Below are 214929 nucleotides of genomic sequence, written 5' to 3'. Positions count from 1 at the left end.
GATCTTGGAAGGGTTGTACAAGATTTTTAATAGCCGTAGGCTCTAAAAAGCTATCGGAGTCTACAAAGACCACCAGGTCATGCTTAGCCAGGCTCACTCCCCTCACCAACGCTTCCCGCTTGCCTCCGTTCTGATCCATGGGAATAAACTTCAGGCGCTCTTTAATATCATATCGACCCGCCTCTTGATAAAGCAGCCCTACGATTTCATTGATTTTTTCCACCGACCTGTCGGTGGAATGATCATCCACTACAATGACCTCCAATTGCTCGAGGGGATAATCCTGATTAATACAGCTCAAAATAGTTCGTTGTATCCACTGTTCTTCATTAAAGCAGGGAATGATGACCGATACCCCCGGGGTATACTCAGGGTTAATAGGCACATGACGGTACATTCCGCCGAAAAAATATCGAGAAAGCAGAAAAATAGCAGTAATCAAGCTATAGAGATATAAAACGATATTGTATTTAAAATAGACGATACTCTCCACTCGCATCAGCATAATGATCAAAACAGCGATAAAGAGCAGGCTGCTGGCGGTATAAACTGAAAAGCCCCATCGCCTTTCTTAAAATAAGAGGAAAGGTCCCTTTCAAATTCCAGGGCCACCATGGCTTTAGAATGGCCCTCGTGAACCTGGCTAAAGGATCGAACCACCCTTCCGCTGACCTTTACTTTAGATTCAAACCCCTCAGGCATGGTTCCAGGGGAATTTCAAATTTTACAATATATTCCCCTGTTGAATTTATATTGGACCCTTCCTCAAGGGCAATTAAAATGCCTGTAGAGGAAATATCCACCGCCTGCCCCTTTAAGGAAGTCGTCTTTTCCTTTCCCCTTTCATACATGAGCACTTCAAAATTTGCCACATAGCGCAGGCTTAGCATCCTGAGCCGGTGAACATACGCTGCATCTGACTCAAGGGCATCCCTTTCAGCTCCCTTTGTCCCTCTCCGATCAGCCAACACCCGGATTTTTTGAGGATCTGGAACATTTGACAAAATTCGCCTGTCAGGTCGGGGTACAGCCATGATTTCCTTTTCTTTTCTACTGATATGCTTTCTGTTTTTAGCCACAAAACTGTCTCCCATCAACAAATAGAATTTTCGATTAATTTAATAAATCTGTCAAGATTTTAAAGGTATAGCCCCTCTCCAACAGGGCTTCAATTGCCATGGGAAGAGCTTCTACCGTATTGGTATCATCCAGGATATGCAATAGGATGATACTTCCCGGCTGAGTCTTTTTTAAAATGGTACCAGCGATATCCTCTGCTGTATTGTTTATATCCCAATCAAAGGTTGTAACATCATACATGGCTATGGTGTCATAGCCGGTGGCGGCAACAATCTGGGCACTTCGATGGTCGTAGGCACCGGTTGGGGGCCTGAACAGCATAACAGGCTGCGCTTGAATGACCTCGGCAAGTACCCTGTGGGCCTTCACCACTTCCTCCTGAATTTCTTCTGCTGACAGCTCCGTAATCACCGAATGACTATAGGTATGATTTGCAATTTCATGACCAGCCTCGTGGATTGCCTTGGCTAAATTAGGATTGACTTCAGCACCATCGGCCTTAAGGAAAAAGGTGGATTTAATATTGTATCGCTCTAATATATCAAGGATTTGGGTAACGGTTATGTCACGCCCCCAATCATCAAAGGTCAGAGCAATTTCCTTTTCCCTTGTTTTTACTTTGTGTATTACCTGATAGGGGGTATTTTCAAAATCATGGTTGAGCTTTGCTGCATCATAGCCTTCAATGGCCTCCAGGGGCCTTCTTTCATAGGCTCCTTCAAAAAGCTGGCTTAAGGGCACCAGTTCATAGCCTACCTGTTCTACAGCCTGGGCAATTAAAGGAATCGCCTTAATTACCTCGGGATTTTTATCACTGTTTAAAGCTATAATCCCACCTCTGGTGATGTAGCGCTCCACGTAGTCACCAATTTCCCGGGCTTCCTTCATATCCCAGTCCTGGGGATTGATACTGTAGTTTACCAGGGCTTCCAGGCCACATTGGGCTGTCACCAATAATACATCATCATTATAGGCCCCTCCCTGGGGTCTGATATACTTTGGCGGGATGCCCGTCGCCGCTTCGATAATTGCATTACTCCTGGCAATTTCCCGATAAATCTCTTCATAGCCTAGTTTAGTCAGATCCCAGCGATTTAAGGTATTATTTGCAATTTCATGGCCCTGGTCGATGATTTCCTTGCGATATCCGGTTCCTCTGCGACCCTCATCCCCGGAAGAAAAAAAGTGGCCTGAATCCCATGACGATCAAGCTCAGTCAACAAATCATCCATCATTTTTTCATCCCCCATGCCATTAAAGGTTAGGGATAGTTTTTTTTCGGTGGTATATACATAGGAAACAGCCTTGCTTTTTTCTCCCCCATAGGGAATAATTTCTTCCTTTTGCTGCCCCTGATTTTGACCGTCACCATAGGAGGATACAGCTTCTTTAGTGGAGCTGCACCCTGTCAGACCCATTAATAAAATAAATATAATAGCCAAAACCATTAAACACTTTCGATTTGTCCCCCGTTGTTTACCCATGACAATTCTCCTTTATTTAATCCATTTATCTTCAATATTTCTATGGCTACCCAATCATCACAATAAAAACACTTTTATATTATTTCCCAAAAGCAGAGGTTTTTTAATAATGCCTTTACTTTTATTTACCATATGCCACCCTATGAATATGGTTTAAAAAAAGAATTCCCCGATGTTCAGTCAACTTCAGCGAATTCATAATTTATAAAATAAAAGTGTCAATAGTCCTTTATTCCTATTTTATTTCCTGCTGTCAAATTTGTCAATCCTATCCATAATGGTATCTAAACCAGTATTTTACTTTAATAGTCTGCGAATCAGGCTTAATTTATTTCCATGGGGAGGGTAAAGGAGCTCTAAATTAAAACGGGTGCCTCTCTTTAAGATGTTCTTTTGATGAGAAAAGGTTTTAAAGCTGGTCCGGCCATGGTAGCTTCCCATTCCCGAAGCCCCTACCCCACCAAAGGGTAAATGGGGGCTGGAAACATGAAAAATGGTATCATTGACACAACCTCCACCAAAGGAAGTTTGACTTAATACTGTGGCTTCTACCCTTTGGTCCTCTGTAAAAACATAGAGGGCCAGAGGCTTGGGCTTGCCATTAATGACAGCAATCACTTCGTTTAAGTTTTCATATTCCAGTATAGGGAGCAATGGCCCAAAGATTTCATCCTCCATGATCGTATCCTGCCAGGTCACCCGGTCAAACAGAGTTGGTTCTATATAGAGGGTTTCTCGGCAATGGCTTCCACCATAGATAATTTTTCCTTGATTATCCTCTATTAAGGCCCTTAATCGGTCAAATTGTTTTTCATTGACGATTCTGCCATAGTCCTTGCTTTTAGAAGCATCACCCCCATAAAAGGCCATGATGGCCTCCTTCAGCTTTAAAATAAAGGCTTCCCTAACCTCTTTATGTACGTAGATATAATCAGGAGCAACACAGGTTTGCCCGGTGTTTAAAGCTTTCCCCAGATAATTCTTTTGGCTGCAACGTCAAGGCGGGCACTTTTATCGACAATGGTTGGACTTTTCCCCCCCAGCTCAAGGGTTACGGGAACCAAATTTTTGGCTGCTGCCTGCATTACAATTTTCCCCACCTCCACGCTTCCTGTAAAGAAAATGTAGTCAAAGGCACCATTAATCAAGGCCGAGGTGGTTTCCTTTTCCCCTTCTATTACGCTGACATATCCCTCATCAAAGGTTTCATTTAAAAGCCTCTTAACTAGGGCGGATACCTGTGGTGTGGCCTCTGAAGGTTTAGAACCGCACAATTTCCTGCCGCCAGGGCCCAATCAGAGGCTCAATTAAAAGCTGGAAGGGATAATTGTAGGGGCCAATGATCAGGACTGTTCCATAGGGCTCAAAAATGGAGTAGTTTTTAGATGGAACCTGGTGGATTGATGCCCTTACCCTTTTGGGCCTGGCCCATCGCCTTAGGTTTTTGGTAAAGTAGCTGATGCTATCTAAAATAAAGCCTACTTCCGTGGTGTAGGCTTCAAACTCATTTTTCCCCAAATCCAGATAAAGGGCCGTTAAAATCTCCTGCTCATATTTTTGATCACCTGCTTCAGTTTATTTAAAGCAGCTATTCTATAGTCAAGGCTCTTTGTCTTGCCTGTATAAAAATAATCTCTATGGCCTTTAATCAGTTCTTCAACCCAATCTTGACTACTTCCCATTCCCTTCGCCTCCCTTGATAATCTACATTTGTTTTTTAGGGCCCGGCTGAAATTCCACCTTGACGCACTTTCCAATGAGCCTGATATTGCTTAATTCCGTTACCACCGGGGCTTCATTGGCTCCCGTTGATAAAACCACCTTGTTGTTGGCTTCCCTTCTAAGCTGCCTGATGATTCTTTTACGATTCATTTCAATAAAATACAGGCTACTATTTTCTATTTCATTGGCTGTATAGATCATAATTACATCGCCCTTTTTAATTCGCAGGGCTTCCATTGAATTATCGGCAGCCTGAACAAAGGAAAGTCTGTCCCAATGGTACCCCTCAACCTTTTTCCCAATTACGGGCAGATTTCGATGGCCTACGATTTTATTGGTTTCTATGTCGTAGACAGGATATTTTTTGATGATATTGGCCAGGGCATCGGACCATTGCTCTGTTGGCTGTATCGGATAAAATTCTTCCCGAGGCTTTGATGGCTCTTTGTCTGCCTGGGGTTTTTTAGGTACTTCTTCCCTAAAGGCTTCTTCATAGCCAAAATCGATTCTTTCCCCCAGCTTGCTCAAAATATTTTCAGCGGCCTTCTCATTGATCACCTTTCGGCCTGATTCGATTTGAATAATGTATCCCTCAGACAAACCGCATTTTTTGGCCAGCTCCTTCTCAGTCATTTTTGCCTTCTGCCTGGCCTCTTTTATTTTCATAGCAATTCGATTCATATCTGCCACCTCTGTTTATAGTTTTATAGATAATTTAATTGTAGCATGAAGCTTCATGATTTCAATGGAATATTCTCTGACCGGGTACTTAGGCCTTCTAAGATTTTTTCGCAGATTTCATGGGTATATAGGGAATCCATCAGTTCCTTCTGGGAAAAATCCTGGTTCCTCACCCGTTGTAAAAATTCCATTACAATGGGTTCAAAGCCCCTTTTATACAGGGTTGTTTCCCAATCATCGAACCTTTCAATCTGACAAGACGAGCCTTTATAATGATGTAGCGCTACCAAATTTTCTACCTGATATTTACCTGAGGAAGTGAAGACTGTTACCAGTTCTTCATTTACACCGCTTTCTCGGTTCATTAGGGCCGTAGCAGCCTTATTAGCCCCCATCAGCTGTACCGTAAGGCTTGATAGTAAATTGCCTGACCAAACAGGATAAACCGCCATTTGCTTAAGGGGTCCATCCATTAAATATAAAAGTGTGTCAACCACATGAATAAAATCGTCAAAAATAAATTCCCTGGGGGCAAGGGGCTGATTATTGCGATTTTTCTGAAGTATAATCATGTTGATGTTTGGTTTTTCCTTTAACTGCCTGATCATGGGGGCAAAACGCCTGTTAAAGCCCGTCATCAGAAGTACCCCCTGGGCCTTTGCCAGCTCCGTCACCTTCTTGGCCTCCTGATAATGATCGGCGATGGGCTTATCTACATAAACCGGAATTTGGGCCTTGAGCAAATGGCTAATAATTTCGGGGTGGGTGCTGGTGGCGGTGTGGACGAAGGCCCCTGCAACACCTGCCCTGATAATTGAATCCAGGGTCTGATGAATTTTAGCAAATCGGTATTGTTCGCTGATTTGCCTGAGCTTTTCAGGGCTTCTGGTATAGAGATGAAATTCAACATTTTCCATTTGTCCATAGATCGGCAGATAGGCCTTTTGGGCTATTCCCCCCAATCCAATTACAGCAATTTTCAACATACACTTCACTTCCTTTGGACTTTTTTAACACCTATTAAAAAAGGCAAGCTCTCCAACCAAATTGTTGTGGAAATCCTTGCCTGCATTATCATGTTACCAGAAAAAATACTAATAAATGATTAATAATATTTTACATAATTTGTTAAGTTAAATCAATAGCAGGCCCCGACGATTTTCATTAGTCGGAACCTGCTATAGCTTATTTCATGATTTTGCAAATGTTATTGGTAAAGGCCACCGGGTCGTTAATGGGAAGTCCTTCAATTAACAGAGCCTGGTCATACAGCAGGCTGGTATAGAGCTTCAGCTTTTCCTGATCCTTTTCGTAGGCATCCTTTAGAGATTGAAATACCTCATGGTTAATATTGATTTCCAATACCTTTTCGGCCTTTATATTTTCACTATTGGGCATGGCATTTAAAACCTTCTCCATTTCAATGGTCAGGTCTCCCTCATTAGACAGGCAAACCGGATGGCTCTTAAGCTTTTTAGAGACCTTTACAGCCTTTACCTTATCCGCCAGAATATCCTTCATGGAATCAAAAAGACCCTGATAGTTTTTAGCCTCTTCTTCTACAGCCTTTTGGTTTTCATCGGCCTCAAAGCCTAAGTCGCCGCTGGAAACTGATTTAAATTCCTTTTCTTTATAATTCATCAGCATTCTAATGGCAAATTCGTCAACATCATCAATAAAATATAGAATTTCGTATCCCTTATCTGAAACCAGCTCAATTTGAGGCAGTTTTTCAATTCGTTCGTAGGATTCACCGGCAGCATAATAAATATACTTTTGATCCTCCGGCATTCTGCTGACATATTCATCTAATGTAACCAGCTTCTTTTCCTTAGAGGAATAGAACATCAACAGGTCCTGTAGGGTTTCCTTCTCACTTCCAAAGTTGTTGTAGACACCAAATTTAAGCTGTCTTCCAAAGGATTCATAGAACTTTTCATATTTGTCTCGTTCTTCCTTCATCAGGCTTAAGAGACCGCTCTTAATTTTACTTTTGATGTTTTTGGCAATCAGCTTTAATTGACGATCATGCTGCAGCATTTCTCGGGAAATGTTTAATGATAAGTCCTCGGAATCGACCATTCCCTTGACAAAGCTGAAGTAGTCCGGCAATAGATCAGGGCACTTATTCATGATTAATACCCCACTGGAATACAGCTCTAGCCCCTTTTCATATTCCTTAGTGTAGTAATCGAAGGGGGTTTTTTCTGGTATAAATAAAATTGAGTTGTATCTTACAGCCCCGTCAACGCTAATGTGGATATGCTTAAGGGGTTTGTCATAGCCATAATGCTTGTCTGCATAAAATCTTTCATAATCCTCCTGGGTAAGCTCGCTTTTGTTCTTTCTCCAGATGGGCACCATACTGTTAAGGACCTGCTCTTCAATGTAGTCCTCATATTCATCCTCAGTGCCCTCCTTTAATCTGGTATTTTTCATATCCATTTTAATGGGATACCTGATGAAGTCGGAATACTTTTTAACAATGCTCTTCAGCCGATATTCTTCTAAATACTCATCATAGCTTTCATCCTCGGTATTCTCTTTAATCTTTAAAATGATATCAGTTCCGACGGACTCCTTTTCCCAGGGCTCAATGGTATAGCCATCGGCCCCGTGGGATTCCCATTTATAGGCCTGGTCTCCATCTAATGCCCTACTGATAACCGTAACGGTTTCTGCCACCATGAAGGCTGAATAGAAGCCAACGCCAAACTGGCCAATGATTTCGTGACCATCTTTAATTTCCGTTGCCTTTTTAAAGGCCAGGGAACCGCTCTTGGCAATTACCCCTAGGTTATCCTCCAATTCTTCCTTGAGCATACCAATACCTGTATCAGAAATCTTTAATACTCGATTTTCCTTGTCTGCGAAAATCTTAATGTAATAATTTTCAGGATTGAAGCTTATGTTTTCGTCAGTCAAGGCTCGATAATAGATTTTATCAATGGCATCACTGGCATTGGAAATAAGCTCCCTTAAAAATATTTCCTTGTGGGTGTAAATTGAGTTAATCATCATATCCAGCAGTCTTTTGGATTCTGCCTTAAATTGTTTCTTTGCCAAAATAACCCCTCTCCCTTCATTTTATTTCTTTTAATTCTAAAGGCTCGTCCCACTCCTATATATGTAAACAGTACCTTACTCAAGGAATTCTGTATGGGATTTTTGCCCTCTTTGTGTTAGCACTCTCGTTTAATGAGTGCTAATTTCCATAGTCTTTATATATCATATTCTTTATTCTGTGTCAATACCTCCATTTAGGTTATTGGGTAAGCTTCTTGTACAAAAAGGAAGAATAATCGTTTTATTAAGTTGATTGATTGACGACGGCTTTTTTTCTGTGCTACAATTAAATAAAAAATCTATTTGCGGGGGGACCATTTGGTTGAGAAGGTAAAACCTGACCCTTTGAACCTGTCAGCTAATACTGGCGTAGGGAAGCAGATCATTCATGTTGATTGAATTATGGGTGCTTCTGATATTAAGAAAGCACCTTTTTTTATTATCTACCTTCCGTACTAGATTCAACAAAAGTAGTCCTTTAAATCTATAAGGAACGCTCTATTCTTGAGTCAATACTTATTGATTAAGGGTTAAATGATCTCCTGCAATATTAATGAAAGTGAGGGAGCAATATGAAAAAAGTATTAACGATAGCCGGCTCAGATTGCAGCGGCGGTGCAGGCATACAGGCGGACCTGAAGACCTTTTCGGCCCATGGTGTCTTTGGAATGAGTGTGATTGTATCGGTTGTGGCTGAAAATACCAGCCGGGTCATTGATATTCAGGATGTAACGCCAGATATGATTGAAAAGCAGATTGACGCTGTATTTGAGGATATTGAGGTGGATGCAGTGAAGATTGGCATGCTTTCTCAGCCGGCCTGTATGATGGCTGTGGCTAAGAAACTTAGGCAATACCATCCTGCCAATGTAGTGATTGACCCGGTAATGTATGCAAAAAATGGTTGCCCCCTTATGGACCCTGATGCCATCGATACTTTGATTGCCGAGATTATCCCCCTGGCGGATTTGCTGACACCCAATATCCCAGAGGCTGAGAAGATTTCAGGCCTTCAAATTAATAATGTAGCTGAAATGGAGCAAGCAGCCAAAAAAATCTACGAAATGGGGGCTAAAAGTGTACTGGTAAAGGGCGGCCATGCCCTAGGGGATGCCCTGGATGTACTATATGACGGTGATCAATATATCCATTTTAGTGCCGAAAGAATCGATACCAAGAACACCCATGGCACCGGCTGCACCTATTCCTCTGCCATAGCCTCTAATTTAGCCCTGGGTATGGATTTACAAGGGGCTGTAAAGCATGGTAAGGACTATGTTACAACGGCCATCAGGCATTCCCTTTCCATCGGTAAAGGCTGCGGGCCCACCCACCATTTTTACAAGCTTTATCAAAGGGGATTAAATCGACCCATTTAAGACTGAATTGTTGTAATATAAAAGGCCCCAACCGTTGGGGCCTTTTTAATTGTTTGTATATATAAATTAAGGCATTCTTTAAATTTGCTTTGAACACTTGATTAATTTCCTCTGTTCCTAACACCACTCCTTGACTACCACTTCTCGTAATGAATTTTAGATTGGTCATATCTGTTCTCTGGCTTCCTTTCTTCGGCCGGATACCCAATGGATATAATGGAAAGGGGGATGACTGCTTCGGGCAGGGATAGGATTTTTTGAACTGCCTTGACCCGATCCTCAGTGGGATGCACCCCCAGCCAAACGGCCCCCAGCCCCAGATGCTGAGCCATCAATAGGATATTTTGGGTGGCGGCCGCACAGTCCTGTACCCAGTAACCGCCATATTTTTCTTTTTCGGTATCACCACAAACTACAATGGCCACTGAGGCATCCTTAAGCATTTTTGAATAGGGATGAACCTCCATGATTTGGTTAAAGCACCCCTTATCCCGCACAACAACAAATTCCCAGGGCTGCCCGTTCCCTGCCGAGGGGGCCGCCATGGCTGCCCTTAGCAGTTCCCTGACCTTTTCCGCTGAAACCTCTTCATTTGTGTATTTTCTAATGCTTCTTCTTTCAAATATTTCCTTCATAGGGTCCTCCTTAAATTATATATTTTTATATCAGCGACTTTATTGTCTGCCTTCCTTTATACAAAAGGGATCAAAATCAGCATTTTCATTCCATATGTATTCTATATCTTGGGCAATCTCTTTTGATGTCGCCTTTCCATGGCGGTCTGCAACAAAGCCCAGCGTCATATCAATTCCTGCCGAAACCCCCGATGAGGTATAATATCTACTATCCGCCACCCACCGGGCTTCATAGACCCATTTCACCTTGTCGTTAAGGGAAGTCACCCAATCATAGGCCTTTTTGTTGGTGGTTGCCCTGACTCCATTAAGCAGCCCTGTTTGGGCTAAAAGGGCTGTCCCGGTACAAACCGTCAGACAATAGGCGGCTTCATCTGCTAAAGTCTTTAACAGATCAATCACCTTCTTCTGATGAACTAGTCCCCTGGTTCCTAATCCCCCTGGTATGAGGAGAATTCCGCCAGGCTTAATTGCTGTGGCCCCTTCCGTTACAACGGTAATTTTTTGCCTGCTGACAATCTGCCCTCCATTTAAGGAAAACAATCGTATTTGATATTGTTCCATTAGCCTTCCAATGACCTCCACAGGGCCAAATACATCCAGGGTTTCAAAATCATCAAATAAAAAAATATTAACATCTATCATGATCGCCCCTCCCTTCCATTCTATTATCATTCTTTTTTTCTTATTATATCCAATAGATGGGAAAAGTCAAATTAAAGCATCAACCATAAAATTACAAAAAAAGAGCGCCCCGCCCTAGATTTTATCATCTATTCTGAGACACCCTTTTTTGATTATTTTTTTAAAGCTTCACTGGCAGCATAGGCCCCGCCAAGTCTTCCTGACGTAAAGGCATAGCCTATTCCAACTCCGTTTCCGACATAGGTATCGTTGAACAATACACCCTCTGATTCAAGCCCTACGGCATACAGGCCTTTAATTGGTACTCGCTGTTGGTTTAATACCTGGAATTTCGTATTAACCAATAAGCCACCAACAGAGCCCAGGTTATTAACCTCTGCAATGATGGCATAATAGGGACCTTCCCCCATGGGAATCAAGTATTCAGAGGCTTTACCAAATTCGGAATCAACTCCTGTTTTAACGGCCTCTTCGTATTGATTAAAGGTTTCTGTAAATACTGCCACATCCATTCCTGCATTTTCGGCCAATTCTTCTATGGTATTCCCTTTAAAGCCATGGCCCTTCTCCACCATGGCATCAAAAACCTGACCGGCATTGACCCAGGGGTGATCTAAGGTAAATTGCTCTGCAAAGTCAGCATAGAACTCGGGGGGCATACCGGGCAGCTTCGGTGCCTTTACACCATTCATCCCCTCTTCCATCAGAGCTTCGAGCTGAGATTGAGAAACGATTACATAATGATATGGGCCATGGAAGGCGCTGGTGTTGGCCGCAGCCACCGCAGTTAAGGTGTAGGCTTCATCTCTGAATCTGGCCCCTGAGGTGCCCACATTCATAAAGTTTGGTAAATAGGTTAGCATCAGGGGATAGCTTGCTTCAAAGGAATCAAACTGTTTTTTCAAGTCATTGGTAGCCCTGGCCAGGGTCTGATGAAGCATTTGACCGCCAAAATTATCCGGCACCTTGGCCCCCACTTCCCATGACATGATTAAGCCTTCTCCAACGTTTTGTCCCAGACCGCCATTAACTCCCTCAAAGCCAAAATGTTCCTTGACCATTTCGGCGTTGGCAGCATAGCCACCGGTTGCCATAATAACACTTCTACCGGTAATTTCAAGGGTTGTGCCGTCAGATTTCTTTGCAATCACGCCTACCACTTCACCAGCTTCATTGGTTATTAGCTCCTTGGCGGTGGTTTCTGTAATCACCTGTCCTCCTCCAGCTTCAACGGAATCGGCCAGCATTTCCCTCAGGGTAGGCTGACGGGTTTCATAGGGGGGCAATACGTGAAGCTGCTCTCCCATGTAATTAAGAAATTGAGTAGTGTATCCCTTTTCAGCCAACCAATCGTAGGTTTCTCCTGACTTCACCACATATTGCCTGATGGCCGCAGCATCCACCCGCCAGTGATTGTTTTCAATCCAATGGGCGATCTCCTCTTCTGCATCAACCTCTACTCCATTTTCAACGGCAACAGATGAATTATAGAACTTACCGGCCCAGGATAAATTACTGGCACCGCCAATAACACCTGTCTTTTCAATAATAATTACCTTCGCCCCTTCATCGGCCGCTGCTATAGCCGCCGATACGCCGGAGGCCCCTGCCCCCACTACGATAACATCGGCTTCCAGCTGCTCTGTTTTTCCTTCACCTGTTTTGGGGGCACTTTCTTTTTTAAAGGCATCGACATTTCCTCCCGCCTGTACAATGGCAGCTTCAACGGCTGTTAGCATGGCTTCGCTAGAAATGGTTGCTCCACTGACTGCATCAATAGCCAGGGATTGGGTTTCCAATATCTGCTCCTTGATTCTCTCAAGGGCCTGATCCCCCAATCCTTCTGTTTCTGACTGGCTGATGATCTGAATATCAATTATTTCTGTTTCACTCAGGGTCACTGCTATTTTTACATCGCCTCCGTGTCCCTTGGCCTCTGCCGAATAGGTACCTGGCTCCATTGTGCCGGCTGTTTCCTGGGTACAGCCTCCCAGCAGAGAAACCACTAACACCAGGGCCAGGGCCAACAGTAATGGTTTACTGATTTTTGTCCTTTTCATTATTCATCCTCCTTATTAGATCAGGTATAAATCCTTATACAAAAAAATTGTAAACCCTGGTGCAGCACCAGGGTCAAGGATGTTTGTTAAAAAACAAATAAAAATATGCAAATTAGATATAACAATCTAAATGGGTATATTTACCTCTAAATAGGAATTGTTTTTGTCTTTAGTCTTTTCTGTTAAAATGATTTTACCGATAACGTCTCCCTTAATCGTATAGCTCTTTCTTTTAATAAAATCCAGCATAAACTGAACGGAGTTCCTGGTGAGATAATCCTCTTGACGAGTTCGAATTACCGAGGTTAGATAGGTGTTGGGGGCGATGTATTCAACATTTTTATCTATTTCCAAATCAAAATGTTCTACTTCCTCCTCGGAAATGGCCAGGCCCCAGCTATAGTCAAAGGTCTCGCCCTGGGACAATAGCGCCTTTTTTTCAATTCTAAAGGAATAAAAGGTATAGGGCAAAGCCTCCATCCATGCATTAACTATTTTATGCAGATGGTCATCCTGCAATAATATGTTTTTATTGGTCTGCTTTAGTCTGTATATACCCGGTAGCTCCTTGATCTTACATTGATTTAATAAGGTCTCCATTTGGTCAAAATCATCATTAATTTCCTTCATCTTATTTAAAAGCAGGGTCTTACTTTTTATTTCTTCCTCCAATTGAAGGGCGGCTTCCTTGATATGATCAATAATTCTTTCCAAGGGGGCCTCTTTTGTCAAGGCCGCTGCCTCTGGCAGGGGGATCTGTATACTCCTATACCATCTGCTCATCAGCAGACTTCTGGCATCTAAATCACTAAAATATCGATAATTGTTTTTATGGTCTTTTATTGGTGTAATAATACCATATTTCTCATATAGCCTTATGGTATCAACAGTGACCCCCAGCAGAGAGGCGAATTCACCGATGGAATATTTCATTATTTACACCTCCTTGTAATTGCCTTTATATAGATTATAACAGATATAAACAATAATCAATCTCTCAAAGAGGTTAAATAGGTTATAAATGCTTTGACTCATTTCTCCGACAAGGCTTGTTTTAATAAGGTAACTTGACCAAGCAACTTTTTCATTACCGTAAACACCTCGCTATGTATAAATTAATTTATCACAATGCCGGTTAAAACTGCAGGCCCTTACCGGCCCGATAATTCTGGGAAAATCTATTTTTTACCAACAATAACCTTTTTCATTATAACTCATATTCCCCCTGAATAAAAGATAAAAGCCTATTCAATTCCCATCTGAGATTAATCACAGCAATAGCCCTTAAAAATAAGTGTTGGCGGTACATTCAATGGTTTTTCTTTGAAAAAGCTGATATAATATAAACTACAGAACTCATAATATATATGGAAAGTCGGTGATACGATGGGAAAAATCAGTTTTTTATACTTGCAAATATATAATGAAATGAAGGAAAAAATAGAAAGCGGAGAATGGAAGGAAGGTATGAAGCTGCCCACTGAGCATGAGCTTATAGATACCTTCAGCGTTAGCAGAGACACCATCAGAAAGGCTTTACAAAAGCTGACTAATGATGGTTATATATACAGACAGGCTGGAGCAGGAACCTTTGTAAAAAATATAAAATCAAGATACAAGCTTACTGTTTTAGAAAGCTTCAGCGAACAAATGATATCCAGGGACTTGGCACCCTCAAGCGAAATAATTGATATAAGTCTGGGGCTTCCCAGTCAAAAAATAGCCAAATATTTAGAGTTAAAAAAACATGACAAAACCTATATCGTAACAAGAATAAGAAAAGCAGATCATGAGCCTATGTGCTATGAAACGGCCTATGTACCTGAAAAAAACTGTCCTGAATTAGATAAAAAAATCAACCAAAGTACCTCTTTATATAAGCTATACGAAGACATTTATGGGTTAAAGATAAAATATGGAGATATTTTTTTAGAGGCTGAAAAATGTCAGGATCAAATAGCAGAAAAATTAAATATCGAAAAGGATTCCCCTATGCTAAAAATGAATTGTATCGTTTATTTGGAAAATAATAAGCCATTATATTTTGTTGAAACCCACTATATTGGCGATAAATATGTTTTTTTTGCAAGTATGCCAAGAAAATTATAAAAGCCCCAAAATTGGGGCTTTTTCAGTCCTAAGAAATAAAGTTTTTTACAACTTCCTGTGCAGATTTTCTTACGGCATCATCTATGGCAGTACCTACTACCAGTATGTTTACACCTGTATTCATAAAGGCTTTGTAGTTTGAAAGGTTAATTCCTCCTTCTGCAAGGGTTGGAACATTTACTGCATTCACTAATGCCTCTAATCTTTCCTTAACAACAGGGTGAATTTCCCCTGCCTGGGCTCCTTCATAGCTCATTCCAGTCATTAGCCCTATTAAATCTACCCCTATGCCTTCCATGCTTTTGGCTACCTCAGCAACCTCCTCAGGGGTTCTTGCTGGAAGTCCAAAGGTATGAAGATCATCTGGGTGCCCTATATAGGCGTCAACCAGAAGGCCATATTTATGAGCCTTTTCAACCACCTCTTTTAAATCCTCCAGACTAGCTTTATGAATGTGAAGTCCATCGGCACCGGCTCTGGATAATTCCATGAAAACTTCCTCTTTGATTTCAGTAGGGACTATTTCGCAGAAGCCCCCTGGAATACCCACTGTAATATAGATATCTTTATCTACTACATTTCTAATACCCTGGGTCACCTTAATCATTTCTTCCATTGGCACTTCATGTCTTATGGCTTCTGCATCATGCATGCTTGTAACACCCTTTAATCCTCTGGCCAATACCACAGCAGGATGATTTGGTTCAAGCATTTTTACACCAGCATCTACCACAGCCTTAGCAAGTCTTGCATCATCTCCTGTGATTCCTGTACTCAATAGTGTTGTTCCATTGTGGGCTTTTATCGCATCTTTTACCTTCTGCAAGGCAACTTTTCTCTTTTTCTCCATATCAGCAGCAAACATTTATACTTCCTCCCTTTTTTGTCTTTGTCTTGCTAGTTTATTAGCAAAGACAGTAATTAAGAATGATGATACCAGGGCAATTCCCATACTTATGGCAAATCCCATCGGTTTATTGGCAAGAACTGGCGCAGTAATTGATGGAACATAGGCTGTACCCCTAACATCGAATAAACCAACAAACATTCCTGATAAAGCTCCTGACAGCATCGCTCCTATAAACACAATTTTATCTGAAAACATAAATGGATAAGATGCTTCAACAAAGGTACCAAAGGCCATGTTGATTATAAATCCTGGTGCAGCTATAGCTGATTCACTTTTCTGTTTTGGATAGATGATATTTGCTAATGTGATACCAGCTGAAACCATAACTAATGCTGTCATATCAATGGCTCCTAAGAAGCTTGAGCCTGTTTTTTCCATTTCAAGCAATACGATGGGCAGTATAGCAGCATGATATACTCCCCCTATAATTGCTGGCCACATCAAAAGCCCTGCAACTGCTCCTGCCAAAATTGCATTATAGCCTATGGCTACTTCTATTACATACCTTACTCCATTACCAAATTTCAATGCCAATGGTGCAATTAAGAAAAATACTAATAATCCTGCTATCAGTCCTGAAAGACCACCTGCTACTATATTGGCAGTTGTTCCTGGAAAATTCCAACCAAGGGCCAACCTGATTAAATAAATAGCCAGCACCCCTGCTAAAATACCTCCAATTAATCCACCAATTAGTCCACCATCTATGGATAGCATCCCTGCCACTACCCCTGCTACGATACCTACCTCGTCTAGTCCAGAAACCTGCTTTGCAGCCAGGGCAGCCACCATTACAGGAAGTCCTTTAATGATTAAATCAAATGCATCTCCCAAGCCGCCCAGGCCTGGTACCTTACTTAGGGCCAATGTGATGGCCATGGCAATGAATCCTGGCAATGCCGCCATCATAATACCCCTAAAGCTGATTCTTTGTAATATCCCTTTGTCCATATCTTCCGTTGAGCTTGAGGATGAGCCAATTACAGGTTTGTACTTAATACCCCAGAATTTACTGAGGGCTTGAATAGCCGCAACCGCTCTGGTTCTATTTGTGGTCCCGGTGGTACCTGAGGTGGCGATAACTTTTCCGCCCATGGATTGTACTGTTGCCATAGAAGCGCCACCAGTACCAGCTATAGGTACCTTCTTTTCCGCCGCTGCTTTTATAGCCAGCTTATTAGCTCCCTTTGGATCAGAGCTAACTAAAATGATTCCATGGATTTTTTCATCCAGAATTTGTTTTGCAATGCTTTCATCCATGGCTTCTGCATCTACATTGATGTCCTTTAATACTTTTTCCTCTGAAAATACTACTTGCTTTGCTTCTAAATCCCAGCTGTATAACCTTGCTAACGTTTTCTCATTGGCGTTATCCATAGAAGCCTTAGCACCAATAAATTGGACGGCTCCTATTTCAAGACCTGCTACTTTTGCCTGTCTTTCAATTTCTTCAATTAGCTTTAGGGGATCTTTGCCTCCTAAATTATAGAGGTTTCCACCACTACTACCTAGTATTGCAATCCTTTTCATTTAGCCTCCTCCTCCATTCCGTTTTAATTGTACGTATAATATTTGTACGTATATTTATTATATATTAAATATACGTATAAATCAATAGTAGTTCATTTACTTTTTTTGAGCTATTTAAAAATTTTGATATTTCCTTCTTTTCATATAGTGATCCCTTTATCTACTATATATTCTAAGCATAAATATAGAGATATCAGCTCCCTTTGATCTATCAGGCATATACTAATTGCGCTTTGAGCCAATTTTTATATACCTTGAATCAAAATGGTGCCGGTATCTCTAGGTGTATAATTAAGAAATTTGATAATAGCAGTCTATTCGATTTTATCCTTATTTTGCATTAGCTTACATATCAGGTATTGTCTACACAATACCTCCCCCACTATATAAAAGGGAATGAAGGTGGTCAATTTTTTAATGGCGGTGGGCACACTGGAAACGGTAGCATATAAATTATAAGAGGCCATGCTAGACAGGTAGTTTGATTCTAGGTTGGTCATGGAAACAACGGTTATGCCCTTTGCCTTCAGCTGCTTCATGATAGGAAATAAAACCTTTGAATTGCCCGACAGGGAAATAATGATGATGACATCCTCCTGGTTAAGATCCCCCAGAATTGACTCAATTTGTTCATTATCATGGATCATATACAGGTACTCATTAATTGCCATAAAGTTTCGCTGTAATTCCTTTGCAACATTCATCTGGGAATATCCTGTTCCGTATAAAAAAATCCGTCTTGCCTTGTACAACACCTGGCAAATTTCATTAATCTGATCTAAATTCAGGTGCTTTATGGTAGCTTCAATATCCTCAATTAATACGGTGGTTATAGGCTTTTCAGGCAAGTCATGATAATTCTGCTCATTTTCCCATTTTAAGAAATATTTAAATTCACTATAGCCGCTGAAGCCTAATTTTTTTGTAAATCTCAGTAGTGAAGACTTAGAAACACTGCACTTATGTGCCAGATCGGCAATGCCTAGATTGGCAACTCTTTTTTGATTGTTACAGATATAGTTTAATATATATAAATCATTTTCATTCAGCTTATCATAATGTTTATTTACAAGCTGCTCAAGCTTCATGCTACTCCCCCCCTTGTAGATTTACATATATACTATCATTCTGCCTTTCATTCATCAATAGAGTCAATTTGAGAGATCCTTGTCACCGGAGCAGCGCAACTCCTAATGATGTTTCCTTAATGAAAACCAATGTTGCCAGTCATGGAATGCAATTTAAGGATAGGGTATTTTTGCCCCTATCCTTTGAATTATTGTATTAATCGATTTCTAAAAGCGGAATCTATGGGTTATTTACTTTTTATCTTAACGGAGGCCAGTAGTCACGATTGACCTCCATTAGTTCATCTAAAATTTCCTTTGCTACCCTGGCACTGGGGACGGTTTTAGAAAGGGTTATGGCCTGCCATAATTTCTGATAAGACCCCTCTATCCAGGCCTCTACCACCAGCTTTTCCACCGATACCTGCTGCTCCATCAGCCCTTTTTGAAATTGTGGAATTTTTCCCACAGATAAGGGCTCTGGCCCCTGGCTTCCTACAATACAGGGGACCTCTACCATGGCGGTGGAATCAAAGTTTTCGATCACTCCTTGATTAGGTACGATCAACAGCATTCTTTCATGGGTATTGAAGGCAATGGCCCTGGCTAAATCTACAATATAAGAGGCATGCTCATCTATTTCCAATTCGTATTCTTCGGTGGATCTGTTTTTAATAATACCTTTGCAGGCCCCAAACACCAGCTTTTCCCTTCCATCCATCACCTCGTTGGCCCTTGTATAGCTTTTATCTGAATGGGCTACAACATAATCAGGAAACAGGTAATATTTTAAATAGGTATTGGGCAGTGTATCGGGGTCAACTGCATAAACATCCCTTGCCTTGGCAAAGGTATCATTCCAGCTTGCATCGACATGCTGCCGGTCTCCCTTGGGTACCACATACCCATATTGGGCCACGTGCTCCTTGAGCCTGGGCATCAGGTCGTTCCCTTCCCGATCACGAATATCTGTCCACCAGCCAAAGTGATTAAGGCCATAGTACCGAACACACATATCTTTCCTGGACCTTAAACCTAAAATTTCAGCCATCCTGGCTTCTATTCCAATAGGCATGTCGCAGATATTTAATATTCTTGAATTGGGCCGCAGCCTGCGGGTGGCCTCTGCAACAATTGCAGCCGGGTTTGAATAATTCAGCATCCAGGCGTGGGGTGAGTACTTTTCCATATAATCTAAAATCTCAATGACACCGCCAATCGATCTCATTCCATAGGCGATTCCCCCTGGGCCACAGGTTTCCTGCCCCACCACACCATATTTAAGGGGAATTTTTTCATCCAATTCCCTCATGGCATATTTCCCAACTCGAATATGGGCCATAACAAAATCCACATCTGTAAAGGCCTCCCGGGGGTCGGTGGTGGCTATAAACTGAATCTGTGGAGCCCTTTCCTTCAAAATAATCTTACAGGCCCCGGCAATGATGTCCTGCCTTTCCTGATCATTATCATAGAATTTAAGCATTCTAATGGGCAGCTTATCTAAATTTTGAAGCAGCATTAATACAATTCCTGGGGTAAAGGTGCTTCCTCCCCCAGCCACTACAATTGAAAATTTTTTCATAGTCTAATCCTCCCTCTAGGCTACTGTCATTTATAACATAGGACATAGGTTATACTTTATTGCCGTGATGTTTCTTCCTCTAAAAGCTCCTCAAACTTCTCCCTTACAAGGGATACCGATGTCCCTACTATTACCTGCACACTTTTTCCCTTATGTACTAATCCAAGGGCCCCTGCGTTTTTGAAGAAGGATGCCGGCTTTACCCTGGCTTCGTCGGCCACATTGATCCGCAGCCGAGAAAAACAATTGGTTATATCGACTATATTATCCCTTCCTCCCAAACCTTCTAAAAATGCCCTGGCCTTCTGGTCTGCCTCTTGAGCAGCCCCCTCGACAGTGCCCTTTTTCTCTCTATACTCCTGCTTTGTATACAGCTTTGTTTCAGTATCGCTCTTTTCTCTGCCCGGCAAGGGGATATCAAACCTTAATATCAAATGCCGAAATACAAAATAATAAATTGCCATAAAGCCAAAACCCACTATAAATTGCATTACATAGGTCTGCCAGTGATTTGAAAAGAGGGGTATCCAATTACTGGTAGCCACTTCAATTAGCCCTCCTCCCATATTACCCACTAATCCAAAGGCGTTCATGACGGTACTCATGGTGGCGGCTAGAATTGCATGAATAGCAAATAAATAGGGGGCAATGAAAAGAAAGGTAAATTCAATGGGCTCTGTTATGCCCGATACCACTGAGGTCAGTGTTGCAGCCAGTAAGAGGGCACCGACCTTTTTTCTCTTTTCTGGTTTTGCAGTACGATACATGGCATAGGCCAGGCCGGGAATACCAAACATTTTTACATTACCATGCAAAGTAAACCTCGCCTGGGGAAACAATTCCTTAAGGGGTGCAGCTGATTGGGCAAATTCACTTAGGTGTGATATCCAATAAGGTGTAATTCCCTCCGATATCACAGCAGGACCATACTGGAACGGTGTATATACAAAATGGTGTAATCCTGTAGGGATTAAGATCCGCTCCAGGAAGTGGAATATCCAGACTCCCACAAGACCCGTTGCCTTGATGAAATATTGCATAGATAAAATCCCCCGTTGAACGATGGGCCAAAGCCCCGCTGTAATAAAGGCACAGGGTATCATTAAGACGAAGGAAATGGCAACAACAATGGGGGTTCCCTGGAAGGTCCCCAAAAATTCGGGTATTTGCTTATCAAAGTACCGATTATGAAGCCAGACGATAATAGCAGCAATCACGATGGCTCCAATGATGCCGGTATCCAGGGTTTTGATGCCCGCTATGGACTTTAATCCACTGGTCCCCCCCGAATCAACCCCAAAATCCACTCCGAAGTTGCTTCCCCATGTACTTAAAATTCCATTGATGAAATAATTGTACATAATATAGCCCATAAAGGCTTCCAGGACAGCCTTTGCCTGGGCTTTTTTGGCCAAGGATATGGGCAGTCCAATCAAAAAGACCAGTTCCATTTGATTAAAGACTGCCCAGCCTCCTGTTTCAATGAGGTGCCATATACTTTTCCATAGTGTCCCCTCTGCTGCCAAGGACCCCATAATGTCAGGATTTTGAAAAAGGGTGGCAAAGCCCACTACAATTCCGAAAAAGGGAAAAAGCATTACAGGTACAATCATAGCACTACCAAATCTTTGAATCTTTTGCATCATTTCGATATCCCTCCCAATAAATTGAATTTGTAAAAGTACAATTCATTTATAGCATGTATGAATATCGTTTTCAATCAATTCAGAATTTAAGACTTGTTGTGCCCGTTCAAGTTACTTTTCTCAATTTATGGGATTTTTCCCAGCGTTGTCATATCTTCTTTTTCTCTTTATAAGAATTAAAACTGCCAGCTAAAAAGCACCTTTAGCTGGCAGAGAATTCATAACCTGATTCAGGCATATTTAATTTTATCATTCACCATTTCAAAACGAGAGTAGCCTAAGGAGAATCATACAAAAGCAAGGTGATGAAGGAAGCTTTATTTAAATTTCCCCGTAGGTTAAATAATGGGCCAGCAGTAAATCCACCATCCGTCCATAGCTTTGAATCCCTTCTTTTTGCCCATTACTTTTTAAATAAGTGTCATTCACCCTGTTGGCAGTTTCGTTAATTGGGCCTTCGTAGTCCCTCCAAAATTCTGAGTAGGCCATAAGGTCTCGACTAAGCTCTGACGAATAGGCATCCCTTAATTGAGCGGCTAACAGCGGAGATTGTCTGTGGAGGGCATTCATACTGTTTAATAGGGCTAGAATAATTCCTGAATATTGAAAATCAATGTCTGGATGAACCGATGCTGTTAAATAGGCAATATAATTGGCCTCGTCTTCACTGGCAAAGCCCCTTTGGTGGGCCATCTCATGGAGAACCGTAGCAGGCAGTAGTAAATCCGGTACGGCAACATTCACATTTACCTCTGCAGTAAAGGGAAAATACATTCCAGTAATGCCGGTATATAGCATTGGCTTTGAAAGAATTATAGCCTTAGGTTTGCCATAGTTTCCTGCAAAGGCCTTAATATCCTTTCCAGCTATAAAATAGCCCTCTTTGGCCCTGGAAAATACATCCCGGTACCCCCCCTGGATATGCATTACCCCATGCTCATCCTCTAATATGGCTCCTCTTAAACTATTTCCCCTTTCAATCAAAGCCAGGTTTAATTCATAGAGCTGCTCCACTGAATAAGGCTCAAGTTTTAGGCCTGTTATTTCGGCAATAGAAATTCTGCTATAGTTCAGCCCCCACATCAGCATAAAAATAATATATAATAGACAAATATATTGGAAAATCCGATATAGAAAGAGTAAAGATCCGCCTTTTAGGAGCTTGTAAATTAAAATTCCCACCACCACTGGTATGGCAATTAAGTGTATGATATAGACGATTTCCCCCAAGGAAAAGGGAAACATACCGGTTATCTGGCTTATTCCCTGGAGCAACCACTTATTAATACCAAGAGAATAATATTTTTCTAAAAGCCACCCCTGCCCCTTCAAAATTTTGCTCAATAGAAAACACCCCAAAGCTATAATGGGCAATATGGGCAAAAATAATTTTCTTTTAGATTTGATTTTTTCCGTTAAAGAATGACTCATGGTTCCGACTCCTTAGAATTCAATTTCTATAGATTATTAGTCTGGTAGCTCAATTGTAGCTGTTCATTACTTGCCCTGTCAAGTAAATATGACTTTCAATTGATATTCTAACCAACTATACCCATATACCTTAAGTGTCCACTATTTCTTTGATTCCATCGAAAAACATTTTATTTATAGGAGTTGGAAGGTGATAAAGATGAAGCCTTTATTACCAGCTAGTTCTCATTATGGTCAGGAATTAACTCAAAGGTTTGTTCAACCAGGGTTTTTCCCCATCCACTGCTTTCATGCTCCGATACTTTTCTAAATCCGGCCCTTGTATACATACTAATAGCTGTTTCTTGATCCTCTGTTGTCTCAAGGAAAACCCGCTTAAATTTCTTTTCATAGCAATATTCTACGGCTTTTTCCAGTAAGGTTTTACCTAATCCTATACCTCTATAACGGGGATGTAGAATAAACCATCTTAGTTGAGCCACCTCGGGGGAATGGCCTAATATTGCAATGGCCCCAACGATTTCATCCTTCACCTCGGCAAGCCAGAATCGGTCAAGATCAGGCCGGGGGCTTTGAAAGAAATCATAAAAGGTTTTACAGACATAGCCTTCAAACCCGTGATTGTATCCACATTCCTGGGCATAAATCCACCCATGCAGATAAATTAATTGTCCCACGTCCCCTGGCTTTAGGGTAGATCGAATTGATATTTTCGTTGAATCCGGCTTTCCTGAAAGGGTTTCTTCAACCATCTCCATTCCCTTCACCAGCCTTTTCTGATCAACATCTGACAATTGGTTCAGCATTTGATGTATTTGCTGATCAGACAGCTCGTTCAAATTTAAAAGGGTTTGTCGTCCCTTATCGGTAAGATAAAGAAGATATAGCCGACCATCTTCAGTAGACCTTACCCGATAAGTAAGCCCCTGCTTTTCAAAACCCTTAATTATTCTGCTCAAATAGCCTGGGTCAATCCTTAAGACCTCAATCAATTTTTTGGCTGTACAGCCCTCTGAATGACCAATTTCATATAAAATTCGAGCCTCTGACAGAGAATAATCACTGTCAAGCATGTGTTGATCCAGCAATCCCAATACATTGGTGTAAAACCGGTTAAACCTCCGAATTGTATGGATGGTTGATTGATAAATGCTATTCATGGTACTTCCTCCTCTTAAATCGATTTAATCTATTATACCGACAAATAGTTGCCAAAGTCAACTATTTATTTGACTTTAGCAACTATTTTAGAAGAAGTCCCTATTTCCTTTGATTTAAGAGATATTCTCCAGCCTTTTAAGGGTTTGAATATCGATCTCTTGTTCTTTTTTCTGTAGCAGTCTAAATTCCTTTTTCACCATCATATTAGTCCATATGACAATAATTAGATCAATTGCAAAGGTACCATAATAAACCCCGGCCACACCAATTTTCTTTGGTAATATCAACATCACAGGAATATAGAAGATCAACTGTCTAACAATACCAATGACAGCCGCAGGCCTTCCCTTATCAATTGCAGGGAAAAAGGTCATTGCCATAAAGATTGATGAAAGGATCGGTAAAATCAACATATATATTCTAAAATACAGTAAATCCTGCCCCACTAGTATTCTGTCCGGCAGCATTGATCCTAAAATGGCCTGGGGAGCAGCCATGGAAATTACCCAAAAGGGTAATGTTAACAGAACAGAAGTAAAGGTAAAGATTTTAAAGGAGCTGATTACTCGATGATACTGCTTAGCACCAAAATTAATTCCAATCACTGGCTGTAATGCCCGCATCAGACCAAAGATAGGTGTAAGTAAGAAGGTAAAAATTCGATAGACTGCACCATAAAAGGCTATATCAAGGGTTGTTCCATATCTAGACAGTGCATTAAAAACCACCACTGCCTGCACCAGGTTCATTACACTCATAATCAGCGAAGACATCCCCAACCCTATGATGGACTTAATAAGCTCCTTGTCCCTGGAAAAACTTATTAAATTTGTTTCAAAGGAAGCATGTCCTCTGCCAAAATATAACCACCCCATAAGGGTGTAGACCAGCATTCCTACATTTGTTCCCCAGGCAACCCCGGCTACCCCCATATCAAGTACCACAATAAAAAGATAATTGGCAAAAACATTGACTACTAATCCGATTCCCATCATCACCGCTGCCGATTTCATCTTTCCCTCTGCCCGTATAATCATATTGCCTGCCAGGCCATAAACCCAGAAAAAGGCCCCTAAAATTGTAATTCTGAAATATTCGTCTCCCAAAATCAGAGCCTCTCCTGTTCCGCCCATCATTTTCATCAATTGGGTTGAGAAAAGCAGTCCCAGGACCATATAGACAATTGTAACGATAATAGATAAATAATTTACATTTCCCAGTAATTTCAACTGGGTCTTTTTATCTTCCCTCCCCAGGGCAATACTTAAGGCAGACCCTGCTCCCACCCCAATCAATGACCCAAGAGCTACGCTGATTTGTGAGAGGGGATAGGCCACCGAAACCCCCGCCAGGGCTGCTTCCCCCACATAACGTCCCACAAAAAAAGCATCTAACACCGAATTTAATCCGAACAAAACCATGGCCACTACAGCAGGCCATGATAGTTGAAGCATAACCCTCCATAGATTATTAGACAAAATTAATTCCCGCTGTTTTTCTTTTTGACTGACTACAGCTTGACTCATATTTAAATCCTCCTTATAAAGCTTAAATTGTATTTTTATGGCAAAAAGTAAGTTAGAGTAAACTAACCAAATTTACTTTATCATGTTTTATCAAATTCTGCTGCTCCAAACAGTTTTTTTTGCTCCGAAATCACTTTCTTTTATTTGAATCAGTATTTGATAAGATAATATAAAATTCTGTAGCCATTTTAATCGTAGCTGCTATAATTAAAACAAAAGACAGTTTTGTGCATGGAATGGAAGGCGCTTTCTTTCAATAGATGTTAATCTTGAAGATAAGGAGATGATGTGATGGAATGGCTTGAGCGATTGAATCAATCTATTAATTACCTGGAGGAAAACCTGGCAAATACGATTAGCTATGAAAGGGCGGCTCAAATAGCCTGTTGTTCAACCTTTCATTTTCAAAGGATGTTTTCATATATTGCAGGGGTTCCTTTGTCAGAATACATACGCCGAAGACGTATGACAGCGGCCGCCTTTGATTTACAAACCACCGATATGAAAATTGTTGATCTGGCTTTGAAGTATGGTTACGATTCGCCAACCTCCTTCAACCGCGCTTTTCAAAGTATTCACGGGGTTTCCCCCTCCTCTGCCAGGGCAGAGGGAACCCATCTTAAGGCCTATCCTCGCATTAGCTTCACAATTTCAATCAAAGGAGATGTAGAAATGAATTACAGAATTGAAAAAAAGGAGTCCTTTAGAATTGTTGGAGTTAAAGAGCAAATGAATACCAATGTGGAGGAAAGCTTTAAAAGGGTACCCCTATTCTGGCAGGAGACTGCCCAGGCCGGGATGATGCCTAAAATTGTTGGCATGATGAATCAATCCCCCTTTGGCCTGTTGGGAGTCAGTACCTGTATGAATGAGACGGATTTTGATTATTATATTGCAGTTCCATCTGATTTGCCTGTTCCTACAGGAATGGTGGACTACCAGGTGCCTGCAGCCACCTGGGCTATTTTTTGAATGTGTCGGTCCCCTTCCCCAGGCCATGCAGTCCCTTCAGAAAAGGATTATTACCGAATGGCTGCCCACTTCAGGCTATGAATATGCCGATGCACCTGATATTGAAGTCTATACCGATGGAGACCAGCAGTCTCCCACCTACCAGTCAGAAATATGGCTTCCGGTGGTCAAGAAAAAATAAGACTTTACCCATAATTAGGCAATCTGGCGAGCAAGGCTCTATCTCTGGCAGCAAAGCCAATCCAGCAGGATTGGCTTCGGAGATATTGCTATGGGTCGGTACTTCTAGAGACGCATTACCTCTCATACTCGTAGAAAGCTTTGAATGTACTGGCACTGAACAGCGATTTGCTGGTAGATAAAGGTTAAGTATACTTACTTTTTTATTTACTTCGGATAATTTATAATATAAAGGAAAATGTCAGCAAAATGAGGTGTAAAATATAAGTGGAAAAGATACTTGTTGTGGATGACAATATTCAGCTAGTAGAGACGATTTCAATTTATTTAGAAAATGCAGGATTTCAGGTATTTCAGTCTTATAATGGGAAATGTGCATTGGATTATTTAAATTTACATGAAATAGATTTGATAATAATGGATATTATGATGCCGGAGAAAGATGGTATAAGTGTTACTAAAGAATTAAGAGCTAAGGATAATATACCTATAATACTATTATCGGCAAAATCTGAAGAAAAAGATAAAGTTGAAGGCTTAGACTCGGGTGCTGATGATTATATTACTAAGCCATTTAGCAAAGATGAATTAATTGCAAGAGTTAAGGCTCAATTACGCAGATATAAAAATTTAAACAAAATGCCCTCTAGAGATTCTGAAATTCTCATTAGAGGATTAAAAATCGATTACGACAGTAAAACTGTAACTTTAAATGATGATATCATCAACTTGACTCCAACAGAGTTTAAAATATTGTATCTGCTGGCACGAAATAAAGGAAAAGTTTTGTCTATAAAGATGATTTATGAAAGTGTATGGGAGCAAGAATTTTTAAATTCGGAAAATACTGTTATGTTTCATATAAGCAATTTAAGATCGAAACTTGAAATCGATGTGAAAAAACCAATGTATTTGAAGGTAGTTTGGGGACAAGGATATATGGTGGATTAAAATGATGAAGAGGAAAACAATCAATATAGTTCTATATATTATTTCTATATTTCTAATCAGCATGAGTATAGTACTTTCTATATCAATTTGGAATAATAGAAGCCTATTTTTTGATGAGCTTATATATTCTAAAACTAATTACAATTATTATGTCAAATTAATCTATGATTCAATTAAAAATGATGATTTTACTAATGAGAAATTATCAGACTATTCCTTCGTATATTACAATTTTTTTATTGATGGCGAATGGTATACAAATTTACCCGATGATAGTAGTGTTATCGAAAATAAAGAGGTCATCTCCGTATATGTAAAGGAGAATGTAAATGCTAAAGACTATATATTCGAATCCAATAGTGAATATTCTATCCTAAATGAGTCTCATGATCAAGCTGATGAAATCTTTGTAGATGGATATATATATATTGATATGTCTAAGAACTTGTACGGCCCTCTTCAATTTTCCATTAAGCAGGATCTCAAACTTCAATCTATATTATATTTTGATTGTATCTCTCTTCTTATTGCTATATCTATTGGTTTGATTTTATTTTTAAAGAATTTTAAATATGGACAGAAATATATATCAGATAAATTGGATTTTATCCCTATCGATATAAAGTGTATAACATTTATATTTTTGATCATGCTTTTTTTTATTTTTTTACCTGTATATATAGATACCTTTAGAGTTTTTTTCCATTTAAGAAGAAGGATAATATTATTTAGTCTATCGACTGTTTTAACCGTCTTAGGAACAATTTTTCTATTAGATATATTATGTATCATATTATTACATAGAAATAATCCTATAGAATTAAAGAATAAATGGGACAATAGATATTTTAGAAATATACCTTTGGGGTTAAGCCTGTTTCTATTTCTAATTACACTATATATTGGAATGTTAAACAGCTTTAGTATGTTTGAATCCTTTATTAATAGATATTTTTTTGTAAGAGAAAATATATTAGTTTTAACGATTCATCTTTTAATCATGATCATATTATCTATTGCCATTTCAAGAATAATTAAGGCTAAAAACCGATATATCAATCTAGTAGTATCGGAAATAAGAGAGATCGCAGAAGGGAATTTAAAAAAGGATATAGCTGTTATAGGAAATGACAAGATATCTGATATCGCTCAAAATGTGAATTTAATAAAAAAGGAGTATATAAAGGCAATTGAGGAACAAAAAAAGAGTGAAAGATTAAAATATGAATTGATAACAAATATTTCCCATGACTTAAGATCCCCCCTTACTTCTATTATAAATTATCTAGATTTATCTAAAGCATTGGCATCAGAAGAAAAGTTAAAAAGATATATAGATGCAGCAGAGTCAAATTCTAAAACATTACATTTACTAATAGAAGATTTATTTGAATTGTCAAAAATGGAAAGCGGAAATATAAGACTTACCAAAAGCAATATAGACTTAATATTATTGTTAAAGCAAGTCGCTTATGAATATAATATTATCTGTAAAAAAGAGAAAAAGGAGATAGTGCTAGTATCTTCTTTAAGTGAAATTCAATATTTCTGCGATAATCTTAGTATTTCAAGATTATTTAATAATTTAATAGATAATGCTGTTAAGTATTCATTACCCGATACTAGGATATATATTGAGGTAAGTTCCTCTGATCAAGATATCAGAGTAGAGGTTAAAAATGTATCATCATATAAATTGGATTTTGATTTAGATGAATTATTTTTAAGGCTGAAGCGAGGAGATAAGGCAAGGACTACTGAAGGCTCAGGGCTTGGACTGGCAATTTCCAAAGGGATAGCTGTATTACATAATGGTGATATCTTGCTTAAAAAAGATGGGGATTTATTTAAAGCAATGGTCATTTTACCAATTTTAAACAATCATTTTGACAAGCTGTAGTGAAGGCATAAAAACTAATCTTTTAGATTTAGGCTGTCATTAGCGGAATAATCTTAAGGGATTCTTAAGAATAACATAAGTAATTCCTAAAATAATCTAAGAAATTCCTAAGATATAACCTCCTGTTTTTATTCTATAATATACGTAGATAAAAAGAGGAGGTTATTTATATGAAAAAAATTATATGGGTTTTGATTTTGTGCTTAATCATAATTTCCGGATGCTCACATAATCCAACTGGTGATAAAAACAACTCGGGTGAAATGCAGCCTACAGCCGCAAATAAAAAAGATAAAGTCATTGAAGGGGAAATTACAGTTTCCCCTCTTAGATGAAATTGAATTTGTCGATATTGCAGCTGAAATGTTTATGGAAAAATACCCTAATACCAATATAAAGGTGGAAACCTTCAGAAAAACTGAATTTATTGAAACATCTGATGGAGCTGTTATGTCCGTTGCACCATCTGAGGAATTTTCAACGGAAAACTACTTGCAGCAATTAAATACAAAAATGATATCAGGAAAAGCTGAGGATGTGATTTTAACATCTCTACTGCCAATGACAAAATATATCGAAATGGGTGCATTTGAGGATCTGACTCCTTACATAAAGGAAAAGGAAATGGATGATGAAAATTATTTCATGAATCTAATAAACCTGGGGAAAAGTGAAAAAGGTCAATTTCAAATTCCTTTAAGAGTATACTTTGACGTCATTTCCTTTGATAAGGAATTGGTTCTGGATTCAGGAATAAAACCTGATGAGAACTTAAAGACCATATCCTATTCAGATGCTCTTGAAATAGGGATCGCACTAGTGGATAATACCAACAGGGAAAACACTTATCTTTCAATTGGAAATAATGGCTATGAAGTAGCATATCGGTTAACAATGGACAATATTGATAAGTTTATTGATTTCGATAACAAGGAATTAAATTTTGATTCAAAAGAATTTGCAGATATTTTAAGATATGCAAAGAAACTTGATGAAGAAGGATATTTTGACAAAGGAACCATTGATTTTTATAACATGGAATACCATTTTGCCTATGATATTGATTTTCCCAATCAAGCTGCTGCATTTGCTTTATATGATGACAGCATAAGATATCAGTCAATGCCTATGTGTGATAAAAATGGGAAGGCACTGGGAAGGATGTCCTATGATTTTGGAATTAACAGCCAATCTCAAAATAAGGATTTAGCCTGGGAATTTATCTATTTCCTTATGAGTGAGGAAGTACAAAGTATGCCTTCATTTCACATGACAGGCATAAATAAAGCTGCCTTTGATGCTACTTCTGAAAGATATGCGAAAATGATGATTTCAGATGAAGAATATTTTGAAGTGGCTGATTATATAAAGCTTTTAAGGAGTTGGTATGATCAAATAGAGGTAGGTGAATTTACAGACAATTACTTAAAAGGACTTATATCTGAAGAAATAAACAAATATTTTGAAGGAGTAACTACAGTCGAAGAGACAGGTAAAAACATACAAAATAGAATTGATAAATATTTTAATGAATGATTATTAAAAAGAAAGGGGGAAAGGAACAATGAGAAGAAATAGGATAGCATATTTGATGCTCTTTGTAAGTTTATTTGGGTTTATGTTCTTCTATATCATTCCTTTCCTGATTTCTTTATTTTATGCTTTTATAGATAATCCTTTGAGCAAGAACTTTGTTGGACTCAATAATTATAGACAGTTATTCAGCAATAAATATTTCTTAAGAGGACTAAAAAATACGATTATTTTTATATCTATATCTATTCCTCTCAATATTATAATTTCCCTTGGACTGGCTATGATTTGCCATAAGATAAAAGCATTTAATAAATATTTCAGTTTAGTTTTTTTGATTCCACTGGCAATACCTTCGGCAACTACAGCATTTTTTTGGAAACAGATTTTTTCTTTAAATGGAATCTTAAATAAATTTTTAAGTACATTAGGTTTTGAACCTATTGATTGGTTATATAGCAAATATAGTATGTATATAATAGTTTTTATTTTCCTCTGGAAAAATATTGGCTATAATATGATACTTTTTATATCAGGTTTAAACAATATACCTAAGGCATATTATGAATGTGCTGATATAGAGGGGGCTAGCAGATTTCAAAAGTTCAGAATTGTAACTTTGACCTACCTTCTTCCCACATTTTTCTTAACATTTATTCTGACATTTATAAATTCCTTTAAAGTTTTTAAAGAAATTTATATTTTAACTGGAGACAATCCCCACGAGAATATATACATATTACAGCATTATATGAACAATATGTTTATGTCTCTTAATTATCCTAAATTAGTTAGTTCAATATCAGTTCTTATTACAGTTATAGTAAGTTTGATTACTATCATATTTGTATTTGAAGGTAGAGCCTCTAACAATTTATCTGAATAGGAGCAAAGGTATGATGAAAATTAGTATCAGAAAAATAATACATAGAATTTTAGTTACGATTTTTTTTGCTGCCGCTTTAATTTATATTTCGCCGCTGATTATTACTATCCTAAATTCCTTTATGACCCAAAGAGAAATCAGCGAAAATTTTGCCTTAGTCAAGACAATTTTTGAACCCGATAAGAGATTTGTTGACATAAGACTAATACCAAATCCCGTAAGTCTGGAGCAATATAGAAAATTATTGATTGAGACACCTGTTTTTCTTAAGGCTTTTTGGAATTCGGTGGGCATTACCCTACCAATCATAATTGGACAAGTTATCATATCAGCATTTGGGGCATATGGATTTACTGTTTTGGAATTCAGGTTTAAAAAAATACTGTTTTTTATGTACATTGTTGTAATGTTGCTTCCACTTCAGGTTACTTTATTACCCAATTATATAGTCGCTGATTTTTTTAATATAAAAGATAGTTATTTGGCAATTATTCTTCCTGCTATTTTTAATCCTCTAGGTGTTTTTCTACTTTATCAGCATATGAAACTTATTCCGAAGTCTTATTTAGAAGCTGCACAAATAGATGGTGCAAACCATCTTGAAATATTTTTTCATGTGGTGCTTCCAAATGTTATTGGAGGTATTGCTTCCATTGCAACATTAACATTTGTAGAATATTGGAATCTAATTGACCAAGGGATAATATTCATAACGGATAGGGGTAAACAGCCCCTTTCATTGTTTTTAGCTGGCATAGAGGAGACCCAATTGGGAATTTCATTTGCGGGATCTAGCTTTTATGTAATACCAATTTTAATTGTACTTTTTTATTGCCATGATTACCTTAAAAATGGTATTCAAACATCTGGGTTAAAGGGGTGATATTTTGTGAATCAAACAAAGAGACTCTCTATATCATTAGGAATATTTTTCTTTATAGCTTTAATACTGACCTTTTTTTCCAATACACTCTATAATCATAATTTACCTTTAGTTACTGTAATAATGCCGGGTAAGGGCAAGCTTGTTCATAGAGTAACAGCGAATTCTGAAATTTCATATGAGGATTCTTACAAGATTTATTCCCCTATAGAAGGAAGGATTGATGAAATATATGTAAGCAGAAATCAAGCTATCAATAAAGGTGATGCTATTATGAAAATTATTCCCGATGAATCAAAGGTTAATAATTTACAGCAAGATATAATTAGAAAAGAAAATGAAATCTCTTTGGCAGTATTAAAATTAAACGATTTATATGAAGAAAAAAAATTTATTGATGAAGCGGAAGCTTCAAACAAAAATATGAAGGAATTAAATTTTCAAAGAAAAGGTGAGGCAAAGCTGCATAAAGATAAGATTGAAAATGCAAAAGAGGAATATGAAAAGATTAAAAAATTATATGAAATGGGAGCAGAGCCTTATAGTAAACTTTTAGCTCAGGAAAACTTAATTGAATCTTTAATAACCGAATATGAAATTTATATGAAAGATATTTCGCTGCAAATAATGGAACTTGAGTTATCGATCAATGCTGGAAAGCTGGATCTGGAAAACTTAAAGAAGACTATGAATGATTATAAGGATAATGTTATCTATGCTGATTACAGCGGTATCATCAATTTGAACAAATTAGAAAGAAAAAGTATGATTTCAACTTCCTCTCCCATTGGTACAATTGCTATCATATCTGATAATTATATTTGTGAACTGAATATAGATAGCAAAGAAAGAGAAAAAATAAATCAAGATAGTACAGTAAAGATAAGAATTACAGGAATAAGCTCAGAAATCAAAGGGGAAATTTTATCCATAGACAAAATCGATGGTACGGATATTTTTGAGGTGAAAATTGGTATTAAATCTGAACAGAAGCTTTCTGGACAATCGTGTAAGGTTACAATTGAAAACACCAGTGAAATATATGATATCTTAGTGGATAATGCTGCGGTTAGAAAGGATTCAGAGGGATATTATATTTTTGTACTGAAGGAAGAAAAGGATCGCTTAAAGAAAAAATATACTATAAAAAGGGTAGCTGTTGAACTGTTAGAAAGTGATGAAAAATATTCTGCAATTGAAGGATTGCAACTTCTTGAACCTGTAGTTGTAAGGTCTGATAAAAATATATACAATGGAAATAGAGTTAAGTATGAAGAAAAGCAATAAATTGAATGAGAATCTATTAAAGTTATTTCCTTTTAAAATTGGCTAACAAAATGACTAACGGTTTTCATTATACAAAAAAACAGCTGCTTTAGCAGCTGCCCGTAATGGTTGGCGGAACTATTTAGTGCACCTTAAGACGCTATGCTGGTACAATGCCCTTCTAGGGCTGATGAATACCATCAGTTTAACTAGGGGTTTTGATTTTCTTTAATAACCTCCCTGTGTGGCTGCCTTCTATTGACGCAATTTCTTCCGGAGTACCCTGGGCAACAATATAGCCGCCGCCCAGCCCCCCCTCCGGCCCCATATCAATCACATAATCAGCTTGATTAATTACCTTGATATGATGAGTAACGATGATCACTGTATTCCCCATTTTCGTTAAATGTTGAAGAATGCTCAGAAGCTTATCAACATCTGAAAAATGAAGGCCTGTTGTTGGTTCATCCAATAAGTAGATATTTTTTCCCCTATGGGCCTTCGCAAGCTCCTTTGCCAGCTTAATCCGTTGAGCCTCTCCACCAGACAAGGTCAAGGCGCTTTGCCCCAACTTAATATACCCAAGGCCCACATCGTAAAGGGTTTGCAAAATATCACTGATGCTTTTATGCTCTTTAAAAAAAGCCAGGGCCTCCTCAACGTTCATAGCTAATACCTCGGCTATGGAGCGATTGTGATATTTAACTTCCAGAACATCAGCGTTAAATCGCTTTCCCCGGCAAACTGGACATTCTACCCAAATATCAGGCATATAGTGCATTTCTATCCGTCTTCTGCCTTCTCCATGACAGGTCTGACATTGACCTGTTCCACTGTTAAAGCTAAAGCTATTCTGCTTTAAGCCTTTCTTCTTAGCCCCTTCCGTTGAAGCAAACAGCTTTCTAATGTGATCAAAAACGCCCGTATAGGTTGCCGGATTAGATCGAGGTGTTCGGCCGATGGGCTGCTGCGTAACACATACGACCCCATCTATTCCCTCTAGTCCTTCTACTGTTTTACAATTTAGATAAAGGGAATCTTCGTGATTAACATAGCCCGTCACTGCCGGGTATAGGGTTTTCATGGCCAGGCTGCTTTTACCTGACCCACTGACCCCGGTAATACAGGTAAGAACCCCCAGAGGGAAATTTACATCTATATTTTTTAGATTATTAGTCTTTGCTCCCTTAATCTTAATCCACCGGCGAGGTATTTTCCTTACAATCTCTTTACTAGCTTCCATACCAGCAAGATATTTCCCCGTTTCAGAGGCTGAATTCTGCATAACCTCTTGGGGAGAACCTGCTGCCACAATCATCCCTCCCTGTGTTCCAGCACCGGGGCCCATATCAATTATTTTATCTGCAGCCAGCATTGTTTCACGGTCATGCTCCACGATTACCACTGTATTACCTTCCTCTGTAATTTGCTGAAGCATTTCAATTAGTGGCTTGTGATCCCTGGGATGAAGCCCTGTAGAAGGTTCATCCAGTACATATAATATATTGGTAATACCGCTACTCAAGAGGGATGCCAGCCTTAATCGCTGCAATTCGCCACCCGAAAGGGTGGGAATTCTTCGATCAAGGGTTAAATAGGAAAGCCCTAATTTCAATAAATTGTCTAGGCGCCTATGGATACTTATTAATAGATCATGGACAATTTTTAATTCCGCTCCCCTTAGCTGTTGGGGCAGGGCTTCAATCCATCTCCTAAGCTCTTCAACTGTCATCATAGCAGCTTCAGGAAACCTGGTTGAAGCAATGGAAACATGTCTGGCTTCTGCATTAAGCCCTTCACCATTACAGTGGGGACAGGTTTTTTCCTGCATAAATTCCATAGCCACGGGGCTTGCCCCCGCTCCACTGCCCTCTTTGAAAAGCCTTTCAATGGTGGGCACAGCTCCCTCAACAGGTCTTGCAATTTCTCCCCTTCTGCCTCCGGTCTCGTAGCTAAGCTTCACCACTCTGCCATTGGAACCGTAAAGGGCCTGCTCCCTAAATTCCGGCGGTAACTCCTTCCATGGCAAAGCCAAATCAACCTTCATGTCCTCTGCCAGGGCCAGAACTTCGCCCTTCATCCAATTGGCATTGGGCTTTTTACTAAACTTCCCTAAGTTTCCCCACCATTTCGAAGCTCCATCTAATATTGATAGGTTGGGCTTAGAAACGATTAAATCGGTATTCACCTCAAGATTAACCCCTAACCCCCTGCATACCGGGCACATACTTTCGGGATGATTAAAGCTAAAGGTGGAGGTTGTCAGGGCAAAGAAAATGTGATTGCAATGATAGCACATTTCCCTGGTTTGAAGCAAAACCCTCTCTGATTGATTAATCAACACCTCTATGGCCCCCTTCCCCAGGGTTAGAAAATGTGGAATACAATTTTCTAACCTTTTCTTATACTGCTTCCATTTCTCATCCTTTGGGTTTGGTACGATAAAGGCTTCCTTCTTTTCGGGGTGGTAAAGGGGGCTTATGGTAAGCTGGGTTCCCGCCAGCAATTTAAACAGTAATTGAGGAATTTCGCCGACTTCCAGGGCCTTAACCGTCCTTCCGCATTCAGGACAATGCCGTACCCCCAGGCTGGAAAAAAGCAGACGCAGGAAATCGTAAATTTCTGTAAAGGTACCAACGGTGGATCGTGGGTTTCTGCCCTGGTTTTTTTGCTCTACAGCAATGGCTGGTGGAAGGCCGAGAATTTGATCGAAATCTGGTTTATCCATTGGCTCCAGGGCCCCCTTGCCTAAGGCAGACATACTGTCTATAAAACGCCTTTGGCTTTCGGCATACAGGGTATCAAAGGCCAGGCTGGATTTTCCGCTGCCGCTGACCCCCGTAATGACTGTCATTTTATTTTTAGGAATCGTTGTACTAATATTTTTCAAATTATGTTGCCTTACACCCCTTATTATAATTTCATTCGTGGGCGAATCGATTCGTTGCGGTTGATTCTGAAACAGGTTATCGGTACCTTCTAAATTTTGTTTTTCCAGAGCCATATAGGGTTTTAATTGCTCCAGGGGCCCTTTTCCTATTTTAATGCCTTGGGCATTTAGCTTAAGCCCTTGATCCTCCAGCCACTCCGGCCAATGATTCAGCCATTTGGGAACTGTATACTCCTTTACCCTGTCAAGGGCTGGAACATAGGGAATCACATCTATGACAGGGGTTTTATCAAAGGCATCCAATCCTGAAACCTCTATCGTTTGATTTCGTAGATCTATGCTTACAATTCTAACGGTGGTCATGGCAATTGGGTTGGGCCTGACAGGAGACCTGGAAGCAAATATCCCTGTTCTGGGGGCATTTTCATAGGGAGGATTACACTGGGTGGCCCGCCGATACATGGCCCGATCAAACCTGTTAAACCACCATATTAGCTTAAGATGTGAAAAGCCCTTCAATTGTACCAGAAGATCATCCTTTACCTTAAAAAGCCGAAGGAAGCAGGTACCCTGTATTTTTCTGATTTGACCCAGGGGCTTTAAAGTATGTTTTTCTCCCAGAGGGAAATCGGGCCCTAAGGCCTTTATTTCAATATTTTTATATATTTCTGCTTCTTCATTCCGCCACTTCTGCCATTCCTCCATTGGCCCTGGCAGGCTGCAATGCCTTACACGGTCTTCACAGGGAAAATAGGGCTTTATATCATAGACCCTGCTGTTGCTACAGGCTGGCACCCGGTCTACAACCACCATTCCCTGCTGCTGATCCACCTTAATTATTTTCACCACGGGAGTAAGCACTTTCCCCTTCCTTAAAGAATAGGCCGACCTGATTTCCTCCTGCTGATCTTTGTCATCTTGAAAATGCTGGCCTGGAAAATTTTCCGGCTGATTACCCTCTACAAATAATATCCCATGACTAAATTCATCTAAATACTTTAATGCCGGACGATAGTCCGGCATAATTTGCACAACTGAACAAGTCTCCCGGGTGATTAATCTCCCCACCGGAAAGAGCTCCATTTTTTTATCGTCCAATTTAAATCCTCCATTCTACCCTTCTTACCACAGGGGCTTCACAGGTATGTAAATTTCTACTTTACGGCTTGTTTCCAAAAGGTTTTCTGGGTAATGTTCAAAGCTTAACCTGTCATCGGGCTGATAACCGCTTCCTGGAAGCCAGTGTCCATACATGGCATCCCAGGCCTCTTGATATTGATCATCCTTCAATAGGAATCGACCAACGGCATATTTGCCTTCAGCAATGATCCGGCTTCCAAATTCCCCTTCTGCTTCTACCTCCTCCGAAACGGCCATACACAGGCTTATACGCAATTTATCCTCTTCGGTTAAATCTAAATTGTCATGAAATAGGGTAAGCCACTTTGTTTCCTCGCTCATCAGCCCCCTTTCATGGGCCCACTGAAACAGCTGATTGAAAAGACCTTTAAATAATTCAGCATTTTCTTTATAAGCCCCCCTGTGTCGCAGATAGATTACCTTCATGGCCGGCACTTGTTTAACCTCTACCTGATAGGCCATACCTGTATCGGTAATGAATGAAGCCCTGGGTCTATGGTCTATATGATTATTATAATGAAACTGATTGGACGATACTTTTCTCATATTGCTTTCTGTTGTAACACCTTGTCTTTTAACCCCCTGCTGTATACGGAATTGACTGGCATTAACACCATAATATTTTTTAAAGGCCTTGGCAAAGGAGGCTTGATTTGAAAAGCCACAGGCCAGGGCAATTTGTACAATCTCCATGGCGGGGTTAGCAATCAGAAAAAAAGCCGCCTTTTCCAGGCGAACTCTTTGTATATATTCAAATAACCTTTCACCAGTTAAAAGCAGAAATATTCGATGAAAGTGAAAGGATGAAAAATTAGCAATTCGAGAGAGCTCCTTGAGGGAAAGTGCTTCTGAAAGATTGGTCTCTATATAATCTTGAACCCGATTGATTCTTAAGCTGTATTCTTCCCATAGGGCTTGCTTGATCCCATGCATCACCTGAGTCCCCCTAAATTTAGTATCTTTTTATCTTACGCTACTTGCCTAGAGCATGGCCCAGCATATCTGAAACCACACTTAAATAATCATCCTCCTAACAAAAAAGGTAGGTTGAACTGCCTTTTAAGTATTCAGGATTTCAATCTTAAACCAATTTCTTTTCAATTAAATATGCTTCAAAAATCTTTAGATTGGCATCAAAGCTTCTTCTGCCAAAGCCCATTCTAAAATAGGGTCCGTCATAGAAATAAGTATCTGCCGGCAGCAGTAAAACCCCCTTTTCAGCCACCAACTGATCACAAAATTGTCTGATGGGAATTTCAATGTTGATCCGGTGGAATCCGATGGGGCCCGCCATGGGACGATTATACTGAAATAACTGACTATATTTTTTAAAGAAGGCATCTGCAATCTTGAGATTATCTTCTATGATTTTTCGATTCCTTTTTAGTATCTTATCACCATGACGCAGGGCAATCAGGGCCAGCTCTTCAGCCGGAGCGCTGCTGCATATGCTGGTATAGTGCTTAAACCGTTTCATCTTTTCTCTAATATCCTTATCCTTGGTGGCAATCCAGCCAATTCTCAAACCAGCTAGGCCATAGGACTTAGACATAACTCCCAAAGACACGCCCTTTTCATAGAGGTCTGCAAACCAGGGCCGCTCTATTTCATCGAATTCACTCCCCTTATAGACCTCATCATAAAATACATAAAGGTTGTGCCTGGCAGCAATATCTGCAATTTTTTTCATTTCCTCGGGGCTAAAAATATAACCTGTAGGGTTATTGGGGCTATTGACGCAAATTAGTCTGGTATTGGGCTTAATTAATTTTTCCAGCTCATCAAAATCCATGGCCCACCCAGCGGCTGTCTGCTTAAGATGCCATTTTGACACCTGACAGCCCAGGGCTTCGGCTACCCCATAAAGGGATTGGTAAACTGGGAATTGGCTAATGATGTGATCACCTTTGTTCAGGCAGACATTCATAAAGTTAAAGATTGCCTCCTGGGCTCCCACATGGACAATTACCTCATCTTCTTTTATCCCCTGATAAAGCCCTGCTATGGCCTCCCTAAGGGCTGGATTCCCGGCCACCTCAGTGTAGCCTAACCAGCCATTTAGCAGGGCCTCCTGGGCCCCTGGCTCGTAGGTTAAAAGCTCCCCTATTGTCATGGCTTCACAGTCTGACTGGGCAAGCAAATAAGGAGCAGAAAACTCGTGTTTATCAAAGTATACCTCCAATTCAAAATCCTTCAGCTTCATTGAATCACCTGACCTTTACTGTATTTTTGCCTTAAATTATAATTATATTTTTAATAAAAATATCCTTCTTAATTTTTTTAGTAGAGTCAAATCTAACACTCCTTTTTTTGTTATAAACCTTAATTTTCAATGGTTTTCATTATTTTTGAAAAAGATCCTACTAAAAAAAAAGAAAGCTTTTACATATCCTTTTTACTTCCATATAGAGGAGTTTTTTCCTTAATAAATGAAAAAAGAGCTGCCTTTTCCAATGATTAATTAATCATTTAGAGACAGCCCTCTTTTATAACATTAATTTAACTCGTTGAATAATTCAAGTTTTACTATTTAAGCAGGATTTTTAACCTCTGTACTAGATTTTTTCAGCTATCACTGATGATAGGGTTGGGCTTCTTCCAGGGCAGGGGTCAAATATTCATCCTCTTCCAAAAAGAAGTGCCCAGACCCATAGGTTTCTCCTTCAATTCGGAGAAAGACCTTTGGTACATTGAAATAGTCCCCAAAGCTATTGGCTAGGCTCTTTAAAATCTGTCCCTCCAGAAAAGCACCGGCATTCATTTCGGTAATTAAATTGCTATTGAAATCTACAAGCACCGATTCCTCCTTTGGTTGATACAAAACTTCCTTTATCTCTACATTTTTATCAATTACATGCCTGATTTCTTCTCCTGGCCCTTCCTTTAGTCTTTCTTGAAAAATCCTCTTAATGTCATCATTGGTTTGAAATTCTACCATTTCCTCTACATAGACAATGGTTTCATTATGGAAATCTGGATAATAAAAGCGAATTTGCTTATTAACGGCTGCATTTTCCTCTAGCTGTGCCAAGGCTGTCACTATTTCAATGTCACCGCTGGTATAAACCGTCTTAATTAACCCTCTATCCACTGCATAGTAGTCTACGGTTTTAACTTCCTCATCGACTATGGTGGTCACCTCAAGGGCCTCATAATCCCCATGGGGAGTCTTGACCGGTACCTGTTCCCCAGTAATTTCTCTAACTCGACCATCGGTGAGGGTCCAGCTGGTTCCTTTGACAAGGGGCTCCTTTAATACCACCTCAGCCGATGAAGTATTGGCTGATAAATCCTCTATCATATTATGAAATATATACATTTCTTCCTGAGAACTGAGTAACCGAACCTCGCCATTTCTAACCTCATATACCTGGGCCACTGTGGTTCCAGGATTACTTATACGAAGCTGAGCTCTGCTGCCTTCAATAAAGTCAAAGTAAACTTCCTTTGCAGCATATTCATTGCCTTCTCCCTCATAAACCAATCGTGTGTTTTCTATAAAGGGAAAATAATCCTCAACGGTGTATTCCGTAGGCTCCTCTACCGGATTATTTGGTGCCGGCTCCTTGGTACAGGCTGTTAACAATAATATTGTACTTAACACTAGCAGCAGCTTTTTCATTGGCCTTTCACTCCTTTACTTGTTATAATTATTATGCCTTATACCCAATTCTATAATTCTTTAAAGGGTATGTTCAAGAACATTTTCTTTTTAGGAAAAACTTACCTCTCTTTTATGTGCAAGGAATAAGAGGAGGCTTTATTAAAGGCTGTGTTATCCTTAGAGAGGGGTCTAGCTGGCCCACCTGCATTAAATTTATGCCAAAGGAGGCTTTACCATGGTTCATTTAGTCTATTGTGATGATAAAGAAAAGGTTTTGGAAAAAATAACGGAAGGAACTAAGACAATGGTTGTACGGGGGGCAGCGGGAAGAAAAATTCCCCATAGCAGGGTTCTGAAGGGGGAATTGCTGTACTTTATTAAAAAGGGATCAGGAATTATTACCGCCATGGCTACGGTGACAGATGTTCAAAATTACATTAAGCTTACCGATGAGGAAATTGTCAAGGTACTTGATACCAATCAGAATAAGCTGAATTTAACAGATAAACAGCGGGCCCGATGGCATAAAAAGTGCCTGTGTTTGGTAGAATTTACCGATGTGAAGGAAATTGATCCCTTAAAATTTGACCATCAACGGAATATGGATGACTGGCTTATATTGGAGAAAATCGAGGATGTGGTGGTAGGTACTAGCATTCCCTTTAATTATAGCCATGCCAAGCTTAAATAGAAAAATAAATCCCAGTAGCAATCATAATACTAACTGGGATTATTTAAGTTAATATATACAGGCTTATTAGGTACCACAAAAGGTTCGATAGGGACAAGCAGAAGGGGCCGGTGGTGAAGCGTATTCACGCTGATCAGGACGATGATCGTAGGGATTGGAAAGGGCATTTAACAGCCGATTCATTACACTATAATCCTCCCTCTTCTCAGCAGCTTCCAGTGCCTCCTCCACCCGATGATTCCGGGGAATCAGGGCAGGGTTATTGTCCTTCATTAATTGATGAAATTGTTCCTTTGATTGTGGCTGCTGATTTAATCTTGCCTGCCAGGCCTCATGCCATTGGTGGAAATCCTGGGTGTTAAAGAAGGGTGTCTCCTCTAAGCGATCAAAGGTTAAGGCTAGGAAAGTATTGGTGTAGTCGGCCCTGTGCTTCTCCATCATACCCAGCAGACCTTCAATCAGTCCCTTATCCTGGGGTTCATAATTAAAAATTCCCAGCTTTGCCGCCATCCCTGTCAGCCAATTGTTTCGATACACGTCTTCATATTCTGCAAGTGCTTCCTGGGCCAGCTGAAGGGCCTCTTCCTGATCAGTGTGCAGCAACGGCAACAGGGCATCGGCTAATCTGGCCAGGTTCCATAGCCCAATACCGGGCTGATTACCATAGGCATATCGTCCCTGGGTATCAATGGAGCTGAATACTGTTTTGGGGTCGTAGGTGTCCATAAAGGCACAGGGCCCATAGTCTATTGTTTCTCCACTGAGGGTCATATTGTCTGTGTTCATCACTCCGTGAACAAAGCCCACCAGCTGCCATTTGGCAATGAGGGCCGCCTGAACTTTTATTGCCTCCTTCAATAACGAAAGGTATGGATTTTCGTCAGCCTCTGCCTCTGGAAAATGCCGTTTTAGTGTATAATCTGCCAGGGCTCGAAGCTCTTCAACCTTCCCCCAGACTGAGGCATATTGGAAGGTACCAACCCTTATATGGCTGGAAGCTACTCTGGTTAGCACTGCTCCAGGCAGAGCTGTTTCCCGCATCACTGACTGCCCTGTTTTGGCCACCGCCAGACTTCGGGTGGTGGGAATACCTAGACCCGCCATCGCCTCACTGATGATATACTCCCTTAGCATGGGCCCAAGGACTGCTCGCCCATCTCCGCCCCGTGAATAAGGCGTTCTGCCTGACCCCTTCAATTGAATATCTACTCGTTTTCCTTCAAGGGTAATCTGTTCCCCCAATAGTACGGTCCTTCCGTCTCCCAGCATGGTAAAATATCCGAATTGGTGCCCTCCATAGGCCTGGGCGACGGGTTCAGCCCCCTGGGGAACTTGATTACCGGCCAAGACCGCCACACCTTCTGGTTCCTTAAGGGTCTGGGGATTCAACCCCAGTTCCCTGGCTAAAGAATCGTTGAGAATAACCAATTCAGGTGAGTTCACCGGTGTTGGATTAATCTTGGAATAAAAGGATTTTGGAAGACGAGCATAGCTGTGATCGAGATTCCATCCAACTTCCATTACTTTTTTGATCATAATTCTCCTTCTCCTTCACTCTTTATATCATTTCATTAAAAATCCTTTAGTACTTTTAAAATTGATCTTAGTTTCTGCTTCCATCAATTTAATATACCTATCTGTCTAATATACCCGTTTTCCAGGAGAGGAACGATTAATAGCAGAATAAAAAGGCCGGTGCATTTTTTTTAATGTACCCGCCCTGCATTGAAGCAATCAATCTGATTCATTTTATTTTTGATTGTTTAGGTCAAGACTTTTTAATCCCCTTGCCCTTCCATTGAAACCAGCATAACCCATATTTCCATTGTGGTTGTGTCAGGCCCATGACTAGCATATCGTTCAGCAGCAAAGGGCGTTGTCATCAGCTTATGCTCTGGCAGCCATGTTTCAAAAAGATATTGATGTGCCTTATAGACGGCATCCATAATAAGCTGTTCAAAGTTCTCTGCCTCAAAGCTACAGACTATATATTCCCCCGCTGGCAGTTCCCATGTATCATAGTCTGCTATGGTCCCCTTTGAAAAAGCCTCTGCCCCGGCAAAGTAGCAATAATGCCCTTCCTTTGTTCCAGAAAAGGCAACACCTAGTTCATCCCCATCAGGCTTTATTCCCTCAATAGTTGGCTTTTTCTCATGGAAGGTATCCCACAAAATTCCCAGGGTATCTACTCCTGTTTCTCCCCCACCTGGCATTTGATCGATGGGTTCTTCTGTTGTAAGTCCAATAAAATATTGTGTTGAAGAAATTTGTTTACGGGTCATCTCAAGAATGATCCCATCCGCAATCAGCGGAACATTCTCATTTACCAGGGTATAATTTAGATGCAATTGAGGTTTGATAAAATGGTTCAGCCGTACAGGGCTTTGGCGGAATTCCTCGGGGGTTATACCAAAGCAAGCCTTAAATGTCCTTGTAAAAAGCCCATGTGAGGAAAAACCAAAATCTAAAGCAACATCGATAATCCGTTTGTCTTGCTTAACCAAGGCTTCTGATGCCCTTGCAAGACGACGAAGCTTGATATACTCATTGACAGGCTTATGAACCAGTCGGCTAAAGAGCCTTTGATAATAAAATGGTGACAACGCTGCAATTTTTGCCAGGGTTTCAATTCTAATTTCCTCTGAAATGTGTTCCTCAATATAATCTACTGTTTTCTGTATTTGTTCCCATGCGTGCATATTATGCACCTCCTTTTTAAATAGGATACCATGAGGTCATTAAGCTCACTTGACTCTCTATGCTCTTTTTATTTTTTAAGGATTTAATACCGTCATCATACCTTTTTAATAACATCCTGGTTTGGTTATCAATGAAAAAAACCATAATTCCATGTTAGAATTACGGTTTCATTCGATATAAACATTTAGGATCTAAACTTCCACCTATACCTATGATTTTATCACAGATTAACTCGTCCCCTTCTTTAAACACCATATAATATTTGCAATTAGTAGGCCAAGTGATAGACCGAAGCCTGTCCCACTTATTGAGAGGAATGTGTTTTTTCTCATAATTATCGAAAAAACAGCACCCACAAACATACCAATCATCATTCCAATGACAAGGTATTTAGAATGGCTATTATCATTATTATTGTTCAAATCAATCCCTCCGATTATATATAATCAACCAAAGTGAATTAGGTCGATAGGCTTACACATACCTTGTTTTGCTATTAGTAATATTTTATCATAAGTATTTTATAAAATCCTTAAAATTAGAGAAGTATTTAATTTTAAACCTATCATAATAAAAAAAATTCAACAAAGTTTAAGTTGGTGTTAATACGCACTAATTCTGAGGTTGATATGATATTTTAAGATAATAACACATTCATTTTATTGATGATCCTGAATACTATACAATTCATAAAGTGTACTGAAACGATCGATACGCCATAATTGAGCTAAAATTAAGATGACAGCCCCCAAAAGGCAGACCCATAAATGAAATTGATATAATCCCCAAGCAATCAATAGCATTCCTGCGATCCCAAGAATAATCAGCCAGCGTTGAACGACCGCATAATGTTTCGGTATTTCGTCTCTCTTTTTCAGCCATAGCTGCTCGCCATATATGCCCTTGGAAGCCCAGCTTTGGGGTGAAGCAACAGGCGAAAAAACGAGTACATTGAGAACCAACCAAACCAAAACCAAGCCAATCGGGATTAAGGATAGCCATCCCCACCAGGCTCTGCTCCAAACTGCCAGTATAAAAGCTGGAATGGCTGCAAATCGAGTCCATACACTCCATGGATTTGCATGACGCTTCCACATATTATCACTCATTTTCATTTTTTCACCCCTCTAGTATAGTGGTAAAGCAATTGTTATAATACCAACGATTCCATTAGCCCCTCTGTTTTTAAAAATAAACACACATCGTAAATCCGTCAGTAACACTACGTTAATTATATCATAGCAACCTCGTAATTAACATTTTTTATCAATATTATAATTTTATGGTAAATAATTAGAAATATGCTCAGATTTATTGATATGCCTTTGCTATAGCAACATTGACCAAGCCCTTGATCAGGTTGTTAGCAGCTATGATAAATCGAAACGGTTCCAGTAAGACGAAGGAACAATGACAGATAGGCAAGGGCAATGATATAATGAAGGTATAGAAAAATTATCAAATGCTAAATCTAGTGAAATAATCTAAATTAAAAGGTTGGTGTTGGAGTGGGATTTTTAGGTTATAAAAAAAATGAAGTTCGAGAGTATAACGATAAGCGACGTTGTGGTTTATGGTTTCTGATTATTGGTGTCGTAATAATTATTGCTGCTATTTTTGGTAGAGAGCAAAAAATAAATCCCATTATTTTTACGATAGGTTTTTTAATCGGATTTTATATTTCCGGAATTAATAAAAAAGTGATGTTGAAGCTGTCATGGGGAGCGTCCTCAAAATTTCAAAAAAATATGGATACTTTTTCCGTCATAATTCTATTTCCGCTTATGTTTATTTTAGCTGGCCCATTTTTTCCATCGCAAAATTGGAGGATGATATGGTTAAGTGCCTTTCTCGCTGTTGGATTACACTTTTTCCCATTCTATTTTGTGCATGGAATTTCCATGATAGGAATTGCTATTTTATCTACTGCTAACGCACTTTTGGGTATGTTCTTGCCTGAAGTTCCATTTATCGCCTTCGCGTTTAGTGATGGGATTATCAAAATTGGATTTGGCATATACCTTTTGTTTTTTTCAAAACCCACTACTAGCAAAAAAAGAGAATAATATCCAGTTTATTAAGTTAATACCCAAAGGCAGAAAACAGTCTATAAAGGTACCCAGCAAATATTTATATATAGGATACAGTTTTTTCTGCGGTGCTTTGCTCGTTCCTTAGAATATTGAGAAAAGGAATGTACTATATTCAGTAAACATAGCCATTCCTTTAGGATTTACCTATTTTAATTTCTAAAATGCAATGATTTCTTTAATTAGAAATTCTCTTCCGCTAAGTAGATCTAGCTTTGTACTTTCACAGCCAGGGCATTTTTTATGGTGTTCAAGATAATTAAATACCTGATGACACGATTGACACATGACATTACCAGGCACAATCTCTATTTTGAGCTTTGTTTCTTGCATTAGTGTACCATCAACCGCAGCAGGGTAGCAGGCCTCTACGTATCTGGGTATGATGGATGAAAGCTCGCCAATTTGAAGAACCAGGGTGTCGATTTTTGTTAAGTTATTTGCCGTTGCAATTTGTTCGACCCTTTTAATTACCTCTATCACCACACCTAATTCATGCACATCTGCCCACCTCCCAGGGGTCAAAGTTAATTTGTTCATCAGCCTATTGATTGACCTTCTACTCCCTTTGTATTGGACCAAATTTCATCCTTAAATGGATTGAGCTTATATTTTACAATTCGATAGACCTGCCAAACAGCCAGGACAATATGAAGGGCTAAGGTGATTAATGCCAGGGTCCAGTTGGCAGCAGGGTTATAGCTCACCCTTACATTAAAGGTGCTGCCTGTTGCAAAGAAATAAGGAAAGGTCATGACCCACATCATCCAGAAAGACAGGGTATGGGCCCGGTTTTGCATCCAGGTTCCTTTAGCCCAGAATAAGGCCGGTATAATGGGGGCAATATTCAGTGCCACACCAGAATAGAAGGCATTTCCCGGAGCACAGGAGTATACATATGCAATATTCCAAAGGGCATAGGCTATGATATACAGCAGGGTTTGATCAGGCCATATCATATCCCTACGCTTACCGGTGGTTCCGTATATACCCACCCAGCCACAGATTAATACCATATTGAGAATACCTGAAAATCCATTCACGTAGTTCCAGCCACCAGAAATATAATACATTCCGTCAACCATTCCGTTAAAACCAACGATCCCAACCTGAAATTCCCGTATGGTGGCTTCTAAAATATTCAGAGCTAGAATAGCTGGAATAAGAATTAAATAACCTTTATGCCCCTTGTGATAATCTGTAAATCTGACAACCATATAAATGATACTGCCAGCCAGGGCTGAATAGACCTTTACCCAGGTAAACCAGGAGGTTATTTCATTGCCTCCCCTCACAAACCAAATCACAGTCAGTATCACCGGTAAAACCATAAACATAATAATACTTGCCCATTTGCTGGCACGAACCAATTCATTTAAAGCAATTAAAGCCCCTAAAACAACAAACCACATTATGACACTGTACCAAGGAATTGGATCAAAAAAGAACATATAACATCACTCCTTTCAGAATAATCATTGCCCAGCCTAAGCCTTGTTAAAAAAACGATCAAAGAGGTTCCTTACGTTTTTAGCTTTGACTCTTAGTTTTCTTCTGATGGCATGTTTCATAATAATTGGTCTTAATTCCCTTAATTCCACGCCGGCGGCATCATATTTCCTTACCAATGAAATAGCATCAAACCTGCATTTAATGACACAAGTCCCGCAACCCACACATAGATGCTCATCTACAACTGTAACACCACAGCCCAGGCAGCGCTTTGTTTCCTCCATTACCTGCTGGTGCGTAAAGGCAGCCCGTAAATCTTCAAAGGTTTCCCTTGGCCTATTTGGGTTAAAATGGTTTGGTCTTTGTCTGGGAAGGCGATCATAGCCTTCAAGATCCAGCTTACCTTTATCAAAGGCTCTATATTCACGCTTTGTACGGCCAAGGCTTAGGCTCTGACCGGGATGGACATATCGATGAATGGAAATGGCCCCTTCCTTTCCCAGTGCAATGGCATCGATGGCAAATTGAGGCCCTGTAAACACGTCTCCCCCCACAAACACGTCGGACTCAGCAGTTTGAAAGGTAATGGGGTCAGCCTTGACCGTATTATTATGATTTAATTCTATTTTGCTGTCTGCAATTAAATTCCCCCAATAAATTGCTTGGCCGACAGATATCAACACATGGTTTCCCATCATCACCTTTGTTTCAGCTTCATTGAATTGAGGGCAAAACCTATTGTTTTCATCGAAGACAGCAGTACATTTTTTAAATTCTACTCCTGTCACCCGGCCGTTTTCTGTTAAAATCCTCTTTGGCCCCCAGGAATTATTAATCGAGATGCCTTCTGATATGGCCTCTTGAATTTCTTCTTCCAGGGCAGGCATTTCCCCTCTGCCTTCCAGACAAACCAGATCTACCCGTGAAGCACCAATTCGAATGGCAGTCCGGGCAACATCAATGGCAACGTTTCCACCACCAATCACAATGACCGGCCCCTCAATTTTCTTTCCCTGATTAAGATTAATATGGCGAAGAAAATCAATACCAGTCATGACACCTTCTCCTTCTTCACCTTCCAGTCCAAGGCTTCTTCCTGACTGGGCTCCAACGGCCAGATAAAATGCTTTGTATTCCTGTTCCCTCAGGGCTTTAAGGCTGACATCCTTACCAACCTCGACACCTACTTTAAATTCCACACCTAATTCCTTTAAAATATCAATTTCTGCCTTTACCACTTCCCTGCCCAGTCTAAAGGAGGGTATGCCCAGGGTTAACATCCCACCAAGGACCTTTTCCTTTTCAAATACCGTTACGGGATAGCCCTGTACAGCTAAGTAGTAAGCACAGGAAAGTCCTGCGGGGCCTGCACCGATGACGGCAATCTTTTCTGTATGCCACCCTTTCTTTTTTGGTATAAACCGGTGGGCCGAATTCAATTCCTGATCTGCAATGAATTTTTTAATCTCGTCAATTGCAATAGGATCATCGATTTCTGTTCTGGTACAGGCCGATTCACATTTTCTTGGACAAATTCGACCACAAACTGCCGGAAAGGGATTTTCTTCCTTAATCAATTCAAGGGCTTCGATGTATCGACCCTGGGAGGCCAGCTTGATATAACCCTGAATACCAATATGGGCTGGACATTCTGCTTTACAGGGACTTGTTCCAGTCCCCTCTACTACCCGTCTGTTAGATCGATAATTCGGGTTCCATTTCTCTGGGCCCCATTCCGTATTGTGGGGCAGGGGTCGTTCCATTTCAATGGGGGTTGGTGCACAGATTTTTTGCCCCAGCCTTAAGGCATTTACCTGGCAGTTTTCTACACATTCACCACAGGCAACACATTTGTCCTTATCAACCCTGGAAACATAGTTTGATCGTACCATATCGGTGTTCAGAAACATTTCAGCAGTCCTTAGGGATAGACAGGAGCACCCGCAGCAGTTACATATGGCATGGGTTTTTCCGGGACCATCGGTATTGGGAATTTGATGCACCAGTCCGTTTTCTTCAGCTTTCTTGATGATTTCAAAGGCTTCCTCACGGGTGATCTGCCGCCCCCGACCTGTACGAATATAGTATTCAGCCGCATGGCCCATCTGTATACACATGTCTTCCTTTAAATGACCACAGCCTTCTCCCATTACCTCCCTTGCCGTACGACAAGAACAATCCGATACAGAAAACAATTCATTCTCATAAAGGTATTTAGAAACCTCCTCGTAGGAAGCCCTTCTGGTTTCCCCCTGAATAGATTCTTCAATGGGAATTACCCGCATCAAGCCCTTCCCCACGGGAAAATTCCCCACCGTTTTGGGCCCCCTCACCCGTCCATAGGCTTCAAAGGCCTGGGCAATTTGAGGATACCTGTTGACGTTATCTTTATTATTCACCATCATTTCCATCACACCTGGAATCCATGTGTCAAGCCAGTATTGATCTACCCCATCGATTTGATTCACAAAGCAAACACCGGCAACAGCCAATTCCCATAAGAGTTTTGAAGCTTCTTCTACTGATTTACCACATAAAAGGGCAACGTCTTTTGCTGTCTTAGGTTTCCTTAGCTCTAGGCAAAGGCCCACCTCAGCCATTTCATCCGTTACAACAGGCTCTAAAATCATATATTCCGGGTCATCCGCCTTGATACCTGATTTTGAGCCACGTTTTGATCGATTAATATGATTGGCAAGATCCAAGACCCTGTCTTTTACCAATGTAAATCCCCCCTATGAATTTTAGCCTACTGTATTTTCATTCCAGCCTTTAATTTCGCTACGCAGCCAGTCAATCCATGCCTCCATTCCCTCCCCCGTTTTAGCAGAGATGGGAATAATCTTTACATTAGGATTTAATTTTTTAACACGCTCCTCTACAGCCGCTAAATCAAATTGAAAATAGTCTATTGTATCTACTTTGTTAATTAATAAAATGTCAACAACGGAAAACATCAGAGGATATTTCAGAGGCTTATCATCCCCTTCGGGAACGCTTAAAAGCATAGCATTTTTACAGGCACCAGTATCAAATTCTGCCGGGCAAACTAAGTTACCTACATTTTCTAAAATAACAAAATCAACATCTTCGATTCCCAGCCCAAAAAGCCCCTGTTTGGTCATATCTGCATCAAGATGACACATGCCTCCTGTATGCAATTGAATCACCTTTGTGCCTGTTTTAGCCACCCTATGGGCATCTACATCGGAGTCAATATCTGCTTCTAAAACGCCGATTCTGGTTTCCTCCTTCAGTGCTTCAATCGTCCTTAAAACAGTTGTCGTTTTTCCTGACCCCGGTGACGACATCAGGTTTAATAAAAAGGTCTTGCTTCTTTTCAATTCCTGCCTTAACAAATCAGCCTGCCGGTTATTGTCTTGAAAAACACTTTCTTTAATTTCAAGAACTTTAAAGTCATTCATATACCCTCCTCCTTTTTCATGGGGTTTGCCCTTTTTTCCGTTAGTCTTATCCACTCTAGTATTGTTAATTATTTATCATTTTCAGTATATGAAAAGTTAATAGGGCTGTCAAAATATGAAAATCCTTGAAATTTGATACTTTTTTCCACTTTATATTTTAAGTCTGGTTTACATCATCTTATTAATTCAATCTCCATTTAAATCATTTAAGATACAGCTTTTAATGTTAAGGGGTGTAAACAATACATGAAAGTAAAAAAGTTGCTTTAATGATTAAAATCATCTAAGCAACTTTCGACTAAAAATATTGATTAACCAAATAATTTGAGTATCGAATACAATTTTCCATGGAAACGGTACTCATAATTTCTCCCGCCAGGTAAATATGATGCTTCCCCTGCATTTCTTCCATCTTATCATAAAATCCCCGCTGCAATACCGGTGTATCAACATATGGGCACTGTTTCCAGGTTTTAAAGTGATATAACCTTGGATTGGAAATACCCAGCTTTAACAAATCTCCTTCGATCATCCTTAAGGATTCTGCCCTGGTGAGTTCAGGATGCTGGTAAGCATATACAGTTAATAAGCCCTGGTCTTGATTAACATCCCAGCGAGAATTCCATATGATAAGATGCCCCTTCCTTTTTGCATTTAGGTTCTCTAAAATACATCCGCATCCCTTCGGCAGCTTCTCGCAACCAAAAACATATACATTGTAATCTTGATATTGAATACAGGATAAAAATTCCTTCATCTGTTCATCTTCATTAAATAGCGTTTTAAATTGATCAAGGGCAGCTGTAATAATCACACGATCAAATTTTAGCTCTTCAAATTCGGTATACACACTTAGCTTCGTATTCTTTGCCAATTCAATTTGTGTTACAGCCTGTCCTAGCCTTAACTCTTTAACGGTCTGACTTAAGCAGTCAATCAAGGCATACACGCCGGATTTCCATGTGAAAAACTCCGGCAGTTCTAAAAAAGACATGACTGTATCATAATTTAATATTCGTAGTACATATAGAGCAGGTACCCGGTCTATGTCTCCCAATCCATAGCTGGTAAAATAATGTCTATATACACTTTTTAAAATCTTAAACTGATGAAATTCGCACCACTTAGCAAAGGGCCACATTAATGGAGCCTCCAGCTTATTTATATTAATCTTTTCTAAGGACCGATAGCCCTCCAGTACTTCTGGAAGCCGATCTACCTCCTGAAGAAAATTTTTAAGGTCCGATTTAGGGATCTGCTTAACCTTGTTACCGTACATATCATAATTGATTCGAGACAAATTCAGGCCATCAATTTTTATATTGTATGATTTCATCAAGGCCCTTAAATGTTTTTGAACAGGTAAACCAAAAAGGGCTCCCAATTCATAGGGTCTTCCCCTGTACCAAATGGTATGCAGCTTTCCCCCAGCCCGACTATCCTTTTCAAAAACTGTTACATTTTGATAGCCCTTTCTTTGTAGTTCTGCTGCAATAACAAGTCCTGAAAGGCCTCCTCCGATGACTGCAACCCTGCAGCCTGTTTTATCCATCGTAATCAACTCCCTTTGGCTGATTTAATAAAGATAAAATCCAGAGGGGCAGTGTATCAAAGTCTACATTGTTTTGGGCTGCCCTTTCAAGAATCACCTCTGCCGGTGTTTTGCCAGCATTACAACCTTTGGCGATGGTTTTGACAAAGTTATAGTGCCTCAAAAACCTATTGAATTCCCTTTCGGCCTTGGCAAAGGAGTCAAGGCTGTAATCTGTTCCAATTCTGCTATAAAAGCCTTTAATTAAAATTTCAATAAAATCATCTGTAGTATGTAATAAGGAATGTTTGTCATGTTCAACGAAGCTGTGCTTTATATTTAAGTGCTCCATTATTTCCTGATACTTATTTCCCTTTAAAAAATAAACCATTAATTCCTTTGATTTGATCGTGACCAAATGATCAATTGTTAGATTAAAGGTCTTTAGCAAATAGACAATCTTTAATTGAAAGTGGTACCAAATATCGATGTCTTTTCTCCTGTTATACAGCTTGACGACTCCCAGTTTAGAGTAGACATCGTATAAGCAATATTGATAAATTTTCCCAATTCCATCAAATTTTCCAATATAATCAATACGATGTATAACAAATTGACCCGGATAGGCCACCTCTTGCTTTTGGTCAAGGTCTGACTTTATGTCTTGATTTTGCTGCTTTTTAGGATGATGCCTTTTGTTTTTTGAATATATGATTCTTTGGGTTTTTTGTGACAGGTTATAACGTCTTAAAACGTTGTAAATACCAGATTCGCTAATGTTAACCCCCTGGGACTTTAACTCATAATAAATTCTTTTTGGCCCGTCTGCCGGGTATGCGGCTACATAGGCTAAAATTTCATTTTCAATGGCTCTGCCCACCTTATTAGGCATTTGGGGCTTTTTTCGTTCCTTGTTTTTTAGGCCATTTAAACCATGTCTTTGATAGGCTCTATGCCATTTATAAAATGTGGTTCTGGAAATACCAAACTGTCTACAGGTATGGGAAACGTTTTTTTCTGCTTGGGCATACTTTAAAATCATGCTTCTGCTGTGGGCATTAAAGCCTTCTGATTTCATCGCCGTGCCTCCCCTTTACACCACATATGGGCTTGCTGTTAGTATCCAGGTTAATAACTAAGCAATGCTGATTTTATTGTTTATTTCTTAACAATAGACCATATTCCTTTATCTATGAAGAAACTTTTATTAAAAAACCTACACTTCATTAGGCAGTTTTAAGTCTTATAGGTATCTTCTAAACTCGAAACCCGTTACGGGGAAGACACTGTAGAAGTCACGTTATAAATCCTTATAGGTAACTAACGTTGTGGATAAGAACCTTACTTCTAAAACTCTTTAGAATGTCTATGGCCTGGGTGATTATGCTCGGGTTTTAAATCCTTATAGGTACTTCTAAAACGCCATTAGCCCACCTCCGATACAATTATGGTTTGGATGTTTTAAATCCTTATAGGTACTTCTAAAACAATGGAAGGCTGAAGATGAATCGAGATTAGTACCATGTTTTAAATCCTTATAGGTACTTCTAAAACGAGAAGCTAAACTAATGGAACAGATAGAAAAAAGCAAGTTTTAAATCCTTATAGGTACTTCTAAAACGTTCCCAGTTCCTTTGGTAGTTTTCTCCTTCTTCTTGTTTTAAATCCTTATAGGTACTTCTAAAACCTGTCTCTAGGTCTTCCAGTGTATCGAATTTGCCTAGAAGTTTTAAATCCTTATAGGTACTTCTAAAACCCATCGTATGTATTGATATTACTATATATTTATAAATCTGTCAAAGAGCTATTTTATGTAGTTTTCACTAGTGTTTTAGTATTTTATCTTACTTTTCTTTGAAATTTCAATCTTTACAAAAAATGATTATTGTCGTCGATCTTCAGCGTTTTTTACGCTATTGGAGGTCGACGACAATTTATTATCACTGCAAGCAACGAATTTTACTCTGCTATATACAGTTTACCCTATTTTTATCGTTTTTGCATTAAATCAGGCTCGAATATTCCATAAATGCTGCATTGTTGATTCAGCACTGTATAAAATTATATTTCTTTTGCATAGAAAACAAAAAGTCCGCTTAAGCTATGTTTAGCTAAGGGCGAACTCTATACGTCCGTGGTACCACCTAAATTCATATTGAATGGTCTGCACTCAATCAATATGGAGTAATCTCTAATGAAATTATCCGATACTGCTTTCGTTTTAAACGGTAGAAATCTCCGTTGAAGCCTACTCAGATTCAATCCTTTCGGTTCACTGCTCAAAGGCTATTTCCATACTCCTGTCACGAAGATTCGCACCAACCATCTTCTCTCTGGGCTTTGAGTAGTATGTACTCCTCCTTATCAACGCCATTTTGTTCGTGTTCGTTGTAATATTCTAATTGATTTTATGATCAGTCAAAGGGTATTTTAATCCCTGTATACTTCTGAAGATCTTTTTGAAATTCTTGAAAAGGGTTGCTTATAATATCCAAAGGCAAAGACGATTAACATTAAACCATATGCCAACAATATTGCATGGTTTGAATAGATCGTATCACTAAAAATTCTAATCAAAAGACTGGCCCAAGGAAGAAAGCCCAGGGGATAATGCTGTGATAACCCCGCAAAATAATTACTTATACTAACGTTATCTGTCAGATAAAACCGCCAGATATATAACATCAGCGAAATTCCCCATAATCCATTCCCTAACAGAAAAGCTTTCTTTCCTTCAATCTTAAGACAGGCAAATTGATTTCCAACCCAAATCCAAGATATCACAGCAACGTATTTCCATAGGGATAAAATCCACTGTCCAACATTTACAGGCAAAGGATGATTTGTCGCTAGTGAATAGGTGATTAATAAATTTATCGTCATTCCAACTACCCAGGGTAAAAATAGGAATAAAGCTAACAGATATTTTCTCTTTTCCATGGGAGCACCTACCTTCCTTTATTGAAGCTGGCTATCACGTAATTACGAGTTAATACCTCAAAGCAAAATTACCAATCTGAGCTATACTACCAGCATATCTGAATGGGTTACTTATTATTGGGGAATATCCCTAATTTTGAGCTGTACCCACAGGCAGTAATATTGCTAGACCCATGGGAAAAATCTTAGCGGCTTTTTCGCTAAGTATCTTCTAAACCGTACTGCTTTTCTTCCCTTCTTGACATACGGGTAGTTTCCATTCCTTATAGGTATCTTCTAAACTTCAAATTCCGTACCGGCATGGCTGTATTCCGGGGTGAGTTTTAAATCCTTATAGGTATCTTCTAAACAAAGGGACAAAAGTTCAAATCGACACCAAGACAATGTTTTAAATCCTTATAGGTATCTTCTAAACAAAGTTTTGAATCACCTTGCACCCAGAATGGTGTAATGGTTTTAAATCCTTATAGGTATCTTCTAAACACAACTGTTTTCCCTTCAGTAAATTCAATCTTGACAGGTTTTAAATCCTTATAGGTATCTTCTAAACTTTGATGAAAGCCTGCAGCTTAATTTCCCTCCAAAGTTTTAAATCCTTATAGGTATCTTCTAAACGGCCTATCATATTTACAACAAATTGTGATAGCACAGAACGTTTTAAATCCTTATGCTAGGTATATCCTAGTTTTAAATCCTTATAGGTATCTTCTAAACGAATAATATGGAAAACTTAAAAAAAGCTTTAGAAATTTGTTTTAAATCCTTATAGGTATCTTCTAAACAAAGGTCAAGACAGTGGATGGATCAGCAGGTGATCGTTTTAAATCCTTATAGGTATCTTCTAAACGTTTTAGCCAATTGTATGTCAATTTTTATTTTTAGTGTTTTAAATCCTTATAGGTATCTTCTAAACTCCGCTATATGCGAATTGCTCCCAAGTTCTCCTGCGTTTTAAATCCTTATAGGTATCTTCTAAACTCAGAATTCCCTAGAAAGTGTGTTTTCTTCGGTACTACGTTTTAAATCCTTATAGGTATCTTCTAAACGTTTCAAGTGAGAGAAGAAGGTTGGGAAGGTTGCGTAGTTTTAAATCCTTATAGGTATCTTCTAAACTATCGACCGAGACGACTATATTGGTTATACACACAAGGTTTTAAATCCTTATAGGTATCTTCTAAACATTTTATTTAAAGTACCAGGCAAGTATAAAATCACTTGTTTTAAATCCTTATAGGTATCTTCTAAACATTTTATTTAAAGTACCAGGCAAGTATAAAATCACTTGTTTTAAATCCTTATAGGTATCTTCTAAACGAAGTCCCCTTCAAATATATGAAGGGAAATTGCTTTCGTGTTTTAAATCCTTATAGGTATCTTCTAAACCCTAGGTGCAGAGCTAAAAAGCCAAACGAAAGGCTTGTTTTAAATCCTTATAGGTATCTTCTAAACTGAGTTCACCATCGGAAACCGCCAAGCCAGGTAGTGGGTTTTAAATCCTTATAGGTATCTTCTAAACGGAATATAGAAGGGCCAAGGAAGCCCCTAATTGGCTAGTTTTAAATCCTTATAGGTATCTTCTAAACAGTTTCCGGGCGGGGAAACACCAGAAGCATAGGAGGGAGTTTTAAATCCTTATAGGTATCTTCTAAACTCGGAGGCCTGCTGGCAATGGCAAGAATGTTCATAGTTTTAAATCCTTATAGGTATCTTCTAAACATAATTTTTCCTGCATGTATTGGATTCACATATGTACGGTTTTAAATCCTTATAGGTATCTTCTAAACTTTTCTCACGAAAAGCTAATGATATTCCAGAGTTATCGTTTTAAATCCTTATAGGTATCTTCTAAACGTGTGGCTCTCTCCGAAAATCTGGAGTATTATATCGTTTTAAATCCTTATAGGTATCTTCTAAACAGGAGGCTTGAAACTATGAAGTGCAAGTACTACAAAGAGTTTTAAATCCTTATAGGTATCTTCTAAACTCTATTTCGGCTTTTAGTTCCTCTATTATGGGCCTGTTTTAAATCCTTATAGGTATCTTCTAAACGATTCCTGTTGATTTCATCTCGATTCCTCCCTTTTTAGTTTTAAATCCTTATAGGTATCTTCTAAACTACACAGGCTGAGAAGCCACAGTGAGGCCCTACAACAGAGTTTTAAATCCTTATAGGTATCTTCTAAACCTTAATTTGTAGTAATTGTTCAAGCCTTTGTTCCAAGTTTTAAATCCTTATAGGTATCTTCTAAACATCCAATTTTTTCATTTGCTATCCTGCTTTAATGCTTAGTTTTAAATCCTTATAGGTATCTTCTAAACAAGCGCTAACTATTGTATTGCGAAGAAAGAGTGGGAGAAAGTTTTAAATCCTTGTAGGTATCTTCTAAACGAGAGGTGGAATTTTGAATCTATATGAAAAACTGCGTTTTAAATCCTTATAGGTATCTTCTAAACAGATATAAGGAGGTGGTTAGATGGGAAAGAAATATCTGTTTTAAATCCTTATAGGTATCTTCTAAACTAACTGACACTATTGATAATACCATGTTTACTATTTCTTGTCAAAGCGATACTTTTTATATTACGTAAACTTGTTTATTTTATTTTATTGTTCTCAACCATTGCTATTGCTCATTTCTTATAAAAAAATAAAATGTCGTCGATCCCCCGGGTTTTTTACGCTATTGGAGGTCGACGACATTCTATGTACTTTGCTTTATTATTATGGTTAGATTTATATAAATTCTATGTCATAAAAATAATTCTTCTCCACCTTTTTTCACGCCATATTCTTCCCTTTTTGAATAAGCCTTCGAGCGAAAAACATAGAAGAGTATTGAATCTTCATCAGGATCGATCTTTTTCAATAATTCCGTCTTTAATTTGACAAAATTAGCTTCCGAAATATCTCCTTCCAAAACAGAATTTTGTACCCAACTTAAATATTTTCTAGAAGTTTTCAGAACTCTCCCGACTCTCTTTGTATTCACATCATACACTAGAATAACAAACATGGCTACCACCTTGAAATAAAGGGGGCGTAGGCTTCTTCTTTCATAAAGTGCTTTTGAAGCTTATATGCCTCCATCCGTATTAACCGCTGATAGGACACTTTTCTCCCTAGCTCTCTGTGATTGATTGTTGCCTGAAGCCTCTCATTAAAAGCTTTCACAAAAGTATTTCTTCCCTTTTCCTTTAAATAGATTCCGCCCATTTCTTTCCCAAAATCCTTGACAGTGATCATTTTCTTTCCAACTAAGGTAAAGATAATACGATCAATCATAATAGGCTTAAATATCTCTGAAATATCCAGGTTTAAAGTAAATCTTCTAAAATTGGTAGTGTGTAGATAGCCAATACGTGGATCTAAATGGGTCTTGTAGATTTCGCTAAGAATTAAAGGATAAAGCAAAGAGTTCCCAAAGCTGATTAAAGCATTTAGCTGATTCTTCGGTGGCCTTCTGGTTCTGCCTTCAAATATAAAATCTTCATTATTTAAAATTATATCAAAAGATTGATAATAGGTCTCCCGAATATTTCCTTCAATGGCCATCAATTCTGAAACTCCCTGCATTTCATCAATTTTTTCTTCTAATCCTTCAATAACTTCAATTATTTCATTCAGAGACTTTTCTCGATGATGATAATAAGTCAGGACTTTAAGTATATTTTTACAGCTTCCCCTTACAAAGGCCTTTGCCAGTTCTAGGCGCTTTATTTCATTCAAATAAAATTCAGCTTGCTTTAGTATCATATATCCTGAATTTAAATGCTCTCTGGGATAAAATGTCCCTGAATAGTATCCATAATAATTGAAAAAGTGAAGACAGACCTCCTTTTGAGAGACAAAATCCAGAAATTTTTTATTGAGTGTGACTTCTCCAAAAATATAGATATCATTTGTATCCTCAACAGGGATAAAGCTTCTACCTGCCTCGGTATCAAAATAGATGGTATTATCCTTCCGCTTTAACTCCCCATCACTGAACAAGTATCGATTCTTTTTCATATTCCCCCTCCTCTCCTTACGCATAACAAATTTCATTATAAGCACAGCTTTTACAATAAGATATTTTTTTGACAGCCGGTGGTTTTGACTGGTACATAATTTTTAGAATTTCTTTGATTGCCGACTCCAGCTCCTGCTCTTTTTCTGGGGTCAGGACGATTTCCTCCCGTTCCTTCTCCTTGGGGAACATTAAGGAACCTGCAGCTTCTATTCCCATATTTTTTAATTCCTTCAGGTAAAACAACAACTGCATTCGAGCACTTTCCTTAAACTTTGAAGTCTTTTTTACCTCACCAATGATCAATTGTCCCTTTTCATTTTTTACCACGTCTAGAACAATATTCCCCAGAGAGATTTCTTTCTTTTCCCTTGGATAGCTTTGTTCATGCATAAATCGTCCAATTTCCACATTGGTATTCTCCTGATCGGGAACCAGCTGCCTGCTCATCAGCCAGACCTCCCGTTTACAAATGTAGTAATACCAGATCAATGTACCCGTTACCCTAATCTCTTCCATTAAATACACCTCCTCTAATACGCAAAGGTCTCCCCTGTTTTGCTTTTAAATCCAGTAATCTTGTCATAATACTGTTCTATTTGCCCTGGGGGAATCCAATACATTTCTGCAAACACTTGTCTGTGGTCTTTTTGCCCTTCAGGATCTTTACTTAAATGACGATGACTGAACTCTGGCGGTCTGTTATCTATTAATTTTGGCACCCTGATTTGAATGATATATTGAGCCATCTTGGATTTAATGAGCTTCATAAAGGCTTTTTTTCCGTATTGATCGAGATTCTTAATGGCACCTGACAGCTTATGATCTTTCCCAAATAAGGGGATTAAGTCTTGTTCTTCTATGCAGTCGTCCAGATAGACCTTTTCATACAAATCTGCCAGTCGGGTGGCCTCTTCATTGATTTCCACGAAGACGTCCTCTGTATTATCTTTATCAATAAGCCTAAAGGTCTCCACCTTTTTAAAATCCAAATTTAAAATCCCATGATCCCAGACTTCCCGAGTCTGTTGACTGATCCCTCGCCTTAAAGCTGCATTATAAAATTCCTCTGCCAGTGTTCCATAGTTTTCTTCAGGGATTTCAATGGGAGACTTGACCAGGCCTTCTGTTTCCTTCTGGTTTAAGATTTCATATACCATTCTATTATCCTCATGTCCATTTTCCGCTGCGATTCTAACAAGATAAACAGGCAAATATTTGCCCTTCTTCCCTTCTCGATTAACCCTACCGGCGGTTTGAATAATTGAACTGAGGGGTGCTAAATCTCGAAAGGCCATTTGAAAATCTAAATCAACCCCGGCTTCGATGGTCTGGGTAGATACTAAAACAACAGGCATCCCGCTTAGCTTGTCATGAACTTCTTGAATCACCTGTTTACGTTGCCAGGGTATGATATTAGTGGATAAGTAATAAACGGGGATCTCTAATCCCATTTCCTTCAAACGTTCTCTAATTTCATCGTAAACACCAATACTCCGTTTAATTGTATTCACCACAACCAAAGCAGATTGATCCTGTTGCCATTTTTCAAAGAAGAGATCAACAAATTCATCCTGAGTCAATTTTTGATCCAGCAGGGGAATCAATCTGGTTCTATGAAGCGCTTTAAAATATTCTTCGTAATCAGGAAGAAGCATTTTGTATTCTATTTTTTCTTTCTTTAAAAGCTTCTCACCGAAATCGATAATTTTTGGCTGTGTAGCTGTCATTAATACAAACCGGGTTCCCAAGTATTCGCTAAGCTTCTTCAGGGTAGCCCCCACCAAAGGCATATAATGCTCATCGATTGCCTGCACCTCATCCAATACTACAATGCTTCCGGCCAAACGATGAAACTTTTTTAGCAATCTGTTTTTTCCTGTAAATATTGATTGGAAAAGCTGTACAAAGGTAGTTAAGACAAAATCCCCCTCCCAGGATTCCACCTCCATTAACTTCGTTTCCACCCGATCTTCCTCTACCTGACTTATAGAATAATTAGGTCGATCCCTGAACCCCTTGTTGGGCCTTAACTTGGAGAAGTCGTTAAGACGGTGGTGAATAATCATCCTGCCTTCATCTCCGATTACCTGACAGTATTCATCTTTATTCTGTTCGATGATATTGACAAAGGGGATAGCAGTAATAACCCTGGGAGAATATTGATAAAGATTAGCCAGCCTTTTTTGCAGTATTAAAACAGCCTGGAGCGAGGCTAACGTTTTTCCGATCCCTGTAGGCGCTGTTAAAATGAGGAATCGAATGTTCATCAGCTCCTCTTCTGTTAAAGCCTTTACGGTATGCAGAATGGAAGCCCGAGCTGTTTCTCTTTTTGTAACCAAAGCATGGCCCTTCTGCTTGGTTGTCAGATAGGCCTCTACTCGCTCAGGAGAAATCATAACCGGGGTATTGGTTGGAATTTTGGCTGAATCCAACTTGTCGGAATCTATTAACAGAGAAAAAAGATAAATTAACAAAAAATACCATTTTGAGTTAGGAGATTTTCCCAGAGCAAATTGATTCATTACATAGTAAATTCTATTGTCTTTTAAAAGCTTCTTGGCGTTTTCGATTTGCTCTAACCAGAAATCCATACCGTCGTCATACAGCTCAGCTAGTTCAGCAGCAATTAAATCCTTTCTTTTTAACATATTTGCCCATTGTACCTGGACTAGCTGACATTCTTTCTCATCAGGCTGACCAGTTAAGTCATACATATTAAAATCAAAAGACTGGTGATGATATTTGACACAAAGATAGACAATCATTAAAATTTTGAGACGTTCTTTTTCCTCCAGCTCCTGTAATTGATTCTGAAGTATGATAAACACGTATAGAGCAGATATATGGGCATGCCCCTTGTAAGGGGAGGATTTATCGAACTGCAGATATTCTTGAAAAAAAGTCGTATATTTCCCTATATCATGAAAAGCCCCTATGAAATAGGCCAATTTTTTAACAAGCCCATTGCTGATGTTTCCAAAGGCCACCACTGGAGGAACCCGGTCACAGCAGGCCCTTCCTACATTGAGTAAATGCTCTTTAAGCAGTTGCTCATCTCCGCTTCTTTTATTCAAATGGGCCAGATTTCTTAATACTTTTTCCATTTTTCTTCCTCCTTCATAGAAAAAAGCACCGAAGCAAAGGCCTCGATGCTTCCTCTATGTTTTATTCCATCCACAGGATGTTTTTTTCATCTGAAAGCTGTACATATTCTTTTTTTACGATGGCATTGATGGGGCTTGGATTTAAGTTGACAAGCATATAGCCCATTCCCTCCTGGGTGATCTGCCGATCTGAATTGAATTCAAGGGGAACCTCTTCTTTTATGATTTTATATTTTTGCTCCATTTCATCTAAATGCAACGCTTCAATCTGCTCAATAGGCATTGCGGAATGGATAGGGATTGCCCTTTCTTCTGTTTTTATCTCCCCAGTATACAGGCCTGCACTTTCAATCCATCCAAGATTATATGCGGGACCTAAAGCCAAACTGATACCAGACGACAGATATACTTCTTCGGCCATTAAGGCTTCCAACCCTTCCATAATCTGCTGGTTTTTATGGAAAACCCAAATTTGGTACTCAAGCTGACCCTCTCGAATATTTTGAGGAATGATCAGTTCAGTTGGAGTCTGACTATGGTTAGGTTGGGAACCATTAAAGTCGGCTATCTTTTTAATCATTAGATAATTTAATGTCTGTAAGTTCTTTTTAATAGGCTGATTAATGGCAACAGCAATTTTACATTGTTCTCGGTTAAACAAGTCATAGTAGCTATCTCTCTCATAACCCATAAGCCCGGCTAAAATCCCCATTATTGTAGTCCGGGGGGGAAGAAAGTAAGAAAGGGCCGAGGAATTAGAATAAATCTTCCTGAAATGGGCCATTTTCCCCATTAGCTTAAAGGAAACAACTTTCATGGCTACCCCTCCATCTCAATGGGTGCCCATAAATCAACCTCTTCGTATGCTGATAAACTCTTTGGAAAGTTAAGCAATTTCTCTTCAGATAGGTAGGGATGAACCCAACCCACAATTTTATCTAAATATCCTTTTTCCTGGATTTTTTGAATTGCTTCTGTAAGTTGAGAAAAATCCACCGTAATATCATCAATACTTCGGATAGCCTTATTTTCTTTGCAATCTGCCTTGATAAATCTTCTCAGGTCTCCCAGATAACCGTCAAATTCGGGCTTATACACCAGTTCCAGATAAAAGGCCGGCTCCTGCCCTTGTTTACTGTCCGTTTGATTGGCATATAATCCCTGAACCAGCGCTCTACGGAATACCTCTCGATCCTTTAAGGTCATTCCGGTTTTCTGAGCATTATATTTGTTAATGGTTCCATAATGGGCCACCAGGCTGTAATAGACCTTGGGCTTTTTACCGAAGGTGGAATTGTCGTCATTCATTATGGTGACAATGGTGTTGGATTTAAGGAGTTCCACAGGGTGTAGGGAATAGCCCCAGGATAGTTGAACCGGCCCTGTAAAGGTTTTACTGATTCCCTTCACCGCCATGGCACTGCCGAAAAGCCGAACGTCAATCAGGGCATCTTGAATCATTTCCGTCAAAAATTGATTATCAAAGGCTTCAATGGCAGCTTCAAGCTTCTCTTTCTTTGCATTTTTTTGCTTTTCCAGATAAGCCTCTTTATAATCTGTTGTCTGACCAAAGAGATCCTTCCAGGCTTTTTTTAGCTGAGGATTTCGAGTGAAAAGAGATTCCATTTTATTAGGGCTTCCCAAATAGGTGTCTTTGATGTGTAGGAACATGGTATCCATAGTCACCTTGGTTTCTCCGATGGTATCAACAAAGATCTGGTACCCCTTTTTCTTTAGAAAATCTCTGACATCCCGTTTTCTTCTGGCATCACTGACCAACAGGGTGTTTGTTTCGTAATCCATTCTTGGCTTATTTTCCTGATCTGGGTCTCCGTTAGGGTTGGTAAGGGTTGCCTGAAACCCAAATAAAATATCACTATTCTGCTTGATCATTTTCCTTTGCCTCCTCTTCCTTATCAAAATCTAGTCCTTCAAGATTATCCGTTTCTCCAATTTTTCCCCAGTTGCCTGAGCTGTAGCTGTAGCCTGACATAATGTAAAAGACATTAATATGCTCATTCAAGCTCCACTCCTCCATAAAGGATTTACCGCAGTATTCATGAAGCCGATTGAGTAAAGCCTCTGCAAAAAGATCCATTTTTTCATACTGAATAAGCTTTTCACAAACATCCTCATAAAGCCGCTGAATTTCTCGATTTTTCATTCCTTGAAATTGAATTTTCTTTAAAATGGGCTTTTTTCGATGCCCTTTGTTATACTGAGCTATCCCTACTCTGTTGATCATGGCACCTAAATAAAACAGGGCCTTTGCCTCATCAGAAAACTTTTGTCGTACCAGGTACTCTTCCATTTCTTCAAAGGCCCGATTGACCTTTTCAGATGCAGTAACCAGCTTATTCATTGTTTCTAACCCCTCCCCAGTAAAAATTGGTTGAATTAAATGAAGCCTTTCTAAGGTCTTCAATAATAAAAGATAGTTCTTGGCAGTGTCCTTAACAAATTGATCTAAGCCCCTGTCTCCAAAGCTTTTGTATTTGATTAGATTCAGGTTTTGATAATTATCCATTTGGGCCTTTTCCAGTTGTTTAGTACCTCTATCAAGGGCCTCAGTAAAATACTGAAAAATCGTATTTACGTCAATTGAATAACCAGACAGAATGGCGTCGTATAGGGAGAGAACCCGTTTAATATCCAGTTGCTCTCGTTTTTTGTTGGTTCTTACCGGTACGATCCAATAAATTCTGGCAAGGCTAAAGAACTCGGCAGCAGCACCCTTTAGAGCTGCCTCTTCCTTGACCTTTTCAATTACTTCCGAAATCTCCACCAGTCGGTAGACTGGCACGTCCTCAATTGTTTCTGTCACCGATAAGGAATTACCGTCACTTCTGTAAAAAATTAGGTTCATGCTATAGCCCTTCAGCTCATCACCATGAACATTATCTAATCCACGGAACCACTTCAAGGCTTCTTTCGGCTTAAAGGCTTGGTCTATCTCTTCCTGTATCCTTTGAACCTCATCGTAATTAAAGTCTTTCATCAACCCTTCAGGGATAATAAAAACCGGCTCATTGGCAATCCTCGAAGCAAAATTTTGACTAACGATTTTTTCACCGGATAACAGATGGTTATAGCAAGCTTTACAGATACCGTAACGGTCGTCATGATCAAATTTTTGATTAAAGCCTGAGCTGTTGATCGTAGTAGTGGTAAAAATTTTATTGATTCCACTACGACTAAATTTAGCACTGTAGCTGCTTGAAACATCTTCCTTTAAGCTACCACATAGATGACAGATTCGTTTAGAAGATGAGTTTGAGCTTTCCTTCTCCTCTGAAATCCCCAGATTATTTTCCTTGATCACCACTACCTCATAGTCTTTTAACTGGGAAAAAATATGGGAATTTCCATTTCCATCGATTATTTCAGGCACAACCAGGGCAATTTTCTCTTTCATTTTTTCTTCTCCCAGCATAGCCTTTACAAAGGTCTCATGTCCGTATTCCTTGTCATTCAGCTGAATCTTTTTATCAACCAATCGAACCTGACCATCAAGTAGCCCTGTAAATTTATTGAGGTTAATCCTTCCCTGCCCCTTCTTCTCAGCCAACTGAAGAAAACCCTTATCAGCTAATGCCTGCAGGAATGTTCCCAGTTGCCCATTCTGCAAACCGTGCTTCTGCAAGATCAGAAATAAATCACTAAAGGCTGCGCTTAATAAATAATGAAGGCTATTAACCTCGCGAACAATGTAGTACTGAAATCCAGCAGCAGCATTATTACCGAAATAGTTGTACTCCCTGGCATATTCTTCTAACCAACGATCCTGCAGGGTAAATGTAATTTCTTCCTTTGTCATATCGAAGCTCAGCTTAACGATATATCCAGCTTCACCATCCTTTAGTTTGATCTTCGGTTGTTTAATGAGTGGATCTAAAACACTTTGCTCTGATGCAAAGGCCTGTCCTATTTTTGCTGTTACTTGATTGACATTCATGTTTTTCCTCCCTTCTATTCAAAATTTATTTAATTTGATGCATAGAATGTCATCTTTCTAAAACCCGTATAAGTCCAAAGCCCTGGGCATTCTTTGATCCATACCCCCCCTCTAAACCTATTTTTATTAAGTCACTGGGACCTGAAAGCTTTAATTTTCCTGTATAACCCTTGATAATAATATTTTTATAGGTGACAGTCACCTGTCTACAGTTAGATAGAGGCCTAACGGTAATAAGACCTTCTGGAGGTGCCTGTTGATAAAAGGATTGGTATTTTTTCTGCAGATTTTCTGTAATTAAGCGATTATAGTCGGTATCCCCTGGCTGAAAATAACAGGTATACTTTCGGTTGTCTGGTCTCAAAAAGGTACTATAGACGACAATGGGTGACAGTGTTTCCACTATGGGACTGTCGGTGGTCAGATTCACTGCGCCCCCCTCTAGGGATGTGAGCCTGAGATTGTTCGTTCCCAGTCGAATGGTTTTACCGATTAAAAAGGTTTGGGACAGAGCATTGAAGAAGCCCTCCACCGGGGAAGCAATCCACAGCTCAACCGGGCCATTAAAATGTATTTTTCCATTTTTTTTGTCCAGTCGATATTCTCCTAATAATCGTGAGAAGGTAAACATTTTAAAGGAACGGGCATGATGCTTATAACCCTCGTCATGGAGGAATTTTGAGAGGTCTTGATCTATACTTTCATAGATGCACCCCTGTACGATATGATTGTAGTCGATGGGCAATACAATCGGCCCATTTTGAACATTTTCAAGCTTGATTTTTAAGAGCATAGTTTCACACCTTTGTTAGTTAGTAGGACTTTTATACTGTTTATAATCAACAAATTTCTAGATAATTCCGCAAATTCCTGCTTAATTTTTGTATTACTGTAAAATTTTATTAAGCAATACCAAAAAAATATTAAACCCGGTCAGATGACCGGGCTTAAATTGAACTCTTTTTTACTTATTATTATTTAAGTGCACATAGGATAGAATTCCATCAATATATTCAGTAAAAACACTCAGGTAATTGTTAATGACATATCCGATTTAGATATTCTAAGCAAACCAACAACATTGATACGATAATGCTTTGCTAATTAATATAATAATGCCTCAAGCATTATGTTATGGTGCAGAGGGTTATACCCTAGGAGCTTTTATTCTCTTTCCTCCTGCTTTATCAAAGGAAAAAGACCTAAAGATTTTGCTTCTTCCCTTTTTATGATCTGAATTCCCCAAATTAGTAACGTAGCAGATAGGACAGCACAGAATAAAATAAATTTTGTATGAATGGAAAATACAAATCGATCCAGTATCATCACGATGACAATAATCAACATTCCTGCTCGCTGTAAATCTATACCTAATTGTCGCTTCATTGAGCTTCCCCTCTTTCCTGGGATTTTTCTATGCAACCCCCATAGCGGTTAAAATGATTCGCATTATAACCAATGAAATTGCAGCATCGACTAGGGGAATGGCAATCAGTAATCCATGCCATTTCTTATTGGTATTCGCAACAAGTACGATTCTAGCATAATGGCCGATTAAGGTTCCCATCAGAATACAGGCGGGTAGCAGCATGGTGGCCTGACCCAGGGTTAATATTCCATCGGCATACATGGTGGCAGCAGTAGCACATCCAGATGCCTTGGCGAAGAAAGCGGAAACCAATACTGCAAAGGCCTCCCCAGGCAAGCCGAATACACCCATCACTGGAGAAAAAACAACACCAAGTATATCCATGAGCCCTGTTTCCCTTAAAATATATACCAGGGTGTAGCCTAAAATCATTGCAGGGGTAATGTTTTCAATTCCCACCTTAAAGCCCCGGGCACATCCCTTTAGAAAGGTATCGACAATGGAAGGCTTCGGCGCCTTTTTGGCCACTCCATTTGATAAATTAGTACCCTGTTCCATTTTACACTTCCCCCTTCGCTTTTTTTCTGTTGAATTTTAGAATAATACGAACAATGTTTGCACCAATCAATTTGCATATAACCTGTACAAGAATTACTGGCCCCAGGGCGATGGGACTGATCAGCAATAGAGGTGCCCCTCCAGTAATAGTATTATTTATGCAGGCAGAACCAGCATATTGATATGCAACGAAAACAGTACGTTCATCATCCTCCATTTCTCCTGACTCCACCAGATCATTCGTCATGACAGCAGCAACGTCTGAACCCGTAAAGCTGCTGATAAAGGCCACTCCTGCCTTTCCCGGAATTCCTAGCAGAGGCCTGAGCAAAGGTCTAAAGAGAATATCTGATGCTTTAAAGGCACCCAATTGCTCAAATACTCCCAGGAGGCCGCAAAAGAACATTACTGCAGGAATTAAATTCAGACCTGCCATGAATCCATCTTTAGCACCAGTCCCCCCCTTACCGATGAAATTTGCCCCAGTATCGCCAATAGTTCCAAAGTTACCGCTAAGATTTGTAAAATCCAAGACTTTTAAGACGCTGTCACTGGTACGAAATGCCCCAGACAAAATAATGATCAAAAATATTAAAGATATCCAGGCACCCAGTCCTACTTTAGACTTATTTTCTCCTCCTTCATTCTGCTGATGATTTTGACCCTTTTCCTGTTTCATGTACTATACCTCCTCATCATCCTGCCAGTCCAATTTATATACCGCTGTAGCCGCCAAAAGACACCGCTGAAATAACGATTCTACCAGGGCATATTCCTGATCTGTGTGATTCCCATTGCCCCGGCACCCCATACCGCAAACCGTAGGAACTCCGTTGACCACTGTGATGGATGAATCAGAAATACCACCAATAGATATGGGATGCACTGCTCCATAGCCACAATCAACCGCCGATTTCTTTACATGCTCAAACAATTTCATCACACCCTCTGTGGTTTCCATACAGTCAATGGACATCTTCACTTCATAATGGACTTCTGTTCCCTCTACATAGCTATGATTCACAGTTTCTTCTATGGCAGCCATAATTTCTTCTTTAATGGCCATTGTGGGGAAACGGAACCCGATGTTAATGACACACTCTCCGGGTATGGTGTTTTCACCAATTCCACCCCTCACCATACCACAATTGATTAATTTTCCACGGGGGATATCATTTTGTTGCTCTAATGCAATGATTTTATGGGCTGCCTCTAACACAGCACTGCGTCCCTTCTCAGGTGCAATACCAGAATGGACTGCCACACCTTTTACGGTAATTGAGATGATTCCTCCGCCTTTTCGCCCTACCACCAATCCATCATCCAGATAACCGGTTTCAAAATTGAATGCTGCAATCGCTCCTCGAGATTCTAAGGCCATAATTTCATCTGTGTTAGAATCCTTATGCATTACCTCTTCATCACCAGCAAAGATACATTTGATGGGCCGATCTCGATAACCGGCTGCCTTCAGTGCTTTTATAGCATACAGGGCAATAACCAATCCACCTTTCATATCCAATACTCCAGGCCCGTGGGCATGGCCCTGGTCGTCAATTCGGAAAGGGTTTTCTTTGACGACACCCTCCTTAAAGACTGTATCCATATGCCCAATAAATAGTATAGGGGCTTTTGTACTCTGTTGATTCCATTCTCCAATTAGCAGGTTTCCTGCCCTTTCCATTGGAACCACCCTTACCTCCATTCCTACCTTTTTCATTTCCCTTGCCAAGATGCTTCCCACCTGATTAACCCCTTCAATTTGAGAGGAACCACTCTCTGTATTTACAATCTCTTCCCATAGCTTCAACATTTCAGCACGATTTTTTTCTATATATAGCTCAATCTCCCTTAAAGCGGTCTCCATAATCTGTCTCCTTTCAGACTTTTATATCGGTGGGCTTAACACTCGTCCTGTCCAATGATGAATTACCTTCTGAGTTAATTAACACCGAAAGAATGTTTTACATATTTGACAACGATTGCACAAATGGCCCGGACACCTTGTACATTTGATTTAACTATAGCAAAGGATTTTTTTGCTGTCTAAGCTATATTTTTTATATCTCAGTTATAACTCTCATTGATAACACAATTATTGAAATTCCAAGATATTATATTCACTTTACCTAAAACTGAAAGAACACATCCAGCTTTGGATGTGTTCTTAAGGTTAATATTCATGAGAAATGGGATATAAAGTTTGAAGCATGGTCACAAAAGCTTCTGCTTCTTTGCTCAAAATTTCTTTTTTTCTTCGTATCCATCCGACATTTATCTGTAGATTGCAATTTTTGATAGGGATGGTATGAATTCCATACCGTTTATAATCTGGTGCACTGAGTAAAGGCCCAAAGCGATATACATCTGTGTTTTGCAGCAAATTAATAATCGAAGCTCCATTATTAACGTATACAACCCGCTTCAGCTCTGTTAACTTGATTCCATCAATTTCCAAATAAAAGCTAAGATGGGAGAAATAATCATCGGGTAATCGAACACATGGATAGGCTTTTAATTCTTCCATTGCCACTTCTTTCCGATGATAGAAGGGACTATATGGCCCTACATTCAAATACCAGGTATCTTTACCAATCATATTGAGCTCTAAATTTTTGTAATTAAGCATATGTTTAAGCTCTCTGCTTTGAGCATGGTTACTCATGATAAAACCAACCTCTGATTCTCCGCTTTCCACCTGCTCTATCACCTCTTGAAGTCGTCCCTCGGTCAGATTAAAGATAATATCTGCTTCCTTATACTTCATATAAAAATTGCTTAATAACTTGGACATAGTAATAATGGGATAAGAAGAAATTGAAAGGACACGGGAGGCATCCTTGGCAGAAATATTGGTGATGAGGTTCATTTGATTTAGGATGGTACGAGAGTATTGATAAAGCTTTTTCCCATCATCCGTCAGGATCACGCCTTTATTATTTCGATGAAAAATCTGAATTCCCAGCTCTGCCTCTAAATTCATGATGGCTTTGCTTAAATTGGGCTGTGTCAGCAGTAGCTTTTCTGCTGCTTTATTAATACTCCCTTGCTCTGCTACTTCTACAAAATAGACCAATTGCTGTAACAGCATTGCAGCTCCCTCCTGTGACCACCATTAAATGGCATTATTTTATTCTAAGCAGCATTACTTTTCATTATTATACGCTATTAAGAATTTGTTATCAATAATCTTTATCCTTTCTTGCTATATCCCTATAATTGGGCCATACTGAATAACTTAAAATACCGACTAGGTAATTTGTATGTTGGGGGCACCTCCTGAATGTAAATTCTGTATTAGAATGTTTTTTACATTCGGTACGTCATATTAGGAGTCTAAAACAAAAAAATTTCATCAATTCCAACAAACGCAAAAAAAATCACCTTCTTTGAGATGATACAGGAGAAACAAATATAGCGCTTTCAACTTTTTAGGTCAAAGCAATACTATTTCTTATTTAAATCCTCATAGGTACTTCTAAAACTCAGCCTCTTGCAACCAAGCATTTGCACTACCTTGCTGTTTCAAATCCTCATAGGTACTTCTAAAACGATGTTCGTCAAGAACGTTTGAATGTGCATAGCATTGTTTCAAATCCTCATAGGTACTTCTAAAACTCCTTCGCATGAATTTTGTGATGTGTCTTACTTATATAGTTTCAAATCCTCATAGGTACTTCTAAAACGCTTTCTAGTTTTTTGGAAACAGCAATACAAGAAAACGGTTTCAAATCCTCATAGGTACTTCTAAAACATCGTCGTCATTGTCGAATATTTCAACAAATCCCTCGTTTCAAATCCTCATAGGTACTTCTAAAACATACTACTAAATGGATTTCTGAAAAAGATATGACAGAGTTTCAAATCCTCATAGGTACTTCTAAAACTGACAGCAGCCAGCCTAATATAGCCAACATTGATATATAGTTTCAAATCCTCATAGGTACTTCTAAAACGAATCCCGGGGCTAGTCTCCGGGTCTTTTTTTATGGTTTCAAATCCTCATAGGTACTTCTAAAACGGGTTCTAAGTAGCTTTTGTGCTCTGGCATATGCGATAGTTTCAAATCCTCATAGGTACTTCTAAAACCCTCACATACAGGACAGAGAGGACAGTAAAAGGACAGGTTTCAAATCCTCATAGGTACTTCTAAAACCCATTACATATATTGATATTATCACATCTACTATATTATGTCAAAATCGAAGTTTTTGAACATTATCTTAACATCAAAACTGTTGTTTTAATTTCAAACCATTGAATCGATGGGCTTTTGTCAAAAAAATAAATTGTCGTCGATCTCCAGGGTTTTTTACGCTATTGGAGGTCGACGACAATTTTAAAAAAGCCTACTATTGTCAGTAAATGCTAAATTCTTCATCATATTTTTTAAAAAACTCATAATAGGTACGTACATTTTCCAGCCTTGTCCAATGCTTTACATCTACAGGATTTTCATCCAGGTCATATATTTTAGCCCCATCCATTGCCAGTAGAAAGGGGGAATGGGTGGAAATAATGAATTGACAGTCAAAATAACGTATGGCATCCTTAATCAACTCCATCAACTCCAGTTGACGTCTTGGGGAAAGGCTGTTCTCTGGCTCATCTAATATATAAAGCCCATCCTCACCGATTTTTTCAGTAAAATATAAAAAAGCACTTTCTCCATTGGAATATTCCCTTACATTATCCATCAATCGATTTCTCACATAGCGGGATTGGGTCTTGCTTTTTGCCTGATTTGCCCTTTTTAGCTCCTCATAATCCGCTAAAGACCTCATGGTGAAGCTTGCATATTTAGCATTCAAATATTCTTCAAACAAGGTTTCCCTTTTATGATCAACTCCTTCGTTCATATGGCGGATATTTAGCATATAATCAAATACATCATCGCTGGTGATAATTCTACTGCTTTCGGGAAGCTCTTTTACCAGCTCCATTTGACATAGGCTAACATAGTCAGCATAAAAATTTGACTTATTAAAGATGGAGTCCCGTTTGATTCCTATCTTTTCAGCAATGACATTTAAAGCAGTGGATTTTCCCGACCCATTTCCACCATATAAAATTGTCACAGGCTCAAAATCTATTCGTTCAAAACCATGCCTTGATAATATTTTAAATGGATAAAAGGAATCATAGCATGTTCTTTTGATCTCCATAAAAAAACCAAATTCCATATCCTCATTGGGAAACGTAAAGGCCTCTAAGTAGTTCATTCTCATCATCCTTAGTATAAAATAACTATACAATTTTGATATTGTATTCCCAGACTTGTATTTAAAAATATTATAGCATAATTACCTGTCAGAAGCTATTATGCTTATGGAACCCTCCAGGGCCAAAATACAATCATTTTTTATTTCAATTTTCATCAATCATTGATTGTACCTCATGAATCAGCTCCGCTAATTCTTCACAGGCCTCACCCGTTTTTTCAGGAAGATTGATAAACAACCGATCTATTCTTGCCTTATAGTCAACGGGTTTTAGATGGAAGGAATCAATCATCTTTACAGCCTTTTTTTCATTAATGCAATATTGTTCATTGAGGGCGAAAATAACCTGATTTAAGCAGGATACAGACCGAACCACATGGCCTGCAACATAATACAGGTCATCCTTTCCCCCATTATCTGCCGCAAACATATGGGAAAAGCCTGCTTCAAACATGAAATAGTCGATAACTGCTTTCTTCATTTTTGGGGGATATGATTTTGTTTTTCCTTGCATTTGTAGAAGCTGTCCTTTGGCATCATATAAAATTCTACTGATAGAAAGCTCCCCCATGTACATGGCATTGATATAGGCATGGGGATGGCCAGTATGATAATGGGCAGTAATTTTTCCCTGGCTACAGTCCTGAATTACCCCTTCTACCCTCTTTATATCCCGCAAAATAAAATCCACATGGTTTCCCTCGATCACAAGCCATCCTCCACCATTGATCCATTCTCCCCAGGCCCCCGGGGGGACAATTATATTGCTCCGACGCTCATCATCAAGCTCTGAAGCGGCATCATTCAGTTCCTTTATGTCAATTCCAACAGATTCGTCATAATAAATGCCAATATCAATGTCGGAATCCGGTCGATGGGTTCCCCTGGCCCTTGAGCCCCCCAGCACGATTCCTTCTACTCCTTTAATATCCTTTAATCGATTTTTTACTGCTATTAATATATTCTCTACGGTATCCAAAATCTTCTCACCTCTGTTTATTTTTAGCATTAATTAAAAGCATCTAATGATCCATTTCTCTATTCTCCCTTTCTTATTTAAAACCTTCGCTTAGTTTAATTATATGATGATGGTTCTTTTCTAGTCAAATTCAAAGCCCTACTTATCTACAACGCAGTTATCGTTTTTTTACAGCTATAGGATTTGAAAAATCAACATTCCTCCCTGCACCGGCAGTAAAGCTATTAAAAGCCAGGGGTAAATATTATGGTCTAATTTTCCACTTGCCTCTGTTTAATCACCATGATAGATACCGATAGAACTGCCACAGTAAATCCAATCATAATGAGCATATTTGTAAATAGTGGCCTCAGGCTTTCCATATGATAATTTTCTAAGGCTGCAATCATATGATTCGATTTAACATACCAATAATTTGGTGTAAAGCTGGCGATTTTCAGCACTCCCTTTCCCAGAAGGGCCTGGGGCACAAAGACACCGCTGATAAAGCTGGTTCCTAGAGCAAACACATTGGCGGCTGCCGACATGGCATTTTTACCTCTGATTACATTTCCCAGTAAAAAGCTAATGCTTAATGCCGTTAAAGTAAAGACCAGGGAATTTAATAAAAACAACAGCCCCCTCGGAGTCAGCATAAAGCTGCCGTAAAGGAAAAAGCTAGGTAAGATCATAACAAGCCAGGCAAGAACTGCATAGCTGATATTCCCTAATATCATTTGAAAATTCATATTTTTAAGCCCCAAGGGGGAGCATAAATTTCGCCTTTTTAAGTCTGTTTGATTAAAAACCATCATGACCGTACAAACCCCTAAAATCAGCACAGCAAACAATGCATAGGACATGTAGTTAAAATAGTAGACTCGTTTTTGATTTTTATTAACCTCTGCCATGGGGTGGCTCATTGTCACCTCCACTTCCTCTGCCAGATCATTTTGTACCAGCTTTAGCAGTTCTTCTTCTGTTAAATTGGTTGTATGGTCAGTATAGGTTTTAACTGTATTCAGGTACTTGTTGATCAGACTGTCAATATAGATTTCACTGGCTGATGACGGTATTGTACTTTTTTCCAGCTGAGGCCCTTGATCTGTTAAAAAGGCCTTAGTAAAGCCCTCAGGCACCCTTACAATATATTCAACTTCTCGGAAAAACAAAGCATCCTGTAGGCTTTGTAGGTCCCCTGAGAGTGTGACGATGTTGGCATTTTCACCGATGTAGTCCCTTAATCCCCGGGCCAGCCATGAGTCGGTATCATCATTGATATAGGCCAAATTCACCTTGGTCTTTGTAAAGTCTGTATCTACCGATATGGTATTGGTGTTGGCCATGGCCATGGCCAAGGATAAAAAGACAACGATATAAATCAGCATTTGAGTTATATTTTTATATATCACTTTAAAAAAGGCCTTATAAACTGTCATATTTCTGCCTCCTTAAAACCAGGTAGGTGATCATACTAAAGATCCCTGCAAAACCCCAAAGCAGCACAATATTTAAATAAAATCTTGTATGGCTATCATAGTAATACAGGGAATAGAAGCTGTCGGCAATCAAATTTATCGGGTTAAGATAGGCTAAAACAGGAGCCTTGGTGCTGACGATGTATTTTATTTTATCAGACATCATCCCGGCAAGAAAGGACATAATATTAGTAAATACCACCAAAATACCAATTTTAATTCCTTCGCTTTTTTTAATAATGGCGCCAAGGCAGGTTCCAAAGGTAACACCGGTAATGGTTCCAACCCCACAGGTCAGCAGGATATAGCCCAATTGATTTCCCAGGCTAACCTTTAATACTAGGGCTAAATAGCTTAGGAAAACCAAAATAATGCCAAACTGAACCGTGGTGGCTGCCAACATTGAAGCGCCAAAGAGCTTTAGCTTATGAACGGGGGTCATACTAATTCGGGCTCCCTGGCAGGTTTGATTTGCCTGTATGTCTGCCACCTCCTTCAGGCCCCAAAAGCTGCCATACAGACAAGCCATGGCAATTGAGGCGTAGAAGTAAATTAAGGTATTGTCGGGGTCAGCTTTGCCCAAGGGAACCTCCTTCAGAAAATCCTGTCTATTGGAAATATCCATTATCAGGCTGCTCTGGTCTTGATTAGGATTTTGCTTGAGAATCGTCGTAACCGTAGCGGTGGTTTGCTTAAAGTCATCCAGAAAGCCCTTTATAATCGTTTGATTAATACCTGTTTCCTTTACAAACAGATTTATGCCATTATCTAAATATAAATAGCCTTCAATTTTATTATCCATCAGCAAGCCTTCAGCTTCCTTCAGGGTCACATATTGAACATCAAATAAAGGCTGCCTATCTTCACCATTTTCCGGGCCCGAAACTGATTCAATAGCCTTAATGAAGCTGGTATGATTTCGATATTCCTCATTATCGACAATTGCAATTTTAATATTGGTAAAATGACCAGCATTGGCAATGTTTGAAAAGGCCAGATAAAAAAGTGTAGACAACAGAATCGGAAATAACAGCGTCCAGAACAGGATCTGCCGATCCCGGACAATACACTTTAATCGATATCGATAATTATGAAAAAACATGCTACCTCTCCCCTCTAGTCCCTTAGCTCTTTTCCGGTTATCTCAAGAAATACGTCATTCAGTGTCGGGGGTTCTGAATAAATTTTTCCCACAGGAATATTTTTTGTCTTTAAATAGTCCAGTAGAACGGACAGATTATTTTTTCCCTTGCTTGACTTGGCCACCAGCAAATTGCCGTTATATTCAGCCGAAAGAATATTGGGCAGGCCTCTGACTGCCTCCAGGAGCTCCTGATCCAATTTTAATATTTCAATGGTAAGCCTTTCACCGGAATTGATCATGCCCTTCAGTTCATCATTGGTTCCTGTGGCAATAATCTTTCCCTTATCCATAATGGCAATTCTTGTACAAATTTCCTCTACCTCCTCCATATAATGGGAAGTGTAGACAATGGTGGCCCCCTCTCGATTGAGTTTTTGTATGCCCTCCAATATATTGTTACGGCTCTGGGGGTCAACGGCAACAGTGGGCTCGTCTAAAATAATCAGCCTTGGCTTGTGGGCAATGCCACAGGCTATATTTAATCTACGAAGCAAACCACCGCTCAGCTTTTTTGGATGAAATTTTCTAAAGTCCTTGAGACCAACAAATTCTATTGCCTCCTCCACCAGCTGTCGTCGTCTCTTTTTATCTGAAATATACAAGCCGCAGAAATAGTCAATGTTTTCATATACATTTAGCTCTTCAAAGACCGCCACATTTTGCATAATAATGCCTATTTTTTCTTTAATTTCGTTGGCATCCGGCGACATGGGCCTGCCATAGATTTCGATGGTTCCCTTATCATATTTTAAAAGGGATAAAATACAATTGATGGCAGTGGTTTTTCCAGAGCCATTGGGGCCTAAAAGACCAAAGATTTCACCCTCCTGTACCTCTAAATTTAAATGATCCAGTGCGATCAGTTCATCATATCGCTTAACAAGATTATTAACCTTTATTACCATAGGGCACGCCTCCATTTTCCTAAAAAATTTCACAATAATCTATTTATCCCTCCATATACTAATGATAATATATTGCTTCCCGGATTGTTAGTGAATAAGCTCCTGATGAACCATGACAAATGTAATATTTTTCTTGAGAAGCCTCCTTTAACATGCTAGAATTTATTGTAAACAGGTTTCTATTAAAGCAAGGGTTTGGTGTAGAATGAAAACATTAACTGATAAATTCATTATTTTAGCCGTATCTTTGATGGTCTACCTGCTTTATATTGATAATCAATACTTAATTGTACCCGTTTTAGTTTCCATCAGCCTCAGTGCCCTTTTAGGCTATTTTCAGCAGGAGAGAGTAAGAATAGGGTTATTTGCCGTATTTTTAATTATATGTATCCTAAAACCCCCATTTTTATTTTTTCTCCCCCTGATTTGCTATGATATCGTTCTACACAGGATCAATGGACTTTGGGGGGTGGCCCTGCTTCCCTTACTCGTTGACTTCATTCAAAATCACGGGCTCCATAATTGGTTAATTGCAGCCTTACTTTTCGTCGTCTGGCTGTTAAGGCATCGAACCGCCTCCATTGAAGGACTAGAGCATGATTACCATGTACTTCGTGATAATGCCAAGGAAATTTCAATGCAGCTTGAGCGGCAAAATAAGGAGCTTATAGAAAGGCAGGATGATGAGGTTAACCTGGCGACATTGTCGGAACGAAATCGAATTGCCCGGGACATACACGACAATGTGGGGCATTTGCTTTCAAGGTCAATACTCCAGGTGGGTGCCCTTTTGGCCACCAATCAAGACCTACAGACCAAGAATGATTTAAAAATGATTAAAGATACCCTGGCAGAGGCCATGAACAGTATACGGGCCAATGTTCATAATTTGTACGAGGAATCCATCGATTTATATATAGAGGTACAAAAACTCATAGCCGCCTTTCAGTTTTGCCCTGTTACATTTGACTATGATGTAGCCTCTAATCCGGAAAAGAGCATTAAATACTGCTTTATAGCAGTTATCAAGGAGGCCCTGTCTAATATCAGCAGACATTCCAATGCCACCGAGGCCTCTGTGAAAATCTATGAGCATCCGGCCCTGTATCAGTTGATTGTACAGGATAATGGAACAGGCTCCAGCTATCATACAGAAAGTGGAATCGGGATTAAAAATATGACCGACCGGGTTGCCTCTATGGGGGGGACGATTCATATTAGTACCAATAAAGGCTTCAGAATATTTATTTCCATTCAGAAAAATCAACGGAATTAGAAGGGAGTAGGGAATATGCGGGTGGCTGTAGTAGATGATGATAAATTGGTTTGTGCCTCCCTTAAAACAATTTTAGAGGTGGAACCGGATATCTCTGTTGTGGGTACGGGCCATAACGGCAGAGAAGCCATTTCCCTTTTCACCAGCCTGACCCCAGATGTTCTCTTAATGGATATTCGGATGGATACCATGACCGGGCTGGAGGCAGCAGAGGCTATTTTGAAGGAGGATCAACATGCCAAAATCCTCTTTCTAACAACCTTTTCAGATGATGAATACATTATTAAAGCCCTCAGGCTGGGGGCCAAGGGCTATATTATTAAGCAAAACTTTGAAAGCATCGTACCCTCTTTGCGGGCCGTATATAGCGGGCAAAATGTTTATGGCGACAATATTATCAATAAAATCCCCCATTTACTAAGTACAAAGGGGCTGTTAGATTTTTCTTCCTTTGGTATATCTGATAAGGAGCTGGACATCATTCAAAGGGTGGCAGAGGGCCTCAATAATAGAGAAATAGCCAATCAGCTATACTTAAGCGAAGGAACCGTTAGAAATAGCCTGAGTACCATTTTAGAAAAGCTAAATTTAAGGGACAGAACACAGCTGGCAATTTTTTATTATAAAAACAAATCCCCTGGATTTTAGAATTAAATATCCAGGGGATTTATTTAAATAAATTATTTTGCAGCTTCTTTGGCTGATGGAAGGATCACTTCTACTTCTGAGTGGGGACGAGGAATCACATGGACTGAAACCAATTCCCCGACACGTTGTGCTGCTGCTGCACCGGCATCGGTGGCCGCCTTTACGGCCCCTACATCACCTCTTACCATGACCGTTACAAGACCGCCGCCAACATACTCCTTACCAATTAAATAAACATTTGCAGCCTTCACCATGGCATCTGCTGCCTCGATGGAACCAACTAATCCCTTTGTTTCAATCATTCCTAATGCATCATATTTCATTTTAAATTCCTCCTAATTGTTTATTTTTTTTAAGCAAGCTATATTATAATTTTTCAATTATAACCCTTTATTTTATTTGATAATTTTTACTTTCGAGCTATTGGTAAGATTCATGGCATTGGCTTCCTCTGTATCGATATGACACTCCAGGGCAGAATCATCATTGGCTCTAATCATCACATTGTCATAGGTACCGCCCCTTATGTCGTCAAACTTGATAGAAACCAGCTGACCATCAGAAACCCCTAAATCTCTGGCATCTTTCGTTGTCATATGGATATGCCTTTGGGCCACGATTAATCCTTCTTCAACATATACGGAACCCTTTGGCCCAATGATGGTAATTCCAGGGGTATTACATAAATCACCCGATAGTCTGATATGGGGCACCACCCCCAGCCTAAAGCAATCTGCCGATAGAACTTCAACCTGGGTCTTGCTCCTTACGGGGCCCAGCACCCTCACCTTTTCAATAGCACCCTTTGGCCCGCAAATCGTTACGGTTTCCTTGCAGGCATACTGACCAGGCTGCGACAAATCCTTCAGCTTCACCAGCTGATAATTTTCTCCGAACAGAATATTTAAATCCCGCTGAGAAAGATGAATATGTCTGTTTGAAACCCCCACTGGAATTTCAAGCAAGCTATTATTTTCTGCTGTATTGGCTTCGTTAGCTTTGACAGTTTCCAGCAAAAGCTTCAGTATGGCCTCACATTTATCCATTTAGGCTTCCCCCTTCATGGCCTTTACAATTTGATTAACCAGCTTCATCAGCTCTTCATTGGTGGTGGCGGTACTGCCCACGGTATCATTGACAGCGGTATGTTCCTTTGATGCTGCTACATACTCTGCAGGGCTTAAGGTTCTACATTGACTTTGAGCCCCAAGGCGGTGATTGGAAGATGCTAATGTTGCACAGTCCTTCAAACCATAGGCAACCTTCTTCAGGTTAACCAGGTGCATTGGCGTAACATTTTCAGATACTGAGCTGCCTCCCCAGGTACCACAGCCAAGGGTAAAGGATGGGATCAGCCCTGTACTGGCACCGGTTCCCCCCTGACTTCCCCCGGTATTGACCAGAATCCGGGCAGCGGGCTTTCTAGCAAATTTCATGACAATGTCTCTGTTTTCCGTATGAATACTCATGGTATGCCCGATTCCATTCTGAAGCAGCTGAATACTCAATTCACATGCTTCTTCCCAATTGTTAACTGTATAGAAGCCAAGGACAGTGGTGAGCTTTTCAAAGGATAGTGGATAGCCTTCCCCTACCCCCTTCTGTTCACCGATCAACACCCTGGTGCCCTCTGGAATAGAGAACCCCGCAGCCTTTGCAATCACCTGGGGTGACCTGCCAACGAACTGGGCATTCATGTTATGGCCATTCTTGAATAACAAGGCACAAACCTGCTTCGTTTCCTCTGCTGTCATAAAATAGCCACCTTGTTTTTTAAATTCCGCCACAACCTGATCACGGTTGACGGCCTCACAGATAATTGACTGCTCTGACGCACAGATTGTACCGTAATCAAAGGTCTTACTTGCCATTATATTGCTAACGGCCTGTTGAATATTGGCACTTCTTTCAATATAGGCAGGGGAATTACCGGCTCCTACCCCAAGGGCCGGCTTGCCGGCGCTGTAGGCGGCCTTTACCATACCTGGCCCACCGGTTGCTATGATGATGGCTACCTCCTTGCTCTTCATCAATTCATTGGTGGCACCAATGGATGGCATGGAAATGCATGAAATAATATTTTCAGGGGCCCCTGCTTCAATAGCAGCCTTACTCATTAATTGGGCCGCTTTATTAATACATTTTACAGCAGAGGGATGGGGTGAAAATACGATGGCATTTCGGGATTTGATTGCAATCATAGCCTTAAAAATAGTCGTTGATGTGGGGTTAGTGGATGGTATGATTCCCATTACTAAACCAACCGGCTCTGCAATTTCAATCACCTTGTTTTCCACATCTTCTTTGATGACACCAATGGTCTTCATGTCCTTAATGGCATCGTATAAAATGGTGGAGGCTAACTGATTTTTATAGGTTTTGTCCTCCACTTTCCCAAATCCTGTTTCTTCCACCGCCATTTGGGCTAAACAGACTGCATTTTCTTCAGCAACTTTTACCATGTTCTGTAAAATTTTATCAATTTGTTCTTCACTATAATCGGCAATTTTTTCAGTTGCTATTTTTCCCAGGCGTGCCAGGTCCCTTGCCTCCTGAATGGAGCGCAGATCTCTATCAAAATTCTCCATTGTGTTGTCCCTCCTTTTACAACCTTCAGTAAATAGCCTATTGATAATGTGCTTTTATTTTATCGATCAACAGCTTTTTACTGGCTCTATTAATTTCTTCATCCGTCATTTCTAAATCATCGTATTGATGAGCCAGAGCCTTCAGCTTGACCGCCTTCAGCTTCCTTAACAATTCAATCACTCCGTCGATTCCCTGCTCCTTTAACAGCCTATCCAGATCAGCCTTTTGTAAATTCTCTCTATCCATTTGGAAAGAATCGGCTTGATCTTGATCCTTGGGGCTTTCATCAATCCTTACATCCATCAAATCGGGCCCATTGATATCTTGACAGTCCCCCTGATTGTCATCCTTCTGGGTTTCTTCATGATCATCCGTATTGTCTGTTATATGCTTCATTCCCATTATCCTGTCTAATTCTTCATGGGGCCTCGGTATGACATGCTCTGAAACAAGCAGGGAAGCATCAAGGTGATTGATGGCTGCAACACCAGCCTCAACCGCTGCCTTGACAGCCCCTACGTCTCCAATTATTGCTATTGAAACCAGGCCGCCGCCAACGCAGGTTTTTTCAAAAAGGCTGACATTGGCTGATTTAAGCATCGCATCTGCCCCTTCAATGGCAGCCAGCAGCCCCTTTGTTTCTATTAAACCAAGTGCCTTCATAGCTTAACCCTCCCTCAGTTTACAATAAAGGATCCGCCCAGTTTGCAGGATAGGTTGTATAAAATATCCGAGCCTTATCAGGTGAACCCCATACTACCCTGGCACCCGCCGGTACAAACAGTACGTCTCCAGAATGAGCAGTATAGGTCTTCCCATTAATCTCCACCGTTAGGGTTCCTTCTATCACGTAATCAATTTCTTCGTAGGCCAATTTCCAGTCAAAGCGGGAGTTTTCTATTGTTAGAAATCCTGCACTCATTTTAGCTTCCTCTTTGTTGATTAATTCCTGACAATGAACCTTTGCCCCTGGATTCCCTGTATCAAATTCATCCATTTTAACCGTATTGCCCCTGACCAGCTTAAAGCCCCCAGGGTCACGTTCCGAAACATAGGGTGTACTTGGTATGTTCAGGCAATTGAGCATCTCCTGTAAAAGCCCCTGATCCATCATGGCTTTAAATAGAGTAATCAGCATTTCATTATCAATTCCATCTATAGGGGAGCTTGTCTTCTTAACTGCTTTTAATGGATCTATGGGTGGTGTTGTGGTGAAGGCTATTCCATTGGCCTTTGCCAGATCCCTGGCGGAAGGGGTGATAATCACATTGCCGTCAACATAAATTTCCGTCTCACCCTGTTTCATTATTGCCTCCACGTCCTTTGCAACAATCAACCGCTTCATTTCCTCACATCCTTCCTTATAAATTACCTCTTCTCTTGTTGACTACAGTAGGGATTGTAATAGTCGGTCAGAGGGAGAGGGGATGATCTCACTATTCACCAGGAAGCCCTTTTCTTCCATAAGGGCCATGGCTGCTTCTGTACCAGCCTCTACTGCAGCCACATCTCCGGTGAAGGTAAAGAATGATTTTCCTCCCAATCCGGTACCCAGCCTAAGCTCTATGGGCTCTAAGCTGGCAGCCTTTAAAACTGCATCAGCCGCCATCACCATATTGGCCAGAGAGAAGGATTCCACTATACCCAGTGCCTGTATCCTTTCCGGCATGGTAGCCCCAGTAATGGCTGGGAAAACCAATGGGCTTACATTGGGAATGATAATTGAATCAATCCAAAACTCCTCCGCCAGTTTCTCGCCTACACTGATGGACTCCTTTACGGCCGCAACATCACCATTTACGATGGCAATGTACTTGCCTGGGCAGGTAGAGCTGGCGGTGACAATTTCAACCTCTGAGGTTTTAAGCATTTGATCCGTTGCATAGATGCCCCGGGCAATACTGGTAAACTCCACCATTCCAATTGCATTAGCCATATTAATCCCTCCTTATGACGATAAATTCTTTTCCAATCTCGATAACGGTCCCTGAAATACTGGCATGAATGGAGGCCCCCAGGCTTCCCTCTGGAGCCCTTCCGATCAGATCCCCTGCCTGAACATGGTCGCCAAGGGCCACCTGACAGTTGGCCGGGGCACCAATATGCTGTTGTTTTCCAATATGAACTGTTTCAGGCTCCAACACAATATCTGCTAAGGGCGCCGGATTATCAAATTCCCTTAATCCCAAACGGGCAATCAGTCTTTTACTGGGTACCTGCCTGTACTTACGGGTTTTTCTTACTTCAAATGTACTTTTTTCCGGCTGATATCGTATATTTTTTTCAGCAAGCCTTTCTTTGAAATATACATTGGCAGCCCTGGGATACAGCCCTACAGGACACGAAAACAACTCACACAGGTTGCACTGGCAGCATAGCTGGGCGTTTTCCTGGGGCTTTCCAGGCTGAAATTCATATGCCATCGCCCTCATCATTATATGGGGCTGGGTATTGTGACCAATTAGATAACGGGGACATAAATCCGTACACATTCTGCATTGTTCACAGGAAGCTCGGTTTACCCTTTTCGCCTGGCTCGTCTCAATGGATTTTTTCTGGATTAAGGGATGATGCTTTTTCAAAATGATAAATCCTTTGTTCTTCTTTGTGATATACCCATCGAGCTTTTCCATGACCGGCCCCATCATAGGCCCACCATCAATCACTGTATAATCTTCAAAGTTGCTTATTCCGCTAAGTCTTAGCACATCTATTATTTTAGCTCCCACCGGTACCTTCACTGTCAAAGGCCTGGGTACATCACCTGATATGGTAATGAACTTCTCTGTAACTGCCTTGCCCTTGGCTGCATTGTAAATGTTTAATGCCGTTTCGCTGTTTATCACAGTACATCCCACCTGAATGGGGATACCGGCTTCGGGAACAATTCTTCCTGTAAGCTCATAGACCAATACCTGTTCGTCTCCTGCCGGGTAGATATCGGGCAGCTCCTTTACTTCTATCAGCTCCTCCAGCTTCAGCTTATTAATGGTATCTCTCAGGATGGAAATGACCTTTTTGTGCTTTCCTTTGATGCCGATGATTCCCTTTTTTGCCTCTACCAACCCCTGGGCTGCAGCAAAGCCCTGGACAATTTCATCAGGGTACAGCTCCATTAATTGTTGATCTACTCTCAAAAGAGGTTCACATTCAGCCCCATTTAGAAGTATATATTCTGCCTTTGATGCCAGTTTGGTATGGGTCGGAAAGCCTGCCCCACCGGCACCAATCACCCCTGCATCCCTCACTTGATCTAAAAGACCCATGGTATTACCTCCTGTATTTAATTAAAATGACAATCTTCATCAATGATTCCTACAACAACTGCATCCACTGGAATATCATCATTACCCAGCATTCTGCGGGCCGAGGAACCGGTACAGATCATAACTCGATCCCCTATGCCGGCACTGATAATATCCACTACGATCAGCCTTCTGCCTTCATTGATCCCCCCGATTTCCTCTGCCAGCATCAGCTTAAAGCCGTTGAGTGATTCAGCCTTTCTGGTTGCCCATACATTTCCAATTAATCGTGCTGCTATCATAATGAGCTTCCTTCTTTTATCCTGGTTTTAATTTCATTCATGGCCGATTCCACAGAGGCTGTATCGCCGAAGATTGCAATTAAGATCATATTTTGAGGACAGCTTCCCCGGATATCCTCAACAGTAACACCAACGGCTTTTTCTGCTATATCTGCTGCAAAAATCATTTCGATCATTCTTCCCTGAATCAGGCCCACCGCATCAGCACTGATTAAGTTAGCTGAGGAATTTGCTCCCATACGCCGTTTTAGAATCTCCATTGTCCCCTTTGAAGGTGATTTTATTATTCTAAACTCCATTTTCCTCCACTCCCTGTTCAATCATTTTCCTGGCGCAGCTAAGGGCGATCCCTAAGGGGGTAACAAACATCGGATTTTTCGGCTTATGGGTGAATATTCCCGTCTGCCTTTGAATGATTTCCTCGATTCCAGCCAAACAGCAGGTTCCCCCTACCAGTGAAATTTCCTTTACATCGTGATTCCTTACATGATAATTGATAATGGACGACACCTTTTCAATGACAGGCCTTAAGACAGGAAGTAATTCCCTATGTCTGCTACCATCTCTTTTAAATTGATCTGCCTCTGAAAAGGATAATCCATAGGCCCCTGAAATTACCAAAGAAAAATGGGTTCCGCCGGTGGGTTCATCAGCCACGTATATCACCTTTCCATCCTTCAGTATGGAAATCCCGGTTGTGCCACCACCGATATCCACCACTGCCCCATTTTCAATTTTAAGGACTTCATTGGCAGCCGTAGGCTCATCCAATAGATTAGTTAATTCAAATTCTGCTGCTTCCACCACATTTTTAATAGCTCCAGAATCCAGGGAATCGGTTCCCGGCGGAATGGCGGCGGCTGCATAGGTCAAGGGGGCACCAAGCTTTTCCTCAAGCTCCTGCTTTAGTTCCCTGACAATCTTTACGGCACCAATATAGTCAACCACCATCCCATCCCGAACCACATCTGCGTATCGATAGGCCCCTGCTACAGGTCGATGGTTTTCATCCAGCACGGCCAGCACCACACAGGCAGTTCCTAGATCTACACCGGTGTAATAGGCTTTAGCCCCTTGTGCAATGGGTTTTTCCATCACTGCTTCAAAATCATGAATCAGCTTGTCACAATATTCAAAGGTCAATTGATTTTCTGGCATATTTTCCCTCCTACTAAGGAACAGATCATCTGGGACAGCGAGTTAATGATTGCAGAAAGGCCCTTGATAACGTCCCTTTCCAAAAAATGACCTGCTCCATTTATTTCAGCAGCCCAGAAAAACAACTCACGCAGGGTACAACGAAGTAAATGCAGGTTCAGAATTTCTCGGCTTCTTTGGTGCTTGATATGGCCCTCTGTAATTTCAAAGCAGTCTTCCCTGTCATCGTAGAAGCTATTAGAATTGATTCCAGCACATTCTGTACAGTCAATCCCCTTAAGCTCACCCTTTCCCTCTAAAAAACATCGGATATTAGACAACCTTTTTCCTAGATCAAACACCCGCTGGGCTAAGATGAAATCTTCCTTCAAAATTTCACTGCCTGTAACAAGGAATCGGGCCTCCAAAGATTTTAATTGATAACAAAGCCTCTGAAGATTATGATTTAAGACTGCTAATCCTTCAGGCTGGCTTGCTGAAGCAGTTTCTTCATTACATGGGGCTTCCTTCACAATATCTATCCTCTTATCTGATAGATATTGACTTGCTCCGGGTGTCAGGCGTTCCTCCTGATTCAATTGAAAGGTACGAAAAGGCTCTCTTCTATACAAATCCCTTAAATATGCTTCGGTGATAAATTTCATAACGGCCCCCTTTCTTTACCCGTTTCCAATAAATATTTCTTTAAAGCCTCCATTTCAATTCCCCCTGAAGGGCTAATCTCAAAATATGGCCCACAGACCCCCGTCATTTTCAGCTGCCTTAAGCAGTTTTCTTTGTTTTCCGGCATCAGGTCACATTTAGTGATGATGCCTATTACTGGACATCGAAAGGCCCTGGCAAATCCATGGGGATACACGTCCTTCCTTCTGCTTTGATCAACCAAAAGCAATACATGGGAAGCATCCTGGGCGGCTGAAATGATGTGCTTGTACATCCAGGGGCTCTCCAGATAGGCCCCCGGCACATCAATGGTATTTTTACCATAGATCATATCCTGGGTTCGCTTTAATTTACCATGGTAATTGTTTAATGCATTGACCAGGGTAGTTTTGCCGCAGCCTGAAGGGCCCATCACCATAATACGTTTCCTTCTCATGTTCGTGTAATGGGGGCCGGGGTGAAGCCAAGGAGATTTTTCAACGTATCATTTACCGTTACCAGCGCCGTCTCAACACTCTGGACATCCCCATTGATGACGACGGACCCGGTAAAACGATCCAGGAATCCAATTTCAACATCTGCACTCTTGGCTGCAATGTCTGCCGCAATAATGGCGGTTTCGTAGGGAGTCAGGGTTAAAATTCCTATGGCCCCCTCTTCATCAATTCCTAACCGTTCATAGATATCTGACATGGGGGATGCAATCACATGGGCAATTGTAATTTGCTTCCCTGGTACCGACTCCTGTATCACACGCTGTATATTTCTTTCAAACAATTCTCCCATAAACCTTACCCTCCCCCTGATTTTTGAAATAAAAGACCTTAATGACGAACCACTTCCACAGGTAAGTCGTACTTTTTAATCCAGCCCTCAATTCTGTCTAATTCTTCACTGGTCAGGCTTGGGTCCCCCTCCATGGGATATTCGATACCCAGCTGCTTGTATTTATTGACTCCCATCTTATGATAGGGAAGCAGATCAATCCCTTTAAAATTCTTATAGTCTTTGTAGGGCATCAAAAATTCCATGGCCCTTTCAATATCTTCTCTGGCGTCATTGACTCCCTTTAGCAGGGGCATTCTTATTTTGACATTGTATCGCAGCCGAAGGAGCTCCTGTAGGTTCTCCAGAATCTGTTCATTCCTCACCCCGGTAAACTGATAGTGCTTGTCAGAGTCGATATGCTTTAAATCAAAGAGAAACAGATCTGTAAATTCTGCAACCTTTAATACCGATTCCAGCCTTCCATAGCCGCAGGTTTCAATTGCGGTATTGATCCCCTCCTGCTGACAGGCCATCAGCAGATTGGCGGCAGCCTCGGGCTGCATTAGTACCTCTCCGCCGCCCAAGGTAACGCCTCCGCCGGAAACCTCATAAAAGGCCCTGTCCTCCTCAACGATTTCCACAAGCTCTGAAATTGTCTTTACTTCCCCTGCTATCGATAAGGCCGATTTCAGGCAGGCCTGAGCACATTTTCTGCAACCGGTGCAGTCAATACTACGATTGACCTCATGCAGCCCTTCGTTAGAAATACCGTGTATTCCAACGGGGCAAACCGAAATGCAGGCACCGCAATTGTCACAGGAGCTGCCCTTGAACATCACCCGATACTGCTTCATTAGCCCTTCGGGATTGGCACACCATTTGCAGCGGAGGGGGCAACCCTGAAAGAATATAAGGGTTCTTACCCCTGGCCCATCGTACATATTATATTTTTGAACATTGAAAATAGTTGCTTTCCGTTGGATTCCACCTAAATTTTTATTGCCCATATAATTCAGTCTCCAGTCTATATTCCTCTGCCGTTTCCAAAATAGGAATCGTTAGAAGTGGGTTAACACTGTTCTGCTGATGATTTCATCCTGAACATCCTTGCATAATTCCACAAAGAATGCACTGTACCCGGCCACCCGAACAATCAAATCACGATACTGCTCTGGATGTTTTTGCGCTTCGATTAAAGTGTTGTTATCTAAATAGTTGAACTGCATTTCACCCAATCCAAGGGCGCAGGCACTCCTAAGGAGGGTAATAATGCCCTGTTCTCCTTCCTTTGTATCCAGAAGCCCGGCTATTAGCTTAAAGTTGTGTACCATTCCTATATTCATGTTATCGCAGGCCATTTTCGATACAGATTTAATAATGGCAGTAGGCCCTTTATAGTCTGCCCCCTGGGATGGACTGATTCCATCTGACAGCGGCATCCATGCTTTTCGGCCGTTTGCCGATGCACCGGTTAATTGACCGAAGGGTGTATTGTTGGAAATGGATAGGGTACCATGGCTCAATACGGAATACAGGGTCTTATATTTCCGATGCTCCTTCTCAGTAAAGTTGATCAGATCCGCCGCTATATAATCAGCATAATCTTCATCATTACCATATTTCGGTGCTTCCAGGCAATCCTTTCTAAGTTGTTCATATCCCACAAAATCAGCTTTTAAGGCTTCATTTAGCTCCCTGAGGGTATATTTCTTTTCATCAAATACCAGCCTTTTAATAGCCGCCATGGAATCGGTATAGGTTGCCAAACCACTCCATACCACCCCCGGACCAAAGTTGTACATTGCTCCGCCGGCTTCTACCCCTCTGCCCTTTTCCATACAGCCTTCATACATAATGGACATCAAGGGCTTAGGAGCCAGCTCCTTATGAACCCGTTGGGAAATGACTGTGGCTACACTGCTCCATTTGGTAATAAATTTAATCTGCTCTTTAACAGCCCTGTCAAATTCTTCAAAGGTCTTAAAATCATCGATATTACCCATATCAGGACAAACCTGCTTGCCATACCAAAGGGGTACCCCGTTGTTCAACACCAGTTCAATACAGATGGGCCATTGGGTGTAGGCAGTAGAGGTCCATTGATATAATCTGCCGGATTTTTGTGGTTCAACACAGCCCATTAAGCAGTAATCCCTTGCATCTTCAATGGAAACTCCCTTAGCCAGCATCATTTTGATATGAACATCATCAAAATGACATGCTGGGAAGCCCATTCCTGCCCGTACCACATCCACTATCTTTTTCAGGTATTGATGGGGTGACTTGCTATGAATCCGGCAGGCCAAGGACGGCTGATAGATTTTAACATGCCGAACTGCATCCATCAGCAGGTATGTCAGCTCATTGGTTGCATCCCGGCCATCCCTTGTGACACCCCCGACACACATATTGACAAAGGGCTGATAGCCTGCGAAGAATTTGGAACCGCCCTCGCTGGTAATCCACATCATCTCTGACATTTTAATCAGCATGCAGCCGGCCAATTCAAAGGCCTCAAAATCAGTCATCCTGCCTGCTTCTATATCTGCCTTGTAAAAGGGATACATGTATTGATCTACACGACCTATTGACATCCCTGTCTGATTTTCTTCCACCACCAGCAGGGACTCTATTGTCCAAACAGCTTGTATGGCTTCCCAGAAGGTACTGGGTCTATGGGCCGGAACCCTGGCATTGACCTGGGCTATCTGCTTAAGCTCAGCCTTCCGCTTGGGGTTCGTCTCCTTAGCTGCCAGCTCCTCTGCATATTCAGAAAGACGTTTGGCATAGATCATGACACCCTCTGTGGTATCAATCACTGCCTTATAGAAATAGATTTTTTCTATATCCTCGGGATTTTCATAATCTAGCTTGGCCAGATGGTCCTTTGCTTCCTGCTGAATATCCAGCATACCCTTTTTCATTAAAATCACATCGTAGCCCGGGTTGGAGTCCCCTCCCCCATTAAGGGCATGGTAGGAGCAATCTGAAACAAAGGATTCTCCCGAAAGCTCCCAGACCCCGGCTTCACGATACTGGTCTTCACAATATTCGTCAACAGACTTCCCTTTCCAGTAGGGAAACAGTTCTTCACGCATAATCCTTTTATCTTCTTCTGAGATGTAGAATGGGTCCTGGGGTCGATTACCGATTGTATCAATTTCATCAACCATCCATCGCCAGGCTATATCCGGCGAAAAGGCGCCTGCCCGGGGTGCACCATTAGGGGCCCCCACAATCAACTCGTGATCCTGAATAACCAAAGGAGCTGTTTCACAGCAATATTTAAAGCATTTGGCCCGTAATAAAATCTTGGGCATACCGGGATTTTCCTTGGCTATTTTGGTAATGGCCCTGGCACGATGGGTTGTGATGCTGGGAACATGCTTCAGATAATTTTCCTTTAATTTTGTCAAACGTTCTGTCATTCCGTCGGGAATCCCTCCGTCCCCCAATCTTGCTGGGGTTTTGGCCGAGGGAGCCTCCTTTGCCATGTCCTTTGATATACGCTGAAACATTTTCATTAAAGCGTCCCGCTCTTCAGCAGACATATTTTGAGTAGCTTCCATAAATTTGCTTGAAAATTCACGAATATCCAATTCCTTACCTCCTATTTCATTATCCCTCTGATTCTTTTCAGGTGGGTATTTGTTTTTTATTTCAAATTCTCTAATACCTTCTTTAATACACTTTCCAGCCATTCCATCTCGTTTGTATCACATTCCTTTACTTCAGCCCACCCGGCTGTGGGGTGGTTGTTCAGTAATTTTCCCTTCATCATCTCATCTGCTGTACGTACGCCATAGCCAACCTTACGGACATAGATTAAATTTTTAGGTGACACATTATCCGATGTCATACCATGGCCGGCGGAACCACTGCCCAAGGTCATGGAAGGAAATAAATTGGTCGTTGCCCCCATGCTTCCCAGGGCACCTGGGGTATTGACCAGCATCCTGCCCACGGGTTTTTTCAGGGCAAATTGTCGTATTACCGCTTCATCCCTTGAATGGATTACCAGGGTATGTCCATGCCTGTCGCTCAGTAATAATTCAATACACTTTTCACAGGCGTGGATCCAGTCATCTTCAATATAATAGGCCAATACGGGACAAAGCTTTTCCCTGACATAGGGATTATTTTTTGATACATACTTCTGTTTGGATATTAAAATCCTTATGTTATCAGGTACATTAAAGCCTGCCATCTTTGCCAATTGCCGTGCTGTTTTCCCCACAGCTACCGGCTTAGCACTGCCATCGCTATGGAAGAGGAGCTGTTCAAGCCTGCTTGACTCTTCTTCACTCATAAAATATGCACCGTTCTTTTTCAGCTCATTTTGTACTTCTGGCTCAATACGGCGATCCACCACAATAGATTGCTCTGCCCCTGAAGCAACGCCATTATCAAAGGTCTTACTGGCAATGATGTCTTTAACGGCCTGCTGAATATCGGCCGAAGCCTCTATAAAAGCTGGGCTATTCCCTGTTCCCCCATATATTACTGGTTTTCCCGATTGATAAGCTGCCTTTAGCAGGCCTGACACCCCGGTATTGATGATTAATGAAGCATCCTCATGATTCATCAGGGCCAGGGTACCGGCGGCAGTCACATTCTGAAGATAAGCCAGGGCTCCCTCCGGCAGGCCGTATCCCTCTGCCGCCCGTATTAAAATATCTAATGCCCTGGTAATGGATCTTTTGGCCCTTGGATGGGGTGAAAAGATTATGGCATTTCCAGATTTGATTGCAATTAAGGCTTTATATAGGGTGGTGGAAACAGGACTGGTGGACGGACAAAGGGCAACAATAACCCCCACCGGTACACCGATATCCATGGTTTGATTTGTCTCATCCTCACTGATTATTCCAACACACTTCATGCCCTTAAGCCTACTGGTGAGATAGCTTAAAACGAATTTATTTTTAACATACTTATCTTCCCATTTACCATAGCCCGTTTCATCCTTCGACATTCTTGCCAGCTCAGAAAGATGCTTTTCTAATTCCTCAGCCATTCTTTCAACAATTTCATCAAGCTTTTTCTGGGAAAAAGCCGCTAATTTTCCCTGGGCTTCCCGGGCATTTTCAACCAGTATTCGTGACTCTTGTATGGAGAGTAAATCGTTGTCTATGATATTCATCTTTTCTCTCCCTTCCTTATCAACTGTTCAATCAACCACTTACTTTTGAGGCAATAAATTGGTAATCTTATACCTTTCAATGATCTTTTCAAGATCCTGGTGGGGTCGAGCGATTACCACCGAACTGTAGAGATTTCCGCCTTCCATCCCTTCAACCGCCTTTACCCCGGCTTCTACCGCTGTTTTGCATGCACCAACGTCGCCCCTGACCAGCACCGATATATATCCCGAAGCTACGTTTTCATAGCCGACCAGCTCCACATCGGCCGCCTTACACATGGCATCCGCTGCTTCCAGAACAAATACTAAACCAAAGGTTTCAATTAACCCCAAAGCTTCATAGCTTGCCATATAAGCATCCTTCCCTTCCTGACTTTTATAGGTCTATATCATGAATTGAAACAATATCACCCACTGCTCTAATGGGCCGTGGCATAACATTTTTGGCTGTTAATTTACCGATGGCAGCCGCTGCTTCAGCACCGGCCTCCACCGCCGATCTTACCGCCGCCACATCACCCTTAACCATAATGGTCACTAGCGTTGATCCAACGTTTTCATAGGATACCAGTTCAACATTTGCTGCCTTCAGCATTTTATCCGCTGCCTCCAGTGCCGGCACTAATCCTACTGTTTCTACAAGCCCCAGTGCTTCATCGCCATAATACCTCATTGACATTTCCCTCCTCTTAAAAAAACCAATGATATCTGTAATATTTATAAAATTGAATTTTCCAGGTTTAAAATTAGTGGAACCTTTACAGAAGGCTGTTAAGATCAATCTTTAATATATTTATTGATGATTGCTGCTCCTTCCGCCGGGGCATGGTAATAAACCCTTAACTCTCCATTCTTATCTAAATCAAATCGTGTTTCCTCAAGTAGCCCATTGGCTTCCGCCGTCATGAGGGCAATGGTTACAGCTTTTTTATTTAGGGCTTTGAATCTGCCATAGATACCCTGAAGTGCTTCAATGACATCATCAGCGCAGGCTTCCTTTACCGTTGTAAAATATTTTAATATAGCATAATTAAGCGGTTTCACTGTAAATTCCCCTCCTTATACTGTCTTCTTTTTAAACAGATCCATTGGATTCATGGCAATTACTAAAATTCCAAAGATCATAAGCATGGCGCCAATCCAAACGACGGGTGGCAAAGCCCATCCCTCTATACCTGCAAATAACCCCAGCACAATCCAACAGCAGAAGGGACCCCAAAATGAAAAGGTAGCATTACAAGCCATACCCAGGGCAGCACCGCACATGCTATTCCCCCTGTACCAGCACATGTAGGAAAGAAAGGCACAAAGGCCGCTTAGGCCAAACCAGATCATGGCAGCACTACTGGTAAATGCCTGGGCAACCAGGCCAGCTGAAAAGCCAACGCCATCACCAAAGATCATACCGAAGATTGGAACCAGAATGATTAAATTTGATAGCCCTGATGTTGCCTGGCGAATGGTAATTCCAATTTCTGAGTCAATCATTGAGGTACCATAGCCTGCAACACATCCTTCAAAGCCCCATCCCAGGGCGGCTATAAAGGCAATACTTAATCCCAGTAGCATTTGTTCCGGTGCGTCACCGGCAAGGCTTGTACTGCCAATTAAAAAACTGGAAGCCACACAAATGATAATACCGGTGACCATACGCTTGTTTAATTCCTGTTTAAATAGCACCCTTCCTAAAACAGCACCAATGGCTGGACAAAGGGCAGTAATGGGAATCACAATAGACCCTGCCATTTGAAGGCCAACAACATAGGCTGTACTTGAAATGGGGCCACCAATGAGGGCCGCCAGAATCATTATCTTTCCCGGTGTTGTCTTAAGACAGCGAAAGAAATCACCCAGTTTTCCCTTTACAGCGGCATAAATCATGGCCCAAAGGGCACTACATGTGTCATTTACTGCGCTCCCCAGGGCTCCCAGTAAATATGTAATGACAACCACCGATAAGCCTGCTGTATTGGCTCCATACCAATCAGCCCAAACCCCCTTGGTCATACCAAGGGTCATAAATGCAGAATACAGCCCGTAGGTGAGGCCTGAAAATAATGCAATTGAAATCCCTTTCTTAAAAAAGTTGGATGCCAATTGCCTCTTGGCCTCAATTGCAGATGAATTCATTACTTCCGACACTTCACTCATTAGATAAAGCTCCTCCCTTAAACGTTTTCATGATGTAATGATAAGTACAAAATCAATAAAGACCTACAATGACCTGTTAAACTTTGAACAAATATTCATAGCATAGGGCAGTATTTGCTAAAAAACTGCTGTGCTATTTTCAGGTACAATTAAAACCCTAAACCCTTTTCATCCATTGTATTTGGCAAGTTTAATTTCTTAGTTTAAATTATAATCCTTCCCCTAAAGGGGAGAGTCAACATAGATTTTCACAATAATTATCAATTGGTATTTTAAGGTCATTTATAACAAATTTCATTTCAGCTATATTCCCTTCTGATTGAGCTGTCATGTTTATTTTTCAAGAACTCCACTGTAATTTTAGCAATTGATCACCGTATTGCATTTTGTTAATTTATACCAAAACAATAAGCACCTTAAGAAATTAATCTATCTAAATCAATTTCTTCAGGTGCTCCTTCGATTGTTTTACCTTCCCCCTAGGGGAAGGTTCCGGTTAACAAAAAACCCCTATCTTCTTCCTATTCAAAGTCGTATTTCTGCTACTGCTTACTCAAGCGCAGCTTCGACTTCGATAGTTTTTTGAATTTAGGGGCTTTTGGTCAAGCTAATGATGTAATTTTTGACTGCTTTATTTTCCTGAGGCAGCGTTTTGATCCTTTTCTCGATAGATCTTAATAATTACCTCCGTTACAAACTCCTGGCTGTTTTTAGTTGTCCAATAGTCGGTCACATATCTTTCATAGGATTTATCCTCATGCTCATATCCATTTTTCTTAATCCAGTCAATGATTTTTTGATAGGTCTCATTTATCGTTTCATGGGATCCCACATGATAGCAGGATGCCACCATACATCCTCCAAATTCTACAGTCTGACTCTCATCACATTCCAAAATTGTTTCTTGAATTATTTTCATTTTATTGCAGGTTCCATTCATCTTTTCAGTAATAGAGGGAAAATGAATAATTACAGGGCCTGTTATTGCATTATTGATACTTTCAACATAATTAGTAAATTCTATATTGATGATGGAATCCATATAATCGTATTTAAAATCCTGATCCAGATATACCATTCTACGTCTATCCAAGTATTTTACCGATACCTCACTGATATCGTTTTCTATTGTCATCTGGGCTTCAATAATAAGATCATACCAGTCCCTGAGGGATTTCATTTTTAAATTGATCTCCCTTTCCAGTTCTTTAAGCTGGTCGATTTTGTTTCTAAAGCTTCTTTCTATGTCGGAATAGGTTGTTCCCTGAAGAAATCCCTTCATTTCTTCAAGCTTAAATCCACTCTGCTTATAGTATTTTATGATTGGTATCGATAACAGAGTTTTTTTACTGTAATATCGATAGCTATTTCCGTCAGAAACCTTGTCAGGAGGCAATATTCCCATTTTATCATAGTACCTAAGGGCTTTTTTTGATAAGTTACATATTTCTTCAACCTTCCCTATTCCAAATAATTTACCTTCCGTCATAACAACACCACCCCTATTTTTAATAGTTGTAATGAAATTAAGCCTTTCTGCCATATACATCTATCATTTTACATAATATTTAAACAAATGTACATGTATTTTTTTGACTTTTATTAAATTGATCTAAGGTTAGTCAATTTAAAAACCACCCATTTCTGGGTGGTATTACCTTTATTATTTAGAGCCTGCTGCTTTGTCTAATACATTTAATAAATCTTCCTCCGTAACCTCTCTGGGATTGGTCGTCGTACAGATATCCTTCATGGCCGCTTCAATTATTTCTTCCTTTGCTTCTGCCAGTAGGCTTAAATCAGCCCCCTGTTCCCTTAATGTGGCTGGAATTTTTAATTTCCTTTTTAGGTCTTCAATGGATCTAATTAAATTATTTACTCCTATGGTTACAGTTGAGGCGTGTAGATTTAACAGCTTAGCCAGTCTCTGATATTTTTTGGCGGCGGCTGAGTATTCCCTACTGTAGCTATCTTTATTTAATTCGGCGTTATATTCTATGACATGGGGAAGGATAATTGCATTGCTTCTTCCATGGGATATATGCAGCTTTCCTCCCACTGCATGGGCTAAACTATGGGTAATACCCAGGCCTGCGGAGTTAAAGGCCATACCGGCCAGGCAGGAGGCATTATGGATTTTTTCCCTTGCCAGTAAATTGGTGCCATCTTCAAAGGCCTCGGGTAAAAATCGAAAGGCTAAGGTAATGGCCTTTTCTGCCAGGGCATCTGAAAAATCGCTGGCATCTTTAGAAACATAGGCTTCTAAGGCATGGGTAATCACATCCATACCCGTATCTGCCGTAATGGCCTGGGGTACAGAAATGACAAGCTCTGGATCAAGAATTGCCACCATGGGCAGCAAGGACTTATCGGCCAGGGCATATTTTAATCCCTCTTCCCTATTGGTGATGACTGCATATTGGGTGGCTTCAGAGCCTGTACCGCTTGTTGTGGGAATAGCAAAGCATTCCTCTATTTCTGAACCCGGTGCTAAAAATTGTTTTGAATATTCCCTTATGGCCTTGGTTGCATCAATGGACGAGCCGCCCCCCAGGGCAATTAATACAGTGGCTTTAGAGGCCTTCAGGGCTTGAATACCGGCTGCAACAATTTCTACCGAAGGGTCCGGAAGGATATCACTAAATACAGTTACCTGGCAATTAACCAGCTTATCCTGGATTTTTTCAACCATTCCAGAGGATTCTATAAATTTATCACATACGATCATAACCCTTTTATTTTTAACTTCACCTAATCGACTTAACGAATCCTTACCAAAATAAATATTTGTTCTAATACTAAATTCCTTCAACTATATACCTCCTAATTTTTGCCAAACAAATTGATGAGCCGGTTATAGTATTTTATCATTACCTGGGAAATAACACGAAAATGGTCAAAATAAGTCTTTATTGATGCTACTATATCATAATGTGATATAAATAACAATACATCTATTCCAATCAAATGCCGGGAATATTATTTGAAGGCTTCGTTTCACAGTGAATCTATTTATTTGATCCTGCTCCCCTTTTTTTGTCTCTATTATTGCTCCACAAGGAATTGTTAAATTTCTTAATTCCATCCTTATGGTATCTTGTTCAAGCTGGAAAAGGCCGGAAGGGTTTACTTTTTCAGTATCGCGTTATATAATAGGAATAAAATTTTCAGTACATTCAGGCTATTTATTTTTTATACATAAGAGGAGTGAAAACATGTACGAACTAATACAGGCTGCAGAAAACAGCTACTACATTAATTGCCCTGCCAAAATAGGCCTTGTTAAGGTGGATGCTGCCAATGTCTGTTTGATTGACTCAGGAAATGATAAAGAGGCCGGCAGAAAGGTCAGGCAAATTCTTGAGGAAAATGGCTGGCACTTAAATGCCATCTACGTTACCCATTCTAATGCAGACCATATTGGCGGGAATCAATATTTGCAAAAACAAACGGGCTGCAAGGTTTTTGCCCATGGTATTGAAGCAGACTTTACTAATCATCCTCTGTTGGAGCCTTCCTTCCTCTATGGCGGCTTTCCCCCCAAGGATTTGCGGCATAAATTTCTGATGGCCCAGGAAAGTCAGGCCCAACCCTTGACTAAGGCAGATTTACCAGCGGGTATGGAAATTATTCCTTTACCAGGCCATTTCTTCGACATGGTAGGCTACCGCACCGCCGATGAGGTGATTTATCTGGCTGACTGTCTTTCCAGCGAAGAAACCCTGAAAAAATATCAAATCAGCTTTATTTATGATGTGGCCCAATACCTTGAAACCCTTGAGCGAGTCAAGAAAATGCAGGGAAGGCTATTTATTCCCGCCCATGCTGAGGCAACTGAAGATATTAGGCCCCTGGCCCAGATCAACATTGATAAGGTCCATGAAATAGCAGAAAAAATCCTTACCATCTGTAAGGCTCCAATGATGTTTGAGGAGGTTTTACAGATCCTTTTCAATGACCTTGGATTAACCATGAACTTCAGCCAATACGTCCTTGTGGGTAGTACGGTTCGCTCCTACCTTTCCTGGTTAAGGGATTCCAAAAGGATGGATATTGTATTTACCGAGGGTAAAATGCTGTGGGAAACCGTTAAAGGATAACGGGATTTTTCATGACAAAGGATTGATTGTCTACTGCCCTCATGGTAGCCAATATTCCGTCCAGATGATCATACTCATGCTGCAGCAGCTCTGACAGATCACCTTCTAATTCCATGACACATTCCCTCCACTCCATATCATGGTAGGTAATTATGCATTTTTTATATCTTTTTACGGAAACATACAGCCCCGGAAAGGACATACAATCATCCAGCACCTCCATCATTTCCGTCTCAGGATAAGTTAAGACGGGGTTAATTAATACAACGGCTTTGTCAATGTTCATATAAATAAGCCGCTTTCTAACCCCGATCTGGGGGGCCGCAATGGCCCGTCCTGCACCATATCGCCTGCGATAATCCATTAATGTATCATGCAAATCTTCAATTACCCTCTTTAAGTGAGGTATTTCTTCCCTTTTCACCCCTTCACTAACCTCATACAGCTGTTTATTTCCTAGAAGCAAAATTTCTCTTACCACCGTCTCCTCCTCCTTTAAGCTATAGCCTGAAGCATATTGGACAAGCCTCCATACTGTTCAGCCCATTATTTATTTAATTATAACAATCTTACTAAAGCTGTTGCAATTTCATTTTATATGCAGCGCCTATTTGATAAATAGATAGATTATGCTATACTAAAGGAATTAAAGTTAGTATTCACTAACTTGCGATTGAAGCTACTATGTTTACTAAATAGCTTATATCACTATTATTCAGGTAAGGGAGGTAATCAAGTGAAAATTGAAATTAACAGGCTGGCGGAGCATTTCGCCCGTACCTCCTTTCAGGTAGTACATGTGCATCGTTTTATTCGTGAACCAGGAATGAGCTATCATGCCATATCTGAACCATTTCCCGGCTTTGTATTTCCATTAAAGGGCAGTGCTGAATTTATATTTGACGGAACCCCCTACACCCTAGAACCTGGAAATGTATTACATGGCGGTGCCCATATGCAATTAAACAGACGGGTTCTAGGTAATACCCACTGGGATTATTTACTTGTGCTTTATCGAGTGATTGAACCTGAGCCCCTGGGATATTGCCTGTCAAAGCTGCATTTTCAACTTACATCTGGCCCTAGCCCACGCCTTAGGGAGCTTCTTAAGAGGCTATTGCAGGTATCCAATTGCCCCGATGGAATTTCTGCGTTTCAAACAGAAACCCTATTTCGCTGTGCCCTTGAGGAGTTATTTGTCAGTGTACGTGATCAAAGCAATGATGATGCCAAGGCTTTATTTAATCAAATTACCAGGTATATCCATGAACATTATATGAACCCCTTAACCGTTAAGGCTCTGGCAGAGGAAAACGAGGTGAATGAAAACAGGCTCTTTTACGTATTTAATAAATATGCCGGTATGGGACCCGGTAATTATTTGATGTCGTACCGGCTTAACCAGGCCAGGCATCGTCTTCTAGTTAATGACGCGCCCATAGGTGAAGTGGCAAGGAGTGTCGGCTATTCCGATGCACTGTATTTCAGCCGTCTATTTAAAAAACAATTTGGTGTCTCCCCCAGCGGCTTTCGAGAGAGGTTCAGGAATAATCCATAAAATTTCAAGTTGCCTCTATTTCAATAACCCTTATGTTTTGCTATACTAGCCTTAGCCCAAAGTTAGTCAAGGCAAACTATAGTTGTATTGGAGGAATAAATGATGAAAAAATTAATGTTATTAATTGTTTCGATAGCGCTTTTAACGGGCTTTTTATCCGGTTGTACCCAGAAGCCTGCCGGGAATAACGATACAGCCCCAAACAATCCCCCGCCGTTAGAGGAAGCTACACCCCAGGAAACTGCATCATGGCCAAGGGCCTATGTAGACGCCCTGGGACGTGAGGTTATATTAGAAAAAAAGCCTGAAAGGGTTGCCCTTCTGTTCTTCCGTAATTTTGAGCATCTGTTTTTGCTTGATGAATTTCCCATAGCAGCCACAGATGTAAATGTTCTTGATGAATGGGAATCCCTTGCCCCCTACAGAGGAAAATATGAAATAACAGATGTAGGCTCAATGGGTAGTCCCAATGTAGAAAAATTGCTGGATGCCCAGCCTGATTTAATCATTATGTTTTCGGGACGATATGAAGCCTACGGTGAAACCCTGGAGAAAATTGCCCCTGTAATTACAGTAGATAGTAATGAAAATAACTGGCAGGGGGCATTGCTGGAATATGGGGAAATCTTTGGGAAGGAACAAAAAGCCCAGGAGGAAATTGAACGGATTGAAAAGTTAATTTCAGATTCCAGGAATCAGTTAGAGCCCCTCAAAGATAAGCGATTTGGTGTCATTATGCTGGGAGACAAGCAATTTTGGGCCTTTACAACCCAATTTGTATTTAACCAGGAAAACGGCCTTGGTTTAAATCCACCAGACAATTATGTCGATATGTCCACCAAAGGTGAGCAAATTTCGCTGGAGGGGCTGGCTGCCATGAAACTGGATTATATGCTTGTTGCAGATATAGGCGGCTCAACAGATAATCTTCAAAATTACTTGGAAAATCTTGAGGACGATTTACTATGGAATTCCCTTGATGCCGTTAAGAAGGGCCGTATGTATACCCTTGACAGCTCCATTGCCGCCGGCGGCCCCCTGGGAATTGAACTGGGGGTAAAGACTATTATTCAAAATATTACTCAATAGGCATAATGCTGATTAAAACCAGGTGCAGCCCAATCAATTTGGTGACACCTGGTTTATCAGCCTTCGGGCCTTACCCAAGGATTGAAAAATATCCTTAGTAAGGGCAATATATTATTCTTTACTCTACTTCCACAATAAATTCTGACTTTAGCTGTACCTTTTCTTTTTGTTCTTCATCCAGGGCGAAATTGGTAGCAGCAGAAAAGGTATACTGACCTTTAGGCAGCTTCAGGGTCTCTTCTGAATAAAAGCTTTTGAAAAAATCTGCCTTTGGGTCTTCCTCACTATAGCCCCCGCTCTTTGTAAAGGGAAGTGTATATATTTCTCCCTTTTTTAGATACGTCTTCTTGAGTACATCTAGGGTGAGACCCCCGCTTAAAACCTCGCCCTTCTCATAAATCATATGATGAAAATAGGGCTCGCCTGACCAAATATCGATTCCCTCTTCCTGACCAATATATTCAATGGTTGAATATAGGCTGATCTCTTCATCCTCTTTAAACTTTAGCTTGTTGATATAGGTCTTTACCAGAAAATTTTCATCACTGGCTGTAAAGGTATACTCATTTAGCAATACAATCTTATGAATACTATTGATCTGGGCAGGATAGCTTTCTGCTATACCACCATTATAAAATATTTCAACCCTGCTGCCCACCTCAATATCCTCCAACGAAATGGCTTCTTCACTATCCTTCAAGCTTAATTGGGTGCCTTCACCTATGGAGATCATTATTTTATCGGCTGAAGCCAATTCCCTTGACCCCTCAACTGGCTCCACCAATAATTGACCTCCGTTGTTCTCTAAAACAGTTGCAACGAAGGAGGTCTCCTTCTCTATCTCCTTACTGCAGCCAATTAAAAGGGAAAAACCCATTAGTATACCCAAAATATAAATTACAGGCTTTTTTATCATACCTTTACCTCCTCTAAATCTTTCTAATTTAGACGCTCTAATATCATTTTTGTTCCTGTATCTGTTCAGCCCTTGCAATAAGCCTGCCATCAGGTCTAATGTATTTATAAACCCCTTCATGTATGACCTTTTCATAATTTTAAAATTAATTAAGGATTTCTTTAAATTTGCCGATAAATTTAATAATAAAAAATTAACAGGGGGAAAAAGCCCATGAAGATCAACAGCTTTAATTTAAATAGTTCACCCATTTTCGCCTCTAGGCAGCAAAACTTGAACAAAGCGGCAGAGCTTGTTAACACTAAAATGGAAAATCAAGCCGTTGCTTTACAATTAAGCAAAGAGGGGGTACAGCGTTTAAAGGTCAGAAACCTAAAAAAATCAGAAGAATTGCAGACAAGAATTGATGAAGGCCTTGAAAAAATTAAGCAAAGGCTGAACTTACTATCTGAGGTCGATCGTTTTATAGAGGAAATTCAAAAGGCAGTTACAGACTATATGGAAAACTATCAACAGCCAATGGAGGAGCCCACCGGAGAGGAAGCTGAAATTGAGGCTATATCTCCCCAGGAGGAGCCTGTAGATACCGCCGGTGAAATTGACATTCAGGAGGAAGCCTCAGAAGAAGCCAAGTATATCGATTCTCTTATGAAGGAGCTTGCAGATATGCTGGAAACTGTGGAAAAAAACAAAGCTCAAAGGGAAGGTACCTCTTATCAGCCAGATGATTCATTGGCCGGAGCCTTTAGGGAAATTGACTTTTCTTCGGATTATCTTAACAGTATTAGTCTCATGAACAAAGCAAAGTCAATGATTCGGGATGAAATTCAGAAGCTGTATGATCAACTGGCAGAAATGCAAAAACAGGTTGACAGCCTTTTAGGTGTAGCCCCAAAGAATCAAGACAGCAGCCATCAGCAGGGTCTCAAGGAAATGCTGAAGGAAATTAATGACCTGCTGCCACAATAAAGCCTTTGAATAATCAATGCCCCAGGCTAATGATGTGAATTGGCCGGGGCATTTTTAATTGTATAACTTAATATTAATTTTATCAGCACCCCTGATACTACCAGAAGCGTTTATATTTTTTTTATGATATCATGCCTAATGAAATTCCCATCATCAATATCCTTAAAGGCTTGATCAAGCTCTTCCTGAGTATTCATGACGATGGGCCCACCCCAGGCAATGGGCTCCTTTAAGGGCTTGGCAGAAAAAATTAAGAATCTTAAACCATTTTCAGAAGCCTTGGCCACCAATTGGCTGCCTGCCCCGAACAAAGCTGCCGATCTCTGATAGATACGGTTCTCCTTCCCCTCATCAAACCAACCGTCACCGGAAATAATATAAACAAACAGGGTTTCATCAGGATTAATCTCCATTTCAAAGTGTCTTTCCCGCTCCATGTCCACATCCAGCAGCGTTAACTGTACATAGTCTCCCAAAACAACCCCCTGGGTTTCCTTATACCTTCCAGAGACAACTGCCACTGTTACGCCCTCCTCGGTTACCTTAGGAATCATGTCAGCTGTAATATCTCTGTATTGAGGGCTGGTGAGCTTGTCTTTAGCAGGCAAATTAAGCCATAGCTGTACACCCAGCATTCTTTCTGAGGGCTGGGGCATTTCCTGGTGCATGATGCCGCCCCCTGCAGTCATCCATTGACAGCCGCCATCTAAAATGCTGCCCTTATTCCCCAAACTGTCGCCATGTTCAATCTCACCTCTGATTAAATAGGTAACGGTTTCGATTCCTCGATGGGGATGCCAGGGAAAGCCCTTAGTATAATCATCAGGATTATTGGAATCAAAGGCATCCAATAACAAAAATGGATCAAAGTCTTGAACATTCCTTCGGCTGATAACCCTAGTCAGATTAACCCCTGCACCATCCTGGGTTTTTTGGCCCGTTATCAGCTTTTCAATTGTTCTTATCATTTTTATGCCTCCTCAAATTAATATTTTATTTTTCCAGCTTTTTTAGCAGGTACCTTTTTTTATATTTTAAGGTAGCGTACTTTCCAATTTTTCGAATCATGCTATAATTAACAACCCCACCTACCACGCCGATGACGGGAATACCTTGAATGAACTTTCCCAAAAGCATTGACTCTGAAAGGGCATTGGCTGCTGCCATCATTTGATCATTTAGATTGATTTCAACCTGGCCCTGTTTATTCAGCTTTTCTCCCAATAGATCTATTTCATTGTTAAGCTTCTTTTTTCCATGGCCCCGGCCCATTGCACCACAAATGATCAGAAGAATAAATGCCCTTTCCTCATCAGTTTCATATTCATATCCATAGCTTAGGGCCACCTCATAAATGGTTTTCATAATCACAGCAATGAAGAGGGGAATATCGGGCAAACCAATACCTAAAAACCCCAATAGGCTCCCTTCTAACAGGCTAATAGATTCGTTGATTAATTTTGTAGAATTGGCTTGTTTATCTAAATTTTTGATATATTTTTTTCTTAGCCCTGTGTCAATGCCATAGTTGTTTAATTCGTGTTCCAGCCTATGCTTGTCTTTATCATAGGTTTTTTCGATATATGTACTTCCCCTTTCAAATACCAGCTTAAAGCTCTTAAAGAAGGCTGCCTCTAAGGCTAATTGGAGCTTATCTGGTATTTTTTCCTGGATTTTATCCTTGATAGGAGCTATTTGGGCCTCAAAAAGCTTTTTCTCACTCTTATTAATCATCTTTTTCTCTTGCCTGTCAATTTTTTTAAACTGCTTAATCCATTCTTTGTCCATGGGAATCACCCTTTAAAAAATTATTGTTATCGTTTATGATAGCACATATTTATATTGATAGGTTAGCCTTGATTCTAAAATCATATTTCTATGAATGTTAGCATAATTTGCTAGTAGATTCACAAAATGATCGATCTAAATGGAGGGGAGTATGGATGGGGATCTATGTTCAGGTTGAACCAAAGGTCAAAATTTACGTAGAGGATATTAATTCATCGGGTAGTAAAACCATTTTGTTTGTCCATGGCTGGCCAGGAAATCATAATTTATTTGAATATCAGTTTAATGAGCTTCCAAAATGGGGTTACCGCTGTATTGGTATGGATATTCGAGGCTTTGGTCAATCGGATAGACCATGGGAAGGCTATGATTACGATCGACTGGCCGATGATATAAAGGGAGTTGTAGATACCCTGGAATTAAACAATTTTATTTTGGGAGGTCATTCAACGGGAGGAGCCATTTGTGTTCGGTATATGGCCAGACATAGGGCTCATGGTGTATCTAAATTGGCGCTTTTTGCAGCAGCTGCCCCCAGCCTTATTCAGCGACCTTATTTTCCCTATGGTTTACCTCGTCAGGCAGTGATTAATATCATTCAAAATACCTATACTGATCGCCCTAACATGATTAGAGAATTTGGAAAAATGATTTTTTATAGATATGTAACAGATTCATTGTCTGATTGGATTTTTCAGCTGGGCCTACAGGCTGCCAGCTGGTCTACCGCTGCCATTGCCAATACGTGGCTATATGAGGAAGGGCTGTTTCATGACTTGAAAACAATACAGGTTCCAACCCTCATTCTTCATGGCCTGAATGACCAGGTTTGCCATTATTCATTGGCAATTGCCCAAAGAAGCCACATACAAAATTCTAAATTGGTACCCCTGGAATGCTGTGGTCACTTTTTATTTTATGATCAGAAGGATCGTTTTAACAAAGAGCTGATAAAATTCATCGAGGAGCCCCTCTAAATCATTTTTAATGCTGCTCTCTATTCATACCCAGCCTGAAAATTAACTAAACATTTTTTGTCTATCAATCATTTCATTTAATTTCATCGCTATGGGCAAATCAGCGGGCAGCAAATTGTATTTAGTTAAATTATCAATTTCGACCCATTTGTATAGGTCATGGACTCTAAGCTCAATCTCTCCGTCAACTATATCAACCAAATATGACAATAAGCGGATAGACCCCCTTGAATCATGATAAAGACTTTCACCAAAGAAGCCTTTAATCACTGTGGTAATATTTAGTTCTTCAAATAATTCCCGCTTCAGACATTCCTCTGGTGTTTCTCCGGTTTCAACCTTTCCGCCGGGAAATTCCCAACCTCCGCCATGATTTTGACCTGGTGCTCTGCGGGCAATAAATACCTTTCCTTCTTTGAGGATAATAGCTGCTGTAACATCCCTCATTTATTCAACTCCATTATCATTAAATTTTTACGCTTATTTTACCCTTCTTTCAATGTTTATAGCTAATATATTTCCTCCATATCAGTAAAAAAATATCCAGGAGGCAGCATAGCTACCTCCTGGCACTACAATGGAATCTGTTGGCTTTTAAATATATGGCCATAGCTTTTTAAGAATAATGCTATTGTGATCAGACTAGTGGTTAAATCTGTTATCGGCTGTGCAAGCCATAGTCCATTTGCGCCTATTGCTTTGGGAAGCATAAAAATTATCGACCCCAATATTACTGACTGCCTTAATATATTCAACAATATTGCCCTCTTTGAATTTCCTGACAGCATCATAAAGGCTATACCAAGGGTTGGTATAGTGGCTAAGGGCAACAGGCTCATATATTTACCAATACCATTAACCGCAATATCCTTAAGCACAGGATCTCTGGCAAATAGCCCCACTGTATATTCCGGCAGGATTAGAGCAATCAAGGTACCGATTGTCAATATAGAAGCACTCCACAGCGCTGCAAGATACAAGGTTTTTACTGCCCTATGATACTGGTTTTTGGCATAATTGTAGGCAATAATCGGCTGGCAGCCCTGGGAGATTCCATAAACAGGCATCAGGAATAAGGCCGCAATAGAGGTAATTACAGTCATGGCTCCGATTGCCAGCTCGCCACCGTATAGCTTCAATGAATAATTGCTAACCATTTGGGCGATGCTGATCGATAGTTGATTCGAGAAGGGAACAAATCCAATTACAAGTATATCCTTTACTAATACAGTATCGATTTTAAAATTAGACCTGCCTAAAATTAGCGTAGGCTTACATTTTATAAAGTAATAAATTCCCATTAATACTGTTACAAGCTGTGCTGCAACCGTAGCCAATGCAGCCCCCCTTATCCCCATATTGAATATAAAGATAAACAAGATATCAAGCAGGATATTGGTTATACATCCGGTAATTGTAATGGCAGCTGAAATTTTCGGATTTCCATCGGAACGTACCAGAAAAGGAAATAAAAAGCCTAGCATATTTAATACTGCTCCAAGCATGATAATGGTAATATATTCTTTGCTATAGACCAAAATTTCTTTGCTTATATTCAGTAAGCCCAAAATATTATTTTGCAGCAATAAATAAAATACTGTTAAGGAAATACCCAAAATGAAAGTTAATACGATTGAATTGGCCGCAGTATTTTCAGCGGCCTCCCTCTTACCCTCACCTAGTTTTATGGAAATATTATTTCCAGCCCCAATTGAAATAAGGGCTGACAATGCTACAACTAAGGTAGTAATAGGAGTTGTTAGGCCAACCCCTGTCAGGGCTAAAGCACCAATTTGTGGTATATTGCCTATAAAAATTCTGTCAATTACTGTATATAGTGAATTGATTAATAGGCTTAGCACAGTAGGAACAGAGTATTGCAAAAGTAACCTTCCTATTGGTTTTTTTTCGAGCTCTTCGATTCTATTCATAGGAACCTCCATTTACATATATTATAGATATTTTATATCTTTTATTAAGACAAAAAATGACATGCTATGGGCTTTTACTCTAGATTAGAGCATGAATTTTCTTACTCTATGCATGAGTTATTGACTTGGGCTATTTCAAATAGCTTTTTATTTTCCAGGTATTCTTCCATGAGGCCCTCAGCTTCTGCCATGACCTTATGAATTAAGCACTTACTTTCCTTAAATTCACAATTGAATAATGAGCCGGTACCCTCAGTAGCCCTGATCACATCCATAAAAGATATTTCCTCCATATTCTTTTTTAAAACATAACCACCTTTAACACCAGAAGTAGACTCAATTAGTCCGGCCTTTACCAACTGGGTAAGGATCTTTGACAGATAGGTAACCGACACATTGAAATGCTCTGCAAGGACATTTACACTGATTTTTTCATTTTGTGCATTTTTAATCATATAAACAATTGTATGCAATGCATAGTTTGTTGCTTTTGTATATTTCATAGGGAAGCTCCTTCAAAGATATTATAGACAATATATATCCATGATTATATCATTGGAATCTGGCAATGTCAATCATCTAATAAAATTATCAAGCAATATATTATAATTCTTATCCTTTAACATATAGTGTGTCTATATATTAGTGGCTTAATCAATAAAATTCAAAAAATAACCAGAAGGCAGCTAAGCTGCCTCCTTTATTCATCATTCTCATTAATCCATAGATTTACCAGGTGAACTGCACCTCGAAAACCGACAAAGGGTGGCTCATAGGGGTGAAGCCTCCATTTGGTATCCGGGTTGGCAATCTGCATTTCACTACTACGGCCCGCCCACTCCAGGGCCTCTCCACTGGCCATCAGAAGGCCCTTTTCATGGAATTGTACTGTCTGTGCCCACTCCTCTTCTGAGAAATAGGGTATTTCCTCATTTCCCATATCGGGACAATCGCACCAGCAGGCTCCTTTGGATAATGATAGTTCGTTACAGCCAAAGTCTAAAATTCCCCTGACCACATCGGCGTGTCCTCCCAGAGATAATATCGCCTCCTCTGGATGAGATCTTACAATGTGTCGGAAATGGGGCATCACAGGAACAATTCGACTGCGGGAAATTTCCCTCTCTTTTTTAATAAAAGCGGTGTTGACTGTCAAACCAGATACCTCTGCCACTGCCTCAATCCATCCTATAGTTCCTTCAATCCCATAGGGCCGTGCCAAAAGATAGGGGGTTCCAAATTTTTTCTGCAGATGCTTTGCTGCAGGTTCACCCTCCCGTCGGATGACAAGATTGATATGGGCGCTGCCCATTCTTTCGATTTCCTCCACAGTGGTATCGGAGGTCATGATGCACACCGGCTTCATACCAAAGGCCCCCTCCATGATCCGAAGAATTTCACCTGCATCCGCCTGAAAGCGGAATAAATCAGCACAGGAGCCAATGATATTAAAGGTGGGCTGGGGTGTTTTTTCTATTTCCATGGGCAGGGTTTTGGCCAGCAATAAAAGGGCCTCCTGTATTCCCCGGTGCTGGAAAACATCAAATCCGCCATATCCAAAGGGCAGCAGACGAATGTTAGGATATTCAGGCTGAAGCTCCTGGCAAAGGGCAAAAAGGTCTGTTCCGATTACCTCTGGAATGGAAGAGGGCAATAGAAAAATAACCCGGGGATGATCCTTCCTGATGATATGATCAATGGTATGATTTAGCCTGCTGGTACCTCCAAGGGAGATATCGGCTTCATCAATATGGGTGGAATACAGCTTACAATCATTATTCACTCCCGCATGCTTTAATGTTACCCCACTATAAAGCATATGCCCCATGCAACCGAACTCCACAAGGGCAGCCCCTCGTATTGTGGCAAGGGTCCATAGAATCCCCATGCGACCCGAGGGCAGCGGCTTAAATCGATGCAGGCCCATTTTCAACGCCTCCTTTTCCTGATGCTTCTATTTCATCCAGTACATTTAAAATTCTCTCTAGCAGCCTGCTGGTTCGTCCATAGCCCACTTGTCCATAAAAATCAAACAGCTCTGGTACACAAGGCAGCGTATGACTGCGATCTTCCAAATAACCGAAGTATAGATCTGCAGCCAGCTCCTTTAAAATCGGCAGCGCTGCATCACTATTTACCATTCGGCAGATCAAAGGATTATGCCCCATTGTCCTAAGGGTATGGGCATGGCCCCGATCCTCAGGGTAGTATTCCTCTAAATGTAGCAGAAGTGGCTCCATTCCCAGTTTTGTAAGGTAGATAGCCAACGGAAGGGGAACATCGATTCTAAGGGCCAGGACAAATCGAAGTCCTTTCAGTTTTTTCTTAGCCTGATTTTGTAATTCCAGGGCTTTAAGGCGTTCCTCCCGAAGGGCCTCCCCCCAGGAAAAGCCAAATTGTTCCGCCAGGCAATCATAAGCTCTGTCGATTTCTTCAACCTCGTACAGATTATGAAGGGTCAGGTAGGGTACGCCAAATTCCTGCTCCATTTTAGCAGCAAGGGGTTGGGTATAGGGAGAAACCACCAGGTTCAGTGCAGCTTCCGGGGCCCCTTGGAAATCCTCCAGGGTTGCCCCTGGCGCCAGATAGTGCAAATTGATCCCCCTGTGTTCAAGGGCATACAACACCTCAGGCATGGGAATATGTTCTTCCCCGGGGGCACGCCCCAATACGTTGATCCGCCTACTATCCTTTTTCTTCGCCTCCATTAGTCTGCCAAGGGCCTCCATTGTTTTCCAGGAACCAGGCGGATAGCTGATGTTTTTAAACTGTCCCAGCATCACATAGGTAAGGCGTGCTGAAATTTCTGGCTGTACTTCACGGATGATGCCCTCAATATCCTCGCCAATTAACTCTGGTACACAGGTGACTATCAACAAAATAGCCTTTGCGCCGGCTTTGTCCATTTTCTTCAGGGCCTCCATCAGCCCCTCCCGGCAACCAAAAACAACCTCATGGCCGTCCAACGCATAGAGCCAATGAAGCTCTCCATGTTTTCCCTCGGGCTTAGGGCTGAAAAGTCGTGAATGGATGGCACATTCCTGTGTTCCCACAAGCAGCGACGAAAGCCCCTTAATATCCTCTACAATCACCGAAGCAATACGCATCGGACAATGACTACCAGGGGAAACGGCGGGGGTCAGGAATTTAATGCCGGTACTAGACTTCACTGCCGACAGACGCTTCAGGTGCTTCAGCTCATTCATTTCCATCGCCTCCCTCTAACAACAGCTTTGCCAGGGCCTTGTAATATTCTGTCATGTCAGAATCCGGAAAGGCTTCAACCACGGTTTTACCCTGATCCTCGGCCTGCTGCACCAGGGGATGTCGAGGTAAATGATAAAGAACAGGTGTTCCCATCTCAGTTGCAGCTTTATCTACCAATTCCCTTTCGCCTTCGATATTTTTGGCATTCAAAATTAGCCCCCGCAAGGAGGCGTAGCCCCGCTTTCCAAAGCTTTTTACCGCATGGGATATATTAGATGCAGCATAAAGAGACATCATCTCGCCAGAGGTGACAATGCACACCTCATCAGCATAGCCACCCCGAATAGGCATGGCAAAGCCACCGCAGACCACATCCCCCAACACGTCATACAACACCACATCTGGCTTATAAATGTCGTAGGCCTCCAGCTCCTCCAGCTTTTCAAAGGCAGTAATGATCCCCCTTCCTGCGCAGCCCACCCCTGGTACAGGCCCCCCCGATTCAATACAGAGAACCCCGGTGCTGCTTTTCACTACAAAGTCCTCAAGCGCTGCATCACCGTTTTCCCGTATAATATCCAGCACCGTAGGAATGTTTTTCCCCCCTGTCAGGTTACGGGTTGAATCGGCCTTAGGGTCACAGCCGATTTGCAGTACAGTTAGTCCCAGTGACGCCATAGCCGCAGCCACATTGGACACAGTGGTGGATTTACCAATGCCCCCCTTTCCGTAAATTGCTATTTTTTTCATTTTATTATTACTTTTATCTGGCATATTATCATTCATATTCTTGCTCCTTGTATCAAATTTTGATTAGTCATTAAAGCTGATGCTTTTAAATTAAAAAAACCAGGCACAGGCTATCTGGTAGGCTGTACCTGAGCTTTTAATTATTTTTTACTCTTCGTATACCTCTAACAATTTCTCAGCGGTTAAACGCATGGAGAGGGGCCCAAAGGTATTGAGGGAATCATCAAAATGAATCACCTTTCCATTTTTTACAGCATCCAAGGTCTTCCATAGGGCATATTCTTCCTGACTCTTAATAAAGGTCTGGTAAGTTTCTAAAAAGTCCTGAAAAACAATATAGTCTGGATTCATCTCGGCAATGGCCTCTAAGGAAAAGGCCTCATAATCATCTGGATACCCAACTGGCTTGGATATTCCAAAGGTTTCATAATACTCCTTATTACCACGGGAGATAAAGGATTTACCGTCTGTTCGGAAAAGGGCAAAGGTTTGATCCTTGTATTGGCTCAGCTTCTCCTTAGTCGTAGAGATGGCAGTTTCGATCTCCTCGATAAGTTCCCGGGCAAATTCTTCTTTCCCGACAATTTCAGCACAGGCCAGGGTTTGATCCTGCCAAGGGGCATCAAAATCCACTAATACAACGGGGGCAATTTGCACCAGCTGTTCATAAATTTGATCTACGTGCCCCTTAAATGTAACAATAACATCGGGATTTGCATTTAAAATCGCCTCTAAATTTAACTCCCGGGCACTGCCTAAATCTATTATTTCTGCTGTACCAGCATAGGGCTTCGTGGTTTCCCATTCATTCAGTGCCTTCATGGCGGTTCCAATGGAAGCACCGGCTGAAGCAACAGGGGGACTTTCCAGGGCAAAGAAATATTCTAAATACAATGAATGAAGTATTGCAATCCGTTCAGGCTCCTTTTCCAACACCACCTCATTCCCTGCTGCATCTATAATGGTTCTGGGCCAAGCAGCTTCTTCACCATTATTTTCGATTATCTCTGGGGAACCTGTAGTATTTTCTGCAGGTGTTCCGGAACAGCCCGACAGTAAGCCCGTCAAGAGGGCAATTGAGGCTATCAATATCATGAATCTTTTCATAACCATTCCTCCAATAAAACTATAGTTTGTTATAGCTAACTCTCAAAAGTTAGTATAACAAAACTTTTATAGTAGGGGAATGGAACCATCCTGAAACTCATATGGATTATTCCTGAATTTTTCCCGCAGGCCACTGGGTGAAATGCCGAATTTCTTCTTGAATATACGGCTAAAGTGCAAGGCATCGGAGTAGCCTACGCCTTTGGCCACCTCCCCCACAGGGGCATTTCCTGTAATTAACAGCTCCCTGGCACGTTTGAGTCGGTAGGTCATCAAATACTCACCGGGTCCCATGCCGGTATATTTGTTAAATACATAGAATAACCGATTTTCATTGACTCCGTTTTGACTGGCCAGGCCTCTTACCGTCAGTGTATCCATATAATGATCATGAATGTAGGATGATACCTGCTCAAATAGATCTCGGCCAGCATTATTCATCTGATTTCGAGTACAAACAAAGACTTCCTCCAGCACACAACGAAATAGGGTTTCTGTTTGAAAGGCAGGTATGGCACCTGGTTGATTGTAAACCCTCCATAGACGCCATAAAAGCTCCGTTAAGCGTGGACTTTGACCTGTAACAAGCTGAAAATGCATTTTAGGCAGGCTCATTTCCCCGGTCTCTGGGCCATCAATTTGATAGAGTACAGAAAAATATTCCCATTTCACATTGCCCAGTACCCGTTTATCGAGGCTCATATTGGCACCACCATGGATCACCTTTCCCAAGCTGGCCAAATAAGGAGCACCATCGAAATGAAACTGGGCACTTCCGGCCAACGGAAAAATAAAGCCGGGGAAGGGGGTTGATTTTTGCCATCCTGTTGTCCCTGGCTCAATTTTATAGTGATATACCCCCTGTACCCGGAAAGAGATATTAATAAAATGCTCCACCAGCCTATTCAGTTCTATTTCCATAAGTCATTCCTCCTTTTGTATGGCATCAAAGTCAGTCCCTGTCACCTCTTAAAAGTAAATCTAATTTATCTTAGGCACGATGAAATTTCAACTTCCCCTTAACCCTCTAATAGTAAAAAAATAACTGTTGTAAATATATAGGAATCTTAGTATAATATTGAAGATCATCCATAGTTATTTTAATTTTGGTTATTATTATTATAAAGGAAAAGCAGTAGAAGGAGAAGATTACAGCGATGAGTAGAAAAAAATGGATTATTGGATTAATAATATTTTTCATACCCTTTATCTTTGTCACTGCCACAAAAAGTGATACAAGCATCACGGTTGAAGGAGAGATCAGTGAAGAAGGAATCGGTGAAATCATGGCTCCTGAAGAAGTATCCGGCTATACCCAGAATCAAAAAGTTATTGCCCTTATGTACCACCACATCTTAAAGGAAAGTGAAAATCAATTTAAAGAAAATGGAGCAGTTATTAATCTTGAAGCATTTAAAGAGCAGATGGAATATTTAAATAGTAAAGGCTACAATACCATAACCATGAAGGAGCTGGAGGAATTTCTGTACTACAAAAGACCCTTGCCTAAGTCAAAAAATAATATCAGTATCCTTGTTACCTTTGATGATGGTTATTTAAGCAACTATATCTACGCCTATCCCATAATGAAGCAATGTGGCTTTAAGGGTACCATATTTTCTGTGACATCTTATATTCCAGACGAATCGATACATATCATCAATCCTAATAAGCTGGAAAGAATTAGCCTGGAGCAGATGAGAAGGTCAAGGGATGTATTTGACTATGAAAGTCATGGACATCATTTTCATGCTAAGGATCGGAACAATGTTCCATACCTGCTCTCGGCAAGCAAAGAGGAGATTTTAGAGGACCTAAAGAAATCAAAAGATAAGCTGGGAAAAACAGAGTACTTCTGCTACCCCTATGGCAAGTATGATGAGAAGGTCATAGAAGCATTAAAGGAATTAGATTTTAAACTGGCGGTGACCACTGAACAAGGGATAATTACCCATGAAACAGACCCCTATCAAATACCAAGATTCGGCATATTCCCCTGGACCTCTCTTGAGAGCTTTGATAAAATATTTAACTTCTAGTTCATTTGAGATTTTGATCATCACAATAGCAAAAAGCCAGGTTAAGGCCTGGCTTTTTGCTATTTATGATAAACCTTATCTTCTTTTTTACCTACGTAGCCTGCATCAATTTAGTCTATGATGTCATTACCTGACCGCCATTGACATGAAGGGTTTGCCCTGTAACAAAACGGGAATCATCTGAGGCCAGGTATACATAGGTGGGGGCCAGTTCAAATGGCTGACCTTGACGCTGCATTGGATTATCGGCTTGTGTTACAACATCCGCCGAAAAACTCGATGGAATTAAAGGAGTCCAGATCCTGCCGGGGGCTACGGCATTTACCCTGATGCCTTTATCAATCAGGCTATTGGCCAATGCACGGGTAAAGCCAACATTGGCTGCCTTGGTTGCTGTATAATCTATCAATTGATCGTATCCAAAGTATGCCACCACTGAGGTTGTATTGATAATAGCACTGCCAGCCTTCATATGGGGTAATGCGGCTCTGGTGGTATAAAAATGAGAGTAGACATTGACCTTAAAGGTATCATCAAATTGCTCGTCTGTAATATCAAGCAGACTTAATTGCTGAAACTGAATTCCCACATGATTACAAAGTATGTCTAGTTGTTTAAATTCAGCTATGGTTTTCTCTACAATATAAATACATTGCTGCTTATTTCTTAAGTCACCCGGCAGTAAAATACACCTTTGCCCCAGCTCTTCAATTCTCGATTTTGTTCTATTGGCATCCTCATGTTCATCTAAGTAAGCAATGGCAACATTGGCCCCTTCCTTTGCAAAGGCTATGGCCACTGCTGCACCGATTCCACTATCGCCACCGGTTATTAAGGCTGTTTTTCCTTTCAGTTTACCACTTCCCACATAATATGGATTTTCGATTATAGGCCTTGGAACCATTAAATGCTCCACACCCGGTTGTCGATATTGCCGTTGCTCAGGAACAGTAATGGGAACCTCCTCATATCGGGTAATTTTCCCATAATTTGGGTGCATCGGATAATTTTCATCGGCATGGTTGACTGTATGTACTTGTTCAGACATAGGCTTCCCTCCTACAATACCACTTTATAGCCTATTTTATGATATGAAGGGAAATTGGGTGCATAACTTCTTTATTCACCGGATTATTCAGAGTACATGCACTTTATAATAACGGACTAATAATATATGAGTAATTCCATCAACTAATAGAGGTGATCAGATCATGATGAAAAATAATTTTTATTGTCCTGACGTATATTTACTATTAAAAAACCAATCCAATGAAAAGGTTCCAGTTTTATATAATCTAAATCCTTTTTCCTATCTATTACCCCAGATTGGCCCTAGACCTCCATATTACTGCAATCCCAGATGTGAACCATATTATCCCATCATTTAGCAAAGTATCTTGGGCACCATAATAAAAAACTTCTAGCCATACAACTGGCCTTATCAGGTATCAACGAACCGCCTTGGCACCTGATAAGGCCTAGCGTATTTGCATAAAAGAAAAAAATCCCTTGTAATAATCCTTTGAATTTGATAAAATACATAGAAATGAATATTAAAATACTATTATCTAGCCACCGGGTTAGATAAGTTAGTGTCTGAACACATTCCATTAGGTCTTAGAAGGAATGTTGCTCAGGCTTTTTTTATTAGGAGGAAGAGAAGAAATGAGTACCTTAAAGGATTTTTTAAAATATGTAAGCTTAAATGTACTTGGTATGATCGGCCTATCCTGTTATATTCTTGCCGATACATTTTTTATTTCAAAGGCACTGGGAGCAAATGGATTGGCAGCCCTGAATCTATCAATCTCTATTTTTAGTTTTATAAACGCTGCAGGATTAATGCTGGGAATTGGCGGTGCAACCAAGTATTCAATCTTAAAAACACGCAACCGCCAACAAGGGGCTAATGGAGTATTTTCAGGCGTTGTTGTTATAGGTATCATAAGCGGCCTGCTTTCATTACTGATCGGAGCTTTGTTTTCTTCTAACCTGGCAGAATTCCTTGGAGCAGATAGTACTACACTTCCCTTGGCGGCAGTCTACTTGAAAATTGCCCTGTGCTTTTCTCCATGCTTTATTTTGAATAATATCCTGCTGGCATTTGTGCGAAATGACGGAAGTCCTCAATTGTCTATGGCGGCAATGATTATTGGAAGTTTATCTAATATTATACTTGATTATATTTTAATATTTCCTCTTGAAATGGGTATGTCTGGCGCTGCCATTGCTACCGGCTTTGCTCCGATCATTAGCATTGGGATTCTGTCCCTCCATTTTTTAAAGGAAAAAAACCAGCTCCGCTTTGTAGGCTATAAAATTAACAGCAAACAGACTTTTTCTATTATGTCTTTAGGGATTTCATCCTTTATTACAGAAATATCATCTGGAATTGCCCTCGTTATATTTAATCTGCAAATACTGAGGCTAACAGGAAATATTGGTGTAGCGGCCTATGGAATTATTGCAAACATTTCTTTAGTTTGTATTTCTATTTTTACCGGCATAGCCCAAGGAATACAGCCAATAACAAGCCAGGCCTATGGAAAAGGCGACAGTACCGTTTTACGCCAATTAAGAAAGTATTCATTTACATTGGCATTAGCTCTAGCAGTATTGATTTATCTGTTTTCAAATCTGTTTTCTAATGGCATTATTTCTGTATTCAACAAGGAAGGCAACGTAGAATTAATAAATATTGCAACCAATGGAATCAGAATCTATTTTGCCGGATTTTTCTTTGCTGGAATAAATATTGTTATCGCTGGATTTTTAAGTGCCTCTTCACAGGCGAAGGCAGGATTTTTGATTTCGATTACCCGTGGATGTCTGGCAATATTACTTTTTGCCTTAACGCTTCCATATTTCCTTGGTATGGATGGTGTCTGGCTGTCCTTTGTTTTTTCAGAGATGGTAGCTAGTATCCTGGTGTTAAGATATCAATTGCAAGAAAAAAGAGCTAAAGCTCCAGGTCTTGTGAATCTTATGGAATGATGAAAGGAAGGGGGACAGACCATCCCCCCCTGGCATCACAAACTTATTATTTAAATCTAAAAACAGTTTTGGCTATGTATTCCTGGCCTTCATCAATAACAATACTGGGGAAATGACTGTGATTGGGGGCATCGGGAAAATCCTGCGTTTCCAGGCAAAGCCCGTAGTGCTTACGTCCCTTTATTCCCCCTTTTAGAATAAGCTCTTCATTTAGGTAATTACCTGTGTAGAATACCACCGTGGGCCGGTCTGTTTCGACCTCCATTCGGCGTCCGCTGATTTCATCCTCCAGTACAATGGCGGGCTTTGCCCCGGAATCTAAAATATATGGGTGATCGTAGCCCCTATGGGCAGCTAATATCTGGTCATTGATATCCCTTCCTACCTTTTTGGAGGCTCTAAAGTCAAATATCGTTCCCTCCACATCCATGATTTCTCCTGTAGGGAGGGTTTCCCCATCAATAACGGCAATTTGACCGGCGTTTATGGTAAGGGTGTGCTCCAATATATCCCTTTTTGCATTTCCCGACAGGTTAAAATAAGAATGATTTGTTAAATTAACAATGGTTTTGTGATCGCTGATTCCTCTATAGGTTAGCCTTAGTTCATTACTATTGTTTAATTCATAGGTTACTGTCATCTTCAGGTTGCCTGGAAATCCCTCCTCCATGTGGGGGCTAGTGTAGGAAAGCTGCAGGGCCGCCACCTCGTCATCAGCAATTTCCTCAACGTTCCAAATTACCTTTCCAAAGCCCCTAATGCCACCGTGGATATTATGATTGCCTTTGTTCTTGGCTAAATTATACTTTTTTCCATCGATACTAAATTCACCCTTCGAGATTCTTCCGGCAGTTCTGCCGACGATACAGCCAAGGCATTTTGGATTATCTTCATAGTCTTGAATTTGATCTAAGGATAAAACAATATTCTCGAATTTTCCCCTTCGATCTGGTGTTAATATTTCGTATATGACCGCCCCAAGGTTCAAAATACTTACTTTTACACCATGATCATTTTCCAGGGAATACTGATAGATCCCTTTATTTTCTCTGGTATTTCCAACTGGCCTTTTTTCTATTTTCACAGCTTCCGCCCCCTTCTTCTCCTTATCCGTTCAGTGAGTTTATAAACCTAAAAAACCCTTCATCCCCCTCTGCATTGTCCTTGAATACGCCGGCATGCTCCAACGCCAGGGCAAATTTATTGCCAACTTCTGTTTTTAAGATTTCTGTGACGTTGGCCTCTGTTATATTTTGATGTTTTTTTAAAAGCTCCTGATACCAGTCAAAATGCTTTTCCATCGCCTTGTCCTTACTGATATCAAGCTGAGTATTGATCAAATATTTTCCCAGAGCCTTGATTTCATCCTTGAGCCTGGGTGGCAACACCGCCAGTCCCATTACCTCTATTAGCCCTATATTTTCCTTTTTTATATGGTGTACCTCTTGATGGGGGTGAAAAATACCAGCGGGATATACTTCATTGGTTCGATTATTTCTTAAGACCAAATCCAGCTCAAAAAGGCTTCCTCGCCTTCTGGCAATGGGCGTAACGGTATTGTGGGGCAAATCTTTGGTATGGGCTAAAATGTCGAGTTCCATGTCACTGTAATTTTTCCAGCCTTCAAAAATATGCTCAGCAGCGTGGGAAAGCCTGAATCTGTCTGCTCCCCTTAGTCTGATGGTAGACATGGGCCACTTAATTATCCCGGCCAAAACATCTGAATACCCTTTTATTTGCATTTTATATTTCAGCGGTGCCCTGGCCATGGCAAATTCATAGTGGCCCCCCTGAAAATGATCATGGGATAGTATTGAGCCCCCTACAATCGGAAGATCGGAATTGGACCCGATAAAGTAATGGGGAAATTTTTCTGTAAATTCCAAGAGTCTGTCAAAGGTTTCCCCTGATATCTTCATTGGTTCATGCTGATCCTTAAAGACTATACAGTGCTCATGATAGTAAATATATGGCGAATATTGCAAATACCATCTTTCATTATTAAGCTCCAGGGGAATGATTCTATGATTTTGTCTTGGGGGATGATTGATTCTGCCTCTATAGCCTTCATTTTCTTTACATAGCAAGCACTTGGGATAGTCCGACGACTTTATTTCCCTGGCAGCAGCTATCTCTTTAGGGTCCTTTTCCGGCTTAGCAAGATTGATTGTAATATCTAATTCACCATACTTTGTTTGGGTTCTCCAGGCCTGGTTTTTTTTGATTCTGTCTGTTCTGATATAATTGGAATCTTGACTTAGCTTATAGTAATAGTCGGTGGCCCTTTGGGGATCTTCCCTGTAATATTCCTGAAAGGTAGCAATTACTTCGGAAGGCCTTGGCATCAAGCAGGCTATCAGCTTGGTATCCAGCAGCTCCTTTTCAATATTGGATGGATCAATCAACCTATTATTTTCACAGGCCCACTTCAGTATATTATTCAATATATCCGATGGATTTTCCTGCCTTTCCTCCACCGAACAGGCCTGAAATTCATCTAGGTCTAACACCTCTAAAATTCTGTTTTGTGTATAGACCACATCGTCATTTCTAATAAGGCCCTTTTTGAGGCCATAGCTGATTAGCCTGGAAATTTCATAATATATATTTACTGACATGTCATCACTCCTATTTATCAAAGCCCTGAGGTTTCTTGAGATGCCACTGCCATGCACTTTGTATGATTTCTTCCATGCTTACGAATTGAGGCTTCCATCTCAGCTCCTTTTGGGCCCTTTGGGCCGATGCAACTAATTTAGAAGGGTCACCGGCCCTCCTTGGGGCAACCACCTGGGGTATGGGGTGCCCTGTTACTCTTCTGGCGGCCTCTATCACTTCCTTTACAGAAAACCCCTCTCCGTTCCCCAAGTTGTAAATATTACTTTTTGGGTGTTTTCGTAGCATTTCCAGGGCTAAAATATGGGCTCGGGCTAAATCCGTCACATGGATATAATCCCTTATACAGGTTCCATCGGGGGTGTCATAGTCGTCTCCGAATATGGTAATATGCGGTTTTTTCCCCAGGGGGACCTGTAAAATCAATGGAACCAAATGGGTTTCCGGCTGATGGTCTTCTCCTATTTCCCCACTTTGATGGGCTCCGGCTACATTAAAGTATCGAAGGGAGATATATTTGATTCCATAGGCCTGATCTGCCCATTTCAATATTTTTTCCACCGCCAGCTTTGTTTCCCCGTATGGATTGGCAGGCTTCGTCCGATCCTCCTCCTGTATTGGAATCTGCTGGGGCTCTCCGTAGACTGCCGCAGTGGAGGAAAACACCATTTTTGCAACCTGATGTTCATTCATTTTTTCCAGAAGCACCTGGGTTCCATGAACATTGTTGTCATAATATTTAAGGGGATTTTCTACACTTTCTCCCACCAGGGAGTGGGCGGCAAAGTGCATGACGGCTTCAATGGAATGATTACTGAATACCCTTTGCAAAAATTCCCTATCTCGAATGTCTCCTTCTAAAAATAACGCATCAGGATGAAGGGCCTCCCTGTGTCCAGTTTCTAAATTGTCTACAATAACAACGGCTTCTCCCCTATCCATCAGTTCATAGACCGTATGACTTCCTATATAACCTGCACCGCCGCAAACTAATATCATCCTATCACCCCTTCACCATACTTGACTTCTCCAGCACCATCGCCAATGACAGCAATGTAAAAGCTCGCCTGATAGCCGATTTTTTTTTCATAAGCTGCCCCAACGGCCTCAATAAAGCTATCAATTTCAGCATTCTTTACAACACTAAGGGTACAGCCTCCAAAGCCGGCCCCCGTCATTCGAGCGCCAATTGCGCCATTCAACAGGGCCTGCTCCACCAGGGTATCTAATTCAAAACAGGAAACCTCATAATCATCCCTCAAGGATTGATGAGATTCATTCAATAGCCTTCCGAACTGAAAAATGTCTTCCTTCTCAATAGCATTGTAGGCCTGCAAGGTTCTGCTATTTTCATAAATGACATGCTTTGCCCTTCTTCTTATTTTTTCGTCCTTGATCAGCATTTGATTTTCCTGAAAATCCACTGTCGTCAATTCACATAGGGAGGCAATATTAAATTTAACCTTTAAATCCTCCAGGGCTTCCTGACACTCCCTACGTCTTTCATTATATTTCGATTCAGACAAGGCCCGCTTTTTATTGGTATTGGCAATGAGGATGGAATGGTCCTTAAGGGCCACGGCGGCATATCTGTATTCCAGACTTTTACAATTCAAAAGGATTCCCTTACCCTTTTTTCCCATACCTGCCGCAAACTGATCCATCATACCGCAATTTACACCAATAAAGCGGTTTTCTGCCCTTTGGCTTAGTTTTACCAGGGTAATCATATCTACTTCCAGATTAAATAGTTCCTTGAGCATGACGGCGGTGGCCAGCTCAATTGAAGCGGATGAAGATAGGCCTGCTCCATTGGGCAGATTTCCATAATATAAGGCATCAAAGCCCCGATTTATGCCATAGCCATGCTCTTGAAGGGCTTTGACAACCGCCTTTGGGTAGTTGGCCCAATCATGGCTTTCAATATAGGTTATATCTTCAATAGAAAATTCAATTATCTTCATTTCCTCAAAATTCGTTGAGTATACCCTAATCAGCTGATCGTCTCTTTTGCATGCCGCACAATAGGTACCCAGGCTTAAGGCACAGGGAAAAACCCAGCCTCCGTTATAATCAGTGTGTTCACCAATTAAATTGACCCTTCCAGGAGCAAAAAAAATCCTGGGCGTGTCATGATTTTCAAAAATTTTGATAAAGACTTGCCGCAGCTCATGTTTTAAATCCATTGAACTTTTTCCTTTCTCAGAGATTTTATGAAGTCTCTTCTTATATTGATGTAATCAGACCCTATCGGTTCGCCGTCTCGAAAGCCCAGCCTTGGGTTCTCAAATACGCCTTCGGGGCTGGGCTTCTCTTTTGGGATTTTATAGCTTATTCGTTTAATTAGATTTAGATTTAGTCAACACATCGAAGCACACAGCAAATAGTAAAACCAACCCCTTAATTGCCTGCTGCCAGTCAATTCCAATGCCAATTAATGACATACCGTTATTCATAACCCCCATAACCAAACCACCGATGATGGCTCCAATAACCGTTCCAATTCCACCGGAAGCCGAAGCCCCGCCTATGAAAACAGCAGCAATCGCATCCAGTTCAAACCCCACCCCGGCCTTGGGGGTAGCTGCATTTAATCTGGCAGCAAAGGCGAGACCCGAAAGGGCCGATAAAATTCCCATATTGACATAAACCAAAAATACGATTCGCTCCACCTTTACCCCAGACAGCTTTGCTGCCTTCTGGTTGCCCCCTACGGAGTAGATATGACGACCGATTACTGTTTTAGATGTGATAAAGCTATAGACCGCCACCAGGAAAAACAATAATATTAAAATGTTGGGAATACCCTTATACTGTGCCAGAACAAAGGCAAATACATTTATGGCACCTACGATTCCGCTTATTTTTACAATCAACAAGCCCATAGGAATAACATCGAATTCATATTTTATTTTAGTGTTTCTCTCTCTGATTTCATAGGCTATGTACACCAGGGACAATAGTACCCCCACAATCAGGGTTGTAATATTCAGGGAGCTTCCGTTAAAGAAGTCTGTTACAAACCCAGAGCTGATTCTCTGAAAGGCAACAGGAAAAGGGGCCAAGGACATTCCCTGTAATGTCACCATGGTTAGCCCTCTGAATATCAGCATCCCAGCCAGGGTAACAATAAATGCCGGTATTTTTATGTAGGCAATCCAAAACCCCTGCCAGGCACCAATTATGGCTCCAAGCAGCAGGCAAATAAAGAAAGCCACGGGAAAGGACAACTGTAAATTGATCATTAAAATCGCCGCAACAGCCCCCACAAAGGCGGCCACCGAGCCGACGGATAAATCAATATTGCCTGTAATAATGACCAGTAGCATCCCTATGGCCAGTATTAAAATATAGCTGTTCTGGAGAATCAAATTGGTAATATTCAATGGCCTTAACAAAATACCCCCGGTGAAAATTGCAAAGAATGCCATAATTGAAATTAGAGCGATTACCATACCATATTGTTTAATATTGTATTTAAATTCTTTTTTATTTAGACTATACATAGCTTTCCACCTCCTGCTGTTCTCTGATTACATATTTCATTATTTTTTCCTGAGTAGCCTCCTGGCGGGTCAGTTCGCCGGTGATTCTTCCCTCACTCATTACATAAATTCGATCACACATTCCCAGTATTTCAGGTAGCTCAGAGGAGATAAATAACACTGCCTTACCCTCATCGGCCAACTGATTAATAATTGTGTAGATTTCAAATTTAGCCCCCACATCGATTCCCCTCGTAGGTTCATCTAAAAATAAAATCTCCGGCTCAGCAAAAATCCACTTGCTCAACACTACTTTTTGTTGATTTCCACCGCTTAAATTGACGGTTTTTTGGATTACGCTGGAGGCCTTAATGTTCAGCTTTTTGCGAAGACTTTCGGCTTCTTTAATTTCTTCTTTTTCATTGATAACATATTTGCTGGATATCTTTGATAAATTGGTTAAGGTAATATTTCGCTTAATATCGTCCTCTAAAATTAACCCATAATTTTTTCTATCCTCCGTTACATAGGCCAGCCCATGGTCAATGGCTCGATTGATATCAGTCAAATGAACAGGCTTTCCATTTATGTAAACCTCGCCGCTGATCTTTTTTCCATAGGCTCTGCCAAAAATACTCATGGCCAGCTCTGTTCTTCCCGATCCCATTAGGCCTGCAATACCCACAATTTCTCCTTGTTTAATATGAAAGCTTACATTGTGAATGATCTTTCTGTTCTCATGCAGCGGATGAAATACATTCCAATTTTTCACTTCAAATACTGTACTACCAATAATGCCTTCCCTTTCTGGGAAGCGATGGGTTAGATCCCTTCCCACCATCCCCTTGATAATTCTGTCTTCATCCACCTTATCGTTTTTAAAATCCAAGGTCTCAATGGTCTTTCCATCCCTCAGTATTGTGACAGAGTCGGCTACCTTAGCAATTTCATTCAATTTGTGGGAAATAAGGATGGAGGTAATTCCTTGTTTCTTCAATTCTAAAATTAGGTTTAGCAGATTATTGCTGTCTTCATCATTTAAAGCAGCGGTGGGCTCATCCAAAATCAGTAGCTTTACCTCCTTAGACAGAGCCTTGGCGATTTCAACCAATTGCTGTTTACCAACGCCAATATTCGTAATCAAGGTATTGGGGGATTCATCCAATCCCACCTTTTTCATTAGCCCTCTGGTTTTGACAATTGTATCATGCCAATTGATCATTCCCCTTTTAGCCTGTTCATTTCCCAGATAAATGTTTTCTGCGATGGACAAATACGGTATTAAGGCAAGCTCCTGGTGAATGATGACGATCCCTAAATTTTCACTTTGTTTAATATCCCTGAATTCACAAACCTGGCCATTAAAGAGAATGTCTCCCGTGTAGCTTCCATGGGGATATACGCCGCTTAACACCTTCATTAAGGTTGATTTTCCCGCACCATTTTCACCAAGCAGCGCATGAATTTCACCTTCCTTCACCTGTAGGTTCACATTATTCAGTGCCACAACACCTGGAAATGTCTTGGTAATATTTTTCATTTCTAAAATGAAATCCGGCATATCACACCAACTTTCTATCATGTAATAGATAATTTAGTGATGATTAAAAAATCATCACTAAATTATCTTAAATGTTAAAAATGCTATTGAAGCTGATCCTTTAAATAATAGCCGCTGTTCAACAACACTTCTTCCCAGTTTGTGTTATCTACTGAAACAGGCTCCAGCAAATAGGCGGGAACGATTTTCATACCATTTTCATAGGTAGTTGTATCATTTACTTCGGCTTCCTCATTACTCATGATGGCCTTTGCCATGGAAACAGCTTTTTTAGCCAATTCCCTGGTATCTTTGAATACTGTCATGGTTTGCTCCCCGGCAATAATTGATTTCACAGAGGCGACCTCGGCATCCTGACCCGTTACCACAGGCATTGGCTGAGCTGCACTGCCGTACCCAACCCCCTTGAGGGAAGAAATTACGCCGATACTAATTCCATCATAGGGTGATAAAACTGCATCGATCCGTTCGGTAGTATAATGGGCACTTAAAAGATTATCCATTCTGGCCTGAGCCAGGGAACCGTCCCATCTTAAGGTAGCCACCTGCTGCATTCCTGTTTGCCCGCTTCGAATGACCAGCTTACCCTCATCAATATAGGGCTGTAGAACAGACATGGCACCATCGTAGAAGAAATAAGCATTGTTGTCATCCGGCGATCCACCAAATAATTCAATGTTGTAGGGCCCTTCAGTGTTTTTTAAATCCAGGGCCTCTTCAATATAGGTTGCCTGTTGAACCCCCACCTTGAAATTATCAAAGGTTGCATAGTAGCTGACATGGTCACTGTTTCTGATCAGTCGATCATAGGAAATCACAGGAATACCGGCATCGTTGGCCTTCTGTAGAACATCGGTTAAGGATTCTCCGTCAACGGGCGCAATGATCAATAGCTTAACGCCCTTGGTAATCATATTTTCGATTTGTGCCACCTGATTTTCTACAACGTCCTCGGCATACTGCAAGTCTGCTTTAAAGCCTAATGCCTCAATTTCCTTCACCATGCTCTCGCCATCACTGATCCACCTGGATGATGATTTAGTAGGCATTGAGATTCCAACATCTGCACCACCTGCACTGTCACAGGCCGCAATTGATATTGTCAAAACAAGAATCATTACTAAAACCAATACCTTTTTCACTCAAAAATCCCCCTTTTTTAATTGGTAATTACTTTATTTCATTTTCACCTTTTCCCTTGTTTGACGAACTATGCAGCAGGTGAAAAAATTTAATATAAAAACTTATCCCTGGCCATAATAAGCCTTTTGGCCATGCTTTCTCAAGTAGTGCCTGTCTAGTAAATCCTGATTCATTTTATATTGATTATGATTGCTCTTTATCATCGTAGTCTTGTAGGCCATCTTGGCAATTTCCTCTAGAACCACAGCGTGGTATACGGCATCATGGGCTGTTTTTCCCCAGGTAAATGGGCCGTGTTCTTTGACCAGTACCGCCGGAACCTCCATGGGATTCAATTCCTGAAAGGTCTCCACAATGACTTTCCCTGTTTCTCTTTCATAGTCACCCTGAATTTCATCGGAGTGCAGATCCCTTGTACAGGGAATGGCCTGATAAAAATAATCTGCATGGGTGGTTCCCAGGGGTTCTATGGCCACACCTGCCTGGGCATAGCTCGTTGCCCATTCTGAGTGGGTATGTACCACACCGCCAATTTCTTCAAAGGCTTTGTATAGCTCTAAATGAGTGGCTGTATCCGAGGAGGGCTTGTAGGACCCTTCAACCACCTGCCCCTGAAGGTCTACCACAACCATTTTATCTGCTGTCAAATCTTCATAATTGATGCCGCTGGGCTTAATCACAATTAAATTATTTTCCCTGTCAATACCGCTGACATTGCCCCAGGTATAGACAACTAAGCCTCTTTTCACTAATTCCAGATTGGCTTCTAATACTTCCTTTTTTAATTTTGCTAGCATGTTAAGCTCCCCCTTGGTCTTAGAGCTTCTGATTTAATCCTTTTCAGACGCTTCATGACATCGTTCTCACCCCTGCCAAAATAATCATGGAGCCTTTTATATTCCTTGTACAGCTGGTCATATACTTCAACATTTTCCTGAATTGGCTTATAGCTTTCATCCTTCACCCTTGCCATATATTTCGCCGCCTCTACGATAGACTCATAACCACCGTTTTCCTTGCCGGCGGCCACCGCCCCAAACATGGCTGCACCAAGGGCTGGAGTTTGATCAGAGGCAGACAGTTTGATTTCCATATTGGTAACATCGGAATAGATTTGCATGAGCATTTTGTTCTTTTCGGGCAATCCCCCGCAGGCATATAATTCATTAACAGGAACACCGGCTTCCCTGAAGGCCTCAATAATGATTCTTTTTCCAAAGGCCGTTGCTTCAATCAAGGCCCGATACATTTCCTCCGGCTTGGTTAAAAGGGTCATCCCCAGGAATAAACCGGTTAAATTGGTATCTACCAAAACGGAACGATTTCCATTCCACCAATCCAGGGCCAATATGCCACTTTGCCCTGGCTTTAGCCTGCTGGCCTTTTCCTCAAGGAGTTGATGAAGGCTCAGGCCCCTTTTTTTAGCTTCCTCTGTATAATGGCTGGGGACACAGTTTAAGATAAACCACTCAAATATGTCACCAACGCCCGATTGACCGGACTCAAAGGCATAGTAGCCCGCCACGGCGCCATCCTCTACCACACCACACATACCATCAACTATTTTTTCTTCTTCCCCCAATAAAATATCGCAGGTGGAGGTTCCCATAATCATCAGCATTTTACCAGGGTCAACAACATTAACAGCCGGTGCCGATACATGGGCATCGACATTTCCAACGGCAACCCAAACCTTTGCCCTTAGCCCCAGCTTTTGGGCCATGGCTTCCGTCAGGGTTCCGGCCCGGCTACCTATTGGTTTGATTTCACCCTTTAATTTCTCCTCAACAAGGTTTTCCAGGCGAGGGTCTAATGCCTTAAAGTAGGCCCTTTGAGGAAAGCCCTTTTGCTTATGCCAAATGGCCTTGTATCCGGCAGTACAGCTGTTTCTTATAAAATTCCCTGTAAGCTGCATCGTTACCCAATCAGTGGCCTCCATAAAGCTATAGGTCCTTTCATATATTTCAGGGGCTTCATCTAATATTTGCAAAATCTTTGGTATTAACCACTCTGAGGAAATTTTGCCGCCATATCTTTTTAAAAATTCCTCTCCCCTTTCCGATGCAATTTTGTTAACCTTATCTGCTTCATCCTGGGCTGCATGATGCTTCCACAGCTTTACCCAGGCATGGGGATGATCCTTGTAGTCTTCCAGCTGACACAGTACCCTGCCATCCTCTGCCACAGGCATCATAGTACAGGAGGTAAAGTCGATTCCCAGACCAATAATATCGTCAATATCAACCTTTGCCTGATCGATTATGGCTGGAATGGTTTTTTGAAGTACCTCCAGATAGTCATCTGGATTTTGTAGTGCCCAGTCGTGCTCTAATTTGATATTGGTTCCTGGAAGCTGTTCATCTATCACACCATGGCGATAAGGATAAACAGCGCTGGCCAGCACCTCACCATTTTTGATATTGACAAGGACTCCCCTTCCCGACTGGGTTCCGAAATCAACACCAATGGCATATTTACTCATCAACGCTCCCTCCCCTTCCTAGGGCGTGTCTGAAAATCCACTCAAGGGCATCTTTCACCGCTTTTGTCCCACGCAGCGTTGCTTTTCTTGACGTACCCCTGGTATGCCTTGAAAAAACCGCCTTGCTTGGAACATAAATTCAGTGAAATCTGCACCCTTGAGTATTCAGACACAGCCTAATCTATACTTCAACGTATTCGATATCCAGTATGTCGCATAAAAATTGCCATCTTCTTCTTAAATCCCCAAGATGTAATACCTGATGATGGGTTCCACCATTTCTTAACCAATTGTTATTACATTCGTAAACCCCTGTGGACGGCCTGTAGTGGAAATAGGGCATTTCTATAAAGGGGATTTCCTCGGTTTCTAGAATTTCACCGTAGGATACAACCAATCTATATTTTTCTCCCCATAGGGGCACCAGAGAAACAAGGGTTGCCTCACCGGGCTTTGCCATAAATACTGTTGTGGGGGGATTATCCAGATTGCCAATACCCAGCACCCGATCCCGCAGTTCAACCTTTTTTGCTATTTTCCAATTTCCTTCCCCCATATGGCTCATCAGCATAGACCCCTTTTCAAAGTCCATGGCATACATTTCAGTAAAGTGGGCATTCTCTTGAAGTACATGGCCTGCCGCCACCAGGGAACAGGTAATGCTGTCTCCCTCTGCTGCATAGCCATAGCCTTCGGCCATCAGATTGGAGGCTGCCAGCATAGGTATTTGTCTGAATCGTCCATCTCCCTTGAATACATTGAAATAGGCCGTAAAGCCACTATATCCCTTTTCCATCAGTAATTTTTTAAAGCCCAACTGCATTCTAACGGCATATTCGTGGTTTTCCCGCTTTAACTTAGGATCAATGATGAAATTGTGATAATCCTTTTTTATTTGTTCATCAATTTCCTGTTGGGAAACGTTTTCCATATTTCGATATACCTGCCCAATATCTTCATAGCAAACCTGGGGACCTATTTTCCTTAAAAATGCCGAATCATCGGTGGTAATATCCCCCATGCCCTCCATTCTTCCAAAAATCGCAACCTTCATTTTCCTTAGCTCATTGACAGTTTGGGCAGCCTTTGCCCAATCAGCTACATAGGCCTTGAAGGCTTCTGAGCGCCAATCTTCAGATATGATGGTACAGGGCTTTTGATAGGTTCTTAAAATGGCATTGGCGGTATCCTGGGCACCATGGATTCCCTGATTATAGGTAAGGTCATCCATGTTCCATTGGTCCGTAACACTTGGTACCGGTTGAATATTTGCCAATAACAATGGCAGCCGGTTCATTTGCAATGCCCTAACAATTCTTTGGCCCGGCCCGTAGGTCAGCATGACAATCATAATCCCATCTAAATTATTAGAATTAAACTCCTTAACGATCTCCTCAATATCCTGCCTGTTCCTGGCCGCCCTGGGAAAGATCAGCTCAACTTCATCGGAAAGCTGCTTCACAATTTCCCTTGCGTAGCCCTCTTGATGCTCTGTAATGCCTGGAATCATATCATCATATAGTTCTTGCATAATTCCCAGTAACCCAATTTGAGGCTTTGAACCCTTCATTTTTGCATACCCCCTAATTTAAATTTATTTTTAATAATGAATAAAATATAATATGTGCGCATATCATTGTATATTACCTTAAAATTGTACGTACATCTATAAGTAAATTTTTTATATTTTCTTTGTTGACTCCCTTACAATTAATTTGGGCTGCATCTTTTCCTGAATCAACAATCCTTTATCCTTAATCAGCTCTAATAGCGCATGGGCGGCCCTTTCACCCAGGGCTGCCTTGGGATGGGCAACTGTTGTTAATTTTACCTCTGCGGTATGGGCAATATTGGAATTGTCAAAGCTAACAATGGAGCAGTCATCTGGTACCCTGATGCCATTGTTTTTTAGTATTTCCAACAGCCTTACTGCAATTTGGTCGTTGTAGCATACCACTGCACTGCTGCTGTTGAGCCTCCTTAACAGGATTTTGATATAATCCTGATCATTAAAGAAATCATCCCTATCCTCTGTACTATACCAGATCACGCTTTTTTCAGGAATCTCGATATTAAATTCCCTGAGGCATTTTACAAAGCCCTGGTACCGCCTGTGACCCTGCATGTCGTCACTTTTAAAGATGCCGCCGATTTTTTTATGGCCTTCCATCACCAGGTGTTTCGTAGCAATATAACCGGCGTGGATATCATCCTCAATGATATAGGAGGACTCCATTTCTTCGTAATAGCCATTAATAAAGATGATGGGAATTCCCCGGTTGATAAACTGCTGGTATATATCCTTATTGGGATTGGAAAAAACACTTTTGGTAGGCTCTGTGATTAAGCCCTGAAGGTTGTTAGACAAAAGGTTTTTCAATACCACCCGTTCCTTTTCAATTTTATTATCTGTGTTGCCTAAAATAATGCTGTATTCATTTTGAGTCAAAACATTTTCAATGCCTTCAATAATATCGGGAAAAATATAGTCTCCCAAATAGGTTGTTACCACCGCAATTAGCTTCCCGTCTCCTTTAAAATGATCTGATGGATAAGACACAAAGGTTCCCTTTCCCTGTACCTTATAAAGCCAGCCTTCATTTACCAGATGGTCGAAGGCCTTTCGAACCGTATGCCTGCTTATTTTAAATTTATCCATTAATTCAAGCTCGGTAAAGATTCTGTCATGGGGCTTCAGGTCGCCATTTTTTATGTATTGGATAATATAATCTATGAGTTGCTTATATTTTGGTTCATTCAGATTATGCTTGTTGAAATTATTCATATCCTCTCTCCTTATCTGTACAAATTTATCATATCATACGTACATATTTCGTGTAAAGTAGAATTTACTGAATTTTTTTATAAGTCAATCAAGCTGAAAAAGAGACAGGAAGATTGCTCTCCTGCCTCCTTTGTATTCTGTTATTTTTTACTTTTCAGCCCTCACTAATATCCTGGTTCCACACCCCATTACAATTAACCCGGTGGCACTCATGCCAAAGAAGGGAATCAGCCCTGGAATGAAATAAAAGAGATGATACAGCAGTACAAGGCCCAATACCAGTATCAGAATCATCTGGGGGCTACGTATGCCGATAACAGAAGCCACCTTGATATATTGCAGGGGCTTGAGGTCATAATGTACATAAACAGGGAAAATGAAGGCCGCGGTAATCAGATAAAGGATGGTGGTACTAATCAGGCTGACCAGCAAAACAGTCTGAAATGGCCCATCCATTACCTGTAAAAAGTTGTAGTTAAAATAGATTATATACCCAGCCCCTGCGAAAGGAAGCCCCAGCAGGTTTGACCCGATAAATTCTTTTTGGTAGGCTGTGATGAAGGTTCGCAATAATGGAATACCGGCTTCCCCCATGACCCACCTTTTTAAGACGGTAAACATCGCTGCCGTGGCTGGCATCAGCCCAAATATGATCAAGCCCCCAAAGGCAAATAAAATCCAGAGCAGATTTAAACAGGCCAGCTGGCAAATCCATTGACAGGCTGTATAAAATTTACTGTTTACCCAGTTAACTTCCACTTTATCCCCCCCAAGTCCAGCAAGGCTTTGTTAATTGTGACGGAATTTCTCCAGCCCTTCATTGATTACCCTGGTCTGATGATAGACCATTTTATAGAGACCATATATTTCTTTATATTTTTCAACATTTTCCGGGATAGGCTGAAATGTTTTGGATGAAGTAATAAACATCTTGGCGCATTGCTGAAGACTTTCATACCAGCCGCAGCCCCAGGCAGCCAGCATGGCGGCTCCCACAGCAGGCCCTTGCTCACTGGAAAGCCTGACAATGGCTGCATTAAAAATGTCGGCCTGGATTTGAAGCCAGATATCATTTTGGGCACCACCACCTATTGAAATGACGGTATCAATGGCCTTGCCCCTTTCTCTAAAGATTTCTATGGTTTCATTCAGAGAAAAGGTTATTCCTTCAATGACTGCCCGGGCAAAATCAATTCTTTTGTGGGAGGCCTGTATTCCAATAAAGCTGGCCCGAATGACGGCATCGGCATGGGGGGTCCTTTCTCCCACCAGGTAGGGGGTAAATAGCAAGCCATTGGCGCCAATGGGAACATCCCCTAATCCCTTTAAAAGGGTTTCATAGGTTTCTCCCGGAGCAAAGGTATTTTTGAACCAGCTCAGACTATAGCCCGCCGCCAGGGTCACCCCCATGGTATAGAAGGCCTTTTCTTCTCCGTGATTGAAATAATGTACCCTGCCATTGAAATCCCGGTCGCTTCTTTCCTCATAGGAAAGCACCACTCCTGAGGTTCCTATACTGCATAGGGTGACTCCATCCGATAAAATTCCTGAGCCAATGGCGCCACAGGCATTGTCGGCCCCTCCAGCAAACACCCTGGTGGTGGGGGCCAGCCCTGTTCTTTTGGAAAAATCCTCGGTTATGGTTCCTACGAATTGGTGGGAGGCAACCAGGGGTGGGCAGAGCTTAGGATCAATCCCCATCAGCTCACAAATTTCCTCACTCCACCTTTTCTCGGCCACATTCAGCATTAAGGTTCCGGCGGCATCGGAGTATTCACTGTGGATTTGCCCTGTCATGGCATACCTGAGATAGTCCTTTGGCAGCATAAACACAGCCGCTTTTTGATAGATTTCCGGCTCATGTTTTTTTACCCACAATAGCTTTGGTAATGTAAAGCCTTCCAGGGCAACATTTTTTGTGATTTCAAGAAGCCTTTCCTTCCCTACGGTATTGTAAATTTCCTGACATTGGGCAGTGGTTCTGGTATCGTTCCATAAAATTGCGTTCCTAAGCAGGTTGTTTTCATGATCCAACAGCACAAGGCCGTGCATTTGACCTGAAAAGCTGATACCTTCAATACAATTGCTGTCTTCATCGAGCTGATTCACCAGTTCCCTTAGGGCCATGGTGGTTTGATCCACCCATTCCCTGGGGTCCTGTTCACTATAGCCTGATTTTTCTTGAATTAATGGGTATTCCCTGGAAACCTCCAGGCAAATTTCTCCCCCCTGATTCATTAATAGTACCTTGACGGCACTGGTTCCGAGATCGATACCGATTACATATTTCATCTTGATTCCCCCTTAACGAGATGATTGAAATGACTCAATCAAATATTGATTGATTAGGCCCTTGAGCCTTTCCTGTCTGCCCGATCTGTTTTGTATCTCGCCAAGCTGTAATGCATATTCCTCCAGCCTATAGATATCGGCCCTGCCTTCAACGATATCCAGGCCAATGCCTTCCTTATAGCTTCCGTATCGCTCATCAATGAAGGTATCCAGTACCTGGTCTTCAACTAGCCTTTGGGCAACCCTTGCCCCCAGGGCAAAGGCATCCATACCTGCAATATGGGCATGGAACAGATCTTCTGGTTCAAAGGAGCCCCGCCTTACCTTGGCATCAAAATTGAGCCCGCCCCTTCCAAGGCCGCCGTTTTTTAAGATTTCATACATCGACAGGGTTGTGCTATAGAGATCGGTGGGAAACTCATCGGTATCCCAGCCCAGCAGGGTGTCTCCCTGATTGGCGTCTACCGAACCCAGCATACCGTTAATACGGGCTACGCGAAGCTCATGCTCAAAGGTGTGGCCCGCCAGGGTGGCGTGGTTTGCCTCAATATTGAATTTAAAATCCGCCGTTAAGCCATAGGCGTGTAAAAATGCCAGGCTGGTGGCTACGTCAAAATCGTACTGATGCTTTGTGGGCTCCTTTGGCTTAGGCTCTATTAAAAACTGAGCGTCGAAGCCAATTTCCCTGGCATAATCCTTGGCCATATGTAGGAAACGGCCTAAATTGTCAAGCTCCAGCTTCATATTGGTATTCAGCAGGGTTTCATAGCCTTCCCTGCCTCCCCAGAATACATAGTTTTCTGCCCCCAACTCTTTGCCAATTTCAAGGCTCTTTTTAACCTTTGCTGCTGCATAGGCATATACATCTGCATTGGGAGACGTTGCAGCCCCGTGAAGCCATCGGGGGTGGGAAAACATATTGGCGGTATTCCAAAGGAGCTTGGTTTTACTTGTCTTCATATGGGCCTTTATCATGGCGACGATGGTATCTAAATTTTTATAGGTCTCCCTTAGATTGCTTCCCTCGGGAGCGATATCGGTGTCATGGAAGCAAAAGAAGGGAACATCTAATTTTTCAAACAGCTCAAAAGCAGCCTCTACCCTTGCCTTTGCCAAATCCATGCCGTTAAATTGGCTGTAGGGGCGGTTCATGGTTCCCTGACCAAAGGGATCACTGCCGTCGGCCACAAAGGTGTGCCAATAGGCGACGGAAAACCGCATAAGGTCTTTCATGGACCTTCCGCCGATCTTTCCTTCGGGATCATAATATTTAAAAGCAAAGGGATTTCCTGAACGGGGCCCTTCAAAGGTGATGTTGCCAATGTTTTTAAAATAATTCATGATCATTCCTCCAATCTTTATTTTTAATTTTAAAGGTAGTTTTTCAGTAAAATATTATAGTGCTATATTTCCTTATAAATAAAATAGTCAAAATCAGCATGAAGATTTTCACCGGATGTATCCTGGCATTGCATTCCTACAAAGGCCCCTGTAAAGAAGCCGCCCCCTTGAATATAGTCATCTGACAGCTTGTAGGAATAAAATTCAATGGGAATGGTAACCCATTCCTTCCCATCTAAGGAATAGGAATACATATAAATGTTGGTATTGACCTTAGCACGAAGATATATGTAGGCCACCTGATCTGGTACAACGATTTCTTTCCCCTTAAGGGGCTGATCAAATTGAAAATTGTCGCAGGTCATCAGCTCCAGGATTCTGCCCTTGTCTTCATGCCATGTTATTTGAAGCGATGTCCAGTTTTGGGTGTTATAATAATTGACTAATCCTGCCGATTGCTGAAAGGACCTTGGTTGAAAGGCCACCTTTGTCTCTGCTATAAAATTAAAATGCTGCCACCGACGGGCCACAAAGGCCTGGGTAAACTTTGAAGTCAGTGATTCTCTGCCATACAGGCGAAGGTGCCCGGGGTTATCCTTTAGGGAGGCTATCTGATTCCCCAGGGGAATCCGTAGGGTCTGAAAATGAAGGTTCAGGGTTTCCTGATTAAAATCATCCTTTTCTTCATAGTCCCTTTCCCACTCTACTTCCTCGATATCGGGCCCTTCAATTTCCAGCGATGGTTGATTGCCGCCCAGGACATAGGGCCAATCGTCCTTCCATTGAATTCTTTGGATGGCGGTTTCTCTTCCAAGGGGGCAGTAGCCTCGATGATCCAACAGGGGCTGATGCTCCTTAGGCAAAGGCCTTCCAGTTAAATGAACTAAAAACCACTGATCTGTATGGGTTTTTACAAGGGAGGCATGGCCTGCCTTTTGCAGAGGATTACGGGGATAGGGCCATGAGGTTAACAGGGGATTTTCAGGATGGACCTCATAGGGTCCCCAGAGATTTTTAGACCGGGCAATGGTTGCTGCATGGTCATACCTGGTACCCCCTTCTGCGGTTAAAAGGTAATAGTAGTCATTTATTTTATATAAATGGGGGGCCTCGGTAAGCCTTAGGTCTGTTCCCTTAAAAATAATTTCTTTTTTCCCCACCAGCCTTTCCTCCTGAACACTGTATTCCTGAAGGACAATACCGTAAAAATTGTGATGACCGACACGATGATCCCAGAGCATATTCACCAGATATTTTTTTCCGTCTTCATCGTGAAACAGGGAGGGGTCAAAGCCCGAGCTATTTAGATAGACGGGCTCTGACCATTGACCATCTATGAAATCACTGGTCACAAGGTAATTATGGCAATCCTTCCATTGACCGTCCACCACCTTCACATCGGTGTAGATCAGCCAGAATTGATCACCATGGTAGGAGAGCTGCGGCGCCCAAATTCCACCGGAATCGGGATTTCCCTTCATATCCAATTGACTGACCCTGTTTAAGGGTCTTGAGACCAGGCGCCAGTTTTTTAAATCCCTTGAATGGTAGATACCGACCCCGGGAAACCATTCAAAGGTGGAAACTGCGATATAATAATCTTCTTTAGCCCTGCAAATGCTTGGGTCGGGATTAAATCCCGTTAAAATTGGATTACGAATGATTGTCATTGATATCCCCCTTTAACTATATGCTTTGTGGATTAAACTAATCCTTACCCCTTGATTGATCCTGCCGTGATCCCCTCAACAATTCGGTCGCTTAAGACAAAGAATGCCAATAATATTGGTAGGATACTGATCATCAATGTGGCTCCAATGGCACCCCAATCGGTGGAATATTGGCCTATAAAATTTTGTATGCCTACCGTTAATGTCTTGTATTTATCTGAGCTGATAAAGGTATTTACAAATACAAATTCGTTCCAATTATAGATCATATTGATAATGGCAGCCGTTGCCATAACAGGTGCCGTCATGGGTAAGATGATTTGAAAGAACATTCGATTGACAGAACAGCCGTCGATCATGGCTGCTTCTTCAATTTCCCGGGGCAGGGCATAATAAAAGCCTAGTAAAATCATAATGGTAACGGGAAGATTGAAGGCAATATAGGTCAGGACGATTGACAGTGGGTTATCCATCAGTTTTGTTTTGACAAAGAAGCTAAAGAGTGGAATCAGGGTAGAATGGACAGGAATCATTAAACCCACCATGAATAATCCCAGAACAGGTTTTTTTAATTTCCACTTCATACGGGTAATGGCAAATGTTACAAGGCTTGCCAGAAGAACGGTGATAATCACGGCAGTTACGGTAATCCACAGGCTGTTGAAAAAGTAAGTGCCAATATTCCCCTCTGTCCAAACCTTGAGGTAATTTTCCCACTTGGGATCTCTGGGAAGGGCCAATGGAGCTGTATTAAATACCTCCTGATTGTTTTTCAGGGAGAAAAACAGCAGCCACACCAATGGGAAGATTTGAATAACCGCAATCGAAATTAATATCGTATACAGGGCTCCCTTGGCCAGTCTCTTTCCCGTAAAATATTGAAAAGGATTTTTCATTGGCCTGACTGTATTTCGCTCTGTGCTGCTCTTTTCAGCTATACTTTTCACGATTTTAGCCCCCTCTAATATTGAATTTCTTCTTCGGTCGCGGTTAGCTTACGAATTAAATATGTGACAATCAAGCATATTAATAACAGAAAAAATCCGATTGCGCTACCATATCCAAAGTTATAGGAACGAAAGGCTTGCCTGTACATATAGGAGGCCATTACTTCACTGGCTCCGTCAGGACCTCCCCCGGTCATGACATAGATTAGGTCGAAATATTTTAGGGACCCCACCACGGCCAAAACCACCGTTACTTTGATTACATTGGCAATTAAGGGAATTTTAATCTTAAGTGCAATTTGCCAGGGGGTTGCCCCATCAATTCTGGCTGCCTCGATCAGTGATTCAGGAATATTCTTTAGGGCTGCATAATAGATCAATATATAAAATCCTGCATACTGCCATATGATGGCAACAAAAATGGCAAATAAAACGATATTGGGATCTGCCAGCCACAGCGGAATTTGATTCATCCCCAGGGAGGTAAGCAGTCTGTTGAGTACACCATTGGTGGGATGATAAATTCTCAGCCACAGTTGTGCAATGGCCACCGAGGAAAGCAGCATGGGAATCAAGTAGATTTTTCTGAACAGATTGGCCCCTTTGATTTTTCCCGATAAGACCAAGGCTATTGTTAAATAGCCCCCCAGGCTAACGACGGAAAACAAAGCCAGTAAAAAGGAATGGTAAAGGCTTTTCCAGAACATTGAATCCGATAGTAATCTGATATAATTTGTTAATCCCACAAATTCCATCTCACCAATGCCATCCCATTTCATCAGGCCATAATACCCCGTCATGGCGATGGGGCTATAGACTAAAATCATCATTAGAACCAGGGCAGGAAGCACATACAAGGCAATGATTCTTTTATCTGACATGACTTTATCCACTACATTTTGTCTCCCTTCTTACGATTTTTTTGAAGACCGCTAAAGAAGCTTTATTATTGGCCTCTGTATAGGGGCAGCAATCTTTATGTACCTTTACTAGAAAGGACATATCCCATTCTGATATGTCCTCTCTTTTCATAACTCAACCGCTAGTTATTAGCATCGGCCTCCAGGGCTTCTTCGTGTCTTTTGGCATAATCCTCCGGTGTAATTTGCTTTCCAAAAAGGGACTGAATCATGTTTAGATGGGTCTGGGCCACCGGGGCACTCATTTGTACATCGGCAAATAGGGTCATATTGCTTGCTTTTCCTAAATCCTTCAAAACATCTATATATAGCTGCGGTAAATCCAGTCTTGAGGTATCAACTGCTGTGGCTGGGGTAACACCGGCCCTTGTAACGGCCTCCTCTCCCCATCGCTCCACAAAGAACTTAACAAATTTTTTGGCCTCATCCTTTACTGGAGAATTCTCAGCAACAAACAGTCCTACTCCGGGTCCGCCTACCCAGCTGTCAATATCTCCCTTGCCATCTTCAACTGTAGGGAATTTAAAGTACCCAACCTTATCTCGAAACTCCTGGGGTATTTCTTCGTTGGTTGTAAAATTAGGTAATTCCCAGGAGCCCATTAAATACATGGCTGCCTGTTCATTAAGGAATTCGGCCTTTCCTTCGTCATTGGACAAGCCGTTGAAGCCTCTGACAAAGGCATTCATATCCACCAGCCTTTGAACCTCCTCCGCTGCTCTTATCAGGCTTTCCTCTTCAAAGGTACCGCTTCGATTAATGGCACTGGTTAAAACTTCAGGGCCGCCGATCCGGTCTGCCAAATACATGTACCATAGTGATCCGGTCCAACGATCTCGATTGCCCAGGGCAATTGGTACCACATTGTTGTCTACCAGGGTTTTTACAACATGCTTAAAGTCTTCATAGGTCTCGGGTACCGTCAAATTATGGTTAGCGAAAATTTCTTTGTTGTAATAAAGCGGTACAATGTTTAATTCCAACGGAAAGGCGTAGGTTTTCCCGTCAACGGCGTAGGCCTCTGTGGTACCGGCGATGAAGGACTCCTTCAGGTCCCCCACCAGTATGTCATTCAATGGTGTAAAACGATTTCCCTTGACATAGGGCTCCATAAAACCCGCAGGCCAGGTCATGCCGACATCGGGCAGCTCGTTTGAGGCTGAAATAACCTGCAGCTTGGTTTTGTACTGCTCATTTTCCAATACCTCTTGAAGGATTTTTACGTGTGGATTAGCATCCTGATATTCTTCAATGATTTCATTGACAATTAAGTTTTGTTGTCTTGAGCTTCCTGCAGGCCATAAATGCATAAAGTTAATAGTTACATTTTCCGGCTCCCCAAGGACTTCCTCATTCTGCTGATTGCCGGTGTCCTGAGGAGCGGTACACCCTGCTAAAACAAGAATAATCGACAACGTCATTACGAAGATGAATGAATACGTTTTCTTAAACATGATTAACCCCCTCACTTTTTCAGAATAGTCTTTACATTTATCAGTCTAGCACCCCAAAAAGGATGAAACAAGGAACAGTGATTGGGGAAAATACCACTTTCATTGGATTAGATCGCCATTGTTGATTTTTCTAAATCGATAGGGAGTCACTCCCTCAGAGGCTTTAAATACCTTGATAAAATATTTAGATGTCTGATACCCCACCTCATTGGCAATATCCTCTACGGTTAAATGACTCGTCAGCAGTAGTTTTTTTGCCTTCTCTAATCTAAGCCGGGTGACATATTCGCTGAATGTTAAATTGGTCTGTTCTTTGAACAACACACTTAAATAGTTGGCATTTAAGTGTACGTGATTGGCAACATTTTTCAGGCTTAACTGGCCTTTAATATTTTCGTCGACAAAACGAATTGCTTCTCTGACAGGGGATTGAATTGAATCTTCGTTCCTAAGGTTTAACAATTGACCATCCACAAATTTTTCCATCTTACCTGCCCGCTCCTGCCTGGCTTCTACCTCCATTGCCTTTTCCACCGCTTCAATTAATTTGCTCTTATTGATGGGCTTCAGTAAATAGTTTATTACTCCCAGCTGAATGGCCTGCTGGGCATAGTCAAATTCAGGAAAGCCTGACAAGATGATCACCACTAATTTACCATTCTTTTTGTTTAATTCCTCCAGCATTTTCAAGCCTGAAACTTCAGGCATACAAATATCCGTTATAAGTAGATGAACCCCCTGTCTCTCGATCACTCCCATTGCCTCTTTGGCACTTTCTGCCGAAAGAATCTCATACCGCCCCTCCGACCATATGCCCAGTGTTTTTTTTAAGCCTTCCCTTGTTTTTGGTTCATCATCAACAATCAAAATCCTTTTTGAATGAATCATCAAACTCCTCCTCCATAGGGAATTTCAAAGGTTATGCTGGTTCCTTTATTCGGCTTGCTGTCGATGATCAGTCCGCTTTTTTCGTAGCCCTTAAAATATAATTGCAGTCTTTTATGTACATTGCTAATGGCCATACCGTTTCCCTTCAAAGATGTCATCTTCCCTTGCTTTAGGGATTGCATGATCAATTGAAGTGTCTTTTCCTCTATCCCGGGCCCATCATCGATTACCTTAATGAATAGCCTGGAGACTGCCTTCATATCCTCCACAAGGACTGACACGGTGCCCTGTCCATTTTTATTGCCTATTCCATGTAATATGGCGTTTTCCACCAGGGGCTGTATTAATAATTTCGGAATTTTAATTTCACAATCGGGAGGGGAGGAAACCTGCCATGTTAAGCGATCCCCAAATCTCATTTTCATAATGTGTAAATATCGTTCCACATGCTGAAGTTCTTCTTTTACCATTACCCACTCATCCATTTGGGAATTGCTGATGGTATAGCGGAACAGATCAGACATGGCCACCACCAGCTCCGCCAATTCTTCATCCTTTTCCTCCAGTGACCAATAAAGCGCCTCTAGGGTGTTATATAAAAAATGGGGATTAATTTGGGCCTGCAGGGCCTTTAACTCAGCCTGACTGAGGAGCAGCTCCTTTTCATAGACGACCCCGATTAAATGGTTGGTGTTTTCCACCAGTTCGTTATAGGTTTTATTTAATTCTGAGAATTCCGCAGTCGATGATTTTTCTGCAGTGGGTCTTAAGCCCCCCAGCTTAGCATTCCCCATGGTTTTAATCAGATTTAAAATAGGCCGTGTAATCATGGTTGAAAGGAAAAAAGATAAAAGAAAAAATAAAATAAATCCGATGATCCCTGAAAATAAAATGGCAGCTCGAAGAACAGATAGGCCACCCATTAAGGTGTTGACCGGTGTTAGGATGACGGTTGTCCATCCTGTTATGTAGGATTTCTCCCTTGATACAATGTAGTCCAGTCCATTGATTTTTATATTTTTTTGATTTCCCACAGCAATTTCTTCAATCCCTCCATAGTAATTGGTGAAAACAGGGAGATTATTTTGATCAACAATTATCATATATTCCGTGTACTTCCCACCCTCATGTTCATTTTTGATTCTGAAATAATCTGAATTTACCCGGGTGATTAAATAACCTCCATTGGAAAACCAACGATCCATTAAACTAACTTGACGAATCCCCAAAAACAGGCTTGGCTCCTTTGGATCCCTGCCAATCCACACAAGCTTTCCCTTTCCCTTTCTTGCTTCTTCTATCCACGCTGCTTCTATTCTGCTGGACAAAAGGGTTCCATTCAACGGAAACAGCCTGCTCTCGTCCTTTATGTACAGCTCAAAGGAATGAACTCCGTCGGCATAGGCCTGGTAGCTATTCAAAACCTTCATCAAATCCTGACGCTTGGCAAAATTTACCGTCCTTCCCTCGGCCTCATCCAAAACCAGCTGCTGTACATAGGAATCTGTAATGACCTGTTTGGAAATCATATCGATCTGACGATACAAGGTGTCTATACGCTGACTAACCTGTACAGTTGTTTCCTGGATCTGTATTTCAGCGTTATCCTTCAATAGATTGGCAACAATTCTAAAGGTGCTCATACTAATCAAAAACAATACGATTACCATGACAATTAAGAATAGGAATACCATTTGATTGCGTAATGTATTAAATTCCCTTAGCTTAGACAGCAAGCTCATCAACCCCTTCGTATGGGCTAAACAACTTTAAGTATTCGTTTGAAAATACAGAATTATCTTATATAATAAATTATAGCTTCAACTAAATGAAAATTTCAATTGTTAAATTTTCTGACTTTATATATTCCACTGAAAATTCAATCAATCATATTAGAAAATTAACATAGCGGGGTATTGGGTGAATTCAGTTAAGAATGACTTTCTGCCAATTGGTGCACCGCTTCTTAACATATAGCATATACTATTAGAAAGTCTATGAAAGGAATGAGTTTATGTATAGCCCCTACCATTGGTATCACGATTACAGAAGGTATCCTTATCCTTACTGGGTGAGCCCGCCAGCATACTGCCCAAAGGCACCTGCACATTTTATCAAATTGAAGGATTATGGGCCAAAACCCTTTGTGGTTAATATTGAGGAGGCCACTAAGCAAAATAATACTTTTCGCACCGCTTTATGGACGGGAGAATATTTGCAGCTTACCTTGATGAGCATCAACGTTGGAGACGACATAGGCTTAGAAATTCACCCTGATCATGATCAATTCATTCGTATTGAACAAGGTCAAGGGCTCGTTAAAATGGGGGATCGAAAAGATCACTTGGATTTTCAGGCAACTGTCTATGATAACTATGCAATATTTATCCCTGCAGGTAAATGGCATAATTTGATTAATACAGGCTGCACCCCCCTTAAATTATATTCTATTTATGCACCACCAGAGCATCCGTGGGGTACTATTCATGAAACGAAAGAAGATGCGGCAAGATATCATAAATATTAAACACAAATTTATCTTTTCAAATTTTTTCATGTAAAGTCCATTCAAGTAACAGGTGTCATATGAAGGGCATGAATATGGTATAGAACAAGGGGATATTAGAAAAGTTCCATGGAACTTGTATTTAAGGTACCTTACAGCCAAGATATAGGTATAATTACAAAATGGAAATTAGAAATCAAATGAGGGCGACTTGTTTTTTTGATAGAGGGCCGAGAAGAAGGTTGGTAAGTTTGAGGCCACAGTATTTTTCTGTAGCCTCAAACTGGGTAAATAATACTTCTTTATTCTGCTGCTGCCTTCAGCGCTTCACTCATGTCAACCGTGTTTACCTTTCTGGCACATATTAGCTTGCTAAGCTGATAGGTCAGCATAATGGCCGCCAAACAGACTAATACATAAAATGGACTAATAATCGTTGGCAGCACTAAATTGATCATATTCCCAAGATAGCCATATATTGCATTCATTGATGCCGCCATAATTGGAATACTGATGATAAATGCGATCAAGATGACAATGGTGGCGCTGTCGAGTATCAGGGATTTAATCTCACGACGTCTGTAGCCAAATATCTTAAAAAGTGAGATGGTGTTTTTGTTTTCCTCGATAATCAATGAGGTTACGAGATAGAGGATAATCAAGGCTACGACACAGGAAATAAGGGTCATGGCGCCTACCATTGAAATCATTGGTCCCCACAGATCTTCTATGGTATTGCCCAGCTCACTGAGGGATTTTGTTCCCGAAAGCTGCTGGTCAGGAATATTAAGTCTTGTTTCGCTCCATAGCCCCATGTAGCTGTCTTCTGGGAGCCCCATCTTATCGTTAAATTGATCAATGGGCATAAAGATAAACTGCTCGATTTGAGATTCAGCCACGGCATCAATATAAAAGGTGTAGGGCTTTCCATCCTCCTTGTTGATGAAGGTTACGCTTTCACCGGCCTTAATGCCCAAGCGATCGGCTAAAGGCTTTGTAATATTGATTTGGTTATTGGGAAGGGGATTGCCTTTATTATCCTTTAGGGTTAACATCGTCGACCCAGGCTCTACACCACTAATATAAAACTCAAGTCCCTCATTGTCTTCAGGATAAAACCTGCCTGCGGTGAAGACCTCCGTCCCCTCCGGTGCTTCACCATATTGCATATCCTTGAAGGTATATTCATACCCAAATTGGTAGGTGTCGGTGACGCTGCCTTCAAATACAAAATTCATTGAGTTCATAATGGTAAAACCAAGGAGCATCATGACGGAAGCACTGGTAACACCCAAGAACAGAAACAAGAGTCGTGAGATGCTTCTAAGCTGCTCCCGCAGCTTGAATTTTGTGCTGAACTTAAACCTTTCCAGTTTTAGGGCACGCTCCAGGACATTAACCTTGGTCTTTTGTTTATCGCCCTTCATAAGCTCTGCAGGTGAACGTTTCAGCTCGGAACCAATAACTAAATAGCTGCTGAGACCTAAAAATAGCAAGGGTGTCAGAATCCCGATCAAGACATTTAAGAAATTTAGATTAATGCCTGTAACGGGAATATTATAGTACGAAACCATGGCCATAATCGAAGGCCTGATGGAGGGAAGGGCCAACAGACTTCCAATTACACCGCCCCCTAAGGCCAGCAGCAGGGGGATGGCCATATAGTGGCCCATCAACTCACGCCGCCGGTAGCCTTGGGCATAGAGGGTTCCGATAATGACTGATTCATGTCGGATCATACGCCATATCATGATGCCAATAATTAAACAGCATAAAAGAAACATTGTAACCGGCAGCGGTACGCTCATGGTTTTCATGCCGGTTATGGAGGCCCAAACCATTCTTGCCCGTCTATTGTTCATGATGTCAATCCAGTTGGACACTGTTATCCCTTCTGCACGTAAATGCTCTCGAAATTGTACCGCCAGTCTATTAGGACTTTTGGTTCTGTCGTTAAACCTGACGGAATAAATGCTGTCAACCTTATCTAAATCCTCAAATTCTCCTCGGCTTATCACACCAATACCGAAATTTTCGGGCATGATATCGTTCACGTTTTTTAATGGATAGATATAGTGGGGCAGTGACACAAAGCCCACCACTGTAAAGGTTTTGCCTTCAGCTTCTACTTGACTCCCTACTGAATACCCGTTGGCTTTAGCAAAGGCTGGGTCAAGCAGGATTTCTCCTGGTCCGGAAAGGGGCCGCCCCGCCAGGATGGCAGGAATGTTCAGCCTTTCTGTCTCGCTGAGGAGCCGCAATGTAAAGGAGTTGGGCAGAGCGGCATCAAAGCTCAGGTATTCCTCAATGATGGCATCAACCTCTATTTCAAGTTCTTCTCTATTGGGAATAGCCTTGTCAGTTGAAAAGGATAAATCCTCCTGCATATGCCCCTCTGTGAAGCTAGTAACCAAATCAGCAAGATTTTGAGAGAGCCCCGTGGCAACATTAAAGGTATAGCTGCCAAGAATAATCAGCATCAGAATACCCAGGTATCGCAATTTGTTTTCTTTTAACATCCGAAAAACTCGCTTATTTAATACCATTACCATTCAATCCTTTCCGCCGGAACAGTTGTCTGGTTGATTATTGTCTCTACGATTTCTCCGCTTCTTACCTTAAATACACTATTGGCCATGGCAGCAATGGCAGCATTGTGGGTGATCATCAGAATGGTTGTTCCATATTTTTTGTTCACCTGCCGCAGCAGCTTAAGAATACTTCGGGAAGTTAAAAAGTCAAGGGCCCCGGTTGGCTCATCGCAAAGCAGTAATTTGGGGTTTTTGATAATTGCCCTGGCAATAGAGACCCTTTGTTGCTCTCCTCCACTGAGTTCTCTGGGGAAGCGATGCTTTTTATCCAGCATTGCCACTGCCTCTAAAACCTCATTGATGTTAAGGGGTGATTTGCTGATGTTGGAAACCACTTCAATGTTTTCCGCCACGGTTAGGTTGGGAACCAAATTATAGAACTGGAAGACAAAACCGATGTCCTCCCGCCGGTACTCCGTCAGCTGCTCATTGTTCAAATTGTTGATCTCTACCCCGTCAACAATGACTTGGCCGCTGTCGCCACGGTCGATCCCCCCAATGATATTCATCATTGTGGATTTCCCTGAACCCGATGGCCCTAGAATGACGCCAATTTCCCCTTTCTTCAGCTTCATCTGAACCCCCTTTAATACTTCTGTCTTGACTAATCCTGCTGTGTAGCTTTTCTTTAGGCCTGAAACATCAATAAACATATTATTGTTCCTCCTTTTTGTAAAAACAACGCTTCAAGATATCAAAATACACTTCCCATTCTTCAAGTACTTCGATACTGACCTCTTCCATAGAGGTGACGCTATCTCTTTGCTGCTCTGAAAAGCCCAGCATTGTCCAGGTAATAATATTCATGATTTTTTCAAGATCAATATCCCCACGGAATTTTGAAAAATCTATATTTTGATAGCCCCTCTCCAATCCGCCCTCAATCAGATTCTTACTAATTTTTTTGACATCCGGCTTCACTTCATAAGCCTCTTCATTGCTTACTGCCTTGAGAAAATCAAATACCTGGGGAAACCTCTTATAAATTTTAAATTTAGCTAACCCTAATTGCCTAATTCTTTCAAAAAAATCCGGCTCATTCCAATCCACTTCTGAATAGATTTTATCGATTATTTCGCTGACATATTGAAACAAGAAAAAATACAATTCTCTTTTGTTGTTAAAATAACTGAACAACGAGCCCTTGGATATTTCGGCCTCTTTTATGATTTCATTGGTAGATGCCTTTTCGTAACCATTTCTGGCAAATTCTTTAAGGGCTGCATTAATAATTCGCTCCTGCTTCTTGGCCTCTAAGCTAAAAAATTTTTGATAAATTTTAATCACCTCGGTTCTTAATTTAAGCAATGACCACTGTGGTCATTCTTATTATATTCCAAATGACCACTCTGGTCAAGATAGTAGTTTAAAAAATATGGGTAAAATTAAGCAGTCTAGAAAAGAATAATGATGACCCAAAGGGCAGTTCCGCCTGAATCGACTACTGTACAAGTTCCATAACGCTAGTTATATGACAATTCCTGTATATAGATTTCCATTTAGACCTGTGCTACAATGAAAGGAACTGAAGTTTAAGTTAGGAGTGTGTTGATGTGAAGTATATCAAAAAAATACCAGCTGAAGATAGGCAACACACCAAATTACTACTAGATTCCGGTTGGAGACGTTTAAAAGAGCCTAAAAAACTAAGCTCAACCATCTTATTATCGTTACCTATTAGTTTAGTTCTAATGTTTCTTGTCGGGGCCTTATGCGCTATTCTATACCCCCCCTTCAGAAATATAATTTTGGGAAATAAGGGATTTGCAATTGAAATAACAGTCAATTTATGGACGGTTGTATATGTTCTGCTTACATTAGGATTCTTTTATTTGCATGAATTAATTCATGCCGCCTTTGTTCCTGATTTTTTACATTCTAAAAAGGTTTTCTGGGGCTTTAATGGTATGTTTTGCTTTGTATATACCAATGAAAAAATATCCAAGCAGCGATTTTTACTTATATCCATAATGCCATTGTTAATCCTTTCAATAATTTTTCCAATATTAATGAGTACACTGAAAATGATGAATAATTTTATTGTTTTCTTATGTATTCTTAATGCCGGGGGCGCCTGTGTTGACATCTTTAATATGTTTCTAATTGGCAGGCAAGTACCCTCTGACGGGTATGTTATAAACAATGGCTTAGCCACCTTTTTCAAATAAACCTATTTCATTTATCAGTTTTATTTCACTTAAATTTAGCCCATTTCAGAAGGTTCGTGTTTGAGCTTTCATCACATTTTAAGCAGCAAAAAGTGGACAGGAGCGACTGAATCAAGTCGTATCCTGTCCACTTTATTCTATTCTCTATTTAAAACCTAAAATTTGCCTGATCTATGTAGTTCGCTTAAATTAGGCAAGAGAGTATACACGATCCATCAGATTAGCGAACCTTAAATTGTGAAATGGCCTCAACCAATCGACTGGCACTGCTTCTGGTTTCCTTTGCAAAATTAAAGGCTTGATTTGCACGTTCAACAACGATTGCTGCCTTCTCAGCGATATGACTCGTCCCTTCAGCTTCCTCCTGTGTGGCTGAAGAGATTCCATTGATCACTGTAATCATTCCCTGCATGGTTGCTGAAAGCTGCTCTGAGGTTGCACTTAAATCTGAAACCAGACCATCTATATTTTCTGCATCCACGGTATATTGCTCTCCGGTTGCTACGATTGCTTCATAATCCTGGAATACGGTACGATTAACGAAATCCAAAAGCTCGAGGGAATTATTAGAGAGATTTTCTACGGAATCTACCACATCTCCCGTTACTACTTTAATTTTTTCAACCAGGTTTTTTGAGTCTTCCGCCAATTTTCTGATTTCATCTGCTACAACCGCAAAGCCTGAGCCCGCTTCACCGGCCCTTGCTGCCTCAATGGCAGCATTTAAAGCCAATAGATTTGTCTGGGAGGAAATTTGTAAAATTGCTTCTGACAATTGATTAATTTCTTCCACCTTCTTAGCATCTTCAACGGAATTTTTCAATGCTTCTCCAGAATTCTTATAGATTTCTCGAGCCTGTTGACTCGACTGAATTGCTTTATTTTTAAGCTGTAGTGCCCTTTCACTAATTTCACTGGCATTTTTGGCCCCTTCGCCTGCCCGCTGGGCAATTGAATCGATGGAATGTTCAATCTCTGTGGAAGCGGCGTTCATTTCTTGTGTCGATGCCGCTGTTTCCTCTGCCCCAGCCGAAAGCTCTTCTACAGTAGCAGATACCTCTTCTATTTCACTTAGCAGGCCCTGAATGCTTTCTTCCTGTATATCTACATTTTTAGAAACGGCCTGGGTCTCTTCATTGACAATTTTAATGACACTGGAGATAGCGGTCCTCATTTTCTCCAGGGAATTGGCCAGACTTCCAATCTCATCCTTCCGATTAATTAAAGAAAGGTCAAGCTCGCTGGTGAAATCCCCACCAGAAATCTGATCAAGCTTTTCTGCCAGTGTTTTAAGGGGTCTTACCAACAGATCGGTGAAGAGAATGGTAATGACTGCTGCAATAACAATTGCAAGTAAACTGGCTATAATAATGGAAGTATTCAATATAGATAGGCCCTCTAATATGTCATCCTCTACTGCACTAACCGTTAGATACCAATCTGTTCCCTGGATAGGTGCATAGCCTGCATATTTTTTCTCACCTTGATCGGTATAAACACCATGCCCCACTTCACCTGATGTAATTTTTTGTGTCAATTCTGCAAAGGATGCAAAAGCAGGGTCTGCTTCAGCTAATTCTAAGATACTGGTACTGTTTTTTACCATTTCCACGTCTTGATTGGCAATAGCCGTCGTCTCATGATTCATAATAAAGGCCGTTCCCGACTGGCCAAACTGAATTCCATTTGAAATATCGCTGATATTCCCTGTTTCAAAAACCTTTAATAATACCCCTATAATTTCTCCGTTAGATCTAACGGGTACCGCAATATTGTTAATATATTCTCCAGGAGTGGATACATTTTCTATTGGATCAGATACGACTCGCTCTCCTTTCAAGGCTCGCTGTATATATTCCCGGTGACCGATATTAAGAACCGTTACACCGTCAGGAGTAATAAAATTTCCATCAAGATCTACAAAATTGACTGTTTTAGCATGTGCATCCTTCCTAACCTGCTGCAAAAAACTCCACTTTTCTAACAGGGTCGCATCTGGGCTTGCTACAATTTCCACACCGGCCAGGTCTTCTAAAGAACTCCATTGCCCCTCCAGGAAGGTATTTACAATCGCAGCCCCCTGTTTCGCTAATTCTTCCAGCTCCATATAGACAGATTTCACCAGCTGATTTTTGGCGATACTGTAAGAACTAATTCCTAACCCCATACAAACAGCTAAAATTAAAATAATAACTGCCCTTGCATACTTCCACTTAATACTTTTCATGTCTTTCGCCTTCTTTCTCTAGTTTTTAATGTACTTAATTGATAAGAAAAAGCAAAATTGATACTGGGAATATTATATAATTTGAAGATTTCAATAAACGACATGAGGTAATTTGGATTCAACTCCTCAGTAAAATGTAAAACTGTTTTTCTATGAGGAGGATTGAACATAAATTAACAATAATGTTTATTTATATTATACAGTTTTAGTCAATTTTTTCAATATATCGTGTGTATTCTACACTAAATTTCGACTAAAAATCAAATTTTTAGGACTTAAGTCCCTATACTTTACGTCATTTAGATGCCACAGTCCACTACTTCTACTGGTTATGTTCCTTGAGTAATGAATCATCAACAAAATATTTTATGTGTAATTAAACATTTATATTTGCCCTAAAAATAAGTCGACTATTCTACTGATCGAATAGTCGACCTATTTGCAGCAAACCAGATATGACATTTTTTTATCAACATATACTTAAAGTAATCGTCTTGCTCCCAAGTATCGTTCGCTCCAATAGTCATGATATCTTAAATTTCTTTCTTTTACCCCTTCACCGGTAAGTATGATGAATGAGCCTTCCCCTGCATAAATGCCTACCATAGCCGGTGTATCTTCAGTGAAATTATTTCTAAAAAATACAAGGTCTCCTTCTTCCAGTGCTTCCAACGAAATTGCCTGACCTAAGTTCCATTGTTCATAGGCGTTAGCGGGTAATTGTAAAAGAATGTCTGGTGCTTCATCGAATACCTTTTGTACGAATTGTGCTGTTGTGTACTCTTCAAATAGGATATCTAAATATTCTTTTGCCTTAATGACAGCAGCATGGTTATTTTCACGCTTTTCATATCGCCTGGCACCAACATATCGTGTGCTCCAGTAGCTATTTGGCATATCTAAATGATTAATTGCTACACCTTTAGATTCTGTTACAATGATAAACTGCTCATTTCCAATATATAATCCTGGCAGCAGTACCTTATTGGAGCCTTCAAAGAATAGGCCGTCTCCAACCATTAGCTCATGCCTTTCCACTTCATTCCCTAAAGCCCATTGCTGAGATGAATATCTTGGTAAATCAATATCTAAGCCTGCTTTCATTATGTATTGTAAAAAGCCGGAGTGATCAAACCCTTCTTTTGTATTTCCTCCTGCTAAATAGGGTATGCCCAGCACTTTATAGGCTTCTTCAACAATTTTGCAGTCTAATCTCAAATTAAGAGCATCAAAACGTTTTACACCTGTATAATAATTCATCCAATATTCACCCAAGTAACTGATTGTCGTCATACCTTCGTCACCAGAGGCATGAACCATATAATTATTACCAAGGTAAATTCCTGCATGTGATATTCCTTCCTGCCATGTTCCTGAAAAATAAATGACGTCTCCTGGGCGCTTATTTTCAAAATCAATGGTTTCGCCTACTTCATATTGATTATACGTTATACGGGGCAAATAGATCTGTTTAGCGTCTCTAAAGACTGTCTGAATTAAATAGGAACAGTCAAAGCCATCAATGGTATCGCCACCTAGCAAATAGGGTGTCTCCAGATACTTCATTGCTTCTCGAATTACCGTATTCTCATGTTCCCTATAGCTTGCAGGCTGAAGATAATATATATCTGCCTCTGTAAGCCGTTTTGCCCCTACATATATAGATGACCAATACTCACTCTCAATATCCCTTTCTGCAACCCCATCTGTGGTCGTCTGAACTATAAATATACCATTTCCCTTATAAATACCGGGTATAAGGCTGCTTCCTTGAAAAAACACCAAGTCTCCAGCCTGAAGCTCCTCTTTAGAAATTGCTTGACCCACTTCGTATATTCTATCGGAATAGACGGATAATTGTATGTCAAGGGTGTCTTTAAAAACATAACGTACAAAATGAGTCGTGTTAAACCCCTCATCTGGCGATTTTCCATTTGGATTATAGGGCGTTCCCAGAAGGTCTATGGCTTTTTGTACAATTGGGTCCTTTACGAGGGAGTCCTCGATAATGGCTTCAGTAAACCGTCTTGCTCCTAGAAATCTGTCTTTCCAATAATCACTTGTTTCCAGATCTATTGCAGCAACCCCATTAGAGGTGACAATTACAAAAATATCATTATCTATGTAAATTCCCGGAAGACGCACACCGCTACCTTGAAAGAACACTACATCGCCTGATTCAATTTCAGCCGTATCAATCTCCATACCTACCTGCCATTGTTCATTGGATATTTTAGGAAAATCCACTTTTTTTACTTCCTGAAAAACATATTGTACAAAGCCTGAATGATCAAAGCCAGACGGGTCATTTCCCCCTGGTTCATAGGGAGCCCCTGCTAATTCAAGGGCCTTAAGGGCTATGGGATGTAATTCATTCGCTATATTTGTGTAGCGCCTTGCCCCATTATACCGATGTCTCCAATAGGAATGCTCTGCAATATTCCGTTCTACCACCCCTTGATCGGTTGCTACAACTATAATGACATTATCTCCTTTGTATATTGCTGGTATCAGGTTGCTGCTTCCTTCAAAGAAAAGAACATCCCCGGGCTGTATTTCACTACGTTCTATCGGCTCGCCCAACTTCCATAGCTGTGAAGGTGATCCTGGGAGGGCTATATTTTCTTTCTCTCTAAAAACATACTGAACAAAACCGGTGCTGTTAAATCCCTCCTCTGGCGTATTTCCCCCTTGCGTAAAAGGTCTGCCTATTAAACTTTCTGCAAATAAAACCGTTTGAATTTCTGACTGATTTTGATCAGCATAGGCCAAGGCTTTAACTGTTAACAACATCAAGAGAACTAACCATATGACATTGAGCTTTTTAAATTGGTTCATTTTTATATCCTCCTCTTACTACTATTTTTAATAGTAAATTTATCTTCTGCAATTTTAATCTCTGTAGGAACAAATATTTGCTTTTACACATTGCCATAACAATATGTTATTAATATATTTTTCAACAAATAAGCTTAGATTCCTCCATATAATGACAAAAAAATATATTTTTCTCAGCTGATACGTAAATAAAAAAACCGACCAAAATCTTCTACAAAAACCCTTCACAGCCTTAGAGTATATTGATAAATCAAAAACCCCTCAACTTGGCTGTTAAGAGGTTTCAAATTAAGGTTAATATAGCCCATGCTGATACAAAAATTTCAGTTTTTTTACAGAGAACCAAAATTTATATGTTTTTTTTGAAATTAATGTTATAATTAGAATGTAACTTAAACATGATTGATTATATAATTATAGATTTTTACTAATCGTCGGGGTGTTTTATTTCAAGGGTAGGTGAATATAAATAAAGAATAAAAAGTTATTCATTAGAAATTGTGTAATCTTTGCAATTATTATCGGAAGCTTGCTTTGGTGGAGTATTCCCCGCCCAATTACCAATATTAAACCTTCAAAGGTATCTAAAATTGAAATTTTTGATGGTAATACTGGAAAGTCGATTACAATAACAAATACAAATGATATTGAACATATTATTAATAACCTTAATTCGGTAACTCTTAAATTAGAAAAGATTTCATTTGGTTATATGGGCTTTTCTCTTAAAACAACAATCTATAGAGATGATGGTAATGTATATAAGAAATTTATTATAAACTCAAGTAATGTCATTAGAAAAGACCCATTTTTTTATCGAGATAGTTCAGGAAGTATTGATTACGAATATCTTCAAAAGTTACTTGGTAACCTTACCGAATAAATCATACTGATGGCGCTATTGCCACTTATTTTCCAAATTATTTTAAAACATTTCAATTAAAAAGGCAGATGTTAAAATAACACCTGCCTTTTTATTACGATTGATTCATGGTATTTTGATCTTCTACAAAACGCCCTTGATCAGGTACGGCAATTTCTTTAAAGTGCTGAGTGAGCAGCTCCATGTGCCTTGTCAATTCTTCCCCCTTCATGGGTAATCCATGGCTTGGGATGGCCCATTCAGGCATTAGCTCCTTTATGCGCTCCACCGATCTTTGGGCAGCATGCCAATCGGTAGTTAAGTAGGCCGGAGGTCCCTTTATCTGCTCTTGTTGTGTCAGTACAGAGGTAAAAGATTCCTGCTTCGTAGTGGTAAAGGCATCACCTACAATGAGAACCTTATCTTTTTCCCGAAAGAAGGAAACGTGGCCCTCAGTGTGGCCTGGCGTATGAATCCATTGCCAGCCAGACATTCCGGGCAGGCTGCCGTCCTTGGGAAGCATAACAGCCCGTTGGCCAAGATCAATACTTCTATGGGGAAAGGAGGGTGACAGCTTTGCCACCAGACCTTCATCCACCTTTGGGTCCCCTACAGGATAATCTTTTTTACCCGTTATATATGGGATTTCCAGTTCATGGGCATAGACCGGAACATCCCAATACTGGGCCAATCTTTCAACAGAACCGATATGATCGAAATGCCCATGGGTTAAAAAAATGGCCTGGGGGCGACTTCCCTTACCGAAGCGTTTCTCTGCTGACTCCACAATATAATCATAGGAGTTTTCCAGACCTGCATCTACCAATACCCAATTTTCCTTTTCCCCCACTATACAAGCAGTTACAATGGTAAAATGCAACAGAAGAATATCAGGCAAAACCTCTTGAGAAGTGGTCGTTAACTTTGATAAACCTTTAATTAACTGATTGATCATGTATTGGCCCTCCACTTTTATTTTCTATCTGCTTCATAGATTTTTTATTGATAGCATTTAGGGTATGCCCCTTATTAAACCTGTATTATTTATACAGATAGCTTTTCCTTCTTGAGGGTACATATGCATCTTATATTTTGATCTATGCAAAATACTTGACATTATACACTATGTACCCTATAATTATAGATAATTATTGTCTATGATGTCTTTTAAAAAATTTCGATAGTTTGCGAAGGGCACCCCTTTTTTTATTAAAATTATAGATAATGTGCATCTTTAATGTATATTATTAATTTAGGAGGGAAATTATGAAAATACACCAATCCGATTCAAAAGAAAAAAAGCAGTTAGCAAGAAAAATTGAATTTCTGGATAGACCTGAAAGAATAAAGTCTCTTCCTCCGGAAGAGCTGCTAAAAATGCTCCCTATAAAAAAAACAGACCATGTTTTAGATTTAGGCGCAGGTACAGGATATTTATCAATCCCAGCGGCTCAAATGATTGATGGAATTGTTTATGCATTGGACATCGATTCAAGGATGTTAGAGGTTATCAATTCAAAGGCTCAGGATCAAAATATTACCAACATTCAATTGGTCAAGGGAAATATTGATAATATTCCACTGCCAGATGATTCAATAGACATTGTGCTGGCTTCATTAGTTCTGCACGAGGTTGAGCCCCTATCCGATATATTAAAGCAAATTAAACGAGTGCTTAAAAAGGATGGTTTTTTCCTTGGTATAGAATTTGAAAAAACAGAAGCCTCTATTGATGGTCCCCCAATGCATATAAGAATTCCTTCCTCCATTATGGAACAGGAATTAATTGAGGCTGGGTTTAGCATCGTCCAAAAATTGTCTCTTAAAGATTATTTATACATTGTCATTGCTAAAAAAATATGACGCTCCTAGTGGCCTTCAAGCTCAAAAAGCCTGGTATTTTTAGACCAAGCCAGGGCCTAAAGACTATAAAAGGCACTGATGTGATGAAAAGTTCTTCATCCTATCAGTGCTTTTTTGAATTGAAAAAAATAATAGTAGTATAACACAAAATAAAATACACCGAATATACAACAATATGATCAGAAAAATGTGTTACACCCAAAGCAGGGCAATACAAATCACTTCCTCAGTAAAATTTGATTGAGACCCTCCTGTACGTTAATCCAAAGGTCTCTGAAGGGAAACTGGTCTGAAAAATATGATTCAACCTTGGTTCCATAACTGCCGTCTAATACTTTTTCAATATGGAAAACAGGCCGTTGTGTCAGGTAACGAGCTTCCTCCTTGGAAAAGATTTTATCTGGCAGGGCCAGGTGCAAGATCAATATGCTAATAATAAAAACAAGTGGAAGCATACATACCATATATTGTATAATTTCACCTGTTTTTTTGTTATCTGCTTTCATAGCAATCCTCCAAATTAAAATCTAAAATATATAAATGGGTTAAAGGTCGACCCAACCATATATGCCGTAGAAATAAAGGTTAAGGCGCAATAGTATATGGCTGCAGCTCTTCTATAAATGCCTTCATTCATTCTTTTAAATAATAAAGTCATTTTCTTGGGCCAGGGTGAAGCAGCTATGATACAGGTAATATATAAAATGCCATGGCTCTTCAGTGCTATTATTCCTTGGAAATCAACAACTTTGTTGCCTGATACGCCAAGCATAATCCTTAAAAAACCAAATATATCTGCCAAATTGTTGAATTCAAAAAATACCCAACCTACTACTACCAATAGTAATAGATATATATGGCGTACAGCCCTGGGCCATTGTGCCATGTTTTTCAGCAAAATCACCTTTTCAAGCCAAATTAAAAAACCAAAATAAAGCCCCCATAAAGCAAAATTCCAGCTTGCTCCATGCCACATTCCTGTAAGGAACCATACGGCGAACAGGTTTCGTACCAGCTTCCATCTACCGGCACGGCTCCCCCCCATAGGAATGTATACATATTCCTTAAACCATGCTCCAAGGGATATATGCCACCTTCGCCAAAATTCCGAGATGCTTTGTGAAGCATATGGATACCGAAAATTTTCCTTCAAATCAAATCCAAGCATCTTTCCCATACCGATGGCCATATCTGAATATCCGCTGAAATCAAAATAAATTTGCAGTGTAAAGGCAATGATCCCCGCCCATGCCATGAGCACTGAAATCTCATCACCGGGCATGGCTTTAACCTCTGACCATAGGAGCCCGATGTGATTGGCAAGCAGCACTTTTTTCGCCAGGCCCCGCAGAAAACGCTGCATTCCGGTGCAAAATTTTTTGAAGGTGTGGCTCCGGTCAGCTAGCTGTGCTTCAATATCTGAATAATTTACAATAGGCCCCGCCACCAGCTGAGGAAACATAGTAATATAGAGCGCAAAAAGAAGCAGGCTTTTCTGAGGCTTTATTTTTCCTCTATATACATCAATCACATAGGATAGTGCCTGAAAGGTGTAAAAGGAAATTCCTATGGGTAGGGGCGGTACTTCCCCATAGAAATTCCAACCTCCAATTGATGCCACTGTATTGATAAGCATACCAAAGTATTTAAAATATGCGAGGCAGCCTAGATTAAACGCCAGGCCGACTATTAACACCAGCTTTCTTTTTCGCCTGCCGGCATCCTTCCCTAGAAGAATACCTATACAGTAATTAATGATGATAGAACTGCACATCAATAGCACGTAGACAGGCTCTCCCCAGGCATAGAAAAACAAACTGGCAGTAAGCAGTACAATATTCTTAAAAGACTTTCCCAAGGAATAATATAGAATTATTGTGACAGGCAAAAAAGCAAATGTGAAGAATAGACTACTGAAAACCATATGTTTTCCTCCGCTACAATAATTTAGAAAGCTTTTCCAGCCACAACCAATAAAATTCTTTCTTGAAATGAATACCATCTTCAGCATATAAATCTGGGTTCTCCTGTGCCAATCCCCCTATGTCTACATAGCTAACTGACAATAGGTCTGATAATTCCTTCAATATCTGGTTATATTCCGCTATTTCATCGTAACGGGGCTCTTTATCCAGCGCCTCCTGTGTTACAGGTGTAATCGACTGAAGATAGATTTTACTGTCGGGTAGTTCCTCCTTTATTTTGTTAATCAGCTCCGTTAAGTCATTTCTAAATAATTCCTTGGGGTCCTCTACAGGCATGAGAATATCAATTGATCCCAGCATAATTAAGACTTTGTCAGGCTTCCTCTCAACTAAATCATCCAGCTCATCCAAAATAAAGCCCGCTGTCGTTCCTGCCCCAGCTATTACAGATTCTTCCGGCAGTATTTCATTAAAAACAAAGCCTTCGGTAATAGAATCTCCCATAAATACACTGTTTTCAAACGCAGCCGTAATATCTTTTTCAGTAGTTTGACTTCCACAGGCTGTTATACCCACCAGCAAAATTCCTATTAGCAAGCTAATCATTATTTTTTTCATCTACATTCCCTCTTTTCTTTATTTGATATACCAATATTACAGCAGTTAAGTGCAGAACAGGTGCAGATGAGGTAAAGTTTCAATATTATTTTATCGCAAAATAAAAGCTATGAAGAATTCTTCATAGCTTTTTCCTATTAACCCATCAAATTGGTTGAAATATTTTATGATTGTATTGGTAATGAAAAGAAAAAGCAAACACCAGCCTCCGTATTTTCCACCCCATAAATTGCATGATGAAGCTCCAGTATTTCCTTTGATATGGCAAGGCCAAGCCCCGTGCCAGCTCTGGATGTCCGTGCTTCGCCTCGGTAGAATTGGTTCCATATCCTTTTTCTGTCTTGATCTGATATTGGGCTGCCTTGATTTTCTACGCTGACTTTCGCCGTCTGTCCATCAGAGTCTACAGCAACTACAATTTCATGTCCGATCTCTGTATGACGGATTGCATTGCTGAGAAAGTTACTAATCACTCGACTGATTAACCCTTTATGCCCTACCACTGTTTCAGAGGAAAGCCTTAATGTAAGGGAGAGGTTTTTTTCCTGTATTTGGTCAGCCAGCGACCTTAATACTTCGGTAATCGCTTTATCTATTTCAAATGGAGCCATTTCTGGCTGATAGGTACCAGATTCAAACTTTGCTAGATCAAGCATATTCACAACCAGCAAGTCCATCCGATGTATTTCGTCTTCCATCGCCTGAAAGTAGTGCTCCCTTTTTTCTTTTGCAATTCCGTCTTTTAGTATCGATAAGCAGCTTTTCATAACAGCCAGGGGCGTTTTTAGCTCATGGGATACCCCCGCAATAAATTCCTTCCGTGTGATTTCTAATTTCTTCTCTTTATCAAGATCCTCCTTTAGCTGACCAATATATGCTTCTATTTGGCTCGACAAGTGGTTAATATTTTGAGATAACTGCCCAATTTCATCGGAGGAGCGAACCGGCAGCTTTTCTGAAAAATCCATATTGGCTATTTTGCCTGTAATCTGATTGATGTACAGCAACGGTTTAGCAAGCCATTTAGACAAAATAAAGGCTAAAAATATGACACTTAGGAAGGAAAATACAAAAAAATAGGGATAAAATTGCTGTATAACCGATATCGCTTCATTCACCGGCTGTAAAGAGGTCATTGCAACAACATATTCTGTCACTCCATTTTCAATAACTGGTTTGATAATGATCTTATATTCTGCAAAATTCTCTACTTCACTATATTCTTCTGTATGCTGTAGTGGCCTTGGGTGATCAGCCAGCAGGCGGGCTTGTAATTCTTTAATTTGCTCTAAAAAAAACCCTTCTCGATAAGGAAATGTAATATCCTCCCCCTCTTCAGGAAATACGGTTCTCGTTATCCTTCCCCTGATAATACCAGTTTCAAGATGTCTGTAAGCCTCATCGGCATGGGGTCCATGGAGCTTATTTGCAATATTCAAGTTGACGACTCCCCTTGAAGCAGTCTGTATAAGATAGGGTATTCTTTCATCAGCTAGGTTAACGGTATCAATAATGACGTCATCGCCCACCATTAACGAAGAACGTACATCGGAAGAAAATTCTCCTTCAAAGGGATACATAGGTATTTTCATGCTGGCCTGAGGGTTACCCTTTATAGCCACTTCAATATAATAATTTTCCACATCGTAGATACGCCCATATTGATCTAGCTTTGTAACCCAGATCTGGTTATTTTGATATAGTTTAGCCGAAGCCGTTTCTAATCCTTCCTTCTCCGCCATATCCGAATATTCATTCATGTACATGATGAGGGCGTCGGATTTTTTTCTGATATAGTATTTTTCAAATAAGTAATTTTGGGTGATTCCAATGATTAAAAACATCATGGAAAACAATAGTAGTATTAACACAAACCATTTAAAGACAATACTTTTTTTCATAGTGGCTCCTCTGTGAATTTATATCCCAACCGAATGACCGTAACAATGCATTTACCTTTGTTTCCCAGCTTAGCACGTAAATTTCTAATGTGACTGTTTATTGTTTTTTCTTCGCCATAAAAATCGTAACCCCATATTTTAGTGATTAATTGTTCTCTCGTAACTACAATCTCCTTATTTTGCATTAAGCAGGCAAGAATTTCAAATTCTGTATGGGTCAAATTGATTATCTTGCCCTCTACAGAAACAACCCTTGATCCCATATTGATATCAATACCGCCGGCTGATATCGGTATTTTATCCATATTTCCCGAGTATTTTTCTAAAAACCGTTTCACCTTTGCCATTAAAACCTTAGGACTATATGGCTTGATCAGATAATCATCTGCCCCCAGCTCATATCCTAAAAGGGAGTCATCCTCGTCTGAACGGGCTGTCAATATAATTATCGGGACACTGGAATTTTTTCGTATTCTGCGGCATACTGCCCAGCCGTCAACCTTTGGTAGCATAATGTCTAATATAACCAGATCAACAGCATTTGATTGAAACAGCTCTAAAGCCCTTTCTCCATCTTCTGCCTCTAATACCCGGTGTCCTTCTTCAACCAGATAATCTACGATCACTTCACGTAAAATATTTTCATCTTCTACCACCAATATTTTTTTCATTATACCCCCCATTTGCCCTTAAACTTTCACCATTTTTAAGGTTTTTAGTATATTCATAGCTTATTCTCTAATTGTTTAAATACGACCCATCCACCTGCTATTTCAAATACAAAAAGGAACACTAACATCAATAAAACCCATTTGTCTACATTCATTAACGAACAAGTGAAGGTGAGTATTGCCAACAATAATAATGTAACCTGATACATAATTTGCCCTGATCTAGCTCTTATCATAACCTTTCTTTCGTCTTTTAAATTTATTCTTTCTTGCTCTAACCGTTTTTCATAAGCAGCTTTGTTCTGTGGCTTTGACCAATGAAAATATTTATATATCATCATGATTCCAGGCCCAGAAAAGCCACCTGCAAAGCCCGCAAAATTAGCGGTAATTCCCTTGCCTTCCATTACAGTGTACAAGACAAAGAAAACTATTCCCAGAGCCAAAAAGCCAACTCCAGTATATAACATATCCTTTTTCATTTTTCTTCCTCCTCATAAATAAAAATTTCTTCAATTTTCATGTTAAAATATCGTGCTATTTTAAAGGCTAAAATAATTGAAGGATTATACCGACCATTTTCCAAAGAGCCTATTGTCTGTCTCGAAACTTCCAGAGCAGCAGCAAGCTCCTCCTGTTTAATCCCTTTTTTCTTTCGAATTTCCTCTAATCGATTTTTCACATTATCATCCATCCCTTCAAAACGGAAAGTTTACTTTACATTTTTATTATAGCTTTACCTCAGCAAAATGTCAAGTACACTTTCCATAAAAACAAATCTCCTTTGGTGGATTTAAGGAGTACCAGTTAAAATCTACATGCAGAAGGTTCTAATGATATAAAAAAAGAGGGCCCTTAAGCCCCTCCTATTAAAGGATTTTACTTCCCCTCTTTAATAAATACATATTTATTTTCATTCGATAGGGCCTCGGAAAAAACATAATTTAATCTATCAAATTGTTTAATTTCCTCTACCATCTTAATTTGTTTTTCTGCCATAAACCGTACCATTTCTCCCCTGGCCATCTTCACCTGGGTTCCCTTTTCAATAATCCTTTCTCCTGACCTTTCTCCAAAAACACAGGTAATCAATCGTATGCTGCTGTCTACATAATCTGTAATACATTTACTGTATTCTTTCGAAGCCAAATTTACAATACAGTTGCTTTCAGAAAAAAGCAGCTCAGCAAGCTTTTTGTTCCAAAATTGATAAAGTGAATCAAAATCGCTTCCTTTAAGCTTTGCCTGCATTTCCAGCCTGTAGGGAACCACCCCGTCAAAGGGCCTGAGTATTCCGTAAAAGCCAGACAAAATGCGCAAGTGTTCTTCGATGTATGAAAATTCCTGGGTGCTAAATACCCCGGGAGCCATATACTGGTATTGAATTCCTTCAAAGGAAAGGATCGCAGGTGTTAAATTACGATACAAATCCATTTTCTGAATCCGTTCATAATTTAATAGGGCAATCTTATCATTACATTTCCAGATGGCTTTGGCTTCTTCATAGCTTAACTTTTTTAAATAGGACAAAAGAATTTCCGTTTCCTTTATTTTCTTTGGAAGATGGTCATAGCTTAAGGAGTCTGTATCTATTTTCATTTTTTTTGCAGGTGATATAATGATTCTCATGATGCTTTCCTTTCTACTGCCAACAACTGTTACTCAGCAGCCTTATATCATATCTATTATTAAGAATAACAGCTATTTCGATTGATCACAACATACTCTCTGTAATAAATTGAGGTGGAGCTTAGCTAAAGCCTTACCTTTTGCGGATTTTCTGGAGCCGTCTATTCAGCCTTTTAGACAATATTTTACCATACAAAAATTGCTTTATGGGGGACGGGGTATCTGTACATGACTTTCACTCCTTGATTTGATTCTGATAATTAGGTCCAACAGTTTCCGTATACTACAATAATAATATATCCTCTAATCAAATGGATACTTATCAATTAATTTTTTAGTTTAAAAAAATCCTACATTTTACAATCAAGACCTGTAAAATGTAGGATTTAATTCTCTTTATGACCCACTTTGGGTAATCGTGGTGTTTTTAAAGGGGTATCGTAAAGGCTTACATCACGACTGATCATATTTTTTATCGCTGCGATGGCCTGCCCTGCTGTTTATCTATTATTCTTTTAAAAATACTGTAAATGTCTCTCCCACCTGTTTATAATCATTGCTCATTCGCCCGCTTTCTTCAGGTAGTTTAGCTGCATATGGCGTTAAAGTAATCGATGTAATTTCATCGGGAAAATCTTTGTATAAATTCTGATATTTAAACACTAAATCTTCATTTGATTTGCTGCTTAAATAAAAGTTAACTTCATTTCCTAAATTATCATATCCTCTTAATTCAATTTGATAAAAGACATCGGATTTTCCTTTTACCTTTCCTAGTATCTTTTGATTAACTGGATTGTATCTAAGTTCTTCTAATACGTAGCTTTGTTGATCTAGGTCGAAGGAATAATCTAATGGCAACACATGAGTATCTGCCATTAATTCACTACCATCTGCTGTGAATTCAAATATCCATTTTCCTTTCACTTTTCCTTCTACTATATCATCAGATTTAGTTGTAAAATAATTTAAATCATTAAAAACAATTTTCATATCGATATTTTCTTCAGTGTCAATCCCTACCGCATCAACATAATAGGTGTCAAGAAACATTGTTTCTGAATCATCAATTTTTCCATAACTACCTGTCATACCATAATTTTTTAGTTTTTTCCCATTAATATATATATCATAATCAAAGCTAAACCCATCTACAGGCTTATTAGTATTGACAATTGTACAAAAAATCAGCTCGTCTTTATCGATAATGACATCGGTTAATTTGATTTCTACTCCATCATGCTCTACTATTTGATTAACTACATTTCTATAGGGTTCAATATTTCTTTCAATATTCAGTGCCTTCCCCATCGAATAAGTCACTTCTGAAATCGTTGATTTAGTAGCAGCATAAACATTTTTCCCCAAACTTGTTTGGCTAAATATGCCTACACTTAATACTACAGCAGCACCAATTGCAGCGATTCTTTTATAATCAAATTTTTTATTTCTGCTTTTTCTAAAGCGCTCCTTAATTTTTTGCTTTTCTATATCCGTCAATTGCTCTTTTTCGTAATCATTTATATTAAATTCTATTTGATTTAAAAGCTCATAAATGTTTTTAGAATTATTCATTTCCGTAGCCTCCCTCAATATTAACCATTTTACGCAGTTTCTTTTTAGCCCTAGAAAGTCTATTGTAAAGAATAGGCTTACTGAGTCCTGTATATTCAGATATTTCTTCTATATTGCTATACTCAAAATATAGTTTTTGAAAAATTATAGCATCCTCCTCTGATAAACTCTGTATCATTTTCTTTAGTTCTCTGTTTGTTTCTTCTTTTAAAATTTCCATAAGAGAATGATCTTCCACAGGTATTTTTAAATCTTCTATATTCTCATTATCTAAATCCTTTAAATATTTTCTTACATAATCAATCGACTTATATTTTGCTATTCCACCTATCCAATTCTTAAAGCTGGATTTTTTAGGATCGTAATAGTGAATATTCTCCCAAATAGCAAGAATACAATCGTTCATACATTCTTCATAAAAGTTCATCAGATGGGAAAGATGTTTCCTTAAAACAGTCTTGAGGATCCAAGCATAATGATCAACGACATATTCTAAAGCCCTTTCATTCCCTCTCTTCATTTGATCAATGAAATTTTCCTCTGTTATTTTCAATATGTTACTCACCTACCTTCTAACTGCCTTCTACATGTAGAGATTAATGGGTAATTACCCTTTCACTTAATATTTCGTAGGAAAGGAGTAAAATCTATCAATATTTTTAATAAAATAACACTAATGCGGTATTAGGGCGTGTCTGAAAACCCACTCAAGGGCATCTTTCACCGCTTTTTTGTCCCACGCAGCGTTGCTTTTCCTTGACGTACTCCTGGTATGCCTTCAAAAAAGCGCCTTGCTTGGAACAAAAATTCAGTAAAATCTGCACCCTTCGGAGTATTCAGACACACCCTAGTGTTTTTTCTTTTTCTCATTAATAATATTGCTATCTTATTCTATCATATCAAGATTAAATGAATGATAGATTATTTTTAGTAAATACTAACTTAAAACTAAAATAAGGAGGCTTTATATGCAAAATCTCTCTACAAAGGAAGTGAACTACATTAAGGATATATTGTCCTGGGAGTTACTTACTTCCAAAAAATGCTTTCAATATGCCAATCAGGAGACTAACCCCGGCCATAAAAAGGTTTTTTCTGATACAGCAAGCATGCATCAGCAAAACTATCTGGAACTTTTAAACTATGTGGATCAAATAATTAGCAGTCAAGGAGGCCAGGTACAATGATGGACTCTCAGTCAACAGTTACCTCTAAAATGGGGGTACAAAAAATTGGTAAAACTGTTTCTCAGGAACTCCCTAAAGTAAAGGATGTAAACTTAAATGTCAGGGATAAGCTGAATGATATTCTGTTTTACGAAAAGCACAACCTTGTAAACTATCAGATCGCTATAAATGAAATCATCAATGATGATTTAAGGGCGCTTCTAATAAGTAATCATAATAAAATACAGAATGCCCATACGACCCTCTTTAATGAGCTGTTCAACCTGGGGGAATACCAGGCTGATCTTGCAACAAAGCCCCAAATAAGTGATATATCTGATATTTTTAGCGGCTATAAGACTCAGCTTCCATTTTTTCAGCAGCAATAAAACACAGCCCGGGTTACCGGGCTTATCTCATTCCCAGCCACGGAAATACTTCATTTAAAGGCACTCCTACATATCCATTACGAGTGCCATTCAACATCATTTTTTATGGCCAGAAGGATGGCATTCGCCTGCCTATCTTTATCTATAAAGCGGATCGTTCCCTAGAAAATCTTTTTCCCATCATATGAATCAATCCCTTCATTATACTTCCGAAAATCTTCTTAAAAGGATTAAGCCTCACATCGTAGAAGTATTCTTGATCAAGCCAACCCATTTGCTCCCAATAAATATAGTCGGCTTCAGAGGTATAGGTCTTGCTTCTTAGACAATTAAACATGAAAATATCGTAAAATGATGGTACTCTTTTTTCAGCGGTTTCTGCACTTTTCCATAGCTTTTCCGATACCAGTCTAAGCTTTTTATGGTTCTTCGTAAAATAACTTTGGCTGTATTTAAAGGCTCCTTTAGACTTGCGATTTTCAAAATACAAAGGGGAGATAATTTGTAGGTTACCAACAATCCCCAGGCCCCATCCGGATAGGGTCATTTTAAGATATTTATAAACCTGCTTGCTTCCGCCACCATCTGTGGTTACAACAATTAGTGCAGGCTTACCGACCAGTTCCTGCCGATGAAACATATAAGACATTCTGTCGATGAATCTTTTGAGCTGTCCCGTAACCTGATAAGCATACACTGGACTTGCAATAATCAAGGCATCGGCCGAAATAAGCTGATCCTTTATACGCTTTAAGTCATCGGCTTTACAAGGACAATCATTTTCACTTTTTTGGAAGCAAGTACAGCACCCCTTGCAGTCTTCGATATGATAATCATTAAGAAAGATGTAATGAAACTCAACTGTGTTATTACCCTGATTAATTTGCCCCTCAATCTCTTTACAAATGTTAAAGCTATCTTTTCTTCTTGGGCTTCCCATTAAAGCTACAATTTTCATTTTATCGTCTCCCTTCAATGTATCCAACATTGGATACTATCTTAAATTTTTATTCCATACCGTTGAACAATATGGAATAACTATAAAAACTAATTTAATTAAGTTTACTATTCATTTAAAATTGAAAAGTCCACCTTTTTTATCAGATTCGAAACCTTCTTAGACAATGAAATTGTTTCATCAAGATGCTCTGCTAAGGCTTTATGCCATTCTATTTGGTTCTCTACAGTACTTTTCATCAGCTTGAAGGTAGCTTTTTCTACATTTTCAGCCGTTTTATGCTTCTTTTGATACCAATCATTGATATCACAAAGCTGTTTTTTCAGGCAGACAATATGTTCTTCAATTGCTGTAAGCACCTCTTGCCTTGTAAGATTCGCCATAATGGGATAAAGTAAAAATTTCTCCGACGAGGTATCCCCTAATGGCTTTTTTAACTCATGCAATGCCATTTGAGCCAAATTACTGCGCCCCTCATCGGTTATCTCATAAATTTTTCTTGCTTTTTCATTATCACCTACTTTATCGACAAGTTTGATTAATCCGTCTTTTTCAAGTTTACCCATGGCATAATAGATTGAACCAGACTGTATACTGTTCCATTCCTCCATGTGATTAAGCTGTATAAATTTCTGAATTTCATAACCGTGGGTTGATTTAAGGCTAAGATAGTAAAGTATTAGTAACTGAACCATTTGATCTCCTTCTTTTTTATTATCCAATATTGGATATGATATTGTAATTATAAAATATATTTATGGCTCTGTAAAGTATTTTTCTATTCCGCAGGGTAATGGTGTTTTGTTTTGTTATATGATAAACTGGTGATAAAGCTGAGTTATTGTAAGGATAAAGAAAACGAGATGTAGTGAGGCAGATTCATGAAAAACATAAAAAGTAATAAACGAAGGGAACTAGTGACAGTTCTATTGATTTTCCTTGTACCCTTTTCTATCTGGGTTTATTGGGGCAATACCTCCATACTAACAACACAAATCCATATCAGTAGTAAAAGCCTTCCGGTTTCCTTCAATGGGTTTCGGATTGTTCACGTATCTGACCTGCATAATACGGAATTTGGAGTTAATCAAGAGAAATTACTTGATGCAGTTAAGAATGCATCTCCGGATCTAATCGCCATTACCGGCGATTTAATTGATTCCCGCCGCACAGATCTTCTAAAAGCTATGGATTTTGTCAATGGTGCCGTCAAGATCGCTCCGGTATATTATGTTACGGGTAATCACGAAGCACGAATTGACGAATATCTAAAGCTGGAAGAAAAAATGGCAGAAGCGGGCGTTGTTTTATTAAGGGATAAAGGCGTAACAATTGAACGCGGCGAGGATTTTATCCGACTGCTGGGCTTGGATGATCCTTCTTTTATGAAAAAAAACGATAAGATTGAAAACAGTATAACATTGACCGATGCAAAGTTAAAAGACCTAATGGATGAAAACCAATATACAATCCTATTATCCCATAGACCGGAGCTGTTTAACGTGTATGCAGCCCACAGTATCGATTTGATCTTAAGCGGCCATGCTCATGGCGGACAGGTTCGCTTACCCTTTGTTGGAGGGCTAGTGGCGCCGAACCAGGGGCTCTTTCCCAAATATGACGAGGGCATTTATGAAATTGGCCCATCAAAAATGGTTGTCAGCCGGGGCTTAGGTAACAGTATTTTCCCTGTCCGTATCAACAACCGACCGGAATTGGTCGTTATTACCCTTGGACAATAGCAGCGGCAGCCCGGCTTAATTCGGGCCGGACTACTAGCCTTTTACTGGAAACCAAACATAGACTAGTCAATAGTCAATAGTCAATAATCAATTATGAATATTTTATCTCAGTCTAAAATTAAAATATCTCCCAAACTATCGGTTTGGGAGATTCCTTTTTTGCTAATATAATATTTGTTTAAAGCTCGTCAACAATAATTATTTACAACCCCTTTTTTCTTCCCAAAGCTGTTGGCGTTCTTCAAAGCTCACTTCCTTGTGTATTTGGTGTAGCATCCACTGATAACCAAAGGGATCTGTAAAGATAGCATTTGATACGCCGTAATCAGGCATTTCGGTTACTGCCTGTACCTCTAGACAGCCTGCATTGATGGCCTTTGTGAAGGTTTCCTTGATGTTAGGCACAAGAATGTTAAACCAAATCGACTTGGGTTCCTGCTGAGTTGGTGCTTTCAAATAGAATTTTGGGTTTTCGTCCAACATGTGAAAACGAACCCCGTACAGAGTAAAAATTACTTCATTTTCACCCTTCGGGAAATCAGTAACCTCAATTCGCTCAATATCAAACACTTTTTCATATAGTTCCAGTGCTTTTAAGCTGTCCGTTACAACCATATCAATTTCTACCCCTACCATTTTCAGGCCACTCCTTTGTTATTAAAATAATAAGCAAAGCTGTTTACTAAAGTTTGTATATTCTAATTATTATATCACAGCTCCTTTTAGAAAATCCACCTGAATTCGGAGTCGAAATACCAATTATAACCATCTGAAGTACTAGCCCTTTCAGACAGCATATTTATAAGCTGTGAAAAAAGGAGTACTATCGTACTATTTTTAGCCAATACAAGGGGATATTTACAAAGATTTGGAAGTCTACTGGAAAATTATGAAAAGTGATATTGAATTTCTATAGTAATCATGATACGATAGGGTTGATACAAAATTAACAAAACAGGAGGGCAAACTATGAAAAAGATTATTACATGGTTACTTGCGTTTTCTTTAGCTTTCACAGTTGGGTGTGCATCAAACACGGTTAGTAACGATGACACCAATACAGAACCCAACGTAAGCAATACATATGAAGGCAAAGGGACGGGGTATGGCGGTGAAATTAAGCTCGAGCTAATTACCGAAGGCGATAAGATGGTTGATATAAAAATCATATCAGACGCAGAAACCAGTCCAGTAATGACAAGGGCATTCCCAGTGATAAAGGAAAGAATTCTCGAAGCGCAAAGTCCCATAGTAGACAGTGTAAGCGGAGCTTCGTACACTTCCTTTGGTATTAAGACTGCTGTTGCCGAGGCCGCCAAGGGATATGGGAAAGACTTTGGAAAAATTACCTTTGACACCCAAGGACCCGAAAGTGAACGTAGAGATTTAGAGGCTGTCGAAACTGAATTACTGATTGTTGGTGGTGGACCGGCAGGACTTGCGGCGGCAATAAGTGCGAAGGAAGCGGGAATAGATGATATTATACTGATTGAAAAATTAGATATTTTAAGCGGGAATGGTAAGTTCGACATGAACTTTTTTGACCTGATTAATTCCAAAGCCCAAAAGGAAAATGGAATTAATATTACAGTAGAAGATTTTATTCAAAGAAAAGAATCGGTTGATGATTCCAAGGAACGGGTAGAAGTATGGGCTCATGGTGCCAGTGAGCTAGACGAATGGTTAAGAAGCTTTGGTGTTAATTTAAATTATAACTATGGCGACACGAATCATATGGCCGAGAGCGATGCTTATGCAGGAGAGCATATTCAAGATGGTATGGAAAAAAGGATTAAAGAGCTTAATATTGACGTTAGAACCGGCACAAAGGGACTAGATTTAATTTTTGACGGCGATAAGGTTGTTGGTGTTAAGGTTCAGCATAAGAATGATTATTACGATATTTTAGCAGATGCTGTGATCCTGGCAACGGGTGGATTCTCAGCAAATAAAGAACTATTAGCAAAGTATGCGCCCGGAGCTGAAATAGTAGAAACCTCAAACCAAATGGGGGCTACGGGGGACTTTATTCCATTGTTTGAAAAATATAATTTTCAATTAGAAAATATGGATACGCTTTCTGTATTTAAGATGATTAATAAAAGCAATAGGGAGCTTACTGGAGCTGGAGACGGATTTATTTTCGTAAATGAAAACGGTGAGCGGTTTGTTGACGAAACATCGGGCGGACTTGCGTTAGCACATACAATATTAGAGCAGCCCAACGGAAAAGTTTTCTACATCTATGACCAAAGACTTTATGAATCCTTTTACAGACTAAAGAAGCATAATAATTTAGGCTACCATCAAAAAGCTGATACTTTGGAGGAATTGGCTGAAAAACTTGGAATTAACGGCGAAAACCTAGTTAAAACGGTAGCCACATATAATCAAGCTGTCGAGGGCGAAATTAAAGATCCCTTTAGAGAAAAGCCTTTTACTGAAAAGTTTGGAGAAAATGGTCCCTATTATGGGGTACAGGTGGAATCCGCCATTCATATGACAAAGGGCGGCGTTTTAGCCAATGAAAAAGCCCAGGTTTTAAATACTAACAAGGAAGTGGTAGAAGGATTATATGCGGCAGGGGAAGTTACAGCTACAAGTGGTGCATACAGCGGTGCTGTGGTTTTTGGCAGAGTAGCAGGTACAGAAGCCGCTGAATTCATAAAAAACAAAAATTAATAACTGATTTTAAGCGACCAATCAATAAAAAAAACCTCTAAGTTAAAAAATTGCATTTAACTTTAGAGGTTTTTTTAATTTAAGCAGATAAGCCATTCCCATTTATGACCTAAAATAGTAGAGGGAGCTTCGGCCTGGCCCCTTCGTTGACGGAGATAATATGCTTACCCTTTCCTACGGGGAAGTTTTTATAGCTGTTAATCGTGCCGGCCTCCAAGCATTTGAATACATCCGTGCCCTTTAGATAGAACTTGTGTAACCAAGACCAGTCGCCAATATAGCAGGTATTTGCAATGGCATTACATTCATCCATCCCCCCTGTAAATTCATATGGAATCAAAACCATGTGAAGGGATGCAAAGGTCGGATGCCCTGAAATTGGTTATACCTATTCGAGGACATCCTTTTTAACTTAAATATTAACCATCACAGCATTTTTATTTCTGAGTAGGCAATTATTTATGGTATTTTTATATACTCCTGCTGCCGGTGAATTACTGTATACTCTTTGTCAAAAAACACCATGTCTACCCGGTATGTCCCTCCCTTAACGATTTGATTTTCCGGCACATCCTTATAGACGCCGGTTATAAGATTATAAATTCGGGCCGGTTCCAGTGTAATTTCCCCTGATATGCTTGTAATCCCTTCCTGGCTGGAAATTCTTCGGCCCTTCTGATTGTAGACATATACAGCATAAGAACTGACCTGTGGATGTGAAATTGACCCATGTAATGTTATCCCTTTGGTATTGGCTGAAGCAACAGCAAGATTAATTCCTGCCATTTTTTTATTTTCTAAGTTTTTTTCAAAGAATGTAAAATACATTGGGAGTGTAAGTTCCTTGGCCCAGCTCACATAATCTTTTTCAAAATTGCCTTGAAATTGAATGGTATCGGAATCTGCTTTTATAAGCATGTATTTCTGTTGGTCAGAATCAGATACATTGTCGGCCTCGTCTGATACCAAAAACTGAATAAATACATCAGAAAGCCTCTCATTTTTATCGAACACAAACTTCAAATCAACGTATTTATGCTTTCCAGAGTTTTCGGTGACCAATGCTGCAATCGGTGATTCTCGATACCCCCTGAAGCCTTCGTTATTGAACTCGCAAAACTGATAACCACTGACATACCCTTCATTTGTTATTAGCTGCTTCAGTTTAGGAGTACCATAATTCTCAATTGCACCAAAGCTTGTTGCTATTATATTAGATAAGCTAGTGGTTCCTTTGGCGCCCATCAGCTCAAGGATTGCATGTTCCTCAACCTCACCCTTTATATTTCTAGTCTGCACCCGTTTTACAGTCACTTGAATATTGCCGTCAAGACCAGCTATATCTTCATAAACCCAGGCAGGCACACTTTTATCTGACACATTTATAGAAAATTGAATTCCGTCCTGAACATACACCTCGTTTTTTATCCACTTTTCAAGTCCATCCTGTGAATCAGCAGCAATCACATTTCCCGCCAAAAGTGTTGTACAAAAAATCATTACCGCGGTGATAAAGGATATCACTGACATAAGCCTGCTTTGCCGTTTCGCTTTACTAATCATATTAAATCTCCTTTTCATTTTTCCTATGCCTCCAGCCATGGCCGAGGTCAATGCTGGGGGCAACGCCTTATTTTGTTCCATCATGCATAATATCGTATTCATATAACCTTTTCGTTCCTCTCTATCCATGTCCTTGACCACCTCATAATCACAGGAGTTTTCACATTCCTCATTCATTTGCTGTACTGCTAGATAAATAAGGGGGTTAAACCAATGTATTCCATTGACAACCAGAGCAAACCATTTATAACACAGGTCGTACCTTTTATAATGGGTTAGCTCATGTAAAAGAACATACCGCAGACTGCTATCTGCAATATTTTTGTCAGGCAGCAAAAGAATAGGCTGAAAAAAGCCTGCAATGAAGGGGGTATTGACGCACTTAGAAGCATAAACCCTGATATTGCTTTTTATCTTCTTTTCTACCTTCACGCTGTCAAGAATCGGACAGTTTATGGGCTCTGAGTGCTTTCGCACCGTTACCATGAAGGCCAAATAGCGTAAGAGGCTTCTGATGAAAAATACTGCCGCTCCAGCAAGCCAGATAAAGATAAGCAGATTGTATTGACTTATCTGTAACCCCTCCATAACCTCCAGCCGCCGGTATTCAAATGGTATTTGCTCCATTACCCTTGTTTCTGTATCAAGGAATGGGTTAGCTATTAAATCGGTTGTCTTAACTTCATTTACCGATTCTACCTGCGCCGAAACAGGTACCGGTAAGGCTGCTTTCTGGAGAACCAAGCCCGGCAGAGGGGGTAATATCATAACCAGCAGCAGCAATAACCAACTGTAATACTGCCAGCGGCTGCCGAATATCCTGGTGATGGGCTTTAGCAACATCAGAACAAGGGTTAAAAGGGTGCCGAGGGCAGACTGGAATAATATTGTTTTTAATAGCATACAATCACCCCTATTTTAAATCAAATAATCTCTTTAGCTCTGCAATGTCTTCATCCGGAAGCTCCTCGTTCTCAACCAAGGAAACAACAAGCTTTTTGACAGAGCCGTCATAGAGTTTGCTGACAAACTTTTTTGCCTGAGATATTTTGTACTCCTTTTCATCTAGTAGGGGCTGATAGTAATACACATATCCCCTTTTTCTTCCCTCGACGGCTTCTTTTTTCATCATACGACCAAGCAGCGTCGCTACAGTGGAATACTTCCATTCCTTATCAACCATTTCATCACAAATATCTTGCACGGACATTGGCTGGCCCTTTTTCCATAATACCTTCATAATCTCAAGCTCAGATTCACTGATTTCATGTCTTTTTTCCATCATATCATCTCCATGGATTGTGTATTTTACATATGTAATATACATTTATACTACAACTGTAAAAGTAATTTGTCAAGCTATTTTTCGCAAAAATATCCCCTAAACTAAGTCCGGGGAAATCAATAGAGGACTTCGCCACATCGTTTTCCATGTCTCTGAGCTAAATGAAGAAGAACGTTTACAGATATGGTTTTCCTGCAGGCTATGTCAAAATGTGATTTAGGTCTAACTACAAATTGAGCTGATTAAAAACATCAGCTCAATTCTATGTGGGGATTCCTGTATTTTATCAAGCTTGTACTGGAGGGTAATCCTTTTGTCAATATGCTTGAGTTTTTACATTTGCTTTATTGGCTGCATACCTTTTCTATCTTATTTGCAGCTGCACTGGCTCCTCCAGCCCTTCGCAGGCTTTGGGAAATCACTTCTGCATTTCTTTTATAGGATGGATTATTTAATACTTGTAAAACAGTTTCCCTGATACTGCCTGCAGTGTTGGATTTTAATCTTTTTCCAGCATTCAGTTCTGCTACTCGGTTTGCCACCATGGCTTGTTCACTATGCTGCGGAAATAAAACGGATGGTACCCCGAAATATAGGCTTTCGCTTATGCTATTCATCCCGCAATGGGTTATAAATACATCGGTTTGTTGTAAGACCTTCAATTGTTCAACCCTGGGGTAAACCTCAAAGCCTTCAGGCAACTTACCAAAGCTTGAAATATCTGTCTTTTCTCCAACAGACATAATCACCCGGCAATCAACATCTGCCAATGCCTGGATACAGTTTTGATAAAAGTGTCTATTTTGATTTAATACGGTTCCCAATGAAATGTAGAACAGTGGTTTTTTATCTTCACCTGGCTCTATTTCTGGTACCCGGAAAGAAGGCCCTACAAAGGCATATTTATCTGAGAAGGTTTCTGCCATAGGCTGAAATTCTTTAGACGTATACACAATTGTATTCGTTTCATTATCATTTTCAATCATACTGGTAAGGCTTTTTACCTTAAAGCCTTTTTTCTGAAGCAGCTTAATCTTCCTATTAATTCTTGGAATACCCATAAGCAATCGAACTATTTCCTTTAGACCCTGTTTCATCAGCTTGACGGTATGTTGATTCATTGCAAAGGTTGTTGTAGAGCTGATATAGGGTATATCTAATTTCATTGCCAGTAATTTTCCCCAAATACATATGGAATCTGATACAATACAGTCTGGTTTAAATTCCTTAAGCTCTGCACATACCTTTTTATCCAGATTTACCGTTGTATCTGCTCCCATCTCAATCAGAGCCGCAAAATCCTTGCCCACCTTCTTTTCTGTTTCTGGCGTAAACGCTGGTAAATAATCATCACAGGAAATGAATTTTGCTCCTGCCCTCTGAATTTTATCCTGAAACATTGAAAAGGAATAATACCAAACCTCATGGCCACGTTTAACTAATTCCTCCACCACCGCCAGGGTAGGGTTTGTATGGCCATAAGCCGGGATATTAAAAAATACGATTTTACTCATCCTCTCCCTCCTTTGCCCTACTGGCCTTTTTGATTGCCCTTGCAAAGGCCATTGAATCCTCCTCCGATTTTTCCGGATAAATTTCCCTTGCCTTACCCGCAAAAATTGCATCTGCAATTTTTGAAAATATATCATACCGCTCAATGGCGATGCCTCTTTGGGCATCTGCCAGCAAAATCAAAGTGTCTCCTGAAGAAATATTAAACATATCTCGAACCTCCTTTGGAATCACAATCTGCCCCTTAGGCCCCACCTTTACAGAACCCATATATTTATCTTCTGAGGTTTTTTTATCCATAATACCCTTCCTCCTAAGTAATACTTTTTATACTATTTATACTAATTGTACTTTTATATAAACCCTTTGTCAATCCATTTCAAGGGCTTCTCCGTTATATATGCCCTTTATTTTGTCAGTATATGCCTAAACACAATAGACCCTAAATAAAAAAATATCCCCTAAACCGAAGTTCAGGGGAATCAATAGAGTCTATTTGTATTTAATTGTTTCAAGCCATTTCGTGACCTCTTCTGGTACAACTGCACCAGCTACAGCCAGACCAGGCAGCATAATTGACTTTACACAGGTATTCGCTATATCATTCTCAATTTGACCAAACCCGCCGCCTCCATGGGTACAGAAGGGAATGACTATTTTGTCTGTAAAATCATGCTGTTTAAGGAAACTCATCACTGGCGGAGCTAAGGTTTTAAACCAGTTAGGTGTACCAATAAATATTGCTTGATAGCCATTTATCGACTCATTTCCAGATTTCAGCGTAGGACAAAATCCTCGTGCGATTTCATTCCTCACTTCTTTAGCGGCTGTATTATAATCAAAGGAATAATTTTTATCAGGAATTAATTCTCTCAGTGTACCACCAGTCTGTTTGGCTATTTCCAGTGCTAAATTTTTTGTATTTTGAAAAAGAGAATAATAGACAATCAGTGTGTTATTCATTTGCTTTCTCCCTTCATGCTCTTGATAAGCGGTACGGTTCTATTTTCATTTAGGTCCCCATTCTTTAATGCCTAATACCCTATGGATTTCCTTCCGTATTTGAAGAACCCTTTCCTCTGTGAATTGGGGATAATCTTTAAACCATTTCATGTTTAACGGTGATGGGTGGGGCAGTATATAGGCAGGTTTTCCGTTTATTTCTTTGTCTACAAAGGCCAGTGATGCAATTTTCTCCCCCGGAAAGAAAATTTCCGCTGCAAAACCACCAATTAATATATAAATCTCATTTTCAACAAGCTCCATCTCCTTTAGAAGCCACTGTTTGGAACAGATTTTAGGGGGACGGCGGTCCCCTCCGCCTGGTGCCTTTCCAGGATAACAATGGGCCACTGAAGTAATGTAAAAGTAGTCAGGATTATAAAAATCTTCATCTGAAATTTGATACCATTCCCTGCGAAGCCTTTTTCCGCTGGCATCATTAAAGGGCTTCCCTGTTTCATGTACACTTTTTGATGGCGCCTGGCCGATTTGCATGATTTTAGCACGATGATTCCCCAATACAATAGGTCGTGGTTCAAACCCGAATATATCTTGACATAACCTACATTGTAATATCTCATTATGTAGGTTATCAAGGCTATTTGAGATATGGTTTTGCTTCACATCCTTTAACATCGTCTCGACTCCTATGCTTAATTCAATATTTCATTAGTGTATTTCAGTACATTAAATTACAATATTTATATTCTATTATACACTATTTTTCAATTTAAGAGATTTCCCAATGGTAACTACTGTTATAAAGCTTGCAAAGACTCCTGATACTGACGGAAGCTAAAATTGCCGCCCCCAGGGCTCCCCCCCCTGATTAGTGTTTATCTCCTGTATTTTCTTTGAAAATCGTTTTATTCTTGATTTGAAAATTGTAAAATTTTTAAAGAAGTGTAGCATTTTATCAACTGTTGCATCTAATAAATGATAAGAAAGTTAAAGACATCTCGTATATCACAACACTCATCTTTACTTTACTTAACTTCATTGAATATTTTGATAAAAAAAGAGGGTGATTATATAAATTCAAGTATATCCATTTTAAAGAGATTTTTTCATGCATCATAATCTATTTTATATCTCAATGTAAAAAGCCAAACTAAGTAGATTCCTACAATTGTAAGAATCTATGCCAAAATAATTAATGGAAAGGAAGATGACTGATGAGATTTAAAAGGTTGACTTCGATTTTAATAGTGCTTTTAATGCTTTTTATTCCTACAAATGTTTTTTCTGGTAATGCTTTTGATAAACAAGATAATATTTATAAATACTCTATTACACCTGATTCTGAAGAGTGGAGTAAATATGAACCAGCAGAACTATATAAATTGTTGGATATTCCTGAATATATTGTAAAAGAAATGAATACAGAAGCTCTCTTGTTAACAGTTTTGGACTATCCATATATTGGAGATATTAATGCATTTAATAGCTATGACTTAGGTATTCAAAGAGTCAGTGAAAGATTTTCTGGGTTAAGTGAATTGATTGGTAGAAGTGATGCTGCTGATGTGTTATACAAGCATTATCTTTCAACATCAAATAAAGTGACATCAGCAAAACACGTTAACAATATCGATTCTGACATAATAAAGTATCGTGCCATGAATGCGATGCTCTCGTCCACTTATTTTTACGATAAATTCGACAAAACTCAAATAAATGATATTAAACAAGCTTCTTCTGCCATATCGAAAGTCATAAATGTAAGTCCAATTGATGCTATGGATACTCCATATGCTACCAGGGCTACTGTTAAGACACCTAATGGTACTTCTGTTTATGTTTTTAGCAATCCAGAATTTACTATTAATGAAATAAAAGAAATGGACAAATACGTGGCTTCTAGATATCCTTCAGCATCAAAAATTCGAAGTGCTTCCAATAGATACAATTGCCATTCTTATGCTTGGTATAGCACTTCTAGCTCAAATCCATATTGGATGAATGATCCTAGTGCTTATATGAAGGATGGAAGTTATTCAAATGTTGGATTTTACCCAACTGCTGTCAATCAAAAATTGTTTGATCCATATAATAACCATTCAGGGATTATTTATAAGACTGGTTCTAGTGTATATACTGTTGAAATAACTTCGAAATGGGGAGAGTATGGTTTATATCGACATGTGCTTTATTATGGTCCATATGCTAGTGGTGCTCCAAATTATAGTTGTTGGACTAGATAGCTAAACTATTCAGTCTAATTATGTTAAAATAAAAGTGTGAAACTAAGTACAAGTAGATATTCTAAAAATTCTATGTAATGTAAATAAATTTTATTAATGTAAAAAAGGAGTTCTTTTTTGACAAGAATTAGAGATATTAATTCTAATGTCAGAAAGGAACTTTTTTATAAGTACTTGTTTTCAAAAGGTTTGAGGCAATTAATTACAGAAGATACTTAAAAATCGTTAAATATAATGCCCTCCAATGTCAAGACATAATTTAAGTGATTATATGAGATGTAGCACATAAGTATTTCATTTTCCATCTTCCAGGTCATCAATTTTACTCTTTTCGAGTTTATCGTAAATCCTTTTTAGCATCTTAATTGCTCTAGCCATATATACTCTTGCTGTACTATAGTTTATATTTAATATCTCAGCGATTTCTTTAATAGAAAGATTCTCATCATAACGCATTATTAATAACATCTGGTATTTTATGTCTAATTTTTCTAAAGCTTTTTTTAGAATTTTCCTCTCATACTCTTTAATTAATATAACCAATGCATCATCTTTTTTATCACAAAAATCATCAATTGTATTTAGAGAATCATATTCATAAATTCTGCTTTGATTATATCTCCTGTAATATTGAAGGGCTTCCTTATACGCAATAGAAAAAACCCAGCTCTTAGCTTTACCCGAGTCCTTAAGCTGATGCAATTTTTCCCACGCTTTTTCCAGTGTATTTTGCTTTAAATCCTTTGATAATTCATTATTACCTGTTATTGAATACAAAAATTTAAAGAGACTATCGTCATAAATTAATATGTTCTTTATAAAAAACTCTGTATCATATTTAGAATGCACCACAAAATCCCCTTTTCATATGACCAGTAATATCCGTAAATAATTTTTTTTAATTCTAGCATGATGCCAATATATATATCAAAATATTGAATCCTTACTTTGAACTCATTATTTGTTTTGAGTACTTAGATAAAAAAATACTGCTATTTTATATGTTATAAATTTATCATACCATTTTTATGAAAAATTTACAAACTATGCATAAAACGATAATCGTTTATTTCTATTATTTCTATATTTTATTCCGCCAGTGAAATACTTTATTAAAGTAGTAATATTATGAATTAATTTCCAATAATATCGTGTCCAACAAGTGCAAGAAACCATGAAAAAAGCACCCATTTTATTAAAATAAATTTATATTTCTTCAATTTGTATTTTTTAAGAATTTAGATGAGGTTCAAGTTTTGTTAAATAAATAAAAAATGGCAAATATCTGCCATTTTATTTAAGATTCTATAATTTTTCAAACAATATCCTTATATATTTGACTTTGATTTAAGTAGAGCACATTACTGTCAAACATATATGTCCTTCCCTTAGACAGAGCCTTCCGTGCCTCCAGCTGACCACGGTTTATTATTGTTGGGAATGACTTTATATCAAATCTGCCACATCAACCAGGTCTAATCTTAATGGTTTTTTAAGAGCTGTTCTGTATGAATACTGCATATCGCCGAAGAATATTGCTCATCCCTGTTAGTAATTTAAAGGCCAGGCTAGCTCTTTAATGAGTATTCGGCCTAGCGGTTTCTATTTTAAGGTTTGCCAAACATTTATCCATGGTTAAAACCCTGCTAATTTACGCCTTTTTAATATTTCTTCCCGAAAGCACCTCAATACATCAATAAAGGCTTCTAAAATAGTACAAGCTCGAAAAATAAGATGCTTAACAAAATCAACAGCAACAGCTTTCTACCTTGCTTGAATTATTTTGATGAGTAATATTTAAGCTTTGAATAAATACATCATCATTTACACATGAATTTAAGGCTACCGACGGATACTCGTTGATAATCATATCGACAATCTTCAACCCTATTCCACTGTGTCCTTCCTTTGTAGATCTATTTTTTTGAATTCCTTCCCTCATCTTTTCATTTGTAATTGTATTTTTTATAATATAGGATGTCATGGTTTCATTGCTCCGGATAATCATTTCAATATACCCGTTATGAGTATTTATACATTCCTCAATGGCATTATCAAGTAAAATTCCTAAGATTCGTGTTAAATCTATTATGTCTATCCCTAAATTAAAATCATTTTCGTTAAGTTTAATTTCCAGGCTAATGTTTTCTTTAATGTTATAGGCATGAGATAATTTTAAATACAAGAAAGCCCTCAGAGGCTCTGATGGAATCTGACATAACTGAGAGAATAAATAGTTTTTTTCAAGCTCCACTACTGCAAAAGGATAAATTTTCTTCCAGAAAAAATTCTTCATCCCTTGATTATCGCTTTTCTCCACATAATTTCCCATTGTTAGAAAAACATTTTTAATATCATGACGGATATTAGCCATAGCCTCTAAATTTTTGTCTAAGGAAGCATAGTAGGTCGCTGTGTTTTTACTTTCCCATTTCATCAGCATTAAAGTTTCTTTGTATTGGGTTACTTTAAATAATAAGATAATGAACATAATTTGAATAAGAAGAATTGCAATGGAAAAGACAGACAGTATGATTTGAAGGACACGGCTGGATGTCCTTGTCAGTGCAAAAGGAACATGCAAAAATGTAAAAACAACAGCAGTAAAGCACGACAGATAGATAATATATTTTTCTGTCTTTGGATATCTTGTTCCAATTGAATTTAGATGGTTTAGCGGGATTTCCAGCTTTTTCTGCAGGAAATAGGTTGTCCCCCACAAAATCAATAAGATACTCCCTTCCATAACAATTAATCCGGCGGGTGCCGAATTTAGCTGTTGCCGGAAAATTTCGTAGGTATAATCCCCAGCAATTTGAAAAATAAAGGAAGTCAACGATAGATATATAAAAGCAGCATAATAACAAAACATTTTACCTTTTAAATGCTTCATTCGTATCTTCCCAAATCCAAAAAGAACCGAGAAAATAATTAAAAACAATAGACTATATCCAAAAAAGGTATGGCTTGAATTAAATAAATGCCTCGGAAATAGGAAGGCGGCAAAAAGCAGCACATAGTCATACCTGTCAAACGGAAGTATCTTCATCAAATATAACTCGACGGTCAAAAGTAGTGAGAACATAATAGAAATCATCGATTCAGATTTAATATTAGTTGATCCTACCCAATTAATTCTCAATACTGCAAAACTGATTACCCACACGAACCTTTTTTTACCATCTAATCTTTGTGATATGATTGCTGCTAAAATCACAAAGCCAAAATGTAAATAAAACAGCATAATCTCTTTCATACCGGTAATAAATAAGCATTTTAGATCTCCCATTGGGTATAACATGATTCCTGACCCCTTCTATCCTTTAATTTCCTTCCTAACAAAATCCTTTAGCTTTCCATAAGAGCAGGCAACCATTTCCCCATTAGAAAGCTTCAACTGTGTATTTTCAACACCAATAATATAATACTTATTGACAATTACAGAACGATGGCTTTGTATAAAATCGTCTCCCAATATTTCCAGTGCATGCTTGATGGTATCCCGTACCGTTATTTTCGAGCGATCTAATGTATGATAACAAATATTATGGGCAACGGTTTTTAACGTTTCAACATATGTAATTCGGCTAATCGGAAGCTTGATTATTTCATCAATTCCGATGGGTATCTCTATACTTCTCTCAGAAACTCCGCTTGATACCAATAAAAGCTCAGATGCCATTTTTAAATATTTTTCATATTCCCGTATCATCCTACTCTGATTGATATCTTTTTTAATAAACCCAAATGGTTCAATCCCACTTTTCAAAATATCCATACTTTTTTCTATGTGGCTCGTAACAAAGACAATTTTAGAAGCCGGATGCTTTTTACGAATGATCCGGCTGATATCAAGTCCATTCAGTTCCCCATTCCCCATATCCAAATCCATAAAGTATAAATAATCTCCCGGATTATTATTCAAAAAGCCCAGGAGTTCTTTTCCACTAGAGGCTATACACAGAATCACCGCAGATATTCTGCAATGGTATATGGTTTCTTTTAAGATATTCGAAAAAATATTTAAAGTAAACAAATCATCATCGCAAATAATAATTTTTAACATTTCACTTTCCTCTCTCTGGTACAAATTATATCAAAAGAAAGATTGTTTACTATGCACTTGTCATGAATAAAGGATTTTTGTCCTGAAATCCGGTACTTAAGTTTTCTTTAAGAGAATAGTTATATGATTGAAGACACATCACATTGTGAGTGGTTTTTCTATGTTAATATTATATCAATTAAATGAAAAGGAGAGTTTAAGATATGTTTAAGAAAAAAATGTATTATTCTAAGATTTCAAAAAAGACAATGGTATTAATACTAATTGTCAGTCTCTCATTATCAATACTATCTGCTTGTGGAAAAGCACCTGATGCTACATCTAATAAGGATGGCTCCTATGCCAATATGGTTGTTCAAGATGTTCCAGAGCGGGGGCTTCGTTTTTCCATTCCTCAAGAAGCATTTGATAAAGGGGTTACGTTGGATCCATACAATGAAAATCTGAACGGCCAACCAATTCAAACGTTATACTTTTATTATACTCCCATCACTGACAAACTCTTTGATGATATGATCGATACCCCAGCTGAAGAGCGAACTCAGGAAATGGTTGATGAATTTTATGAACAATTATATACCCATTCTAAATGTCTTATGAATATTGTACTGTTTACGAAAGAAGAATATCAAAACGCTATTGCTTCCGGGAAATCGCTGGATGAATTATCTGGATACGATAATACAGAGGAATTGGGAGAGAATGATGGTTATATTTATCTTGTTTCTATCCCGACGAATGATCTTGAGGGAATGAGTGAAGAAGAAAAAAGCTTATATGAAGAATGCAGGAAGTATATGGCGACAGTAAAGGAAGAAATTAAATTCATTCCCCTTAAATTAGAATCAAATGAAACAGTACTTCCGACCCAAGTCCCATCCTTTTCTACAAGGGATTTAAATGGGAATCCTGTAACAGAAAAAATATTTCAACAAAAGGATTTGACCATGGTCAATATTTGGGGAACCTTCTGTACCCCCTGTATCGAAGAAATGCCAGAATTGGGTGAAATAGCCCGCTCTATGCCAGAGAATGTTCAAATGGTAGGGCTCATTACAGATATTGAACGGGATGGTGATAAAAATCATAAGCTAGCCCAGAATATTGTGACAAGGGCTAATGCTGATTTTGTACAGATTATAGCAAATGAGGATCTGGAAGATTTGCTGAAAAATATTATAGGGGTTCCCACTACCTTCTTTGTTGATAAGGATGGTTATATTATTGGAGAGCCGATTGTCGGTGCAGATATTGAGGAATATGAAAAGCGTTTGGAGGAATATTCAAAATGATTAACAGGATCAAGGACAAAGTACAGGTTTTTACCTGTATTCTTGCCGTGTTATGTTTAGCTTATGGTATTGGACGAGGTGAAGTGGCTGTCGTTCTTAATAAAGCCATTAATATATGCTTGGAATGTATTGGACTGGGGTGAGACACATATGAAGATAAACTATTCAATTAAGAGAAAATTAATTCAGCTTGCTGCTTTTGGATTCACCAATTCACACATGCTGAATTTTAAAGGTGGAGAGCTATATAAGGGCCCTTGGAAACGGTTTTGTAATCCTGGATTGAACTGCTATTCCTGCCCGGCTGCCTCGCTAGCCTGCCCGATAGGTGCATTACAGGCTGTTGGTGGTTCATCAGAATTTCAATTCAGCTTTTACATTGTTGGGTTTCTGCTGGCTATTGGTGTTTTATTGGGCCGTGTGATCTGCGGGTTTGCCTGCCCCTTTGGATTATTTCAGGAACTATTGCATAAAATACGTTTTCCTAAGCTTAGGCTATGGAAAGGCTTTCTCTACATAAAATATTTTATATTGGTAGTTTTTGTGATACTTCTTCCCGTGGTGGCTACGAACTATATGGGTATGGGAAAACCTGCATTTTGTCAATACATTTGTCCGGCAGGGACATTAGAAGGAGGAATACCACTTTTAAGTACTCATCCGGAATTACGGCAAACAATTGGCTCCCTCTTTACTTTAAAAATATCTATATTAATTTTGACCATTTTAGGCAGTTTGTCCATCTACCGGTTCTTTTGTAAAACATTATGTCCATTGGGTGCTATTTATGGACTAATGAATAAAATCAGTATTTATCATCTAACTGTAAATAAGAACCAATGTATTGAATGTGGGAAATGCAGCAAGGTTTGTAGGATGGATGTAGACCCTGTGAAAAATCCAAATTCTGCAGAATGTATACGTTGTGGTGATTGCTCGGCAGCATGCCCGACACATGCTATTCGTTTGGGCTTTAAAAAATCGAAAAAGGAAGGTAATATACAAGAGGATCAACATGAAAACGTGTAGTAAAAAAAAGAATCGTATCGAATAATTTGTGCTTAAGCAAAGTTAAAAGCTCCTTTCTGGTAAGAATATACATCATTCTACGTCAGAAAGGAGCCTTTTTAAGAGTAATCCTCTTCTAATTCTTCTCTTTGTTTTAATACTTTTTTAAAAATTTCCTCGGCATCCTTATAGTGTTTTTCAGTTAGGTTCATGGCTAATTGATAGTCTTTGCTTCGATATGCATTTAATATTTTCTTATGCATCATAATACTATCCTCTTGAATTTGAGAAGTACCTGTCTCGTAAAAGTTCCTTACCAGCATTTCATGAAGGACATTATACTCCTTAAAGATCTTTTCTAACCTCGAATTTTTTGAGTAGGTGATAAAGGTCTTATGGAACCTATAGTCATAATCATAGAATTCGTCAGTACCGATATATTTCTCTTGAAGCAATAAGTATTTTTCTAGGTCCTTACATACCTTTTCTAGGTCTGACTTCTCAAAGGATAATTTAACCCCTAAATTTACAATGTATAAAAGCACTTCATTGATTTCAAGAAAAGAATTGTAATCAAAGTCAATCACAGTTGCGCCGGATTTGTTAATAGCCGTTATTAACCCATCCTGATTTAGCCGATTAATTGCATCACGAATAGGAGATGAACTAACTCCAAATCTTTCTTGTAAGGCCCTATTGACAAGCTTTGAGCCAAAGGGGATTTCCCTTTTCAATATTTCCATTTTTAAAACATCATAAATTTGATCACTCAAAGATTTTTTGTTAATTAACACACTACTACCCCTGTCTATTTTATAGATAAAGTTAATCTGACATATTATATCACTAAAATAATATTGTGTAAACTAATTCATAAAGAGCCTTTGATTATGTCAACTAGAAAATTTATACCGATCGGGTAGCTTTGAGTATTTCCCTAATGATTATATTTGATACATCTGATTCATCAATAATAAAAGGATTGACACTGCATGGAATGAAGGTTTACGATTATGGTCGGCAGAGCGTAGATTTTGAGGGGAGATTCTAATCTCCCCTCCTTCTTAATTGTGTATATGAGCCTTCGATGTTGGTTTACTATTTTAAAATCAATCAAAATATCGTTAAAGGATTTAAGGTCTTAACTAGTCTGCATAATCAAATTTTGCAGTGAAGAATCTTAATTGAGGTGGTTCGTAAATGAATTTAAGGGGTCTAATATCTTCTTTATGCTTAAATAGATTGATAACTGATTCCGCAACAACATCCATATGCTTATAGGTATAAACCCTTCTTGGAATGGTTAATCTAACTGTTTCAAGCTTTGGCTTATGATTTTTACCTGTCTTAATATCTCGACCGGCTGATACGATACCTCGTTCCATTGATCTAACGCCAGAATCTATATATAGTGAGGCTGCCAGTGATTGAGCAGGGAATTGCTCCTGATCTAAATGTGGACAGAATCTTCTAGCATCCAGGAACACGGCATGCCCACCAACAGGCTCGATAATAGGAACTCCAGCCTCTTTTAGTCGATCTCCAAGATACCTAACCTGTTTTATTCTATGCTCTATATATTCGAATTGCATTGCTTCTCTAAACCCGATTGCTATGGCCTGCATGTCACGGCCCGTCATACCTCCGTATGATGGCATCCCTTCATATACCACGACTAATTCCTTGGCTTTACCAAAAAGCTCTTCATCATTAATAGCCAAGAATCCACCTATATTTACGATACCATCTTTTTTGCCCGACATGGTAGCGCCGTCAGAATAGCTAAACATTTCATGAACGATTTCTTTTATGGTTTTATCCTGATAGCCTTCTTCCTGTTCCTTAATGAAATAAGCATTCTCAACGCATCTTGTAGCATCGTAAAATACCTTTATTCCATACTTATCAGTAAGCTCTCTTACCGCCCTCATGTTTTTCATTGAAACCGGCTGCCCACCGGCTAGGTTAACTGTAACTGCTAAACATACATATGCTATGTTTTCTGCACCTTTTTCATCAATTAATTTTTGAAGCTTGTTTATGTCGATATCTCCCTTAAATGGAATATTAAGACCAGCATCATGTGCCTCATCTTTAATAATATCTACAAATATTCCCCCGTTTTTTTCTTGATGGAATCTCGTAGTGGTAAAGTACATATTGCCGGCAACATATTGTCCTGGTTTAATAGCGATGCTAGAAAGTATATTTTCTGCTCCACGTCCTTGGTGGGTAGGTACAACATATTTAAAGCCAAATAGTTCCCTAATGGTAGATTCTAGGTAAATCCAGTTTTTACTGCCCGCATAGGCTTCATCACCAACCATCATTCCGGCCCATTGCGCATCACTCATAGCATTGGTTCCTGAATCTGTAAGTAGGTCAATATAAACATCTTCTGACTTTAGGTTAAATGTATTGTATCCAGCTTCCTTCATTGCAATTCTACGTTCTTCCCTTGAAATCATCTTAACAGGTTCGACGCTCTTGATTTTAAAAGGCTCTGCTGGATACTTACTTAGGTTCATGTAATCCATAAGGTATTCCCCCTTAATATTTAAGATATATCAGATGCATAATGCATGATGCATCACGATTCAATTTAATTGTATAATGGTAATTATTATATGTCAATAGATAAAAGATTTTACCCTTTTACTAAATTTAACTAAAAAAATAAAAAGGCCCCTTTCCGTTAGAATTGTTATTCTAATTAGAAAGGAGCATCTTTATTTATCCTTACTTAAGCAGTAAATTCATAACAATTACCGTATGCTCTTTATTTCCATAGGTTCTCTTTACTCTTTCCACCTCAACGTATCCCATTTCACACCAAAATTGATGGCCTTTGTGATTCTCCTCTACTACCCCGATTCTTAGTGCCCTGCCATTTTCCTCTGAAACCCAGGCCTTGATCTGATCATGCAATTTTCTTCCCAAGCCTTTTCCCCTTTCGCTAGGGTCAAGCATCAGTAATCCTATTATCCATTCACCAGTTACTTTATAATCTTTAATCATTTCAACAACGGCAATTAAAAGGCCACATTCTTTATAGACTCCGAATACATATTTGTCTTTCAATTCTTTATCGGGCGGCAAATCAAATAGAATGCTGTGCCCGGCATCTTTTTCAGGAGGTCTGCCTTCAACTAACTCCGAAAAATCTGAACATCTTTCACACAGGGCTTGCACATCAATCTCATCATCCCCTGACAATAGCCTGATATTGTATTCAAAAAGATCTCCTATTTTGTTTTTCATCAACATTGCCATCCTTTCTCACGTACCATCAAACAGCGGTCTTTATATGACTTGAAACTAACTAAATTAGTAAATATCTCATGCTGACCTACCAAGTCATATGGTTTATAACCTTCGATTGCAAATTTCTATGTTTGATGAACTAAATTTGTATTGTACTAGCATCCAGTAGACCTTCACTAAGGAGATCTTTATGAGAGTATCTCCACATATCCTTCGGTACCATTTATCCTAATCCGCTGGCCATCTTTTATGAGCTTTGTGGCGTTTTCAACACCGACTACCCCCGGTAGTCCATATTCCCGTGTAATAACTGCGCCGTGTGTGGTGAAGCCCCCTACTTCAGTAACCAACCCTTTTATCGTGACGAACAGCGGGGTCCAGCTTGGGTCAGTAAACTTAGTCACAAGAATATCGCCCTCCTTCAGCTCAGCCTCATCTACTGATAACACTACCCTGGCACGACCTTCCACTATACCACTTGAAACTGGAATCCCCGAAAGTACTCCTTTAGGCAGGTTTCCTGCCCCGAAGCTAGCTGGCGGAACAAATCCTTCAGAGGTAAATACCCGTGGTGGGGTAAGCTTTTCATAACGAGTATATTTTTCTTTTCTTTCTTCTATAATTGAATAGTCCAGCTTATTTGTCCTAACCACATCTCGCAGTTCATCAAAATATAAATAGAATATATCCTCAGCCTTTTTGATCACTCCCTTATCTGCCAGTTTGTATGCTTCTTTCATAAGTGCCCTCTTATAAACCTGATACCGTTGAACAATATAATACTTAGGGTCTTCACGACATCCTATGAAGCTTCGAAGTAAGCTAATACGCTTCTTAATCTTTTTAACCTTCCTGCTTCCTCCCGGCATATTTTTTAAACGGCGGATGATTTCCTCTTCCTTATCCTTTGCCTCCTGTCTTCCCGCCTGGAATCTGATTCGATGCTCTCCCGGCTTTAGAACACGGATATTATTAAGAAGTATAGGGATAAGCTGTGTAGGTTTTTCTTCAAAGCGCCCTCTGGTAATGTCTATCTCTCCGGGGCACCGCATTCCGTATTTATCTAAGAACCCACGAAAGGCTTCACTTGTTTCTTTTCCTCCTGGGAGCCTTTCCATCTCTTCAAAAAACCTCTCATCGCCAGGACTCTGAGAAATGTACTCAAGCACCCTTGGATATTTACGGACAGTATCTGCCACATCACATAAAGCCAACCCCATCTCGGTAGTAACATTATGATCCAGGGATTTGATAAGTATATCAGATACATTCTTATCTCCCAGTAGCCTCTCAACTTTCTTATTGATAGCGTCATTAACCAATATGGCTGCGATTATTGCTCCGAGCATTTTAGGGTTATATGCCATTTCCAGCAGCTTGTCACGATCATTAACTATGAATTCCAGGGCCTCATTTCCCGAAAGCCTGGAAAGTTGTTGATCCATATTCCTAATATCCTTCTTAAATTGATTAATTAATTCCTTAATCATTGAAGGATCATTTTTTCTATATATTTTTATTGTCTCTAAAATTGAACCTATGGTGAAAATGCCACCCTGGATATTCCTTTTCCCCTTTGGGAGGGAGGCCATAAAGCCTTTATCCTCTATAAGATTTTTTATAGCATTCTGTATTAAAGGGTCCTGCTTGCCGCTTGCCATTACTAGACGTCTGCGGCCTATGGTTGAGGACAGGTCATGGGTAATATCTGTATAAATTCTACCGCCTATCTTCTCCATCGAGGCTTCAGAAATCATCTCAAAGAAGGACATGCCCAATGGCTTAATGGCATCGGTCATCATTTGAGTATGCCCAATTGACATATATACACGGGGTTTCTTGGAATCTGTTCCCTCTGGAAGGGGAAATAGGGTAGTAATCGGGCGACTCTGAACAATGTAAAATTCGTTACCGACAAGACACCATTCTATATCCTGTGGAGAACCAAAATAGGCTTCAATTTTCTTTCCCATATTAGCTAGCTTCTGTATCTGATCATCACCCAGCACCTGTTTTTGCTGTCTGCCCTTTTCAATTTTTGTCTCTTGAGTGCCCCCACTTGGGCCCGTTCTGATTTCCAGCTCCTTCGTCCCTATATTTTTCTGTGAAATCCTACCATCCACTACCTTATATATATCCGGGTTTACCAGTCCAGACACTAACGCCTCCCCGAGTCCAAAGCCTGCATCGATGGTGAGGGTTTTTCTATCAGAGGTCATCGGATCAGCTGTAAAAATGATTCCTGAGGCCTCTGACATAACCATCCTTTGTACCACTACGGATAATAAGACCCTTCTGTGATCAAAACCATTTTGTATCCGATAGGTGACTGCACGATCGGTAAAAAGCGATGCCCAGCATTTTATTATATGCCGTATAACCTCATCCTTCCCGGTAATATTCAAGTAGGTGTCCTGCTGACCGGCAAAGGATGCGTGGGGAAGATCCTCTGCTGTGGCGCTGGATCGTATGGCATAGGCATCATTAATACCGTATATGGTTAAAACCCTGGTTATTTCATTTTCAATATCACTTTCCATTCTAATATTTTCAATAATTGAACGTATATTTTTACTTATTAGGGCAATTTCCTCCCTGTCAGTAGATTTTAATTCTGCCAGCTTCCCAATTAATACTTCCAGCTCACCATTATTCTCAATGGTTTTTCTATAGACCTCTGTTGTTACACAAAAGCCATCTGGTACCCTTATTCCCTCAATTCTTGATAATTCTCCAAGATTTACTCCTTTGCCCCCTACGGCCATAGGATCACCTTTGTCAATTTCATGAAATGTTAAAATATATGGCTTCATAATACACCTCCCATTTTCTTAAAATGTTTTAATCGCTCCGCCCTTTAATGCTCTGGTTCTGTTCAGAAAAGCATAAAGTTTTGAAATATAACTATTTTAATTTCATAATATACTTATCAAATGGGATTGTCAATATGTTTTGAAATATAACTTGTCATATTTCAAAACTATGCTATAATTGAATCTGGGTGATAGAACATGAATGGATATGAGAAAAGGACAAAAATTAAGAAAGATTCCATCATTAGTGCTGCCTGGGAGCTCTTTTCCAAGCGAGGAATAACTGATGTCAGTATAAGTGAGATTGCATCCAAGGCTAAAGTTTCGCAGGTTTCTATCTATAATTATTTTGGCGATAAGTTTACCCTCGCCAGGGAAGTACTTGTTTCTTATTTGGATCAAGCAATCAAAGGATATGATGAGATATTGGAAAGGGAAATTCCTTTTTCTGAAAAGCTCAAGCTTATAATGGATCAAAAATACAAGGCAACAGTTGAGTTAAGCCAATCTGCCTTTAGTGAGTGTGCATGGGCAGATAAAACCTTACAGCAGTTATATAAGGAGGCTGTAAATTCAAAAGCAATCTCGGTATATATTAAATTTATTGAATTGGGCAAAAAAGAAGGGGCCATTGATCAAAGCATTCCCAATGACGCCATTTTGGCATATCTTCTTTCTTCGGTTTCTATTATTGAGCAATCTGATTATCTTAAAACCAGCCCTGAATACAAAATGGGAATACTGAGATTATTTTTTTATGGTTTATTGGGAAAGGAAAAATAGTTAAAAATCAATTGAACTGCTTTTTTTAAATGCCCTTGCCTTCAGCCACTTCCTGTGTCTGTTCAAAATGATTAGCAATATCCTGTGCGACTAGCTTTGATAAATTACTTTTTAAATTGGCAAATCCTTTATAGTCAATGCATAGAATATCTATGCCTTTATAAAGGATTTGTCAATTCTTCATCATTCTCTTTTTACTAATAAACTTACATTTTAACAGCTTTATTAAAATGCTGCCCTATAGATTTCAATAATATCCTCTTTCTTAGGCTCCTTTGGATTACCTGGAGTACATGCATCTAGCAATGTTAATTCAGCTAGTTTCTCAAAATCTTCCTCTTTAGCTCCAAGCTCCTTTAATCCAGATGGAATACCAACATCCTTAGATAGTTTTTCTACAGCTTTAATTGCTGCTTCGTTTGCTTCTTGTGTTGACAATCCTTCTACTTCTTCTCCCATAGCCATAGCTACTTGTCTTAATTTAGCACCAGTTGCTGAAGCATTAAATCTCATTACATGGGGAAGCAGCACTGCATTACATACACCATGAGGTAGATCATAAAACCCTCCAAGTTGATGTGCCATTGAATGTACAATTCCTAACCCACAGTTACTGAATGCCATGCCTGTGATATATTGCCCATATGCCATCTTACTTCTTGCTTCTAAATTCGAACCCTCACTTACCGCCTCTCTTAAGCTTTCAGAAATAAGCTTTATTGATTCCAACGAAAGAGTATCTGTAAGCCTTGATGCTCCTTTTGTTATAAAGCCTTCAATTGCATGGGTTAGTGCATCCATACCAGTTGCAGCGGTTAAATCTTTAGGCATTTTAAGCATTAATTCTGGATCATTAACAGCTATTGTAGCTAAACTATTGCTATCTACCAACACCATTTTTGCTTTTCTTTCTTCATCTGTAATGACATAATTAATCGTTACTTCACTGGCTGTTCCTGCTGTTGTATTAATAGCTATAATCGGTAATCCTTTGTTTTTAGTTTTATTTACCCCTTCATATTCTCTGATATCTCCAGGATTCGTGGCCAAAATAGAAACCCCTTTAGCACAGTCCTGTGGAGATCCTCCCCCGATAGATATTATGAAGTCGCAATTATTTTCTTTTAAAACACTTAAACCATCATAGACATTTTTAGTAGTTGGGTTTGGTTTAACATCAGAAAATACCACATAGTCTATCTTAACTTGATCTAATACCGAAAACACTTTACCTGCAACACCAATATCAACTAGCACCTTATCGGTTACAACAAGTGCTTTTTTAAGCTTCATTTTGATAATCTCTGGCCCTATTTCCTTTACTGCTCCTGGGCCAAATAAATTTAATTGTGGAAAATACATTCTCCTTACTTCTAGCATAATTAATCCTCCCTTTTAATAGGCAATCGTTGTCATAAGTGTCATTTCTGCTTGGGTTGTATCCATCCTGCTATGTTGAACCACTATATTATAATCACTTTCAATCTTTAGTGCATATGGAACGCCTACAGGAATTTTTTCACCATTTTTGCCAGTTATTTTATCTAGCCTAATATGATTAGTTCTTTCAGCTCTACATGTTGATTTAAAGCTTTTAATGGGTTCCCTGTCTTCAAAATAAACTGTTATATTAATATTAGCATCGCTTTTACCAGTATTGACAACACATATTGCTTCGTGGCTTATAAAATCTCCATTGCTCTTTTCAGGTAAAAAACCGTCGGGTATAATCCATACTCTTTTTCCTAATGCATCAGACATAGTATCACCTTCCTTTAGGAGTTGCTGTATAAAAGCAGTTATTTTATAAACTAATCTGCTCTGAAGTTTGACTACTAGAAATCATAATCATCTACATTATCCTTAGTAAAGTCTAATGGATCACCCATTATGACAGTTGTTTCTTCTGGAATGTATTTTACTTCTCCAACCCCTTCAAAGCTTTGACCGTCAACGATTTCTTTTCCATCTATCACATCATTGGCAACCTTAACAGTTAAGTATCCAAGCATCCTTGGGTCCCAAAGGGTTGCGCTCTCGGCTGCTCCGCTCTTTAAATATTGACGCATACCATTTGGCGTTGCAAGTCCATATAATTTTATTTTACCGATCATATCCATTTGTTCAATTGCTTGAGCCGCACCGGGTTCTGCAACAGTTGATATAGCCGCTATCGCCTTAAGCTCTGGGTATGCTTTTATTAGGTTTTGGGTTTGTGAAAAGGCTTTTTGTTGATCTTCTTCACTTGGAGCAATTGTTACCAATTCAACATTGGGATATTGATCCTTTAACTGTTCCTTCATCCATTCAATCCAAGTATTTTGATTTGCTGCTGTAAGTGATGCTGTTAAAATTGCAAACTGACCTTCTTCTCCAATTCCCTTTGCTACATTATCCATTATATGTCTACCAAGCTGCTCTGAAGAAACTTGGCTTACAAATATATCTCTGATCTCCATATCTGTATCTGCATCATAGGTGAGAACTTTGATACCAGCTTCCTTTGCCTTCTTAAGTATTGGCGCAACTGCCGCAGGATCGTTAGGTGAAACTGCTATTGCATCTACTTTTTTAAATATTAAGTCTTGGATAATGTTAACCTGCTGTGCTGCATCTGCTGCTGTTGGTCCATTATAGATAAATTCAACTCCCAATTCGTCGGCAGCTTTTTGGGCCCCTTCAGCACAAATATCGAAGTATGGGCTACCCATCACCTTTGGCACCATGGCGATTACTATTTTATCATCACCGCCAGCTCCCACTTCATTACTTCCATTATTCCCTCCGCAGCCTGCCAATAGAGATACTGAAAGTAATAAAACTAAAACAATACTTAATGCTCTCTTCATTTAAATTCCTCCCTTTTTTATTTTAAGTCTATTAAAATATTTTAATAGACTTGTAAAACTAGTTTAAGTATCCAAGGGTTTTTCTAAGCATTTGAATTTTTTAGCTTATGCTTTACAAATAATGAAGCTTGGTTTTTAATGATAGGGTAATTATTGATTACAAGTACTACTATCAATGCAACCCCCATAAAGAGTGTTCTCATAAAAGGACTTACTCCCATATGATTAAGACCATTTCCTAGTACAGCAAATATACTTACTCCTATAACCGTTCCACCGATATTACCAGATCCGCCCGCTATGTTCGTTCCGCCCAAAACTGCTGCTGCCACACTCTGAAGTACATAAACAGCTCCCAGATCTGCCCTGGCAGTAGCTACTCTTGAAGATATTACTAATCCAGAAATGCCTGCTAAAAGCCCTGATAATGTATATACAAGAAATAAAACCTTTTCTGTTCTTATTCCAGAGAATTTTGTCGCTGTAGGATTATTGCCTATAAAGTAAACACTTTGCCCCCATGGCGTTTTCTTAAGAATTATCGATAATAAGAATGCTAATCCAAAGAAGATGATTGTCTGAATTGGAATTGGTCCAATATATTCTTGACCAATAACATAGTATGATTCAGGAAAAATCGAAATGGCATTCCCTTTACTTATTACAAGTGAAATTCCCTTAAATAACGTTTGCCCGCCTAGTGTAACTAATAGAGCAGGAACACCAATTCTTGCAACAATAAATCCATTAAATGCACCGCATAAGATCGACACTAAAAGCCCGATTACTATAGACAACAATATGTTACCCGTAGCTCCATAGCATGAAGCTATTACTATGGTCGTAAGACCTGCTATAGAACCAAGGGACAAATCGATGCCCGATGTAATAATTACAACTGTCATTGCTATAGCCATGATTCCTAACTCAGACATTTGCTGGGTTACCGCCAATAGGTTGCCTATAGATCTGAATGAAGGTGCCATAAAGGACATATAAGCTATAAGTAGCAATAAAAACATAAATAGCTTCATTTCACTTGTTTTAAATAGTCGCTTCATACCGCTCACCTCCTGTGCCTAGGTCATCTTCATCTTCAACATCGATAGCATTTTTTTCAGCTTCTAGTTTTTTGCTTTTAATCACATCGATTGAAACAGTTAATATTATTAATGCACCCATAACTACATCCTGCCAATAGGTTTCAACGTGCATAAGTACCATTCCATTTTGAAGTACTCCAAGAATTAATACTCCAATAAGGGTACCCGTTAGGGAGCCACTGCCACCTAAAATATTGGTTCCACCTATAATTACCGCTGCAATAACTGTCATTTCAAAGTTTGTACCGGCATTAGGATCAATCATACCAAGTTGTGAACCGTATAGAATACTTGCAATACCTGTTAACAATCCCATAAAAGCAAATACAAATATATTTACATTTGCCGTATTGATACCAACCCTTTTGGCCGCAATCCTATTTCCTCCAATTGCATATATACTTCTACCAAGTCTAGTATGTTTTATAAGGATATTTGTAAAAATAAATACAACGGCTAAAAATACGATTGGAACTGGGATTCCTAAGAAGCTGGAATTATACATTCCCCTGTACCAATCTGGTAAGCTTGTAATCCATTTCCCCTCAGTATATAGAAGAATGCCTCCTCGATATATGCTCATCATTCCAAGGGTAACGACGATAGGAGGTATTTGGGCACCAGCTATTAAAACAGCATTTATTACACCAAGAACTATACCACAAGCAATGCCTATCAGTATAACCATTAATATATTTGAGGAGGAATTAACAGCGGCAAGACCTACAAATACAGCGGAAAATCCGAGCTGTGAACCAACAGATACATCTATACCTGAGGTAACAATCACAAGAGTCATCCCCATTGCCATGATGGCTAAGATAATATTATTCATAACAATATTTCTTAGATTATCAAGCTGCAAAAAGCTTGGGGAAATCATTGTAATAGCAGCTGAAAGTCCTAATAACATACATGCCATAAAAAATTCCCTAGAATGGACTATTCTCTTCACTTTTTATCTCCCCCTTCTCTCCATTTGATTCAGTACCTAAAGCAATACTCATAATGTCCTCTTGAGAAATATTATTATTATCCACAAATCCTCCAACAACACCTCTTCGCATTACCATAATCCTGTCAGATAGGGCAAGGACTTCCGGAAGCTCCGATGAAATAACAATCACTCCAATTCCTTGATTTGTAAGATTTCTCAGGACCTTGTGAATCTCAATCTTTGCTCCTATGTCAACTCCATTGGTGGGTTCATCGACTATCAATAATTTGGGATTAGAGACTATCCATTTCCCCAAAACTACTTTTTGCTGATTACCACCACTAAGTTGACCTACTTTCATAGTTTCGTCAGCTGGTCTTACATCCAAAGACTTGATCTGTTCCTTCGTAATGTTAATAATTTCTTCATTTTTCAACATTCCTTTTTTATTGGTAAGCCTGTCCATTACTGCCAAGATCATATTCTTGTATATTGGTTCCTCAAGAACAAGGCCTTCAAGGTGTCTATTTTCTGGAACATAACCGATCCCTTCTTCAAGGGCATCTTTAGAATCCTTTATTTCAAGCCTTTTACCCTTAAGCTCCATCGTGCCGCTATCTACGCTGTAAATACCGAATATTGCCTTCGCAAGCTCTGACCTTCCCGAACCAACTAAACCTGTAATTCCCAATATTTCTCCCTTTTTAAGATTGAAGGTGATGTCTTTAAAATTGCCCTTCTTAGTTAAGCCCTTGACCTTAAAAATTTCTTCATCTTCAATTTTATCTCCCTTAAGGGATAGGTATTGGACATCTCTGCCTACCATAAGTTTGATAAGTTTTGGCTCACTTATTTCTGAAATAGGCTTTGAATCTATATACCTTCCATCTCTGAAAACTGTGACCCGATCTGCTACGGTATAGATCTCATCAAATTTATGACTGATAAATAATACTGCAATTCCTTCTTTTTTCATGTTTTCGATTATCTTGTAAAGCTGAAGTATTTCAGCCTTTGAAAGACTTGAAGTAGGTTCATCCATTATAACCAGTTTGGCATTAAAGGTAATTGCTCTAGCAATGGCAACAATCTGCTGCGAGGCTATACTAAGGTCACCAAGTCTTTTATTTGTATCTATCTTGGCCCCAACCTTTTCAATTGCTTTTTTTGCAACCTCCTTTATTTCATTCCATTTAAGCCTTTTTCCCCAAATTCTTTTGTTCCCTATTGCAATATTCTCTGCAACACTTAAATTAGGAAATAAGCTTATATCCTGATAAATAACCGATATTCCCTTTTCCATAGCATCCATCGGATTCTTTATAGCGGTTTTTTCACCATCAATAATCATGTTAGCCCCTTCATCAGGAAAATGAACACCTGCTAAAACTTTTATAAGTGTAGATTTACCGGCTCCATTTTCTCCAACTAAAGCATGTACTTCGCCCTTCCTCAATTCCAAAGAAACGTTATCTAAAGCTTTAACTCCAGGAAATGTTTTACTGACATTAGATAACTTTACGAAAACGTTATCTTGCATATTCTCACCTCCATATTATATAGCAGGCATTACCTTAATTTGCAGCATTGTATACAAAGAGTAAATTACAGAATATCCATAATTTTTACATCGAATGCCTGTGCTAATTGTTTAAGTTCATAGTCGGATATTTTTTGTTTTGGTCCACCCATGGAAAGTACCTTCACTAAAATCTCTGCTGATTTCTCTGCTGTATCTATCAAGCCAAAGGTGTAGTCAAGATCTGGCCCGGCTCCGAAGATACCATGGTATGGCCAAATAACCATGGAGTGCTTTCTCATTTTATGGGATGTGGCAATTCCAATTTCCTCAGAACCCGGAACCATCCATGGCAGTAGTCCAACTCCATCGGGGAATACCACCAGGCACTCTGTACTCATCTGCCATAATGCTTTTGTAAACTTAGCTTCATCAAGTTCTAAAACGTATGTTAATGCGATTAGATTTGTTGCATGGGTGTGGATTATTACTCTATCCTTTCCTTTTGTTAGTTTTACCCTTTCAGCGTGACTTAGCAAATGGGCCGGGAATTCACTTGTTGGGCGCCCTCCCTTGGAATATCCCCATAGGAGCTTATAAGCATCACCCTTTTCATTTATTTTTATGACACCCAGGTTCTCTTTTGGGTCTAAAATTACATTTCTAAAATACTTTCCTGAACCCGTAATTAAAAAATATTCTCCTGCTAATTCCGGTACTTCTATTAGTAATTGTTCTTCTTCTACTTCCTCGTCCTTTGGCTCCAGATATTTTTCTATATCTTCCTTTTTTAATCTTACACTTACATTTCCACCGTTTCTTTCATCCCACCCCTTTAACCACATATCATAGATGACTTTAACCATTTCTAAAATAAAATTTGATTGCAAAACCTCTTTTTTCATCCTTCTCCTCCTACTTCCTCTTTAATAAAACCGCTTCTTCATATTTTTTCACTTCACTTAACCAAGCTTCACCAACAGGAACGTTTTCCTTCATGCAGTAGTAATCCCAAACTGCTGACCAGGGATACGCCTTGAACTCTTCCAATAATGCAAGTCTTGCTGTATAATCTTTATCTAGCTCATATTGCTTTAGCCTTTCTGTGGGTTCAAGCATTGCCTTAAGCAAGGCCTTTATCATATTCCTTGTTCCGATTACCCAAGCGGCAACCCTATTGATGGTTGCATCAAAGAAATCTAAACCAATGTGGGTCCTTTCCATGAAGTTTCCTCTTACTATTTCCTGAGCTATTGCTTCCAGTTCGTCATCTAGAATTACTACATGGTCACTATCCCATCTTACTGGTCTACTTACATGTAAAAGAATTTGATCTACAAATTTTAACACCGCAGATATTTTGTTGGAGACAACCTCAGTAGGATGGAAATGACCGGCATCGAGGCAAAGAAGTTTATTATTTTTTACTGCATACCCCATATAAAATTCATGTGACCCTACCGTATAGCTTTCTGCACCAATTCCAAAGACTTTACTTTCCACAGCATCCAGGTGGTATTCTGGAGAAATTTCTTCTGCAAAGATTTCATCTAAAGCCTCCTTAAGTCTTGTCCTTGGCCCTAATCTATCCACTGGTATATCCTTATATCCATCTGGTATCCAAATATTTGTAACACATGGCGTTCCAAGCTCTCTTCCGAAGTATTCTCCTATTTTTCTAGATGCCTTACAATGGTCTATCCAAAACTGTCTTATTTTGTCATCATGATGACTTAGTGTGAATCCCTCGTCACTATATGGATGTGAGAAACAAGTGGGATTAAAGTCAAGTCCAATCTCTATGTTTTTTGCCCATTCAACCCAGTTTTTGAAATGCTCTGGCTTTAGATTATTCCTTTCAACCTTTTCGGCCCCTGTTTCTGCATATATGGCATGAAGATTTACTTTGTGTTTACCGGGTATCATCGAAAGGGCCTTCTCTATGTCTGCTCTTAATTCTTCAGGTGTTCTAGCCTTTCCAGGGTAGTTACCCGTTACCTGTATTCCACCGGTTAATGCTGTACCAGGATTTTCAAATCCTGATACATCATCACCTTGCCAGCAATGGATTGAAATAGATATCTTTTTAAGTTTTTCCAACACTTCTTCAGTGTCAATTCCCCATTCATCATACATTTCCTTTGCCATTTCATAGGACTTAAGAATTCTATCTTGATTATTTCTGCTCATTCTTATTCCTCCCTTAAAATTTATATTAGTTTAATAAACCTTTCCCAATTCTTTTCAATGTCTTCTGCATGGTTTGGAGCGTATTGTTTTATTTCAAATGAATTTTTTATAATATTTCTTCCCTCTTGCAAAGATTCTATTTGATCCAACGCAATAAACTGCATCATAAGATTACCTAAGGCGGTTGCCTCAACGGGCCCTGCATAAACTGTACATTTAGTAAAATCAGCACAAAGTTGATTTAAGAACTCATTTTGTACCCCACCGCCAACAATATGAATTCTATTGATTTCTTTTTCAGCAATTTCCTTAAGTTCATATAAAATTTGTCTATACTGGTATGCTAGGCTTTCAAATATACACCTTGCAATTTCACCTGGAGTACTTGGAATTGGCTGATTTGTTTCTCTGCAAAACTCCTGTATTTCTAGAATCATATTGATAGGATTTAGAAACCTTGAATCATTGGGATTAATTAAAGATTTGAAGGGCTGTGATTTCTTAGCCAATGTAACCAGTTCTGAGAAGTCATATTGATCTTTATATAGTCTTTTTACTTCCTGTATTAACCACAGTCCCATGATATTCTTTAAGAACCTTATCGTACCTTTAACGCCACCTTCATTGGTAAAGTTATACTTGAATGCTTTTTCGCTGCATAGGGCTGTATTCTTCTCTATTCCCATTAAAGACCATGTACCTGAACTAATATATGCCCAATCTTCACCCTCAGCGGGTACGGCCGCTACTGCTGAACCTGTATCATGGGTTGCAGGTGCAATAACCTTTACCTCATTTTTATTATCTGTTGTATATACTTCCTTTTTTAACTTCCCCACTTTAGTGCCAGGCTTTATGGGTGCCTTTAGTAAGTGTTTTTTGATTTTTATTTGCTCTAATAGCTCATCATCCCAGGAATCATTATGAATATTGTAAATTTGAGTCGTGGTTGCATTGGTAAATTCATTCGTGATTTTACCTGTTAGGCGATAGTTAATATAATCTGGAATCAGTAAGATGTGTTCTGCTTCTTCAAAATCCTCAGGGTTTTTCTTCATATGAACATATAATTGAAAAAGTGTATTGAACTGTAAAAATTGTATTCCTGTCTTTGCGTAAATTCTTCTGCTGCTAACCTTTTCACAAAGCTCGTACATTGCTCCTTCTGTTCTATGATCCCTATAGGCATAGGTAGGAGCAATAATGCTCCCTTCCTTATTTAAAAGTACATAGTCAGCACCCCAAGTATCAACACCTATACTTTGAAACTCTGAAATCTTTGAAATGCCTTCCTTTATTTCCACAATCAATTTATCTAATTCCCAAAGAAAATGTCCATCTACATTGATCATTTGATTTTTAAATCGATGAATTTCTTCTATGGCTAGTTTATTGTCTGCCAGTGTACCTTTAATGATCCTACCACTTGATGCTCCTATATCGACAGCAATGCATACATTTTTCATAAGCACATTCCTTTCAGAAAATTCATTATCTTTAAATAAGATTATATATAAAATGAAGTGCAGGATCAGTAACCTATAAGGGTCTCTTTATTGACCAAAAAAGTGTAAAAAAAATCATCCATATTATGGATGAAAATTCAGGCTCTATTGTTTTTGTTCCTATACTCGTCAGGTGTCAATCCAAAGCATTTTTTAAATATCTTATAGAAGTAGCTTTTATTTGAATATCCAACCTCTTGAATAATATCGTTAATAGAAAGATTTGAGTTTTTAAGAAGTATACAGGATTGATTAATTCTAATCTCTTGTAACAGCTCTATAAATGTCTTTCCCGTCGTCTGTTTAATTATTTTTCCTAGATAATCAGGATTAAAATTAAAGTGTTCTGCTAATTTTTTTATGGAAACATTCCTATATTCTTTTCTCAAATATCTGGTTATTTCCGATTCTATTATCATATTAAATTTATGATTTGATATTTCACTCATATTTGCTTTATGTAACCTTAATAGCTCTGTAAATAGAAGCATCATATATGATCGAATTACTGTTTCTGTACAAAATGATGGATCAAAAAATTCACATAATAAACTCTTCATTATATTTTGTATCTTTTCATTATCACTTGAACGAAAATGTAAATAACGCCTATATATTTTTTTATCGTACAATGTTTTTACTAGAAAATCAGAAATAATATCGTTATCAGCAAGCTGACTCATGACGATCCAATCAAAGAACTCCTTTTTCATCAATATATTAACTCCTATGTCCTTTTCCATGGCTGGTTCTATTGAATGGGATACATTCAAATCAAGAATCAATATTTCTCCTTCCTTAATTTCAATATCATTCTGAGCAATTTTTTGCTTAATTAACCCTGAGTAAACATAGATCATCTCTAAATAATCATGTCTATGTTCATCAAATTTTATAAATCTATCGTGCTTGTGAATACCAATGATTTCATTTTCCTTCATCAGCTTATTACTTTCTATTGTCCATTGGCTGTCTTTTAAATTATTTGCATAGAATGCTTTTATTCTCTTATTTTGTTCCTCTATATCAAAATTTTGCTTTTTTATATTAAGGATTTTATCTTCAAATTTATTTAACGTTCTTAGATATTGATCTAATTCTATAAAATTCATGCTATCCTCCTTGTATTTAGGAACTAACCACTTATAATCCTTCGTTTCTAAATCGTCTTAATTTTTCAACTATAATTATAGCATAGATGTCAAAATAAAAGTGGAAAGAGTTTCCTCTAAATGGATAAGGAAGCGATTGCACCAATTTTGTAACAGAAAAATAGTTAATAAAGGAAAAGCTCCCTTAGTGTCAAGCTAAGGGAACATAAATAATATATCTCTATATTCAAATTAATTCTATAGTTTTCAGACAAAGTATATTCGACAACGGAATTCTGCTGTCTGGGGCAGAAGAGGATGATGTGGAGGTTGCCCCGTTATAGGATTTCTACATACCCTTCTGTTCCATTCACGCATATCCGTTGCCCATCCTTTATGAGCTTGGTAGCATTCTCCACCCCTACAACCGCTGGTAAACCATATTCCCGGGCGATCACTGCTCCATGGGTCATCAAGCCACCAACCTCGGTGACCAGGCCCTTTATCGATACAAACAATGGTGTCCAGCTAGGGTCAGTAAAGGGAGTAACCAGTATATCCCCTTCCTCTAAATCAGCATCTTCCATGTTTAAGATTACACGGGCACGTCCCTCTATCACCCCGGAGGAAACGGCCAGCCCTGGCATCGCTTTAGCCGGGAGATTTTTTCCTTTGTACTCACCTGCAATGATTTCACCATCAGAAGTGATCACCCGGGGTGGAGTTAGTAATTCATATAATTTGTACTCATCTTTTCGTTTGCTGATGATCTGGTAATCCATTTTATTTGTCCGTATGACCTCATGAAGCTCTTCAAAAGTAAGATAGTCTATATCTTCTTTTTCATGAATAACCCCCGCCTGTAGAAGCTGTTCGGCTTCTTTTAATAAAGCCTGCTTATAAATGAAGTAGTGATTAACTATCGCATACTTTGGATATTCCCTGAACCCGCTGAAATTCCGGATTAGGTCGATCATTCCCTTTGTTTCTTTGGCTTTTAATTCACCATCAGGTAAGCGCATTAATCCTTCCAATAGCTCTTGTTCTTTTTGTATAGCTTCCCGTCGTCCCTGCTCAAATTTCTCTTTGCTGGCATTAGGGCCAAAGGTTTTGATATTACTGAGAATTATTGGGATAAGTGTATTTGGTTTTTCACTCCAGCGAGGTTTAGTAATATCGATCTCTCCGCTACATCGCATTCCGTATTGGTTAAGATAAGCATAGATAGCTGCTTGGGTTTCCCTTCCGCCTTTAAGCTTCACCAGTTCATCCAAAAAGTGGTCGTCTTTAACATGCTCTAAATAATCAATTACTTCTGGATAAGGACGAATTACATCAGCCACATCCAATAGGGCCAGCCCCATTTCTGAAGTGACATTGTTCGGTATCGATTGGGAAAGGATATCTACTACGTTCTTTTCACCTAACCACTTGCTCATTTTTTCATTGACCCATAATGAAGCATTGGCAATGGCCATAATCACCCCCATACAATCCGGGGCAAATAGCCGCTTCTTTAATTGCTGGAGATCCTCCAGGATATAATCCAATAAATCTGAGCCTGATCTCATTTGGATATTTTGTTTTAATGCTTCGATGGATGCTTGGCTGCCCTTAATCAAATTAGAAACAATTGACGGGTCGCTCCCTACCAGCGCCTGAATCGCTGCAGACGACATGGCTTTATTGCTCTTACCGGTGATTTCTTCCTTTTGATCAGCCGATGAGAGTTTTATGAAATCCCCCCGCTCTATAATGGTCATGAGTGCGTCTTTAATAAGGGGATCGTGTTGTTCCATATTATTTAATAAAACCTCTCTGCTGTCAGGTGAAGCCAGCGTATGGGCAACATCAATAAACAACCTTCCACCGGCCTTAACCATTTGTCCGGCTGCTGTTAATTGCCATAAAGATAATCCTAATGGTTTCATGGGTGCAGTCATCATTTGTTGATGCCCCACAGATATATAGACGTGGTATTCGTGGTCATTGGTTTCAGGAATGGGATATAAAGCTGTAATTGGCCGACTCTGGACAATATAAACCGTATTATCAACCAAACACCATTCGATGTCCTGGGGGCAACTGAAATGTTCTTCAATCCTTCTCCCTATGGACTCCAGCTGTAAAACCTGCTCATCTGTCAGTGCCTGCCTATTCTGACCCTCAGGGGCTATTTCCTGTTTTTTCGTACCGCCAGCTTTTAAAGCATAAATAGCCAGCTTCTTGGTAGATATCTTCTTATCAATCATCTTACCATCACGTACTTTGTAGGTATCGGCATTCACCAGGCCGGAGACCAGGGCCTCACCAAGACCGAAGCTGGCATCAATGGATAAAACCTTTCTATTAGAAGTAACGGGATCGGCAGTAAACAAAACCCCTGCCGCCTGGGGGAAGACCATCTTCTGAACGACCACAGACAGGTAAACCTTACGGTGGTCAAAGCCCTTTTGAATACGGTATGTTACTGCCCGCTCGGTAAACAGCGATGCCCAGCACTTACTGATGTGCTTTAAGATTGCCGTCTTTCCAATAATGTTCAAATACGTATCCTGCTGGCCTGCAAAGGAGGCCGTCGGTAAATCCTCCGCAGTTGCGCTGGATCGTATTGCATAGGCATCTTTTTCCCCAAGTCTTAAGAGGTAGTGATTGATCTCCTCATTGATATCTTCTGGAATGGCAACCCCTTCAATGCACTCACGAATTTCACCACAAATCTGAGAGATTTTATTCCGATCTTCCACCTTTAATCGTGATAACTGGTCAAGTAATTCGTTAATAGCCGATGCTTCCCCAATGATTCTTTTATAGGCCTCCGTAGAAATGCAAAAGCCCTCTGGTACAAGTATTCCTTTAATCTTAGTAAGTTCCCCCAGATTCGCACCTTTACCACCAACAACCATGGCTTTAGTTTTGTCAATCTCCTGAAAACCAAGGACATAAGAACCCATACATACCCCTCCCATTGCATTATTTCCCATAATCCGCTCCAACATTAGATTAACACTAGTACATTATAGCAACAGTCACTGGGAACAAACAGTCTATATTTACAATTTTTTGTATGCTATAATTAAAGTGGGAAGGGTTTATAAAGCCAAGAAAACTCATCCCCTTACCTATAAAATTTTCAGCACTGAATTGCTGCGTAATTGCTGGGAATACTCAAATTCTAAAACTTAAATGTCTTTGAATTTTCCTTGACTCCCCAAAATTCATGGGGAATATATATTAAGATTTAAGTAAATAACACCGATATATGTCATAGGTACATTAAATCCGGCTTTAAGCTTTAAAGAAGTATTTTCAATTCGTGGAAAATCAATAGCTGTAGAAAGGAGTATTTTATGGGTTTAAGTATTCATAAGGATTTTTTTTCAAATGTTAACCGTATGTTTGACAATCTTTCTCTTAACAAAGATTATGACAATGAAGCCCAAAGAGAAGAATTCGTCAGCCGGGCAATATCATTAAAAGAGGCAGGCATTGATATTACAGAAACATCAAAAATTACTGCAAGCTTTTTTAGAGAATTTTCCAATGTTTCTAGGACTACGACAATCATTAATCATGAAGAATGGCTAGAAGCTTTGGGAAAAAGGTATGTAGAGATGCGCGATGAGTTGCACGACATGTATATTGATAACGAAAATGAGCTTTATCGTCAATTGGACAGATTAAATGATGCCTTTCAGCAATCTTTAAATGATACATGCCTGATGCCGGCCTATTCTTATAAAACAGTAGAAGCTAAAATTGTTGCATTTACAGAAGATCAAGACTCAGAACGAATCCAATTTGAGGAAGCAGCCGCAAGGGCTTATGCTGAATGTGAGGAATACAACAAAAATGTTCAAAATATTATGGATAATTTTCGTAAAAATATGTTGAGACATGTCGATACCTTCTACGAGAATTTTATACAGGCTATACAAACAAAAGACTTTACTGCGGCTTATCAAGAAAGTATGACACTACTTAAAAACAGCAAAACCACAGCATACAATGAAATATCATATTCGGATATGCTTCGTATTAAGGATGTTATTAATAATGTACCAACTGAATTTGACGAACAAGGATATCCGACAAAAATGCGATATAATACAGCTGATGAGTCATTTAGGGCACTTCTTCAGGAAAATAGTGTGTCATATTCTGTACGAAAAACCATAGCCGATATTTTTAACTTTTATATTTAAAGTAGATAGGAAGTACATCTAAGGCCTGTATCAAACAATACTAATATCTGAAAATATAAAAAAACCCTTGCATTACCTAATACGTATTGTTTGGCAAGCAAGGGCTAAATTTTTTTAATCTAAATATTACTTAACTATATAGCCATAGGGTGCTAAATAATCTATTGTCATATGTGTTCTGCCTAAGAACGTATTATATCTATTGGTAGCATCCTTCCAAATTCCGCTAAACATAAACTGCCATACTCCTATAGGGCTGGCACTTTGGGTAAATGTGTACGAGTATGTATCGGGAGAACCGTTCAAATAGTAAAACGAAAAATGGTCTGGCCATTTGATTTTATAAGACAAATTACTCAAATACAGATTATTTTGGCTTGAAACATATTCTTTGACAGTAACACTACGCAATGCATATAAATTATTTTGTGAAACCGGTGTACTAGCAGATATTGTTGTTGATGAAACTGGAGATTCAAAACTAGCGTACCCGTTGTAAGAAACGGACGAGTTGTGTGCGGAAATATTAGATATAGTTGCCCTTCCAGGAACAGCCTGTCCAGCATAAAAAGCATAATGGTAAGTTGGGTCTAAATTATCAATCTCATCCCATGTACTCGGATAATATGGATTATACGGTGAAAGGATAACGCAATATACTCTTGCCCCAACACTTGTATCAAATCTCACATGATAAACGTCTTTAGATGCACCAAAGCTTGTTGTAGAGGAGGTTGAGAAGTATTGAACATTCCCCCCAGCAGCAGGTGAATAAGACTCACCGTCTGTTCCATATCCGCTATCAAAAACTAGACTATTCGTTGTCATATCAGCAATTCTAACTCTAACTTTCTTGCTTGCCAAAGCCGTTACGGTATCCCAATTTCCAGTCATAACAGTATAGTATGAATGTGAACCATAAACAGCACTGCCAAGATAATCGTTAACATGTCCTTGGTTAGCGTTTGTGCTATAAACAGATTGGTTTTCACTTGCAACAAATGTAGATGCATACAAAGATGGATATCCCATGGGTTGATAATCATCACTCCAAGTGTCTTCGTTGCCTGGTTGATACCGATTCCACACAATATCTATATCATCAGTCGCAGTCATTGTTGATGGTTGAAAGTATGCAGTTCGATAATTCCAATAATAACTGTTGGTAAGAAGTGGCGATATTGGTTTAGTCACCTCAGGCGTTTCTTCCTCAAGAGCATCGGTGCTTTCAGATATTTGAAGCTCATCCACAACAGTTGGTTCCAATATTTTACCTTGGATAGGGTTTAAATTATCAGTAAAGCTTGCCCCATTTTCAAAATGGTTATTGAGATTAATACTCCTCTTTGTTTTTTCAAGTGTATTAAAATTTTCACTGACAGTTGTTTCTTGGATTGTGTCTATGTTGTGTTCCTGTGCAGATATTTCATTAGCAGAAACAGAGAAGCCTGTACAAAAAACCATCGTTAAAATTAACATTACATATAGTGCTTTCTTAAATTTCATAAACATAACCCCTTTCACAAAAATATTACGCTTACACCACTGACACTATCGAGACTTAGAGGCTATAACTAGCTTCATTGTGAAATCATAGCCGCTCAAATAAAATTAATTTTTTTCATTGACATCCCCCCATTTTTATCGTACTTTTCATTGGACTTTGTTTCGATATCTCAAATGGTACATAAATTAATAGATGTACCAACCGAAATATTCTTAGGTCAAAAGTAGCTTAATATTTCCAAAATTCAAAATCCCTTTAAATATTTTTTAATTAAGGTAATTATTGTTATTATTTCTATATTATAACATAAATTTATTAAGAAGAAAACACTCCGTCTTTTTCCTATCATTAAACAAATTATGCTGGCAAGTTAGGTTACCTATCGAATACTAAGTACGGGAGTTCCTCTTTAAAATTTATGTATTGAGATAACATATTTATTTATTCAACCAAATATTATTTCGTTAATGTCATTTTAAAAAAAGGTAAAAAAGTAACAGCACCTTATTTTTAAGGTGCCTTACTTATTTCCATGAATAATCTCTATGCTTTGATATTGTCTTTTTTAAAACTATTTTAATAATATACTATAAATTTTCAATTTAGTTATGTCCTAAATCTAAAGGTTTTTGGTGCCAAATAGTATACCAAAATACATGAAACAATCGAGTATATTATGCAGAATACAATGGTCATTAGCCCAAAAACTAATGTTGGCATTTTTAACTGCATCATAAAGAAACACAACAGATAAGTTATTGAGAGTACAATCTGATAGGTTGCACTTTTCATTTCTGTTTTTACATTATAGGGCTGCAGAAGATAATAGAGCATAAGGTAATGAACCGAGAAAAAAATACTCATACAGACAATAGAAACAAACAATACTCCATAATTTATGGGATTGTCCGCCCCACCCGAAACAAAAAGTAGTAATGCAAGTCCAGCTCCAATAATAGTTGCAGGCAATAGATTCACTTTAATAATCTCACGTAAACGAATCTTAAATAAGGCTAAAACAAATTCAGGCTGTTTATAGAAAGAGTAGGTTAATAGACTGTGATCACAGTTTATGAACAAGGCCTTTGTAAAACCGGTTCCTCGGTTAATACTATACATGATAAACACAAAATAGGGAAGGTAGGTCATCAGTAACTCGTTAATATTTGTTTTAATCTCTGGTACAAAGTTAAACAGTAGTAGCAGCCCAAAAATCAGAAAAACACTCACCATACTGATATTTATAGAAGATCTCCAGAGAATTTTTTGATGACGCTTGACAAACAGCTCGTTGAGATACTCGAATCCCTTCTTTCTACTGGTAATTCCCGTATTTACCGAAATCGCCCTCCGACTCATTTGAGTGGAAGCCTCTCTTATGTTGTTCATTTGATTCATCGAGTCTGTAAGGATTTGCTTATACATCTCTTGATAGCTTTTGAAGCTGAGAATCTTCATTACCGAAACGCCACCGCTTATAATGCACAGTACCATAAAACCTACTGAAGCAGCAAAGGGAAGTACAATACCCAAAGCAGGCAATCCATAGCCTAAAGAAAGGAAGATCAGCATTACACCCCACTTAAACATGCCCATACTATTCTCGTTGGTAATACGTCCAGTCTTTTCATAGGCCTTAAGGAAATACCCAGCCATGGTCAGCTTCAGCCCTGCAACGAAAAAGGGTATGAGTACACACATCCAAAGGGGGATTTGATTAGACAGCCCAAACCCGATGGCAAAGGGAAGAAACCCAATTATAACCTTCAATATCGCATAGCCATAATTGACCAAGGTATATGATCGCGCCTTCATTCTCATCAGGATCATGGCATAATACTTATCTCTGGATGGATTAAACATATGGGTATTAAAAATAGCCCCTAGAATAGATAAAAACACAAGCAGATGGATAAAAACATGATTCTGCGGATGCGTTTTATACAGGGCTGATGCCCCCTGAATCATAATCAGAAAGTACAAAAATTTCCCTAAAAATGTGGAAATGATCTCCCAAAGCACAGAAATTACATTTGCTGTCATTTTTAGTCCTCGTACCTGGTATAGCGTGTCTGGGAGTAATCTCTTTAAAAAAGGAACCTGCTTAATTGAATATAAAATACTGTTCACCCGATATGTGTTTTTTAAGGAAAAAGAGTTTTGTAAGACTTTATTCATCATTTTCCTCCCGAAAGGCTGACATAATTTTTTCTTTAAATTCTCGGCTATCTAAATTAATTTTATCCACAACCTCCAGCTCCCCACCTTGAAGAAGTACAATTTCATCGCATAAATCCAGAGCCAGATCCATAATATGGGTTGAAAAGATAATAATTTTCCCCGCCTTTAAAGAACGTAATAATTGCTTCATCTCCTCTGCAACTACAACATCCAAGGAAGTCAGCGGCTCATCAAGAAGTAAAATATTGGGACTGACAATAATATTAACAAGCATTTGCATCTTATTTTTCATACCATGTGAATAATCCTTTAGAAGCCTGTCTCTATCATCTG

At 39.6% G+C, this 214929-nt stretch carries 190 protein-coding genes, 3 pseudogenes, 3 CRISPR repeat arrays, 1 riboswitch and 1 other annotated feature (1 of these 198 running past the window's edge); of the genes and pseudogenes, 36 read left to right on the top strand and 157 right to left on the bottom strand.

Going from position 1 to position 214929, the window contains the following annotated elements; translation table 11 throughout:
- The 11 genes and pseudogenes from ACYQ1I_RS02505 to htpG all read right to left on the bottom strand — a co-directional run.
- Positions 1–505, bottom strand: a 505-nt coding sequence (locus tag ACYQ1I_RS02505) for a glycosyltransferase family 2 protein (protein ID WP_459762134.1), incomplete at its 3' end; no start/stop codon positions are given.
- A gap of 5 nt (positions 506–510) precedes the next feature.
- A complete protein-coding gene (locus tag ACYQ1I_RS02500; RefSeq protein ID WP_459762132.1) occupies positions 511–702 on the bottom strand; it encodes a hypothetical protein in 192 nt (63 codons plus the stop codon).
- The gene (locus ACYQ1I_RS02495) at positions 675–1079 is read right to left on the bottom strand and encodes a hypothetical protein (RefSeq protein ID WP_459762130.1); all 405 of its coding nucleotides are present in this window, start codon (positions 1077–1079) and stop codon (positions 675–677) included. The genes ACYQ1I_RS02500 and ACYQ1I_RS02495 overlap by 28 nt, the downstream gene beginning before the upstream one ends.
- A gap of 34 nt (positions 1080–1113) precedes the next feature.
- Complete coding sequence (locus ACYQ1I_RS02490; RefSeq protein WP_459762142.1) at positions 1114–2031, bottom strand: polysaccharide deacetylase family protein; 918 nt, start codon at positions 2029–2031, stop codon at positions 1114–1116.
- Positions 2032–2064: 33 nt separating this feature from the next.
- Positions 2065–2312: pseudogene (locus tag ACYQ1I_RS02485) on the bottom strand (polysaccharide deacetylase family protein); the annotation flags it as partial.
- Between the two features lie 549 nt (positions 2313–2861).
- Positions 2862–3838, bottom strand: a pseudogene (locus ACYQ1I_RS02480) (aldehyde dehydrogenase family protein).
- Positions 3825–4082, bottom strand: coding sequence for an aldehyde dehydrogenase family protein (locus tag ACYQ1I_RS02475; protein WP_459762128.1), 258 nt, complete (start codon positions 4080–4082; stop codon positions 3825–3827). Before ACYQ1I_RS02475 ends, ACYQ1I_RS02480 begins: the two are co-directional and overlap by 14 nt.
- A 17-nt stretch (positions 4083–4099) precedes the next feature.
- Complete coding sequence (locus ACYQ1I_RS02470; RefSeq protein ID WP_459762126.1) at positions 4100–4246, bottom strand: hypothetical protein; 147 nt, start codon at positions 4244–4246, stop codon at positions 4100–4102.
- Positions 4247–4268: 22 nt separating this feature from the next.
- Positions 4269–4967: a helix-turn-helix transcriptional regulator gene (locus ACYQ1I_RS02465; RefSeq protein ID WP_459762124.1), complete on the bottom strand. Its 699-nt coding sequence runs from the start codon at positions 4965–4967 to the stop codon at positions 4269–4271.
- Positions 4968–5020: 53 nt separating this feature from the next.
- Positions 5021–5953 carry a Gfo/Idh/MocA family protein gene (locus ACYQ1I_RS02460; protein WP_459762122.1) on the bottom strand — a complete coding sequence of 311 codons (933 nt, stop codon included), beginning with the start codon at positions 5951–5953 and terminating at the stop codon, positions 5021–5023.
- Between the two features lie 199 nt (positions 5954–6152).
- Complete coding sequence (gene htpG, locus ACYQ1I_RS02455; RefSeq protein ID WP_459762120.1) at positions 6153–8033, bottom strand: molecular chaperone HtpG; 1881 nt, start codon at positions 8031–8033, stop codon at positions 6153–6155.
- Between the two features lie 297 nt (positions 8034–8330).
- Positions 8331–8427, top strand: a riboswitch (TPP riboswitch).
- Between the two features lie 178 nt (positions 8428–8605).
- Between htpG and thiD the strand changes: the two genes are divergently transcribed.
- Entirely contained in the window at positions 8606–9412 is an 807-nt protein-coding gene (gene thiD, locus ACYQ1I_RS02450; RefSeq protein WP_459762118.1) for a bifunctional hydroxymethylpyrimidine kinase/phosphomethylpyrimidine kinase, read from the top strand.
- 134 nt (positions 9413–9546) lie between these two features.
- On the opposite strand, the gene ACYQ1I_RS02445 is transcribed toward thiD, so the two are convergent.
- The 4 genes from ACYQ1I_RS02445 to ACYQ1I_RS02430 all read right to left on the bottom strand — a co-directional run bounded on the left by ACYQ1I_RS02445 (position 9547) and on the right by ACYQ1I_RS02430 (position 13685).
- Positions 9547–10047 (bottom strand): nitroreductase family protein, encoded by a 501-nt coding sequence (locus tag ACYQ1I_RS02445; protein ID WP_459762116.1) that lies wholly within the window; start codon positions 10045–10047, stop codon positions 9547–9549.
- A gap of 39 nt (positions 10048–10086) precedes the next feature.
- Positions 10087–10692 (bottom strand): DJ-1/PfpI family protein, encoded by a 606-nt coding sequence (locus ACYQ1I_RS02440; protein ID WP_459762114.1) that lies wholly within the window; start codon positions 10690–10692, stop codon positions 10087–10089.
- A gap of 152 nt (positions 10693–10844) precedes the next feature.
- A complete protein-coding gene (locus ACYQ1I_RS02435) occupies positions 10845–12752 on the bottom strand; it encodes an FAD-dependent oxidoreductase (protein WP_459762112.1) in 1908 nt (635 codons plus the stop codon).
- Positions 12753–12878: 126 nt separating this feature from the next.
- Positions 12879–13685, bottom strand: a complete 807-nt coding sequence (locus ACYQ1I_RS02430) for a MerR family transcriptional regulator (RefSeq protein WP_459762110.1) — start codon at positions 13683–13685, stop codon at positions 12879–12881.
- A 477-nt stretch (positions 13686–14162) separates the two neighbouring features.
- Here ACYQ1I_RS02430 and ACYQ1I_RS02425 point away from each other — a divergent pair, with 477 nt between their 5' ends.
- Positions 14163–14861 carry a GntR family transcriptional regulator gene (locus ACYQ1I_RS02425; RefSeq protein WP_459762108.1) on the top strand — a complete coding sequence of 233 codons (699 nt, stop codon included), beginning with the start codon at positions 14163–14165 and terminating at the stop codon, positions 14859–14861.
- A gap of 28 nt (positions 14862–14889) precedes the next feature.
- Here ACYQ1I_RS02425 and ACYQ1I_RS02420 read toward each other — a convergent pair whose 3' ends face one another.
- The 8 genes from ACYQ1I_RS02420 to ACYQ1I_RS02385 form a co-directional block, all read right to left on the bottom strand.
- A complete protein-coding gene (locus ACYQ1I_RS02420; RefSeq protein WP_459762106.1) occupies positions 14890–15726 on the bottom strand; it encodes a beta/alpha barrel domain-containing protein in 837 nt (278 codons plus the stop codon).
- Positions 15727–17301, bottom strand: coding sequence for a hypothetical protein (locus tag ACYQ1I_RS02415; RefSeq protein WP_459762104.1), 1575 nt, complete (start codon positions 17299–17301; stop codon positions 15727–15729).
- A 314-nt stretch (positions 17302–17615) separates the two neighbouring features.
- On the bottom strand, positions 17616–18389 hold the full coding sequence (locus tag ACYQ1I_RS02410; RefSeq protein ID WP_459762102.1) for a MurR/RpiR family transcriptional regulator: 774 nt from the start codon (positions 18387–18389) through the stop codon (positions 17616–17618).
- A 238-nt stretch (positions 18390–18627) separates the two neighbouring features.
- Positions 18628–19953: a 6-phospho-alpha-glucosidase gene (locus ACYQ1I_RS02405; protein WP_459762100.1), complete on the bottom strand. Its 1326-nt coding sequence runs from the start codon at positions 19951–19953 to the stop codon at positions 18628–18630.
- Positions 19954–20009: 56 nt separating this feature from the next.
- Positions 20010–21599 (bottom strand): alpha-glucoside-specific PTS transporter subunit IIBC, encoded by a 1590-nt coding sequence (locus ACYQ1I_RS02400; protein WP_459762098.1) that lies wholly within the window; start codon positions 21597–21599, stop codon positions 20010–20012.
- A 321-nt stretch (positions 21600–21920) separates the two neighbouring features.
- A complete protein-coding gene (locus ACYQ1I_RS02395; protein ID WP_459762096.1) occupies positions 21921–23030 on the bottom strand; it encodes a DUF3810 domain-containing protein in 1110 nt (369 codons plus the stop codon).
- A 218-nt stretch (positions 23031–23248) separates the two neighbouring features.
- Positions 23249–24190, bottom strand: a complete 942-nt coding sequence (locus ACYQ1I_RS02390; RefSeq protein WP_459762094.1) for a bifunctional helix-turn-helix transcriptional regulator/GNAT family N-acetyltransferase — start codon at positions 24188–24190, stop codon at positions 23249–23251.
- Positions 24191–24304: 114 nt separating this feature from the next.
- Positions 24305–25717, bottom strand: coding sequence for an MATE family efflux transporter (locus tag ACYQ1I_RS02385; RefSeq protein WP_459762092.1), 1413 nt, complete (start codon positions 25715–25717; stop codon positions 24305–24307).
- A gap of 291 nt (positions 25718–26008) precedes the next feature.
- Here ACYQ1I_RS02385 and ACYQ1I_RS02380 point away from each other — a divergent pair, with 291 nt between their 5' ends.
- The 9 genes from ACYQ1I_RS02380 (at position 26009) to ACYQ1I_RS02340 (ending at position 34309) form a co-directional block, all read left to right on the top strand.
- On the top strand, positions 26009–26689 hold the full coding sequence (locus ACYQ1I_RS02380; RefSeq protein ID WP_459762090.1) for an AraC family transcriptional regulator: 681 nt from the start codon (positions 26009–26011) through the stop codon (positions 26687–26689).
- 25 nt (positions 26690–26714) lie between these two features.
- Entirely contained in the window at positions 26715–26870 is a 156-nt protein-coding gene (locus ACYQ1I_RS02375; RefSeq protein WP_459762089.1) for a GyrI-like domain-containing protein, read from the top strand.
- A 266-nt stretch (positions 26871–27136) separates the two neighbouring features.
- Entirely contained in the window at positions 27137–27820 is a 684-nt protein-coding gene (locus ACYQ1I_RS02370) for a response regulator transcription factor (protein ID WP_459762087.1), read from the top strand.
- A gap of 61 nt (positions 27821–27881) precedes the next feature.
- Entirely contained in the window at positions 27882–29720 is a 1839-nt protein-coding gene (locus ACYQ1I_RS02365) for a HAMP domain-containing sensor histidine kinase (RefSeq protein WP_459762085.1), read from the top strand.
- A 170-nt stretch (positions 29721–29890) separates the two neighbouring features.
- Positions 29891–30055: a hypothetical protein gene (locus ACYQ1I_RS02360; protein ID WP_459762083.1), complete on the top strand. Its 165-nt coding sequence runs from the start codon at positions 29891–29893 to the stop codon at positions 30053–30055.
- Entirely contained in the window at positions 30021–31256 is a 1236-nt protein-coding gene (locus ACYQ1I_RS02355; protein WP_459762081.1) for an ABC transporter substrate-binding protein, read from the top strand. Before ACYQ1I_RS02360 ends, ACYQ1I_RS02355 begins: the two co-directional genes overlap by 35 nt.
- A 28-nt stretch (positions 31257–31284) precedes the next feature.
- Positions 31285–32139 carry a carbohydrate ABC transporter permease gene (locus ACYQ1I_RS02350; protein WP_459762079.1) on the top strand — a complete coding sequence of 285 codons (855 nt, stop codon included), beginning with the start codon at positions 31285–31287 and terminating at the stop codon, positions 32137–32139.
- 10 nt (positions 32140–32149) lie between these two features.
- Positions 32150–33022 (top strand): carbohydrate ABC transporter permease, encoded by an 873-nt coding sequence (locus tag ACYQ1I_RS02345; RefSeq protein ID WP_459762077.1) that lies wholly within the window; start codon positions 32150–32152, stop codon positions 33020–33022.
- Positions 33023–33028: 6 nt separating this feature from the next.
- Positions 33029–34309, top strand: a complete 1281-nt coding sequence (locus ACYQ1I_RS02340) for an efflux RND transporter periplasmic adaptor subunit (protein ID WP_459762075.1) — start codon at positions 33029–33031, stop codon at positions 34307–34309.
- Between the two features lie 184 nt (positions 34310–34493).
- Here ACYQ1I_RS02340 and uvrA read toward each other — a convergent pair whose 3' ends face one another.
- The 4 genes from uvrA to ACYQ1I_RS02320 form a co-directional block, all read right to left on the bottom strand.
- A complete protein-coding gene (uvrA, locus tag ACYQ1I_RS02335) occupies positions 34494–38276 on the bottom strand; it encodes an excinuclease ABC subunit UvrA (RefSeq protein ID WP_459762073.1) in 3783 nt (1260 codons plus the stop codon).
- A 24-nt stretch (positions 38277–38300) separates the two neighbouring features.
- Positions 38301–39251, bottom strand: a complete 951-nt coding sequence (locus ACYQ1I_RS02330; protein WP_459762071.1) for an AraC family transcriptional regulator — start codon at positions 39249–39251, stop codon at positions 38301–38303.
- 148 nt (positions 39252–39399) lie between these two features.
- Complete coding sequence (locus ACYQ1I_RS02325; protein WP_459762069.1) at positions 39400–40521, bottom strand: aminotransferase class I/II-fold pyridoxal phosphate-dependent enzyme; 1122 nt, start codon at positions 40519–40521, stop codon at positions 39400–39402.
- 369 nt (positions 40522–40890) lie between these two features.
- The gene (locus ACYQ1I_RS02320) at positions 40891–41940 is read right to left on the bottom strand and encodes a GerMN domain-containing protein (protein WP_459762067.1); all 1050 of its coding nucleotides are present in this window, start codon (positions 41938–41940) and stop codon (positions 40891–40893) included.
- A 217-nt stretch (positions 41941–42157) separates the two neighbouring features.
- Here ACYQ1I_RS02320 and ACYQ1I_RS02315 point away from each other — a divergent pair, with 217 nt between their 5' ends.
- On the top strand, positions 42158–42613 hold the full coding sequence (locus tag ACYQ1I_RS02315) for a hypothetical protein (protein ID WP_459762065.1): 456 nt from the start codon (positions 42158–42160) through the stop codon (positions 42611–42613).
- Between the two features lie 66 nt (positions 42614–42679).
- Here the strand turns inward: ACYQ1I_RS02315 and ACYQ1I_RS02310 are convergent, their stop codons facing one another.
- The 3 genes from ACYQ1I_RS02310 to ACYQ1I_RS02300 form a co-directional block, all read right to left on the bottom strand.
- Positions 42680–44149, bottom strand: coding sequence for a protein adenylyltransferase SelO (locus ACYQ1I_RS02310; protein WP_459762063.1), 1470 nt, complete (start codon positions 44147–44149; stop codon positions 42680–42682).
- A 242-nt stretch (positions 44150–44391) separates the two neighbouring features.
- Positions 44392–45312, bottom strand: a complete 921-nt coding sequence (locus tag ACYQ1I_RS02305; protein WP_459762061.1) for an AraC family transcriptional regulator — start codon at positions 45310–45312, stop codon at positions 44392–44394.
- 660 nt (positions 45313–45972) lie between these two features.
- A complete protein-coding gene (locus ACYQ1I_RS02300) occupies positions 45973–46428 on the bottom strand; it encodes a DUF6653 family protein (protein ID WP_459762059.1) in 456 nt (151 codons plus the stop codon).
- A 393-nt stretch (positions 46429–46821) separates the two neighbouring features.
- On the opposite strand from ACYQ1I_RS02300, the gene ACYQ1I_RS02295 reads away from it, so the two are divergent.
- The gene (locus ACYQ1I_RS02295) at positions 46822–47379 is read left to right on the top strand and encodes a DUF6609 family protein (RefSeq protein WP_459762057.1); all 558 of its coding nucleotides are present in this window, start codon (positions 46822–46824) and stop codon (positions 47377–47379) included.
- 183 nt (positions 47380–47562) lie between these two features.
- On the opposite strand, the gene ACYQ1I_RS02290 is transcribed toward ACYQ1I_RS02295, so the two are convergent.
- The 25 genes from ACYQ1I_RS02290 to ACYQ1I_RS02170 all read right to left on the bottom strand — a co-directional run bounded on the left by ACYQ1I_RS02290 (position 47563) and on the right by ACYQ1I_RS02170 (position 79454).
- A complete protein-coding gene (locus ACYQ1I_RS02290) occupies positions 47563–47904 on the bottom strand; it encodes a hydrogenase maturation nickel metallochaperone HypA/HybF (RefSeq protein WP_459762055.1) in 342 nt (113 codons plus the stop codon).
- A 38-nt stretch (positions 47905–47942) separates the two neighbouring features.
- A complete protein-coding gene (locus ACYQ1I_RS02285) occupies positions 47943–48854 on the bottom strand; it encodes a DUF5692 family protein (protein ID WP_459762053.1) in 912 nt (303 codons plus the stop codon).
- 36 nt (positions 48855–48890) lie between these two features.
- A complete protein-coding gene (locus ACYQ1I_RS02280) occupies positions 48891–51578 on the bottom strand; it encodes an FAD-dependent oxidoreductase (RefSeq protein ID WP_459762051.1) in 2688 nt (895 codons plus the stop codon).
- Between the two features lie 21 nt (positions 51579–51599).
- Positions 51600–52280, bottom strand: a complete 681-nt coding sequence (gene hypB, locus ACYQ1I_RS02275) for a hydrogenase nickel incorporation protein HypB (RefSeq protein WP_459762049.1) — start codon at positions 52278–52280, stop codon at positions 51600–51602.
- Positions 52281–52578: 298 nt separating this feature from the next.
- Positions 52579–53832 carry an FAD-dependent oxidoreductase gene (locus tag ACYQ1I_RS02270; RefSeq protein WP_459762047.1) on the bottom strand — a complete coding sequence of 418 codons (1254 nt, stop codon included), beginning with the start codon at positions 53830–53832 and terminating at the stop codon, positions 52579–52581.
- Positions 53825–54889, bottom strand: coding sequence for a helix-turn-helix domain-containing protein (locus tag ACYQ1I_RS02265; RefSeq protein WP_459762045.1), 1065 nt, complete (start codon positions 54887–54889; stop codon positions 53825–53827). The genes ACYQ1I_RS02270 and ACYQ1I_RS02265 overlap by 8 nt, the downstream gene beginning before the upstream one ends.
- 313 nt (positions 54890–55202) lie before the next feature.
- Positions 55203–55567: direct repeats of the CRISPR family, unit length 30 nt; unit sequence GTTTTAAATCCTTATAGGTACTTCTAAAAC.
- Positions 55568–55921: 354 nt separating this feature from the next.
- Positions 55922–56188: a binding site (T-box leader), on the bottom strand.
- A gap of 53 nt (positions 56189–56241) precedes the next feature.
- Positions 56242–56751, bottom strand: a complete 510-nt coding sequence (locus ACYQ1I_RS02260; RefSeq protein ID WP_459762043.1) for a hypothetical protein — start codon at positions 56749–56751, stop codon at positions 56242–56244.
- A gap of 252 nt (positions 56752–57003) precedes the next feature.
- Positions 57004–59272: a CRISPR direct-repeat array (repeat unit 30 nt; unit sequence GTTTTAAATCCTTATAGGTATCTTCTAAAC).
- Positions 59273–59501: 229 nt separating this feature from the next.
- The gene (gene cas2 / locus ACYQ1I_RS02255) at positions 59502–59765 is read right to left on the bottom strand and encodes a CRISPR-associated endonuclease Cas2 (protein ID WP_459762041.1); all 264 of its coding nucleotides are present in this window, start codon (positions 59763–59765) and stop codon (positions 59502–59504) included.
- Between the two features lie 2 nt (positions 59766–59767).
- Positions 59768–60760 (bottom strand): type I-B CRISPR-associated endonuclease Cas1b, encoded by a 993-nt coding sequence (gene cas1b, locus ACYQ1I_RS02250; RefSeq protein WP_459762039.1) that lies wholly within the window; start codon positions 60758–60760, stop codon positions 59768–59770.
- A gap of 16 nt (positions 60761–60776) precedes the next feature.
- On the bottom strand, positions 60777–61277 hold the full coding sequence (cas4, locus tag ACYQ1I_RS02245) for a CRISPR-associated protein Cas4 (RefSeq protein WP_459762037.1): 501 nt from the start codon (positions 61275–61277) through the stop codon (positions 60777–60779).
- Positions 61278–61291: 14 nt separating this feature from the next.
- Complete coding sequence (gene cas3, locus ACYQ1I_RS02240; protein ID WP_459762035.1) at positions 61292–63865, bottom strand: CRISPR-associated helicase Cas3'; 2574 nt, start codon at positions 63863–63865, stop codon at positions 61292–61294.
- A 61-nt stretch (positions 63866–63926) separates the two neighbouring features.
- The gene (gene cas5 / locus ACYQ1I_RS02235) at positions 63927–64682 is read right to left on the bottom strand and encodes a CRISPR-associated protein Cas5 (RefSeq protein WP_459762033.1); all 756 of its coding nucleotides are present in this window, start codon (positions 64680–64682) and stop codon (positions 63927–63929) included.
- A gap of 2 nt (positions 64683–64684) precedes the next feature.
- Positions 64685–65758, bottom strand: a complete 1074-nt coding sequence (locus tag ACYQ1I_RS02230) for a CRISPR-associated protein (protein ID WP_459762031.1) — start codon at positions 65756–65758, stop codon at positions 64685–64687.
- Positions 65742–67820 (bottom strand): TM1802 family CRISPR-associated protein, encoded by a 2079-nt coding sequence (locus tag ACYQ1I_RS02225; RefSeq protein WP_459762029.1) that lies wholly within the window; start codon positions 67818–67820, stop codon positions 65742–65744. Before ACYQ1I_RS02225 ends, ACYQ1I_RS02230 begins: the two co-directional genes overlap by 17 nt.
- A gap of 49 nt (positions 67821–67869) precedes the next feature.
- On the bottom strand, positions 67870–68613 hold the full coding sequence (cas6, locus tag ACYQ1I_RS02220) for a CRISPR-associated endoribonuclease Cas6 (RefSeq protein ID WP_459762027.1): 744 nt from the start codon (positions 68611–68613) through the stop codon (positions 67870–67872).
- 371 nt (positions 68614–68984) lie between these two features.
- A complete protein-coding gene (locus ACYQ1I_RS02215) occupies positions 68985–69206 on the bottom strand; it encodes a hypothetical protein (protein WP_459762025.1) in 222 nt (73 codons plus the stop codon).
- Positions 69207–69234: 28 nt separating this feature from the next.
- Positions 69235–69747: a nucleoside recognition domain-containing protein gene (locus ACYQ1I_RS02210; protein WP_459762023.1), complete on the bottom strand. Its 513-nt coding sequence runs from the start codon at positions 69745–69747 to the stop codon at positions 69235–69237.
- 1 nt (position 69748) lies between these two features.
- On the bottom strand, positions 69749–70426 hold the full coding sequence (locus ACYQ1I_RS02205; protein WP_459762021.1) for a nucleoside recognition domain-containing protein: 678 nt from the start codon (positions 70424–70426) through the stop codon (positions 69749–69751).
- Between the two features lie 3 nt (positions 70427–70429).
- Positions 70430–71614, bottom strand: coding sequence for a M20 family metallopeptidase (locus ACYQ1I_RS02200; RefSeq protein ID WP_459762019.1), 1185 nt, complete (start codon positions 71612–71614; stop codon positions 70430–70432).
- Positions 71615–71920: 306 nt separating this feature from the next.
- Positions 71921–72838 carry a LysR family transcriptional regulator gene (locus ACYQ1I_RS02195; protein WP_459762017.1) on the bottom strand — a complete coding sequence of 306 codons (918 nt, stop codon included), beginning with the start codon at positions 72836–72838 and terminating at the stop codon, positions 71921–71923.
- Between the two features lie 364 nt (positions 72839–73202).
- Positions 73203–73903: a CRISPR direct-repeat array (repeat unit 30 nt; unit sequence GTTTCAAATCCTCATAGGTACTTCTAAAAC).
- Positions 73904–74105: 202 nt separating this feature from the next.
- Entirely contained in the window at positions 74106–74969 is an 864-nt protein-coding gene (locus ACYQ1I_RS02190; RefSeq protein WP_459762015.1) for an AAA family ATPase, read from the bottom strand.
- A gap of 145 nt (positions 74970–75114) precedes the next feature.
- Complete coding sequence (locus ACYQ1I_RS02185; protein WP_459762013.1) at positions 75115–75978, bottom strand: nucleotidyltransferase domain-containing protein; 864 nt, start codon at positions 75976–75978, stop codon at positions 75115–75117.
- A gap of 221 nt (positions 75979–76199) precedes the next feature.
- A complete protein-coding gene (locus tag ACYQ1I_RS02180) occupies positions 76200–77366 on the bottom strand; it encodes an ABC transporter permease (RefSeq protein ID WP_459762011.1) in 1167 nt (388 codons plus the stop codon).
- Positions 77353–78507, bottom strand: a complete 1155-nt coding sequence (locus ACYQ1I_RS02175) for an ABC transporter permease (RefSeq protein ID WP_459762009.1) — start codon at positions 78505–78507, stop codon at positions 77353–77355. Before ACYQ1I_RS02175 ends, ACYQ1I_RS02180 begins: the two co-directional genes overlap by 14 nt.
- Positions 78508–78521: 14 nt before the next feature.
- A complete protein-coding gene (locus ACYQ1I_RS02170) occupies positions 78522–79454 on the bottom strand; it encodes an ABC transporter ATP-binding protein (RefSeq protein ID WP_459762007.1) in 933 nt (310 codons plus the stop codon).
- Between the two features lie 205 nt (positions 79455–79659).
- Here ACYQ1I_RS02170 and ACYQ1I_RS02165 point away from each other — a divergent pair, with 205 nt between their 5' ends.
- Positions 79660–80730, top strand: a complete 1071-nt coding sequence (locus tag ACYQ1I_RS02165; protein ID WP_459762005.1) for a sensor histidine kinase — start codon at positions 79660–79662, stop codon at positions 80728–80730.
- A gap of 15 nt (positions 80731–80745) precedes the next feature.
- Positions 80746–81378, top strand: coding sequence for a response regulator transcription factor (locus ACYQ1I_RS02160; protein ID WP_459762003.1), 633 nt, complete (start codon positions 80746–80748; stop codon positions 81376–81378).
- A 32-nt stretch (positions 81379–81410) separates the two neighbouring features.
- Here the strand turns inward: ACYQ1I_RS02160 and eutM are convergent, their stop codons facing one another.
- The 22 genes and pseudogenes from eutM to ACYQ1I_RS02050 all read right to left on the bottom strand — a co-directional run bounded on the left by eutM (position 81411) and on the right by ACYQ1I_RS02050 (position 100209).
- Positions 81411–81701, bottom strand: coding sequence for an ethanolamine utilization microcompartment protein EutM (eutM, locus tag ACYQ1I_RS02155; RefSeq protein ID WP_216437685.1), 291 nt, complete (start codon positions 81699–81701; stop codon positions 81411–81413).
- 72 nt (positions 81702–81773) lie between these two features.
- Complete coding sequence (locus tag ACYQ1I_RS02150) at positions 81774–82424, bottom strand: phosphate propanoyltransferase (protein WP_459762001.1); 651 nt, start codon at positions 82422–82424, stop codon at positions 81774–81776.
- Positions 82425–83966, bottom strand: coding sequence for an acetaldehyde dehydrogenase (acetylating) (locus tag ACYQ1I_RS02145; RefSeq protein ID WP_459761999.1), 1542 nt, complete (start codon positions 83964–83966; stop codon positions 82425–82427).
- Between the two features lie 400 nt (positions 83967–84366).
- Positions 84367–84630, bottom strand: a pseudogene (locus ACYQ1I_RS02140) (BMC domain-containing protein); the annotation flags it as partial.
- Positions 84631–84649: 19 nt separating this feature from the next.
- Positions 84650–85312: a cupin domain-containing protein gene (locus tag ACYQ1I_RS02135; protein ID WP_459761997.1), complete on the bottom strand. Its 663-nt coding sequence runs from the start codon at positions 85310–85312 to the stop codon at positions 84650–84652.
- 42 nt (positions 85313–85354) lie between these two features.
- On the bottom strand, positions 85355–85903 hold the full coding sequence (locus ACYQ1I_RS02130; protein ID WP_459761995.1) for a BMC domain-containing protein: 549 nt from the start codon (positions 85901–85903) through the stop codon (positions 85355–85357).
- Position 85904: 1 nt separating this feature from the next.
- A complete protein-coding gene (locus ACYQ1I_RS02125; RefSeq protein WP_459761993.1) occupies positions 85905–87233 on the bottom strand; it encodes a 4Fe-4S dicluster domain-containing protein in 1329 nt (442 codons plus the stop codon).
- Positions 87234–87250: 17 nt separating this feature from the next.
- Complete coding sequence (locus tag ACYQ1I_RS02120) at positions 87251–87514, bottom strand: EutN/CcmL family microcompartment protein (RefSeq protein WP_459761991.1); 264 nt, start codon at positions 87512–87514, stop codon at positions 87251–87253.
- Complete coding sequence (locus tag ACYQ1I_RS02115) at positions 87511–87813, bottom strand: BMC domain-containing protein (protein ID WP_459761989.1); 303 nt, start codon at positions 87811–87813, stop codon at positions 87511–87513. Before ACYQ1I_RS02115 ends, ACYQ1I_RS02120 begins: the two co-directional genes overlap by 4 nt.
- Positions 87803–88672: an ethanolamine utilization protein EutJ gene (gene eutJ, locus ACYQ1I_RS02110; RefSeq protein ID WP_459761987.1), complete on the bottom strand. Its 870-nt coding sequence runs from the start codon at positions 88670–88672 to the stop codon at positions 87803–87805. The genes ACYQ1I_RS02115 and eutJ overlap by 11 nt, the downstream gene beginning before the upstream one ends.
- Positions 88654–89316, bottom strand: a complete 663-nt coding sequence (locus ACYQ1I_RS02105) for a hypothetical protein (protein ID WP_459761985.1) — start codon at positions 89314–89316, stop codon at positions 88654–88656. Before ACYQ1I_RS02105 ends, eutJ begins: the two co-directional genes overlap by 19 nt.
- On the bottom strand, positions 89313–89771 hold the full coding sequence (locus ACYQ1I_RS02100) for a EutP/PduV family microcompartment system protein (protein WP_459761983.1): 459 nt from the start codon (positions 89769–89771) through the stop codon (positions 89313–89315). Before ACYQ1I_RS02100 ends, ACYQ1I_RS02105 begins: the two co-directional genes overlap by 4 nt.
- Complete coding sequence (locus ACYQ1I_RS02095) at positions 89768–90121, bottom strand: BMC domain-containing protein (RefSeq protein ID WP_459761981.1); 354 nt, start codon at positions 90119–90121, stop codon at positions 89768–89770. The genes ACYQ1I_RS02100 and ACYQ1I_RS02095 overlap by 4 nt, the downstream gene beginning before the upstream one ends.
- A gap of 38 nt (positions 90122–90159) precedes the next feature.
- Positions 90160–91110: a choline TMA-lyase-activating enzyme gene (cutD, locus tag ACYQ1I_RS02090; RefSeq protein ID WP_459761979.1), complete on the bottom strand. Its 951-nt coding sequence runs from the start codon at positions 91108–91110 to the stop codon at positions 90160–90162.
- Positions 91111–91161: 51 nt separating this feature from the next.
- Positions 91162–93702 (bottom strand): choline trimethylamine-lyase, encoded by a 2541-nt coding sequence (cutC, locus tag ACYQ1I_RS02085; protein ID WP_459761977.1) that lies wholly within the window; start codon positions 93700–93702, stop codon positions 91162–91164.
- Between the two features lie 56 nt (positions 93703–93758).
- Positions 93759–95246 (bottom strand): aldehyde dehydrogenase family protein, encoded by a 1488-nt coding sequence (locus ACYQ1I_RS02080; protein ID WP_459761975.1) that lies wholly within the window; start codon positions 95244–95246, stop codon positions 93759–93761.
- 39 nt (positions 95247–95285) lie between these two features.
- Positions 95286–95597 (bottom strand): BMC domain-containing protein, encoded by a 312-nt coding sequence (locus ACYQ1I_RS02075; protein WP_459761973.1) that lies wholly within the window; start codon positions 95595–95597, stop codon positions 95286–95288.
- Between the two features lie 25 nt (positions 95598–95622).
- On the bottom strand, positions 95623–95919 hold the full coding sequence (locus tag ACYQ1I_RS02070) for a BMC domain-containing protein (protein WP_459761971.1): 297 nt from the start codon (positions 95917–95919) through the stop codon (positions 95623–95625).
- A gap of 104 nt (positions 95920–96023) precedes the next feature.
- The gene (locus ACYQ1I_RS02065) at positions 96024–96290 is read right to left on the bottom strand and encodes a hypothetical protein (RefSeq protein ID WP_459761969.1); all 267 of its coding nucleotides are present in this window, start codon (positions 96288–96290) and stop codon (positions 96024–96026) included.
- 15 nt (positions 96291–96305) lie between these two features.
- On the bottom strand, positions 96306–97397 hold the full coding sequence (locus ACYQ1I_RS02060; RefSeq protein ID WP_459761967.1) for a hypothetical protein: 1092 nt from the start codon (positions 97395–97397) through the stop codon (positions 96306–96308).
- Positions 97398–98028: 631 nt separating this feature from the next.
- Complete coding sequence (locus ACYQ1I_RS02055) at positions 98029–98886, bottom strand: MerR family transcriptional regulator (protein ID WP_459761965.1); 858 nt, start codon at positions 98884–98886, stop codon at positions 98029–98031.
- Between the two features lie 174 nt (positions 98887–99060).
- Entirely contained in the window at positions 99061–100209 is a 1149-nt protein-coding gene (locus tag ACYQ1I_RS02050; protein ID WP_459761963.1) for a 1-propanol dehydrogenase PduQ, read from the bottom strand.
- A 403-nt stretch (positions 100210–100612) separates the two neighbouring features.
- On the opposite strand from ACYQ1I_RS02050, the gene ACYQ1I_RS02045 reads away from it, so the two are divergent.
- Positions 100613–101497 (top strand): MBL fold metallo-hydrolase, encoded by an 885-nt coding sequence (locus ACYQ1I_RS02045; protein ID WP_459761961.1) that lies wholly within the window; start codon positions 100613–100615, stop codon positions 101495–101497.
- On the opposite strand, the gene ACYQ1I_RS02040 is transcribed toward ACYQ1I_RS02045, so the two are convergent.
- A complete protein-coding gene (locus ACYQ1I_RS02040) occupies positions 101487–101978 on the bottom strand; it encodes a peptide deformylase (protein WP_459761959.1) in 492 nt (163 codons plus the stop codon). The genes ACYQ1I_RS02045 and ACYQ1I_RS02040 overlap by 11 nt on opposite strands.
- A gap of 255 nt (positions 101979–102233) precedes the next feature.
- On the opposite strand from ACYQ1I_RS02040, the gene ACYQ1I_RS02035 reads away from it, so the two are divergent.
- Both ACYQ1I_RS02035 and ACYQ1I_RS02030 read left to right on the top strand, forming a co-directional pair.
- Positions 102234–103055, top strand: a complete 822-nt coding sequence (locus tag ACYQ1I_RS02035) for a helix-turn-helix domain-containing protein (protein WP_459761957.1) — start codon at positions 102234–102236, stop codon at positions 103053–103055.
- A gap of 102 nt (positions 103056–103157) precedes the next feature.
- Positions 103158–104144, top strand: a complete 987-nt coding sequence (locus tag ACYQ1I_RS02030) for an ABC transporter substrate-binding protein (RefSeq protein ID WP_459761955.1) — start codon at positions 103158–103160, stop codon at positions 104142–104144.
- Positions 104145–104262: 118 nt separating this feature from the next.
- Here ACYQ1I_RS02030 and ACYQ1I_RS02025 read toward each other — a convergent pair whose 3' ends face one another.
- Positions 104263–105060, bottom strand: coding sequence for a DUF3221 domain-containing protein (locus tag ACYQ1I_RS02025; protein ID WP_459761953.1), 798 nt, complete (start codon positions 105058–105060; stop codon positions 104263–104265).
- Between the two features lie 213 nt (positions 105061–105273).
- On the opposite strand from ACYQ1I_RS02025, the gene ACYQ1I_RS02020 reads away from it, so the two are divergent.
- On the top strand, positions 105274–106029 hold the full coding sequence (locus ACYQ1I_RS02020; RefSeq protein ID WP_459761951.1) for a hypothetical protein: 756 nt from the start codon (positions 105274–105276) through the stop codon (positions 106027–106029).
- A 110-nt stretch (positions 106030–106139) separates the two neighbouring features.
- Here ACYQ1I_RS02020 and ACYQ1I_RS02015 read toward each other — a convergent pair whose 3' ends face one another.
- Together ACYQ1I_RS02015 and ACYQ1I_RS02010 are read right to left on the bottom strand one after the other, a co-directional pair.
- Positions 106140–106997: a pirin family protein gene (locus tag ACYQ1I_RS02015; RefSeq protein WP_459761949.1), complete on the bottom strand. Its 858-nt coding sequence runs from the start codon at positions 106995–106997 to the stop codon at positions 106140–106142.
- A gap of 25 nt (positions 106998–107022) precedes the next feature.
- The gene (locus tag ACYQ1I_RS02010) at positions 107023–107817 is read right to left on the bottom strand and encodes an EcsC family protein (RefSeq protein ID WP_459761947.1); all 795 of its coding nucleotides are present in this window, start codon (positions 107815–107817) and stop codon (positions 107023–107025) included.
- Positions 107818–107972: 155 nt separating this feature from the next.
- On the opposite strand from ACYQ1I_RS02010, the gene ACYQ1I_RS02005 reads away from it, so the two are divergent.
- Positions 107973–108794, top strand: a complete 822-nt coding sequence (locus tag ACYQ1I_RS02005) for an alpha/beta fold hydrolase (RefSeq protein ID WP_459761945.1) — start codon at positions 107973–107975, stop codon at positions 108792–108794.
- Between the two features lie 42 nt (positions 108795–108836).
- On the opposite strand, the gene ACYQ1I_RS02000 is transcribed toward ACYQ1I_RS02005, so the two are convergent.
- The 8 genes from ACYQ1I_RS02000 to ACYQ1I_RS01965 all read right to left on the bottom strand — a co-directional run bounded on the left by ACYQ1I_RS02000 (position 108837) and on the right by ACYQ1I_RS01965 (position 116710).
- Positions 108837–109241: a (deoxy)nucleoside triphosphate pyrophosphohydrolase gene (locus ACYQ1I_RS02000; RefSeq protein WP_459761943.1), complete on the bottom strand. Its 405-nt coding sequence runs from the start codon at positions 109239–109241 to the stop codon at positions 108837–108839.
- A gap of 125 nt (positions 109242–109366) precedes the next feature.
- Complete coding sequence (locus ACYQ1I_RS01995) at positions 109367–110725, bottom strand: MATE family efflux transporter (protein WP_459761941.1); 1359 nt, start codon at positions 110723–110725, stop codon at positions 109367–109369.
- Between the two features lie 101 nt (positions 110726–110826).
- Positions 110827–111228, bottom strand: a complete 402-nt coding sequence (locus ACYQ1I_RS01990; protein WP_459761939.1) for an RrF2 family transcriptional regulator — start codon at positions 111226–111228, stop codon at positions 110827–110829.
- Between the two features lie 197 nt (positions 111229–111425).
- Complete coding sequence (locus ACYQ1I_RS01985) at positions 111426–112652, bottom strand: nitrogenase component 1 (protein WP_459761937.1); 1227 nt, start codon at positions 112650–112652, stop codon at positions 111426–111428.
- Positions 112633–113931, bottom strand: coding sequence for a nitrogenase component 1 (locus tag ACYQ1I_RS01980; RefSeq protein WP_459761935.1), 1299 nt, complete (start codon positions 113929–113931; stop codon positions 112633–112635). The genes ACYQ1I_RS01985 and ACYQ1I_RS01980 overlap by 20 nt, the downstream gene beginning before the upstream one ends.
- Entirely contained in the window at positions 113924–114718 is a 795-nt protein-coding gene (locus tag ACYQ1I_RS01975) for a nucleotide-binding protein (protein WP_459761933.1), read from the bottom strand. The genes ACYQ1I_RS01980 and ACYQ1I_RS01975 overlap by 8 nt, the downstream gene beginning before the upstream one ends.
- Positions 114719–114829: 111 nt before the next feature.
- Positions 114830–115789, bottom strand: a complete 960-nt coding sequence (locus ACYQ1I_RS01970) for an ABC transporter substrate-binding protein (protein ID WP_459761931.1) — start codon at positions 115787–115789, stop codon at positions 114830–114832.
- Positions 115790–115855: 66 nt separating this feature from the next.
- The gene (locus ACYQ1I_RS01965; RefSeq protein WP_459761929.1) at positions 115856–116710 is read right to left on the bottom strand and encodes a helix-turn-helix domain-containing protein; all 855 of its coding nucleotides are present in this window, start codon (positions 116708–116710) and stop codon (positions 115856–115858) included.
- Between the two features lie 236 nt (positions 116711–116946).
- Here ACYQ1I_RS01965 and ACYQ1I_RS01960 point away from each other — a divergent pair, with 236 nt between their 5' ends.
- A complete protein-coding gene (locus ACYQ1I_RS01960) occupies positions 116947–117828 on the top strand; it encodes a polysaccharide deacetylase family protein (protein ID WP_459761927.1) in 882 nt (293 codons plus the stop codon).
- 115 nt (positions 117829–117943) lie between these two features.
- On the opposite strand, the gene ACYQ1I_RS01955 is transcribed toward ACYQ1I_RS01960, so the two are convergent.
- A complete protein-coding gene (locus ACYQ1I_RS01955) occupies positions 117944–118876 on the bottom strand; it encodes an SDR family oxidoreductase (RefSeq protein WP_459761925.1) in 933 nt (310 codons plus the stop codon).
- A 578-nt stretch (positions 118877–119454) separates the two neighbouring features.
- On the opposite strand from ACYQ1I_RS01955, the gene ACYQ1I_RS01950 reads away from it, so the two are divergent.
- Entirely contained in the window at positions 119455–120822 is a 1368-nt protein-coding gene (locus tag ACYQ1I_RS01950; RefSeq protein WP_459761923.1) for an MATE family efflux transporter, read from the top strand.
- Positions 120823–120868: 46 nt separating this feature from the next.
- Here ACYQ1I_RS01950 and ACYQ1I_RS01945 read toward each other — a convergent pair whose 3' ends face one another.
- The 20 genes from ACYQ1I_RS01945 to ACYQ1I_RS01850 all read right to left on the bottom strand — a co-directional run bounded on the left by ACYQ1I_RS01945 (position 120869) and on the right by ACYQ1I_RS01850 (position 146142).
- The gene (locus ACYQ1I_RS01945; protein WP_459761921.1) at positions 120869–121906 is read right to left on the bottom strand and encodes an aldose epimerase family protein; all 1038 of its coding nucleotides are present in this window, start codon (positions 121904–121906) and stop codon (positions 120869–120871) included.
- 22 nt (positions 121907–121928) lie between these two features.
- A complete protein-coding gene (galT, locus tag ACYQ1I_RS01940) occupies positions 121929–123440 on the bottom strand; it encodes a UDP-glucose--hexose-1-phosphate uridylyltransferase (RefSeq protein ID WP_459761919.1) in 1512 nt (503 codons plus the stop codon).
- A 10-nt stretch (positions 123441–123450) separates the two neighbouring features.
- Positions 123451–124437 carry a UDP-glucose 4-epimerase GalE gene (gene galE, locus ACYQ1I_RS01935; RefSeq protein ID WP_459761917.1) on the bottom strand — a complete coding sequence of 329 codons (987 nt, stop codon included), beginning with the start codon at positions 124435–124437 and terminating at the stop codon, positions 123451–123453.
- Positions 124434–125624, bottom strand: a complete 1191-nt coding sequence (locus ACYQ1I_RS01930) for a galactokinase (RefSeq protein WP_459761915.1) — start codon at positions 125622–125624, stop codon at positions 124434–124436. Before ACYQ1I_RS01930 ends, galE begins: the two co-directional genes overlap by 4 nt.
- 153 nt (positions 125625–125777) lie before the next feature.
- Positions 125778–126944 carry a multiple monosaccharide ABC transporter permease gene (gene mmsB / locus ACYQ1I_RS01925; protein ID WP_459761913.1) on the bottom strand — a complete coding sequence of 389 codons (1167 nt, stop codon included), beginning with the start codon at positions 126942–126944 and terminating at the stop codon, positions 125778–125780.
- Positions 126937–128505, bottom strand: a complete 1569-nt coding sequence (mmsA, locus tag ACYQ1I_RS01920; RefSeq protein ID WP_459761911.1) for a multiple monosaccharide ABC transporter ATP-binding protein — start codon at positions 128503–128505, stop codon at positions 126937–126939. Before mmsA ends, mmsB begins: the two co-directional genes overlap by 8 nt.
- A 62-nt stretch (positions 128506–128567) precedes the next feature.
- Positions 128568–129626 carry a multiple monosaccharide ABC transporter substrate-binding protein gene (chvE, locus tag ACYQ1I_RS01915; RefSeq protein WP_459761909.1) on the bottom strand — a complete coding sequence of 353 codons (1059 nt, stop codon included), beginning with the start codon at positions 129624–129626 and terminating at the stop codon, positions 128568–128570.
- A gap of 102 nt (positions 129627–129728) precedes the next feature.
- Positions 129729–130424, bottom strand: a complete 696-nt coding sequence (locus tag ACYQ1I_RS01910; protein ID WP_459761907.1) for an L-ribulose-5-phosphate 4-epimerase — start codon at positions 130422–130424, stop codon at positions 129729–129731.
- Positions 130418–132109 carry a ribulokinase gene (locus ACYQ1I_RS01905; RefSeq protein WP_459761906.1) on the bottom strand — a complete coding sequence of 564 codons (1692 nt, stop codon included), beginning with the start codon at positions 132107–132109 and terminating at the stop codon, positions 130418–130420. The genes ACYQ1I_RS01910 and ACYQ1I_RS01905 overlap by 7 nt, the downstream gene beginning before the upstream one ends.
- Positions 132110–132290: 181 nt before the next feature.
- Positions 132291–133679 carry an L-fucose/L-arabinose isomerase family protein gene (locus tag ACYQ1I_RS01900; protein WP_459761904.1) on the bottom strand — a complete coding sequence of 463 codons (1389 nt, stop codon included), beginning with the start codon at positions 133677–133679 and terminating at the stop codon, positions 132291–132293.
- Positions 133680–133790: 111 nt separating this feature from the next.
- Complete coding sequence (locus tag ACYQ1I_RS01895; RefSeq protein WP_459761903.1) at positions 133791–134894, bottom strand: GntR family transcriptional regulator; 1104 nt, start codon at positions 134892–134894, stop codon at positions 133791–133793.
- A 147-nt stretch (positions 134895–135041) separates the two neighbouring features.
- On the bottom strand, positions 135042–135653 hold the full coding sequence (locus ACYQ1I_RS01890) for a YesL family protein (protein ID WP_459761901.1): 612 nt from the start codon (positions 135651–135653) through the stop codon (positions 135042–135044).
- Positions 135654–135683: 30 nt separating this feature from the next.
- The gene (xylB, locus tag ACYQ1I_RS01885) at positions 135684–137186 is read right to left on the bottom strand and encodes a xylulokinase (protein ID WP_459761899.1); all 1503 of its coding nucleotides are present in this window, start codon (positions 137184–137186) and stop codon (positions 135684–135686) included.
- Between the two features lie 12 nt (positions 137187–137198).
- Positions 137199–138527, bottom strand: coding sequence for a xylose isomerase (xylA, locus tag ACYQ1I_RS01880; RefSeq protein ID WP_459761897.1), 1329 nt, complete (start codon positions 138525–138527; stop codon positions 137199–137201).
- Positions 138528–138589: 62 nt separating this feature from the next.
- The gene (locus ACYQ1I_RS01875) at positions 138590–140197 is read right to left on the bottom strand and encodes a glycoside hydrolase family 43 protein (protein ID WP_459761895.1); all 1608 of its coding nucleotides are present in this window, start codon (positions 140195–140197) and stop codon (positions 138590–138592) included.
- Between the two features lie 44 nt (positions 140198–140241).
- Complete coding sequence (locus ACYQ1I_RS01870; RefSeq protein ID WP_459761893.1) at positions 140242–141144, bottom strand: carbohydrate ABC transporter permease; 903 nt, start codon at positions 141142–141144, stop codon at positions 140242–140244.
- Positions 141145–141158: 14 nt separating this feature from the next.
- On the bottom strand, positions 141159–142025 hold the full coding sequence (locus tag ACYQ1I_RS01865; protein WP_459761891.1) for a carbohydrate ABC transporter permease: 867 nt from the start codon (positions 142023–142025) through the stop codon (positions 141159–141161).
- Positions 142026–142186: 161 nt separating this feature from the next.
- The gene (locus ACYQ1I_RS01860) at positions 142187–143518 is read right to left on the bottom strand and encodes an extracellular solute-binding protein (protein ID WP_459761889.1); all 1332 of its coding nucleotides are present in this window, start codon (positions 143516–143518) and stop codon (positions 142187–142189) included.
- A gap of 99 nt (positions 143519–143617) precedes the next feature.
- Entirely contained in the window at positions 143618–144406 is a 789-nt protein-coding gene (locus tag ACYQ1I_RS01855; RefSeq protein ID WP_459761887.1) for a response regulator transcription factor, read from the bottom strand.
- Positions 144406–146142, bottom strand: coding sequence for a sensor histidine kinase (locus ACYQ1I_RS01850; protein WP_459761885.1), 1737 nt, complete (start codon positions 146140–146142; stop codon positions 144406–144408). Before ACYQ1I_RS01850 ends, ACYQ1I_RS01855 begins: the two co-directional genes overlap by 1 nt.
- Positions 146143–146525: 383 nt before the next feature.
- Between ACYQ1I_RS01850 and ACYQ1I_RS01845 the strand changes: the two genes are divergently transcribed.
- Positions 146526–146933, top strand: a complete 408-nt coding sequence (locus ACYQ1I_RS01845) for a cupin domain-containing protein (protein ID WP_459761883.1) — start codon at positions 146526–146528, stop codon at positions 146931–146933.
- Positions 146934–147214: 281 nt separating this feature from the next.
- Here the strand turns inward: ACYQ1I_RS01845 and ACYQ1I_RS01840 are convergent, their stop codons facing one another.
- From ACYQ1I_RS01840 to ACYQ1I_RS01830, 3 genes are read right to left on the bottom strand one after another with little or no spacing between them, the layout of a single operon-like run.
- Positions 147215–149431 carry an ABC transporter permease gene (locus tag ACYQ1I_RS01840; protein ID WP_459761882.1) on the bottom strand — a complete coding sequence of 739 codons (2217 nt, stop codon included), beginning with the start codon at positions 149429–149431 and terminating at the stop codon, positions 147215–147217.
- Positions 149432–149457: 26 nt separating this feature from the next.
- Positions 149458–150156 carry an ABC transporter ATP-binding protein gene (locus ACYQ1I_RS01835; RefSeq protein ID WP_459761880.1) on the bottom strand — a complete coding sequence of 233 codons (699 nt, stop codon included), beginning with the start codon at positions 150154–150156 and terminating at the stop codon, positions 149458–149460.
- A 1-nt stretch (position 150157) separates the two neighbouring features.
- Positions 150158–150811, bottom strand: a complete 654-nt coding sequence (locus tag ACYQ1I_RS01830) for a TetR/AcrR family transcriptional regulator (protein WP_459761878.1) — start codon at positions 150809–150811, stop codon at positions 150158–150160.
- A gap of 245 nt (positions 150812–151056) precedes the next feature.
- Here ACYQ1I_RS01830 and ACYQ1I_RS01825 point away from each other — a divergent pair, with 245 nt between their 5' ends.
- Positions 151057–151671, top strand: coding sequence for a DUF3267 domain-containing protein (locus ACYQ1I_RS01825; protein WP_459761876.1), 615 nt, complete (start codon positions 151057–151059; stop codon positions 151669–151671).
- Between the two features lie 220 nt (positions 151672–151891).
- Here the strand turns inward: ACYQ1I_RS01825 and ACYQ1I_RS01820 are convergent, their stop codons facing one another.
- Positions 151892–153898: a methyl-accepting chemotaxis protein gene (locus ACYQ1I_RS01820; protein ID WP_459761874.1), complete on the bottom strand. Its 2007-nt coding sequence runs from the start codon at positions 153896–153898 to the stop codon at positions 151892–151894.
- 480 nt (positions 153899–154378) lie between these two features.
- Positions 154379–156736, bottom strand: coding sequence for a C40 family peptidase (locus ACYQ1I_RS01815; RefSeq protein ID WP_459761872.1), 2358 nt, complete (start codon positions 156734–156736; stop codon positions 154379–154381).
- Positions 156737–157265: 529 nt separating this feature from the next.
- Between ACYQ1I_RS01815 and ACYQ1I_RS01810 the strand changes: the two genes are divergently transcribed.
- A complete protein-coding gene (locus tag ACYQ1I_RS01810; protein ID WP_459761870.1) occupies positions 157266–157619 on the top strand; it encodes a hypothetical protein in 354 nt (117 codons plus the stop codon).
- A 94-nt stretch (positions 157620–157713) separates the two neighbouring features.
- Here the strand turns inward: ACYQ1I_RS01810 and ACYQ1I_RS01805 are convergent, their stop codons facing one another.
- Positions 157714–158553: an MBL fold metallo-hydrolase gene (locus ACYQ1I_RS01805; protein WP_459761868.1), complete on the bottom strand. Its 840-nt coding sequence runs from the start codon at positions 158551–158553 to the stop codon at positions 157714–157716.
- A gap of 311 nt (positions 158554–158864) precedes the next feature.
- On the opposite strand from ACYQ1I_RS01805, the gene ACYQ1I_RS01800 reads away from it, so the two are divergent.
- Positions 158865–159461 (top strand): class I SAM-dependent methyltransferase, encoded by a 597-nt coding sequence (locus ACYQ1I_RS01800; RefSeq protein WP_459761866.1) that lies wholly within the window; start codon positions 158865–158867, stop codon positions 159459–159461.
- A 218-nt stretch (positions 159462–159679) separates the two neighbouring features.
- On the opposite strand, the gene ACYQ1I_RS01795 is transcribed toward ACYQ1I_RS01800, so the two are convergent.
- The 10 genes from ACYQ1I_RS01795 to ACYQ1I_RS01750 all read right to left on the bottom strand — a co-directional run bounded on the left by ACYQ1I_RS01795 (position 159680) and on the right by ACYQ1I_RS01750 (position 168333).
- Positions 159680–159967, bottom strand: coding sequence for a DHHW family protein (locus tag ACYQ1I_RS01795; RefSeq protein WP_459761864.1), 288 nt, complete (start codon positions 159965–159967; stop codon positions 159680–159682).
- 14 nt (positions 159968–159981) lie between these two features.
- Positions 159982–161319, bottom strand: coding sequence for an MBOAT family O-acyltransferase (locus ACYQ1I_RS01790; RefSeq protein ID WP_459761862.1), 1338 nt, complete (start codon positions 161317–161319; stop codon positions 159982–159984).
- A gap of 79 nt (positions 161320–161398) precedes the next feature.
- Positions 161399–162004, bottom strand: coding sequence for a GDSL-type esterase/lipase family protein (locus ACYQ1I_RS01785; protein WP_459761860.1), 606 nt, complete (start codon positions 162002–162004; stop codon positions 161399–161401).
- Between the two features lie 164 nt (positions 162005–162168).
- A complete protein-coding gene (locus ACYQ1I_RS01780; protein WP_459761858.1) occupies positions 162169–163905 on the bottom strand; it encodes a sensor histidine kinase in 1737 nt (578 codons plus the stop codon).
- Positions 163902–164576: a response regulator transcription factor gene (locus tag ACYQ1I_RS01775; RefSeq protein ID WP_459761856.1), complete on the bottom strand. Its 675-nt coding sequence runs from the start codon at positions 164574–164576 to the stop codon at positions 163902–163904. The genes ACYQ1I_RS01780 and ACYQ1I_RS01775 overlap by 4 nt, the downstream gene beginning before the upstream one ends.
- Before the next feature lie 53 nt (positions 164577–164629).
- The gene (locus ACYQ1I_RS01770) at positions 164630–165058 is read right to left on the bottom strand and encodes a hypothetical protein (RefSeq protein WP_459761854.1); all 429 of its coding nucleotides are present in this window, start codon (positions 165056–165058) and stop codon (positions 164630–164632) included.
- Entirely contained in the window at positions 165055–165258 is a 204-nt protein-coding gene (locus ACYQ1I_RS01765) for a helix-turn-helix transcriptional regulator (protein ID WP_459761852.1), read from the bottom strand. The genes ACYQ1I_RS01770 and ACYQ1I_RS01765 overlap by 4 nt, the downstream gene beginning before the upstream one ends.
- Before the next feature lie 197 nt (positions 165259–165455).
- Positions 165456–166205, bottom strand: coding sequence for a peroxide stress protein YaaA (yaaA, locus tag ACYQ1I_RS01760; protein ID WP_459761850.1), 750 nt, complete (start codon positions 166203–166205; stop codon positions 165456–165458).
- 507 nt (positions 166206–166712) lie between these two features.
- The gene (locus tag ACYQ1I_RS01755; RefSeq protein WP_459761848.1) at positions 166713–167780 is read right to left on the bottom strand and encodes a DUF4179 domain-containing protein; all 1068 of its coding nucleotides are present in this window, start codon (positions 167778–167780) and stop codon (positions 166713–166715) included.
- Positions 167773–168333: a sigma-70 family RNA polymerase sigma factor gene (locus ACYQ1I_RS01750; RefSeq protein WP_459761846.1), complete on the bottom strand. Its 561-nt coding sequence runs from the start codon at positions 168331–168333 to the stop codon at positions 167773–167775. Before ACYQ1I_RS01750 ends, ACYQ1I_RS01755 begins: the two co-directional genes overlap by 8 nt.
- Positions 168334–168748: 415 nt before the next feature.
- On the opposite strand from ACYQ1I_RS01750, the gene ACYQ1I_RS01745 reads away from it, so the two are divergent.
- Positions 168749–168967, top strand: a complete 219-nt coding sequence (locus ACYQ1I_RS01745) for a hypothetical protein (protein ID WP_459761844.1) — start codon at positions 168749–168751, stop codon at positions 168965–168967.
- Positions 168964–169335, top strand: a complete 372-nt coding sequence (locus tag ACYQ1I_RS01740) for a spore coat protein (protein ID WP_459761843.1) — start codon at positions 168964–168966, stop codon at positions 169333–169335. The genes ACYQ1I_RS01745 and ACYQ1I_RS01740 overlap by 4 nt, the downstream gene beginning before the upstream one ends.
- Positions 169336–169477: 142 nt before the next feature.
- Here the strand turns inward: ACYQ1I_RS01740 and ACYQ1I_RS01735 are convergent, their stop codons facing one another.
- Both ACYQ1I_RS01735 and ACYQ1I_RS01730 read right to left on the bottom strand, forming a co-directional pair.
- Entirely contained in the window at positions 169478–170293 is an 816-nt protein-coding gene (locus tag ACYQ1I_RS01735; RefSeq protein ID WP_459761842.1) for a flavodoxin family protein, read from the bottom strand.
- Positions 170294–170400: 107 nt separating this feature from the next.
- Complete coding sequence (locus ACYQ1I_RS01730) at positions 170401–170988, bottom strand: PadR family transcriptional regulator (protein WP_459761841.1); 588 nt, start codon at positions 170986–170988, stop codon at positions 170401–170403.
- A 186-nt stretch (positions 170989–171174) separates the two neighbouring features.
- Here ACYQ1I_RS01730 and ACYQ1I_RS01725 point away from each other — a divergent pair, with 186 nt between their 5' ends.
- Positions 171175–172035: a metallophosphoesterase gene (locus ACYQ1I_RS01725; RefSeq protein ID WP_459761840.1), complete on the top strand. Its 861-nt coding sequence runs from the start codon at positions 171175–171177 to the stop codon at positions 172033–172035.
- Positions 172036–172233: 198 nt separating this feature from the next.
- Here ACYQ1I_RS01725 and ACYQ1I_RS01720 read toward each other — a convergent pair whose 3' ends face one another.
- The gene (locus ACYQ1I_RS01720; protein ID WP_459761839.1) at positions 172234–172671 is read right to left on the bottom strand and encodes a VOC family protein; all 438 of its coding nucleotides are present in this window, start codon (positions 172669–172671) and stop codon (positions 172234–172236) included.
- Between the two features lie 333 nt (positions 172672–173004).
- Between ACYQ1I_RS01720 and ACYQ1I_RS01715 the strand changes: the two genes are divergently transcribed.
- Complete coding sequence (locus tag ACYQ1I_RS01715; protein WP_459761838.1) at positions 173005–174717, top strand: FAD-binding protein; 1713 nt, start codon at positions 173005–173007, stop codon at positions 174715–174717.
- 109 nt (positions 174718–174826) lie between these two features.
- On the opposite strand, the gene ACYQ1I_RS01710 is transcribed toward ACYQ1I_RS01715, so the two are convergent.
- The 7 genes from ACYQ1I_RS01710 to ACYQ1I_RS01680 form a co-directional block, all read right to left on the bottom strand.
- Positions 174827–175030, bottom strand: a complete 204-nt coding sequence (locus tag ACYQ1I_RS01710) for a hypothetical protein (protein ID WP_459761837.1) — start codon at positions 175028–175030, stop codon at positions 174827–174829.
- A 146-nt stretch (positions 175031–175176) separates the two neighbouring features.
- Positions 175177–177183, bottom strand: coding sequence for a M56 family metallopeptidase (locus ACYQ1I_RS01705; protein ID WP_459761836.1), 2007 nt, complete (start codon positions 177181–177183; stop codon positions 175177–175179).
- A gap of 10 nt (positions 177184–177193) precedes the next feature.
- Complete coding sequence (locus tag ACYQ1I_RS01700) at positions 177194–177562, bottom strand: BlaI/MecI/CopY family transcriptional regulator (RefSeq protein ID WP_459761835.1); 369 nt, start codon at positions 177560–177562, stop codon at positions 177194–177196.
- A gap of 347 nt (positions 177563–177909) precedes the next feature.
- Positions 177910–179079, bottom strand: coding sequence for a macrolide family glycosyltransferase (locus tag ACYQ1I_RS01695; protein ID WP_459761834.1), 1170 nt, complete (start codon positions 179077–179079; stop codon positions 177910–177912).
- Positions 179072–179377 carry an AbrB/MazE/SpoVT family DNA-binding domain-containing protein gene (locus ACYQ1I_RS01690; RefSeq protein ID WP_459761833.1) on the bottom strand — a complete coding sequence of 102 codons (306 nt, stop codon included), beginning with the start codon at positions 179375–179377 and terminating at the stop codon, positions 179072–179074. Before ACYQ1I_RS01690 ends, ACYQ1I_RS01695 begins: the two co-directional genes overlap by 8 nt.
- Before the next feature lie 192 nt (positions 179378–179569).
- Entirely contained in the window at positions 179570–180040 is a 471-nt protein-coding gene (locus tag ACYQ1I_RS01685; protein ID WP_459761832.1) for a flavodoxin, read from the bottom strand.
- A 45-nt stretch (positions 180041–180085) separates the two neighbouring features.
- Positions 180086–180715 (bottom strand): uracil-DNA glycosylase family protein, encoded by a 630-nt coding sequence (locus ACYQ1I_RS01680; RefSeq protein WP_459761831.1) that lies wholly within the window; start codon positions 180713–180715, stop codon positions 180086–180088.
- Between the two features lie 539 nt (positions 180716–181254).
- Between ACYQ1I_RS01680 and ACYQ1I_RS01675 the strand changes: the two genes are divergently transcribed.
- Positions 181255–182283 (top strand): hypothetical protein, encoded by a 1029-nt coding sequence (locus ACYQ1I_RS01675; protein WP_459761830.1) that lies wholly within the window; start codon positions 181255–181257, stop codon positions 182281–182283.
- Positions 182284–182577: 294 nt separating this feature from the next.
- Here the strand turns inward: ACYQ1I_RS01675 and ACYQ1I_RS01670 are convergent, their stop codons facing one another.
- From ACYQ1I_RS01670 to ACYQ1I_RS01660, 3 genes are all read right to left on the bottom strand, one after another.
- The gene (locus ACYQ1I_RS01670) at positions 182578–183132 is read right to left on the bottom strand and encodes an RNA polymerase sigma factor (RefSeq protein ID WP_459761829.1); all 555 of its coding nucleotides are present in this window, start codon (positions 183130–183132) and stop codon (positions 182578–182580) included.
- Between the two features lie 898 nt (positions 183133–184030).
- Positions 184031–185584, bottom strand: a complete 1554-nt coding sequence (locus ACYQ1I_RS01665; RefSeq protein WP_459761828.1) for a GHKL domain-containing protein — start codon at positions 185582–185584, stop codon at positions 184031–184033.
- A 15-nt stretch (positions 185585–185599) separates the two neighbouring features.
- Positions 185600–186349 carry a LytR/AlgR family response regulator transcription factor gene (locus tag ACYQ1I_RS01660; RefSeq protein WP_459761827.1) on the bottom strand — a complete coding sequence of 250 codons (750 nt, stop codon included), beginning with the start codon at positions 186347–186349 and terminating at the stop codon, positions 185600–185602.
- 203 nt (positions 186350–186552) lie between these two features.
- Here ACYQ1I_RS01660 and ACYQ1I_RS01655 point away from each other — a divergent pair, with 203 nt between their 5' ends.
- From ACYQ1I_RS01655 to ACYQ1I_RS01645, 3 genes are read left to right on the top strand one after another with little or no spacing between them, the layout of a single operon-like run.
- On the top strand, positions 186553–187641 hold the full coding sequence (locus ACYQ1I_RS01655; RefSeq protein WP_459761826.1) for a TlpA family protein disulfide reductase: 1089 nt from the start codon (positions 186553–186555) through the stop codon (positions 187639–187641).
- A complete protein-coding gene (locus ACYQ1I_RS01650; protein WP_459761825.1) occupies positions 187638–187784 on the top strand; it encodes a CD1871A family CXXC motif-containing protein in 147 nt (48 codons plus the stop codon). Before ACYQ1I_RS01655 ends, ACYQ1I_RS01650 begins: the two co-directional genes overlap by 4 nt.
- Before the next feature lie 7 nt (positions 187785–187791).
- Entirely contained in the window at positions 187792–188670 is an 879-nt protein-coding gene (locus ACYQ1I_RS01645; protein WP_459761824.1) for a 4Fe-4S binding protein, read from the top strand.
- 98 nt (positions 188671–188768) lie between these two features.
- On the opposite strand, the gene ACYQ1I_RS01640 is transcribed toward ACYQ1I_RS01645, so the two are convergent.
- The 4 genes from ACYQ1I_RS01640 to ppsA (ACYQ1I_RS01625) all read right to left on the bottom strand — a co-directional run bounded on the left by ACYQ1I_RS01640 (position 188769) and on the right by ppsA (ACYQ1I_RS01625) (position 194726).
- A complete protein-coding gene (locus tag ACYQ1I_RS01640) occupies positions 188769–189422 on the bottom strand; it encodes a GntR family transcriptional regulator (protein ID WP_459761823.1) in 654 nt (217 codons plus the stop codon).
- Positions 189423–189794: 372 nt separating this feature from the next.
- Complete coding sequence (locus tag ACYQ1I_RS01635; protein WP_459761822.1) at positions 189795–191186, bottom strand: tyrosine phenol-lyase; 1392 nt, start codon at positions 191184–191186, stop codon at positions 189795–189797.
- Between the two features lie 202 nt (positions 191187–191388).
- Positions 191389–191910 (bottom strand): GNAT family N-acetyltransferase, encoded by a 522-nt coding sequence (locus ACYQ1I_RS01630; protein WP_459761821.1) that lies wholly within the window; start codon positions 191908–191910, stop codon positions 191389–191391.
- Between the two features lie 191 nt (positions 191911–192101).
- Positions 192102–194726 (bottom strand): phosphoenolpyruvate synthase, encoded by a 2625-nt coding sequence (gene ppsA, locus ACYQ1I_RS01625; protein WP_459761820.1) that lies wholly within the window; start codon positions 194724–194726, stop codon positions 192102–192104.
- 198 nt (positions 194727–194924) lie between these two features.
- On the opposite strand from ppsA (ACYQ1I_RS01625), the gene ACYQ1I_RS01620 reads away from it, so the two are divergent.
- Positions 194925–195509 (top strand): TetR/AcrR family transcriptional regulator, encoded by a 585-nt coding sequence (locus ACYQ1I_RS01620; RefSeq protein ID WP_459761819.1) that lies wholly within the window; start codon positions 194925–194927, stop codon positions 195507–195509.
- A gap of 225 nt (positions 195510–195734) precedes the next feature.
- Here ACYQ1I_RS01620 and fucO read toward each other — a convergent pair whose 3' ends face one another.
- The 11 genes from fucO to ppsA (ACYQ1I_RS01565) form a co-directional block, all read right to left on the bottom strand.
- Positions 195735–196889, bottom strand: a complete 1155-nt coding sequence (gene fucO / locus ACYQ1I_RS01615; protein WP_459761818.1) for a lactaldehyde reductase — start codon at positions 196887–196889, stop codon at positions 195735–195737.
- A gap of 15 nt (positions 196890–196904) precedes the next feature.
- Positions 196905–197270, bottom strand: coding sequence for a sensory rhodopsin transducer (locus ACYQ1I_RS01610; RefSeq protein ID WP_459761817.1), 366 nt, complete (start codon positions 197268–197270; stop codon positions 196905–196907).
- Between the two features lie 74 nt (positions 197271–197344).
- Positions 197345–198358, bottom strand: coding sequence for an autoinducer 2 ABC transporter substrate-binding protein (locus ACYQ1I_RS01605; protein WP_459761816.1), 1014 nt, complete (start codon positions 198356–198358; stop codon positions 197345–197347).
- Positions 198359–198441: 83 nt separating this feature from the next.
- Complete coding sequence (locus tag ACYQ1I_RS01600; protein ID WP_459761815.1) at positions 198442–199419, bottom strand: ABC transporter permease; 978 nt, start codon at positions 199417–199419, stop codon at positions 198442–198444.
- Positions 199403–200416, bottom strand: a complete 1014-nt coding sequence (locus ACYQ1I_RS01595) for an ABC transporter permease (RefSeq protein WP_459761814.1) — start codon at positions 200414–200416, stop codon at positions 199403–199405. The genes ACYQ1I_RS01600 and ACYQ1I_RS01595 overlap by 17 nt, the downstream gene beginning before the upstream one ends.
- On the bottom strand, positions 200394–201938 hold the full coding sequence (locus ACYQ1I_RS01590) for a sugar ABC transporter ATP-binding protein (protein WP_459761813.1): 1545 nt from the start codon (positions 201936–201938) through the stop codon (positions 200394–200396). Before ACYQ1I_RS01590 ends, ACYQ1I_RS01595 begins: the two co-directional genes overlap by 23 nt.
- 65 nt (positions 201939–202003) lie before the next feature.
- A complete protein-coding gene (gene rhaD, locus ACYQ1I_RS01585) occupies positions 202004–202822 on the bottom strand; it encodes a rhamnulose-1-phosphate aldolase (RefSeq protein WP_459761812.1) in 819 nt (272 codons plus the stop codon).
- Between the two features lie 10 nt (positions 202823–202832).
- Positions 202833–204107 carry an L-rhamnose isomerase gene (gene rhaA / locus ACYQ1I_RS01580; protein WP_459761811.1) on the bottom strand — a complete coding sequence of 425 codons (1275 nt, stop codon included), beginning with the start codon at positions 204105–204107 and terminating at the stop codon, positions 202833–202835.
- A 20-nt stretch (positions 204108–204127) separates the two neighbouring features.
- A complete protein-coding gene (gene rhaB, locus ACYQ1I_RS01575) occupies positions 204128–205573 on the bottom strand; it encodes a rhamnulokinase (protein ID WP_459761810.1) in 1446 nt (481 codons plus the stop codon).
- A gap of 137 nt (positions 205574–205710) precedes the next feature.
- The gene (locus ACYQ1I_RS01570) at positions 205711–206724 is read right to left on the bottom strand and encodes an AraC family transcriptional regulator (RefSeq protein WP_459761809.1); all 1014 of its coding nucleotides are present in this window, start codon (positions 206722–206724) and stop codon (positions 205711–205713) included.
- A gap of 317 nt (positions 206725–207041) precedes the next feature.
- On the bottom strand, positions 207042–209657 hold the full coding sequence (gene ppsA / locus ACYQ1I_RS01565; protein ID WP_459761808.1) for a phosphoenolpyruvate synthase: 2616 nt from the start codon (positions 209655–209657) through the stop codon (positions 207042–207044).
- A 396-nt stretch (positions 209658–210053) separates the two neighbouring features.
- Here ppsA (ACYQ1I_RS01565) and ACYQ1I_RS01560 point away from each other — a divergent pair, with 396 nt between their 5' ends.
- Positions 210054–210908 carry a hypothetical protein gene (locus ACYQ1I_RS01560; protein ID WP_459761807.1) on the top strand — a complete coding sequence of 285 codons (855 nt, stop codon included), beginning with the start codon at positions 210054–210056 and terminating at the stop codon, positions 210906–210908.
- Positions 210909–211034: 126 nt separating this feature from the next.
- Here the strand turns inward: ACYQ1I_RS01560 and ACYQ1I_RS01555 are convergent, their stop codons facing one another.
- The 3 genes from ACYQ1I_RS01555 to ACYQ1I_RS01545 form a co-directional block, all read right to left on the bottom strand.
- Positions 211035–212414: a hypothetical protein gene (locus tag ACYQ1I_RS01555; protein ID WP_459761806.1), complete on the bottom strand. Its 1380-nt coding sequence runs from the start codon at positions 212412–212414 to the stop codon at positions 211035–211037.
- Between the two features lie 607 nt (positions 212415–213021).
- Positions 213022–214458: a hypothetical protein gene (locus tag ACYQ1I_RS01550; RefSeq protein WP_459761805.1), complete on the bottom strand. Its 1437-nt coding sequence runs from the start codon at positions 214456–214458 to the stop codon at positions 213022–213024.
- Between the two features lie 127 nt (positions 214459–214585).
- On the bottom strand, positions 214586–214929 hold the 3' end of the coding sequence (locus tag ACYQ1I_RS01545) for an ABC transporter ATP-binding protein (RefSeq protein WP_459761804.1). It continues 364 nt past the right edge of the window; 344 of the gene's 708 nt are visible here — the last part of the coding sequence; its start codon lies off the right edge, out of view — the gene reads right to left on this strand; its stop codon occupies positions 214586–214588.

The organism is Alkaliphilus crotonatoxidans (genome assembly GCF_054658015.1).
This window is presented reverse-complemented; position numbering and strand designations above follow the sequence as displayed.

Coding starts and splice junctions, on each gene's coding strand:
- ACYQ1I_RS01660 (WP_459761827.1), bottom strand. CDS start 186,349: ATGTTAAAAATTATTATTTGCGATGATGATTTGTTTACTTTAAATATT.
- ACYQ1I_RS01820 (WP_459761874.1), bottom strand. CDS start 153,898: ATGAAAAGTATTAAGTGGAAGTATGCAAGGGCAGTTATTATTTTAATT.
- ACYQ1I_RS02080 (WP_459761975.1), bottom strand. CDS start 95,246: ATGAATATCATAGACAACGATTTACTCTCCATACAAGAGTCACGAATA.
- ACYQ1I_RS01715 (WP_459761838.1), top strand. CDS start 173,005: ATGAAAAAGATTATTACATGGTTACTTGCGTTTTCTTTAGCTTTCACA.
- cas3 (WP_459762035.1), bottom strand. CDS start 63,865: ATGGAAAAAGTATTAAGAAATCTGGCCCATTTGAATAAAAGAAGCGGA.
- ACYQ1I_RS02060 (WP_459761967.1), bottom strand. CDS start 97,397: ATGAGTGAAGTGTCGGAAGTAATGAATTCATCTGCAATTGAGGCCAAG.
- ACYQ1I_RS01740 (WP_459761843.1), top strand. CDS start 168,964: ATGATGGACTCTCAGTCAACAGTTACCTCTAAAATGGGGGTACAAAAA.
- ACYQ1I_RS02195 (WP_459762017.1), bottom strand. CDS start 72,838: ATGCTGTTACAGCAATTGGTCTATTTTGTAGAAGTAGCAGAGCAAGGG.
- ACYQ1I_RS01710 (WP_459761837.1), bottom strand. CDS start 175,030: ATGGATGAATGTAATGCCATTGCAAATACCTGCTATATTGGCGACTGG.
- ACYQ1I_RS01655 (WP_459761826.1), top strand. CDS start 186,553: ATGTTTAAGAAAAAAATGTATTATTCTAAGATTTCAAAAAAGACAATG.
- ACYQ1I_RS02385 (WP_459762092.1), bottom strand. CDS start 25,717: ATGAGTCAAGCTGTAGTCAGTCAAAAAGAAAAACAGCGGGAATTAATT.
- ACYQ1I_RS02390 (WP_459762094.1), bottom strand. CDS start 24,190: ATGAATAGCATTTATCAATCAACCATCCATACAATTCGGAGGTTTAAC.
- ACYQ1I_RS02100 (WP_459761983.1), bottom strand. CDS start 89,771: ATGAGAAGGAAACGTATTATGGTGATGGGCCCTTCAGGCTGCGGCAAA.
- ACYQ1I_RS02305 (WP_459762061.1), bottom strand. CDS start 45,312: ATGCACGCATGGGAACAAATACAGAAAACAGTAGATTATATTGAGGAA.
- ACYQ1I_RS01815 (WP_459761872.1), bottom strand. CDS start 156,736: ATGAACCAATTTAAAAAGCTCAATGTCATATGGTTAGTTCTCTTGATG.
- ACYQ1I_RS01555 (WP_459761806.1), bottom strand. CDS start 212,414: ATGAAATTTAAGAAAGCACTATATGTAATGTTAATTTTAACGATGGTT.
- ACYQ1I_RS02260 (WP_459762043.1), bottom strand. CDS start 56,751: ATGGAAAAGAGAAAATATCTGTTAGCTTTATTCCTATTTTTACCCTGG.
- ppsA (WP_459761820.1), bottom strand. CDS start 194,726: ATGAAGCCATATATTTTAACATTTCATGAAATTGACAAAGGTGATCCT.
- ACYQ1I_RS02000 (WP_459761943.1), bottom strand. CDS start 109,241: ATGAGGGATGTTACAGCAGCTATTATCCTCAAAGAAGGAAAGGTATTT.
- ACYQ1I_RS02380 (WP_459762090.1), top strand. CDS start 26,009: ATGGAATGGCTTGAGCGATTGAATCAATCTATTAATTACCTGGAGGAA.
- ACYQ1I_RS02010 (WP_459761947.1), bottom strand. CDS start 107,817: ATGGACAAAGAATGGATTAAGCAGTTTAAAAAAATTGACAGGCAAGAG.
- ACYQ1I_RS02175 (WP_459762009.1), bottom strand. CDS start 78,507: ATGTTTTTTCATAATTATCGATATCGATTAAAGTGTATTGTCCGGGAT.
- ACYQ1I_RS01895 (WP_459761903.1), bottom strand. CDS start 134,894: ATGAATAATTTCAACAAGCATAATCTGAATGAACCAAAATATAAGCAA.
- ACYQ1I_RS02365 (WP_459762085.1), top strand. CDS start 27,882: ATGAGTATAGTACTTTCTATATCAATTTGGAATAATAGAAGCCTATTT.
- ACYQ1I_RS01855 (WP_459761887.1), bottom strand. CDS start 144,406: ATGATTCATTCAAAAAGGATTTTGATTGTTGATGATGAACCAAAAACA.
- ACYQ1I_RS02045 (WP_459761961.1), top strand. CDS start 100,613: ATGTACGAACTAATACAGGCTGCAGAAAACAGCTACTACATTAATTGC.
- ACYQ1I_RS01970 (WP_459761931.1), bottom strand. CDS start 115,789: ATGAAAAGATTCATGATATTGATAGCCTCAATTGCCCTCTTGACGGGC.
- cas1b (WP_459762039.1), bottom strand. CDS start 60,760: ATGAAAAAGAATCGATACTTGTTCAGTGATGGGGAGTTAAAGCGGAAG.
- ACYQ1I_RS01680 (WP_459761831.1), bottom strand. CDS start 180,715: ATGTTAAAGGATGTGAAGCAAAACCATATCTCAAATAGCCTTGATAAC.
- ACYQ1I_RS02435 (WP_459762112.1), bottom strand. CDS start 12,752: ATGAAAAGGACAAAAATCAGTAAACCATTACTGTTGGCCCTGGCCCTG.
- ACYQ1I_RS01990 (WP_459761939.1), bottom strand. CDS start 111,228: ATGAAATATACAAAAGCAACAAACTATGCATTGCATACAATTGTTTAT.
- ACYQ1I_RS02170 (WP_459762007.1), bottom strand. CDS start 79,454: ATGGTAATAAAGGTTAATAATCTTGTTAAGCGATATGATGAACTGATC.
- ACYQ1I_RS01665 (WP_459761828.1), bottom strand. CDS start 185,584: ATGTTATACCCAATGGGAGATCTAAAATGCTTATTTATTACCGGTATG.
- ACYQ1I_RS01755 (WP_459761848.1), bottom strand. CDS start 167,780: ATGAATAATTCTAAAAACATTTATGAGCTTTTAAATCAAATAGAATTT.
- ACYQ1I_RS01770 (WP_459761854.1), bottom strand. CDS start 165,058: ATGAAAAAGGATATGTTATATACTGGAGTTGGCTTTTTGGCTCTGGGA.
- ACYQ1I_RS01735 (WP_459761842.1), bottom strand. CDS start 170,293: ATGAAAATTGTAGCTTTAATGGGAAGCCCAAGAAGAAAAGATAGCTTT.
- eutJ (WP_459761987.1), bottom strand. CDS start 88,672: ATGCCAGAAAATCAATTGACCTTTGAATATTGTGACAAGCTGATTCAT.
- ACYQ1I_RS02225 (WP_459762029.1), bottom strand. CDS start 67,820: ATGAATGTCAATCAAGTAACAGCAAAAATAGGACAGGCCTTTGCATCA.
- cas6 (WP_459762027.1), bottom strand. CDS start 68,613: ATGCTCTTAAAAATCAAGCTTGAAAATGTTCAAAATGGGCCGATTGTA.
- ACYQ1I_RS02150 (WP_459762001.1), bottom strand. CDS start 82,424: ATGGATAAATGTGAGGCCATACTGAAGCTTTTGCTGGAAACTGTCAAA.
- cas4 (WP_459762037.1), bottom strand. CDS start 61,277: ATGGAAGAGATTAGGGTAACGGGTACATTGATCTGGTATTACTACATT.
- ACYQ1I_RS01630 (WP_459761821.1), bottom strand. CDS start 191,910: ATGAAAAACAAAATAGGAGATCTTTTTGAATACAATATCAGGCTATTG.
- cutD (WP_459761979.1), bottom strand. CDS start 91,110: ATGGGCAATAAAAATTTAGGTGGAATCCAACGGAAAGCAACTATTTTC.
- ACYQ1I_RS02500 (WP_459762132.1), bottom strand. CDS start 702: ATGCCTGAGGGGTTTGAATCTAAAGTAAAGGTCAGCGGAAGGGTGGTT.
- ACYQ1I_RS02320 (WP_459762067.1), bottom strand. CDS start 41,940: ATGAAAAAGCTGCTGCTAGTGTTAAGTACAATATTATTGTTAACAGCC.
- xylB (WP_459761899.1), bottom strand. CDS start 137,186: ATGAAATATGTAATCGGTATCGATCTCGGAACCAGTGCCGTCAAGGTA.
- ACYQ1I_RS02350 (WP_459762079.1), top strand. CDS start 31,285: ATGAGAAGAAATAGGATAGCATATTTGATGCTCTTTGTAAGTTTATTT.
- ACYQ1I_RS01980 (WP_459761935.1), bottom strand. CDS start 113,931: ATGAATGAGCTGAAGCACCTGAAGCGTCTGTCGGCAGTGAAGTCTAGT.
- galT (WP_459761919.1), bottom strand. CDS start 123,440: ATGTCAGTAAATATATATTATGAAATTTCCAGGCTAATCAGCTATGGC.
- ACYQ1I_RS02375 (WP_459762089.1), top strand. CDS start 26,715: ATGCAGTCCCTTCAGAAAAGGATTATTACCGAATGGCTGCCCACTTCA.
- ACYQ1I_RS02015 (WP_459761949.1), bottom strand. CDS start 106,997: ATGATAAGAACAATTGAAAAGCTGATAACGGGCCAAAAAACCCAGGAT.
- galE (WP_459761917.1), bottom strand. CDS start 124,437: ATGATATTAGTTTGCGGCGGTGCAGGTTATATAGGAAGTCATACGGTC.
- eutM (WP_216437685.1), bottom strand. CDS start 81,701: ATGAAATATGATGCATTAGGAATGATTGAAACAAAGGGATTAGTTGGT.
- hypB (WP_459762049.1), bottom strand. CDS start 52,280: ATGAATGACTTTAAAGTTCTTGAAATTAAAGAAAGTGTTTTTCAAGAC.
- ACYQ1I_RS02345 (WP_459762077.1), top strand. CDS start 32,150: ATGATGAAAATTAGTATCAGAAAAATAATACATAGAATTTTAGTTACG.
- ACYQ1I_RS02230 (WP_459762031.1), bottom strand. CDS start 65,758: ATGATCAAGCAGAATAGTGATATTTTATTTGGGTTTCAGGCAACCCTT.
- ACYQ1I_RS02465 (WP_459762124.1), bottom strand. CDS start 4,967: ATGAATCGAATTGCTATGAAAATAAAAGAGGCCAGGCAGAAGGCAAAA.
- ACYQ1I_RS01600 (WP_459761815.1), bottom strand. CDS start 199,419: ATGAAGCGACTATTTAAAACAAGTGAAATGAAGCTATTTATGTTTTTA.
- ACYQ1I_RS02030 (WP_459761955.1), top strand. CDS start 103,158: ATGAAAAAATTAATGTTATTAATTGTTTCGATAGCGCTTTTAACGGGC.
- ACYQ1I_RS02430 (WP_459762110.1), bottom strand. CDS start 13,685: ATGAAATATTCCATCGGTGAATTCGCCTCTCTGCTGGGGGTCACTGTT.
- ACYQ1I_RS02445 (WP_459762116.1), bottom strand. CDS start 10,047: ATGAAGGAAATATTTGAAAGAAGAAGCATTAGAAAATACACAAATGAA.
- ACYQ1I_RS01675 (WP_459761830.1), top strand. CDS start 181,255: ATGAGATTTAAAAGGTTGACTTCGATTTTAATAGTGCTTTTAATGCTT.
- ACYQ1I_RS01835 (WP_459761880.1), bottom strand. CDS start 150,156: ATGTTTATTGATGTTTCAGGCCTAAAGAAAAGCTACACAGCAGGATTA.
- ACYQ1I_RS01720 (WP_459761839.1), bottom strand. CDS start 172,671: ATGGTAGGGGTAGAAATTGATATGGTTGTAACGGACAGCTTAAAAGCA.
- ACYQ1I_RS01645 (WP_459761824.1), top strand. CDS start 187,792: ATGAAGATAAACTATTCAATTAAGAGAAAATTAATTCAGCTTGCTGCT.
- cas5 (WP_459762033.1), bottom strand. CDS start 64,682: ATGAAAGTTGTTTCCTTTAAGCTAATGGGGAAAATGGCCCATTTCAGG.
- ACYQ1I_RS01930 (WP_459761915.1), bottom strand. CDS start 125,624: ATGGATTTAAAACATGAGCTGCGGCAAGTCTTTATCAAAATTTTTGAA.
- ACYQ1I_RS02120 (WP_459761991.1), bottom strand. CDS start 87,514: ATGATAGCAGCACGATTAATTGGAAATGTATGGGCAACCAGAAAGGCT.
- ACYQ1I_RS01635 (WP_459761822.1), bottom strand. CDS start 191,186: ATGGATTACATGAACCTAAGTAAGTATCCAGCAGAGCCTTTTAAAATC.
- ACYQ1I_RS01780 (WP_459761858.1), bottom strand. CDS start 163,905: ATGAAAAAAAGTATTGTCTTTAAATGGTTTGTGTTAATACTACTATTG.
- ACYQ1I_RS01960 (WP_459761927.1), top strand. CDS start 116,947: ATGAGTAGAAAAAAATGGATTATTGGATTAATAATATTTTTCATACCC.
- ACYQ1I_RS01800 (WP_459761866.1), top strand. CDS start 158,865: ATGAAAATACACCAATCCGATTCAAAAGAAAAAAAGCAGTTAGCAAGA.
- cas2 (WP_459762041.1), bottom strand. CDS start 59,765: ATGTTTGTTATTCTAGTGTATGATGTGAATACAAAGAGAGTCGGGAGA.
- ACYQ1I_RS02420 (WP_459762106.1), bottom strand. CDS start 15,726: ATGTTTGCTGCTGATATGGAGAAAAAGAGAAAAGTTGCCTTGCAGAAG.
- ACYQ1I_RS02025 (WP_459761953.1), bottom strand. CDS start 105,060: ATGATAAAAAAGCCTGTAATTTATATTTTGGGTATACTAATGGGTTTT.
- ACYQ1I_RS02300 (WP_459762059.1), bottom strand. CDS start 46,428: ATGAAAATGAGTGATAATATGTGGAAGCGTCATGCAAATCCATGGAGT.
- ACYQ1I_RS01690 (WP_459761833.1), bottom strand. CDS start 179,377: ATGGATAAAAAAACCTCAGAAGATAAATATATGGGTTCTGTAAAGGTG.
- ACYQ1I_RS02330 (WP_459762071.1), bottom strand. CDS start 39,251: ATGCATGGGATCAAGCAAGCCCTATGGGAAGAATACAGCTTAAGAATC.
- ACYQ1I_RS02190 (WP_459762015.1), bottom strand. CDS start 74,969: ATGAACTACTTAGAGGCCTTTACGTTTCCCAATGAGGATATGGAATTT.
- mmsA (WP_459761911.1), bottom strand. CDS start 128,505: ATGATAGAAAGTTGGTGTGATATGCCGGATTTCATTTTAGAAATGAAA.
- ACYQ1I_RS02160 (WP_459762003.1), top strand. CDS start 80,746: ATGCGGGTGGCTGTAGTAGATGATGATAAATTGGTTTGTGCCTCCCTT.
- ACYQ1I_RS01905 (WP_459761906.1), bottom strand. CDS start 132,109: ATGAGTAAATATGCCATTGGTGTTGATTTCGGAACCCAGTCGGGAAGG.
- ACYQ1I_RS02400 (WP_459762098.1), bottom strand. CDS start 21,599: ATGATGCAAAAGATTCAAAGATTTGGTAGTGCTATGATTGTACCTGTA.
- ACYQ1I_RS01985 (WP_459761937.1), bottom strand. CDS start 112,652: ATGGGCCTGCATCGATTTAAGCCGCTGCCCTCGGGTCGCATGGGGATT.
- ACYQ1I_RS01840 (WP_459761882.1), bottom strand. CDS start 149,431: ATGTTAAAAGAAAACAAATTGCGATACCTGGGTATTCTGATGCTGATT.
- ACYQ1I_RS01725 (WP_459761840.1), top strand. CDS start 171,175: ATGAAAAACATAAAAAGTAATAAACGAAGGGAACTAGTGACAGTTCTA.
- ACYQ1I_RS01560 (WP_459761807.1), top strand. CDS start 210,054: ATGGGTTTAAGTATTCATAAGGATTTTTTTTCAAATGTTAACCGTATG.
- ACYQ1I_RS01745 (WP_459761844.1), top strand. CDS start 168,749: ATGCAAAATCTCTCTACAAAGGAAGTGAACTACATTAAGGATATATTG.
- fucO (WP_459761818.1), bottom strand. CDS start 196,889: ATGCTAGAAGTAAGGAGAATGTATTTTCCACAATTAAATTTATTTGGC.
- ACYQ1I_RS01805 (WP_459761868.1), bottom strand. CDS start 158,553: ATGATCAATCAGTTAATTAAAGGTTTATCAAAGTTAACGACCACTTCT.
- ACYQ1I_RS01950 (WP_459761923.1), top strand. CDS start 119,455: ATGTTGCTCAGGCTTTTTTTATTAGGAGGAAGAGAAGAAATGAGTACC.
- ACYQ1I_RS01705 (WP_459761836.1), bottom strand. CDS start 177,183: ATGCTATTAAAAACAATATTATTCCAGTCTGCCCTCGGCACCCTTTTA.
- ACYQ1I_RS02020 (WP_459761951.1), top strand. CDS start 105,274: ATGAAGATCAACAGCTTTAATTTAAATAGTTCACCCATTTTCGCCTCT.
- rhaB (WP_459761810.1), bottom strand. CDS start 205,573: ATGAAAAATGTATGCATTGCTGTCGATATAGGAGCATCAAGTGGTAGG.
- ACYQ1I_RS01730 (WP_459761841.1), bottom strand. CDS start 170,988: ATGGTTCAGTTACTAATACTTTACTATCTTAGCCTTAAATCAACCCAC.
- ACYQ1I_RS02265 (WP_459762045.1), bottom strand. CDS start 54,889: ATGAAATCAGAAGGCTTTAATGCCCACAGCAGAAGCATGATTTTAAAG.
- ACYQ1I_RS02410 (WP_459762102.1), bottom strand. CDS start 18,389: ATGAAGCTTGAGCAGCTTGTAAATAAACATTATGATAAGCTGAATGAA.
- ACYQ1I_RS01570 (WP_459761809.1), bottom strand. CDS start 206,724: ATGAATTTTATAGAATTAGATCAATATCTAAGAACGTTAAATAAATTT.
- ACYQ1I_RS01975 (WP_459761933.1), bottom strand. CDS start 114,718: ATGAATGATAATATGCCAGATAAAAGTAATAATAAAATGAAAAAAATA.
- ACYQ1I_RS02405 (WP_459762100.1), bottom strand. CDS start 19,953: ATGAAAAAATTTTCAATTGTAGTGGCTGGGGGAGGAAGCACCTTTACC.
- ACYQ1I_RS02270 (WP_459762047.1), bottom strand. CDS start 53,832: ATGGATAAAACAGGCTGCAGGGTTGCAGTCATCGGAGGAGGCCTTTCA.
- thiD (WP_459762118.1), top strand. CDS start 8,606: ATGAAAAAAGTATTAACGATAGCCGGCTCAGATTGCAGCGGCGGTGCA.
- ACYQ1I_RS02325 (WP_459762069.1), bottom strand. CDS start 40,521: ATGAAGCTGAAGGATTTTGAATTGGAGGTATACTTTGATAAACACGAG.
- ACYQ1I_RS01685 (WP_459761832.1), bottom strand. CDS start 180,040: ATGAATAACACACTGATTGTCTATTATTCTCTTTTTCAAAATACAAAA.
- ACYQ1I_RS02440 (WP_459762114.1), bottom strand. CDS start 10,692: ATGATAGATGTTAATATTTTTTTATTTGATGATTTTGAAACCCTGGAT.
- ACYQ1I_RS01910 (WP_459761907.1), bottom strand. CDS start 130,424: ATGCTAGCAAAATTAAAAAAGGAAGTATTAGAAGCCAATCTGGAATTA.
- xylA (WP_459761897.1), bottom strand. CDS start 138,527: ATGAATTATTTTAAAAACATTGGCAACATCACCTTTGAAGGGCCCCGT.
- ACYQ1I_RS01875 (WP_459761895.1), bottom strand. CDS start 140,197: ATGACAATCATTCGTAATCCAATTTTAACGGGATTTAATCCCGACCCA.
- ACYQ1I_RS02310 (WP_459762063.1), bottom strand. CDS start 44,149: ATGATCAAAAAAGTAATGGAAGTTGGATGGAATCTCGATCACAGCTAT.
- ACYQ1I_RS02180 (WP_459762011.1), bottom strand. CDS start 77,366: ATGACAGTTTATAAGGCCTTTTTTAAAGTGATATATAAAAATATAACT.
- ACYQ1I_RS01995 (WP_459761941.1), bottom strand. CDS start 110,725: ATGAATAGAATCGAAGAGCTCGAAAAAAAACCAATAGGAAGGTTACTT.
- ACYQ1I_RS02075 (WP_459761973.1), bottom strand. CDS start 95,597: ATGGCAAGCTATGAAGCTTTGGGGTTAATTGAAACCTTTGGTTTAGTA.
- ACYQ1I_RS02470 (WP_459762126.1), bottom strand. CDS start 4,246: ATGGGAAGTAGTCAAGATTGGGTTGAAGAACTGATTAAAGGCCATAGA.
- ACYQ1I_RS02315 (WP_459762065.1), top strand. CDS start 42,158: ATGGTTCATTTAGTCTATTGTGATGATAAAGAAAAGGTTTTGGAAAAA.
- ACYQ1I_RS02130 (WP_459761995.1), bottom strand. CDS start 85,903: ATGGCTAATGCAATTGGAATGGTGGAGTTTACCAGTATTGCCCGGGGC.
- ACYQ1I_RS01785 (WP_459761860.1), bottom strand. CDS start 162,004: ATGAAAAAAATAATGATTAGCTTGCTAATAGGAATTTTGCTGGTGGGT.
- ACYQ1I_RS01865 (WP_459761891.1), bottom strand. CDS start 142,025: ATGTCAGATAAAAGAATCATTGCCTTGTATGTGCTTCCTGCCCTGGTT.
- ACYQ1I_RS02135 (WP_459761997.1), bottom strand. CDS start 85,312: ATGAAGCGGTTGATTGTTGCAAAGGACGTGGAGGCAATAATGAAACAG.
- ACYQ1I_RS02200 (WP_459762019.1), bottom strand. CDS start 71,614: ATGGAGACCGCTTTAAGGGAGATTGAGCTATATATAGAAAAAAATCGT.
- ACYQ1I_RS02185 (WP_459762013.1), bottom strand. CDS start 75,978: ATGCTAAAAATAAACAGAGGTGAGAAGATTTTGGATACCGTAGAGAAT.
- ACYQ1I_RS02165 (WP_459762005.1), top strand. CDS start 79,660: ATGAAAACATTAACTGATAAATTCATTATTTTAGCCGTATCTTTGATG.
- ACYQ1I_RS01695 (WP_459761834.1), bottom strand. CDS start 179,079: ATGAGTAAAATCGTATTTTTTAATATCCCGGCTTATGGCCATACAAAC.
- ACYQ1I_RS01650 (WP_459761825.1), top strand. CDS start 187,638: ATGATTAACAGGATCAAGGACAAAGTACAGGTTTTTACCTGTATTCTT.
- ACYQ1I_RS02095 (WP_459761981.1), bottom strand. CDS start 90,121: ATGGGAGAATTGTTTGAAAGAAATATACAGCGTGTGATACAGGAGTCG.
- ACYQ1I_RS01900 (WP_459761904.1), bottom strand. CDS start 133,679: ATGAAGGGTTCAAAGCCTCAAATTGGGTTACTGGGAATTATGCAAGAA.
- ACYQ1I_RS02215 (WP_459762025.1), bottom strand. CDS start 69,206: ATGAAGCGACAATTAGGTATAGATTTACAGCGAGCAGGAATGTTGATT.
- ACYQ1I_RS02125 (WP_459761993.1), bottom strand. CDS start 87,233: ATGGGTCTTTTAGATCAAGTGAGGGATGCAGGGGTGATTGGTGCCGGT.
- ACYQ1I_RS01610 (WP_459761817.1), bottom strand. CDS start 197,270: ATGTCTGATGCATTAGGAAAAAGAGTATGGATTATACCCGACGGTTTT.
- ACYQ1I_RS02005 (WP_459761945.1), top strand. CDS start 107,973: ATGGGGATCTATGTTCAGGTTGAACCAAAGGTCAAAATTTACGTAGAG.
- rhaD (WP_459761812.1), bottom strand. CDS start 202,822: ATGAAAAAAGAGGTTTTGCAATCAAATTTTATTTTAGAAATGGTTAAA.
- ACYQ1I_RS01590 (WP_459761813.1), bottom strand. CDS start 201,938: ATGCAAGATAACGTTTTCGTAAAGTTATCTAATGTCAGTAAAACATTT.
- ACYQ1I_RS01795 (WP_459761864.1), bottom strand. CDS start 159,967: ATGAAAGCAGATAACAAAAAAACAGGTGAAATTATACAATATATGGTA.
- ACYQ1I_RS02395 (WP_459762096.1), bottom strand. CDS start 23,030: ATGAGTCATTCTTTAACGGAAAAAATCAAATCTAAAAGAAAATTATTT.
- ACYQ1I_RS01775 (WP_459761856.1), bottom strand. CDS start 164,576: ATGAAAAAAATATTGGTGGTAGAAGATGAAAATATTTTACGTGAAGTG.
- ACYQ1I_RS01955 (WP_459761925.1), bottom strand. CDS start 118,876: ATGTCTGAACAAGTACATACAGTCAACCATGCCGATGAAAATTATCCG.
- ACYQ1I_RS02115 (WP_459761989.1), bottom strand. CDS start 87,813: ATGGAGTTTAGAATAATAAAATCACCTTCAAAGGGGACAATGGAGATT.
- ACYQ1I_RS01965 (WP_459761929.1), bottom strand. CDS start 116,710: ATGGAAATAGAACTGAATAGGCTGGTGGAGCATTTTATTAATATCTCT.
- ACYQ1I_RS02105 (WP_459761985.1), bottom strand. CDS start 89,316: ATGAAATTTATCACCGAAGCATATTTAAGGGATTTGTATAGAAGAGAG.
- ACYQ1I_RS02285 (WP_459762053.1), bottom strand. CDS start 48,854: ATGTTCTTTTTTGATCCAATTCCTTGGTACAGTGTCATAATGTGGTTT.
- ACYQ1I_RS02360 (WP_459762083.1), top strand. CDS start 29,891: ATGAAAAAAATTATATGGGTTTTGATTTTGTGCTTAATCATAATTTCC.
- ACYQ1I_RS01860 (WP_459761889.1), bottom strand. CDS start 143,518: ATGTTTAAGAAAACGTATTCATTCATCTTCGTAATGACGTTGTCGATT.
- ACYQ1I_RS01700 (WP_459761835.1), bottom strand. CDS start 177,562: ATGGAAAAAAGACATGAAATCAGTGAATCTGAGCTTGAGATTATGAAG.
- ACYQ1I_RS02145 (WP_459761999.1), bottom strand. CDS start 83,966: ATGGAGAATTTTGATAGAGATCTGCGCTCCATTCAGGAGGCAAGGGAC.
- ppsA (WP_459761808.1), bottom strand. CDS start 209,657: ATGGGTTCTTATGTCCTTGGTTTTCAGGAGATTGACAAAACTAAAGCC.
- ACYQ1I_RS01550 (WP_459761805.1), bottom strand. CDS start 214,458: ATGACAGCAAATGTAATTTCTGTGCTTTGGGAGATCATTTCCACATTT.
- rhaA (WP_459761811.1), bottom strand. CDS start 204,107: ATGAGCAGAAATAATCAAGATAGAATTCTTAAGTCCTATGAAATGGCA.
- ACYQ1I_RS02210 (WP_459762023.1), bottom strand. CDS start 69,747: ATGGAACAGGGTACTAATTTATCAAATGGAGTGGCCAAAAAGGCGCCG.
- ACYQ1I_RS02460 (WP_459762122.1), bottom strand. CDS start 5,953: ATGTTGAAAATTGCTGTAATTGGATTGGGGGGAATAGCCCAAAAGGCC.
- ACYQ1I_RS02415 (WP_459762104.1), bottom strand. CDS start 17,301: ATGAAAAGGATTGCAATACTAGGTAGTAGTGGTGGAAACCTCTATAAT.
- ACYQ1I_RS02070 (WP_459761971.1), bottom strand. CDS start 95,919: ATGAGGTATTATGGCGATGAAGCACTGGGGCTTGTAGAAACAGTAGGA.
- ACYQ1I_RS02205 (WP_459762021.1), bottom strand. CDS start 70,426: ATGAAACAGGAAAAGGGTCAAAATCATCAGCAGAATGAAGGAGGAGAA.
- ACYQ1I_RS01605 (WP_459761816.1), bottom strand. CDS start 198,358: ATGAAGAGAGCATTAAGTATTGTTTTAGTTTTATTACTTTCAGTATCT.
- yaaA (WP_459761850.1), bottom strand. CDS start 166,205: ATGAGAATCATTATATCACCTGCAAAAAAAATGAAAATAGATACAGAC.
- ACYQ1I_RS01620 (WP_459761819.1), top strand. CDS start 194,925: ATGAATGGATATGAGAAAAGGACAAAAATTAAGAAAGATTCCATCATT.
- mmsB (WP_459761913.1), bottom strand. CDS start 126,944: ATGTATAGTCTAAATAAAAAAGAATTTAAATACAATATTAAACAATAT.
- ACYQ1I_RS02055 (WP_459761965.1), bottom strand. CDS start 98,886: ATGACGGAAGGTAAATTATTTGGAATAGGGAAGGTTGAAGAAATATGT.